The following is a 230,686-nucleotide window of genomic DNA, read 5'->3' as shown; positions in this document are numbered from 1 at the left end:
TAAACGTACTTGCGCTCCGTTTTTGTTAGAAACCACAAGATTGTTCATTTCCTCCGTAGACTTATATTTTCCGGATAGTCTGATCGTAGATTTTGTAGTTCTTGTTTTCAAACTTCCTGTAGGGAAATCAAGGTTTGATGAAAGAATCGCCTGTTGTACATCTCCTATTGAAAGGCCATACCCCTGCAATTTTTTCTCATCAAGATTCACCTGAATTTCTCTTTCCTGTCCCCCAACAAGATCAACCTGTGCTACTCCGTTTACACGGGAGAAAATCGGTTCGATCTTTTTATCCAATAAGTCATAAAGATCCTTGCTGTTTAGTTTATCTGATGAAATACTCATTGTGATAATAGGTAAATCATCCAAAGAGAATTTATTCAGTGATGGTGCTTTTACATCTTTAGGGAAATCAGCCAAAATAGCATTTACCTTACGCTGTGCATCATTCAAGGCAAAGTCAACATCTGCTCCATTGTTCAGCTGAACCATGATAACGGATAAACTTTCGTATGAAGAAGATTCTACTTTTTTTACGTTTTCCAAAGAACCTACGGCATCCTCAATCTTCCGGGTGACGGAGGTCTCCACCTCTGCTGGCGAAGCTCCCGGATACACCGTGGAAATGGTTACCATGTTGGTTTCAAATTTCGGAATCAATTCGTATCCCATGAGTGTATAACTCAGGATACCTCCCAGCGTCAGAATTGTAAATAATACAATTACCAACGAGGGTCTTTTAATCGATATTTCTGCTAACTTCATAAACCGATTACTTTATAATGTTTACTTTAGATCCGTTATCCAGGTTGATCTGTCCGCTGGTTACCACCTGCTCACCACCGTTTAGTCCGCTTAACACCTGTACTTTATCTCCGTAAATTTTACCAACAGTTACTTTAATCAATTTAGCTACACCCTTTTCAACTACGAATAATTGTCCTGAGCTTACTCCATTTACAAACGCTTCCGCAGGAACAGTCAGCATATTCTGAGTTTCTGCCCCATGGTTTGTTTTAAAGGTAGCTGTTGCATACATACCGGCTTTTAGGTTTCCTCTGTTCTGAACTTCAATCTCAACAGGGAAATTCAAAGAAGCATCACTTTTGGGAGCGATAAATGTAATTCTACCTACGAAAGAATCTTCAGGTAATACATTAACATTAATGGGAACTTCCTGACCTAACTGAATTTTTCCAACCTGACTTTCATCTACTAAAACAGAAAGCTTTAAGCTGTTGATATTAACGATCTCAAACATTGCTGTTCCCGGAGAGACTACAGTTCCAGGCTCAACCATTTTTTTGTTAACTGTACCACTGATTCCCGCACGGATACTTGTATCATTTACTTTAACTCCCTGAGCTTTCACTGCAGCCTGCATATTTTTCAATTGCAGTCTTGAGTTATCAAGCTGTTGTTTCGTAACTCCACCTGTTTTGTATGCATTTTCGTAACGCTGGTTGTCGATGATAGCATTCTGTAAGTTATTCTGAGCCTGGGTAACATCTACTTCGATAGCATCTCTTTTAATAGTTGCTAATACCTGTCCTGCTCCTACTCTTGAACCTTCTTTTACCAACACACTCACAATACGTCCTGAAATTTCAGAAGCCTGATTCATTTCCTGCTTAGGTAAAAATGTCCCGTTCGCAGAATAGTCTGTATCGATATTTTCTCTTGCTACCGTTACAATATTAACGTTGATTTTATCTACCTGCTTGGCAACCTCTTTTACTTCCTGAGTCTGCTTTTCTTTGTTACCAGCAATCTTGTAAGCTGCCAGCCCTACGAGTACAGCTGCTACGATGATATATATTAAAGTTTTTTTCATTGTTTATTATAAGTTTTGTAATGTGTTTAACTCTCCTTTTGCTTTAATTACCTTGATCTCAGCTTGCTTATAATCCAGCAATGCATTAGCATAGTTTTGTTTTGCCTGCGTAAGAGAATTCTCAGTATCTAGTACTTCAGTAAGTGTTGCTAAACCGTACTGGTAGTTAGACTGGGTATTTTTTTGTACTTTTTCTGCAAGATCCACATTATCTTTCGTGCTTTGAATATTGATAATGGCGTTTTCCATATTAGAAATAGCATTTTTATAATCTAAACTCAGGTTCAGCTTTTTGTTTTGAATATCCTGATCCAGATCTTGGATATCAATTTCCGACTGCTGGATTTGAGCCTTGGTAGCTCCTCCCATAAAGATAGGAATCTTAATGGCTAAACCAATTGAAGCGTAATCCCCCCAGTTTGTTCCCTGGCTTGATCCTGTAGTATAAGGAAATTTATTTCCCAGTCCTTGCCATCCATAGTTAGCCGTAAGTCCTACTGTAGGATATAAGTTGGCTATGGTTGCTTTTTTGTTGAATTGTAAAAGTTCTTTTTGTTTATTTAAAACTTTTAATTCTGAACGGGTTTCCAGATTCACATTGGTTGCCAATAGCTCAGGATTAGGGATAATTTCTTTTTCCTCAAGTTCAATAGAGCTTTCAATAGGAACTCCCATATAAAACTTCAATGAATTTTTTGAAACCTCTACCGCATTAATCAATTGTTGCTTATTAGAACCTATATTGGTAAGCTGAACATTCGTTCTATCAAGATCAATTGGCTTAGCTAATCCGTTATCTACCAAACTTTTGATTACATTTCTTACTCGCTCTGTATTAGCATAGCTTTCTTGTATCGTTTTCAGATTTTCCTCCTGAACAAATACCTGATAATATGCTGTAGCAACATTTTCAATGATCTGTTCATTCGTCATCTCAGAGTTCAAAAGGTAAAACTCACGTGTTGATTTAGCAGCTTTAAGACCGATAAAAACTCTTTGATCAAAAATGTTTTGATTAAGAGTAACCACATTCACAGATTGCCATTTGGTTCCGAAAGCAACGGGAATAAGCTCTCCTGGTTTACCTACAATCTCTCCCGGAAGAACCGTTTTTTGTAAAATAGGATTGTACGTGTTATTGATCGTCGCACTTATCTGAGGTAAGGCCCCAGCTCTGGCCTCATCAATCTTATATTCGGCTTTTTTAACCTGTAAGGCTGCTTTTTTAGCTTCTGCCTTATTCTGGAGTGCCTGTTTTATTGCTTCTTGCAGAGAAACCTGCTGCTGGGCAGACACTGATGAAAAACCGAAAATCATAAATGCTGCAGCTATCCCAATCTTTAGCTTTATAGCAGTTATACGTTTTCTTTTCATAATTTTTATACTTCGTTTATTTTTTTAATTTTTATCCTTGTTTTATTTCTAACTGACGAATCATTTTAAGAAATACTTTAGATTTTTTTAATTTTTAAATAACATATTCAGAATGATCTCTTTTCTCACGGAAATAATCTTATCATATTCCTCATCACTAATCAATAAATTCTCCATAAATAAGGGTCTTACGGCACTTGGAAATACCAATAGTGAAACCATATTCAGAATAAACTGAACAGGGGCCATTTTCTCAATATTCCCTAATTCCATTTCTTTTTCAATATCACTGTACATTTTTTCCAGGATATCTTCCTCTATTTCTCGGTGATGGCAGGTTCCTTTATTGATCTGTGAAACGATGTAAGTTTCCAGGTATGGATATTGAAGGCTCGTAGAAAGGCTGCTTTCTATAAACTTACTAATCTTCTCCTTAAATGGAAGATCCGAATTCTGAATGATCTTTGATTTTTCCTCCTCTACTTTCTGAGCTTCATCAAAGATGATCTGAATCAGTTTGTCTCTTGATCGGAAATAATAATTTATAAGGGTTCTATTCACTCCTGCTTCATCGGCAATCTCCTGCGTAGTAGCATCAAATTTTCCTTTCACAAAGAATAATTTCTTCGCTGTCTCCTTGATCAATTCCTGTGTTTGGTCTTTTTTTGCTTGATTTGACATTTTTGTTAAGCAAATTTGTGCAAATGTATATCGAATTTTGTTTTTGACAAAATTGTTAAACAAAAAAATTAAACTAAATTGTTATGATATGCATCATGTTTTTGAAACAAAGGTTTGGTTTTTAAGATTGCATAGTATTGTAGTGAATACTATAGAAGTTCCACTCTAAAAGAGTTTTAGAAATAGATATCAACAAAAAAGAGCAGAAAATTCTGCTCTTTTTAATTTTATAGTAATTTGATTTTGTCGTCTAAAATATCGATGATCTTATCTTTATAAAGTCCTCCGATTGCTTTTTTAAAGTTCTTTTTACTCATCTGAAGCTCATCCTTGATCTCTTCAGGAGAAGATTTATCTGAAACATACAGAAGTCCATAATTTTCTTCTAATTTGTCCAAAATCTTTTGTTTGAATTCATCAATGTTTTCAAATCCTTCCGGCTGCAGGGAAATATCAATTTTCCCGTCTTCACGAATAACCTTGATAAATCCTTTCTCCTCTGACAACGGATATAGTTTTTTGAAAACATCAGAAGCATATATCAAACCAATATACTGTTTATTAATGATGACATTCCAGCCCAGTTCACTTTCATTCATCATAATAAGATCTACTTTATCTCCTTTTTTGAACGGAAGATCCTGATATTGAGGATTTCTTTTGAACTTTGTTGTCCCGGTAATCAGCTTCATATCCTCATCTACATAAAGATAAACAAGGTATCTTTTGCCTTCAATAATCTTAGTTTTCTGCTGTTTGTAAGGAATAAACAGGTCTTTAATAATTCCCCAATCCATAAAAGCACCACTTGGAAGACTTTGTACACAGCTCATTACTGCAAATTCCCCTACTTCTGCCAACGGAATTTCAGTGGTAGCCTTCAATTTATCATCATCCTGATATACAAAAACTTCTACATACTCTCCTACTTCCTGTTCTTCACGGATGAAGATTTTAGGAAGAAAAGCTTTTTCACCGGATTCTTCATCTATTAAGATCCATCCTGAATTGAGTTTTTCTGAAATTTGTAAAGTCTGAGTTTTTCCGAGTTGCATTGATGATAAAATTAGCTGACAAAGGTACGGAAATTTGAAGACTATAACCTAGTGAATACTTTTAAGAATCATTTTATCTTTCAGACAGCCTTCAAAACCCTTATATTTAAATAAAAAATCTAAAATCATGAAAAAGTATTTTGCTGTGGCTTTTCTTCTTTCTATCATAACCGCTCATGCACAAGTTCTGGATAGAACAGCGGTTAACCTAGCCTACCGCTATTCCGGGAGAAATGTTTTACAAGCCGGACTTGAATTCAGACTTGGAAATTCTAATCATCAATCTATAATTTTGGGTCCCTCCATACTTTATACACGCATCAATCAAACTGATAAATTTATTCCGGAAGCCAACATTTATTACATCAATAATGGCTTGCTATATGGGACTTCGATAAACCAATATGCATTGGAACCAAGAATTGGCATCTCCCTGTTCAATGCCTTCTTTATTAATACCGGATATGCTTTTCCTATACACAAAGAAAAATATTTTAAAGGAATCACCTTTGGAATACAATTCAATATTGCTCCCAGCCATTCAAAATTTTATGATAAAATGAAGATTATGTAGAGCAACCTACTTACTAAATTCCGGATAATGTTTAACCATTATTTGAATTATAAAGAATACTATAAAGGGGTCATACCATTTTTTCTAAAAAAAGAGGAACAGTTTATACTGCTCCTCTTCTCTTATTATTTTTTCAAAATTACCTTTCCACTTTTTACTTCTCCATTGTTCAATATAATTTTATAAATATAAACTCCAGGAAGGTAGCTATGAGGAACTTGCCAGTTGTTTACAAAATTATCACCTTCAATGGTGGTTGTCATAATTTTCTCTGCTTTCATTCCGTTTAGACCTACTATATAGATCTGAGCATTCTCCTTATTGTAATTTTTAAAATTAAATACTACTTCACCCTTATTTTCCGTTACCAAAATTTTCTTTTCAGATTCATTTACAGCCATCTTTAAATTTCGGGCCTGAAGAGCCTGCTTAAGAAGGACACCATTAGTATAAGAATATTTCAGGGTATTTGAGGCTTTCCACACCCCATCTGATATTACATAGCGGGTGAAATAATATTCATCATGAGTAATAGGATATCTGCTTGCCTGTTCCTCAATTGTACTATTTTGGGTATGGATCAATGTAGGCAAAGCTCCTATTGATTCCTCCTTATATATATCTACCACCCAATAGTATTGATAATTGCCGTCTCCTCCAGTGGGAATCGTTCCAAGAATATTCTCAACATTTCCGGGATCAAACTGAATGGTATTATTTTCAATAGCCGGGAAATGAGAAATAGCAAAGCTGATGGCATTACTATAAGAATCTCCTAAATTCGGTGTATTGCACTTCACTCTGAACTCGGTCCCGTCATATACCGGAATATTAATATCATAATATCTGCCATTAGCTCCGGCAATATCTTCCCAAGCAGTGTTTTGTTCTTTTTTCTGCCATTGATAAGTCAGTGGTTTTTCAGTAGTATAAAATGTATCACCAGTTGTTAACCTTCCTTCCATAGGAATTTGTCCCGGTAAGAGTTTATCTCCCTCGTAAAATACATCTAACATCGGATTCTTAGTTCTAATGATCGTATTGTTATGAATACCCGGTAAAACTTCAATTTCGTTACTTACACTATCCGGAAGTCCTGGTGATGAAATAAGTCTGCGATAATATTTCGGAATTGCCGTAGAAGGAATAGATAACATAAAATCATCTCCCGATGGAACTGTAATATTGTTCCATGTCGAATTGGATTTCTCCTGCCATTTATAGGTCATTAAAGCAGTTCCATCACCTCCAGCTCCTTTTTGCCCTTTAATATAAAGTGAGCTGGTAACGCCATCCATTCTTAATTCAAGAAGATTGTTCCCTACATTCACTTTCACTTCAACTTCATTGCTGAAATAAGTCCCAAACTGATCTGTTTCTACAGCCCTTCTCATGAAATAACGGGTCTGGTTCATAGCGGCCGTTGGTGTATAGTGTTGTGCATTCACATTTATTTTCTGCCAGCTGCTGGCAAATTTTGGATTAGCAGATACTTCCCTTTTCTGCCAATAGTATTTAACATTTCCTCCGGATGGCATTACGCTAGGTGCAGACCCAGTAATAGTGGGACCACTTTCCATATAATTGGCATTACCACTTATACTAATTGTATTGTTTAACACGGTAGGATCGGAAAAAGTTGTAGTAAACTTATTAGAATAAGCAAGGACCCCATCTGACGAAGAAAATAGCCTTAAGTATAAATTACCTGAGTTAAAAGATTTAATCAGCATTGATGCATTCTGTACTACTGTGTAGAATTCATAATCCTGCTTTTCCCCAGCTGAAACCGGAAATCCTGGCCCTGAATGGACATGAATCTGCAGTGGAGAACCTGTTGCCATATCAGCAACAAAATATACAGAGGACGCAATTTTAGTAAATGAAGGGGTTTGCTTCAATACAGAATACGATACCTTTATAGTGACCGGTGCATTTTTGTAAAGGGTTACATTAGAAGTATGTTGCTGCCCGTAGACTTCAATTTTTTTAAGGGTTATCACATCCTGTAGCTGTGCATTTACAAAACTGCATGCCATGAGTGAGAGTACAAAGCTCAATACCCATAAAGATCTTCTCATAAAATAGAATTTTAGGTTATTAAATATTAAGCAATAAATTTATTTATATTTTTTCTAAATAAAAATAAATAAACACTCGTATTATTATGAGATAAATCACAAAAAAGAGAAGCAACCGCTTCTCTTACTTCTTATAAACTGGAGATATAATCCCTGAGCTCTCTTTTACTGTTTTCAAAATCAAAGGCTTCATACACCATGAAATATTTATTCTTATCTACACAACTCAAATACATTGATTTTGCCACTATTAATTTATTCTTATCAAAGCTTATTGATTTTACCAGGTCTCTTATCTGTGCAGCGGTAAACATAGAGTTTTTCATCTGTTGATTAATCAAGGCAACTTTTCCATCGTCAAATTTTTCGGTTCTCTGCAGCATTTCAAAAAATTGTCGGAAAGTAGCATTATCCATCACATTTCCTGAATTATTCCAATTTCCGGATTGATTTCCGTAAGGGTTGTTCCATAGATCATTCCAATCATTAAATGCATATTGTCCCTGTATCGGATATGAATCCAGCAGATACAACCCTTCATTGATAAAAAAGTCTAACATCATTCTGTTATTATTTCGAAGCATCAATGAAGTTCTATAGATTAAGAAACCATTTTCATAAATTGATATTGGCATTTTCCCGGATTGAAGATCAAAAAAACGATATTTGCCGGAACCATTAGCGATCACCTGATCTCCAACCTCTACAGTGAAAAAACCTTGTTCAGGAATTCTCAAAAAAACTTCTGCATAGCCGTAGTTTTTCTGTATATACTTATAGTTTTTGACTCTATCCGGAATGATGGGTCCCCAGGTCTTATAATCAGGTGCTTTATTTTTATCATTCATTCCTTTCGCCTCCTTCATTTCGGCTTTAGAAGCTTCATTTTTTAATAATTCCCCCGCTTTCCCCGCCTCTTGAGCAAAAGAACTCATTCCAATCAAAAGCATTAAGCTGATAAAAATTTTCTTCATATTTAATTTTTCAAAAATCAATCTCCATTTCTATGCCAAAAAAGGTTTATTATATCATCAAAACTGAAATTCTTACCCTTGGTTTCTATCTGATATGTAGGAATAAAAAAGATGTTCTACTATTACAATTAATAAAGTGGTTGGAGCAACGTAAAGAGTTTAAATAATATAATGTTTCAAGACGCAAGAGAATCAAAGATTCCCTGCAAACGAGATGTATCCAAATTATCTTTCGTTATTTTATTTTTTTAATTGATCTGCTTAATCAGTAAAACCTGCGAGAACATCTATCTACATTCAATTTTATCTCAGATAAAATCCTTGCACCTTAAAGAAAACTTTGCAGCTTTGCGATTTCCAACACCTATATAAAATTGATATTGCTTCACTTTCGGTTCGCAATGACAAAACATTCCTTAACTATATAATACAAAAAAGAGGAGCCATTGCTCCTCTTTTACTATTTAAATGATTAAATCTTTAATCAGATATTACATATGAATAGGTCTTTTTGCTGTAGCATCCAATGCAGCTTCTTTGATCGCTTCTGCATATGTCGGATGAGCGTGAGAACTTCTTGCGATATCTTCAGCGCTTGCACGGAATTCCATAGCAATTACTCCTTCTGCAATAAGGTCAGCAGCTCTTGCTCCAATGATGTGCATTCCTAAAACTTCATCCGTTTTTTCGTCTGCAATAATTTTCACAAGACCATCAGTATCACCACTTGCACGGCTTCTTCCTAACGCCCTCATTGGGAAAGATCCTACTTTGTAAGCTACCCCTTCCTCTTTCAATTGCTCTTCAGTTTTACCAACTCCTGCAACTTCCGGCCAAGTATAAACAACACCTGGAATTAAGTTATAGTTGATGTGAGGTTTCTGACCTGCTAATATTTCAGCAACAAGAACTCCTTCTTCTTCAGCTTTGTGAGCAAGCATTGCTCCTTTGATAACGTCTCCGATTGCGTAAATGTTGGCAACATTAGTCTGTAGGTGATCGTTTGTTTTTACTCTTCCTCTTTCGTCAAGTTCTACTCCTGCTTTTTCAAGACCAAGACCTTCTGTATAAGGTCTTCTTCCTACAGAAACTAAACAATAATCTCCTTCTACAACTACCTCTTCTCCTTTTTTATCTTTAGCCGTAATTTTTACAGTATCTCCATTTCTTTCAACCGCAGAAACCGCAGTAGAAAGCATAAACTTCATTCCTTGTTTTTTAAGAACCTTAGTTAATTCTTTACTTAAAGCTCCATCCATTCCAGGGATGATTTTATCCATGAACTCAACTACAGTTACCTGAGCTCCTAATCTTAAGTATACAGATCCTAATTCCAGACCGATAACTCCTCCTCCGATTACTACTAAATGCTTAGGAATCTCTTTAAGATTTAAAGCTTCAGTAGAAGTAATTACTCTTTCTTTATCAAGAGTAATAAAAGGTAAAGAAGATGGTTTAGAACCTGTTGCAATGATGGTATATTTAGATTCAATTGTTTCAGAAGAACCGTCTTTTTTAGTGATTTTGATCTGAGTAGCAGATTCAAAGCTTCCTAATCCTTCAAAAACAGTGATTTTGTTCTTGTCCATCAAAAAGTTGATTCCTTTAGTTGTTTGATCTACCACTTCGTTTTTACGCTCGATCATTCTTGCGATATCCGCTTGAGGCTCGTTGATGATGATTCCGTGGCCTGCAAAATTATGTTTTGCATTTTCGAAATGCTCAGAGCTGTCAAGAAGCGCTTTTGACGGAATACATCCAACGTTAAGACAAGTTCCGCCTAAAGTTGAATATTTTTCAATAATTGCTGTTTTGAAACCTAACTGTGCTGCACGGATCGCAGCTACATAACCTCCAGGACCAGAACCTATTACGGTAACATCGAATTGACTCATGTTATTTTATGAATTTGTTTATTATTATCTATCTTAAGTCTCACAAATTTACATATAAATTACCAAGCACCAAAGTGAGTTTTATCAATTTTGAGATCAAAAAATTTTAAATACCTTAACGCGGTTATCAATCCAGCTGTAGCTTACCTTTTCCGATCGTTCCTGTGCTTTCAAAAAACGAACCTCCATAAACATACCATTCCAGATTCTCAAGATATTCCACTGCGTTTTCAGGGGTTATCTGTGAACGGTCTTTTTTCGAAACAATTCCTTTGTACCATCTTCCTGATTTGGAATAATGCTCATATTCAACAAAATAATGAATCCATATTCTTTGGCATAACTTGCACTGTTGAATACTTACTTCCCCATATCTTCCGTTAGTATGGTCTACCCCTAGTTCGGAACTTCTAAATTCAGTATAATTGTGGTCAGGTTTTTCACAAGCGCATCCTATTTTAGGAATCATTTTCATTCTATTTTTATTTGAAACGCAAAAATACTAAAAACGTATTAATATGAAGTTACGATCAATAGCATACAAAAAATGATGTTTGTTTTTATTCTCAAGAATTTCTATTCGCTAAGTCTAATATTCTGAGGAAATAAAAGCTTCAGGAAAAGTGTTGATTAAAGGGTCATTTGATTTTTAAACGTAAATAGATTTTGATATTAAAAAAGATCATGATTAAGATCATTACCAAAGAGGGAAGAAACTGGCTATAAGGTTTATAATCCGGAAGAAGAGTTCCTATAAATGCTGATAAAAGAGCTCCCATTGCACTTATCATTTTACTAGAATGTTCATATCGCCAAAGATTACCATAGCGGGATGCCGGAATACAATAACGGAATACATCATACGAAACCACCAGCAGCAAATATCCTACCCCTGAATAAATAACCACTGGATTCCAATAAAAGCCAATAAATTTGAGATAATACATAAACACCAAAGCAATAGTTAACGCTCCTAACATAGCCAAAAGGTCTTTCCAATAAAAAAGGTTTGTTTTTTCTTTTAAGATTCTGAATCCGGAATAAGTGTTGTAGGCAGCCAAAATTGTAATTAACAGTAGAAAAAGATTTCTTTTAAATACAATAACTCCGAAAGCTCCTGTGGCTACTACCACCATCATACAATAGATAAAAAGATACCCGAGTTTTATATGCGTTGGTGTTCCTTTTGTTTTGAATAGGATTAAAAATCCAACAATCAATGCAATGGTTCCGCTGATAACATGTGTAATGATGTTGCTTACATGAAGAGGTGTGTCCATAGTTTTTTTTGATGTCAAAAATCCTATAAAAACAACAATCTGATCGTCCTAAATGATCGGTTAGGACCCTTTTCTGATAGATCCGGACTTCTTAAATTCAGATGGAGTCATTCCGGTTTCTTCTTTAAAGATCTTATTAAAAGTAGATTTTGAATTAAAACCTGATTCAAAAGCAATTCCCAGGATTGAATACTTTTCAAACTCAGGATCTCTCAATTTTTTCTTGACCTCTTCTATTCTGTAAGCGTTTACGAATTTGTAAAAATTAGTATGAAGTGCCTGATTGATCGTTTGTGAAAGTTGATGAGTGGAAATATTCATTAACGAAGATAATTTTTGCAGGCTCAGCTCCTCATCAAGGTAAGGTTTCTCTGTTTCCATAAACTTTAACAGCTTTTGAGATACACTATCAGAGCCATTTTTATCCAGAATATTGATTTTCTCTTCTTTGGCAGCAACATTATTCATATCCAGCTTTCCCTGCTGATGAAACACAAGACTTTGTCGTAAACTAAAGAATACAATACAGAACAAATATCCGCTTTGCACCACCGCAACGATCCGAAAGATTTTGTCAAAAGGAATGATATCCGTCCGCGTTCCTAAAGCAATCATACAGAAAACCCCAATAAAAAGGATAATTAATGAAACAATGATATACTTCAGCCAGTTAAGGTTGATCTTTTCAAGAGCAGAATAATATTCAGGAAGCATTTTCTGATATTTTCTTAAAGCCAGAAAACATAAAACAATATAAACCACAGGCACAACAGCCATTGGAAACGTCATCAGATTCAACATCCCATTTTGGTCTTTTTCAATAAAATAAGGAATACTGTTTTTAAACCCTATCTGGCTATAAAACGTTGAAACAACAATAAAAAACAGACTATACCCCATAAAAAATACAGAGTGCTTAATCAAATACCCAAAACGAAATGGGATATTAAAGGTAATCGAAATAACATACAGATAAAGCATTCCCATACTTAGCACAGGAAGAGCAAAACCAAATGGTTGAAGCCTTTCAGAAAGTAAAAACGGAAATAAATAGTATACAAGGTTAATTGCTCCAACCAACAGCCAAACGATAAGGTAATAATCGGAAGAAACATTTTTCTTTTTGGAAAACAGTAAAGCAATGCACATACATGCAACAACGATCCCCGAAAAAGCAATGCTTTCCAATATCATGTTAAATAATTGATTTAAATTACAGGTGCTCGAAAAATCCAAAATAAAAAAGCACCTACGCAAGCTGAATTAGCAGTTAAAATGACCACCTTATTTCAATTATTTATTTAGAAACTGTATATTTTCTTCATTCCCTTTTTTCAGATACATTGCCGTAAAAACGAGTGCTTTTTCTTTTGAGGCATTATCAAAATGAAGAATGTTAACATTTTTAGGTTCATAGAAGGCATCTCCTTCATGAAGAATAATACTTTCTCTTCCTTCTATCTGAAAAATGGCCTCTCCGGATTTGATAATTCCGATAACCGGACATGGATGTAAATGTTTGGGAGCAGTCTCCCCTCCCGGCATTGTTATTTCCTGAACTTCAGCAGTAGTCACTTTTTGATTCATTGGAGCTTTCAATAATTCTTTTCTGGCAATCCGGCTTTTCTGGGCCATTACCGTTATAGAAAACAGCATGAAAGCAATACATGGAATTGTTTTCTTCATAAGGCTTTGTGCTATTAATTATTTATAAATTAGATCCAATAATACCCTTTCATACTCATCTAAAATAATATTTTTTGAAAATCTGGATTTAATGGAGTTCTTTATAGCATCACGATTATAGTTCTCATGCATTACTTTTATGATTTGCTGCGCAAAATCCTCATAATTTTCAATATTGGCAATTTCTCCATTCACATTATGCTGAATGATCTCATTGATTCCTCCCGGACAATTGTTGGCTAAAGAATAGGTTCCACATGCTCCTGCTTCCAGAAGTACATTGGGAAAACCTTCATACCTTGAAGAAAGAATAAACAGGTCTGCATACTTTAAGAACTGATAAGGATTTTCTTGTCTGCCATGGAAAATAACATTTTTTAGTCCTAAAAATTCCTTCATCTGAAGCAGCACTTCTCTATCCTTTCCATCGCCCAGAATATGAAGCATGATATTTTCATTTTTCAGCCTTGAAAACACTTTTAACAGGTTATCAAATCCTTTTCTGGCCGATAAGTTTCCAATGGCCACTACGTTCTTATAATTGTATTTAAATCCTTCGGGTTTTAAAGAAAACTTTAATTTTTCATCAATAAAATCAAAGTCCACCGGATTATTGATTTTAACGATTTTTTTCTTTTTGATATTAAAATTATCAACCAAATCCTTCATCATATCATCACTTTGCGCAATGATTTTCTGATAGTTATTGTAAAAATGATAAAAGAATTTAATTTCCTTTCTCGTCACATGTTGAGTAACTACATTTGTTTCCCTGGCGATAAATTTTGTTCTTGGAAAAAGCTTGATAAACAACGACAAATAGGCATTTACTTCTCCAAAACCGGAAAATACGATATCTGGTCTTCTTCTGTAAATTTCCCCCAAAATAGGTTTTAAAGAATGTCTGATCCTTTCAGTATTAATGTCAATAATTTCAACATCTTTTTTCAAAAAATCAAGATATCCGCCCTGTTTACGCAATAGCAAAATCTTAGGCTCAAAACGATCCCTGGAAAGATGATTTGCTATGGTGGTAACTATCCTTTCTGCGCCTCCGGTTTCTAAGTCCGGCAGAATAAATATGACAGATATTTTTTTCATCAGTTAAAGTTACTAAAAAGTTTAATTACAAGTCAAATATTCCTTTTAGCATTGCTGTTAAAACAATCTCAATTTTTAAATATATATTGGTTGGCATTCGCAAAGACGCGAAGATTATAGAATAGGTGAATGCTATAAGGCGCAAAGATTTTATCTCCGATAAAATTGTATACTGTTAAAATCTACTTTTATCATTAATCATCTTATTTGTAAAATCTATGTGCCTATGCGGTTTAAAAAATTTCGAACCATATAGGCACATAGAATATTATAATGTATATATAAACTTTCAAAAAAATGAGTTAGAATGTAAAAGGAAATTCGTGCATCAGTGGCAAGAAAATCCACAATTTCATCATCCTAAAAGTAATTTTCAAAAAACCATCCAGTACCCGGAATTGAATCCAGTTTAGATCTAACTTCAGGATGTTCTGAGACCCATTTCTCTAATTCAGCATTATTTTTTATACTATCATGTACAGGAATGTTGATATAAAGGCTATTGCTATGAATATTATTCTTTAAATATAATACCAGAAATCTTTTATCTACATTTTGTGGTCCCTTAGAAAAAGGCATCTCTCCATCACATCGTCCTTTATACTCTTTATTATCTACCTTAAATAGGTAAAGGTAATTATAACCAGTCCCTCTTCCATAGGGTTTAATTTCATGAATTGTACCAATAGCATATTCTCCGGTTTTCTGATAGTTATTCTTGAAATCCTGCCTAAAAAAGTAGTCGTAAATAATGATACCTATTATGACAAAAAATAAAATGACAAGGTAGTTTTTCTTTAAAAATTGCATTCAGTATAATTGCATTCGTTTTTACTAAACTACAACAAAAAAGCTCTTCAATTGAAGAGCTTTTACTATTTTTTTCATATTTCATTCCTTAGTTGGCAACGTCACTGATAAACTTAATTCTCAGCATTCTTACCTCTTCATCAGACAGTTCGTCTCCAAATTCGTCCAGCAAAATTTTCATGCTGTCGCTTTCAGATTCGTTCATGAATTCCATGAAGCCGTCTACAATATCTTCGTCAAAATTATCTTCAATATAATAATCGATGTTTAATTTGGTCCCCTGATAAACAATTCTTTCCATTTCTTTCAGAAGTTCATCCATAGAAAGGTTCTTTGCTCTTGCAATATCTTCCAGATCTATTTTTTTATCAGTACTTTGGATAATGAAAACTTTGTGGCTTGATTTATTGGCCACCTGTTTCAATACCATGTCCTGGGTACGTTCTATATTATTGTCCTCAACATAAGTTTTAATATAATCGGCGAATTCTTTACCATATTTCTTAGCTTTTCCTTCTCCTACTCCATAAATTTTGTTGATTTCATCTACCGTTATCGGATATTGAACCGTCATATCCTCTAAACTTGGGTCCATAAATACGGTATATGGAGGAATTCCATGCTTTTTGGCTACTTTCTTTCTCAGTTCCTTTAATAAGGTAAACAGTTTTTGATCTAGACCTCCTCCGGCTTGCTGCTGTAACTGATCACTATCTGCCTTGGCTTGTGTAAGATCAAATTCCCTGTCTTCAGCAATTAAGAAAACATCTTTGGATTTACCCGCCAATACATTCCTTCCTTTTTCTGCAATCTTTAAAACACCATACGTTTCAATATCTTTCTGTAAGAAATTCTGAACCGTTGCCTGTCTCAGTATGGTTTTCCAATAGTTATCTTTTTCTTCTTTTCCAAAACCGAAATGAGGATTCTGTTCCAGCTTATAAGACTTAGTAACCGCAGTTTCCTTCCCTACAATAACAGAAATAAGATCTTTTGCCTTGAATTTTTCTCCAGTATCATTAATCAGTTCGAGTGTCTTCGTTAAATCAGAAGTAGCATCTTTTAATTTTGGAGGATTGAATGAATTATCACACATTTGAGCGCCGTCACCTTTTACCGGATCAAAGATTTCCCCAAAATAATAAAGAATATATTGTCTTCGGCTCATGGATGTTTCAGCATAACCTACCACTTCATTCAACAGCTGTAAACCGATTTCTCTTTCGGATACAGGTTTTTGGGCCAGAAATTTTTCTAATTTTTCGATATCTTTAGGATCATAAAATGCGAGACAATGACCTTCTCCGCCATCTCTTCCTGCTCTCCCAGTTTCCTGATAATAACTTTCCAGCGATTTTGGAAAGTCATAGTGAATTACAAAACGTACATCCGGTTTGTCGATTCCCATTCCAAAAGCAATGGTAGCTACAATTACGTCTACTTCTTCCATCAGGAATTTATCCTGATTGGCTACTCTCACTTTTTGATCAAGACCTGCATGATAAGGAAGGGCATTAATTCCATTGACCTGCAAAAGCTGAGCGAATTCTTCCACCTTTCTTCTGCTCAGACAATAGACAATCCCTGATTTTCCTTTATGCTGATTGATAAATTTAACGATCTCCTTATCTATATTAATTTTAGGACATACCTCATAATATAAATTCGGACGGTTGAAACTTTCTTTGAAGACCAAAGCATTGGTCATCCCCAGTGTTTTCTGAATATCATCCTGCACCTTGGGCGTAGCTGTTGCCGTAAGGGCGATCACCGGTACATTGGCAATCTTATCAATAATCTGTTTAAGGTTCCTGTATTCCGGTCTGAAATCATGTCCCCACTCTGAAATACAGTGAGCCTCATCAATCGCAAAGAAAGAAATCTTAACTTCTTTTAAAAAGTCCAGATAATCATCTTTTATCAATGATTCAGGAGCTACATACAAAAGCTTGGTCTTCCCGCTTTTAATATCGTCAAAAACCTGTTTTGTCTGTGTCTTGTTTAATGATGAATTTAATACATGCGCTACCCCATCATCAGATGATAGCCCGTTTACGGCATCTACCTGATTCTTCATTAACGCTATTAAAGGTGAAACAACAATTGCTGTTCCCTCCGAAATAAGTGCCGGAAGCTGATAACATAATGATTTACCACCACCTGTAGGCATCAAAACAAATATATCCTTCCCATTCAATAGATTTTCTATGATTTGTTCCTGTTGTCCCTTAAATGTAGAAAACCCAAAATACTTTTTCAATTCGCCTGATAAATTGGCTTTTTTTGCGCTCATCTAATTTTCAATTGCTAAATTTGCATCTAACCCAAAGTTATAAAAATTCTGCTTAAAATAAAAGCGAACGAATTTATAAAAAATAAAATTTATATTAAATATTGTTTTTAAAATATAACGTTTTTAGAAAACTTTTTTGTATACCTTATCGTCATAAAATGGATAGAACCAACATTATATCAATTGCTAAAAGCACTTTAGAAATTGAAATTTCAGAATTAGAAAAGTTAAAAAACAGAATTGACGACCAATTTGCACAGGCAGTAGAAATTATTCACTCTGCCAAAGGAAAACTAATTGTAGTAGGAATCGGAAAATCAGCCCATGTAGGCAATAAAATTGTTGCTACTCTGAACTCTACGGGAACTCCATCACAATTTTTGCATGCTTCGGAAGCGATTCATGGTGACCTTGGAGTGATTCAGAAACAGGATGTGGTACTTTGTATCTCCAATTCCGGAAATTCTCCTGAAATAGCAAATCTGGTTCCTTATTTGAGGGATTATTCTTCAGCATTGATCGGAATGACCGGAAACAAAAGCAGTAAACTTGCTGAATTTTCAGAAATTATTCTGGATACACATGTTGATGTAGAAGCTTGTCCTAATAAACTCGCTCCTACAAGTTCTACTACAATTCAAATGGCATTAGGAGATGCGCTTGCTGTCGCTTTAATGGAATTGAATGATTTCAAAGCGAATGATTTTGCGAAGTTCCATCCTGGAGGAAGCCTGGGTAAAAATCTGACTTCAAAGGTTGAACAGTTTCTTTCTTCACAGAAGCCTCAGGTTTCAGAAGAAGCTACCATTAGAGATGTTATTATTTCCATCAGTGCATCAAGTCATGGAATTACGGTTGTTACTAATGAAGATCAGATTATTGGAGTGATTACCGACGGGGATTTGAGAAGAATGCTGATGAAAGGAGAAGAGATCACTAAAGTTTTGGCGAAAGACATTATGTCTTCCAATCCAAGAACTATTGAAAAGGATGCCCTTGCGAAAGAAGCCATGAAAATTTTAAAAGGGAATAACATCGGTCAGTTGGTAGTCACCGAAAACGGAAAGTATTTCGGGATTATTGATCTGCATACATTGCTTGATGAAGGAATCAATTAATCATCGATTGTTAAGATGAACCATTTTCTAAAAGAACATATTCAGGAAATTGTTACCCTCTCGGATGATGAATTTGAGATGATTCAAGGCTTTTTTGTAGAAAAAAGATTCAGGAAAAGACAGTTTTTGATACAGGAACACCAGCCTGTACATGAAATTTTTCTAATAGAAAAAGGTATTCTTAAAAGCAGTTTCATAGATCATACAGGAAAAGAATATATTCTTCAGTTTGCAGCGGCCAACTGGTGGATTTCTGATTTCGCAGGCTTTTTTAAGCAAGAAACCTCATCATTGGCTGTTGATTGCATTGAAGATGCTGAAGTACATGCCCTATCATTTGAAGATTTAAATATCCTTTGTTCAAAAGTTCCTGTGATGGAACATTTTTTCAGGGTAAAATCTAATTTCGGCTACGTTGCCTTACAACAGAGGATTCTTTCGTTAATGAGTAAATCTGCCAAAGAGCGTTATGAAGATTTTATAAAACAATATCCAGGTTTTATAGATCATATTCCGAAACAGCTTATTGCAAGCTATCTGGGAGTTTCAAGAGAAACATTAAGCCGGTTATATTTATAAAGATGTGATATGTGTCACATCTTTTTTTTGAGGTATATCCTTATCATTGTGTTGTAAAAAATCCAATCTTTGTTCTATAATTTTAAACAACAATACCAATGAAAAAGAAAGCATTAATCGTAGTGACAAGTGTGGAAAAATATCCTAATATGGAAAGAGCAACAGGCTTATGGCTGGGAGAAGCGGTTCATTTTTATGAAAAACTGGAAGAACAAGGCTATGAAATTGATTTTGTAAGCCCGAAAGGAGGGTATACTCCACTTGATCCTATTTCTCTCCAAATGTTTGTACAGCCTGTAGACTGGAAATATTACGCTGATGATACATTTAGAAACAAATTAGGAAACACTTTAAGACCAGGTGATATCAACTCTAAAGATTATAGTGTTATTTATTATGCAGGTGGACATGGAGTAGTTTGGGACTTTCCTGACAATACAGAATTACAGAAAATAGCCCGTAATATATATGAAAACGGAGGAATTGTATCGTCCGTATGTCATGGAGCTGTAGCTCTTTTTAATATTACCCTTTCTAATGGAGAACTTCTGATTAAAGGAAAAACGGTAACCGGCTTTTCAAATTCAGAAGAAATTGCAGCAGAACTGGCAGATCATATGCCCTATCTTACAGAAGATGTATTGAAAAGCAAAGGCACTCATTATGTAAAAGCAGACCAGGATTTTGTTCCTTTTGCGGTAGCAGATGGAAATCTGGTAACAGGGCAAAATCCTCAATCCGGAGCTGCTGTAGCAGAAAAAGTATTGGAGATTCTGGAAAAATAACCTTAACCGGATAGAGCACGGCAGACCTCTTGAAATAATTGTTTTAAGGGGTCTGTTTTTACATTCGAACCTATCTTTATAAATAGGTCAACAATCTGTAACATCAACCTTAACAAATTCATGACTAATAAATTCTAAATACTGATTATTATTTCATAATTTCGCAGACTTAAACTGCTTGCCTTTACGGTTGGTATTTTGACAGATTCTATTTATATGGACAACAAAAAAGACATGTCCTTTCTGGGGCATATTGGAGAATTAAGAGGACACTTGGTCCGTTCAATTATTGCTATCATCGTTGCAGCCTTTGTGGTTGGTTTTAATATCAACTGGATTATGGACCATATCTTTTTTGGACCTACCAGAAATGATTTCCCGACTTTCAAAATTGTCAATCACTTTTCAAGGATGATTTTGGGAGAAGATAGCATTCATCTTCCGAAAGATTTTCCGGTGCGTGTACAAAGACTGTATCAGCAGTTTAATGTGATGATGGCCGTTTCTGTTTTTGGTGGAATGGTAGCTGCATTTCCTTATATCGTTTGGGAATTATGGCGTTTCATCAGCCCGGCATTACATCCAAGAGAGAAAAAGAATTCAATATACATTATTAATGCAGTATGGATGCTTTTTATGACCGGTGTTTTATGCGGATACTTTTTAATTCTTCCTTTCGCGGTTAATTTTGGGGTAATCTTTAAAATTTCGGATATCATTGTGCCTCTTTATGACCTGAGTGATTATACGACATTATTTTTACAGGTTGTTTTAGGAATGGGGGTTATTTTCCTGTTCCCTATTCTGATCTATTTCCTTACCAGTATCGGAATTCTTACTCCTGTATTTATGAAGACTTACCGTCGTCATGCTATTGTATTAATCATGGTAGTTGCAGCCATTATAACTCCAGCGGATGTATTAAGTATGCTGATGGCCGCTTTCCCATTACTTATCTTATATGAATTCAGTATTATGATGTGTACTTTTACTTATAAAAGAGTACAGAAAAGCAATGGAAATCTTCCAGTAGTACAGAAATAATCAGGATATAAAATCCTTAAAAATATTACAATCAGCATCCGGTTTTCAAAATTGAAAACCGGATGTTCTTTTTAACCCTTTTTAAACCATTCTTCTACATGTATTTTTTTCTTAAAATTATCTTTATTTAATAAAAAAAATAATCCAATTCAAATTTATTAAAAGTTTCATTCTCGCATTTTGTTAAATTTAAAAACACAAACATTTTAACTAAAAATAATCAATAAAATAAGAATTTTTATACTATTTTTATACGAATAAATCTTAATCACGTAAAATATTATGAAAAAGAAAATTATTCTTGTTTTAACATTAACCTTAAGTCTGGCCAGTTTGCAGGCGCAACGCTGGCAGCCTGTCTCAGAAAGAGTGGAGCCTATAAGGAAAGAAGTCAACATTCTGTACGCTTATAAGATGGATCTTAATTCTTTAAGAGCGATATTAAAAGACGCACCGGAAGCCGGAAAAGGCGGCGCCCCTGTAGTCGTTTCTATTCCTACAACTGACGGGAAAGTTGAAAGATTTTCAGTCTACAGTTCTCCTGTGGTTGAGAAATCTATGGCCGAAAGATATCAATTAGGGGCCTATTCAGGAGTTGGAGTGGATAATCCTAATAAACAGATCAGATTCAGTACTGCTCCTAATGATTTTCAATCAATGATTTTTGACGCTAATACCGGAAAATACGAATTCATTGAACCTGTAACCAAAGAGAAAGATATCTATGGTGTGTTTTTCAAATCCAGGAAAACACAAGATGGAAGTGCTTTTGAGTGTACAACATCCGAATCCGCAGGGGCTAAAAAGGAGATGAAGCAACTTTTACAATCAAAAAAAGGACTAAGCAGCGCAGGAAGCTTTAATAAGAATAATGATCAAAAGTACCGTACCTACAGACTTGCTGTTTCTGTAAACGGGGAATACACTCAATTGGCAGGAGGTGTTCCAGGCGCTGCTGCCCGTATTAATGCCACGATAAACAGGGTAAATGGTGTTTATGAAAGAGATTTAGGCATTCATTTAATTGTACAGGATTTTCCACAGGTTATTTTTACAGATCCTGCTACAGATCCTTACTCTAATGTTATTGCCAATTCTAATGGTACTTTTAGTGCTCCCGGTGCATGGAACTTACAGGTTCAGCAAACACTGACCAATACTCCCGGCATAGGGAATGCGGCTTATGATGTTGGTCATTTCTTCGGACACAGAGGTGGCGGCGGAAGTGCCGGCCGTGTTGGAAATGTTTGTATAAATCCTGCCAGCAATAATGATGCTACATCAAAAGGAGCTGGAATCACTTCTCCGGCAATAGTAGATCAACCTTTTGGAGACACTTTTGATATTGACTATGTAGCCCATGAGTTAGGACATCAGTTTGGAGGACGCCATACCATGTCTGTCAATCAAGGTCAAACAGACATTCCAATAGAACCGGGATCAGGATCTACCATTATGGGATATGCAGGAATTACTGCGGCAAATGTACAGATGAATTCTGATGCTTATTTCCATGTCATCAATATTGAGCAGATCCAAGCTTACGTAAATGGTAAAAATTGTGATATCAATGTTCCGGTAGCCAACACTCCTCCGGTAATACAGCCGCTTGTTAATAAAGTCATTCCAAAAGGAACCGCTTTCGTATTAACAGCCAGTGCAACGGATGCTCAGAATGATCCTATGACTTACGTATGGGAGCAGTATGATATTTCTAGCACTTTATTTAACGCCTTAAATTCAACCCGTACCAGTGGAGCTACTTTCAGATCCTGGCCTCCAACAACTTCACCTTCCCGTTATTTTCCAAAGCTGGAAACTGTACTTACTGGAAACCTTACCACAGTACAGAACTGGGAACTTTTGCCTAGTGTAGCAAGGGTAATGAACTTCAAGGTAACAGTAAGAGATAATAATCCTAATCCTGCCCAACAACAAACACAGAGCAGTCTGGTAAAATTGGATGTTGGGAATGATGGACCATTTAAAGTAACGTCAAACACTGTTTATAACAATATGGCCGGTGCCATTACCTGGGATGTTGTGAATACAAACAGTTCGCCTTATAACGTGCAGAATGTGAAAATAGACTATACCACAGACAACGGAGTAACATGGACTGTCATTACTCCATCTACGCCGAATGATGGAGTTGAAGCTTTTTCATTTTCTTCACTTGCCACGAATTCAAATGTAAAAATTAGAGTAAGCGCTATAGACAATGTATTTTATGCCATAGGCAATGCTACTGTTTCTGCCTCATCCAGTCCATGCTCTTCAGCTGCACCTGCAGGAATTACGGCCTCCGGTGTTACAAAATCATCTGCCAATATAAATTGGGGAGCCCTTCAGGATGCAACCTACTCTTTGATGTATAGAAAAGTAGGAGCTGCTACCTGGACAACGATTCCGTCAGCTACAAACGCCTCTTTTATTTCCGGATTAGATCCTGCTACTCAATATGAAGTGCAAATAGCTAATGTTTGTAACGCTACAGTAGGTACTTATTCGTCTTCAACCAATTTTACAACCCTTCCGTTTATTTGCTCGGTGAGTGCAAACCCTGCAGATGAATTTATTTCTAATGTAACGGTAACTCCTACAGGCATGAATCCTATTTCCAATAATAGTACCGCCTCACCGTATACAGATTACACAACAGATCCTACAAAATTAATTACACTCTCTAAGGGTTCAACCGGTAACATATTGAGTGTATCTAAACAATGGACTAGTACTACTACTTATAATGAAGGGGTAACAGCATGGATAGACTTTAATAAAGACGGATATTTTGCTGATTCTGAAATTATTTTAACAACCCTTCCTAACAAAATAACTCCGGTAACAGGAACTTTCTCTGTACCTATGGATGCTTATACGGGAGGAAATGTGATTATGAGAGTTATAATGGCATACGGCAATCAACCACAAAACGGATGCAGCAGCCAGGATTATGGTGAAATTGAAGATTATCCTGTATTGATCCAACAACAGCTTTCTACCAGTGATACGGTAAAAGACAAGGCTTCAATTCAGATTTTCCCTAACCCGGCTAGTGATGTATTGAATGTAACTCAGGTTTCTCCTAAGGCACAATTCTCAATCACCAATATGGCAGGACAGAAAGTAATGAGCGGCCAAATCTCAGACAATAAGATCTCCGTTTCAAGATTAAGTACCGGAGCTTATGTAATTTCAATTGAAGATAAGGGAACGACTTCAAATCTGAAATTCATTAAAAAATAAGATTCCCACATCTATTTATAAGATAGCCCGGCATTAGTCGGGCTTTTTATATGTTTCAGAATAATTTAGTCTGTATTTTCATCCCATCGTTATCCGGCTGTTAATTTAATTTTATACTTTTGAAAAGATTATTAATTTAATTTCACATGAAAAAGCTGTCATACACTCTTTTATTGGTTTCCGGACTTGCTTTTGGGCAATTCTTTGAAAGAGATAAAGTCTATACTAAACAAGATACATTGAAAGGTTCCAATACCCCATTCAGGGATTTTTGGGATGTAAAAAAATATAATTTTTCCGTAGAACCTGATTTCGAACAGAAAAGTATCAAGGGAACAAACAAAATAAGCTTTGAGATCATAAAGGATGTTACCAATCCTATTTTTCAGATTGATCTTCAGCAGCCGATGAAAGCTGGAAAAATTACAGCAAGTTTTCCTATTGCCAGCTCTAAGCAGGATGGCGATTTTATTTTCATCACGGCTAAGAAAAAATTTAAAAAAGGTGAAAAATATACGATTGACGTTGACTATTCCGGAAACCCGCAGATTGCAAAGAATGCTCCTTGGGAAGGTGGATGGGTTTTCACTCAGGATAAAAACGGGAACCCGTGGATGAGTCCTGCTGTTCAGGGAATCGGGTCTTCTATATGGCTTCCTACTAAAGATATCTGGAGCGATGAGCCGGACAACGGAATCGTTATGAAGATTATTACCCCCAATGATTTGGTAGGCGTTGGCAACGGAAGATTGATCGATAAAAAGACCAGCGGAAACAAGACTACCTATACCTGGGAAGTGAAAAATCCTATCAATGACTACTCTATCATCCCGAATATTGGTAAATATGTTAATTTCAAAGATACTTTTGATGGGGAAAAAGGAAAACTGGATCTGGATTACTGGGTACTTGACTATAATTTAGAAAAAGCAAAAAAACAGTTTGAACAGGTAAAACCTATGCTTTCCGCATTTGAACACTGGTTTGGCCCTTATCCTTTCTATGAAGATTCTTACAAACTGGTAGATTCTCCTTATCTGGGTATGGAACACCAAAGTAATGTAGCTTATGGAAATGATTATCAAAATGGCTACCGTGGAAAAGATCTTTCAGGAACAGGAATTGGTCTGAAATGGGATTATATTATCATTCACGAAAGTGGCCACGAATGGTTTGCCAATAATATTACCGCAAAGGATGAGGCAGATATGTGGATCCATGAAAGTTTCACCATGTATTCTGAAGTTCTTTTTACCGAAAACTATCTTGATAAAAAATCTGCTGATATATACATGATAGGCCTTAGAGGAAAAATAGCAAATGATGTTCCTATCATCGGGAAGTATGGCGTAAGAAATGAAGGCAGTGGTGATATGTATCCGAAAGGAGCCAATATGATTCACACAATAAGACAAGTCATTAATAATGATGAAAAATTCAGACAGATTTTAAGAGGGTTAGGTAAAGAATTCTATCATCAGACAGTTACCACAAAGCAAATTGAAGATTATATTTCATCAAAAGCGGGTATTGATTTCTCTACTGTATTTGATCAGTATCTCAGAACCATTAAAATCCCGACTCTTGAATATACTCAAAACGGGGACAGTCTGAAATTCAGATATACGAATGTGGTGAAAAACCTGAAACTTCCGATCATTATCAATGGAGATCAGACGATAAATCCAACTGAAGAATGGCAGACGGTAAAGCTAAAGAAAAGCACTCCGGTTGAATTGAATAAGAATTATTATATCAACTATCTGAGTGTTCAATAAATAACAAAGGCAAATTTGCAGATCAGCAGGTTTGCCTTTTTATTTTTCTTAATCTTTTTTTAAGAAAAGTTTAATACTTGATTCAGTAACAAAATGGAAAAATAAACAACTACTTAACTATAAATTTAAACCTAATGAGAAAAACAGCACTTAGCTTAGGCCTCTTTGCCGCTTTTTTAGCAAATGCCCAATCTATAAAAACCACTATAGACCTCGTTAATGTAAAAGATGATAAAGTAGCCGTTACAATGGAATTCCCAAAAATGAAATCGGGAGATATTAAATTCCATTTTCCTAAAACGGTTCCGGGAACTTATTCTGTAGATGATTACGGACGATTCATAGAAGGGATCAAATTTTATGATAATAAAGGAAAGGAATTAGCCTTCACAAAAGTTAATGATAATAGTTATTCATTGAAAAATGCTCAGAACCTGAGCAAAATCTCCTATCTTGTAAATGATAGCTTTGATGAAGAAATGGATACTTCAAAACATAAAGCTGTATTTTCTCCTTCAGGAACTGATATTGAAGCAGGAAAAGTTTATATGATCAATACCCACGGTTTTATCGGATATATTGAAAATATGCAGGATGTACCTTATCAGCTTGTTGTTCAAAAACCGACTGATTTTTACGGGACCACAGCATTGGTAGATCAGGATAAATCTGAATCTACAGACACCTATACGCTTGCCAATTATGCCAAGGTTACAGATTCTCCGCTTATGTACACCAAACCGGATTATATTACCTTCAATGCAGGTGGAATGGATCTTGTGTTAGGAGTTTACTCTCCTACCGGAAAATATAAAGCAGCAGATTTCAAGGATAATCTTGAAAAAATGGTGGTAGCCCAAAAGAAATTCCTTGGGGATATGAATACCAATAAGAAGTACGCCATTATGCTTTATCTATCTGGTGGCGATGGTCCTATGGTAAAAGGTTTTGGAGCATTGGAGCACCATGAATCTACCAGTGTAGTACTTCCTGAAGCCATGCCTAAGGAAGCTATTGACCAAACTATTACAGATGTGGTTTCCCACGAATTCTTCCATACTGTTAATCCTTTGAAAACGCATTCTGAAGAAATCCATTATTTTAATTATGCAGATCCGAAAATGTCTCAGCATCTCTGGATGTATGAAGGCGGAACTGAATATTTTGCGAATTTATTCCAAATTCAGGAAGGACTTATCAACAAGGATGAGTTTCTTAAAAGAATCGGAGAAAAGATTACCAACTCTAAAAACTACAATGATACCATGCCGTTTACGGTAATGAGTAAAAACGTATTGCAGGATGCCTACAAAGATCAATACAGAAATGTATATGAAAAAGGTGCTCTTTTAGCCATGTGCATGGATATTGAACTGAGAAAATTGTCCAATGGAGAAATGGGTTACCGTGATATGATCAGAAAACTTTCTCAAAGATTCGGGGAAAACAAACCGTTCAAAGATGATAAACTGATTGATGAACTGGTAACAGTAACAGGATATCCACAGATAAAGGATTTTTATAATAAATATATTGCAGGAAACCAGCCTACACCTTATGCAGAATATCTGAAAATGGTAGGTGTAGATGTTCACAAACAGGAAACAGCTCCTATCTTCTGGCTTATTAAAGACCCTAACCAAACAGGATATGATGATAAAAATAAAGCCCTGGCTTTCGATGAAAATTCTACTTTATCTCCATTTGCCAAAAGTATAGGATTTAAAATTACCGATCAGGTGCTTGCATTGGATGGAAAGACCATTGATATTCAAAAAATCCAAGACTTTATAGGGTATACCAGAACGATCAAGGATGGACAGGAAGTTACGGTAACTATTTTAAGAGACAATGCTGGTAAAAAAGAAAAAATGACTCTTAAAGGGAAAGCTATTCTGGATAAACTAAGCGTGGAAACGCTTCAATTCAAAGCTAATCCAAGCCCGGAAGAACTGAAACTACAAACTCAGTGGCTTACAGGTAAAAAATAAATATAAAAGCGAGGAAATGATCCTCGCTTTTGTTTTTTTTATTAGCAGCTATCTTAAAAAAAGTTCTAATCCTATGATTTAGAATTCCCATTTATCCCTTTTTAATTGTAATTCTGAAAGTCGTTCCTTTTCCAACTTCGGTCTGGGAAATCTTAATATCTCCATTATGATATTCATGAATGACCCTCTGAGCCAATGACAATCCCAGTCCCCAGCCTCTTTTCTTAGTGGAATATCCAGGTTTAAAAGCATTTCTGGCCTGCTGATTCGTCATTCCGCTGCCATTGTCTTTTACTTCAATAAGTATGTTTTTATTCCTTTCAAAAACTGACATTACAATGGTACCCTCTCCTTTCATTGCATCCACAGCATTCTTCACAAGGTTTTCAATTACCCAGCTCATCAGAATTTTATTATGTGGAACCAACACAGTATAAACAGGAAGATGAAGGATAAAATCAACTTTTCTTGAAATTCTTGTTTTTAAATAATCATAGTTCTCCTGGATCGTTTGGTTGAAATTCATATCGTTCAGCTCAGGAACAGAACCTATTTTTGAGAAACGTTCGGAAATGGTTCTTAGCCTTTCAATATCTTTTTCAATCTCCTTCACCCCTTCGGAATCTGAATTCTCCAGTTTCATAATTTCCATCCAGCCAATCATGGAAGATAAAGGTGTACCAATCTGATGGGCTGTTTCTTTGGCCAGACCTGCCCAAAGATACCCTTCATCGGTCTTTTTAATGGTTTTAAAAAACCAGAAAGTAAATCCGAAATACAGCAGGATAAACAATCCTAGAATATAAGGTGAATACCGTAGATTATTCAGCAACCGTGAATTGTCATAATATACAAATTGGTTATTACCATCCGGAACCTTGATCTCAATCGGAGCATAATTTTTCTCCATATTCATCATCAGATCATGAAGCTTTTCCGGATTTTTGATTGTGCTTTCAGGAATATTACGGTAATACCCAAGATCAAGAATAGGATTTTTATATTTATCCGTCACAATGAACGGAATGGTATTGTTTATATTCAGGATTTCAGGCAATAAATCCAGAACATCAGTATCAGGACTTTTTACTTCCTGCTGAATTCTGATTGCCTTCGAGAGCAGATTAATCCTTTTAATTTCCTCTTTTCTAAGGAAATTAATCAATGCTGTAGAAGATACTACAATGGCGATTACCAAAGTAGTCATCACAACAAAAATAATCCAGTTATTTAATCTGGTTAATATGGATTTCCTCAAGGTTATTTATTTTAAAACATTAAGAATTTTCTGCAGCTCTGTACTTCCACTCCCCTGATAGTTATTGATAATAATGGAGAACACATACTTCTTTCCATCTTTTGCAGTATGATAACCTGCAAAGGATTTGGTATCTCTCATTGTTCCGCTCTTCATTTTCATACCATTCTCCTGAACCGGAAATCCATCATAATAAGAATCAAACCAGGATTGTTTTTTTGAATATAAAAGAGCTTGCACTTCAGCTTTTGCAGCAACATAATTCTGTGGTGAAAGGCCGCTTCCATCTGCAAAATTAATCATATTAGGGTTGATTCCCTTTGATTTCCAGAATTCTTTTAAGTAAGCGACTCCGCTTTTAAAACTAGAATTACCTTTTTTCTCTTTTCCTAAAGTTTTAATCAATGTTTCCCCGTAAAGGTTGATGCTTTTTCTCAAAAACCAATAGACGATTTTATCCAGTGTTGGAGACTGGTACGTTAGGATTACATTACTTTTAGGAGCTTCCAAAGCCTGTCTCCCTTCTAGCTCGAGCTGTGAATTAGTAAGAGCTTTTCCGGTAAGTTCAATTCCTGATTCTTTTAACCATTGTTTTACTTCTGCTGCCAGTTGCAAAGGCGGATTAGGAGTAGAACCGGAAACGGTTACTGTTTTTCCTCCCGGAAGCATTCCATTAATTAAAGCTACATTGGAGTGAGGTGCCGTAAAAATTAAACTTTGATCAGAACTACCGCCTGTTTTCAGGTCATTCAGCCATTTTACACCTTCCAGCGGATAGGAAAAGCTTTTAAAGTCTGTCCCGTTGATGTTGATATCAAACTGATTTTCTTTCCAGTTGATACCCCAGACTCCTGCTCCGTAATAATTTCCAAGATCATCCCACGGCCATCCACCGGGAATGGTCTGATGGTCAAAATAAGAATCATCAATCACCAGATCCCCGGAAATTTTTGTAATTCCGGAATTTTTAACAGCCTCTATCAGTTTCTTTTTAAAATTTTCGGGTTTGTATGCTTCATATCTCCAGCTTCCCAAAGTAGGATCACCATTGGAACTGATGAAAAGGTTTCCATTCAGATTCCCTCCAGATATGCTTCCGGAGTAATTTGCAGTGGTGGTATAGGTATAATTTTTCCCTAATATTTCTAATGCAGCACCTGCTGTAAATATTTTCTGGGTAGAAGCTGTAGAAAGTCCCTTACTCCCCTGGTATTCATAAATAAAATTGCCATTGTCATCTGACACATAAAATGACAAATTAGAAGCAACAGCCCCTGAAGAGTCCATAAGATCTTTGGTTGCTTTATCTAATTTCTGGGCCATATTCTGGGCCGAAACAATCTGTACAGAAAGTGTGAGAACTGCAAGTGTTTTTTTCATTGCATTGTTGTTTTGTGCTAAAATTTTGCTGGTAAGCATATACAAATTTTACATTGATCCACCATCTTCATATGATACATGGTACCATTCTGACTCCTCCTTCATCAGATGGACAGAGATGTAAAATTGCATATCATTATTCTAAATCAAATATAGTTAAAATAAAAGCTTTTCATATTCTTCGAGATCATCGGGAGTGAAAAGAATCTGATGGTCAGGAATTTTCTCAAAAGAGCAATCATATTTAAAACATTCCTCATAGCCATCTTCATCTATGAAAATATCCATTTGACATTCTTTTATATATTCTGACTTTCCCTCATAGTCTTCTTCATGATATTCGCTGGTACCCCAAGGTTCATTATGACAGCGTAAACAGGATTTATGATATACAGCTACATGCCCGCAGATCTCACAGTTCTGGAGATTCTGGAACAGATCTGAAATTCTGTTCCGTAGATCTTCCGGAAATAAGTGCTGCGGAATAGTCTTCAAAAGCAGATAATAATTCGGTTCATAGCAGGAAAAAGAGAAATATTCATCGGTATTAATGTGATCTTTTGTGTAAAGTTTCAATTTTTTCAAATCGAATTCCACTTCAGTTTGTATAATATCCCTCACATTCAGAATAGATTTATTCTTATAAATAATATTCTGTTTTCATCAATTTCCATGATAGGTTTCTGATCAAGAAAGTGATTAAGGCATAAAGTAGTTTCCCAGGAATTAATCATCCTTAGTTTTCCTTCATTACCACAAATCTCACAGACCTTTTGAGATAATTGGGAATATTTATTAGTGATCTTTCTCAGATTGGTATTCAGTTCTTCATCCTCAGAATAAATATAGCATCGCAGCTCCCCGAATTTTTCTTTTCCAAAAACATCATGTTCCATATTCCATCCTGCATTAACCAACTCAGACAGCATTTCTCCGATCAGAGTATTCCAACCGGTACTGTTCACTGAAAAATTCTTCAGATTGCGTTCTATAAAACAATTGAGGTCTTCCTGCTTCATTATAATGAGCTTCCTGCTTCTATTTCGTAAGGTTCTTTTCCTTTTTCAAAAATTCTGGTCAGTTCTTTTCCTTCCACAGTAATGGTTTCATTGATTCTTCTGATCCAGTTTCCTTCTCTAAGACCAACTACTTTAAGGTCATTTTGGGTAAGGAATTCCAGGATACGGGTTTCTCTGGTTTCCCCATTATGTTTTAAATCCGGGTTAGGATCAAGATAATGTGGGTTAAGGTTGAAAGGAACCAGTCCCATACAGTCGAAACTTGGCGGATAAACAATCGGCATATCGTTCGTAGTCTTCATATTCTGTCCTCCGATATTGCTTCCTGCACTGCATCCCAGGTATGGTTTTCCATGGGTTACATTTTCTTTTAAAACAGACATCAATCCTTCTTCGTGCAATGTTTTCACCAATAAAAATGTATTTCCACCACCTGTAAAAAAACCTTTTGCCTTGTTTAAAGCTTCAATTTTATCTTCAAATTCGTGAAGACCCTTTACTTTAATATTAATGGTTTCGAAAAATGAACGGGCTTTTGCCGTATACTCATCATGGGAAATACCACCCGGCCGGGCAAAAGGAACAAAAACAATTTCGTCAATTCCTGTATATAATTGAATTAATTCTTCTCTTAAATATTCCAGATATTCCCCACCAAAAAGAGTGGATGTGGAAGCTAATATGATATTCATACGATATTTTGATTATAAAAATAGACTTACAAAGATAGACTCAAACAACAACGAATCAAAAATTAATCTAAAAAAAATAGAATTCCCGTTAATATTTTCTAAAAAAACTTAAAGCCTCTAAAATTTGAGCATTTATGGAATTATTATTGAATTTTAATTTTCAGAATTATTAAAATATAAGATTATGAAAATGCCGAAAGTAAATATCAAAAACCTATTTGCAGGTTTAATTCTTGTAGGAAGTGCCAGTTTTGTAAGTGCTCAAACTACTCAACCGGATAGTGCCAACAACACAGCAAATCAAACTGCTGTTGCCACTCAATCAACAAATCCTACTATAGAAGGTCTTAAAAAACAAATTGAAACCAATCCAAAAGATACGGAAGCCTTAGCTAAATTAGCAACTATTTACCAGGAAGCATCCGATTGGACCAATGCAATTGATACCTGGAAAAAAATATCTGTTTTATTACCAGATTGGGCTCCATCTTATTACAGCCAGGCTTATGCTTATCAGTCGGCTAAAGATGATGCCAATGCAAAAATTGCTTATGAAAAGTACATCGCTGCAGTAAAACCTGAAGAAGTGGAACAAAATAAAAAGAATCTGGCCTATGCCTATTTCTATATTGCCTTCTCAGAACAACAAAGTGATCCTAATAAAGCAAAAGAACATATTGCAAAATCGTTGAAATACGATCCTAACAACCAGGACGCCATAAAATTGAGCAAAACTTTAAATTCATAGATAAAAAACAAAATCCGGAACATGTTCCGGATTTTGTTTTTTTATTTTATCATCACTTCTTCCATGAAATTTTGATGTTTAGTTTCTGATTTCCTATTCAATCTTCTTTCCAAAGAAATCTGTTTCACCATGCAAATGCCTGATGATTTTTTCAATATTACGCTGAATACTGGCTTCTGTTTTCAGATTGTTGATATAACGGATCAATTCATGTCGTCTTGAAGGAATCAGTTTTTCAAAGTTATTTCTAGCCAACGTACTCTCTTTTATGGCCTGTTCTAATTGAGGGTGGATAGAAATACTTCTCTCAGTATCATCATATTCCAACATCACCTCAATGCTTTCTCCAATTCTCTTTGGGGAGTTTTTCAACATGGTTAAATTGACATACAGTCTCCACTCTCCCAGGTATTTCATCAGATTTTGTTGAAATTCCTTTCCATTCACGGTTCCTTTTACCGGAATCGGACTTTTATTTCTTCCTGATGCTTCGAAAGTAGCTTCCAGAATTTTTTCGGGAACAAAAACAAAAGGATTGATTCCTATTATTTCCAAGGTCGCTGTAAAAGTGGCTTTTTTCATTGGGTATGAGTATTAAAGCAAAATTAACTATTAGATTTTATATTCAATGAATTTTGTTTTTGCTACCGTAATTATTACTTATTCTTGAGTTCTTATCTTATACCCTATTTCGGACTTCCCGCACAATCATGCTCGTATTCTACAACTCTTCCTCAATATGTACTCAAAAAAAATCATATCCCAGAACTCAATTAAATGACTTATCTTTGCATTAATAAATCTATTTAACAAAATGAAATTTTTTATTGACACAGCTAATTTAGAGCAAATCAAGGAAGCTAAAGATCTTGGAATCTTAGATGGTGTAACGACCAACCCTTCATTAATGGCTAAAGAAGGTATTCAGGGAGCTGAAGCGATCAAAAACCATTATAAGACGATCTGCGAGCTTGTAGACGGAGATATTTCTGCAGAAGTACTTTCTACAACTTATGAGGAAATGATTAAGGAAGGAGACGAATTGGCTGCAATCCACCCAAATATCGTTGTAAAAATTCCAATGATCAAGGATGGTATCAAAGCATTAAAATATTTTTCTGATAAAGGAATCAGAACAAACTGTACATTGATCTTCTCTCCAGGGCAAGCTCTTTTGGCAGCTAAAGCAGGAGCAACTTATGTTTCTCCATTCCTTGGAAGACTAGATGATATCTCTACAGACGGACTAAACCTTATCCAGGAGATCAGATTAATTTTCGATAACTATATGTTCGAAACTGAAATCCTTGCAGCTTCTATCCGTCACTCAATGCACATCATTGACTGTGCTAAAATTGGAGCTGATGTGATTACATCTCCACTTCCTCCAATCTTGAGCTTATTAAAGCACCCATTAACAGACAGCGGATTGGCTCAGTTTATTGCTGATTCTCAGAAGTTATCTTAATTCCTGACTGTTTTTTCAGATATAAAAATCCCGGAACTTCGTTCCGGGATTTTATTTTATTCATTTCCTTCAATATTTTTCACCACTTTACAAGGATTTCCTACGGCGACAACATTCTCCGGGATATTTTTGGTAACTACACTACCCGCTCCTATTACCGTATTATTTCCGATGGTTACCCCAGGTAAAACCACTACATTTCCTCCCAACCATACATTATCTCCTACCGTAATCGGACGGGCATATTCCAACCCTGCATTTCTCTGTTTTACATCAAGCGGATGTCCTGCTGTATAAAAGCTGCAATTGGGTCCTATAAAGACATTATCACCAAATTTAACTTTAGCACAATCTAAAATCACAAGATTATGATTGGCATAAAAGTGATCACCCACTTCAATATTATACCCGTAGTCACACCAAAAGGAAGGTTCAATACATAAATTTTCTTTTGTACTGCCCAGAATTCTTTTGAGCAACTGCCGTCTCCCTTCTGTATCAGAATTCTTCAATCCATTATATTCTAAACACAAATCTTTACAAGCCACACGTTCCCCGATTAATTCTGTATCATAATTGGCATCATACAAAAGTCCAGCTTCACATTTTTCTTTTTCTGTCATAGAGGTTTAAGGTTTTATGTGGTTTAAAAATAGAAATATTGGCCTATATAAACAAAAAACAGGATTATCTTTTGGATCATCCTGTTCAGTAGAAAATAATAATTTTAGTTCACCAGATCCGGTTGTATCGGATTGTTGTCTTTTTGAAGCATATCTTTTGTTCGCTTTTCCATTTCTTTGAATACCTGATTGGGGTCTGAGAATTCTTTACCGTCTGCCGTTTTTACTTTAAAGGCGACTTTTCCTCCTGCTTCACCACCATTTCTCATCATGAGCTCTCTCATATTCTTTGTAGGGTCATTCACATAGGCTTTCCAGGCTTTTTTAAACTGGTCTTTGGTCACTTCAATATCTTTACCATCCAATCCCAGTATTTTTACATTTCCCGGAAGCTCTAATCCTTCTTCTTTCTTTGGAGACTGTAGGTTTTTATTACCTACGAGCTGCATGCTGTGAGATCCTGTGGTATCTTCTATTTTTACAATAAGCCCCGGAAGTCCACAAAAAACATAGGGTCCGTCCTGAATAGGAATATCTGTTGTAAACCATGCCGTCCAGTCTCTTCCGCCAAAACTTGTTGTAGCCTTTTGAGCATTGTACTCCCCTATTTTCTGCTTTTCAGGTAAAATTTTCCATTCCGGTTTTTTGTCTTCCTTAATTTTATATTTATCCATAGAAATACTTCTGAAAAGATAGGTTTTAAAATCAGGGTATTGTTTGGTTACTCTATAGGAGACCGTTCCAGGTTTGTCTCTTTTGTTTACGCTTATGCTTCCACTTCCTGATTTCAATTGCTTTTCAAGCTCGGCACGTCCGGTAGAATCTGCCACAAATTTATCATGGCTATAATAGTTGGACCCATCTTTATCAATATCCAGCAACATCATTTCTTTCTTTACATCATCTTTATTATTAGAATCCGGAATAAACTTGTATTCATAGAAAAACCTGTTGACCTGTGCATTGGCCAGGATTCCCAGGAATATAAAAAATAGAATTTTAGTTTTCATAATGGATGATAAAAAAGGCTTTGTCAATATGATATTGGCAAAGCCTGGTTAAACTTTATTTCTTTGTCTGAATTCTTATTTCATTGTGTGTTCCTCGTACAACATTTTCCTTAATAATATTAATCCTTTCAATATTTTCAGGTTTTATAGCAAGAGCTTCTTCCTTGGAAACTTCATTTCCATTCACAAAGTATTTAATATTATCCCAACCTTTCATATCATACTTCTTCACTCCATTCATGGTAATATTCCCATTTCCGTCTTTTTTAATGAAGTCTGCCTGCATAACCATGATTTTAGGAGAGCCTGTTAGGGTTATAACTCTTGGACTTGTCGTTGCATTTTCAGCTTCCTGTCTGGCCTTCTCCATTTGAATTCTTGCATTCTCGCTTTCTATTTTTGCTTTTCCAGCTTCAATTTTTGCTTTGCTGATTTCAATTTTTGCCTGTTGTGCAGCTTCTTTCCCGATCTTTGCAGCTTCCCTGCTGATTTTTTCGGCCTCTCTTCCAATTTTCTCAGCTTCTATCGCTGCTTTACTGGCTTCTCTTGCTGCTTTTTGAGCATCTTTTTTAATTTTGCGAAGTTCTTTTTTATCAAGCGGATCCATGTTTTCAAGATCATTCATCTGCTTTTTCCATTCATCAGATTTGAAATATTTATCAACTTCCATATTGGCTGTAATATTACCAATCTCTCCGGCTAAAGAACTTATTTCCTCAATCTTCTGGTCGAAAATTTTAGACTCAGGATCCAACCCTTCAAGTTCTTTTTCTTTTTCAGCCAGCTTTTTTTCAAGTTCAGCCAATTGAGGATCAGTACCAGGAGAACCAGGTTCTGCTTCTGTTATTTTTTTCTGTTCTGTTTTTTCTTTTACCGTATCGTGTTTGATTTCTGAAACTACTTTTTTAATAGAGAGGTTCGTTTCCTCAATTTCCCTGTTCTTAGCATTTACCAGATAAGCAAAAGCTACGGTGAATAAAACCGGCAATGCAAGGATTCTTCGCGCATACCCGAATTTGGTTTTTGGTTTTTGTAACATCTTAAGTCTTTTTTTAAGGTTTGAACTTAGAAACGGACTGGCTGCAGGCAACTGTGTTCCGGAAAAGTGGCTTGCTAAAAGCATCTGCGCAAATGCTTTGGTGTCCGAATTCTTTACGGCTTTTTTATCAGCCAGATATTCATGGATTAAACTAATTTCTCTTTTAATGATATGAAAGAATGGGTTGAACCAGAAAATAGCTGTCACCACTTCAATAAGAATTTTATCGAATGAATGTTTCTGTTCAATATGTACCATCTCATGCTTTAAAATCTGTTTTCCGATATCAGAATCCAGGGTAATGGCATTCTTCCAGAAAAGGTTCTTAAAGTATGAAAACGGAGCTTCGGTTAAGTCTGTACGGTAAAAATTGATCCCGTCAAAACTTTCTTTCTGAAACTGTTCCTTAAACTGCTGGATCTTAACAATCCCGTAGATAAGCTTTCCTAAAAAGTAGAAAGAAACCAGTCCCAGAGCTGAAAAAATAATGTTAAAATAAAGGTTACCATTGTTTACGTTTTTTTGTGTGTTAAAATTCTGAATCTTATCCAACAACAAGTATACATCACTATTAACCTCTATCGTAAAATCATCCAGTTTGATAAGGGGCAGCAGCAGTGACACCACAATTGCCAACAAAAGATAGAATCTATTATAATGATGGAATGTCTTGTCTTTTAAAGACAATTGATAATACAAAAACATTACACCAGAACATAAAATTACTTTTCCAAAGTATAGAAGTAGTGTTTCCATGGTTATTAGTCTTTATTTTTAAGTTCATTTAACAGCATTTCAAGATCTTCTACAGTCATTTCATTCTTTTCTACCAGAAATGAAACGGCACTTTTATAAGATCCTTTGAAATAATTTTTCACAAGGCTTTTCATGGTTTTCCCTGAATACTGTTCTTTTGTTACCAATGGAAAATATTCATGTTGTCTTCCGTGTACGTTATAGTCTACGAACTCCTTTTCCTTCAATACTTTTAAAATAGTGGAAACGGTATTGGTATGTGGCTTGGGCTCAGGAAAGAGGTCAAGAATATCTTTAAGAAATCCTTTTTCCAATTTCCATACATACTGCATTACCTGTTCTTCTGCCTTTGTTAAAGTCTGGTTTTTCATATCCTTTCATTAATCATTAAAGTGACATACAAATGATGATTTCTATATCACTAAGAAATTAGTTATACAAATGTAGAAATAAAATTGAATCTAACAACTATTTTTTTAGTGATAAGTCATTGAAATAATATAATCAACTGTAAATCAATACAATAAAATTCAATCAAATATATTAATTTTAAAACAAAGTGAAACGATCACCCATTTATCATCATAAAAAGATAGGTTTATGCCTGATATTCTTAAAACTTATTAATAAAAAGTACAGATCTAATGATTTTTTAAGAAACATTCAAAACTGATACCTATACTCTATACAATCAATAAGCAGATGATTTTTTTCATGTGAATACAATTCGATGAACCTACACTTGAATAATTTGTATTTGATTATAAGATAGTTATAATTTATTATTGATTTCAATCATAAATAAAATTTAATTATAATTAGAATAATTAAAAATAAAGAAGCTGTTTTCTTTGATGATTCATTAGAACCCTTTAATTTTGCTATTTATAATAATTATAAATAATGAAATTATACCAGCGTATTTTTATTTTTCTCATTTTCATTCTTTCAATCCCCCAAATCCAAGCACAGGATACTGGTTTTCCGGTTCAGGGAGTTGTACAAAATGACACAAAACAGGGATTAAGTGGAGTAACCATTTTTGTTGAAAACACAAAAATTAAAACACAAACCGATCAAAACGGAAATTTCAGGATCAGCTACAAAAAAGGAGATGCTACTTTGGTCTTTCATCTGGATGGTTATAAAAAGTTCAGAAAGAAGATCAACTTCGGCAACGAAGTATCTGCGGTAAATGTTCAGCTAACCGAAGATCAATCAGTAGTAAAAGAGGTTATTGTACACGGAAAAGGTAAAGTAAAATCATTGCAGGACGGTGCTTTCACCGTGAATGCTATAGATGTTGCAAAATTGGCCAATACCACAGCCGATCTAAACCAGGTATTGAACAGAACCACAGGGATTAAAGTTCGGCAGCAGGGAGGTATAGGTTCCGATTATAACTTCTCTATTAACGGAATGTCCGGTAAGGCTGTAAAATTCTTTATAGATGGAGTTCCTTTGGAAATGCTTGGAAAAGGCGTAGACCTGAGTACATTACCTGTAAATATGGCCGAGCGTGTAGAAATTTATAAGGGCGTTGTTCCTATCCACCTAAGTACCGATGCTATGGGTGGGGCTGTTAATATTATTACTCCCGGAAGCAGTAAAAACTATCTGGATGCCGGGATCAGTATAGGATCTTTTAATACACAGCGTATCAATCTGAATGGACAATTTAAAGATGATAAAACAGGAATTATCCTGCGCATCAACAGCTTTTATAACCACTCTGATAACAATTATCTGATGAAGGATATGAAAATCTGGAATCCTGCTAAAAACGAATACGAACCAAGAAATCTAAAACGTTTTAATGACCGATATCAATCTGTTTTTGGGATGGCTGAACTTGGAGTAGAAAATAAAAGCTGGGCAGATTCTTTCTTTGTAGGAGCATCACAATCCGTTTTTGACAAACAGATCCAGACCGGTTCCAACCAGGATGTAGTGTATGGTGGGGTAAAGCAAAGCGGAGAAGCTCATAATTATTTTATGAAGTATAAAAAAGCAAACCTTTTCAATAATCACCTGGATGTAAATGTCTATGCAGGTTTTTCCAGAAGTGTTCAGAAAGCAACCGATACCCTTATGCGTAAATATAGCTGGGATGGTACTTTCGAACCTTCTGCAACCAGTGAAAAAGGAGGTAAAAGTATAATTATGCAGCATGAAGACCGTCTCTATACGCAAGTGGGAGCTACTTACAGAATAGTGGATCATCACAAATTGATCTTTAATTATGTAATCGATTATCTTAAAAATATTACGTTCAATAAACTGGAAGAGGAAAAAGATAATGTATTTCCTGCGAAAATGACCAAGCAAATACTGTCTATGGCCTATCAACAAGAGTTTTTCAATAGACATTGGACCAATATTTTCTTTGCTAAATATTACCAAGTAGGATTACAAAAAATGGTTTTTGATCAGGTGACCAGGACTGATAGTCCGGTAAAAGATCATTTCAGTAACTGGGGTTATGGTTTTGCGACAACGGTTAAAATCACGAATGAGCTGGGACTTAAAGGATCATTTGAACGCTCTTACCGTTTGGTAGAACCACAGGAAATCTTCGGAGATGGTGTTGCTGTAACCAGTAATATGGATCTGAAGCCTGAAACCAGTAATAATGTAAACGTAGGTTTATACTACAATCATCATTGGGGACAACATGCTTTCCGTATAGAAGCTGCAGGATACATCCGTGATACAAAGGACTTTATTTTCACTGTTCCTAACTTGTACAACAGTACTTTCAAATATGAAAATCTATCCAATATCTTTACACAAGGACTTGAAGGAGAGCTGAGTTACCAATACAAAAGGCTCCTGAATGTATTGATGAATGTAAGCTACAACAAAGCTTACGACAATACAAAGTTTGTCAACAACAGCGAAGATGTAATTTCAGCAACTTACAAAAAGGATGTTCCTAACCAGCCTTGGTTATTTGGAAATGTAAATGTAAGCATTGGTAAAGATGACTGGTTTCAGAAAGATAGCCGTATAGAGCTTTACTATGGATTACAAATGACTGAGTGGTTCTACAAAAACTGGAAAACGTATGGAAATCCACGAAATATCCCCACTATTCCAAGACAAACCCTGCACAACATTGGGATCAGCTACTCTATGAAGAACGGAAGGTACAATGTGGCGTTCGATGTCACGAACCTCAGTGATGCATTGGCCTATGACAATTTCAAACTTCAGAAGCAAGGACGTGCTTTCTATATAAAATTCAGATATCTACTTAAGTAAAAGACCATGACACAATATTTCAGAAACAGCATATTTTTAATACTTACATGTTTAACCATCATTGGTTGTGAACGTGAACCAGACTACGGAGATTCCGGAAGCGGCGAAAAAGACTATAAATATTTCCTGCTTTCCGCTTTAGGAAGCTGGCCCAATACCGTACATTATATGACGGCTACCAACGATCTTACCAAAGGGGCAATGGACATTACCAAAGAAGGTGACGAGATTAATTCTAAAGGAACCTACTCCTACATTGTAAAAAATGGTTTTATCTATAACTACAAAACCGATCAGGGTATATTTAAAAAATTTAAATATACTCAGGATAGGCTGACTACGGCAAAAGAAGTTCCTTATACCTTTATCAGTGATATTTCCAGCTATGTTTGGATAGATGATAATACCTTGGTAATTGTTGGAGAAACCGGTGATGGCCAGCATATACGTTATTCGGTGTTCAATGCTTCAGACCTTAGTATTATCCGTCAGGGTGAGATCGATGGATTTGAATCTTTCCCCAATGCTTATAATTTCTATACATTAGGCTCTATGACCTATATGGACGGACAGATCTATCTGCAGTATAGTTTCCGTAATGGCAAATGGATCACTCCGGAATATTATAACTTTGCGGTAATAGATTATAAAACCTTCAAAGTAAAACACTCGGCAAGCGATAGCCGAAGCTCTGGGGTAGCTAATGGTTCTCCCTATTTTAAAACCGCTTTCAGAAAAGATAATGAAGCTTTTTATTATACCTGTTTTCCACGTGTAGGAGCCGGATCAAATAAAATTTATCTTTTCAGAACTCTTAAAGGGGCAACTTCACCTGATACAGGGTATCAGATCAACCTTACAGATCTTGTAGGAGGCAAAACACTGGAAACAATGATCGATTATATCGGGAACAATAAAATGATAGTTCTGTATCGTGATCCGGCATTGGGCAATACCTATAATGGACGTTATGCTATAATAGATATCGAAACCAAACAATTGGTTAGAGTATTGGATGAACTGCCTGGAGATGAACCTTATGAACAAGGTCTATTTGTTCAGGATAAAAAGTTATATATTGCTGTAAATGCAAGTAAAGGTGGTAACTATGTATGGATCTACGATCTGCAGACAGACAAAATAACTAAAGGTATGAAACTTCCTGATAATATTTCCGGCTTTGCCCGTTTCGATAAGTTCTATGATTAATCATAGCCTATTAATTTCGGATACCATATAGGATATTTACTTGATTAAAACTGTTCTCAATCATTTTGAGAGCAGTTTTTTATTTCTGCTTACATCCATGGCTTGTTTAGTGTACTGACGAAAAAACTATATCTTTTCGACTCTGTTTGACAAGGCTATTCGAAGACTGATAATCTGCAACACGAAAAATGACCGAAAATTTCTTCCGGTCATTCTTGTATTCTAAGTTAATGATAGCTTTCTTTCTAATTCTTTTAAAGCTTGTAATTGAACGACAATGTTACCACACGACTATCCAGATTGTATTTTTGTCGGATCGTAGAACTGAAATTATCTCCTGTTACGCGGTAATTATTTGTTTTTAATAAGTCTGTAACGGCCAGCTTTACGGTAGCTTTATCTTTCCATAATGTTTTAGAAACACCCAATGTCAGGTCAAAATAAGCATCACGGATAAACAGACCAATGTTTGATTTTGAAAAATACTGTCCATTCATCTCTGCTTTTACTCCTTTTGCAATGCTGAAACTGTTTTGTGCATTGAGTGTGAATGCCAGCTGCGAACTATTTACTGAGTAATTCTGGTAATTCCCTTTATATTCATTATTAAAAACATTCAGCATAGAGGTAAGCGACCACCATTTGAAAAGCTTTGTCGTAGCCGTTATGTTGGCTCCGTATACATAAGACTTATTCAGGTTGTCCTGGGTCTTTACCAAAATTCCTGTATCCGGCTGGTAATTGTAGACTTCCGTCATTACATCGTTCGTTACACTAAAGTAAGCTGATGCTATAATATATTTCCCCCAAGTATATCCTAATTCAGTTGCATGGGTAAATTCGGGATTCAGATTTGGATTTCCTTGCCAATAGTTGAATGGATCATCATAGAAACGGAACGGATTCAGATCAAAATGGCTCGGTCGGTTGATTCTTTTACTATACGATGCGTAGAATCCATGCTGATCGTTCATCTGGTATTTAACTGATGCACTCGGGAAAAGATTGGTATAATCTCTTTTTCTCTGTTCCTGAGAAGTTTTTTGGTTGATGTCCGTATGGGTCATTTCTGTTCTCAGCCCTAACTGGAAGGTCCATTTCGTCAGATTTAGCTTGTAGTTGGCATATAGTGCATGAATCTGCTCCTTGTATACATACTCATTACTTGCTTTATCATCATTGATCCATTCTTCACCCTGCTGGATTGAATATTCTGAAGGATTATTATTAGACTTTACGGTAGATTTAAGTCCTGTTTCCAGACTATGCATTTCGCTAAAAGGAAGAGTAAAATCAACTTTTGCATTGAAAACTTTCAGACGGGAAGCAATACTTCCTCTTCTGTTGTTGAATTTCTCTGTTCCCTGATTCACTAATGCATCTGAAAGTTGATTCTGACGGGAGGTGAACCGTGATGTTTCATATTCCAGATCCACGTCTACTTTATAATCTTTATCGTTGAAGATATGGGTACCCTTTAGATTATAGGTATAATCGTACCAGTTTTCTTTGCTTTGATTATCCGAAAGTACATGAGCAAACAGATTGTCCACAGGCTGAAATATTCTGTTCTCACCCTTTGAAAAATCTTCATACCGTCCTATTTTAGCATCGAATAACGCGCCAATACTTGTTTTATCATTGAAAGCATAATCCGCACCTACTTTAAAGTTATTAGAAGTCAAAGGCTCATTGGTTGTTGAATGCTGCTCTGTTCTGCGGGTCACCTGCTGAGGTTGTTTTTCGTCGAAGAAAACCTGACTGAAATTCCGTCTTTCTTCCTCTCCACGGAAGGTATAACTATAATCTCCGTGCAGAGAGAGTTTCTTATGGGTATAGTTTAGGCTCATTCCGGTATTAATTCTATTTTTACGGCCTCTTCCGCCATTCAAATAATAGTTTCCGCTAAGTCCTTCCAATGAACTTTTTTTCAGAACAATATTAATGATCCCGGCATTTCCGGCAGCATCATATTTAGAAGAAGGATTGGCAATAATTTCAATATTCTTGACCAGTGTAGAATTGGTAGATCGCAAGAGGTTGGCCAGCTCTTTTGTGGATAGAGAGCTCAGCTTACCGTTTATCATTACACTTACTCCTTTCTTGCCGCGCAAGGATAGCTCACCATCCTGCGAGACCACTACCCCCGGTGTTTTTCCAAGTACTTCCAATACAGTAGTACCATCAGATAATACACTGTTTTCAACATTAAAAATCATTTTATCAGCTTTTTGCTGAAAAACCGCTTTGTTACCTTTTACTACGATTCCACTAATCTCTGAAACTTTATCTGTCTGCAAAGAATCGTTTTGGTTTTCTGTCTGTCCGTAGGCATTCAGGCTCGCCATTAAAGGTAGCCATATATAGTGTTTCTTCATGAATAATGGTTTTAGGTTGTTGTTTTCTTTTTATTTCTTCGGCCCCACCAGATCATAAATCCGGTTACTGGCAATGAGGCACAGAATAAACTCATGATAAATGCCAGTATTTTTCCAGGCATTCCAAAAAAGGCTCCCACGTGCAAATCATAAGTAGCATCTGTCGCTCTTTCGGCCATAGCCTTATCTCCGTGTGGACGGTTAAACAGAAGCTTCCCTGAATGTTCGTCAAAAATCATCATGGAGGACTCTCCATAAGTAAATTCCTTTTCTTTAATCCAGATGCTTAAGTTATCATGTTGATGATCTGCATCAGTATGATCTTCCAAATCAACTCCAAAGGAATAGGCTTCCGGATAATGAATTTTTACCTGTTCTATAATTCGATCTATGGTTGTTACTGTTTCTATGGATTCCGGAGCAGTTGTTTTGTACTGACTGAAATCTGGTGTAGCAGAGGAAAAGCCATTCAGCAATACATAGACCCACATTTGAGTAATACGGAACGAATACATAATGCCGGTAATCGCTACAATCAGGGCCAAAAAGGAAGCATAAAAACCAAGAATGTTGTGTACATCATAGTTCTTACGTCTCCAGCCTTTTACCTTCTCCCATTGAAACCACAGACGCTGTTTACGCATCTTTTTATTCTTAGGCCACCACAGGATAACCCCTGTAACCAGCATGATCACAAAAATAATAGTAGATATTCCCACAATAGTACCTCCCACTTTATTACTCAGCAGCAATGAACGATGCAGGGCCATGCAGACAAAGAAAGGATTGTTTTTTACATCATATATTGCGAGTACTTTTCCGGTATATTGGTTGACATAAACGTTTTTATAAATAATAATGCTATTAAAGTGATGCCAGCCATCAGGGTTCCCTTTAATCAGTCCGAATTGATAAGACCGGGCAGGATCTATAGGAATGGTAACTTCATCAGTTTTTACAATTTCATTTTTCAGCTGGGCATTCACCAGATCTTTTAGCTGGTGTAAAGGAATAGGCTTCTTATCCTGGATATCCTTCTCGCCATGAAAAATATGCTCCTTACGCAATGCCGCAGTAATATCTTCATTAAAAACAAAAAATGCTCCTGATAAAGAAACGATTAAAACAATGATACCAGAAAACAGCCCGAGCCATAAATGAGCTTTCAGAATATACTTTTTGAAGGTACCCTTGGATTTCTTTTTAGTGATTTTTTGCATTTATTATTATTTAGTCTTATTAAAAATAAATAAACTACAAATATACCTTTATTTATAATAATTCTAAACAGCGGGATAGCTTATTTTACGTGAGAAACCTGATTTTTATTAGGTTTTATAAGAATAGATGTCATCTAAAGATAAAGAGAAGGCTTGTTTTACACAAAGCAAATGTAAATCTAACACTTATAGAAATGAATATTCACTTTAAATAATAGTAAAATCCTTATAAATTTTCAAGAGAAGGATTTGAAATTCATTCAGCTTCAGAATTGAAAACCAATACATTTCAAAATATACTGCATTTAGATTTTGCAAATTAAATATGAACATCAGATATAGCAATGAATTTTATTTACTATTAAGAAATTTTATAAAAAAATCACCAAAACAAATAACTCAAAACCATCATTTATACAACAATGAACAAATTACATTGTAGATTTGTTAAATTTTATTAAATAAAATGAAAATGAATTTGTTAAAACCGGGAAATTATATTTATTTTAGTGCCTTAAAAATTTCTCATGAAAAGATATAATTTATTGATTGTACTACTGCTGCTCATTTTTAACGTTACTACAGCTCAAAAGAAAAAATCTCCTGCTGCTGATCTTAGCATACTAAAGGATACCAAATCTAAGATTGAAGCTACAGTACCATTGGTCATTCAACATCTTCAGGCCATTGCAACAAAAGAAGGGGACAATAATATTGTGATCAACGGAAAGATAGCACTGGGAAAAGAGTATGGCATTTTAGAATCTGAATGGTTTTTATACAGAAACAATATGAAAAACTGTATCATGAACAATTCTTCCAAGAAAGCTAAAAAATGTATGGAATACCATACGCAATACCTTAGAAATACATTCATCAATTATGGTAACTACATTTCTAACCTTACCAGAAAAAATGGATATTTAGGAGTAGAAGGGGATACGAAATTTGATTTCAAACCGGCTGAAATTGCAACGAAACTTACTGAAGCTTATTTCAATGCCAACGATGCTGCTGGAAGAATGAAAGCTGACCAAAAGAGAGAATTTCTGGGAACCACTATGAGTGATGATAATAAACTTACTCCTTACGCTCAGTTAGCTCAATAAAAGAAATGATACACTAACATATAAAAAGAGAACTGAAAAACAGTTCTCTTTTTTGCTGCAAAAAATCCCCGCCAAAAAGCAGTTTTGTGGTACTAATCATAAAACCTGGGGAAAAAGTAGAAATAAGGCGGAGAAAATTTGCATAAGCTCTATAGAATCAACTGTCCTACCTCTGATCTATAAGAGCAGTACAAAAATAGGACTATGCGTCTTACTCATAAAAGAATAGCTGTAGAATTAAATGCCAGTAATTGTAGAAATAATACTACTCATCATTACGTATAAATAACTAATGGCAGAAAGAATTTTCATTTCAACCCTACGTTCATTTATTCTCTATTTCCACCACTGGTAGTAATTGTGTAATCCGTCATATTCAAACCCGCAACGCGGATACAGTACATTACCAATTTCGTTTGTTTTTTCTGTTTCAAGCATCAGTCCACAGGCTCCTGTTTCTTCACACCATTGTTTACTGCGATCAATCAATGCTACAGAAAATCCTTTTCCTCTATAATCAGGGTGTACAAATAAATCACTTAGCAGCCACTGTTTTTGTAATTTGGTATAATGGAATAATTTATAAAGCTGTACAAATCCTACAGCTCTGCCATCAGCCCAGGCAAGGAAAATATCAGACTCACTATTCAGGAATCTTTCTTTAAGAAATGCTTTTCCTTTTTCTACATCAGATTCCTGTCTGTAAAAAACACGGTAAAGATTAAATAATTCCGCCGTTTCATTAAGATCCTCAAGACTTGCTTTTTTAATTGTGTAATTCATTGTTATAGGTATTTTATTAACATGGCAAAAGTACCTTTAAACAGGACTGGATTTACCATCCAGATTAATGTTATAATGATAGTCCAGAAAGCTGAAAATACCGCATGTTCCGGATTTTATATAGCCTTACAACTTCAGATCTTTGTTCCATAAAAACAAAAACAATGACAGATCTACTCCAAAGAATTGAAAATACCGATTGGCAGCTCATGACAGAATCCATGCATCAGAACGGCTACGCCATTATTCCCAATCTATTATCAAAAGATGAATGTGACGCACTCATTTCCAACTACGATCAAGCAGAACTATACCGAAAGACTGTGGTGATGGCAAGGCATCGTTTTGGTCTGGGTGAATATAAATATTTTAATTATCCATTACCGGAATTGCTTCAATCCATCCGTACTTACATCTACCCTCACCTATCATCTATTGCTAATGCTTGGTTTAAAGCTTTGAATATTGATATATCTTTTCCATCAGAACACAGTAATTTTTTGCAGCAATGCCACTCTAATAATCAACAAAAAGCGACTGCTTTGATTTTGAAATATGGTGAAGGTGGCTTTAATACTTTACATCAGGATTTATATGGAGATCTTTATTTTCCTATTCAGATTGTACTGATGCTGAGTGAACCTGAACAGGATTTTACGGGTGGAGAATTCGTTCTTACCCAACAAGTGCCAAGAGCACAATCCAAGGCAATTGTTTTAAAACCTAAGAAAGGAGACATTCTCATCTTCAATACTCATTTCAAACCCGAGAAAGGAACAAAAGGGTATTACAGAGTGAATATGAAACATGGAGTAAGTGAAGTAAAAACCGGAAAACGTTATGCCCTTGGAATTATTTTCCATGATGCAGAGAAGTGATAGCGGGCGGGAAATCAATAACGATCATTTAATACAATTGAGTACAATACAACACTATTTAAACTTCAGCCTTTCAAGACATCCCTCTTCCAGCCTCCAACTTCCTTACTAAAAATATGATCCTACATTCACAACTCTCAGATTCTGAACTAAGAAGTAAAATCCGGAAGAACGAAATTCTTCTGGGTGGAAATAAAAAACTGAAAATCTATGGATTACTTGGCTGTAAATCAGGAAAAAGAATGAAAAAAGAAAACCGGGTTTTCTTTACTGATGTTCAGGAGGCTTTTCAAAATGGATATCGTCCCTGCGGCCATTGTATGAAAGAAGAATACCAACGATGGAAATTGCAACAAATCTAGCATTTAAAGTAAAAAAAAAGAGAAGTAATATAAAATTACTTCTCTCGTTGAGTAGCGGGAACCGGACTCGAACCGATGACCTTCGGGTTATGAGCCCGACGAGCTACCTACTGCTCCATCCCGCGGTGTATTTTTAGAGTGCTTACCGAAAGCACTTACTTAGTAGCGGGAACCGGACTCGAACCGATGACCTTCGGGTTATGAGCCCGACGAGCTACCTACTGCTCCATCCCGCGGTATATTTTTAGAGTGTTTACCGAAAACACTTGCTTAGTAGCGGGAACCGGACTCGAACCGATGACCTTCGGGTTATGAGCCCGACGAGCTACCTACTGCTCCATCCCGCGGTGTATTTTTAGAGTGCTTACCGAAAGCACTTGCTTAGTAGCGGGAACCGGACTCGAACCGATGACCTTCGGGTTATGAGCCCGACGAGCTACCTACTGCTCCATCCCGCGGTGTATTTTTAGAGTGCTTACCGAAAGCACTTGCTTAGTAGCGGGAACCGGACTCGAACCGATGACCTTCGGGTTATGAGCCCGACGAGCTACCTACTGCTCCATCCCGCGGTGTATTTTTAGAGTGTTTACCGAAAACACTTGCTTAGTAGCGGGAACCGGACTCGAACCGATGACCTTCGGGTTATGAGCCCGACGAGCTACCTACTGCTCCATCCCGCGATATTGGATTGCAAAGGTACGAATATTTTTTGCAAATCCTAATTTTTCTTTTAAATAAAGGACTTTTATGAAAACTATTTTATTATTTGTATCTTTGTTTTATGGCAAAGATATTAAAAATTTATCCCGACAACCCACAGGAAAACCTTGTGAATGAAGTTATTAAAACATTAAATAATGGTGGATTAATTATCTATCCCTCAGATACAATTTATGCGCTTGGCTGTAATATTTTTGATATAAAAGCCATGGAAAAGTTGGCCCAACTGAAAAAATTAAAGCTTGAAAAGTCAAAATTTTCAATAATCTGTAATGATCTGAGTCATCTTTCCGACTTTACAAGACCTATTGATACTTCGGTTTTCAGATTTTTGAAAAGTCATATTCCAGGGCCGTTTACATTTATTCTAGACGCTAACAAAAGTTTACCTTTAGCTTATAAAGGTCATAAAACAATTGGTATTCGTGTTCCCGATCATCCCATTCCACAGCTTATTGTTGAAAAACTAGGCCATCCTATTGCTTCAACCTCCATCAGAGATGATGATGAAATTATCGAATACTCTACAGACCCGGAACTGATTGCTGAAAAATACGATCACCTGGTAGATATTGTTATTGATTCAGGGTATGGAGATAATGTGGCATCAACGATTGTGGATCTTACTTCAGGAGAACCTGAAATTATCCGTCAGGGAAAAGGAATTATCTAATTCAATATTTTGACGTTTCAAAGTTCTGTTGTAGCATAAATTAAGGTTGATAGGTTGTATGGGGCTTCATGGAAAATATTCTGTAGGAATACTGCTCACATTTGTACTTTTAGGCATAGTAATGCTTTATATTTTCCCTGTGATCAGTCTGATAACAGGAGTAAAGACTGTTACAGGAAATGCATTTTCTGTTAGCAGAATTGCGTTATGGATCGTTTTATTGATCACATTTTTGTACAGCATTTTTATTGAGAAGGGTTCTTTTTTACTTGCAACAGAGAAGAAGTATTCTATTCCATTCAATATAAAAGCAGTTATCAGTTTATATCTGATCTGTGTCTTTGGAGGAGCTATTTTGAACGGATTGATCCAGTTTTTAATCCATAAAGAAGAAAGCAATAAGATTCTGCAATTCACCTCTCTTTTTAAAAATGATTATTTTTTAATTATTTTTACATGCTTTACAGCAGGCGCTGTAGAAGAACTTCTGATGCGGGGATATATACAACCCCGGATTGAGAAAATATACAATAATTCCTTTTTAGGAATTTTAGTCTCCGCAGCTTTATTCGGAATTCTGCACAGCACTTACGGAACCATTGGTCAGGTTGTAGTACCTTTCTTCATTGGAGTCATTTTTGCTATGTTTTATAAAAAATATTCAAATATTAAAATTCTTATTGTCTGTCATTTTATGATTGATTTTATCACGCTGATGGCTATGAATTTTATTGATTTTAAACATTTATCTGTATTTTAACATTATGAAAATTGTAACATCACCTGCCAAATTAATGAACGTAGAAAATTCAACGGACCTGTTGAAAACCACTACTCCTAAATTCATTGAAGATGCAGCTTTTATACAAACTTATTTAAAAGAAAAATCTCCAAAATATCTTTCCGAACTTATGGAAATCTCGCCCAAACTGGCTGATGAAAACTGGGAAAGAAATCAAAAATGGAAAGCAAAACCTACAGCCAAAGAGTCTGCTCCTGCCATGTATGCTTTTACAGGAGAAGTGTATAGAGGGCTGGATGCCAAAACGCTTGACAAAGATGCGGTAGATTACCTTCAAAAAAACTACAGAATGCTTTCCGGATTGTATGGCCTTCTGAAACCTTCTGATAAAGTAATGCTTTACAGACTGGAAATGGGACGTCATTTTGAGTTCGATCAATATAAAAACCTGTATGAATTCTGGAGAGAGAAAATCACCGAACAACTGAACACCGAAATGAAAAAAGGAGAAGTTCTTCTTCATCTGGCCAGTAATGAGTATGGAAAAGTAATTGACAGAAAAAAATTAAACCACCAGGTTATCGACTTTGATTTTTATGAGTTAAAAGACGGTAAACTGAAAACTATTGTAGTCTATACCAAGCATGCAAGAGGTCTTATGGTAAGATTCTGTGCAGAAACTCAGGCTAAAACCCTGGATGATGTAAAAACTTTCAATTATGAAGGGTATAGAATTGATGACGAAAAATCTACTGACACAAAATTGGTTTTCACGAGATAAATGACAATATCAGCATTTAAAAAATATTTCAAAGCAGCACTTTCCGACCTTTATACTGAGTCGGAAAGTGCTTTTTTAACCTCCCTATTCATCCAGAAAATAGTAGGCTTTGATTCTTTTGAGCAAAGAAGATTTTCTGAACAGGAACTTCTGACTGACGACGAACATCAACTTCACGAGCTAGTTTCCGCTTTAAAAACCGGAAGGCCTTATCAGCAGATTCTGGGAGAAACTGAGTTTTACGGAATGACATTTCTTGTGGATGAACATGTTTTGATCCCACGCCCTGAAACAGAGGAATTGCTGGAAATAGCAATCCGGGAGATTCAAAATTTAGAAAATAATGGTTTGGGACTGAAGATTCTGGATATCGGAACAGGAAGTGGTGTAATTCCTTTGGTTTTAAAAAAGCATTTTCCAGAGGCAGAGGTATCTTCCATCGATTTCTCTGAAAAGGCTCTGAAAACGGCAAATCGTAACGCAGCATATCACCAGCTTGAGGTTAAGTTGATCCATGCAGATTATCTGAATACTCAGCTAGATGAAGAATATGACGTTATCATTTCAAACCCGCCATACATAGGTATTGAAGAAGAAACAGAGATCGAGGATTCCGTCAAAGGATTTGAACCTACAATGGCTCTTTTCTCTCCTACTCCTGATGCTTTAATTTTTTACAGAAAGATTGCAGAGGACTCCAGAGAGCATCTGAAAAATAATGGTCTTTTATTTTTAGAAATCAATCAAAAGTTAGGCCCTGAAACGCTGGAATTGTATAGTTACTTTTCCAATGCACAGTTATTAAAAGACTTATCTGAAAATGACCGATTTATTTATGGAAGAAAATAAGTAATTTTATTGCTTATAAACATAACCATACAGTATAGAAATCATGGTCATCAAACCACATAATGTTGGAACTCTAAAAATTGCAGAAGTAAATTCTGATACAATCATCATCCAATCTGCAGAAGACGGACTCGATCTTATGGGAAATATTTATTATCAGGGATTTGATAAAGTAATTCTCTACGAAAAGAACATCACTCCTGACTTCTTTGATTTAAAAACCAAAATTGCCGGAGAAATTCTACAAAAATTCTCCAATTACCGTATCGGATTGGCTATTGTTGGAGATTTCAGTAAGTATGAAAGCAAAAGTATGAGGGATTTTATCTTTGAAAGCAATAAGACTCAACTTATCAACTTTGTTTCAATACTTGAAGAAGCGCTTGAGAACTTTTCAAAATAATGAAATGGCAATAATGCTTCAAAGAGGAATAAACACCTCTTATTTGTGTCAAAAATCCTTTTTAAATAATTGAGTATACTTATTTAAATTATAAAATTCCCTGTAAGGCTACTTACAGGGTCTCTTTTTTATCATACACTGGAAATCAACATATTCCCTATACCAAGTTGTACAAAAATATTTTATTAAAATTATTTCATACATAAAAATTCTAATATAAAATTAAAATTTTAGTTTAAAAATTAAATCAAAACAAATTTAATTATCATAAAACAGGCAATTAAAATGAATTATTTATATATTTGCACAAAACACAAGCGTTATGAATTATACTTTTTTAGTAGCCATTCAACATATTACGGCTATATAACTCATTTTAATTTTTGAATTCCCATTGCAGAATAGAAGATCATCCTCCGCTATGAGGTATGTATTTGATATATGTTATTGATCTTATTGGAATCAAGGAATTTCTATAATCGAAGTTTATTTGATAATATATCAACTCAAAAGGGTTGCTGTATATATTTTTGATATAGCCAAAGCTATCGGAAAAGTCTAATACCATTGTCTTTGACCAAAAAAACAACCATAAAAACACATTTACAGAGAGTTATTAACAATAAAAACAAACAAATTAACGTACAATAAATACACTTAGGATGAAAAATTATTTCTTATCAATTGTTTTTTTAACAATGAGTTCATTTGCGTATGCACAGGTTGGGATAAATACACCAAATCCAGATGCGAGTGCAGCATTAGAGGTTTACAGCCAAAACAAAGGAATGCTGATTCCAAGGCTTACCACAGCTAAAAGGGATGCTATCCCGAATCCTGCCAATTCACTTCTCATTTATGACACGGATAAAAAGTGTCTAAGCCAGAATATCGGAACACCTTCCAGCCCGGATTGGCTATGTATCAGTGGGAATGCTGTCAAAATGTTTTATATGCCCAGCGTATCTTTCGATACTTCTCAAAATGCCACTGCTCAAACCAAAGATCTATATACCTTATATAAAAATCAATTTGGAACCCCAAAAGCAAAAAGCACTAGTGCCCCGACTTCTATTCCTTTCTTCCCGTCAAGCAAAGATCTTTATTATTATGTAACAGATGCTGATCCTAACGTATTTAGAAATATTTCTATTTCTGATTCGGGAGTAATGACCTATGATGTAAGAGCTGCGGCCACAGACTGTTCTTTTATTAATATTGTTTTTGTTGTAAAATAATGGAATTATGAACAGAAATATTTCAATCTTATATGTTCAAAAAATTCTGTTTATTATTTGCTTTTTCGTTTTCTCTCAGCACATTGTAGCCCAAAATCAACAAGGTACAGGTTATCCTTATTTTGTTAATTTTACCCAGGGACTGCAACCTCAGGAAGCGTATAAGGTAACAACAAGCGGAATTCAGAATGATGCTACTTTTACAACGGACGGTTTAAGGCTAACCAGAAATGTGAATAATATATCCGGAGGTGTTATACTTGCGGACAGAAAATTCACCAGTGATCAGGGAATTAAATTCGAATTTGAATATGTCATCTATGGTGGAAGCTCCAATGGAGGTGATGGAATTTCCATATTTTTAGTGGATGGATCTATTCCCAAAGACCAACTTAATCTTGGTTACTTTGGGGGAGGACTAGGCTATACTTTTGTAATGAGAAATTCAAGACAAGGAGGAAATCTGGAAGGTTTGAGGGGAGCTTATCTGGGAATCGGCCTCGATGAATTCGGAAATTTTAAAACCAGATTTCGCCAAGGGGACAGAACAAGAAACGGGCTTACGGATGTGTCTATAGCTGATGGCCGGAACAATGTAACTTTGAGAGGAAAACGCGGGAATCAGTATCTTTCATCTTCGGAACCTGCCGGATACAATGGTTATCCGTTGCTTTACAGTACAGCAACCAACGCTTCTCCTTCAAGCAACAACCGTTCAATATATTTAAATGTTCAGACCGGAAAGCATATTGCTACTCAAAATTCCACTTTTAGCAAGTTTACTATGGAAAACGGAGGAAATTCAATTCCTCAGAATGAGTCTGATGCCAGATTCCGTAAGGCTTATATTACTTTAGTTCCTAATCCTGCGGGTGGTTATAATATCACGGTAGAGATTCAGCACGGCGCTGTCAAAGAAAAGGTTATTGATAGCTACTATTATCCTACCTCTTTAAAATATACAGAGAATGCTATGCAAAATAATCAGGTAAGAACACTGGACACTTCTCCTCCTTCTACGTTCAGGATTGGATTTGCAGCTTCAACCGGAGATGCTAAAAATATACACCTGCTAAAAAACCTGGGCGTTACCAGACCTTATGCCGCTGAAGTTACTGATGATCTGTTTGCAGGATGTCCGGGAATAAAATCCATTTACTCTCCCCTTCTGAATGATGCCGCTTATACCTCAAAAAATGGTCAAAATCCACCTGTAGCTTCTTATAATAATATTGATTTTAACTCATTCCGGTTTTTAGATATTAATGGTGCTGTTATTCCTAATATAAGCGGAGGGGTCTACACCAATAGCGAAGGAACATGGACCTATTATCCAGCCACCGGAAAATTAGCTTTTAAACCTGCTAACGGATTTACAGGAGTAGCCAAAATAAGATATGACATCAAAGGCGGAGGAAGAGATGGTTCTGAAAGTCCTTATAATCATGAAGACTATCGATCTATGCCGGGATTAATACAAGTTAATATTTCCAGTGCTAATAATTGTAGTAAAGCCTGTATAGTTTCCAATAAAAATATCACTCAAAAAATACAAAGCAATCCATAGGAAACAAAATATTAAAATTTAAAAACCGGCTTTTGTCGGTTTTTTTGTATTTCCGGATGAATCGTATGAAAGGATATTATCATCGTAAAAGATCCATTTCATGAGAACGGGCTTTCCGTTTAAATATCATGAAACCAACTCTTCATTTTCTTTCGATTTAAAATAATTAATTGCATCTTCTATGGCCTTATTGATCGGTTGATATTGAATTTTCAGCTCATCTACCGACTTTTGGTTAGTGTAATAGTTATGAATCTGGAGTGCTTTCATATTAGAAGTGCAGAGGTTGGTTTTTATTTCTAATCTTCTCAGAATATCCCCTACCCATCCTAAAATATTCAATAATAGATTGGGAATAGAAATCATCATTGGGGTTTGATTAGCAGCTTCATTTATTTTTTCAAAAAACTGTCTATAGTTTAAATTTTCATTGGCTAATAAATATTTTTCGCCATTCTTTCCATTTTCCATAGCATTCATTACGCCATTGGCTGCGTCTTCTACATGAACAAAGTTCTTCCCTCCCTTTGGGTAAAAGATCAGTTTCTTTTTCCAGGCCCAAAAAATCAACTTTCCGGAACTTGGTTTTGTATCGTAAGCCCCAATCATGAAGGTGGGATTTAAAATGACCACTTTTGTATTTTTACAGTTCTTCAAAAGGTAAGTTTCAGCATTCAGTTTACTTTGTGCATAAAAAGAATCTGTGAAAGGGTATTTCTGAAGCTCTTCTTCATTTCCTGGATGTTCCTGGCTTCCATATCCAATCGTATTGGCCGAACTCACAAACAAAAATCGTTCTACCCCACAAGCTTCCGCCTGAGAGAACAAATTCACCGTAATATCATAATTTACTTTTTTATACTCTTCATAACGGATCAGGTTCTGATTCGTTTCTGCAGCTATATGAATGATACAGTCAACATTGGCAAGATATAATGACAGATCAGAGCTTATACAACCTTCAATCAGTTTCAGGTTTTCATTTTCTTCACCCAGATATTTGCTTTTCTGGCGCACCAGAGCAATAACAGAATAACCATTTTGTAATAATTTAATGATAACATTGGTTCCCAGAAGCCCGGTAGCTCCGGTTACAAAAACTTTTTTCATGCCTCGATCTCTCTTTTTATCGCTTGAGTCATCAGGGGAAGCTTAATCCATATGGGAAGAATCTTCATCATCAGCCAGCTTATTGGATTGACCATAATTACGGAATCTTTTTTAAATAACTGCCGAATACACCGAGCCGCTACTTTATCAGGATTTAAAAGCGTCAGTCTTCCAAAGAAGCCTTGTTTTTCGATTCTTTTACAGACATCAGCATTGGTTTTCATAGCACCAGGGTTCACAACGCTTACAAAAACATTTGTATCTTTTAATTCTTCATGCAGCCCTCTTGAAAAGGAATGAATAAAGCTTTTGGAGGCCGGATATACAGTCTTAAAGCCTATAGGAGAGAATGCAGCCATACTTGAAACATTTAAAATATATGCTTTAGGCTGTTTCAAAAGATTAGGTAATAGCTGATGGGTAATAAGAGAAGTTGCGGTTACGTTGACCTGCAAAATGGTGTTGATATAATCCGGTGTAGCTTCAGTGAACTTCTTTGTTCCTCCAAGACCTGAATTATTAATCAGGATATGGATATTAAAAGACGAATTAAGCCATTCTGTAAGCTTCATTACGTTTTCATTAATGGAAAGGTCTACTTCATAGCAATAAGCTTTTATAGGGTACTTTTCTTCAAGATTCCGGGAAAGTTCTTTTAAATTCTGACCGGGAAGACTTACCAGAATAAGATTGATATTTTTTCTGGCCAGGTTTTCAGCGAAGGCTTTTCCCAGTCCCTGACTTGCTCCCGTCACCACAGCGTATGATTCTTTGGTATCCATAAGATTAAATTTTACGGTACAAAGCTATCATGGAAAACTCCTTTGAATGTTCCGGATTATCTGAACGAACCTATTTTCAATCTAAAAATAAATCAAAATCAAACAGCTAATAATCAACAAATTAAACATATTTACAAAGTAAAAGTTTATAAATCGGAACTTATTTTTTGAATTCGGAAGGAGTTTGCCCGGTCACTTTTTTGAAAGTGGTATTGAAGGAAGTCTTGGAATTGAAACCTGACTCATAAGCGATTCCCAGAATGGATAATTTACTTCCGGAATCTTTAAGAAGCTGTTTCGCATATTCAACCCTGAATTCATTCACATATTGGAAAAAATTCTTTTGAAAACCAGTATTGATAACATAAGATAAATGATGAGTAGTAACAGTAAGCATATCTGCCAGTTTGATGAGATTCAAATCACTATCCAGATAGGGCTTCTTAGTTTCCATCATATGTTCAAGCTGCGTTTTGATTCTTATGAGTTCTTCATCCGGCATCAGTTTCCTTTTTACCTCTTCAGAGTCAACATCATCCTGAATAGAGATTAATTCTTCACGTTGTTTTTCTTCTAACGGATAAATCTCTTTCTGTTTTAATGAATAATACCCAACGCAATAAATGACCACCAGGAATACTGCATTGATAAAGAAATTTAAAGATTTAGGATCATAAAACAGATTGTATACTACATAAATAATATTCACTGCAAGAATGACCAAGATAATATATTCCAGCCAGTTCAGATTAATTCCTTCGGTATTGGAAGAAAACTGCTGGATGTTTCGCTGATGTTTTCTGATGGTGATATAAGAAAGAACAGTATAAAACAATGCCTGGACCAAGATCAGGATGATACTTAGAAACTCAAAAGGATGAGTATACCCCAGTTTAACCAATACAAGAAATACAACAAATACTGCTGGCAATACCAGAAATTTTACATCTGTTATTTTAAATCTAAAAGAGGGATTGGTATGAAATAATACGCTGAAATAAAAAAAGACAGGAGTCAGATATTGTACAATCCGGATCGGGAATAAGGAGTGAAATTCTATAACTGAGCCAGTTATGAGGAAAAGAACTTCATCCAGCCAGAACGTAGACCAAAGAAAGAGAAAAATTCCGAACCAGAAATTGGCTTTCCGGTTAACCTTTAAAGGATTGGCAATGTTCAGCAGAGAAAGCAAAACCAATGAACCATAGATAAGTATCACGATGAAACTATTGAATTCTGATGTGTTCATTGGTTTTGATATTTTAGATTAAAAAAGCTTTTATCTTATTCGCTTCCTGATAAAAATCTGGTATCCCAGGTAAATCAATGGTAGTGACATGACTCCGAGATATAAAATATTACTCATGGCCAGCTGCGGGTGTAATACAATAGAATATACAAGCCCGAAAAATGCTCCTCCAAGATGGGCAGCATGTCCCAGGTTGTCCCATTGTTTAGGGTTCAGCATCATGTAAACAGAATATCCGAAATACAATGTCCCAAATAACCATCCCGGTAAGAAGTTTACACTGATCTCATTCGGAGCCATCGCAATGGATGCAAAAATAATTCCTGAAACAGCTCCTGAAGCTCCGATAGCGGAATACCAAGGCTGTTTCTGGTAAATCTGTAAGCTAAATAGGTTTCCAAGAATCATTGATCCGAAATAGATAATCAAGAATCCAACTTTTCCAAAAAAGTGAACCACCACTCCCTGAAAGAAGTATAGGGAAAGCATATTAAAAAACAGGTGCATAAAATCTGCATGCAAAAATGCAGAACTTATCAGCCTTATATATTCTTTACGGTTGGTAATTGCTCCAACATTGAATTTATATTTTTCAAATAAAACGGTATTATTGAACCCCATGTAACTGAATACACAAGTAACGGCAATAATAATCAAAACAAATATATCCATCTGATGTTTTTATTTACTGTTAAATAGAAGCTGGTATCTCCTACTCGGCTTCATTTTCTTCTTCACCCTGGAAAAGATCTCCGATGATTCCTCCATCTTCATCCATATCCCCGGCTGGTTCCGGATCTTCATATACTTCCGGCTCTTCTTCTACAGGTTCGGGAATTGTAATATTAATGGCTTTTATCTTAAATTTCGTAAACTGATTTCCTATCGCTTTTATTCCTTTTATGGTAATAAATTCGTCGATATTAATGGTTTCCGGATCCCGTTCTTTCCCTTTATCTTTTGCAAAAATAATTTCTGCCGTTACATCATTGGCAACGATGACATTCTCTATGAATGAATTCGGATGTTCAGATGGCATAAAGGTCTGTACATTCACTGTATTTTCCAGCAGGAATCTTTTGATAAAATAGATCTGCTTTTCACCATCATAATAAATACAAGTAATGGGCTGCTCAGGCTTCCATTTTTCCAATACCAGATAATCATCATCAAAACGGTTTCCTAAATCAAAAGAAACTAGCTTTACTTCTCCATTGGTATTGATTGTTAATATCTTATCATCTCCTTTGAAACTGCCCAATAAGGTACCCCTTACATCAGCATTCAGTCTTCTTACCGTATCATCAAACCAGATTCTTCTTGGAGCCAGTGTAGAAACGCCTTCTTCTTTAAGGTCTACCTTCTTCACTGCATATTTGGTCACCAGGTTTCCTTTAGAATCACGTCCTTTAATCGCAAGATCAGAGAAATTGATCTCCATTTTATTCTTTCTGATTCTAGGATTTGGCTTTAAAAGAACTGTAACGGTTTCTGCTTCTCCATTCGGGTTGGCTGAAAAGTATAATGTTTCTGAACCTTTTTTATCTGAAGCTAACGGATAGTCTGTATTTCTGGTAACCCCGGTTACAGAGAAACGTTTCATGTAATAAGGACCTTCCCTGCCTTCACGGTAGATCATGTTGTACACAGTTCGCTTGTCATTTTTCTTCCATATGGCAACGTGGAGAATATCTTTTCCGATAAATGTTTTAGCTTCCACCTTTACCACCTTCATGCTGCCGTCTTTTCTGAAAGTAATGATATCATCAATATCTGAACAATCAAACATATACTGATCTTTCTTCAATGATGTTCCGATAAAGCCTTCTTCAAAATTAGCATAGAACTTCTCATTGGCAACAGCTACTTTGGTTGCATCAATGGTATCAAAGATTCTAAGTTCTGTTTTTCTCTGTCTATCTTTTCCGTATTTTTTCTGGATATTCAGATAATACTCAATAGCATAGGCTATCAGATTGGCAAGATGATGTTTTACCTGCTCTATTTTACCTTCAAGAGAGGCTATATTTTCTTTAAATTTATCTAAATCAAATCTCGAAATTCTCTTGATCCTGATCTCGGTTAATCTTAAAAGATCTTCTTCTGTCACTGCTCTTAAAAGATGCTTGGTATGAGGCTTCAATCCTTTGTCGATGGTTTTCAAAACATCTTCCCAGGTTTTCACTTCTTCAATATCATGATAGATCCTGTTTTCGATGAAAATCCTTTCCAGTGAAGAGAAATGCCAGCTTTCCTGAAGCTCATGAAGTTCTATTTCAAGTTCTTTTTTCAGCAATGATACCGTATGATCCGTATTCATTTTCAGAATATCAGAAACATTCATAAACATTGGTTTATCACCAACAATCACACAGGCATTCGGCGAGATTGTTACCTGGCAGTCTGTAAAGGCATACAGGGCATCAATCGTTTTATCCGGAGATACGTCGTTGTGAATATGAATCAGGATCTCAACCTTATCGGAAGTGTTATCTTCAATTTTCTTGATCTTGATCTTTCCTTTCTCATTGGCTTTTAGGATAGAATCGATTAGGTCACTCGTTGTTTTGGAATAAGGAAGTTCAGAGATTACCAACAGGTGTTTGTCTGTTTGGGTGATTTTAGCTCTGGCTCTTACCTTTCCGCCTCTGTGACCATCATTGTATTCTGATACATCCAGGTAACCCGCTGTTAAAAAGTCCGGATAAATCTCAAATTTCTTTCCTTTTAAATAAGCTACAGATGCATTGATAAGCTCATTGAAGTTATGCGGAAGAATCTTTGTGGAAAGTCCTACTCCAATTCCTTCCACCCCTTGAGCAAGAAGTAATGGAAATTTTACAGGAAGATCAACGGGTTCATTATTTCTACCGTCATAGGATTTTGTCCATTCCGTAGTTTTAGGATTAAAGACTACTTCCAGGGCAAAAGGAGTCAGCCTGGCTTCAATATACCTCGCTGCCGCAGCAGAATCTCCTGTGTAGATATTCCCCCAGTTTCCCTGGGTATCAATCAGTAATTCTTTCTGTCCTACCTGCACCATGGCATCTGTAATAGATGCATCCCCGTGAGGGTGATACTTCATGGTATTTCCCACGATATTGGCCACTTTATTGTAACGGCCATCTTCCAGTTCCCGCATAGAGTGCATAATTCTTCGCTGAACCGGTTTTAACCCGTCAAACACCGAAGGAATTGCCCTATCCAAAATTACATAGGAAGCATAATCCAGAAACCAGTCTTTATAAAGGCCGGAAACTTTCTTTAAGCTTTCACCCTCATGCGAATATTCTTCTGTCGTCATCTGTTATATTAATCTTTTTTCTCTTTATTAGCTTTTACTACTTTATTCAGAGAGAGTTTTAAATCGTTTACTTCTTTTCTGGTCAGGTAAGAAATCTGGTACTTTAACATAGTAGAACCATTATTCTTACTTGAGACGGTAATGTATAATCTTTTGATAAAGAAAATACGAACTACGTCATATTTTATAAGTTTATATTTCGGAAACTCATCGTGAAGAGGTTTGCTTAAAAAAGGAATGATATTCCTGTTTTTAAAATGCAGTGCTTCACCGTCACTGTCATATTCAAAAATCTGTCGTCCGTTAAGATGAAAGGTAATCAACAGCAATATGGGAACAATTATCATCATATAGCTTTCATTGCCTAGCGTATGAAATCTATATTTATTAACTAAAAATCCTGCAATTCCAAACACGACCATCATCATCAACAGCGTGCTTATAAAGTTATAAAATGATGCTTTACTACGGTTACTTAATCTCATTGTGATTCTTATATGGTGCTCATCAGGTATTAGCTGCTTACTTCATCAAGAATGTGTTTTTTATCAATATCAGAATCATCTTCCACCACTAAGTTCTCAAGGATAAAAGTTTGTCTGTCTGGTGTATTTTTTCCCATATAAAACTCCAGTAGCTGATCTATAGTCTGATCTTTTCCAATTACTACCGGTTCTAAACGGATATCTTTTCCGATGAAATGCTTAAATTCATCCGGAGAAATTTCCCCTAATCCTTTAAATCGTGTAATTTCAGGATTTTTCCCAAGTTCATTCAAGGCTTTTACCCGTTCTGCTTCTGAATAACAATATCTTGTCTCTTTTTTATTTCTAACCCTGAATAATGGGGTCTGAAGGATATAAAGGTGATTATTTTTAATCAGATCCGGGAAAAATTGCAGGAAGAAGGTAATCATCAACAAACGGATGTGCATTCCATCAACATCGGCATCCGTTGCAATAATTACTTGATTGTATCTCAGGTCTTCCAAACTTTCTTCAATATTCAAAGCAGCCTGAAGAAGGTTAAACTCTTCATTTTCATACACCACTTTCTTCGTCAATCCATAGCAGTTCAGCGGCTTTCCTTTTAATGAGAATACCGCCTGTGTTTCTACATCTCTTGATTTGGTGATAGATCCTGATGCAGAATCTCCCTCGGTAATAAAAATCTGTGAATCTCCTTTTCTCTCAGCTTTCTGATCGTTATAATGCTGTCTGCAGTCACGAAGTTTCTTATTATGCAGAGATACTTTTTTAGCTCTTTCTCTTGCCAGCTTCTGGATTCCGGAAAGTTCTTTTCTCTCTCTCTCAGAGATCAGAATTTTTCTTTGGATGGCCTCAGCTATTTCAGGGTTTTTATGTAGGAAATTATCAAGCTTACTTTTAAGAAAATCAATAATAAAAGTCCTTACGGTAGGTCCGTTAGGTCCCATATCATTAGATCCCAGCTTTGTTTTGGTCTGGGATTCGAAAACCGGTTCTTCTACATTGATGGAAATGGCTGCAATGATTGATTTCCTAATATCGGAAGCATCAAAATTCTTATTGAAAAACTCACGGATCGTTTTCACATAGGCTTCACGGAAAGCATTAAGGTGCGTACCCCCCTGTGTTGTATTCTGTCCGTTAACGAATGAAAAATAAGTTTCCGTTTGTGATTTATCAGAATGGGTAATTGCCAATTCAATATCCTCCCCTTTTAAATGAACAATCGGATAAAGAATATCACTTTCCAGTTCTTCCTCTAAAAGGTCTTTCAGACCATTTTCAGAAAAATAGGTTTCCCCGTTGAATACTATTTTCAATCCCGGATTCAGATAGGCATAATTCCGGAGCATTCTTTCGATATACTCTTTTCTGTATTTGAAATGCAGGAAGATGTCTCCATCCGGAATAAATGAAATTTCGGTTCCGTTTCTGTCCGAGGTTTCTTTTTCATCAAAGTTCTCTTTGATCATCCCGCGGGAGAATTCCGCCACCTTCATTTTCCCATCACGGAAAGAACGTACTCTGAAATAGTCTGAAAGGGCATTTACAGCTTTTGTACCCACCCCGTTCAGTCCGACAGATTTTTTAAATGCTTTACTGTCGTATTTACCTCCGGTATTCATTTTGGAAACGGCATCTACTACCTTCCCCAACGGAATTCCACGGCCAAAGTCACGAATAGTGACCTTTCCGTCATCCAGTTTTATTTCAATTCTTTTACCGGATCTCATCCTGAACTCATCAATGGAGTTATCCAGGATTTCTTTAAGTAAAATGTAAATACCATCATCAGCAGAGGACCCGTCACCGAGCTTCCCGATGTACATTCCGGGGCGCAGACGGATATGTTCCTGCCAATCGAGGGTTCTGATATTATCTTCCGAGTAGGTTGGATTTATTTCTTGTGACATATATGATTTCAGCAAACATACAAAAGTACGAAATTGTCCAAAATTATCCGAATTTTAATCTTCATTTTTTTATCAACATTCTTCCTGAAATCAAGATTATCATCACAAAAAAGTAGACTTAATTGAATGAAATATAAAAGGGTAAATGTCTGTGTTCCGACACTTACCCTCTGAAATTATTATGCCGCACTTTCCAGCTTGCCTATTATATTTTTAAGCATAGCCGGAACAATGAGCTTATGAAACGGCCGTACTGGTAAAAAGTACAATACTCCCAGCCAGTTATGGAACTTTACTGTAGTGGAAATTGTTAAAGAATTTTCATCCTGTCCACCCTGGTTCTTATCAAACAAAAGAGAAATTCTGAAATCCAGATGTTTATCATCTTCACCAAGAATAATTTCATTGCTGGTTTTATCAAGAACCTTAAAAATACCTATACACTCTCCTACCTCACAGGTAAAGCTGTCGGCATCTTTCTCCGGATCAGTCTCTGCACCTGTTTTCAAACCAAATAATCCTACCATCTTATTCCTGATAGCAAACATTTTCTTCCCCCATTTTGGTCCACTTGTAAAAAAAGCTTTCCCTATTTGTGTAATATTGAAATTCTGCCCGTTTCCTACCAGTCCACCTTCAAAACTATCCATATAATCAAACTTTTCTCTTCCTTGAGACAAAATAGATCTTGCAGGAAACTCAATCTTCTTAATTTTCATGATCATTGGTTTTATATTATTTTTAGCATAACAAATATAAGCATCACTGAACATATTTAAAAGCAAAAGTTCTATTTTTTCAAACAATTGTTTAAATTATTTTTTTCTGATAAAAATGGACAGTGATTTGTTGGAAAATCGCGAAAACGCCAAGTTCTTTTAAATTCATGCAGTTGTAGTGTGCAAGATTTTTATCTCCGAAAAAATGCTGTACTGTAAAATGTACTTCCGTAATGGCCACGAATTCACGAATGATTTTTATTAATGTATAAAATATGATGATGAAAATATTTTGAAAGCTTTCCTTGCTGAGAACCTTGGATCCTCTTGCGCCTTAAAAACAATCTTTATTATTAATTCTTTGCGCCATTGCATTTTCCAACCTAAAAAACTCTCGCAGATTTTGCTGATTACGCAGATATTTAAATGCCACAAATAGCGTCATTGATGCATATATCTATGAGTACATAACCTAAAAAAGTAACTTTTACTGCATTAGAAACATTGATAAGAATAGAAGTATTTAAATGAACAGCGCTTTAAATAATTCATTAAATTCGGGATCAACAAAATCTGTTTTTATGATACAACTTCCTTTATCGAAGCTTTCCAATGTAGGAACTACTATTTTCAGCCAAATGACGCAGCTTGCCAATGAAAACGAGGCAATTAATCTTTCTCAGGGATTTCCTGATTTCATGCCGGATTCCGAGTTATTAAACCATGTAGATCACTTTGTAAAAAAAGGGTTCAATCAATATGCTCCATTGGGAGGAATGATTGGTTTAAAGGAAGAAATAGCCAGAAAAATAGAAAACAGTCATCAAAGCACCTATCATCCGGATTCAGAAATTACGGTGACCGCAGGGGGAACTCAAGCTATTTTTACCGCTATTGCTGCTTTTATCAAGAAAGATGATGAAGTGATTATTTTTGAGCCTGCTTATGACTGTTATGAACCTACTGTAGAGCTTTTTGGAGGTATTGTAAAACGATTTGAAATGAAAGCTCCTGATTATCAAATCGACTGGACTGCTGTAAAGAGTCTGGTAAGTGATAAAACCAAAATGATTATTCTCAACAATCCGAATAATCCATCAGGAAAAATCTTAAAAGAAGAAGATATCAATGCGCTGATCCAATTGGTCAAAGGGACTTCGATCCTTATTTTAAGTGATGAAGTCTATGAGAATATTGTTTTTGACGGGAAACAGCATTTAAGTATCTGTAAATATCCTGAACTTAAAGAAAGAAGTCTTCTTGTAGCCTCATTTGGAAAGCTTTTCCATGTTACAGGCTGGAAAGTAGGATATTGTGCCGCTCCCAAAGCCTTAACAGATGAGTTCAGAAAAGTACATCAGTTCAATGTTTTTTGTGTAAACACTCCTATTCAACTTGCTTTAGCGGAGTATATGAAAAACGATGAACATTACCTTTATCTTAATCAATTCTTTCAGGAAAAAAGAGATTTCCTAAGACAAGGACTTGCTGGAACATCCTTCGAGTTGCTAGATTGTGAAGGAACTTATTTCCAGGCAGTAAAATATTCTAAAATCTCAGATAAAAATGATTTTGATTTCGCCAGTGAACTGACCATCAACCATAAGGTGGCAAGTGTTCCGTTTTCATCATTTTACAAAAACAAACTCAATGAAAATGTGATCCGTTTATGTTTTGCCAAGAAAGAGGAAACATTAGAGAAAGCACTTGAAAACCTTTCAAGAGTATAATCATTTTCAAAATCCATTTGAATTTTTTATTTATCCATAGAGAACCAGTTTTCAACTCTAAACAAGACATAACCCTATTAACATTTTTCTTCAACAGGTGATTTACTGTTGAAACTTTTCATATATTCGTATAACTAACTCATTAAAAATCAGAATTATGAAAAAACAAACTTCTCTACAAGCCAAAAAGCTTTCTAAAAAGGAATTAAAAACCATTGCAGGAGGTCTGCTGGACTGTATGCCTGCTCAGGAAATATGCCTTCCTCATATGGAGCCCTGCCATTCGAATGTTGACGAGAATGGCTGCGCCATGATTTCTCCTTATTGTGGACAAAAAATATGCAGACCTTAAGAATCTCCAATTTATTAAAATCTATATTATGAAAAACAACATTCAACTGAACGGAAGAAAATTAAACAAAAAGCAATTGAGTACCATCAAAGGCGGATTAAGAATCTGCAGACCGGAAGGCTTTACAGAATGTAAACAATATGGAAAGTTCTGTGCTGAACCTGAATGTAAAATTCCTTTTTAATCTACATTTATAAAGTTCTTAATTATATTTAGAAAGTCTATCCCTGGTTTGAGATAGACTTTTATTTTTTTGCATTACTATTTCCAGGCAAGACCACAACATCTGTATTAATTTGAGAAAGTCATAAAACTTATTTTTTTCTCTAAAATGGGATTTACAATTAATGTTTTCCGTATATTCGTTAATATGTAACTCTCTAAATATCAAACCATGAACAATCAAAATTTAAACAGAGGAAAGAAATTAGCCAAGAAAGAACTGAAAATGATAACAGGAGGAGGAGAAGTAAGATGTAAAATCTACGGAGACTATTGTTATTATCATGGGCCAGGATGCAAGGAACAAGAATGTCAACTTCCCATTCCTGTTGATCCGATTGACTAGTAGTCTAAAAAAATAAAAAAACCGGTATGCATGACCGGTTTTTTATTTGTCTTGTTTGAAAAATTCAGAGAAGTGAATAGGTAATCATTTTTTTCTTTATTAAAGAAACATTCCTCCTGAAGCTTCAATTCTCTGTCCATTGATCCAGCCAGCATCATCGGTACAAAGAAAAGCCACTACTCCACCAATATCATCAGGAAGTCCTACTCTGCCTAAAGCAGTAGAACCAGCTACCATATCATTGATTTCTTTATTGTCTCTTACTCTTCCGCCACCGAAATCGGTTTCAATAGCTCCCGGAGCAATTACATTAGCCTTTATTTTTCTTGATCCCAATTCTTTGGCCATATATTTAGTCAGCATTTCCACTCCTGCTTTTATAGAACCATAGACTGATGAGCCGGGTGTTGCAAATCTTGCCAGTCCTGAAGAGATATTAATAATCCCGCCACCATCATTGATGAATGGCAATAATTTTTGAGTTAAGAAAAATACTCCTTTGAAATGAATATCCAGCATATCCTCCATCTGCTCTTCCGTAACCTCTGTAATCGGAGCATATAAAGCTGTTCCTGCATTATTGACAAGATAATCAATATGGGAATTTCCCGTAGCCTCTTTTAAGTGATCAGTAACTTCTTTCACAAATGCATCAAAGCTTTTACGGTCTTTTGTATCCAGCTGAAATGCGGCTCCCTTTCTACCCAAAGCTTTTATTTCATTAACTACAGCTTCTGCTTCTTCTTTATTGCTTCTATACGTAATGATAACATCCAGTCCTTTTTGGGCAATTTTAAGGGCTGAATTTTTACCCAAGCCACGACTTCCTCCGGTTACCAATGCTATTTTTGTTTTTGCTTCCATATTTTTGGTTGTTTTAGTGATACAAAGTTGGAATATTTCCATCAGAAAGAGTTTACCTGAATCAATCCGAAATTTGCAAAATTCAAATCATGAACGAAATTCTAAAGGAGTATATGACGTTTTTCTTTTAAAAAAGTTTGAAAAATGGGCTATTTCTTCAAAACCAAGCGTGTAAGAAATTTCAGATACATTCCATTGGGTTTGTCTTAAAAGGATTTTTGCCTCCTGAATGATACGGTCACCGATAAATTCCGTAGTCGTTTTTCCAGTGCTTTCTTTTAGTCTTTTATTGAGATAATTAACGTGCACAGACAATCTTTCAGCATAGTCATTGGCTGCTCTCAATTGTAACCGCTGTTCTCTTGATTCAATAGGAAACTGCCTTTCCAGTAATTCTATAAATAAAGACACCACCCTCATAGAAGCATCTTTTGAAACTGAAATTTTTGTAGCAGGCTGCAGCTTTTGACCATAATGAATCAGCTCCCATACGTAATTCCTGATCAAATCATACTTAAATAGATAATCTGAATCTATTTCCTTTTTTACTTTTTTAAAAAGAAGTTCTATTTCATCAGCCAATTCATCCTCAATTTCAAATATAGGCACCGCTCCCGGTTGAAAAATAGGCAGAGTTTCCAAGGAATTATAAGAAGCTTCTTTCATGAAAAAATCTTCAGTAAATACACAAAAACTTCCAGATTGCTGCCCATCTTCAGGAATCCAATGGTAAGGGACTTTAGGAGTAGCAAACAGCAACGCATTTTTTTCTATGGTAATGGTCTTATCGGCGTATTCGGCTCTGTTTTTTCCTCTAATCAAACTGATTTTGTAATATTTCCGCCTGTTATAAGGCATTTCGGAAGTGCTTCTTACTTTTTCAAGGGTTTGAGCGATATCGAATACATTAAAATGTCCAATATCTTTGTGGAGACCTTTAGGAAAAATATCCTCAAGGCTTTTCCCCAGTTTGGCTGTCATTTCCCTATAAAAATCCTCTAATGAAGAGTGAGCTATTGTCTCCATAATCAACAAGTTGTAAAATTCAAATATACAAAGTTGATTTTTAATAAAAACAAAATATTTATTACATTTTTTCTACAGAAAGTGATTTACGAATAAATATTTTTACTACATTCGTATAAAACTAACCTACTAAAAATCAGAACCATGAAGAAAAAAATTTCACAATTCGGGAAAAAGCTGAATAAGAAAGAGCTTACCACGATTAAAGGAGGACTTCTTAATTGTATGGAACCAGTACTTTGTCCAACTCCCTATGAACCCTGTGAGTCACCATATCCCAACGGCTGCACCATTATTTCACCTGTCTGCGGACAAAAAGAATGCAGACCAGCACCCATCACTATAGAGTAATCATCAAACTTCTTAAAATTAATACTATGAATAACGGTAAAAAACTGAACAAAAAGGAATTAAAATCCATCAAAGGTGGATTACAGATGTGTCTTGATCCAGAAACGGGACGTTGCATCGCTAACGGAATACGATGCGCAGAAAGAGAGTGCAGATATGCACCTGAACCTCCTTTTCCTTTTTAAAAGATAATAATCTAACATTTAAAAATCATAATCATGAAAAGTCAAAACTTAAACAACGGGAAAAAACTCAACAAAAGAGAATTAAGAAGTATTACAGGAGGATTAAGGCAATGTATAGACCCTATGACTGGTCAATGCAGAGCTTTCGGTCTGGGATGCGCAGAACCACAATGCAGACCTATATTGGAACCATAAGAACATATATCCTTTAAGAAAACTATGGAAAACCCAACCTCAAACAATCCTAAAAACTAAGTAAAAGGGAATTACGAGTGATCATGGGAGGATTAATGAGATGTATTGCCCTATTTACCGGCCAATGCAAAACAGCAAGTAAAAGCTGTGGAGAAAGAGAATGCAGACCTGATCCAATTGTTCCTTAGTTTCATTAACGATTCACACAATTCAATGACTATGAATAAAGGAAAGAAATTAGATAAGAAAGCGTTAAAAACCATTATGGGCGGATCATACTCTTGTATAGATTATAAAACCGGCCGATGTATGATAACAGGAACAGGATGCACCGAAAGGGAGTGCTGGTATGTACCTGAACCACCATTTGACTAAACATCAACCTTTTGTTATTTTTATAATTTGAGCACTTTCACTTGTTTGAAAGTGCTTTTGTTTTTTGTACATGAAATATCAGATTATTTTAAATAACATATCCACCAACCACTTTAAGCACCCACTTTCCGTTTTCATAATCTGCAGAATAATCATTTTTATAGAAAGCTCCTGCTTTATAAATATAAAAACTGTTCGGGTTCTTTTTATTTTTCTGTATTGGAGAAATTGTTTCTTCAATAATGTCAGCAACTTTGGTGTAATATGTTTGCTTCTTTTTGTCTTCAGGTACAAATAATACCTTTTGAGGAGGATTGATTTGATGAAAATATTCACAGTCTGTTTGATAGACCTGAAATTCATAATCCAACTTTTCAGCCCCTACAAAAGTATCGGAAACCAGTTGATTATAAAGACGGGTGAATTTGTTATCTGATGATCTGAACATAGGGTTCTTATCCTCAAAATCATTGATTCCATCACCATCTGTATCTTTTTCATGGGGATTGAGTCCAAAACTATTCTCAAAAATATCATTGTAACCATCCTGATCGGAATCCTGTATTAGATCTTTCAGTTTAATTTTAAACAATTTGCCATCTTCAATCACTGAATAGTTTTTGTACCCACCACGATCAATAGGATTATCGATTTTCACCAGACTTCCTTCAATATGGAGGTAATCTCCCTCAACAATCAGATTCCGCTGAATTTTATTGAAATAATACAGGTTTGGACTGAGCCCTAAAAAATAGACAGAAGGTTTATTATTTTCAATTTTTAGCAACCAGTATCCAAGTCCGTTCATCCCAAGTCCATATAAGGTATTTTCAGACTTTTGTTTTGCAAAACATACAAACTGATCAGAAAACTTTTCATCAAATACTGTATTGCTAGTTTCAGTTGTTTCACCCTTTTCTCCAAACTCCGCTATTGGAAGACGAAATTCGGCTCTGTCTGTTTTAAAGTCCCGGTATGTAGTAAGATTGGTAATTTCTAGATAATTAGGTTTTTCTGCAAGAATTTGTTTTAGCGTATAAGATTGGGGATCTCCAACCTGTATCACAACATCTTCAGTATTCATCTTATCTATGAAGCACTTATCTTCAATAGGCTTTGAACATGAAAAAAAGAAGACAATAATCGTAAAATAAATAATTTTCATAGTACAGTTTTTCTCACAAAAGCAAAAAACGCTCCCAAATTATATTATGGAAGCGCTTTTTTATAAACTAACTTTAATATTTTTTCTTATACATTGAATCTAAAGTGCATGATGTCACCATCCTGAACGATATATTCTTTACCTTCTACAGAAAGTTTTCCAGCTTCTTTTACTTTTACTTCTGAACCATATGTCATATAGTCATTATACTTAATAACTTCTGCACGAATGAATCCTTTTTCAAAGTCTGTGTGGATTACCCCAGCTGCCTGAGGAGCTGTCCATCCTTGTCCGATAGTCCAAGCTCTTACTTCTTTTACTCCAGCTGTAAAATACGTTTGAAGTTTTAAAAGATCATAAGCTTTTCTGATCAAACGGTTTACTCCCGGTTCTGTAAGACCTAGCTCATCAAGGAAAATTTCTCTTTCTTCGAAAGTTTCAAGTTCGTTGATGTCAGCTTCGATCTGAGCAGCTAATACTACTACTTCTGCTCCTTCATTTTTAGCCATTTCTTCGATCTTTCCAATCCATTCGTTTCCGTTTTTGATAGAATTTTCATCTACATTACAAACGTAAAGTACCGGTTTATTGGTTAAAAGCTGAACTTCAGCAATGATTGACTTTGTAAAATCATCCATCGCAAATTCTCTTGCATTTTTCCCATCTTCAAGAAATTTCTGTAAATTCTGAAGGGTTTCGTAAGTAAGGATATCTTCTTTCTTACCGGATTTGATGAATTTTTTAGCTTTTTCAACTGCTTTTCCTACTGTTTCAAGGTCTTTCAACTGAAGCTCAATATCAATAATTTCTTTATCTCTTAAAGGATCTACTGAACCTTCTACGTGAACGATATTTCCGTTATCAAAACATCTTAAGACGTGGATGATTGCCTCACACTCACGGATGTTTGCCAGGAACTGGTTCCCCAATCCTTCTCCTTTGCTGGCACCTTTTACAAGACCGGCAATATCAACGATTTCAACTACAGCTGGTAAAACTCTTTCAGGCTTTACGATTTTCTCCAGTTCAAACAATCTCTGGTCCGGTACTGAAACTGTTCCCAGGTTTGGTTCAATGGTACAGAAAGGATAGTTCGCTGATTGAGCTTTTGCATTGCTCAGACAGTTAAAAAGTGTTGATTTACCTACATTCGGAAGGCCTACAATTCCACATTTCATATTGTAAAATTCAAAGTTTAAGGTTTAAGGTTGGAAGTTCAAGGTTTAAGGTTCAATGTTTTTCACCTTAGTTGTTGATTTATGAACTTTCAGCGTGCAAAGATAGTGAATTTTAAGAGAGTTTCATAATAAAAAAATCTGTCAGCATTCTGACAGATTTTCAAACAGTTTTTACTTCACCGATGATTTTTATGGATTATTTCCGGTAGCTTCCTGAGCCAGAGGAACATCATTCGGTGCTGACTGCATTGCCATATCCAGAGTGAATAATGATTCGTCTGTAGCACGGTCTCCGCCTGCAATTTTTAATTTATCAATTAAGTTTTGGGCCAGTGTTTCTTCTTCGATCTGTTCCTGTACAAACCACTGCATAAAATTCCATGTTGCCCAGTCTTTTTCTTCCATGGCAAGGTCTACGATTTTATAAATGGCGGTGGTATTGTCTACCTCATGTTTGAAAACCCCGTCAAAACACGCAGTAAGGCTTTTGGGATCAGCTGGAGGAGCAGGAATCGCTGCTACTTTTGGCTTTCCGCCTCTGTTTAAAATGTACTCCATGAATTTGATCGAATGGTTTCTTTCTTCCTGAGAATGACGGTAAAGAAAATTAGCAATACCCTGATAGCCTTTGTCATCGGCCCAAATTCCATACGATAGAAAAACGTGTGATGCATGAATTTCTTTGTTCATCTGGTCACTAAGTGCTTTTTCCACTTTTGCGGAAAGTCTGTTAGTATTCATAAATGTTATATTTTGGTGATTATGAAACTAATCATGCAAAAATGATTCCGCTAAGGTTTTTAATTTACTTAAAACCAATTCAAACCAAGATATATCATACTGATTTTCTTTATTTTAAGCTAATAATTTATAGTTATTCTAAAATAAAACGGCATAAAATTTTTGCAATTTTCTTAACCAAAAGATTTTTAACACTTTAGTTATTGGAATTGGAAAGTTCTACGCCTAGAATGTTCACTTAAGTGTTTACAATCTTTGATTTCCATCGATTGATTTAACAAGTTGCGTTTAGCTTCTTTCAGAATGACAAAAGCTATAGATAAATTAAATGTTAGATTTTCTCGGATCAATTCCAAAAGCTGGAGATAAGGATATTTTTATTTAAGCGCAACCTTCACAAAAGCTTCAAATAATCTCTTTTTGCTTTGGTTCCAGGCTTTGAAACTGATTCATCTTCTCTGTGCAAAGGTTCAAATAAAAAGATAAAAAAAGGGTTCAACTTTAAGTTAAACCCTTTTATATTTATTAAAACTTTAATGACCTTTACAATATGGTCTTTAGTTTTTCTTTATTTGACTTTTTTTGCCATATAATCACTTTCGTTTCCTAATCTGTCAATAGCTTTGATCGCTACTCCATTCAACTTTTTACCATTTTTGAACTTAGGAACATCTTTAAAAAGGGTATCCAATGGTAAAATTTCTGTTTGCCATACTCCGTCATACTGGCTGAAAAGTACCCACTGAAAAACTTCTGAAGCATTTTTTGTACTCCATCTTGTCTGTGCAAAACTTCCGTTATCACTAATAAATAAGGTGGGTGTCTGCAATGGAACGGTTTTGATCCATGGCGATTTCGGAATTAATGCTTTTTCACTGTAAGGTCCATTTTTCAGGGTCGGCAGCATTCCCGGATTTTTAGTCAATCCTGCAATACTCCAGTGGATTTCACCTGCATCATTTTTGAGGATCTTTCTGGAGATATCAATTTGGTTCTTGATTTCTGTTGGACGATCATACGTTTTAATCTCCACAGTATTCAAACCTGGCCATAGGTGACGTTTCATTGTATTTTCTGATTGCCACCAGTTTAGCAATGCTTCGAAGCCCTGCCCTTTTGAATCAATCGGCCAGTACAATTGTGGAGAAAAATAGTCTACCCAGCCTTTATTTAACCATAATTTGGCATCCGCATACAGCTCATCAAACTGAGAAGATCCTACAATTCCCGCCGGATATCCCGGCTTCCAGATTCCAAATGGGCTGATTCCAAATCTTACATTATTTTTTTCTGCATGAATTTCTTTGTAGATACGTTCTACAAATTTATTTACGTTATCTCTTCTCCAGTCTGCTCTTGATAAAGTTCCGCCATTGCTTTGATAAACATTCCATGAAGCATAGTCAGGAAAATCAGCTCCTTTGTTGTAAGTAGCATACGGATAAAAATAATCATCAAAATGAATGGCATCAATGTCATATCTTTTTACGATATCCTTTACTACATTGGATACATGATCCTGTGTTTTTGGGTTAGCCGGATCAAACCAGTACATCCCATTTTTTAATCTTACCACAATGTCAGACATTCTGTTGGCCATTGACATTTTATTGACGTTACCTCCATTGGTGTGGTGGGCACGGTAAGGATTTAACCAAACGTGTAATTCCAGTCCTCTTTTGTGAGCTTCTTCGATCCAGAATAATAACGGATCATAGTTTGGATAAGGTGCTGATCCTGTTTCTCCGGTTAAAAAGTAAGACCAAGGTTCTATATTACTTGTATATAAAGCATCTGCAGAAGGTCTGATCTGAAAAATAGCAGCATTAAAGTTATTATCTTTCAGCATATCCAGCATACTGATAGCTTCTTCTTTCTGTTGCTCTACTGTAAGATTGTTTTTAGATGGCCAGTTGATATTGGCAACACTGGCAATCCAAGCACCACGGAATTCTCTGTTAATTTCAGGAAGATTGGTTCTGAATGTTTCTTCCGTTGAAGTTCCCGGTGTAGGCTTTACTGCTACAGGAGGTTTTGGCTGATTGGTAGTATTATTGGTATTAGGTTTTGTTGTATTTTTAACAGGAGGGGTCTTTGTTACATTGTTCTGAGTAGAACATGAGATGCTGTAAGACGCTAGAACTCCCATTAAAACGATAAGTTTTAGTTTACTCATTTTCATAGCCGCAAAACTACTTTAAATTAAATTTTAATACTTTGGATATTGTTGTGAAAAAATAAACATTTTTTCCTATTCTTTAGAAAAAAAGCCTCGAAAAATTCGAGGCTTTTCTATATGATATTGATTGTAAATCGAAATGATTACGCTTTCGCTGATCTTTCAACTCTTTTTCTTTCTTCTTCAGAAAGGATTTTCTTTCTCATTCTGATGAAGTTTGGAGTTACCTCGATCGCTTCGTCAGCCTGGATATATTCCATACACTCTTCAAGAGAGAATAAGATTTTTGGTGCAACCCCTGTATCTTTATCTTTTCCAGAAGCTCTCATGTTGTTCAACTGTTTTGCTTCTACGATGTTTACTACAAGATCTCCAGGTTTATTTTGCTCTCCAATGATCATCCCTGTGTAGATTTCCTCACCCGGATCAACAAAGAACTTACCTCTGTCTTGTAATTTAGCGATAGAATATTCTGTAGCAGGACCTGTAGTTTTGCTGATCAATACCCCATTGTTTCTTCCTGGAATAGCTCCTTTGAAAGGCTTATATTCTGTGAAACGGTGAGCCATGATAGCTTCCCCAGCAGTAGCAGTCAGCATTTGAGAACGAAGTCCGATCAAACCTCTTGAAGGAATCTCGAATTCCATGTGCTGCATTTCTCCTTTTGTTTCCATAATGTGAAGGTCACCTTTTCTCTGAGTTGCCAAGTCGATAACTCTTGATGCGTATTCTTCAGGAACGTCAACTACTAAAGATTCGTAAGGCTCACAGCTTACTCCGTCAATTTCTCTTAGGATAACCTGTGGCTGACCGATTGTCATTTCATATCCTTCTCTTCTCATTGTTTCAATCAAAACAGATAAGTGAAGAATACCTCTACCGAATACCAAGAACGTGTTAGCATCATCAGTTTGTTGAACTCTTAATGCTAAGTTTTTCTCTAATTCTTTAGTTAATCTTTCTTTTAGGTGGTTAGAAGTAACATATTTACCGTCTTTACCGAAGAAAGGTGAATTGTTGATAGAGAACGTCATGTTCAATGTAGGCTCATCAATTGCTGTTCTTTCCAATGGTTCAGGATTTTCAAGATCTACGAAAGAGTCACCGATCTGGAATGCATCGAAACCTACTACAGCACAGATATCTCCAGCTTGAACTTCAGTTACTTTTTTCTTTCCTAATCCTTCGAAAACGTAAAGTTCTTTTACTTTACCTTTCAACACTTTTCCATCTGCCTGTGCAAGACCAATCCATTGAGATTCTTTGATCTCTCCTCTTGTTACTTTTCCGATTGCAATTCTTCCTAAGAAAGAAGAGAAATCAAGAGAAGTAATCTGCATCTGAAGGTTCCCTTCAGTTACTTTTGGAGCTGGTACATGTTCTAAGATACCATCTAATAATGGTAAAATATCTTCAGTTTGTTCTAATGAAGTGTTGAACCAACCTTGCTTAGAAGAACCGTAGAATGTTGGGAAATCTAATTGCTCTTCAGTAGCTTCAAGGTTGAAGAATAAATCAAATACCTGGTCGTGAACTTCGTCCGGACGGCAGTTTGGTTTATCTACTTTATTGATAACCACTAATGGTCTCAATCCTAATTCTAAAGCTTTCTGAAGTACGAATCTTGTTTGTGGCATTGGTCCTTCGAACGCATCCACCAACAGGATAACTCCGTCAGCCATTTTTAATACTCTCTCTACTTCTCCACCGAAATCCGCGTGACCAGGAGTATCAATTACGTTAATTTTAGTGTCTTTATAAGTAACAGAAATATTCTTGGATAAGATGGTGATCCCTCTTTCTCTTTCAAGATCATTGTTATCCATAATTAATTCTCCACTCTCCTGATTTTCTCTGAAAATGTTGGTTGCGTGGATGATTTTGTCAACCAAAGTCGTTTTCCCGTGGTCAACGTGTGCGATAATCGCAATATTTCTAATGTTTTGCATATAGGATTTTTACGAGTGCAAAAATAGTGATTTTTAATGAAAAACAATTTTATTGGATAAATAATTAACATTCTGTTTAAAATACACGTTTACAGAGGTATAAAAAAAGAGTGTTGAAAAAACACTCTTAAACGGTTATGGACATAAAGACGAATCACATGGATCAACTGCCGGTGCATCTCCACAAATAATGGACATTTCATCACAATTACTTGAAGATCCTGTAGGCCATCCCCATCTCAATGTACAAGTATCGGGATCCTTACATCTCACCATTCCTTTTGCAATTCCTCCTGTCAGTGTTTTCATTTCACTTCTGGTAATTTTTCTTACATTTTTCATAGTTATATTGTTTTTGTTGTTGAATGATAAATGTAAGAAAAAACTGAATTCAAAAAATATTTTTTAATCATAACTCACTTAAAATCTAGCTCTTTACACTATTCTATAATAAAATATTACACGTCAAGTTCTGTCGCTACTCTATTTTATCTTTGTCTCAATACATTCTAGCAAGAGTATTTCCTATTTATTAATCACCAAAAACAAAAAAAAATGACAAACAATTTAAATCTCTTAACCATTGATGCTTTTTTTTCATCTTCAGATCCTGCTTTGGATCTTAACATTGTAAGTTTGATTGATTCTTTCAGTGGTGAAGTTGCCAATTTTAAAAAACAAGATCTTCCTGTTCCTGACGGGAAATACCTATACCGTATTAAAAAAAACGGCAATGGTCCGGTTTCATACTATAAAAGAATTATTACTGATGATATTTCTATTACAATTGCAGATGTTCGTGGAGATGGTATGACCGATGATTCCGTTGAAATCCAAAAGCTGATTGATGAAATGGAAGCCGGACAGGTTCTGAAGCTTGATAACAGGAGATATATGCTTTATCAGCCTTTGCAGATCAATAAAGCCATTAAAATTACAGGTTCCTCTACTAAAAGTCAATTAGATTTACCTCCTTTTCTTATAACCAATAATAATCATGGTATTATCATTAACGCATACAAGACTGTTATTAATGGGCAAGAGATTACAATCAATGCTTCTGGTACTGTTTTGGAAGGATTCGGAATTTATAATGCAACTCTTTACACAACAACCCCTAATAGTTTTACAGGTATTAAAATAATCGGAACACCGAAGGTTCATGCTTATGATATTATTTTAAAAGATCTTGCCATCAATGGTTATCAAACAGGACTGGAAGCAAATTATCTTTGGTCTTCCCAAATTCAGACTATAAAAATTGGTAATTGCAAGACAGGAATGCATATCAAAAACAATTCCGTGAACAATGAAATTTCCAACAATACCAGCATTTCGATAGATGTCAAAGTAATAAACCAGCAAACAGGAGAGGAAGAACTTATAGATATACCTGACAGTAAAGGTATCTTTTTTGACGGAGGCACTTCACAAGAAGGCTGGAGAATTATTGATACTTTTATCTTTAATGTTTATCAGGGAATTTACGCTGAAAAAACTTCTCACGTTAATGTACTCAACAGTATGATTGATTTCTGCAGACATATTGGAATTGTGATTGGAGCAGAGAGCCATAACTGGAATATTAACAGTAATTACATTGCACTTTCCCACCCCGGATACGGAATCTATTTAGCCAATAGCGTCAAGAATTCTTCATTTACAAGAGGAAATAAAATTATTGACAATGATATATTAATTTACGACAATGCAATACCGGATGACACCTCCATTGGCGTTAATATTATGGGAAAAGAATCTCTTTATGATGATGTAAGGGGAAATTCGATTAAAAATTTCAAAGTATATGATATCAGAGCAGATTCCGGATTAAAGACAACCATTACCCACAATAAATGCTTATCTGACATTAGTCCCAATATTACAGGTAATTTTATTACCAATGACAACCTGGGAACGGTTTACTATCAAAACTTGAATGATTCTCTTCATTTGGGAAAAGTAAAAATAACTTATGCAGATACTTTTCCTTCGGTTTCTTCTCCTGACTGGAAGCGAGGTGATATTATTCTGAATACCGGTCCTTCTGTTAATATGCCAATTGGGTGGGTCAATACAACTGATGGAACGAATACATGGAAGCCATTTGGTATTATTAACAATTAATAAAAAAACAGCCATTAAGGCTGTTTTTTTATCAATCAATGTCTTATTAGCCTGTACAATAATACAACATCAATTAAAAGCACTATGAAAAATTTTACAAGAAAAGATTTTTTGGAAACTTTATGGTTGAAAATAATCATTCCTGCAGCAGCACCTACAATCCCTATCAATGAAAGACCTAAAAGGACATTCTCAGAAATCCGCCACTGATGTCTTTTGGCCTGCAGTTTATCAAATCCGAAAACGCCAAAGGTAATAAGGTTAGTGATTAACAGAAAAGGAATCATTATAAAATTAATTTCCTGCAAAAATAAGTTTAATTTATACATAGAGAAAGCCATCTGGTTAATGTCTTTTTTCCTACGTAATATTTGTACGGTTTATCAGAATAAGTTTCTTTAAATTTGCCACCCATAAAAAATGAATCAATGACAGTACATGATTTGGCAGGTACCTATTCTATCAAAGGAAGCAATCAGGAATCATCTGACCAGGTTTCTTATCAGGGTACATTAACTTTATCTGTTGATGAAAATGCCCGCATCATTGCCCAATGGATCATTGGCGATCATATACAAAACGGAACAGGGTTTTATAAAGACCGGATTTTAGTTCTTAACTTTAATTATGAAGGTGATGACTGCAAAACCTATAAAGGTGTAGCGGTGTACCGTTGTCTGAGCCAGGACATATTGGATGGATTCTGGTCTGAAAAACATGGCAACCCTCTTTACCTGGGAAGTGAATATTGTGTACGTACTCAAAACTCATGGATTTTTAATTAATTTTATCTCGCATAGTTAATTAGATACTGTATATCTTCTAAAAAAATCTAAAATTTTATAAGATCATCCATCATCAAGGCCCGGAATTTTAAATTCCGGGCCTTCTATAATCATATATTTTTTGGGGACATTATAAACCTTGCCCTACATGTTTTCCTTCTTTAAACTCTTCTACCATCTTAGCATTAAAGGCCGGAAGGTCTTTTGGAGTTCTACTGGTTACCAGACCATTATCCACCACAACTTCACGATCTTCCCAATGGGCTCCGGCATTGATTAAATCTCTACTGATTGATTTCACAGAAGTCATATTCCTTCCATTCACGACTTTTGCATTGATGAGAATCTGCGGTGCGTGGCAAATTGCTGCAACAGGTTTATTTTGTATAAAAAAATCTCTTACAAATGCCAATGCCTGTCCATTTGTTCTTAACTGATCCGGATTGATAACGCCACCGGGCAAAACCAAAGCATCGTATTCAGAAGCATTCACTTCAGCCAGTGTTTTGTCAACATGGTATTCTTTTCCCCAATCTTTTTCAGCCCATGATCGGATTGTTCCTCCTTCAGGGCTTACCACATGAGCAGTCCACCCCTGTTGTTCCAAATACTCTTTAGGCGATTGGAGTTCGCTTTCTTCAAAACCGTTAGTAGCGAGAATTGCAATTTTTTTTGACATGATATTATGATTTTGGATGTTATCTTTATATAGAAAGAAAAAATAATGCCGTCCAGGTGTTATCAAATCTTAAAAAAATTAAAGATCGCCTATTAAAAAAGGGTAATAGGCCACTTTTATCATTTGAATAGGGTATAAAATCCATTACACAACCCATTTCATTAGGGAAAAGAAAAAGAGCTGCCTTGATCAAGGCAGCTCTTTATTTATAGAAAGTTTATTAACTTATTTTTTTGCTTTTACATCAATTGCAATTTCGATGTCTTTGCTGATCATCCATTCTGCAGGATCGGTTTCAGTAGTTCCGAATTTGATACCCCAGTCTGTTCTGTTCACAGTAAATTTAGCCTGGATAGCCGCAGTATTATCTGCTACATCTACTTTAGCAGGAAAAGTAACATTCATTGTTTTACCCATTAATGTTAGGTTTCCGCTTACTGTTTTGTTAGCTCCTGCTACCGCATCTTTTGGTGCTTCTTTCAGGTCTGATACACTTGTAATCTTAAAGTCTGAAGTTGGGTTTTTCTCTACATCAAAGAAATCAGGGTTCTTAAGGTGAGCTTCAAGGTCCGCAGGTTTTTTATCTTTTTCAGTTACTGATGCAGGATCAACTTTAATAGAAGTCATATCAATATTGAAGTTTCCAGCTACCACTTGTCCTCCTTCAATGCTCAGATCTCCTGATTTTACGTTAAGAGTTCCCCAACGAGGAGCAAAACCTCCTTTGTGGAAAGCTTTCCAGTTTACTACAGAAGTGGCAGCGTCTACTGCTAATACTTCACCTTTACTTTCAGCAACTGCCTGCTCGGTAGCTACTGATGTATCTGTTTTTTCTTTATTGGTACATGATGCAGCCATCAATCCTACTGCTACTAATGCAATTACGCTAATTTTTTTCATATTATTGAACTGTTTAAAAAAGTTTATTGTTTTCGGGTACAAAAATAGACAAACCTTGTGGGTCTTCTCTTATCATACATCAAGAAATGTAAATTTCGCTACCAACGTTAGGAATTGTAACATGGTAAGAAATAAACGAAAATTGAAAATATTTATTTCATCATCCTATTTTGATTTTTATGTTGTCCATAGGAAAATCTGTTGGTTTTAAAGATACATCCAGATATTTCCAAAAATATTTTTATGTTAAATCCCTCAACTAAGAATAATTTATATATTTAGCACTTACAAATTAAAATTATACCATGAAAAATTTCAAAAAAGTCACAAGAGAAAATCTAAAATCAATTAAAGGTGGAATTGAGTTTTGCAAAGCTGGTTATATGTATGTTTGCGAAGACTTAGGAGTATGTGATCCAATGCTTGGGGTACCTTGCTCATGCAGATGTATTCCAATTGTATAAAAAAGCTCCCTCGATTAGAGGGATTTTTTTTGTTTATATTTATTTTCTGAGTTACTTTCTTCGTGATCAATCACAACTCTTTAATGGAAAATGTATACCTGATCCAGTTACTTACAAGGTCCTTCTTTCAGTTTGATTTTTTGCAATAATCAAATAAACCGCTAAATTATTTCCATAAATCATGCATAAATAAAAAGAAAAACCTCCCGTGTCAATAGGGAGGCAAAAGTTCAAAATGAATTATTAGTAAATGATGTGGTGTTAAACAAAGCTTTTCTTCAAAACTTGCTTTAACATTAACAATGCGTGTGCCAATTATGTCACTGTTTAATGAAATCGTTCTTTTTGTGGTATGAAAAACCTCCAAAGACATTGAAGACAAAAAAATGTTTGTTTGAAATATGAATTTTGAGCAATCAAAGCTAATAACTGTTTATATTTTTTAATGATCACGTTATTCTATTTTTTATTACTTCAATAGGATTGTTTTCATGTGAATTGATTTCAAAAATTATTGTCTTTGTGATTAATCATAGCTCTATTGGATACTCTTTGTGGCTTAAAGCAGTTGTGAAAACATTCAAGGCTAGGCAATTTGCCTTTTTTATTTTTAATGGTAAAATAATGTATTGCTGATTTTTAAATTCACTACCTTCGTTTCAATCAAATCAAAAATATGAATCAGCAATTATTTGAAAAGGTAGATCAATATATCAGCAATCTGGTGGCTCCCGAAGATATTGTACTTCAGGAAACCATTCAATCTCTCGATGATGCTTCCATGCCTCAAATCAGTATCTCTCCTACACAGGGGAAGTTTCTTCAACTGATGCTTCTTACCTGCAAGGCTAAACGTGTATTAGAGTTGGGGACTTTAGGTGCTTACAGTACTATTTGGATGACCAGAGCACTTCCTGCAGACGGTAGAGTGATTACAGTAGAATTTAATCCTCATCACGCTCATATTGCCAGTCAAAACATTGCAAAAGCAGGACTTTCTGACCAGATTGATTTACGAATCGGTAAAGCAATGGATGTATTGAATGAACTCATTGCTACAGGTGAAGAAGCTTTCGACTTTATTTTTATTGATGCAGATAAGCCCCCTTATTCCGAATATTTTGAACTGGCATTACAACTTTCTCATCCGGGAACAATAATTATTTGTGATAATGTCATCCGGGAAGGCCAGATTTTGAATGAAAATAGCAATGATGAAAAAGTGAGAGGGGTACAGCGTTTTAATCAAATGCTGGCTGGCAACCCAAAGGTTACCGCCACTATTATGCAAACCGTAGGAGCAAAAGAATATGATGGAATGGCAATAGCAATTGTCAATTAAATTTTAATTCAAAGGAAAAACTATTCAAGGCGGGGTAACTCGCCTTTTTTCGTTTTAAAACGTTATTTTAGCCTTCCGAAAACAGAACAATGACGACCGTAGAATTTATACAAAAGCATCTCGATATTTCTGAGAAGAGCATCAACAATACATTACAATTATTAGCAGAAGACTGTACCATTCCTTTTATTTCCCGTTACCGGAAAGATAAAACCGGAAACCTGGATGAAACGCAAATTGAGCAGATCGCCAAGATCAGCAAACAATTTGAGGAGATCATGAAGAGAAAGGAATCTATTTTAAAATCTATAGAAGAACAGGGTGCTTTAACTCCTGAACTGAAACAAAAAATTGAAGAAAGCTTTGATATTCAAGAACTGGAGGATTTATACCTTCCTTTCAAAAAGCGTAAAAAGACCAAGGCTGATGCCGCCAAGGAAAAAGGATTGGAACCTTTAGCTAAAATCATTATGAGCCAGAAGAACAATGAGGTATTGTTTCTGGCTTCCAAATATTTGAATAATGAAGTTCCTTCTGAGGAAGACGCGCTCCAGGGAGCCAGAGATATCATGGCAGAATGGATCAATGAAAACATGTATATTCGTAAGAACCTGCGTCGTTTATTCCAACGTAAGGCTATTGTTACCTCTAAAGTGGTGAAGGCTAAAAAAGAGGAAGAAGATGCTCAGAAGTTCTCCCAATATTTTGAATGGGAAGAAAACCTCAGCAGAATCCCTTCTCACAGACTTTTAGCAATGTTAAGAGCGGAGACCGAAGGCTTTGTGAAAACCAACGTTGGGATTGATAAAGAAGAAGCCATCGATTTTATTGAAAAAGCGATTATCAAGTCTAATAATGAAAGTTCTGAACAGATTGCTCTAGCGATTAAAGACAGCTATAAAAGACTTCTGGAACCTGCTATTTCCAATGAAGCATTACAGGAAGCTAAAGAAAAAGCGGATAAAAAAGCAATTGAGATCTTCTCTGAAAATCTGAGTCAGTTACTGCTGGCTCCGCCATTGGGAGAAAAAAGAATTCTGGCGATTGATCCTGGTTACAGAAGCGGCTGTAAAGTGGTTTGTATCGATGAAAAGGGAGATCTTCTTCATAATGAAACCCTCTACCCTCACGCTCCTCAGAATGAATCCGGAATGGCTATGAAAAAAATCCGTTCTATGGTGAATGCCTATAATATTGAAGCTATTTCTATCGGAAACGGAACGGCAAGCCGTGAAACTGAATTTTTTATTAAGAAAATTGCTTTTGATAAGCCTTTACAGGTTTTTGTAGTTTCGGAAGCGGGTGCCTCGGTGTATTCTGCCAGCAAAATTGCAAGGGAAGAGTTTCCAACCTATGATGTAACCGTTCGTGGGGCGGTTTCTATTGGAAGAAGACTTTCTGATCCATTGGCTGAGTTGGTGAAAATTGATCCAAAATCTATTGGAGTTGGGCAGTATCAGCATGATGTAGATCAGACTCAATTGAAAAATGAACTGGATTCTACCGTGATGAAATGTGTAAATTCTGTAGGAATTAACTTAAATACAGCTAGTAAATCTTTATTAAGTTATGTTTCCGGAATTGGAGAAAAAATGGCTGAAAATATTGTGAACTACAGAGCTGAAAACGGAGCCTTTGAAGATAGAAAACAGCTTAAGAAAGTTCCAAGACTTGGAGAAAAAGCTTTCCAGCAGGCTGCTGCGTTTGTACGAATTACCAATTCAAAAAATCCATTGGACAACTCTGCGGTACACCCTGAATCGTATAGAATTGTTGAAAAAATGGCTAAAGATCTGGGAATTAAAGCTGATGAACTGATTGGCAATAAGGAAAAAGTGGCCCTGATACAACCTGAAAATTATATTACCGGGGACATCGGAATTCTGGGAATCAAAGATATTTTAAAGGAGCTTGAAAAACCAGGCTTAGATCCGAGGAAAGCTGCCAAAGTATTTGAATTTGATCCTCATGTAAAAAGCATCAGAGACTTGAAAGCAGGTATGATTTTACCGGGAATCGTGAACAATATTACCGCTTTTGGATGTTTTGTGGATCTTGGAATTAAAGAAAGTGGTTTGGTTCATATTTCTCAGCTTAAAGACGGATTTGTTTCTGATGTAAATGAGGTCGTAAAACTGCATCAGCATGTAAGAGTAAAAGTAACGGAAGTGGATGAGGCAAGGAAAAGAGTGCAATTAAGCATGATTTTATAAGCAATATCTATTATTTCAACCATTAAATTCTTTTAAGATGTTGAGCATGGCTTCGCTTTAAAGTTTTTACTCTCTGTACCTGTTTTAATGGTTAAATAATTGCTTAATAAAATTTAAAAAAATCGTAATTAAAAAAGAAACACTTTGAATTATAAAAACTTAATTTTCGATCTGGACGGAACTTTATGGGATTCCAGAGCAACGATTATCAAAATATGGAATGATGTTTTAAGTAAGCATCAACTGATACAACAGGAACTGAAACCTGATGATATGAATCAATATATGGGTTTACTGGCTCATGATATTCTGAAGGATATGCTTCCGGGAATTTCAGACCTTCAGATTGAGGAACTCCTTTCTGAAGTAGTAGCCCAGGAAAATAAAATACTGCGTATACAAGGCGGCATTCTTTATCCAGGTGTTGAGGATACATTGAAAAGTCTGGCCAATACCCACAATCTTTTTATTGTAAGCAATTGCCAGGATGGATATATTGAGTCTTTTTTAGAATATTACCAGTTTAATACTCTATTTGTAGACTTTGAATCTCATGGACGCACACAAAAGACAAAGTCAGAAAACATACATTTCCTTATGGAAAGAAATGGTCTATCCATCGAAGATTCTATATACATTGGGGATACTCAGACGGATTATGATTCTGCTGCTTCCAACGAATTGCCTTTTATTTTTTGTGACTATGGTTTTGGAAAACTTTCCAAACCGCATGAAGCCCAGGTTTCAACATTGTCTGATTTAAAGAATTATATTTAAATAAATGCCATCTCACAGTTTTGCGGGATGGCTTTATTTTTATTATTACCCTTATATTTTTCAATATATTGCTAATGTACTTATGTACCCAGAATCGTAATGCTAACACAACTTTGGGTTTACGTCCGAATATTTTTTAACTGTATGAATAATATATCCTATTTTATCAAATCAATTATTTTATTATTAATCATTTTATTATAATCTCCTTCAAAAAGCCCATTTTTATATATTTTGTAATATTCAATTTTTGATGTGGAAAATTCATAGTAAGATTTATCTTCTTTGTCATAGCATTTTCCATCTAAATAATTAGGATAATTTTTGTAATCATTATCATTTTTAATAATGTATTTACTTGGTATTTCAACCAAAATACTATCTCCGGTTTCATAGACACTTAGTATATGAGAGTAATTAATATTAGATTCTTCATAATTAGGTTTCCAATACATTACCCGTTGCCCTAACGGGTATAAAATTTTATTTTTATACAGATATAGTTTCCATCCAAAATGATTATCACCATCTATAGGAAAGAATATTACATAATTTTTAGTGGTAGCCGAAAAGTAAATTGTTGGAGAAGAGGTTTCTAAATCTTCATTATTGATTTTTCGAATTATGGCTTTCTCTATATCATTAAAAGCAAAAGTTATAAGTTCATATCTGTTTTGATCAGTTCCTTCTAGAATTATATTTGAAACATTGAAATTTTTACAACTTAGATTATAATTAGGAGCTTCGGTACTTTCTTGATTACAATTAATTTCGATTAATTGAATTATTTTTTTTGCATTATCTATTTTATCTGAAACTTCAGATTTTGGTGTTTCCTTTTCATTATTTTTTTTCTCTTCTTTTTTCTGTCCTTGGCAAGATAATAATAAGAAGAAGATTAAAATTGTTATCCACTTTTTCATAATTGCTAATTAATCCCAAAATTTTTGTGCTACTTCTTTTTGATAGTTTTTTTCTGTTTCTGACATTGTATTTTCATCTTTATAGTATACAAAAATACCAGGGTGACATCGATTGCTTAGTCCCCCTCCGCTTGTAGAACTTTTAATTTCAAAGTGTAAATGTGGGTCTTTTGTTTGTCCGTATCCGCTAGTGCCATTCTTACCAATAATTTTTCCACAAGTAACTTCTTGTTTGACTTTTAGAGATTTATCTATTTCTTGTAAATGAGCATAAAATAAATAAAAATCACCATCAAAACTAAAACCAGGCCCTATTTCTATTTCTCCCATATTTGAATATTGCAAATTAATCTCTCTTTTTCTTTGTAAAAATTCCTTAGGTTCTTTAACTTTTAGACAAATTACATTTCCATATCCTGGTTGAACACTGATAAATTCAACATAGGCATCAACACAAGCATAAACATTTGAACTAGGTAAAGCAAGAATATCAATTCCCTGATGATTGTGATTACTTCTTTCTTTTCTAACCGTTCCAAAAACATTATATCTGGGTCTATAATTTCCATTCTGTGTATATAGACATAACATTGGATTGTCTACAGGATCATGCCATTTATTGCCCTTGGGAGTAGGATTTTGGGGAGTAGTTTGAGCGTTTTCACAAGCAAATGTTTTGGGTTTATTACCTGAACCTTGTGTAAAACTAATCTTGTACCTTCCTAATATTTCATTTCTTTGGATTTTGTGATCATAATTATTTTCTTGATCTACACTTTTATTTGCCTGGTAGTTTTGATTGCTGGTTTTCTCTTGATTATTTTGAGGATTATCATATTTTTGATATAATATATAATCATTACTTTTTCCCACTCCTATGGGCGCAAAAACGGATAGGTAAATATCCTCTGGTGATTTGATACTGTTTTTTTGGCTTTCAAAATATTTTTTGATTTTATCAAGCTGTTTTATCTCTCCCATTTGTGCATATTGTAACTTCAATTTATTTAGCTCATCAAAACGTTCTTCCACAGATAATTTAAGATTACTTTTATACTCTTTAAGATTATTTTGTAATGCATCTTGAGTAAATTGAATTAAGCCTACGGCACGAGATGATTTCCTTTCACCTTCTTTCCAAAAGTCTTTTATGGTCATTTCTTTTGGATCTTTGACTGATCTCCAACCCTCTAATTGTTGTGCTTTAAATGTTCCATTAGTCTCAACCTTCATTACCGCCATTAGACCATTAGCCATTTCCATTTTTCTATTTTCTCCCCATAATTCCGCACAAATTTGGACAACCTTCTTCCTAAACTCACAACTTACTTTTTCTCCCCAAACTAAGTCTTTATATTGTTCCTGACAGATACAGCTTCCTTTCTTCTCCTGTTTCGGTTCCTTAATAATCGAGGGAGAATCATTAGCCTCCACTTTCACCGGTTCAGCATCCGGGCTTACCGGAATCACCTGAGAGGTTACAGAGGTATTCAAGTGCTCAACCTCTATAAAATATTCCCGTTCGTTCCCTTCACCCCATTCGTAGCTTTTGGTATACATATCTTTTGTTAAGATAACCCCATTGATAAAGTTTGTCGTATTGTAAGCCAGCTTTGCGGATACTTCATATACCAGATCATTGCTATAGCGTGAGAAATCTTCTTCCCAGATCCTTACCTTTACATTTTTCCCGCTCATATTCCGGGTGCTGATCTTAATAGATACAACATCGCCAGTTTTAGCATTTTTCAAAGGCTTTCCTGTAGCATCTGTAAATTCCACACTTATGATCTTTCCTTCAGGATCGGCCTGTTTCCTGGCCGCCGGAGTTTGTGGAAACTTTGGAGTATCCTCTTTAGGTTTGGGTTTAGCAGGCTTTGTGTCTTTCTTTTCAGGAGCCACAGGAGGTTTTCTGTGAGCGGGAAGTGTTTCTTTGGGCTTTTGCTTTTTAGGAGGTTCAGGAACATGAGTAGGATTAGCCACATTTACATTGGGACTGGCCTTCAGAATATGTTTAGAAGCCATTTCTGCCGTCACATAATACTCATGGGTTTTCCCTTCATTCTGATCTCCCCTGGCCACCTGGGCATTAGCGATCTGTACAGCCATGGTATAGCTGGGTAACCTGAAAATGACTTTAGCAATCCCTTCATGATCCACTTCCCCAACAAGAGGCACTGGATTGATCCTGTTCATCATATTAATAACCGGATCATGCCCCTCACCTATTGCATCGTCTTCCCATAAAGTAAAAGATACTTTATGTCCGAACATTCCCACACAATGGGCCTTAGCAATTAAAGTATCTGTATAATGAAGTAGTTTTCCTTTTTGCAGCCGCTGAGAATTAATATCTAATAGATCTACACGGAGTATTTTGGGTTCTTCAGCCGGCTGTGGTTTTATATACAATTCACCTTTGTCCTTCCCTCTTGTCACTTCAATTTTTAAAGCTTTGTATTTTAAGCTTTTATGGGTGAATTTATAGGTTATATGTTCTCCATCTTTGGCATTCCCATGAGTGATCCGCCATCCTTTCTGATCCTTTACATGAATATTCCACTGTACTTTGGAGGGTGGAAAAGAAAAAGAATTGGAAGACATCAGATTATCAAAGACTGAAAGTGAATATGCCTCCGTATTTCCAACAATAGGTTGGGTATTGCCTGTAATAGTCAATTTTGCCATACTTGTTAGTTTTGAAATGTTTTATTCATAAATCGGATCGGGTTCTTCCAGTTCTGCCTGAGATTCTTTTAAATCCATAAACGGATTAATAAGATGGTAACTTTGGGGATCAGCCAGGGTTATACCTTGCCTGTTCATAGTAGAAGTCTGGCCATGTTCCTTCACAGTAATCATTCCTCCAGTACTGCACATCAGTTCGGAGATTTCAGAAAGGCAGCTTTTCCCCATAATCTTTACCTTTTCATAAGTCTTTTGCCATTTTCCGGCAGGGACATACGCACAGGGTAAATATCCGCCAGATGTGGGTTTTAATCTGCATTTTCCGAAACTTGACCCGGCAGGATTGAAGTGTATATCTTCTTCTGTTACCGCAAGATAATCTGCTGTAATGTCTTGTTGGTTCCAGTAATGCTTTTGATGGGAATTTACCTTAAACTGAGGGAACACATCTCCCTGATTGCAGCTGGCTTTGCCTTTTTGGATGACAAAATGCTTTCCGTTGTGTGTTGATAAATTTTCTGACATTTTTTTGTGTTGTGTGGGTTCAATTGTGTTTTTTTAATTATCCTGCTAATTTTTCTAGCTCAAAAGTCATGGACTTCTCATAATCGGCCATCTGAATATGAAACCCTGCTTTTATTTTCTGTATAGAAAAATCAGCAGCCTTTAATGTATACATTGCCGAATGGCTTGCAATCAGTGATTTTGAATGAGGTTTTTCCAACTCATCATATTCCCAATCCGTATCGTACAATTCTTCAACCGTCCGGTAATCCACAGATTTCCCTGTCTGTACTACTTCTATACATCCGGATTTTTCTTCTGATAAGGTTTGATTGATTATTTCCATCCTGATAGGAGAAGCTGGAGCCAGCCATGAAAATTCATCTGTATATGGAACTGAAAAGCCTTGTATATTATAATGAGTCTGATAAAAAGAACTGAAAATAAACTGTACGGGTAATATAGTTTTCAAACTGCTAAAAATAACCTTTGGGTGAGCCATTTTATCTTTCATCTGATTGATATGCCGCGATGCATAAGAGCCTTGATGATATTTTTTTAATGCTTCAATTTCATTTATTATATGCCGGATCTCTTTATGAGTTTCTGCAGCTACCAATTTTCCAGAACGATCTATAATGAATGTTACCGGATAAATAATTTTCACAAACGCTGAAGCCAGACTGTTGATCTTCTGTTCCAGCTCTTCACCATCTTTAGTAAAATCACTCATTGAAAAATGAATACGATATCCCTTTTCCTCTTCTTTTATATAATTACAATAGATTGAATAAGCATATTCACTCTTCAGTATTCCATCATCACTTTCGGTTTGCCTGACCTTATATACTCCGGAAACCGCCTCAGCATTGAAGGGAATTTTTCCTTTAGAAAATGACTTATATACACTTTCTCCCCGTTCCTGTATAATTGTATTTATTTCAAGAATGTCTTCCGGACTTGGAATATAAAGTTTTTGCATCCATCTTAATCTTCCGTTCTCAGGAATCATATCCAGAAAACTACAGCGCTGATTATGATATTCCAGAAGATACCGGGGATTTTCAAGCATAAGATCCAAAGCAATGCTTTCCAGCGTCTCTCCAGACTTTACAACATAAAAATTTTGCTTGTTTATAGGGTCAGTCGTATGAATCGGATCTTTCCGATCTGAAATATTTTTTTTCATAATGTTGTGTGTTTTTAATTCTAAAAAGTTTTTAAAATTAAAAATCCACACTTTACATCTTTTTGTATTTACATGTTTTTTTATTGCATATTTTCACGTAAAATATGTACAAAAAACAAAAATATTGTACAAAACAAAGAAATCATCTGCTCTAAAATGGCAATATCTATTGTATTTCAAAAATGAACGACGTGAAACAATAAAAAAGGTCACCTTTGCAGGCAACCTCTTTCATTCAAGTAATTCTATGTATATAGAATCTTTTATTATTTATAATCTTTAGAGCTTCTTTTAGGTTCTTTTACTTCCGGCCATTGTACCAGGTTTCCTTTATCATCTTTAGGCATTACTCTTTTTTCTCTATTGGTGAATTCAGGATCTTCAGACGCCATATAAGCTAATGCTGCTGTTAAGATCACATTATTTTTCACCTCATCAAAAACGATTTTGTCATAGGTATCTTTTGTCGTATGCCATGTATATCCAAAATAGCCCCAATTCAAGGAACTTAGCGAAAATCCGGGTACTCCAGCTGCTACGAATGAAGCATGGTCTGATCCGCCACCACCAGGCATTCCGGGAAAATCAGTCTTAATGTGGGTTCTTACTGCTTTTGGAACTCCATCAAGCCACTTTCCGATATAATCATAAGCTTTCACAAATCCCTGGCCACTGATATTGATGACACGTCCGGTACCATTATCCTGATTAAATGCTGCCTGTGTTCCTTTTATAATCTGAGGATTATCTACTACAAAGCCTCTTGAACCATTCAATCCTTGTTCTTCACTTCCCCAAAGTCCGATCACAATTGTCCTTTTGTTATTAGGATAGTATTTTTTAAGAATTCTCATGGTTTCAAGCATCGTCAATGTACCTGTTCCGTTGTCTGTGGCTCCCTGAGCTCCATCCCAAGAATCAAGGTGAGCAGATAGAATGACATACTCATCCGGTTTTTCTTTCCCTTTAATCATACCGATGGTATTAAAGCTTTTCGCATCGGGAAGGACTTTCGACTGAGCATCGATTTTAATTTTAGGCTGAGCTCCTTTCTCTGCCATTCTGTAAAGCATCCCATAATCTTCCACATCAATATCAATCATTGGAATTTTGGATGTTTTGGCTCCGAAGATCCTGTTTGCACCCATAATCCCGGTCCAGTTTGAAATGGCAATTCCAACCGCACCTGCATTTTCTAATGCTTGAGGAAGAGTATTATTATCATATCCAATGTTCTTTACATAAGCTGCAAAGTCCTTGGTTGCCTGATCTTTTTCTGCCTTAAGTTTTTCATAAAGTTCAGGGGTTGCAAACTCCTTGATCTGCTCATCAGAACGTCCTATCTTCTGATATTGGGCCATCAGCACAATCTTTCCTTTTACAGCGGGAAGCCATTTATCAAATTCTGCCTTAGAAGACACTCTTGGAAGAATAATTACCTCCGCTTCAACTGCTTTTTTAGTAGCAGGACTCCACGCCAGCTGAGTAGCTGTCAAAGATTTAGTCCTTGGAAACACCATATCAACATGGGTAGTTCCTCTCTGCCATCCTTTCCAGGTTCCAAACTGCTGAAGGTTGGCATCAATTCCCCATGAGCGTAGCTTTTCAGCACTCCACTCATTCGCAGCAAGCATTTCCGGAGTTCCCACAAGACGTGGTCCTATCCCATCCAGAAGCTCATACGCCATCCCTTCAAGCTGGGAATTGTTATTCACTTCATCTACAATGCTTTTTATGATTGGGTTAAGGTTTTCTTTTGGGTCTACCTTTACCTGAGCCCATGAAAATTGGGCAGCCAACATGACAGCCGGTACTGCAAAAAATCTATTTATCCTCATAATGTATATTGATTGCATTAAAGATAAAGGAAATTGTGGAGATGATAAAGGAATTACAGTAAAAAAGTCTTTAGACATCAGCATTCAGCTCCATTTTTGAAGAAAAATGAAAATATTACCCTAATGTATTAATTTAATAACATGACAGTTCCTGTTTATTTTGATCTGAAGTCAGGGAGCTTTCTGTTCACAAAAGCTTGTTCTTCCGTGGTCAATAAAATGGTATTATTTTTATTTTCCTTTACCGAAGTATTCTCCCAGATATCTTTCTTAAAATCTACTCTAGGGGTTAATCCCTCATCGGATTTCTTAAAGGTATTGTAAATAAGTTCTCTGCTGATTTTCCGTTCATGTTTAACTCCTTTATAATAAGCAACATATTTGTTGCCTTCAATCTTGCTCATAGCAGGAACATACACGCCTGCATTTTTGTAAAAATCAAAAACAAGTATTGCATTTCCCAATTGATAATCAAACTCTTCCCCTTCACCAGTTCTTCTTTTAACAATTGGATATTGATCCTGTAAATAACGAATTTCAAAATAAGTAATCACTTTATCCGCTTTATTATATTTCAATTCTCCCTCCATCTCAATTCCTAATCCTGACTTAATGTTAAATGTGATGAATTGCTCATCCCCCTGTTCGAAAAATATCCATCCGGAATATTTAGATGCCTTATTTTTTACATGGGCCAAAGCCCTGTTTAACTCAAAATTAAAGAAATAATTTCCCATATATTCATCAGAGAATTTCTTGATTCCCTTTACAAACATGCTGTCTGATTTTAGATCTTTAAAGTATTTTACATTATTCAGCTGCATCTGGAGGTTGTTATCAAAAGATTTATTACGATTGTAAAAATTAGTTTTACTCCATAATTTTGTTTCTGCAATAACTAAAAAATGGATTTGGTTATTATCAATCCTTTTTTCTTTATAAGTAACATCATAAAGGGAGGGTTCATTATAATATCTTTTTTTGTAATGGCTGGCAACGTCTTCAAAGATCTGCTTCAGATCTGCTTTTATGAGTTTTACTTCATCAATTTTTTTATAGCCTCTTTTCAGCTTTACCGGAGAATAAAATTCCTGAATAGTCACCTTTTGAAATCCCGATGCTGAAATTTCAAAGTTTACTGAACTTTGATCCACGGGTGCCAGCCCCTCTTCATTAGTATAAACAATCTGATTATGCAAAAGAATTCTTGCATTAGGAATCGGTTTTCCATTTTCAGAATCTACAACCTGAAGCTTTTGGGCTGAAAAAAGATTAAAAAACAGAATAAACAGTAAATAAGAATATTTCATCATATTTTGTGTAATTGATATTTCTAAAATACAAATTATACAGATGATAACCATTCTACAATGAAAAATTTAATATTTGAGGCTAAAAACGAAATCAATAGACATGAATTTATTTTCGGCTTTTCAAATTCATTTAAGATCGGAACTTTTGACGCTTTGAGAAATCATGGTAATCCTGAGAAACTGATTGCGATATGGGTAAAAAAAAACCGGCTACAAAAGCCGGCTAAAGGTTGAATTACTTCTTAGATTCTTCTACAGAAACTTTTCTGAAATCCTTGAACAATTTGCTTAGTTCTAAAGCTGATTTACGAGCTCTTGTACCAGCTGCTTTGTTTCCTTTTTCCGCTTGTTGGTTTGCCTCAGTTGTGAACGCTTCAAATTCTGCGTTGATTTTTTCAATTAGTTCTTTCATTATATTTAAAAATTTAGGCTGCAAATATAGGTTTTATGGTGATTCCAGCCTAGTAGCAAAGAAAAAAGTTTGGGCAAAATCACTGAATTTTTAACATATTTCTACCCTTGAACCGATTTTTATCGATTTTTGACCTTCAATTCTCATAAAAAACCTCTTGAAATCCTTGGTAAGTCAAATATCTCCCACAATTCTTTCCTTCGTTTTTCTTCAAAATGTTAATTATAATGACAACAAAATTTAAAAAGTTTAGCACTTGCCTTATTTTTTCAAAACACATCATGGATTGTCTTCTGTTTTGGATATTTATATTAAATTTGGAAAAAACGACTTAATCCATGTTCAGAAAAATATTTTTCCTAACGCTTATATTGCCATTATTTGCCTTTTCACAAAACAAGATTAGCTATAAAGTTTATTATGATGGAAACCTTGCAAAGAATGGTTTAAAAGTACGGGTAGATTATAAGTTGAAAAAAGCGTCTGATACTTTATCCTTTTATTATGCTAATGAAAGCTGGGGCGAGAAAGACCTTTTTAAAAACCTGGCAATAGTAAAGGAAGAAAACCCTGATATTACCTTTGAAATTACCCCTGAAAGCAATAAGATTAAGATCCAAAAGAAAAAAGGAACTGAATTTTCCCTAATTTATCACATCAAGCAAGATTTTACAGATCCTAATTATAAGATATTCAACCGCCCAAGAATCAATAACACGTTCTTTCATGTTTTAGGAAAGAATCTTTTCATGGTTCCATTCTCTTTCACGAAAACGCCTGATGAGGTAGAATTTGAATTCTCTGTTGAATGGATCAATTTTCCGGAAAAGTTTAAACTTCATAATAATTTTGCCTCTCAAATTCACAAACAGAAAATCAAAACAACTCTTTGGGACGGCTTTTATAACTCTCTTTTTATAGGTGGTGATTACAGGTTTTACAATTTTAAAGTACATGATAAACCTATTTATTTTGCCTTGAGGGGCGAATGGAACAACGGTTTTACAGATGATTTTTTATTTTCCAATCTTAAGAAAGCCGTACAATCTCAAAGGGATTTCTGGCAAGACTACGATCAGGATTACTTTACCATTACCATGACACCCACTGTTTCCCAAAAAGACAGCCTGTATAAAGGATACAGTACTACAGGTTCTGCTATTAAAAATGCATTTATGATCCAGGGAACCAATAATCCTTTCAATAACAAGAATTCATACCTGTACCTTTTTCATCATGAATTAATGCATGAATGGATTGGAAATAAAATTCAAAATAAGCACGAAGAGCTCAATTATTGGTTCAGTGAAGGTTTTACTGATTATTACACCTACAAAAACAGATTGAGAATAAAAGATATCTCAATGGAGGAATGGCAAAAGCTTTTTAACACCGAAATCATTAAAAGCCATTGGAAGAATCCTGAAAAAAACATTCCTAATTACAAAATAAAAGATGACTTCTGGAAAAGTAGAAATATAGAAAAGGTTCCCTATAGACGAGGGGCTATTTTTGCCTTCTGGCTGGATAATCAAATTATGTTGAAAACCAATTACCAAAAATCTCTAGACGACCTGATGCGGGAGCTTCTGAAAACCTGTACTGAGAAGAGTGTAAAGTTTACGGATGAGTTTTTCCTTGACCTTGTTCAGAAATATCTGGAGCAGGATATCTCTTATTTCTTTCAGAAACATATGATAGGCGGTGAAGATATTGATCTTAAGAAAGAAAAATGGATCGATGGCTTTTCTTTTCCTACAACGGATACAATTCCTCAATTAGAAGTTGATAAGAACAAGAATATCAAATATCTGACTAAATAAAATATGGATCTCAATCTCCCCGAAAAATAGTTTTCTCTTTTAATAAATCGTCTCCGCCTTAGTTTCCACTTAGAATAAATTCACAAGCTTTCATTCCCGTTCTATTTAATAGATGAAGACTTTCAGGAGTTATTCTTTCTGCAAAAACCACTCTGAAGTGATGATCGTATCTATCGCTAAGGGAAAATATGCTTCCAGGTGTAAATAAAATATTCTTTGATTCACAATACTTATAAAATTTCTTCATATCCATGTTTTCCGGCATTTGTGCCCAAATACTGTACCCACCTTGAGGTCTATGGAAATAGGCTCCTTCCGGAAATGATTTTCTCAGGACTTCAAGTAACTGAATAGCCTGTTGATTGAGCTTTTTACGAAATGATCGCAAATGTCTTTCATAGCTATTCTCCTGTAAAAGCCTCAGCATCAACTCCTGATAAATAGGAGATACTGACCGACCCAGGGCAAATTTTGCTCTTTCTGCTCTTGCATAAAATTGCCCGGCACACAGCCAGCCTAACCGAATCCCGGGAGCCAATGTCTTTGAAAATGAAGAATAGGTCATTACCCTTCCTTTTTCATCAAAACTTTTAATACTGGATGGTCTCTTTTCCTCAAAATAAAGGTCAGAATACATATCGTTTTCGATAATACACACCTGATAATCTTCTGCGATTTCCAATAAATCCTTTTTGGTTTCATCACTCATCCTGATTCCGGTTGGATTATGAAAATTCGGGGTAACGATAAGAGCCCGAATTTCATTTTCGGCACAAACTTTCCTGAAATATTCTGTATCAAAGCCACTTCGGTAATGAACAGGGATCTCAATAACCTTCAAATCCAGATTGGCAATAACCTCCAAAATGGAAAATACACACGGACTATCTACTGCAACAACATCACCTGCCTTGGTTACAGAACTTAATGCAATTGTGAGCGCCTGCAAAGCACCGTCTGTAATAATCAGTTCATCAGAATTGAAACTGCAGCCATATATTGCCATTTGCTTAGCGATCTGTTTTCTCAGTCCTTCAAGCCCATTAGAAGGGTAATATCTCAGCAGAGAAGCTCCTTTTTCCCGGATCACTTCCTGCATGGTTCTTAGAATCAGTTTTTGTGGAATCAAAAGATCATCAGGTATTGCTGTATTGAAAGAACTCGATTCTGAAATTCTTTTGGAAGTCAGCAGTATATTCTTCATAAATTCCTCATCACGAATAACAGGAGAAAGCTTCATTCTGGCCTCAGGAATATTCTCATCTCTTTTCTCAGCTACAAAATAGCCTGAGCGTGGGCGGCTTTCAATCAAACCTTTAATCATTAAATATTCGAAACCGCTTTGCACTGAGCTTATACTCTGATGGTATCTTTCTTTTATTTCACGGATAGATGGCAGCTTATCACCACTCTGTAAAATTCCATGACGGATCTGTTCTTCAATAATTCTTGTAAAAGCTTCGTATTTATAGGTTTTCATTATCTTATCGCAATCTGTACCGAACAAATTTACAAAATTAAGATCTGTACCGGTAACATTTTAGCCATCTGTATCCTTTCTGAATTGATTAATCTCATAATTTTGAAGAAAAAAGAATGAAAATCATATCAAAATTTACCATAGGTTCAGACGAGGGTGTTGATGATCTTTTTATAATTATCAAATCTTATGTAAGCACTACTTATAAAGACCTTATTTCAGAAGAAGAGATCAGGCACTATATAGAAAATTGGGACCCAAGGAAAATGATTAATGAACTCAACAACCTGTCTAATCAGCTTATTATCACATATGCAGATGAGCAACCTGTAGGATATGGTATTCTAAAAAGTGGTTCAGGATATCCCGGCTCACCTGAAGATAAAAGACTTACAGAGCTTCATTTTGTAATTCTTCAGGAGTATAACAATACTGAGACTCGTGAATCCCTATGGAAGAAATGCAAAGCGGCAGCCTCTTTTACAGATATCATCTGGACCAACATCTTTGCAGAAGATCCTTTATTGGAATTTTTAAAAGAGTCTGGTTTTATTATTAAAGAAAATGCAAAAACAGCTCCATTCCAGCTTCCTTCTTATCTTTTAAAAATGAACATCAGTAAGAATTAATAGATCTTCGATCAATACCACTCATAAAAACTATTGAAGGCAAATCTTAAAAACCAAAGATTTGCCTATCTTTGATTTTTATAATTCTGGAAAAATGAGCGATCAACTGGAAACCATAAAAGACTATTACAAACGTACCCGCAGAAATATTCTCGAAATATCTGATGCAGATCTTGAGACCGGAAAAACCCATTTCAACATCATTCCGAGAAAATATTGCAGTTTTAAAAGCCCTTATAACCGGCGTGATTATTACAAAATATGCTTTATCATAGGAAAAGGAACAGCCCATTACGGAACTCATACTCTCTATGTTGACCGCCCGGCACTCTTCTTCCCATCTCCCAATATTCCTTACACCTGGGAATGTGAAGATGATTTTCAGGAAGGGTTTTCCTGTTTGTTCAATCAGGAATTTTTTAATGTAAATTCAGAATTTAACTTGTTTAAAAAGACTTCGTTATTTAAGGAATGGAGCAAACCGTTTATATTTTTAAATGAGGAACAGATTCAGTTGGCTACTCTATATTTTGAGCAGATGTACAAACTAAACCATTCTACCTATCCTTTTCGCTGCAGTGGTATTAAAAGCAATCTTGCCTCTGTTTTACACCTTGCCCTGGAAAACCGTGTGGAGGATGTAAGTCTTAATGAGCTTCCTGCCAATGTCCGACTGTACAGATTGTTTGATGAACTCCTGAACAAACAGTTTCCTCTGGATTCACCAGCTTATCCTCTAGCTTTAAAAACTGCTTCTGATTTTGCAGATCATCTGAATGTACATGTCAACCATTTGAATTCATCTGTAAAATCGGTTACAAGCCTCACGACCACTCAAATTATTAAAGAAAAAATATTTGAGGAATCTAAAAATCTTCTGAAATACACAAATTGGGACATTGCCCAGGTTGGCTACACTCTTGGTTTTGAACAGCCTTCCCATTTTAATAATTTCTTTAAAAAGCATGCCGAGACTTCGCCATTAAAATTTAAGAACTCTTTTTAAATATTTGAATTTTGTAATTTTTACTTTGTCTTTTAAAACTCAATTTTCTATTCTTGAAGTATTTTTGCATGGTAAAAAATGAATGAATATGTTGAGAGAAGCATCTGAGAAACGCATCAGATTAATAACCATTATGGCCTTTGTGTCTATCCCGCTTTCGGGGTTTGTTACTGATATTTACCTGCCATCCTTCCCTTCTATGGCCAAGGAAATGATGGTTTCAGAAAAAGATATACAGATCACTTTAACTTCTTATCTGCTGAGTTACGGAATTTCTCAATTATTTGTAGGGGCAATTCTGGACAGCATCGGTCGTTATCGTCCTAAATTACTTGCTTTATTAGTTTTAATCCTGAGCAGTATTTTCATTACCATGACCAACAGCATTTTATTAATATGCTTACTCCGTATTCTTCAAGGGATTGCTGTTTCCGTACTTGTTGTAGCTACACGTGCTATTTTTGTAGATATTTATGATGCTGAACGGGTAAAACATTATCTGAGTTACTTTACGATTGCCTGGTCTTGTGGTCCTATCCTGGCTCCTTTCCTTGGCGGTTATCTTGAAAAGCTTTTCAACTGGCATGCTAACTTTTATTTCCTTGCTTTTTATGCAGGATTTTTATTTCTGTTCGAATGGTTCTTCAGCGGTGAAAGTCTTCCGCAAAAAAAGAAACTGGATCTTTCAGAGAATATTAGCCTGTATTCCATGATGCTTAAAAACAAAATCTTCATGCTCGGAATCATTATACTGGGATTAAGCTATTCTATTGTGATGCTCTTCAATATTACCGGCCCTTTCATTATTGAAAATACATTCCACTTTACCCCTGTAGTGATTGGATATTGTACCCTGATTTTAGGATTTTCATGGATGATAGGAGGCTTTATAGGAAAACGCAGACTTGGTTTGGATTTTAAATCGAGAATTTTATTGCCTATTATCCTTCAACTGATATTAATTGTAGGATTAATAACCACCAGCTACTTTGCAGAGAGTCTTTATATAATGATTCCTTTTGCCTTTTTTATTCATATCTGTTCGGGCGTTTTATTTACTTCGTTTTTTACAACGAGTATGCTGTATTTTCCTAAAAACGCAGGAACAGCCGGCGGATTGATGGGCGGACTGGTTTATGTTATCACTTCAGTCACCAGCTTTATTATTTCCGTAAGTGGAACAGTAACGGAACAAAAGGATCTTTCCTGGCGATACCTTATCATTGCTATTTTTCTATTGGGAATCATTCTTATTATGAATCAGGCCGTAAAAAAAGAAAAAGCAGAGAATTGATCTCTGCTTTTTTTATTTATTGCTTGTTATTTTATTTTTCAAACAGGAATTTCGAAGTTATGCTCTTGAAAATATTATAAAGGATGGCAGAGGCGTTTCACTCAGGATAGGGCAACGTTAATTTACTTCAGGCTTTCTAAATAACTTTTTAAAATAAGGGGATGACAATGTTCTTCGTCTTTTGCGGCATATACCAATGTGATCTTTTCCTGGCCTTTATGCTGTTCCAGAAACTCCTTTCCAGGCTTATTTTCATGGAGCTCTTTCAGATATTTTTCTGAAAATTCTTTCCATCGTTCAGGATCATGATGAAACCATTTTCTCAATTCGGAAGAAGGCGCAAGATCTTTGTTCCATTCATCAATATCTGCTTCTTCTTTAGTCAGTCCACGAGGCCATAAACGGTCTACAAGAACCCGATAGCCATCATGAGGAGAAGGAGTTTCATATACTCTTTTTAATGCAATTTCAGACATGGTGTAAAAGTTAATTAAACGTCATAAAATTAGTATTACAACAGCAAAATCTATTCCTCATTATTGAAATTCATTACTTTAAATTTCAATTCATTCGGCATTAATATTTTCTAATCTGAACGGTAGAAACTCCGTTCAATTTCACTTTCCTGCCTACTTTTTTCAGTAATCCTGTTTCTGAATTCCGCTTAAAGACAACGGCAGTTCCGCTTACCGGATGAGCTACAATTAAAAACTTTCCAGTGCTGTCAATCGTAAAGGTTCTTGGATGATTTCCTTTTGTAGATTGATACCCTACCGTTTTCAATGTCCCGTCATTCAAAATTGAAAATATGGCTATGTTATTTTCCTTTCCTCGGTTTGAAGCATACAGATAGCGTCCATCCGGAGAAATATGAATATCTGAACTTTCAAAGTCATTTTTAAACTGATCGGAATGGGTATTGATTCTCTGAATAGGTTCCAGTTTTCCGTTATCATACTGGTAAACACTTATGGCACCACCCATTTCTTCAATACAATAGCCAAATTTTCCATTGGGATGAAAAGTAAAATGCCTTGGTCCACTCCCTAAAGGGGTTGACGTGAAAGATTTTTCAGCTTCTGTCAATGGTTCTTTTTTATCGGCTTCAAATTTATAGGTTCTGATTTTATCGGCTCCCAGATCTGGTAAAAATACATACTTAAAATCAGGAGAAAAAACTGTTGAATGAATATGAGCCCGATCCTGTCTGTCCGGATTTACACTTCCTTCTGAAAATTGAAAATTCTGAACTTTCGGTTGTATCCATCCATTTTCTGAAATGGGATAAACAGAAGCACTTCCTTCGGTATAATTTCCATTAATCAACCATTTTCCGCTCTTATGAACTGTAAGATAAACGGGATTTTCTCCACCACTCTTCTGGCTATTGATAAAAATAAGAGATTTTTTCTCTGGATTAAACTCAAAACTGCTCACACTTCCTGCATTTTTCGTTTTACTCTCCGTACAGGCAAAAACATATTTCCCATCTGTAGACAATGTCAGAAATGATGGATTTAAGACCCCTTTAACGGATGTTACTTTTGATAGTTTTCCTTTGAGGGTATCTAATTCATATACGTAAATTCCTTCGGTTTCTTTATCATGATTAAATGACCCAAAAAATACATAGGTATTTTGTGCACATAATTTTAAGCCTGCTAAAATGACAAGCATTGTACTTAATGTTTTCTTCAACTTTTTTATTAGTTTTTTGAATGTTTTAGAAATGCAGTAGAGACCTATAAATTTAAATATTTTCTTCCAGTTGAAATATTTAAATCCTAAAAATAATTTTCAAATGACCGTACAGTAACCTATTTCGCGACTTCATTACCTACAACATGTCATCATAAATCCATTATATTTAATCTTCTCATACTTTTTTATCAATAAAATACTTTATCTTTACTCATTAATTCCAATAACGGATTATGTGTTATTCTGATTATGGGAATGATCTATTAACAAGGCTTTATTATTGGTATAATTAAGCCTAATTTTTACTAAAATTTAAATTATAATGAATTATAAGCTCGAGCTCAATACTCAGGAGCCTAACTCTAAAATTGTTTTTCACAACATCATATTTGATACATTCAAAATCAATATTGTTGAAAGATATATCGGGGCAATGAATTTCCGTCCGAAATTATCTAACGTTTTATTTAAAGTAAGAACCTTAGATAATCAACTCATTAACAGGAAAGATGGCAATATAAGAGTGAAAATTAAAGATGACAATTTTGAGACTTATCAGAAATTAACACAGGCATTAAATTCTTACGAATATAAAAACAAGCTGATTAACAGACAGGAAACGGATCAGAATTATGTACATTTTATATTGAGCCTGGTGATTACAAACTATAATCTTAATTAATAATTTTTGCAATTGATTTTTCATTGACTCTCTATCTTTTTGAGTCAATCTTATCAATTTATATTCTTCATGGAACTGTTTACGAACGTTTCCAATGATGACATCACTGTAGAATTCACAGAATTTTACCACTTAGATCATTTTGAGACTATGATACAATAAGCCTGGAAGCTTTTAAAAACTTCCAGGCCCTATTTATGCTCGATAATTCTTCCTGAGACTTTTCAAAAAATGAGAACAAGTCCTGGTTCTCTAATTCCATTTTGGGTTTGATTCCCTCCTTCTCCTATCTCTTTTTTCTCCTTCAACTTAGTTTCTTAAAAAGCAAACGAAATTCACAATATAACTTATTGATAACTCCAATTGCCCAATAACTTATTTTGTTTTAAATTTGCACCCGATTCTCATGTTTAATTTGAGTTTTCATGGTTATTAGTTTTTATCCTCGAAGTCATTCGAGGATTTTTTTATGCATATACCTTTCATTCTTGTAAGTATCAGAGATATGGAAGGATTATTTCAAAAAATAATCTTTAAGAATATGATTATGTCCACTTTGAGGAATATCATTTCTCTCCTATTCTATTAACAAATTCAGTACTTATAATTTCCTTTTCGGATCATCGCTGTTCTTTCCGGCGATCTTTTTAGGACAGTTTGGAAAATCAGGCTTTGGCTTTGTAGGTTGGGAATGTCCTTGAAAGAATTTTATTGTATTGGAGCAACAGACGGTGAGCAGCGACGAAACAATATTATACTTAAATTAACAAATATCAATTTCACTTGACAAAAACACAAGAAAACGGAATTAATTTAGAGAATTTCACACTCGAAATAACCCCATATTTGGTTTAATTCACTTAATAATGATGTCAAAACGAGAACCTATAAAATTAAAACGCATAATTTCACATCAACTACATCCCTTTATTGAAAGGCAACACAGCTCAATGTAGTACCTGTGTAGACATCCTAAAATTTTAATTTACAAAAGAAAATTTGAGAGAATCTTGTTTTTTATCATAGTTTTAATTCACACAAAATGGATTATTTATTTCTTCTACTTGTAAAAAAACAAACCAACATAAAAATATCAGTATTATGGAATTACACAAGAAGATCTTATTAGGATCATTTATTTCAATGGCTATAGTATCATGTAATACTACAAATGACAACATAGAAGAAAAAAAACCACAAGAACCAGGAATCTCCATGCTGCAAGCTATATCCCCGGCAGATATCCCCGCAGGTTTCGAAAACACACATATGTGTAAAGATGTTTATCTTCCCGGACAGGAATATTCTCCAGGAGCAGCTTCAAAAGGAGCAGTTGTTACCAGTAAAAAATGGCCGAATGGCAGTGTGATCACTGTAAGTCTTAATGGCGGAACCACTAAAGTTCGTAATAAAGTAATGCAATATGCTAATGAATGGTCCCAATATGCCAACATCAAATTCAATTTTATTACCAGTGGAACAGCACAGATCCGCGTTACTTTTACCGCTAATGCAGGGTCTTATTCATATATAGGAAAAGATGCTCTTAGTATAGCTTCCAATAAAGAAACAATGAACTTCGGTTGGTTTAATGACTCAACAAGTGATGCAGAGTTTAGCAGAACAACCATTCATGAATTCGGTCATGCTCTGGGAATGATTCATGAGCATCAGCACCCTTTAGCTGCTATTCCATGGGATAAGCCAAAAGTATATGCCTATTATGCAGGGGCTCCAAACTACTGGACTCAAGCTCAGGTGGATAATAACCTTTTTGCAAAATATTCAACGTCACAAACACAATATAGTGCTTACGATAAACTATCAATTATGCACTATAGCATCAGCTCAACACTGACCACAAATGGATTCTCTGTTGGTAACAATACTGTTTTATCTCCTACAGATAAGCAATTTATCGCAACCGTTTATCCAAAATAAGAAATCTACTTATCTCATATATGAGTCTGCCTTGAGTAATTTCAGGGTAGACTTTATTTGTTTATATAGGTATAAAAGAACAACCTATAGCACAGCGGAAAATACATTTTCCATTTATTTTCTATTAAAAAACTGTGACAGATTTACTATATTATATATTTGTACTCATTATGGATACAAACGAATTACGACTGGGAAATTTTATAATGGATAAAAAAGATGAAAATATTGAATATGTATATCAGCTTTACAACCTAGGAGATCTGATATATATTAACGATATAGATCCAGACTGCTATGTACCTATTCCAATAACTAAAAGATGGATTAATCATTTAGGGTTTAAACCAATATCGGAAAGTGAAGACACACTCCATACTTTTGAGCGAGAAGGGTTTCAATTATGGAATAAAAACGGTGATTTTTCAGTGATCGCTTGTGTAAATAACGGGATTTCTTTTGAAGTAAAATATGTACATCAAATACAAAACCTTTTCTTCGCACTTAAAGGAAAAGAACTATAATAATATTCCATTTATAGTACGAGAGCTCTCATCTCATCATGATAATAGCCATATTTTATAAAACTATATCTATTTCTAATTATCTAAGGATTATTTTGCAATACCGCAGTTGGTATGACTAACTGAATTAGTTTCGTAGAAATGTATACTCATCATACACCGTATTGATAAGCTGGTCAGCATGGATGTTTCGTGAAAAAATGGGATAATGAAACCGATCTAGCTTATTAAGAATACGTATAAGATCCATCTTTTCTTTGTGGTTAAGATTTCCTGCAACAATGTTAGTAGCCTGACGAATTTTCTCCATTTGTTTTTCTAAAATAATCAGTCCTCTTTCAGAAATACGGATTAATTTACTGCGTTTGTCCAAATCAGAATCTGTCTGTTCAATAAGCCCCTGACGTAACAATCTTGCAATAATAAGCATCCCTACCGGTTTATCCTGAATATTTTTCTTGATCAGAGCCATCTTGGACATCTCTCCAAAAGCCTTCAGATTAATTAAATAAATGAAATCTTCCTGAGTAGAAAATTCAGAATCTGATATGGCAGACTTTGAGTAAGTTTTCGCATATCGGTTAAGATGGACAAGCAATGTACTTATGGCACTTTCCGGTGTTCTTCCATTCTCCTTCCCTTCCCAATAAGGCTCTTCAGAATGATCTTCTTTCCCGGCATTCTCCTTATCAGAAATCCATGCTTTAACCCCTTGAATAGTTTCCGGATACAAACCGGGACAGACACGAATTTCTGTTTCAAATTCCTGAAGTAAGTCGATAAAATCTTTAATAAGCCTGTAATCCATTTTCTTTAAAATAGTTTACAAATATACCTAATTCTAGATTATAATTATTTACAGTATTTAGAGCAGCTATACACGTAGAATTTTGCCCTTTTTTTCAGTTCACTTAAAATGACATACAGAAATGACATACAACCTGGCTTTATTGAACAAAAGAGTATAAGTTTTGCAGTAATTTAAAGAACATAATTTCCCTATTTAGGATCCCTAAAATGTTATCTACGGCATAAAACTTGTTTAAAAATAATTAAGTAAAATAGTTGTCATGGACCGAATAGAAACCGAACCATTACATTTAAACAGCGATAAAAAAATAATTGATGAATACTTCAATTTAATTATTAAAAAGGAGTTGAATATAGATGTTAATGTCAACAATGAATATGTGGTTGTACAAAATATTGTCTCAAAAAAATTAATTTTAGCTAAAACTTTTTCGGATAGTGTTTTGGAAAATCCATCGCTTTACCTGTTATTAGCTTCTTTAATTCAGGATATCAACACTTGTTCTTTAACGAAAAGCCAGCTTACTGCAGCCATAGAGGACATAAAAAATCTCTCAAAACATTGAGAGATTTCATGGATTAATCATTGATATTTTTTATACCTTTTCTTTAATATGTTTTGCAACCATTTCTTCAAGATCATCAAGGTTAAAAGGCTTTGAAACATAATCATCCGCTTGTGCTTCCGATGCTAAAGCAACAATATCATTATTGGCCGTAACATAAATTACAGGAATATGCTTAAATGCTTCGGTGCTTTTGAGAAGTTTTGTGGCTTCCACACCTCCGATTTTTGGAATCCAGTTATCCATCAGAATAACATCCGGCTGATAGTCTGTCACTTTCTCAAGGATATCGTGTGATGTTTCTGATATTTTAACCTCATATCCGTTTTCTTCAAATATGATGGTGATTACTTCTAAAATAGCAGTATCATCATCAAAAATTAAAATCTTCTTTTTACTCATATTATTTAGATTATTTTATTCTGAATATTTATAATTGATTTATCCAACTCGCTAAACTTCTAGGCGTGATAATTAAATCATAATCAATTTCTTCTATGGCATGTTTTGGCATATAATCCACTTCTGCTGTTTCCGGATCCTGAATCCAAACCTTTCCATTGTACTTTTTAACATACTTCAATCCTTCTACTCCATCAGCATTGGCTCCGGACAAAAGGATACCAATCATATTTTCTCTGTAAATTTCTGCAGCCGACCTGAGCGTGACATCTATAGAAGGACGGGAGTAATTCATTTTTTCAGAGCTGTCTAGTGACATATTTTTATTATTCTCAAACAGCAAATGATAATCAGCAGGAACAATATATATTGTATTATCATTAACTTCAGTTTTATCCTCAACTTCTATCACAGGTATTTTTGTAAACTGTTGCAGTAAAGTGCGTAAAACATCACCTGATTGAGCCTTACGGTGTATCACAAGCAGGATGGGAGCAGGGATCTTATTGTCCAGATTTTTGATCATCTCTATAATGACCTGTAAACTTCCTGCCGACCCTCCGATAACAATTAATTCTGTATTGGTTTGTGATTTCATTGCAGCAATTATTAATGGTGATCAATTTTTTTCCAGATTTTCTGGTCTTCTACCTGATGATAATTTTTGTCAATAGTAGAAAATCTAAGGGTTTCTTTTGCTCCAAGTGCTAGAAAACCTAAATTTTCCAAGCTGTTATCAAAAAGCCTGAATACCCTTTCCTGAAGTTCTCTATCAAAATAAATCAACACATTTCTGCAGACAATTAACTGAAAACTATTAAATGAACTATCTGACACCAGGTTGTGGGTTGATAAAATCAATTTTTCCTGTAAGCTTTTATCAAACCTTACACTATCATAATTGGCAGTATAATAATCAGAAAAATCTTTTATTCCGCCGGAAAGTATATAGTTTTCAGAGTACAGTTTCATCTGCTGCAAAGGAAAAACACCAGCTCTGGCTGTTTCAAGAACAGCAGGATTCAAATCGGTACCATAAATCAGAGATTTATTATAAAGACCTGCTTCTTTCAGCAGAATGGCTATAGAATACGCTTCTTCACCAGTTGAGCACCCCGCAATCCATATTCTGATTAAGGGATAGGTACCTAACTGAGGCAGTATTTTCTCTCGCAGTGTTTTAAAAAATGAAGGATCTCTGAACATTTCCGTAACATTCACGGTTACTTCTTCTACAAAACGTTTTAAGTACTCAGCATCATTCATAATCGTATACCTGAGCTCCGCAAAACTGGTAAACCTGTCTAAAAGGCATATACGGTTTACCCTTCTTTTAAATGAAGCCCTGCTATAACCGGAAAAGTCATAGCCATACATATCATAAACATCTCTGATGAGATATTCTATTTCTTCATCTTTTACGATACTTGGTTCCAGCATCTATGAAAGTTTTTCTATTGCCATTATTAAAAGATCCACATCAATTGGTTTCGATACATACTCATCAGCTCCTGCTTCCAAACATTTCTGTCGGTCTTCAGGCATTGCCTGTGCAGTGACAGCAATCACCGGAATATGTTTTATTTCCTGGGTATTTCTTATCATTCTTACAGCTTCATAGCCATCTATTCCCGGCATCATCATGTCCATAAGAACAACAGAAAACTGAGGGTGGGACTTCAGAATTTCCAGGGCTTCCTGGGCCATTGTACAGGATTCAACTGCATATCCACGGGCTTTAAGGGTTAGCTTCAATGCAAATATATTGCGTGGGTCATCATCCACAATTAAGATTTTCTTATCCATCAGAATTTTATCTGTTTAACTTTCATACAACCAAACACGAAGGAGTGATAATAACTGATCAATATCTACAGGCTTTGAGATATAGTCCGAAGCTCCTGCTGTAATACATTTTTCACGTTCTCCAATCATTGATTTGGCCGTAATAGCTATAATAGGCAGTCTTTTAAATGCCGGCATTTTTCGTATTTCCTTTATTGTTTCATAGCCATCCATTTCAGGCATCATCATATCCATCAAAATAACGTCTACATCAGGATTGTGGTCAATTTGCTCAAGAGCATGCTTTCCGTCCATGGCAACAATTACTTCAACCTTATATTTTTCCAGTGCTTTGGTTAAAGAAAAAATATTTCGAACATCATCATCAGTAATGAGTACTTTTTTACCACTCAGAACTTCTGTTAAGGAGCCCAACATCCTGCCTGTATTACTTTCAGCCGAACTGTTTTTTTCTTCCACCAAATGTAAGAATAAACCTACTTCATCCAAGATTCTCTGATAAGAATGTGCTGTTTTTACAACAATAGAATCTGCATATTGTTTTATTTTAAGCTCTTCTTCTTTGGATAAATGATGCTCAGTAAAAATAATGATCGGCAGATTTTCCAGCCCCTCATAACTTTTAATTGATTCAATGATATGATAATCATTTCCTTTGGCACTTTCAATGTCCAGAATAACACAATCAACAAGATCGGAAGTCAGTGCTTTTACGCTGTCTTCCACATTATTTTCAACCGATAAGGAAATATTAAAATTACTCAGAAAATAGGATAATGCGCTGGCATGTTTGGCATTTTCCTCAACAATTAAAACTTTTTGAGGCCCTTTTTGTAATGCCTCTTCAATTTTTCTGAATACATCAGTCATTTTATCCAGAGCTACAGGCTTATTGATAAAGTCAACAGCCCCTTTCATAAGGCTTTCTTTTTTCACATGCAGAGCAGACATCATATGTACAGGGATATGTCTTACATGAGGATCGGCTTTCAATTCGTCCATTACTTCCCATCCATCTTTTACCGGAAGTTGAACATCCAATAAAATCGCATGTGGGTGATACTTCTGAGCAGCTGAAAGACCATAATCTCCCCTTACAACCACCACGCCCTTATAATTCTGCAAATGGGCATATTTCAATAATGCTTTTGCAAAATTGGTATCATCTTCAATAATAAGAATAATCTTATCTCCTTCCTGAATATTCTCTCTGTCATCCTCCACATCTTCAGGAATTTCCAAGTTGTTCAACAGAACCAATTCCCCTTCATCAAGAATGTTTTGAATTTCTTCAACATCTTCACGGATGATTTCTACCAGATCCTGATCTGTTTCAGAGTGAACAATTTCAATTACCGGATGTACAGGAATAATGAAACTGAATTCACTTCCTTTATTCAGTTCACTTTTCAGAACAAGCTCACCTCCCAAAAGTCTTGCAATTTCACGGCTTATTGAAAGCCCCAGACCGGTACCTCCAAATTTTCTTTTTGTAGATCCATCAGCCTGCTGGAAAGCTTCAAAGATAATTTTTTGTTTCTCCTCGGCTATTCCTACACCAGTATCTTTTACTGAAAATATAATAAAATTATCTTTTTCAGAATGCTTTTTGATATGTAAATCAATGCTTCCTTTTGTTGTAAACTTTAAAGCATTAGACAACAGGTTTCTTAATACCTGATCAATTCTAAGACGATCACTTTCAATAGCTTTCTGTACGTTTGAATCTATCTGGATATGAAATGGAAGGTCTTTCTCCTGAAATACTGGACTGAAAAGACTTTTCAGATCTTTCACAATTTCTTCAACGACTACTTCCTGGTATTCAAGGGTCATTTTACCGGATTCTATTTTTGCCAGATCAAGAATTTCATCTATTAATGTTAATAAACTGGTTCCTGAACTTTGAATAACTTTAGCAGATTCCACCTGATCTTCATTAAGGTTTTCATCCGGATTTTCTGCCATTAAACGCGATAAAAGAAGGATTGAATTAAGAGGTGTACGCAATTCATGAGACATATTGGCTAAAAATTCAGACTTATATTTAGTGCTGAGTGCCAGCTCCTCTACCTTTTTCTGAATTTCATTATTACGCTCGGCTATTAAATGATTCTTTTCTTCCAGCAATCTTGAACGCTCTTCCAGTTCTGCGTTGGCTTGCATCAGCTCTTCCTGTTGTACCTTCAACTCTTCTTCTGAGGCTTGAAGTTTCTGGGTCTGTGCTTCCAATTCAGTATTAAGGTTTTCAAGTTCAGAATGCTGCACTTGTAATTCTTCAGACTGCGCCTGGGTTTCTTCCAGTAACTGCTGTTCTTTTTCTCTTCCTTTCGCGGCATTCAGGGCTATTCCTATATTGATGCAGCATTCTTCAAAATAGTTGATTCTGTCTTCATCAAAATTAGAAGTAGATCCTAACTCAATGACTCCTATCGCATGTCCATCTGCAAAAACCGGTATTAGAATTATACCGTAGATCTTAATGGTACTGCTGGCAAAGGTTACTACAAAGTCATCTTCATGAAGATTATTGTAGACCTGCGTTTTAGCATTCATGAAGGCCTGTCCTACCATTCCTTCACCCAGCTCAAAAGTTCTTTTCATATTGGCTTCCAGACCAAATGCTTTATTGAGCCTTAAAATGCCTTCATCAAAAAGGTACAATGAACCATTGATGCAGTTTCCATACTCAATTAATTGATATAAAGCTTTATTGGAAACTTCCTGTACCGATTTATTTCCGACAAGGGATTCATTGAGCAAAGCAAGGCCCTTCTGACGCCAGTCACTTTTATTAATTTTATCAAAAGATGTTTTAAGCGACTCCGTCATATGATTGAGTGATTCTACAAGATCTCCCAGATCATCTTCCGAATTATCCACTGCTTTCTCACTGTAATCACCGTTAGCTACTCTATTCGCTATTTTTTGAATGGCACTTACGCGGCGTGTCATTTCCTGATCTTTATCACGTAGCATTTTTTCCAGTTCATCTCTTCGGATAAGGTCTGCCCGCATTTTAAAATAGAAAAATGCAGTTACCACTACTGCTGCTATTGCAGAAAAAACGATAAAAATAACCGTTGTTTCTGATGAGCGCGTTAAATCTTTATTTTTGATTTCAACCTGGCTTTCTTCATACTGTATAAAATCCTTTACAATTTTACGGCATTCATCCATGTAAGCTTTACCCATGACGATCTGCTCCTGAGTCATTATAATGCCTCTTCGCCTATTTTCTACCAGATTTTTCAGATTATCCATCACCTGACTGACTGCAATTTTTAATCGTGCAAGCCTTTCCTGTTGATTTTTATCCTCTACTCCTAATGACTCGGCATGTACTAAAGATTCTGAATACTCCCGTACTCCGCGCTTGTAAGGCTCCAGAAAATCTTCCCTTCCGGTAAGCTGATAGCCTCTGTTTCCTGTTTCTGCATCCAGCAGGGCCACCAGAATATCTTTAACGGCTGTCACAGAACGTCTGCTTTTAGAAAGGCTCTCACGGTGATTCATTTGATTTTGGATACTCCAGTATGAAGCCACTGAGCTGGTGATTAAAATCAAAAGTGAAAGACCTATTCCAAATTGAAGATTTCGTATAATTTTTTTCGGCATGAAGTTTAATTTAATGGCAGGGTAAAATAAAATGTAGAGCCTTCATCTACGATACTGGAAACTCCAACGTTTCCATGATGTTGTTTGATGATTTCAGAGCATATAAACAATCCGATTCCCATTCCCTGGAATTGAAGTGAAGATTCTTCTACACGATAGAATTTTTTGAATACCGCATCCTGTTTAAAATCAGGAATTCCGATCCCAAAATCGGTAACATTAACTCTTACTTCCTGCGCTTCTTCATCTACAAAAGTGGTAACGATTACCTGATTATTATTAGGGGAATATTTGATAGCGTTCGTCAGGAAGTTAATGAGCACTTGCTCGATACGGATTTCATCCAAAGGAATTAAAATATCCGGTTTTATTCCGTGGCGCAAAATCTCTACTTTGCGGTCATCATGAGTCTGTTGTATGGTTTCAACCGCATTACTGATTACACTTTCCAGGTTTATCGGTTTTCTGTTAATTTTCAGTTTTCCATTTTCAATTTTCGAAACATCCAGAAGATCTGTAATGAGTGTATTTAGCTTATCAATCTGGCCCTGAACTTTTGTAACAAATCCTGCTTCGGGACTGTCTTTATCTAATTTAAGCTTTCTCTCCAATAACTGAACGTATGCTTTAATACTGGTTAAAGGAGTTTTTAATTCATGGCTTGCAATGCTTAAGAATTCATCTTTTTCCTTTTCTACTTTTTTCTGATCGTCAATATCAGTAAATGTTCCAACCCAGTTTTTAATACGATTTTCATCATGTACCGGGGTTATCCTCAGTAAATGATAACGGTAATTACCTGAAACGATATTTTTAATTCTGACCTCTAATTCCAGTGCTTTTCCTTTTTTTCTGCATCGTTCCAATTCTTCCTTGATATCATGATCATCGGGATGTGTTTCAGGGAAATTCGGTTCAGCATCAGAATACTGATACCATTTACCATTAACAAAATCAACCGTCCCATCTTCATTAAGGGTGAATGCAATCTGAGGAAGCGATTCCAGCATTAAATGGAAGTGATCAATTTGGGATTTCATGGTCACTTGGGATTCCCGTCTTCCTTTCACTTCCAGTTCCAGATTCTGCTGTGTTTTTTTCATAGCAATATTCTGTTCCTGAAGGTTATAGAACGTTTTTACTTTAAGCAAAAGAATTTCGGGGTCTAATGGTTTGGTTACATAGTCCTTTGCACCGGAAGCATAGCCTTGTGTTATAAATTTTTTATCAGTATTGACAGCGGATAAAAATATAATGGGCACATCTTTAGTTTTGCTGTAATCAGCAAGTGTTTCTGCAACTTCAAAGCCGTCCATATCAGGCATTTGAACATCCAAAATAATTAAAGCATAATCATTTTTCAGTGCCTTACCAAGAGCTTCTTCACCGGAACCGGCTGTTTCTACCTGGAACCCCTTAGATTCAAGTAATTTTTGAAGTGAGTAAAGATTATTCTGGTTGTCATCAACAATTAAAATCATAGAGGTTAAAATCAATAATTAGTTACGGATATTTAAACTTCAAAAATACTCACAATATTTGAAAAAACAGTAATCTTTAAAGGTTTATACATAAGGATTTCATACCACATTTTCTCAATAAAACATGAATGGCATAAGGATTGAAATTATTTATCGTATTTTAAAAATCTTTTCTAATTTCCAGAAAAATCATAAGTATGAAAAAAACAATAAGTTGTATGAATATCGATGAGAAAATGCTTTATTCATTCGGAGGTGAAAACATGACTTACAAGGCAAAAGAATTTATCTTTAAAGAAGGCGAACATTCGCAATATTATTTTCAGATTATCAGCGGGAAAGTAAAACTGAACACATTTACTGAAAATGGGAAAGAATTTATTCATAATATCTTAGGCAAAAATCAAAGTTTTGGAGATCCCCTCCTATTTATCGAAAAGCTTTATCCTACCAATGCCATAAGTTTACAGCCTACAGAAATTATAAGGACACCTAAAAATAATTTCATAGAAATGCTTAAGACTCACCCTAACCTTTCTCTTGAAATGAATATGTGTTTATCACAAAGGCTATATTATAATAGTTTAATGGTTAGCAATATGGCTTCATCGGATCCTATTCAAAGGCTTAAAGGATTATTGGAGTATCTTAAAAGCTATCATGATGGAGACTGCCAGCACTGTTTTCCTATAGAACTTACCCGCCAGCAAATTGCTGATCTTACCGGATTGAGGGTTGAAACCGTGATCAGAACTGTAAAAAAGATGGTAAATAGCGAAATGATAAAACTTGAAGGCCGCAGAATTTTATATTAAAGTTTTTAATAAACATAACGATCTCAAAGCAAAAGTAGAAATCCTGCTCTCTGTTTATTACCATTTCTTTTTTGAGAATTCAACACTCAAGCCAAAGAAAATAGATTACAAATAAACTATAATTAACAAAAAAAAATGACCGGAAATTTTATTCCGGTCATTTATTAAACTAACATTAATTGGTTTTTTTTCTCCATTCTGCCTTTACATCTTCAGCTGCATCTTTTGTACTTTCCCAGGCTTCATCAGCCTTATCTTTAATATCCTCCCATGCATCTGAAAAGTTTGATTTCACTCTCTCCAACCAGTCTTCCTGGGTTGCCTCCTGATCATCATTCCTTTTTTCATTAATATAATCTTTGGCTTTATCCGCTAAATCACTGATCTTCCATTTCGCATTGTCAGCTGCATTTTTTAAAGTGTTTTCCGTTTGATCGACTGCATTTTCTGCCTTGTTGTAATCTGAATTATTCATAATATTATATTTAGTAATTGGTATATAAATAAACAATGTTCGTGCCTAAAAAATAAACATTATGTTAAAGTATTCTTAAAAATAAAATTCTTTTTGATTTTAACTGATTGCTTATTTATCAAACAGACTTTTCTTATCCTGTACCTCAACAACTTACATCCTTTTGGGGAAAGTGGCTATTTTTTTTCAATATTTTCAGATAGCAAAAGAATCTCTTTATTTATTGCATCTGCATTTTCTTTTTTTGTAATGATAGTACTATGACTTGCGTTCATAATCATTTGTTTTCCATTAGAAGAGAGTTCTTTTAGTTCTTTTTGCATGTCAAACCATAATTGAACTTGTTTTTCAGGGTCAATTCCTGATTTTCTGTATTTTTCTTTTTGGGATTCTTTATACTGTTCTGTAGCAGTAAATACCAACACAGGTAATGAATCTAAATCCTTTGCTTTACCAGCACGCTTCAGTACATCATTAGTAAGTTCATTCTCTCTTAAAAACATACGATAAACACCACCAGAATTATAAGTTAGCGATTGTGAACGGCCATACAATTCTTTGGGTAGACCATCCCCTTGATACGGCGTTTTACCAATTGTTTTGTTATAAATACCCAAAATACCTAAATCTGCAAGTATAGATCCTATTTTTAATAATTTTGCCTGCCCTTTAGGAACCAATTCTTTTTGTGCTAAGCGATTCCATTGTTCAGGATGGCTTGAATCTATAAATACGATTCCTTTGACTTCATTTGGATAAAGATCCCTAAATATTCTGCTGTAAGGCCCTCCCATAGAATGACCAACCAGAATGTAAGGTGGTTTTTCGCCAATTTTCTCTAATAATTTGTGAAGCTGATGTGCATAGAACTCAGGAGATATTCGATCACTATTACTCGATTCACTAAACCATTTTCCATCTCTATCATACCGAATAACTCTCGTTTTGTTTTTCAAACCTTCTGCTACCCAATGCAGCATATCTGTATTGCTATGTGCTCCAGCTTCAATAATAATGGTAGGCAACGATTTCTTCTCACCTTCTACTCTCACATGAATGTTGGTTCCATTAACATTAACTAATTTACCTGGTGGAATTGGTTTTGAACTAAATAATCGGTAACATATCCCTGAAAACAATAATAATATTAGAATTCCTAATACAAGTTTACCAATAAACTTCAATATTTTCAGCGTTAATTTCATAGTTATTTTTAAATTTCATATTGACAATGGCGGAAATGCCGAGGCAGAATCTTTCAACTAAAATAAGCCTAAGGAATCTTTAGAATGGGCATCGTTATTAATTTTCCGGCAAATATAACAAAAAAGCCCTCTCAAAGAGAAGGCTTAATCTTGATTATTTAAACAGATAAACTGTAAAAGATGTCAATTATACTATCTTGGTAACAGGAACACACCCGCAAACACAATCCCAAATATCCATATCCGGATTACATTCATAAATAGAATCACATCTGTAGATATATCCTACTCTGCAATAAGTTGGACCAGCCCCTTTGATTGATTTCATACTGTCTCTTGTAATTTTCTTTAAATTTTTCATAGTTATTTATTAGTTTGTTAGTTTTTTAGAACATATCGTTCTTATTTCCAAATATAATTAAATAATATTAGCTACAAAATACTACGAAGATTTTAATTCTTCAAAAATATAAGAACATTATTATGCAGGCATTCTGAGGATACAAACAGAGCCCTAAAAAGGAGTTTTGCGACCGTAAAGGAGCAAATGTAGAACCTGATTGTTTATTAAAATGCAGCATTTGAATGTTTAATTAAGCTAATAAGATATCCCCTTTTATCTACGAAAATAATGAAATATTAGACTTGCTCAGGGAATAGGCATCAATTATTGCAGCTTTCCATGTTTCTATAATCTCTGCTGTTGCACGGTCGGCACGGTCAAAGAAGAAATGCTGCTTGATGTCGAAGCCGCAATACGAATATATACCTTTATCTGAGGTTAGTTTTAAGGCATTATCCATTCCTATTTGCTGATATTCCGCCTTTGATTTTCCATGCGAATTGATAATGTAAGCTGCCTTGCCAGTCAATAATCCTTTTTGTACACCATTATCATACCGATAGGCAAATCCATAGCTAAATACCCGGTCAATATAACCTTTCATAATGCCCGGCATTCCCGTCCACCATATCGGATAAATAAACGTTACAATTTCCGCCCAGGCTATGTATTCCTGCTCAATTCTTACTGCTTCGTTAACGATGCCTCTGCGTTGCCCGTTAATATCTTCAAGGGATAATACCGGATCAAAATTAAGCTGGTATAAATCCCTGACTACAACCTCATGTTTTTGTTGTAATAGCGTTTCTTCAACCGTTTGTTTAAATAGATGATTTAAACTTGCCACATTAGGATGGGCATAAATAATAAGATGTTTCATTCTTTTTGCTTTTAAGTAATTGAACAAAACAAAAGTAGGATGCTAACAAAAGGGAAAATTGTAAGAAAACGAAAAGGCTATTCAGCTGAAACTTGGCAAATATCTTGTTGGAACCTAACAAAATGTTTAGGAGAAAGATTGATGAAATGCTTAAAGTCGTGGATAAGCTGGCTTTGGTCATAATATCCGCATTCATCTACAATTTCAAACCAGTCCACATTTTTCGATGACAAAAGAACCTGTTGTATTTTCCCGATTGCTTTTATAAAACGTTTGTACCGGCTGACTTCTTTAGCACTATACCCAAAATGTTTTTTGTGCATCAACTGTATATTCCTTTCCGTCTGTCCGGTTTCTTCTGCAATAGATTGGATTGGATTTAAGGTATCATCTTTAAAATTAGCCAGCAAAGCGGAAGTAGAGTCCTGCAATTTTAAATAGGGTCTGCAAAAATCAAGAATAAAATCTACTTTATCTGAAATGCCTGTGATGCCATTTAAGTGATGCCACAAACAGGTAAAACAATTTTCTTCCATCGCTTCATCAGGATGTGTTGGTAGATGGTCAGAAAGAAATGCTTTACCAAAAAAGCGATAAAAAGCATCATCTTTAAAATTAGCAACTAAAATTTGAGCTCCGGGAGTAAGGGTATATTCAAAGGCAGACTTTATGGGACCAAGTACGATACACTTATCTATTTCAATTTCGTTTTGTACACTGGAAATCAGCCGGGCTTTAGTACCGAAATTGAAGACCATAATAGTCTGAAAGGATGGCAACAGGGTTTTCGTTACCGGGTCCTTTGAATTGTTCTCTGCAAAATAGAAATGAGAAAATACTGTCTCAAATTCTTTTGGAACAGGCAGTCTATAATTGTGATAGGTTTGATCGTCAGATTTCATTATTTATAGCTCATTAATTTGGAAAAAATAGATCAAACTAGATTAGGGGTTCATTTATTGTTCTTTCTGTACTGTTTTCCTCAGTTGTTACGAGCTTCCAGTTCGCGATAATTAACCAAATTTATAAAATTACATCTATTTCTAATACCATTAATCATAACAATAATTTCTAGCATTACTAAACTTCAATGCTATGGATCAATAACGAAACTGCCTCAAGCCAATTTTGATGAATATCAAACTCTGTTCTAATACTTTCAACATTTAAAATTCTCCTATCTGCTTTTAATATCCACAGTAACTACCCTTGTATTTTATTGAGGATTTTCTTTAATTACCGTCACAATGTTTGGATTTTAAAACACTTTAAAATCTCTTAAAAAAGTTTTATTCTAGACACGAGCAAGATGCTCGCGCTAGCGAGGGATATGATTCAGTGTTAAAATATATATCGATATCTAATCTTAAATAATATGCTGTTTATTTCTGCAATCTTTTATCTTCATACTTGTCTCTCTCTGTTTTCAAAGACACTAACCAATCCAAGTACATATTCTCAGGCATACTGCGATAACCGATTTTGTGAATATGAGCATATTCTTTATTCATTAGGCTGAACAATTCCTTTGCTTTAGGATTGGGCAATACAGTCTGAATATCTTGAATGTTCTGTTCTTTCATTACTCTTTGAAATTGTTTTTTATGAATTTCAGCCTGTAATATCAAAGCATTTGCTAAATAAGGGTGTATCTGTATTGCTCTTTCCGCACATTTCAAAGAAAAACTTCCATCATTTTCTGGATAACTTCTTTCATAAGCATTTGCTAGATCAACCAATAGTAATGCAAGACTTTCTTTATTGTTCAATGCCTTCATAAAGACACCATTCTGGATAGCATCTAAATGAATATACCCCGAAGCCATTAACCAAGAATCCTGTGGAAAAATACCGCTGGTTAACTCTGTATTGAACCAGCCTATTGATTTAATGTTATGCTTAATGTAAATGTGATTTGGAGCAAGTGCTAAATTCGCATCAACTCCTAATTCTTCAGCAATAATTTTGTATAAATAAGGCATGGAATTACAGTTACCTTTCTGTGTATCTAACAATTTTGACACAAACAGATTAGATAATTCTTTATGCCCAAATACATCCTCAAAATCATAAGTAAGCGGTTTATATTCTACTGTTTTATCACCTATAATTACAGGAGTTTCTTGACACATTATTGTGTAAATTGCGGCATATTTACTTACTGTAGATTCGTCTTTTTCCGTATATTTTAGTTTTCTATTGGCTGTAAGTTGCCTACAAAAACTGGCTAAAAATTTAATTTTTCTATTGAGTTGTACAGTATCTAATTTTCCTTGACTATAAGCGTTTTCAACAGAGAAAACTGCTGTTTTAAAAGTATATGGTTGTTTATCATTTAGCATATTATCTAGTGTTTGGAAAGCATCTGAGTAAAAATGGTTTTCCTGTGCATTAAACATAAAGGAAATGCTTAATGATAATATAAAGTATATCTTTTTCAATTACTGTGGTTTTATTTGAATTGATTTCTTCAACCTAAAAAAATTTAAACTATCTGTTCCTCTTAATGGATGAAGTGTATAAATAGAAAAATTATTTTTCTTTTCATCAACATTAGCGATATATATACCCATTTGTCCTTTTTCAGTTTTTTTAGGTATCATTACCTTTGCTAGATGATTATTGATTGTATCATAATAATAGTAATTATCTAAAAAAATACCCTGACTATTGTCAAGCTCCTTGTTAGTAGAAAATTCAACATTTTCCCCAACAGAATTTTCTTTTAAAGTCTTATATATCAAACTGTCATCAACAATAATTTTTGATTCATTAAATGGATTATTATAAGCACCATATTCAATGTATATTGTGTCTGAAGCAGATGTTATTAAGGTTGTGATTTTAGAATCAATGCCTTTAGAATCAATGCCTTTAATATCTTTTTTCTTCCAATTTGTTGGAACTTCAAAAGAAACTTTTCCTACAGTCTCCGTTCTAAATTCGTCTTTTTTAGTATTACAACTTAATAGAAAAGAATTTAGAATGATTATTAAAAATTTTCTCATCTTGTTACGTTATCTTTTTTAAATTTTTGAGCTTCACTTCTTGAAGAGGTAGAATATCCTCCAGAATAAGTTTTTACTTGTTTTTGTGCACCAATTGCCCCCGATACTATTTCCCCTCTTTGTTGTGAAGTTATAGAAGTTTGTCCTGTACCCTCTGCTTTCATAAGCCCTTTATCATTTGAGGAATGTTTCATTCCCATATTATGCCCAAATTCATGTTTTACAACTTCATTGAAAGTGCCTTTTTTAATTGTTCCTGCTTCGACAGCTGATACTCTTCCTGGGTTTTGTCCTCTACCTAATGCATCACCATCGCTATTCTTCACTTCATTTGCTACAAATAGTACATGGTCATTTTTTCCTATATCATCCATACTTGTAACCACTTTATACTGTACATCAAAATTTTTTATGTTATCCATTGTAACCGTAGAATTATTGTTAAAAGAGCTTATTCCCATCCCTTCAAATTCATTAATACTGACGGAACCTGAGTTTTTACTAAACATTGTTTTAGATAAATCAGCCCCTGATAAATTAACAACTGTCAAAGTCATTTTGACATTAACATCTCTTTGTATTAATTGTGATTTACCGTCTGCTCCTTTTGTAACTGTAGATTTTAAAATAGTAGTTATAATATCTTCTGGAGCCATCCCATCTGGATCTATAAACCTTAAAGGATTATTCATAGCATAATTATAGGGAGACCACCTCCTAAACTCTTCACTTAAAGGGTCAGGAGAAATCCACCTACCATGGGTATCGCCAATAGGTTGTGCATCAGGATTTGTTAAGTCAATATCCATTATTTCAACAACATTTTGTGTTTTTGTGTTAAACTTTACTGAACCTATAACAACAATACTGTCTTTATCATGAAATTCTAGATATTTTCCTTTGCTCAATGTAGCAACTTTAGGATAGTAACCATATTTCTTAAATGGATTTCCTGCTTCAATATTTTTACGTCTTCTTTCAGCTTCTTCAGAGGTAAGAGGGTCTCTTGTTTTCAGAACCTCACTCATATATGGACGGCTTCTCTCTTCCTTTGTTAATATAACAGGGTTTATCCATTCTTTCTCTGGTGTCTTTGGCTTATTTTTCTTGACCTGTGCTTGTGCCAAGCTTGCTAAGATCAAAAAACTAAAAAATACAATTCTTTTCATATAACAATTATGCTTTTCTAAATTTAAAATTTTTCTTACAACCATGCTTTAGGAATGGTATAAACTTTAGGCGTTTCCTTTTTAGGAGGTATTGGTTTTAATTTTTGTTGTTGCAGGGTTTCTTTCTGCTTTTGTGCATTCAGAAGCCTCATACGCTCCGCAATTTCTTCACTCTTTTGCTTGTTTTCAGCAGTATTTAATGAACTTAACCATTGTTCATAATCTTCTGGTGGCATTATACTAAATCCTGACTGGTCAATTTTATCGAATTCATTATTAATTTCTTGAAGCTGGCCTACTAAATTTGGATAATTTCGGATGTTTTCTAATTCTTGCTTGTCTTCATAATTAATTCCTATCCTTTTACAGGCTTCCTGAAAACGGATTTGATCAATATTACTTTTCCATAAAGTAGCATTGATATTGTTAGGATTAAGTTCTAATGCTTTATTTAAACCTGTCCTACAAATTCATCATATCCGAATTTGTGAATATAACCGCTCGCTAAATCAACAAATGTTTGCGATAAGACTTCTTTCTTACTTAAATTCTGCATATACAGTTTATTCTGTAATGCCTCAGATTTGATGTAACCAGAATTAAGGACAAAGGAATTTGCTGAAAACATTCCGTTAGTAAGCTCTAAACTTATCATTTCTCTCGAATCATCCATGTATCGAATATAAGAGTGATTCGGAGACATTACTAAAAAGGCTTCCGCCCCGATTTGTTCTGCTAAAATCAGATACAACAATGGCATTGAATGACATTGCCCAGTATTAGATTTCATGAGCTTAGAAACAAACATTTTGGAATAATCCTTTACACCCATATAATCTTCAAAATCATACTTCATTGCTTTATGGACTATTTTTCCGTTTTGCTTAGTATTTTCAGCAAAATATTAGAATATAGCTAAATTCTTTGAGCTGTTATCAGTCTCATCAATCTTTTCACTAATGATTTGATTCTGAATAATTTTTACAGCTTTCTGAATGCTATTTTGAAATGTGCTTTGGAAATTTTTATCATCATTGTAGTAAGCATTTTCAACAATAAAAACCGCATCAGTTACTGAATAATCTTCAGGATTGAATTTTGAAAGATTACTAAATGCTGTATAATATGCTTTTGTTCCTTTTTTATCGGCCAATGAGTTAAATAAATATATTTTTGATTCCTGCTTCTGAATTTCGTCAGAATAATATTTATGTTGTCTTTTTTCCTTTTCTTCTGCTTCAATTCTTTTAAAATCATTTTGAACCATCGTCATATTTTGTTGCTGTATTCTGGAAGTATTTGAACTAGAAAATGATGAGGGTAAAGCTGGAATATTTTGATTCTTTTGGGGATGAGTAAAATTATTGGTAGAATAATTCTGAACAGCTGAAGGATGTAGCTGTTCTTTATTCGGGAAATTAGGAATCTGAGAGAATCCTAATATACTTAAAGGCAAAAGAATGGAACTAAAATATTTTTTTTGCACTGCATTTAGTGTTTGGGTTACAATTTAAGGATTTTTTATTTCCCTATAATGTGGGAAACCGTAATTGTTTAGCAAATATATTTAGTAGAAACGACAAATCATGACGTGTTTTTATTTATTTTTTTCCTCGTTTGGAATGGCTATATGGGTTTGATTATGATTCAATTAAGATATGCTGCAGTGTAAATAAAGCCCTGATTGAAACTGAATCAACCAAGGTTTTTTTAGAACTTAATCAAAGTATTCCATGTGTTACTTATGGTATCTTTCCATTAAATTCAGATAAATAAAAAAAGCCCCTAAAAAAGGAGCTTTGTGACCGCAGAAGGATTCGAACCCTCACTGTCGGAGCCGAAATCCGAAGTTCTATCCATTAAACTATGCAGCCGTATTCTTTAGGAATAAATGATAAGTAATGTATAATTTCAAAATTACTTATCATTCATTTCTTTGGATTTAGAAAGTAATCTTCACACCACCCAGAATTTGTGGACCTAAGACTTTATACGCCTTGTAGGTCTGGTATTTTGAGCTTAGAAGGTTATTTCCGAGTGCGAAAATACTGAAATTTTTGTGAATTTTATACTCTGCAGAGAGATTTAAATCCGCATAACCACCAACTTTATCGTTCGTATTTTCTAATGAACGGTAAATCATCCCATTAGGAGCTTGGGCGTTTGCAATTCCTTCAATTGAAAAAGAGTTCGTTGTTCTGTCGCTCGCAAAAATACCTTTGAAACCTAGTAATAATTTCTTGTCCAGCATTGTATATTTAGCACCAATACTTGCGTTCAATAATGGAACGTTGTAGATATTATCGTAGTTCTTCAAGTTATATTTTGTAAACCTTACTTCCCCGTCAATCATTAAGTTTTCTAATGGGAAATACTGTACACTCCCTTTAATATCGCTTACATTTCCATCATCGTAGATCGCAGAGAATGTGTTGGCAAAATCATAAGCAGAACGGTTCAGGGTATAATTGTTGTCGAAAAGGCTGTTTGCTTTAAAGAACATGATGTCTTTCATTTTTCCGAACCCGGCAGAAACATCATATTTCAATGTTTCATCGATATCTCCTCTTAATCCTACATAAAAGTGATATTTCGTTTCTGTAGGCTTTAAGTACTGGTCAGAAAGCACGTAAGGATTCTCCTGAAGAAGATCTCCGTATGTATTAAGCTTAAGACCACCGTCTACCCCTCCGTAGAATTTAAATTCTTTAGCAGCAGCCACCTGGAATTCTGCTTGTGGGAACCAATAGGTTTTATTATTCTTCACCTGGTCCATCAATCTGTTTGAATTCTTAGCATTCAGGAAAGAAAATCCTGATCCTAACATCAAATAGGATTCTCCTTTTCTAAAGGTTACTTTTGGCGTTAAACTCGTATTAAAGAAATTAGAAGAGTTTTTATCAACGATGGCAAAATCTGTTTTTACAGCTTCTAAACCTACGCCTAAATCTGCATTCAGATTGATTCCTGATTTTCCTAATTCAACAGCATGCTTAGAGAAGTTAGCCAAAATAGAAACCTGATTTTCCTGAGTATCAAAATGATCTTTCAGGAATGATGATTTTACTCTTACATCATTCAAAATTTCATTAGAATAGAAATCATAGTATCCATTCACTTTGAACTGATTCACTTTTTGCTTCAGATCAACATCAGCATTTGGAGTCAGTGCATAGATCCCGTAATAGTTATAGTTATTCAAACCATATTCAGCATTAATATTGAATTTCCCTTTATCTCCATAAGAGTTCAAGAAAGCCCCAATCGTAGCTGAAGTCTGCTTTGATTTCCAATCGTAATCATTTTTAAGACCACTGGTAGAAAGCAAATGCACATCTGCTCCTACTTCAAACTTATTTTCAAGGGTTTTGGAAACATTCCCATCCAACAGAATCTTCCCATAATTTCCCATTCCGAACTGGACATAGTTATTCTGAGCTGTTCCGTCAAATTTCGGAGCCACATCTTCTCCCTGGATTGTTGAAGTTTTGAAGTCAGAAACCGCAGGAACATCTGTAATGGTATATCTTACAGGGGTCTGGGATTTCTCTTCCGGCGGATAGTTTTTAATGGTTTCTACGGAAGTCTTCTTTTTCTCAATCTTCTTCACTTCCGGTTCTCTCTTTTTATTAAGAACCAGTTTTTCTTCCTTGATCTGGGAAAACGCAAACTGCGAAACCCCTAAAAATATGATGGATAATAATTGAATTTTTCTGTTCATTACTACTTCTTGTATTTATGTATCCATGTAAAATGCATTATGACTGTTTACATGAACAGGATACTGCATTTTTACTTTTTAATCTGCTTTTTAACTTCTTTAGCTTCTGCTACGATGTCCGGGAAGCTCTTATAATTAGAAATAATCTGGTCACATGTATAACTTGCCTGGTAGTTATCTTTTAAGCCAATATAGTTTTTAGCCATCATTACCAATGCTTTTGCACCCCAATATTCTTCTGATGCATAATTATTTGCAAGCTTAAAGATGGTTTCATTAGAAGATTTGAACGCTTTTCCTTTATTCTGATAATAAGCTTTTGCATACAGCGCCTCTGCTGCTACCGAAGTATTGGACGATTTTTCAAGAGAAGTATAAGCTGTTTGAGCATCTTTATCTTTTCCTGAATTCATCAAACTTCTAGCCTTAATTACTTTTGCCGTTTCTATAACAGCTGCAGAGTTTTTAGAATTTGCAATAACGGCATTGGCCAGTTTTTCTGCTTCAGAGAAGTTCTTTTCATCCGCATACAACTTCATCAACTCAACATTCGCATAGTTTTTAATGCTGATGTTGGAAGAATTTTTAATGCCTTCCAGATATTTCTTAGCTTCTGTTGTATTACCCTGTGCAATGAAAATCTGGGCTAAACGGGTTTGAGCATCATCCTGATAATCATTCTGAACTCCAGCCACCTCCTGTAAAACAAGTAAAGCTTTTGTAGAATTATTGGTTTGATAATAGCTTTCTCCCAATTCATATTTAGCCTGATAAAGACCTTCTCCAGTTGGATTCTGCGTCAGATATTTCTCATAATAAGAAATAGCATTTTTATAATCTTTCTTAGCGAAATATTGTTTTCCAGTAGATAAGTTGATCTCATCAATTTCAGAAGCATCAACATTGACCCCTATATTTCTGGCAAAGTTTTCATACCCTGAAACATCGCCATTTTTCGTGAATATAGGTTTTGCTGCCTGAGCAATCTTTTGAGCATATGCAGTATTTTTATACTGTTCTCCCAACGATTTCAGTTCAGAAAGTGCTTTATCATTTTGGTTCTGATCGATATAATTTTGTGCTCTGTAAATAGATGCATTGGCGATCAGATCTTTGTCTGAAGATGTTTTAATAACCTTTCCAAAGTAATCATTGGAATTCGCAAAATCATCCTGCGCTGCATAAGCCGTTCCTATTTCATATTGAGCATCATCATAATACTCGGAATCCGGATATTTTGATAATAAGTTTTTCAGATTATTGATCTTCGCTTGGGTATCCCCTTTAAATCCTAAAGCCATGGCTTTCTGATATACAGTATAATCTGTAGCGTCTGCATTTTTATCATAGATAGCAATCGCTTCATTCAGGTCGTTATTCGCATAGTGAATATCTGCCAGACGAAGTTCTGCATCATTTTTAAATTCAGGTTTAGGATTCGCCAGATACTGTTTGAAGTAAGTGGCAGCCTGATCGAATTTTTTCGCTTTAAAATAAGCATATCCCAGATCATAAGGCAGCTGCTGCTTTTCCGGGAAGTTTTCATTTATAAGCTTTTCGTAACGAACAATGGCAGACGGATAATTTCCTTTCTGATAATATACCTGTGCCAGCCAATATAAAGCTCTGCTGTTAAATTCTTTATTGATATTAAAGCCTAAGCTTCTTAAGAAATACTTTTCTGCTTCATCATAATTCCCTTTATTGAATTCTTCTGTTCCTAATAAATAAGAAACCTCCTGATCTACTTTGTTGATCTCAGGGGAAGAACTTTGCAATCGGTCAATAGCACTCAACGTTTCCTTATAATTCCCGGAATACAGGTATGATTTCACCAATAGTGATCTCATTTCTGAGGCATTGGAAGCGTTTTGGTTTTCGTTGATATAACTTTGAAGAACGGTAGACGGATTTTCAAAAGGGTTTCCGATATCATATCCTAATTTAGCATACTGTTCGTGGGCTAACTTTTTCACCTTTGCATCATAATCCATCTGGTAAGAAGAACGGAATGCAGAAAGAGCCTCTTGTTTTTTATCAACAGCTAAGTAAGCATTCCCTAATTGATAATAGGCATTTTGCGCCAATGCTGAATTACTGTTAACAAGCTGGTTATAATAAGAAACTGCTTCGTCATACTTTTTCAGCTGAGCCGCAACAAATCCCATTTCATAAAGGTCATTTTCCGATGGGTTCTGCTGTACATTCAGATAATCTTTCAAATGTGGATAGGCAGCATTATAATCATTCTTCATGAAATAACTCTCTCCGATGATCTTATGCACTTCTGCTTTGTATGACTCTGAAATATTTTCATTCAATAGAGCATTCCCTTCAGAAATAGCTTTATCATAGTTCTTATCATTATAATACATCTGTACATAATACGGACGTACCAGTTTCGAGAACTTATCCTGATCTTTTATAGAATCAAAATACTGGAAAGCTTTATCATTTTGCCTGTTGCTGTAGTACAGGTGTCCAAGCATATAAGCGATCTCCCCTTTCTGAGACTGATCGGCAGTTTTATAAGCTTCCTCTAAAGCATCAGTAGCGCCTTTAGAATCTCCCATCATAAACTTGGCATACCCCAATTTCAGAATATACTGGGTATTCTCTTCTTTTGAAAGCTGGTATTGGTTAACCTTTTTCAAAGTTTCCAATGCTTTGTCAAAATCTTTTTTAGCCAGATAATAATCCGCTAAAGGAAGATTAGCCTGGGCAAAATAAGCAGAATTAGGATATTCTTTCATGAAAGCAGTCAATCCTTCTTCAGCATGATTTTTCTGAAGAATCACACCAATCACATTATCAAAAAACTGCGCCGCCTCCTTTTTCGAACGGGACAAATTCTGATTGTAGAAATATTGTCTTGCATATTCGTATTGGGAGGCGTTGTATATTTTGGTTTGATAAAGATTCTCAGCTAGATTGAATCTATAATTTTCTTTCTGGGTAAAATATTGGGACTGTTGAGCATCGGAGATTCCGAAATAAATGACCGCAGCCGCTAAAAGTATTTTTTTTGATTTCATTCTTCTTGATATAAGAAAATTAGTCTAAATAAGTTAACGAAAATATTAAAAACTTATTGTTTAAGCAAGTTTTAGCAGATTTAATAATGTAAAGCAGTGAATTCATAACAGTAAAAAACATTTCACTATCACATGATAAAAATTCTTACTTTAGTCTGGTAAAAATGTAAACAATTTTAGTAAACAGTTAACAAAATACATTTTGATCTGATACTTTTTCAACAGCAGCTAAAAACATACCATAAATACACTGTAACATGAAATTTAAGATACTTTTAGCATTAATTTTTGTCAACCTAATGCAGGCTCAAAAATTTTATTTCCCCAAAACAGCAGTCACAGATTACCTTATTTTGGAAAAACAGATGCCAGAATTAGCGACTAAGGTGATCTCTAACCTTCAGACTGTGAAGTACAAACCTAAAAACGATGTAGATTTTTCAGATGCTCTTTTCCGCCTGCAGATGGTGGCTAAAGACTACAAAAAATCCATTATAACCCTGGCTGAACATCGTAAACAGTTTGCTGACCATAACATGGCCGGATATAAATCTATGGGATACGAAGTCTACAGTATGGCAAAATTAATGGAAGCGGAAACGAAAACTTCATTTCCTAAAGCACTTCAGACAGCATTTAATAAAAAATACGAAAGTCTGGATGAACATTTGCTTCCCAGGGTTGGGCTTGCTGTGAATGGTGATGTCAATAATTTCAGAAAACTATTGAAAAAAGCACTGGATAAACAAAAAGGAAAAGACAGTATAGATTATGCTTCGGCGTTGGCATTATGCAAAGCTTATTTAAATTATAAGACTTATTCCAGCATCCATCCTCAGGTGATGCAGCTATTGATGGTAAAGGACAAGGAAAAATTTATTACAGAAACAAAAGAGCTTAAAACCCGGAATGGAAATACACTGACCATTACCATTATCAGAAAAAAGGAGAACAAATCCCCTCTTCCGGTTATTCTCACCAGTAATATTTACGCTGGTGAAATTGATCATTTTTTTGGAAAAAGAGCTGCGGTTTACAACTATGTAGGAGCTGTAGTCAATACCAGAGGCAAAAGAAACAGTACTGATGAGAACAACCCTTTTGAGCATGAGTCACAGGATCTTTATGAAGTCATTGACTGGGTAAGTAAACAACCTTGGAGCAATGGTAAAGTAGGAATGATCGGAGGAAGTTATGTAGGATTCAGCCAATGGGCCGCTGTGAAAAAACTACATCCTGCCTTAAAAACTATTGTTCCACAAGTTTCTGTAGGAATCGGGATTGATTACCCTGCCCAGAATAATGTATTTATGAATTACATGCTGCAATGGATCCAATACGTAACCAACAATAAATATACTGATGAGGCAGATTTCAGTAATGCTGCAAAATGGGATTCTATCAATACGGCATGGTATAAAAGTGGTAAATCATTCAGAGCGCTGGACACTATAAGTGGTAAGCCCAGTAAAATATTCCAAAGATGGCTGGATCACCCGGGTTATGATCAATACTGGCAAAAAATGGTTCCTTATAAAGAGGAATTTGCGAACATCAACATTCCTATTCTCACAACTACCGGATATTATGATGATGACCAGATTGGTGCATTATATTATTACAAAGAGCATATGAAATATAACAGAAATGCAGATCATTATCTGGTGATGGGCCCTTATAATCATGGTGGAGCACAAAGCTTTGGATTCACTTATGTCGAAGGAAGCCCTATAGATCCGGCAGCCAGAATCAGTATTGATGATCTTGCTTTTTCATGGTTTGATTATATTCTTAAAAATGGAAAAAAACCGGACCTTTTAAAAGATAAAGTTAATTTCCAGGTCATGAATACCAATACATGGAAACATGTTCCAAGTTTGGATAAAATACATACTTCCAGTCTTAAATTTTATCTTCAGAATAGTAAAAACAATGCTTCGGTTTTTAATAAACCCAATCAACAAAGCTTTACCCCACTCAAGGTTGATTTCAAAAACAGAAATGATAAAGACACTTATTACGCTGTAAGCAAAAAAGACAGTATTAAAACCACCAATTCCATTTATTTTGAAAGTGAAGTACTGGATAAGGATCTTATCATCAGTGGAGATATGTCAGGGATTTTTAATATTTCTGTCAATAAAAAAGACCTTGATACCAATACTTATCTCTATCAGATCAAACCTGATGGACAACTTTTCTGGTTATCTTCCCATATTGCAAGAGCCAGCTATGCTAAAGATCATGAATTACGCCAGCTTCTTACCCCAAACACAATTGAACAGGTTCCTGTGAAAAATGCTTATATTATGAGTAAAAAGATAGAGAAGGGAAGTAAATTGCTTTTGGTGATAGGTATTAACAAAACGCCTAACTGGCAACTCAACTACGGAACCGGGAAAGATGTAAGTAATGAAACGATAAAAGATTCGGGAGAACCGATGGAAATAAAATGGTATAATGACAGCTATGTGGAAATACCTGTTTATAAAGACTAAATGTTTCTGATTATGCTATTTTATCCAAATGTTGTTAATGACTGTTAACATCAAAATAAAAAATCATTACATTTGCTTTTTTTCAAATCAAATATAGTTATTGAATGAGTCAACTTTTTAGAAGAAAAATCTATTCAGATACAGATACTTCAACAGGACTTTTAAGAGTCTTAGGCGTTTGGGACATTGTATTTTTTGGTATTGCGGCGATTATAGGAGCTGGAAGTTTCAGCAGTTTGGGAGAAGCCGTTTTCAGAGGTGGTCCCGGTGTCATCCTTCTATATTTGATTTGTGGCTTTGCCTGCGGTTTTACTGCTTTATGCTATGCTGAGTTTGCCAGCAGAATTCCTACCGCAGGGTCTGCATACACCTATGCTTATGCCAGTTTCGGGGAATTAATTGCCTGGATCATCGGCTGGGCATTAATTATGGAATATTCTTTCGGAAATATTTATGTTGCCTTTTCATGGTCTGATTATTTCACCAGCTTTTTAGGGCGTCTCGGAATGCATATTCCCGATTATCTTACGTGTAGTTATACGGAAGCCAGCAAAGCTATCCGGAACGGTTCAGAAAATAAAGAATTAATCAATGCATGGAATACAGCCCCATTGATTGGAAGCCTTAAGTTCATCGTGGATGTTCCTGCTTTGGTCATTAACGGATTAATTACATGGCTGTGTTATGTAGGCGTAAAAGAAAGTAAAAACTTCAATAACTCTTTAGTAATTTTAAAATTAGGCGTAATTCTATTGGTAATCCTGGTAGGTTTCGCTTATATCAACACCGATAACTGGACACCAATAAGTCCCACAACAGGCTCTCCTTCCTTTATGCCTAATGGATTTACAGGAGTGATGAGCGCTGTCTCAGGGGTTTTCTTTGCTTATATAGGTTTTGATGCCTTAAGTGTTCTTTCCGAAGAAACAAAAGACCCTCAAAAGACTTTACCAAAAGGGATGATTATCTCACTTGTATTATGTACTGTGATCTATATTGCTCTTACGCTGGTATTAACGGGAATGGTAGATTACAGAAAATTTGATGGTGTGGGAGACCCGCTTTCCTTCATTTTTGAAAAAACAAATGCCAATGTAGCATGGATGGAACTGGTGGTTTCTTTTGTTGCCATTGTTGCCATTACCACGGTGTTATTGGTTTTCCAAATGGGGCAGCCAAGAATCTGGTATGCGATGAGTCGTGACGGACTAATGCCTCAGAAATTCCTTAAGATTCATCCAAAATATAAAACTCCGTCTTTTGCAACCATTGTTACCGGAATTGTAGTAGGGATTCCTATCTTATTTACAGATAAAACATTCATTCTTGACTTTACGAGTATCGGAACAATTTTCGCATTTGTTTTGGTTTGTGCCGGAGTCCTGACACTTCCTGCCAAGGAAAAAATAAAAGGCAGATTCCACCTTCCTTATATCAATGGTAAGATTATTTTCCCTGTTGTTTTCATTGGAGGACTGATCGTTTTCTATTACTGGCAGCCTGAGTTTTTCCAAACACTGATGAATTGGAGTGACCCTAAAGAGGGAGAGTTCAGAGCTTCTATCTTCTTCTTTATCCTGATCAATCTCATCTTATGTGGGGTTGCTTTTATCAAGAATCTTTCTCTTATTCCATTAGTAGGATTAAGTTCTTGTTTATATCTTCTTACCGGAATGAGCCATGAGAACTGGTTCTGGTTTGGGATGTGGTTCCTGATCGGAATGTTTATTTACTTCTTCTACGGGTATAAAAACAGTAAGCTCGGAAAAGAGTTAAAGAATAGCTAAAACAATATATAAAAGCATTAAAAAAGGCAAAATGGCGGGATAAGCTATTTTGCCTTTTTTCTTTTTCATCCTTATTTAAAATCGGCAGAATTATTGCTACACATTCAACAGAAACAATAAACTAATGCCGCTATGTCTGAAAGAATCAAAACCTATAGAGAGTTTTATCAGTTTTATCTCACGGAACACAGTAAAACAGGAACCCGAATATTCCATTTTATCGGTACATTACTTGTATTTTTTGTAATAGGATATGTCATCAGTTCAGGAAAGGAAAGGTTTTTATGGTACATTCCTATTTTTGGTTATGGGTTTGCCTGGTTTAGCCATGCTGTGATTGAAAAGAATAAGCCCGCCACCTTCAAGTATCCGTTGTGGTCACTGATCTCGGATTTCAGACTTTTCTTTGAATTACTAATTGGAAAACAAAAGTTTACAGGCACTAATAATCAAGTACAGAGTCCGTAACGCCACACCATTCTATTTTTGCTCTCAACATCATGTTTTTTAAACCATTAGGAGGAATTAAAATGGTAGGAATATTAACATTACAACTTCCCTTTAAAGATGGGATGTCATTCTGGATGTAACGGAGTGAAATGAAGAATCTCACCTTCGTTGGAATGACAATAGACCATACAAATTGTTGGACCTCTTAAATCAAAACGCCTGAACTCAGATTAAATTTAGCCAGATGAAGTTGAATTTTTCGGTGCAGTCATTTTCCCTATCCAATAACCTAAAGATGGTAGGATAAAAGATAATATGAGAGGCAATACAAGGGAAAAACCTGTTCTTTCCAGCTCTACAATCAAAGGGAATAAATAGCCATTATAGACTATTAAAGCCAGGGTAAAAATAAAGCTGTCACTCCCACTTGTGGAAAGAAGATTAAAATTATTTCCAAATTGGTCAAACAACCCGGACATTGCAAAGAATACAATGTTTACAAAAAACATCCACAGGACAGATCTATACGTCATTTTTTGCTTTGCGTTAAAGTATCCGGCAAGAATTAAAAAAAGCGACATAATTGCAGAAATCGAATAATCTACAATGGTAATAACTTCTTCACTACTCCCCTTTGCAAAGAAATAAATAGCATACAACAATAAATTGATGAGATAGATGACTGTAACAAAATTCATAGGATTACCATTATATATTTATGCTTAATACTGTTTTTCCAGAATATCATAATGAATTGTATTCAATACTTTTTCTAAGGCTGCATCTTTATCTTTAACCGGTTCCGGAATATAACTTGAAAAAGTGATCGTTTTATCTTTATTGAAGGTTACTACCACCTCTTCAAGAATGTTTTTATCATCTACATAAAACTGGATTCTATTGTCTATGACCTTCCAGAAAGAAAGCCTTGGCTCTGATGGTGTGCAATTCCCTACTTTCCCCTCTATATAATTATATACGGCAAAACCATCCTCTCTTATCGCATAGTTACGCATCAGCCGGCAGTTGTCAAAGTCTTTAACAACCTTCTTTTTCCCTTCATAAAACCCTGATTCTTTTAGTTTCCAAAATCCTATAACATCTTCTTTTTTAGGGTCTGCGCGCTCACCCAAGAAGTGAAGCTCAAAGCAGAACAAAATAACAGCTTCTTCATTATTTTTTCTTTTTCTTTTTAATATTAGGACTTTTAGGAGCCTTATCCATCTCTTCACCCACCTCAATAAGTCCCATTGACATCATAGAGGCAGGATCACCATGCTTCTCCCCTTCTTTCCAGGTTTCAAAAGCCTTTTCGCGTAGTCCCAGCAGATGATAATAAGCTCCCAGAACATTATATCCTTCTGGATCACCAAGGTTTATTATCTTTTTGGAAAGTTCTATCAGTTCCGGATGAGGCTTCAGCTTTTTATCTTTAATTCTTTCAAGATCACCAAAAAATCCAGGGGTATATTCCATCATCTTTAGCCCAAATGCATTGAGGCAAGCTTTAGCCAGCCCTTGATTACAAAAGTCGTCACTAATTTTGGTATAATCGTTAGTATTTGAAAACAGAGCATCTAATCCTGACATATTCTTAGTCTTATCATAATACCCTGCCAATAAACCTGCTCTTTTCTGGGCCTCTTCAGGATTTAACCGGTTATTAACTTCAGTACTGTCTTTTTTACGAACCCAAACTCCGTTTTTAACCCAGTCTGAAATACCTATTAATTTATCTTTTTTAATCTTAAAAATAAATACATCCTTATCCGGAATCACAATCAAACTATCATTTCTGGTAAAATAGTAACTGCTTTTAAAGCCATCCGCTATTTTACCATTTCCATCAAAATTGAAACTTTTATAGAAAGTCTCATTTCCCTGCTCCTCAAAATATCCCTGTAATGCATTATCTACTTTTTGAGCGAACATACTACTGGTTACAAAAACACCAGAGATTAATACCATTAATTTTTTCATCAATTAAAATTCTTTCTCTTTTCTAGCAAAATATAAACTCTATATTTCTTCAATTCCCATCATATAATAGAATTCTATTCAGAGTCTTTGATCCTGTCTATAATTCCCTGACCTCCAATATTTCTCCTTCTCATCCTGCACTATTTAAGATATACATTTCTCTGATTTCGTTTATTGAAGCCCTCAAATTAAATGATTAAAAAATGAAAAAACAATACCGGAAATCCGCTAATTCAAGAAAATTTCGGCATGGTAATTGCCAGGTATGCGCTAAAATCAAGTTTATGAAAAATATAGCAACAATTCTAAAGGGGGTAGCACCCGCATTCGCATTATTTGCAATGACACAATGTACAACAACAGCTGGGGTATCCGCTGGAGATGAAAAAACTTTCATCGTGGGACCACAAACAGCAGACTGTACGGGAGTAGCTCCTATGAAATGTTTGCAGGTAAAAGAAAAAGCTTCTGAAAATTGGACTAATTTTTACACAAACATCGAAGGATTTACTTATGAACCAGGGTATGAATATGTTTTAAAGGTAAAAACAGAAAAAATTGCTAACCCACCGGCTGACGCTTCTTCCATAAAATATACATTGGTAAAGCAGGTTTCTAAAACGAAAAAAGACGTTCCTGCAGCGGGTGAAAAAACACTTATCGTAGGAGCACAAACTGTAGATTGTTCTGCAGGAGCAGGCCGTATGAAGTGTTTACAGGTAAAAGAAAATGCTTCTGAAAACTGGGGTAATTTCTACAGCAATATTGAAGGGTTCACTTACGAACCGGGTTACGAATATGTTTTAAAAGTAAAAACAGAAAAAATCGCTAATCCACCGGCCGATGCCTCTTCAATAAAATATACATTGGTAGAACAGGTTTCTAAAACAAAGAAATAAAATAAAAAGGCTTCAGAGTTTTCTGAAGCCTTTTTATTTTATAGTCAGGAAGCTTAAACATGTTGTGTTGGAAGTTATATCAGAAAGCAAACCTTCACTAGGTATGGATAAACTAATTAAAAAATATTTATTTCCTTCTTTGGCTGCCACAACTTCCCTCTTCTAGCTTCCATCATCCTTATTACTATTCCTATTGCTTTTGTGGTGGTTCAGGATATTTTCCTTTACTCGCTTCTCCTACAGTATTGGCTGTTGTCATTGCTACCACAAGGTCATTCAGCATACTGCTGGCTGCCGTTGGCGAGTTGGGAAGAAGAACAAGATTACTTCTGTTACTTGCTCCTACGGAATGGAGGGTATCATAATGCTGTGTCACAACAATAAGCGCTGATGCTTCGTGTGAATTGATTTCTACATTGTTCAGCATTCTTACAGATTCTTCAAGTCCTTTTGCAATTTCCCTTCTTTGATCTGCAATCCCCTGCCCTTGTAATTTTTTAGATTCTGCTTCTGCTTTTGCAACAGCCACAATTCTGATTCTCTGAGCTTCGGATTCATATTCTGCAGCTGTCTTTTCTCTTTCAGCCGCGTTGATACGGTTCATCGCATGTTTCACCTGCTCATCCGGATCAATATCTGTTACCAATGCCTTAATAATGTCATATCCGTAGCTGTTCATCGCTTCCTGAAGTTCACTTTTTACAGCTATCGCAACATCGTCTTTTCTCACAAAAACATCATCCAGTTTCAGTTTAGGAACTTCGGCACGTACTACGTCAAATACAAAAGAAGTAATTTGGTTTTCAGGATTTTCCAAACGGTAATAAGCATCTCCTACCTGATTTCTGATGACCTGATACTGAACAGAAACTTTCATCTTGATGAATACATTATCCAGTGTTTTGGTATCAATCATTACATCCAGCTGCTGGATTCTAAGGTTTAATCTTTTAGCGATCTGATCTATAATGGGAAGCTTAAGATGAAGCCCTGAATGTTTAACGCCTTGAAATTTTCCAAAACGTTCGATGATTGCAGCCGTTTCTTGCTTAACAACAAAAAACGATGCAAATAAAATAATAAGCCCGAAAATAATAACAGGCGCCAGAAAAATACCCATAGTTTAGTTTTTATATTGATTCTTATAAAGATAGAAATAATATTTAAACCAGGGAGAATTATAGGAAGGAAGTCAGAAGCTGGAAGTTATTGAAGTGTGGGGTTGTAACTTCCAGCTGCCAGCCTTAATTTAATAGAATTATACCGTCATTCCGATATCAATCCCTTTAATTTTTCTATAAAGATCTGTAGCATAGTTATCTGTCATTCCGGAAACGAAATCTATGATTCCCAATACTTTCTGATAATCTGTTCCGTTTTCATAAACAAATTGTCTTGGAAGTAACTTTAGTGCTTTTTTATCATAAGATTTTCTTTCCTCTTCCGGTTTAAGAATGGAAGGAATGAAATGATCCAATAATTCATACATTACGTTGTATCCGGCATTCTCAATCTCCACAACTGCTTTGTGATTATAAATTTTTTCTACAGAAAAGCTGGCAATATCCTGTAATGCTTTATTTTCTTTTTTATAGATATCTAGTAAACCGTTACCTAGATTTCCTTCAAGGATCGTTTCAAAGTTATATTTGTACATCTCAATCGACTTATTAATTAAGGCATTGATTACTTTCGCCCTTAAATAAGAGATCTGTTCGTTTTCGTTAGAGATAGAACTTAATTTTCTTTCAATTCTTTGAACATCATCTGTTTCAGATTTTACGAGTTCAAAAAATAAATTTTTACAATCTGCCGTTGAAACAATTCCCAATCGGTGCGCATCTTCCATATCGATAATATTGTAACAAATATCATCGGCAGCTTCTACCAACCATACAAAAGGATGCCTTTTGAAGATATGAGGCTCTTCACATTCGGAAATAAGTTGAGTTCCTTTAGCAATTTCGAGAAATATATCTTTTTCATTCTGGAAAAACCCGAATTTTTTACGGTGAATGATCCCCTTTTTCTTAGCTACTGCTTCACATGGATATTTGGCAATACTTGCTAGGGTAGAAAATGTAAGCTGAATTCCTCCGGCATCTTTTCCCTGCTGCTGCTGAGCCAAGACTCTGATAGCATTGGCATTTCCTTCAAAATTAACCAAATCTGCCCATTCTTTTTCATTGAACTTAGACTTCAGGTCTTTTTCATTTCTTTCAAAATAACTTGCAATGGCATCTTCTCCTGAATGTCCGAAAGCCGGGTTTCCCACGTCATGACAAAGACATGCCGCAGCAATTACATTTCCTAAGTTATAGAGATAAAAATTCTTTGAATCTTCAGTAAGTTCATTTTTATAGTCCTCAGCAATGAATTCACCAATAATACTTCCTAAACTTCTTCCCACAGATGATACTTCCAGGGAATGTGTCAACCTGTTGTGTACAAAAACACTTCCGGGAAGAGGGAAAACCTGGGTTTTATTTTGCAGTCTTCTGAATGCAGAAGAGAAGATAATCCTATCGAAATCCCTTTGAAAATCAGTTCTTGAAGCTTTAGTATGTGGATTGTTTCCTGTACGTTGATTGGTGAAAATCTGGTTTAAATTCATCATTTTTCAAAATTACTCCAAATTTTAATTGTATGGAATAGTATTTAGATATTTATTAAGCAGACATTATCATTCAAAAAATCTATTGCCATCAGAGTTTTTTCCGTTAGTTAATACAGGTAAAAAGATCCTACATTTGATACAACTTAAACTATTAAAAATGAAAGACAACGCATGGCTTGACAAATGGAATGAAAGATATACCCACGAGGAATTTGTATATGGAACAGCTCCCAATAATTATTTGGAAGAACAACTCAAAAAATTAAAACCCGGCACCATTCTGTTTCCTGCTGACGGTGAGGGAAGAAATTCTGTTTACGCAGCATTACAGGGCTGGAAAGCATCATCTTTTGACATTAGTGAACAAGGCCGACACAAAGCTTTGCAACTTGCAGAGCAGAATGATGTAACCATTGATTATCAGGTGGGAGAACTCCAAACATTGGGTTATCATAAACAACAATTTGATGTAATTGCTCTTATTTATGCTCATTTTCCAGCAGATATTAAATCATCCATCCATCAAATGCTGGATCAATATCTTCGAAAAGGTGGATTTATTATTTTCGAAGCTTTCAGTAAAAAACATCTTGATTACGTCACAAAAAACGAAAAGGTAGGTGGTCCAAGAGACATTGATGACCTATTTTCTATAGAAGAAATTAAAGCAGATTTCCCTAACTACTCTATCATAGAGCTTCAGGAAACAGAGATTGAACTTAAGGAAGGATTATTTCACAACGGAACAGGCTCTGTGATCCGCTTTGTAGGACAAAAACAATAGATATCAACCGTATTATTTTTATTCTGTAGGAATCTGGTTCTGGATTTTGGAAATGCTTTAGTGAGGTTCCTACGGAATGACAAATGGAATAATTCAATCAGTATTTTAAGTTCCGGCTATAGTGAATTCTATATTTTAATTTTACGGAATAGTATTTGAACTTTTACAAGAAAAGTAACACCATGCCTGAAGGTCCATCTATTATTTTAATGAAAGAAAACCTGTTGCAATTTGTTGATCATAAAGTAACAGAAGCATCTGGCAATGCAAAATTTGACAAGGAAGCATTTATGGGTCAAATGCTTCGTGAGATCCGCACTTTTGGAAAACAAACCTATCTGGTCTTTGAAAAATCGGCCATTCGTATTCATTTATTGATGTTTGGGTCTTATAGTATTAACGAGCAGACGAAACCGGACAAGAGCTTAAGGTTAGCGCTGCTTTTCTCAAGCGAAGGGATGTATTTTTATACCTGCTCTGTAAAAACTGTTGAATTGGAATTTCTTTCCACTATAGACTGGGAAGCAGATGTGATGAGCGATCTATGGAATCCTGAAAAAGCTGAAAAGAAGCTGAAAGCCCATCCACAAATGATGGTATGTGATGCTTTAATGGATCAGAATATATTTTCAGGTGTTGGAAATATCATTAAGAATGAAGTTCTTTTCAGAATTGGTGTACAACCGGAAAGCTTAATAGGGAATCTTCCTGCTAAAAAGCGAAAGGAACTTATTGCAGAAGCCAGAAATTACAGTTTCGAATTCCTTGAATGGAAAAGAGAATTTACGCTGAAAAAACACTGGCTGGTTCATACAAAATCAGTCTGTCCAGTATGTGGACAAAAGCTGATTAAGAAAAAAACAGGAATTGGAAAGAGAAGAAGTTTTTATTGTGAAAATGACCAGCAACTTATTAAAGAATAGCATCCATTTATCATGTTATTAACGGCAAAGATTATTCAGATTATCACTTGTTAATTTCTTACAAAGATCTACGAACAGTTTAAAAAACATCACATATTTCTCAATAAATCAATTCCACCAAGTAATTTACGGGATTATCTGGCGATTATCTCTACCCTCTCTTACTTTCTTTACTGCTTATTTTCCTATAATAATTTCTCTTAACAATTTTCTAATATCATTTTAATCTCCTTAATGATATTTTAATTCTATTCCAAAGAACTTCTAATCTGGTCACTTTAGTTTTGTACCTGATAGAAAAATAAAAACACAGTTATAACAATTTCAATGACAGTGAATTACTTTCTAAAATTTATAAATTTTTAAAGAAAAGCAAAGCTTTAAATGCAACATTTAGAACATAAAGATTTAACCATTTTTGCAAAATATAATCAAAATACTAATAAAACTATTCCATTAAAACTACCATTAACTTCTTTTTCATGAAAACTTATTAAAACATGAATCACATTAATAAAAGCAATTTCATGCTTAACTACTAATGATGATAAAAAAAGAATATGGCTATACCCAAACAAATATTTCAGACTTTTAAAACAAAAAAGCTGCCTTTACTTACAAAATTTCACATTTGGAATATGAAAAGGAAAAATCCTGAGTATCAATATTTTTTCTATGATGATCATGATATCGTAAAATTTTTGTCTGAAGAATTTCCACCACAATATATTGACTGTTATAACAGGCTCACCATTGGTGCAGCAAAAGCAGATTTTTTCAGATATGCGATTTTGTACAAAAAAGGAGGAGTATATCTGGATGTAGACAGTACAATCACCAAACCTTTTAGGCGACTTATTAAAGATGAAGATGAAGCAGTACTCAGTAGGGAAAGACACGAAAATCTATATGTTCAATGGGCACTTATTTTTAGAAAAGATCATCCTTTTTTAAAGAAAACACTGGAACTAATGCTTTATAATATAGAAAACCACTGTTATCCTAATAATGTACATGCTACTACAGGTCCTACTGTATTCACTGAAGGGATAAAACAGTCTTTAGAAGAAAATCCGGAAATTCCCTACACCTTATTTAATGGAATTGAATTCCGTGGTTATTTACAATTCAAATATAAGTTGGGAAAATTTTTTCTGTATAAAAGCAGATCACAACACTGGAAACAGCTTCAAACCACACAAGATATTATTATTTAATGGGTTCCCATCTTTGAAAACACATTAATGACAACTACTCCTAAAATAATGAGAGCTATTCCGATAATGGCAGGCAGATCCGGAACCTGTTTAAAGGCCACCACTCCGATGATTGTGATGAAAACGATTCCTACTCCAGACCAGATGGCATACGTAACTCCCACCGGAATCTGACGAAGGCTCAAACTTAAAAAATAAAAAGCGCAGGCATATCCTATTACCGTAACAACGGATGGCCATAATTTTGAAAACTCTTCTGATTTTTTCAGAAAGGTAGTGGCTATGATTTCAAATACAATGGCCAAAGCCAAAAAAAGATAACTGCGTCCCATAAAGTATTATTTATACAAAAGTAACAAAAGCTTTCTTTTGTTTTCAAAAAGAAGTCCTCAAGTTCTATATTTCGTTTTGCTTAGTTTAGATTTAAATCCCAATAAGATGACAAATGAGAGCGGCATTTCCGCTTCTGACATCATCAAAATGTCATAGATTCTGACAACTGACAAAAAAAATCAACGCAAAAATCACCGATAAAAATAAATTTCCTTAACATAGAAATCTTTTTTACGCTGAAATTTTACACAATAAAACTTCACTTCAGACCGATACTATGCGCCGCATTATTTATTGTTTGTTTTATCAAGTCTAATATATAAGTCTGCAAACGGTTAACGTTTTCATATTTTTTTAAAGGCGAAGTAATAAATATATTAATAAATTCACAATAATACATTAACAAAATGTAAACAAAAAATCTCTTAAAAATTAAATAAAACACCCATAACACACTGATATACATCATGGTGTTTTACTTTGGCACGTGATTTGAAAGCTGTAATATTGCAATTGAAAGATTAATAAAAAAAAGTCAAATAATTAAAAATAATACAAAATGGTAACTTATATCGGTATCGCAACATGTTTAGTAGTATTCTCATCATATTTCATGACAGTAAGAAGAGAAAGAAACTAATCATTAAAATCAATAAGCCTATAGCAAAACTATACTAATTATATTGTTTTATGTTTTTACTCTGAGAGATCAGATCGCTCTTTTACCAATGTGGTAAAAGGGCCCAAAAACATAACAAAAAGATCTTAGTTTCATAACAAATTTTAATATCCAAATGAATAAATCCGAACTCATGCTCGGATTTATTTTTTTGATAATGAAAACAGTTTCCATCAAGCTGGACATTCAATGTATCTATACTTTGAAAAAGAGAACACAATTAAAACCACACCATTACTCATTACTCATTACTCATTACTCATCATTAATAACGCTCTCCCTGGCCTACCCGTTTATTCTCAATCAGGATGCTCTGCGTCATGTAATAAAGCCTTATCTTTGTTAGATTCAAGAAACTATTAATTGTCATCATGAATCTGTACAACCTTATTATTCAAGATAAAGACCAGGTAAGCCTTAACGATGTATTTCTCAATAAAAACAACAGAGATCAGCTTGTACAGCTTATTAAGGAACATACTTACAGCAAGGAACTTCAGGAGTACGGCCTTCCCGTGAATCATAAAATCCTTCTTCAGGGAAGTTCAGGATGCGGAAAAACAATGACAGCAAAGGCAATTGCCAATGCGCTTGGAAAAAACATCATCATTTTAAATTTAAGCAATATTGTTTCCTCCAGAATTGGGGAAACTTCCCAAAATATTAAAATGATTTTTGATAAAGCTGCAAGAGAAAGATCTGTTCTTTTTCTTGATGAACTGGATCAGATCGGAAAAGCAAGAGGCAGTGATGATAAAGATGTTGGGGAAATGAGAAGACTGGTGAATACTTTACTGCAGCTTATTGATTATTATCCCGAAAACGCGCTTTTACTGTGTGCTACCAATCACCCTGAGATTATTGATACGGCTCTGCTAAGACGTTTTCAACTTAGAATCCATTATGAAATGCCTTCCACCGAGTTTCTGAATACTTTCTATGATACCCTGCTCAGCCAATTCCCTGAGGATATGAGAGCGATTGAAAGAAAATACTCTATTTCATTTGCAGAAGCTAAAGACCATGCTTTAACAGCTGTAAAAACAGCTTTAATTCAAAAACTGGAAGCTAAAGAATCCATCCAGTCATGAAAGAAGACATTCTTCACAACCTGAAACTCATCAATATGCGGATTAAAAATGCTTGTGAAAAAGCAGGAAGAAATCCTGATGAAGTTAAGCTTCTGCTGGCCACTAAAACCGTTTCCGCGGAACGTATTAAAATAGCACTGGAAAACGGACCACCCTTTATTGCAGAAAATAAAGTTCAGGAACTGAAGGAAAAATATAAAGATTTAAAAGAAACTCCCCACATCAATCATTTTATCGGGCATCTTCAGACTAATAAAATCAAAGATATTCTAAAATATGATGTCATCTGTATTCAATCACTGGATCGTTTAGAGCTGGCAGAAAAACTGCATCAAAGACTTTCAGCCGAGAACAAAACGATCGAAGTTTTGATTCAGGTAAATACCTCGAATGAAGAAAGTAAGTTTGGAGCAGATCCAAATGAGGCTATTGAATTAACCAGAAAAGTCTCCGAATTCCCTACATTGAAAGTAAAAGGTCTCATGACCATTGGATTATTCAGTTCAGAAGCAGAAAAGGTAAGACCATGTTTTAAAATTCTTAAAAACCTACAACAGGAAATCATTCGTGAAAACATTCCCAATGTGGAAATGGATGAACTTTCTATGGGGATGAGCAGTGATCTTGAAACAGCTATAGAAGAGGGCGCTACTATTGTGCGGATTGGAACGGCAATATTTGGAGCCAGAATTTATCCGGACAGCTATTATTGGGATGAAGGAAACAGCAATAAAAAGAAATAATCATTTAAATAGGCACTAAAAAACACTTTACCTATAGTCTATAAAATCGGTATACTTTTTGATTATAAAACATTAATAACCAAATAAATGCAATTATGATTAGAAAATTACTATCGAGCTGTCTATTGATGACAGTATTATTCTTTTATTCTTGTGAAAAAGAAAACACACAGATGAAAAGTGGAATCTCCATTGAAACGATTTCAATGATTACCGTTCTTACTATGGGAGTAGCCATTCTGGTGGCTTACAGCTATAAGAGACGATAAAGAAAGAAATATAGCACATCAACAAGCTACTCCATTTTGGAGTGGCTTTATTTATATTTGAAATCTTAGAAATAAAAGAATTATTTAGGTAGGATACTTGTCCAAATCAGAAGCTTTTCTCTCCGTTGAAGACTCTATATATTATGATGTTAAAGCCCACTCAACTGCATTTTCAGCATGTATTTGAGCAGTTGCAAAGAGGTCTATAGATACATCCCCTTGCTTAATGAGCAATTCAATCTCTGTGCAACCCAAAATAATGGCTTCAGCACCATTTTTCACAAGCTCACCAATAACTTTCAAATAGTATTGTTTTGAACTTTCTTTAATGATACCCTTTACAAGTTCTTCATAGATAATCCGATGTACCTCATTTCTCTGGTCTTCTTCGGGAACAGTTATTTCAATACCATATTTCGTTTTATATCGTTTTTTTAAAAAGTCTTCTTCCATCGAAAATTGGGTAGCTAACATTCCCAGTTTCGTATATGATTTCTTTTGAATTTCTGCTGCTGTACTGTCTACGATATGTAGTAAAGGAATATTTATATTTTGTTCAATTGCTTCTGCCATTTTATGCATAGTATTCGTACAGATCAAAACAATATCAGCCCCACCACGCTCTAATCGCTGAGCAGCGGCGATCATCTTTTTCTCAAGGGTTTCCCAGTCTCCTTGATGTTGCAACAATGCAATTTCACCAAAATCTACCGAATACATCAAACACTCAGAAGAATGACTTCCTCCTAAAATTTCCCGTGTTTTTCTATTTAAGATCTGGTAATACAATACCGAGCTTTCCCACGACATTCCCCCGATTAAACCAATTACTTTCATATTTATTTGAGATTAAACAAAGAAAGATAGTGAATAATCTTTTACTATTTGTAAAAAGTGACCGTTTAAGGTAAAGTCTCCCGAATTATGGTATCTAAAAAAACATAAATCCCTCTCATTGCTGAGAGGGATTTATTATATCTGGAAAAAACTCTGATTACATATAAGCTTCAATCGGCTCACAAGTACATACTAAGTTTCTGTCTCCGTAAGCTTCATCTACTCTTGATACAGAAGCAAAGAATTTGTGATCTCTTACCCACTCTAGCGGATAAGCTGCCTTTTCTCTGCTGTATGGTTTATCCCAAGAATCAGAGATGACCAATTGTTCTGTGTGAGGAGCGTTTTTCAATACGTTATTTGCCGGATCAGCCTGTCCGTTAGCAATCTCATCAATTTCATGCTTGATAGAGATTAAAGCCTCTGCAAAACGATCAATTTCAGACTTGCTTTCAGATTCTGTAGGCTCAATCATTAATGTTCCTGCAACAGGGAAAGAAACCGTAGGAGCATGGAAACCATAATCCATTAATCTCTTCGCCACATCAGCCACTTCAATTCCTAAAGATTTGAACTGACGGAAATCTACGATACATTCGTGAGCTACTCTTCCGTTTTCGTTTGAATATAAAATTGGGAAGTGTTCAGCTAAAATCAGCTTAAGGTAGTTAGCATTCATAATGGCATGTCCTGTCGCTTTTTTCAGACCTTCAGTTCCTAACATTTTAATATAAGAATAAGAAATGTTTAGAATTAATCCTGAACCGTAAGGTGCTGCAGAAATACCATCAATAGCTTCTTTAGTTCCAATTTTGATGTTTGCATTGGAAGGAAGGAATGGTACTAAGTGCTTAGCCACACAAATTGGACCTACTCCAGGACCTCCACCTCCGTGAGGAATGGCAAAAGTTTTGTGAAGATTTAAGTGACAAACATCTGCTCCAATGTTTCCTGGACTTGTAAATCCTACCTGAGCGTTCATGTTGGCACCGTCCATATAAACCTGTCCTCCATGTTCATGGATTAGGTTAGTAATTTCCTTGATATTAGCATCAAAGAATCCGTAAGTAGACGGATATGTAATCATTACAGCTGATAAATTAGCTGAATGTAATTCTGTTTTAGCTTTAAGATCTTCGAAATCGATTTCACCATTTTCAAGGTTTTTCACGACTACGATTTTCATTCCTGCCATTGCCGCAGATGCCGGGTTAGTTCCGTGTGCAGATTGAGGGATCAATACTACATTTCTGTGATGATCACCTCTTGAGATATGGTATTCTCTGATAACCATTAATCCTGCATATTCTCCCTGCGCCCCTGAATTTGGCTGCAATGAAGTTCCTGCGAAACCAGTGATTGTTGCAAGATCTTTTTCAAGCTCTGCAATCATTTGCTGATATCCTCCAGCCTGGTCTACCGGTACGAACGGATGTACACTTCCCCAATCTGCCCATGAAAGCGGCAACATTTGAGTAGCCGCGTTCAGTTTCATTGTACAAGATCCTAAAGAGATCATTGAGTGAGTCAATGATAAGTCTTTTCTCTCAAGACGTTTGATGTAACGCATCAATTCTGTCTCCGTGTGATATCTGTTGAATACTTCTTCTGTAAGAATCTGATCCTTTCTAAGGTTTTCTTCAGGAATGCTGTATCCTTCTTTGATTTCTAACTTGAAAGTCTGCTTGTCTTTGAACTGAGCGAAAGAAGCCATCAGATAATTTAATTTCTCCAATGTAGTACTTTCGTTGATCGCAATGCTTACAACCCCTTCTGTGAAGTAGTTAAGGTTAAGTCTGTGATCCTGCATCATTCTCATCAGTCTTCCTTTCTCTTCTTCCGGCATTGTGATTTTCACGGTATCGAAGATAGGCTCTTCTACTACCTGATACCCTAGTGCTGCAAGCCCTCCTTTCAAAGCATTGGCTTTAAAATGGATTTGGTCAGCAATATAGTTTAATCCTTTTGGACCGTGGTACACTGCATACATACCAGCCATTACAGCTAAAAGAACCTGAGCAGTACAGATATTAGAAGTCGCCTTCTCTCTCTTAATATGCTGTTCTCTAGTCTGTAACGCCATTCTTAGTGCACGTTTCCCATACATATCCTGAGAAACTCCGATGATTCTTCCAGGAATATCTCTTTTATACTCTTCTCTACAAGCAAAGAATGCTGCATGAGGACCTCCGTATCCTAAGGGAATACCAAATCTCTGAGAAGTACCTACCGCACAGTCAGCACCCATTTCAGCCGGTGATTTCAATTTCACCAAAGCCATCGGATCACATGCAACTGCTACCTGAAGGTCTAATTTTTTATATTCTACGATGTTTTCTGTATAATCCAGAACGATTCCGTTTTTACCAGGATATTGCAATAGAACACCATAATAAGAGGTATCAAATGCATGAGTCTTATGATCTCCTACAACTATTTCAATTCCTAATCCTTCAGCCTTAGTTTTTAATACAGAGATTGTCTGAGGCAATACAAGGTCAGAGATAAAGAATTTATTCGCTTCACCTTTCTTCTGATCTTTAGTTCTGTTGTTGAAGAACATGTGCATTGCTTCAGCAGCCGCAGTAGATTCATCCAACAAAGAAGCATTAGCAAGACCAAAACCAGTTAGGTCACACACTACAGTCTGGAAATTAAGAAGAGCTTCCAGTCTTCCTTGTGCAATTTCAGCCTGATAAGGAGTATATGCAGTATACCAGCTAGGGTTTTCAAAGATATTTCTCTGAATAGCTGATGGTAAAAGGGTGTTGTGGTATCCGAAACCGATATAACTTGTATAATCAGTGTTTTTTGATGCCAATTCTTTAGAATGGTTCAGCATTTCGTATTCCGAAAGTGGCTCTGAGATCTCAAGATCTTTTTCTAAACGGATGGAAGAAGGAATGGTCTGAGAAATTAACTCTTCAATACTAGAAACGCCAAGTTTTTCCAACATCGCCTGTTTATCGGCTTCATTTAGGGAAATGTGACGGCTCACAAACTGTTCTGTATTCATTTTTATTTATTAGATTTTGTTTGTAAAAAGATGGGTAAAATTACAATTTTTTACACGATTGTACAACAGCATATTTTCCATGATAATTCACTAAATAGTTTACTTATTACAAACCTATCAGCTTTTGATAACAATCGGATAAATTTTAATCTATTTTAAACAACCATTGTCTCAATTCTACAAACAGTATTCAAAAATACAATCATTTTATTACCAATAACACAATGAAGATTCATTGGAAATTGGGTGAAATTTTCAGGTAAAAGTTAAAATAGCAAAAATCTGTTTTTATTTACAACAGGTAAAAAATAAAAGTATTGGTATGGAAAATGTGAAAATTCACATACAAAACAGAGTACGGTTTTAAGGCAATCCACTTCATAAATAGGACTCCGCATTGCTATTCATCAGGTTTCAAGAATTTTATGAAATTTTATTAATTATATTTATTCTAAATTAATATATTTGCACCATGAATATGATTGTCCCGTTTAAAGTTCCGCCTTTGGCACCTGTGTATGCATTTAACAATGAAGAGATGTTTTGCGAAAAGAAATCTTGCTGCAAAAAATTCAAGAAAGGGAAAAGATGTAAAAAGTGTCCTGGAAGGAAGAAAATGGCTTAAAAAAACTCCTTTATCAGGAAATATAAAGCGATCACCAGCACAATAACACCCCAAAACAGCATTACAATTTTAGGCTGCCCGGATTTGTTGATCTCCGTTCTCGGTTGTGATTTAAACATTTCCTCCACTGTATTTTTGAATTTGTCCGTATCATTTTCAAAAACCTCAGTAATAGTAATTCCCTGAACTACAGTTTTATGCAATAATGAGTTTGTTGCGTGAAGCAATAGTTGAAATTTTCCATCTTTGAATTCTGTGATCTTAAAGATCCTTTCCCCATATGGCTTTTCAAGTCCGAAAGGCAAAACCTTTACTACATCAGCATTGCTTGTCTGCCAGTTGATAATAATCTCCTCTCCTCTTTTTGCATGAATTTTATTCGCTGTAAAAGTCTTTATTGCAGGAGGAATATTATATCTAAAGCTTCGCTGATGACTTTCTAAATTCTGATCATAACTGCGTCTCCTGATTGGATCACTCAACATTTCATACGCTTCCTGAATTTCGCGGAAACGGTCTGCAAAGAAATCATCATTATCATTTTTATCGGGATGATATTTTAGAGATAGCTTCCGATACGCTTTTTTGATGTCTTCTTCCGAAGCATCCTGAGGTATACCGAGAAAATAGTAGTAGTCTTTCATTGAACAATACAAAAATAAGGATTTATTTTTCTTTTTACTTTGTATTCATCGTAAATAATAAGCAGGTATTTCTGACAATTCCAACGTCTGATAGTAATTGTTGGAACGCGCAAGGGCGCAAAGAAGACTAACAGGCTTTATATTTTTAAGACGCAAGGATCTTATCTGCGAAAAGTTGAATACTGCCTATTTGATGGCCACTAATCCACGAATGAGTTTACTTGTATAAAATCTATGTACCCTTTAGTTTGTAAACTTAATTTCTTTTTTACAAACTAAAGGGTACATAGAAAAGGCTTTTTCAATTGATATTTTAAAGTACAATACTTTTTATTTGTGTATTCGAGGCAAAAAAGTCTTATACTCTTGTGTTTTCCAACAAATCATATAAAGTCAATTACTTGTATTTACTCTATATTATTTACGATTGATCCATTCTTTTGTTGGAAGAATCCAGGCATCAAGAGCTTTAAACAGAAAGCCATGATTCAGCCCTGTATTAAGCTCAATTTCTTTAAAATCTTTAATATCAGACCTGATAAATCGCTGCTCCTGAGATAGAGGAACATGCCCATCATCAGTTTTCTCTGTAATAGACAAAATCTTTCCATACAGCCTGAAATTTTCATCCTTCTCTAAAGAATCATCTTTAAAGCTGGCTCCAATAAAAACGAATTTCAGCTCCGGATTTTTTTCATAATAGGAAATATATTGTGCGATATAACCGCCCTGAGATGTTCCGACAACCGTAATATTCTCAGCTTTAACTCCCTTTTTTATCAGGCGGTCAATCTGTTTCTTTATTTTCCTAGCATATACGGCCGGATCAGTATTGGGCTTTCTTTTTTCAAAAAGAATAACATTGCCACTATCCTTCAATTGATGAAGTACTTTTTCATACTCCACAATACCATATTTAGGATGGGCTTCATCAGAAGGATGTTCTTCCAAAAACTTATTGTGCAGAAAGAAAATATATTGCTTATTTTTCAATTCAGATTTCTGCCCGTAAACACTTATAGAAAAAAAAGCGATTATAATGATGAAAATATTCTTCGGTGTCATAATCGTAAAATAAAATATTTAATAAAAAGAAAACAAATTTAGTATTTAATCAATAAATTCACTGCCAAAACATTCTTAAATCCTTCTTAACGATTTGACTTATTTTAAAATAAAAAAAAATTCGGGATCGGGAAGCTTTGCTTCCCGATCCCGAATTTTAACAATTTCAATTTAGTTTTTACTTTTTATGCTTCACAGGTATTATCCTTTTTGCAGCATCTTGAACTGAATTCTTTTTTGAATTTCCCTTTCAGTTCCTGATACTCCTCATCATTCATTTCTCTGATCTTATCGGCTAATCCGAAAGGAGATTTTTCTTTGATTCCATATTCATCAAAAATACCTCTGATAAATCTTTTTCTTTGGGCAGCTTTTTTAGCGATTAAGGCTACACCCACAACGGCTAGTGCTCCAAGAGCACCTTTTAATGCTGAATTTTTCATTTTTTCAAAATTTTAAATTTTACTACTTCTTGTTTTTTATAAAGACGAATGAATTTTAATTTTACTTTACTACTTCTTTAAAATTTTTTAAATTATTCGTTATTTCTGTTGAAGAATCCTCCGGAACATCTGTTTCTCCAGGCTTCTTTAAATTTTTCTTTCTCTTCAGGCGATAATCCTTCCATTTTCTGTCTCATTTTTCGCTCTTTGAAGTCTCGCATGCCCTTACCAAAATGAAAACCTCCGAAAAGGATTTTACTTAAGATCAGGATACCCATTGCCTGCCAGTAAGTAATAGATTTCACCCCTAAAATTTCAGGAAGAAGACAATTCCAAAGCGACATTACGATCCAGGTAACGGCTAAGAGAATTAATGGCGGACATAACAATAAAAAAATCCAGCCCTTTTTGTGTTTATGATTCATAATTTCTTTTTCTAACTTTTTAAATCTTCGTATAATTTTCTCAATCTGTTTCTCAGGTGCTTCACAGCATAGTTTTTTCTACTGATGATAGTCTTGATGTTTTCTCCCTGTTCATCGGCGATCTCCTGGAGGGTTTTGTCGTTGAGTTCGTTTTCTACGTAGACCAGCCTTTGTTTTTCGGGAAGTTCATCCAATGCTTCAAACAGTTTTTTCCAGATCTCATCCTGAAACATTTTTACTTCAGGACCTGCGCTTTCATCCATCAATAAAATATCTTTGATGGAAAAACTTCCGTCTTCGTCCTCATAGACGAAATCTTCAAGATTTTCTGTTTTCTTTTTACGGTAACGGTCTGTAATTTTATTCGCCGTTACCCTGTACAGCCAGCCCCCAACATTCACAATCTCAGAAAGATTGGTAATACTGCTGAACTGATACCACACTTCCTGCAGGATATCTTCTGCATCCTCCGTGTTTTTCACTTTAGGACGAATATAAGACATCAGCTTCCCTCCGTAGTTGGAAACGGTTTGTGAGATGATGCTTTCTTTATCCTTTTGTGGCATTGTTATTTTTTCGACAACCTCCATACTGATATGACGGTTATCCTTTTGGTTTTACTTTAATAAATTTAAAATATTTTTCCGGAATTTCGGTTTTTCTTTTATTCATCGGGCTTTTATTTCTTTTGTTTATGCATCAGCCACTCATTATTTACTGCTCATTGCTGATTACCTATTTTTTCGGGGGAGCTATTTCCTGCTATCCGCTCATACTCCTCGCCCCAAGCTTATTCCATACATGCTGTGGGGTAACCGCTGTTATCAGGGCTAAATTTTATATTTGTATTCACTTCAAATTCATCCTTGAAAAGACAAACTTTACTATAATATAAAATTCTTTATCCAAAATTATGACGTTAAGAATCTGCGTTATCTGTGAGATCTGCGAGAAAACATATCTATCATTCAATTTTATCACAGATAAAACTCCTGTACCTTAAAAGTATAAAGCTAATCAATAAGTTTGCGTCCTTGCGTTTTCCAACCTCAGCATCCAATTTCTAAAAAGATTGCTTCGCTACGCTAGAAATAATAAAAAAGAAACGGAAGACATCATATCCTCCGTTTCCAAAATTATTAAAATTGCCTGTTTATTTTTTATTGAAATTCTCAGCAAAAAATCCTAACATAGATTTATACAATTCGATTCTGTTGGGCTCTTTTCCAAATCCATGTCCTTCGTCATATTTTACCATATAAGGAACTTCAAATCCTTTTGCCCGCATTGCTTTTACGATCTGATCAGACTCGTTAATATTTACCCTAGGGTCATTCGCCCCCTGTACCACAAATAAAGGTTTCTTAATCTTATCAATTTGAAATACCGGTGATACTTCTTTAGCAATTTTAGCTTCTTCCGGGTTATCCAAATCATACCAGATCTGTTTTACCATTTCTTTATAAGGCTTCCAATATTCCGGGAAGGAATCAAAAAAAGTAAAGATATTAGATACTCCCACATAATCTACACCACAAGCGTATAGGTCCGGAGTTTTAATCAATCCCATTAAAGTAGCATATCCTCCATGACTTCCTCCATAAATTGCTATTTTATCCTTATCTATCCAACCTTGGCTGATCGCATATTTTACTCCATCTTCCACATCATCCATAGCTTTTCTTCCGATCTGCTTGTAGCCAGCTTTTTGGAATTCTTTTCCATATCCCCCTGAAATTCTGAAATTCACCTGAAGCGTGGCATACCCTCGGCTTGCAAACAATTGAGTTTCCGGATTGAAACCCCAATGATCTCTGATTCCCTGAGGACCACCGTGAGGGTTTACGATCAAAGGAACTTTTTTCCCTTCCAAAGCCGCTTTAGGTAGGGTAATATACCCACGAATGGTTAATCCGTCTCTACTTTTGAATTCAATAGGCCTCATTTCAGCCATATCTTCTTCTTTCAGCTGTGGCATCAGATTATAAAGAAGTTTTGTTTGTTTGGTTTTGGTATCATACTCATAGTAAGTTCCGTATAATTTGTCACTTCCTACCACTACCAAAAGTTTATCATCATTATCGTCTGACGAAACAATACTAAACTCTTTATCTCCAAACTGGGCTTTTAATTTGTCATCAACTTCCTTATAAAACTTACTTACGGGAACTGTCTCACCTTTCAAACCTTCATAGCTGATGTAATCCAGTTCATAATTTCTGTTTTTACCTGCTAAACTTATCGAACTCACATCAAACACAGGATTAGCATACACTTCCTTGATTACTGCATTTTTCTTAAGATCATACAAAACAATTCTTGTCTTATCACTATCCAGATTGGTCACTACATAAGCTTCATCTTTATTCTTAGAATTATCATTAAACCTGATAATGCTGAAGGTATCCGACCAGTCTGCAGATTTCAGAAGATTGAATTTTCCTGTCTGCAAATCTTTGTAATAAGTTTTAGTAGTCAGCCCGTTTTCAAGAACACTATATCCTCTTAAATTTCCGTCTTTATCAAAAATATACCCATCAATAGGACTGTTGACATCTTTATTTTCATACAGCTGAGTCATTTCCCCTGTTACAAAATTGATTTTATAAGGTTCAAAGATCTGCTTATTATTTTTATTCATGGTGACCACAACGAAATCGGTATCTTTTATCGGGTTAATCTCTCCCAATGTAATTCCGTCAAATGGGGTTAAATCTTTAAGATTTGTTCCGTCTACATTTGCTGCATATAAGTGAATATTTTCATTTCCTCCTTTATCTTGAGTATAAAACAAACGACTTTTATTCAGCCAGCCATACGCTTTTATCAAATCATCTTTTTCAACAATAGCCTTGGTAATTTTCCCAGAATTCAGGTCTTTAACATATACGTGATTTTTACGGTCTTTATCTTTTTCCTTATAAGAAAGGTATTTCCCATCGGGAGAAATTTTAAATGCTGAAGCTTTTGGCCTTGCAAAATAATCTTCTACTTTATATTTGAAGTCTCCTTTATCGTAGGATACCAGTTTCTCAAGATTGGCTTTTGTAGACGGAAGCGTGGGATCTCCCGGAAGTTTAGCTGCAGAGTTTTGTGCATTTATCATAATAGAAGAAAGTACAATATAAGCTGTACCGAAAATTTTGTAATTTAGATTCATAACTTACGTTTTTAAAATTAAAAAACAGATTCCCCAATTCAATATTTTACTCAATAAAAAATCAGATTCTTTATATATAAGACAACTTAAAACAATAAATGTTACAATATTTAACATTTATTATGACTGTTTTAAAATAAAAAAGCAGTCCTGAAGACTGCCTATACATTTAATGTAGATAAATTCCGAAATACCAGGTCCATGCTATTAAAATGATCTGCATGGGAATTCTCTGTTTATAAAGATATTGCATCCCCGGACCTGTGTAATCTGCTTTAAAAATATTAATCTTCTTTTGGGATGAATTGATATTGGCTATAAAAACCAATATATAGAAAATAATCAGCAAAACAGCTGTCATTTCACGAATAGCAGGAATCATAAGGCCTATTCCTGCAGCAATCTCCAAAATCCCGGTACTATACACCCAAAATATTTTGGCAGGAATAAAATCCGGAATCATCATTGCCATTCCCTTTTGAAATTTAAAATGGGAGAATCCTGTAAATAGGATAAAAACCGCCATTCCAAGATTCCCTGAGAATAAAAGATCCGGCTTACCCTGAAATAGCATGGTTCCCAGTAAAGCCAATATAAATGTCCCGAAAAGAATTACTAATAATTTCATATTTTCTTGAATTGATACACAATAGATAAAGAGATTGGAAACAAGGAACAAAAATTGCAAAATACACAATTACAGCTCCTTAATCTTAAAATCCAAACTCTTTTATACTGAGCTGAGATTTCCCCCTTCAGCCAAACTCTTCACAACGATCAATCCTTTTGTAAATCCTGTCTCCATATGATCCCGCCATTCACTGTCTACCTGAACTTCAGTGTGAAGCTTAGTTTTCCCATCAAAATCTATCAGAAAATATTTTTCAAAACAACCGCTCCACTCCATAACTTCTTTGCTTTGTGTGTCTTCTACTCCATTTTCGGTCATTCCCAAATGCTTAAAAACAATTTGATGGGGTTCCTCCAGGCTGTCTATGGTAGAAACCATTCCATCTCCTTTTTCATTAAGGAAATAAGTCTTTCCGCCAACCTGCCAGTCGGATTTCATAACAGAAGATCCGGCACCAAAGTATTTTGTCCATTGGCTGTACGTTTCAGGACTCCAGAGAATATCCCATACCTTCTGTAAAGGAGCATCTATTATTGTTTCGTATGATAGGGTTTCCATATTTTAAAATTTTGTGATTGATTGTCTTTTTACTTTTTAAATGAGCATTGCTTTAAAGCTGATTTTCTGAAAGGTGTTTGATAATATTCAGCGCTTTGGGAAATTTTTCTTCAAAAAAATCTTTAAACTCCGCCGGAGTTTTAATGACTGCTTTCAATAGTGTTCCTTCATCATTTTCTTCCAGGAAATAAGATTCCGTTGCATCACCCCAATCCTTAGCGACTTCAATTCCTTCATAAATTTCTCCCAGGTGCAGAAATTTAATTTCCTCATTGGGAATCACTTTTTCAACACGGCTGTACATCCCGTTATGTTTAGGGTCTAAGAATTTTATAATGTTATTTTCTTCCAGTTCTCCTTCATAAAAAGAACCTTCTGTAAAAGCCGTTGTCCATTGTCTGTAGGTAATATCTCCCCAAAGGACACTCCATACTTTTTCAGGTTCTGCATTGATTTCTAATTCATATGATAATTGTTCCATAATGTGTTAAATATATTAAGTGATTTTTAAATTTAATGATTGGGTAGCCAAAATGAATACGCTAAGATCATAAGTATACCTTTTAACCTCCAACAAAATCTCCGCCATTAATATGAATTACCTCACCTGTAATATAACTGGCATCTTTAGAAGCAAGAAAAACATAAGCCGGAGCTACTTCTGATGGTTGACCAGCACGCTTCAGCGGAGTATCTTTCCCAAATGTTGAAAGATCATCAAATGCTTCTTTTACAAGCGGCGTCCATATAGGCCCCGGAGCAACACCGTTCACCAAAATTTCTTTTTCAGCAAGATTATCGGCCAATGAACGAATAAAGGATAAGATCGCTCCTTTTGTTGCAGCATAATCAATCAAATGATCACTTCCCCGATAAGCGGTAACAGAAGTGGTACAAATAATCCGACCTCCTTTTTTCATCATCGTAAGAAAATTCCGGGTAAAAGAAATCATAGAAATGATATTGGTATCAAATGTCTCTTGAATCTGATCATCAGATATTTTTTCCAGACTATTTTTTGAAGTGTGAATTCCAGCGTTATTAACAAGAATATCAATCTTCTTCCATGATTCTTTAATCTTTTCAGCACATTGGGTTCTGAATACTTTTCTCGTAAGATTACCTTTCATCAAAAGGCATTTTCTGCCTTCTTTTTCTACCAGTCTTTTGGTTTCTTTGGCATCATTATCACTTTTCTTATAGATAATGGCAACATCTGCTCCTTCCCTTGCAAAATGAACGGCCACCGCCTGGCCTATTCCACTGTCACCTCCGGAAATAACGGCTTTCTTATTTAATAACTTTTGACTTCCCTGATAGTCGTCCCGGATAATTTCCGGAAACTGCCCTTCCTTAGGGACGCTCGACTTAGATTGTGATTTGTTCTGTGTTTTCATAAGCAAACCTTTTTTCTACATAGCATCAAACAATAAGCCGAAATATCTTTAAGAATTATAAGCGTCTTCTAAATCCTGAATAATAATTTTCTGCATTTTCATCATCGCCTGTACCACTTGATAGGCTTTTTCCTGATTCGGATCGTTCATTAGCTGAATCAGCCTTTTAGGCACAATCTGCCAACTTAACCCATATTTATCTTTTAACCAACCACACATACTTTCTCTGCCTCCGTTTGAGGTAAGTGCATTCCAGTAAGTATCGGTTTGCTGTTGGTCATCGGTCATCACAACAAGTGAAATACCCTCATTAAAATCAAACTGATGATCGTAAGAATTATCCATACAGAATAAAGAGTAACCATCAATAACAAAATTGGCATGCTGAACATTTTCTGTTGGCTCAGAATTAGAATGACCTTCACTTCCATCACCATATTTCAAAATATTTCCAATGCTTGAATTTGGGAATGTTTGGGTATAAAGCTCCATTGCTTCTTTGGCTTTTCCATTATTTTCATGAATAAACATCAAAGTAGGAACTATTTTCTGCTCCTGTGCTTTTTCTCCTAAAAATAATTGCCAGGTCACCCCATATTTATCCTGAACCCATCCATATTTCTTACTCCATGAATATGACCCAAGTTCCATAAGAGCCATCCCCCCTTCCAGTAACTGATCCCAATATTTTTGCACCTCATCTTCGGAATCACAGATTACCATAAATGAAATGGAAGGATTCTTTTTGAAATGAGGACCACCATTCAAAAGCATTAATCTTTGTCCGAACAAATCAATGTTCATTACCACAGGAGTATCTGCCGTAATTTCGCCACCAAAAACCTTACAGTAAAATTCTGCGGATTGCTTGGCGTCTCCGTCATACCAGAGACATGGAAAAATATCGTTATTCATAAGTTTAAATTTTAAAGGTTGATTTTATATTTATTCTTTCTTAATGATAGAATTTATTTTGTAGACAATTTATTCATAAAATCTGTAGAAACTGTAGATTTTATGATCTTTTTCTGGGTTAAGAATCTTTGTTATGTTCTGCTTCATTCAGAATGACAGAGATATTCTTTATTTTTTCCACTTTGCAGATTGAGCAAATCTAGCTGAACATATTTATAAAATCTGTGGGAGATTATTATTGAGATTCTTCATTACACTCCGTTTCATTCAGAATGACAGAGATACTCTTTATTTTTTCCACTTTGCAGATTAAGCAAATCTAGCTGAACATATTTATAAAATCTGCGGGAGATTATTCTTGAGATTCTTCATTACGCTTTGCTCCATCCAGAATGACAGAGACGATATAAGTTTCATGGTAAAAAATTACATGCATAAAGCAAAGCAAATCCTATGTCCTTTTGCTCAAAAAGAATTGCATCTATCTATTCACAACGACACGATAAAATTCAGGGCTTTTTACTTTTATGCTTCCTTAAAACACATCTGATTCTCCTTCATATAGTCTTTTAGCTTCATCATTGCATTTTTCCCGAAACCATGTAGCTGCAGTATTTCTTTTTCAGAATAATCCGATAGTTTTTCCAAAGAATCTATTTTTTCCTTCTTCAAAGCTCTTCTTGCAGGTACTGCAATAACTCCCAATAGAAAATCTTCCTCAGGATCATAGCTTACAGCATATATGGAATTCAAACTCTTTGACATGATAACTAAATTGATCATGGCGACACAACGTATTTTTAATGGTTCTCAACGTACTTATGAAAATTATTGAGAATAGCATACCAGCCATCTCGCTGCATCTCCACAGAATTTTGTTTCTCCGGATCGAAAATTTCGATAACTTTTGTGGTATTCTCATCAATCTTATCAAAGATCACCTCTACTTTACGCCCGTCTTCCATATGATATTTTATGAGCTCATGAGGTGTTACTTCATCATAAACCCCTTCAAAATCAAATGCAAAGCTTTTATCTTTTGCTTCCATTTTGTTTTTAAATTTTCCGCCTACCTTCAGATCGTTTTCAGAACTTGGACAATGCCAGCTTTCATGGGCAAAATTCCATTTGGTAATATGCTTGGGTTCATTGAAATAATTCCATACTTTTTCTACCGGTGCTAAAATGGTAATGTCTATTTTAATTGGATCCATAGTTTAATTTTTTGATTGAATAAAAGAGCTGCCCGAAAACGGGCATCTCTTTTTATAATTTAGTTAAATATAAGATTATTTCGTGTATTCTTCATTATAGTTTATCATCCAATGAACACCATATTTGTCCTGAAAACTTCCAAAATAGTCTCCCCAAAACTGATCTTCAATGGGCATTTCTATATTTCCACCTTCAGAAAGTCCTTTAAAGATTCTGTCTGCGTCCTCTCTAGAGTCCGGGAAAATGGAAACATAATTATTATTTCCTACATTCAGCTTCTGCCCGAAGCTAGGAACAATATCAGAAGCCATTAAAAGATCACTTCCCACTGGAAGAGCAATATGCATTACTCTGTTTTTTTCTTCTTCAGAAAGGTTTTCAGTACCAGGAGCATTTCCCATTTTATGAATTTCACCTACGAATTCACCACCAAAAATGGATTTGTAAAAATTGAAAGCTTCTTCAGCGGTTCCATCAAAATTTAGGTATGGATTTAATTTTGCCATGATTTTTAATTTTAAAATGTTATTGTTTATTTGAAGTACGAATGGTTCACCCCTTAGACAAATCTCAATCGTATTGTAATTGTTTAATTATTTAAAAAATTTGCAACTTCTTTTATAGTAAAGTTGACTAAATTTTCATTGAGGCTACCATCAAAATCAGCCATCATATAAGTTCCATGTCCTACAGGAAGGATCATTAATTGTGAATTTTCTACCAGCCTCCACATTGCTATGGTATGTTCCGGTTTCATCACATCCTTATCTCCACTAATAAATAAGGTAGGTGATTGTATGGAGCTGAGCACGTCATCACTCCAATCTACAAAGGTTTGCATTCTTTTGCTATCCTTCTCGAAGAGATTTTCCAGTTTAGAAAAGTCTGGGTTTAGATTCAAAAAGTTGATTTTGAAAGGCTCCGGCATGGAGTCAAATGTAGCTTCATTCATCATTTCAAAAAAGCCATCCATCATTCCGTTTCTTTTATAAAACGCTGAAGCTACAACCAGTTTTTCTACAATTTTGGGATGACGATGCCCAATCTGCATTACGGTATTTCCACCATTACTGAATCCCCAGAATGAAGCTTTATCAACATTCAGGGCCTTCAAAAGTGCTGCTACATCATCAGCGTCCTGTTCAAATGTTTCAGGAATATCACGGTGTTCACTTCGCCCATGATTCTGGAGATCTATTCCAATAAGCTGAAATTCATTTTCCAGCCTTGCAATGACTTCTTTAAAGTCATAGAGAATAGAGGAACCTCCACCATGAATTAAAACCAGGGGTTTTCCTGAACCATAGATTTCATAATACATCTGGATCCCGTTGACTTGCTTATATCCTTTTTCTAATGGATTCATAGATTAATATTTAATATTTTCATCCACATCATACTTCATTCCCGGATAGTCTAAAATTCTGCGCATCAAACCTATTTGCCCGCAGAGATAATCTTCCCGACCAATGCACATACCAACAAAATTGAGCTTGGTTTCTTTAATAAAAGGAATATTCATCCCTATTTCAAAGATTTCATCAAGTTCTTCGTCGGTTACCTCCAATAACTTCTGATATACTTTTGCAGAAATATCATGAAAATTTTTCTTCAAATCTTCTAGTGTTGGATATGTAAAGCTTTCGTCCAATGCTTTCCCCTGAAAGAACAAATCATTATTAGGATCTTGCTCCTGAAGCCCAAGCACCCAGCCTAAGCCGTAGCGCATATTCACAAAGTTTCCTGCCATCCAGATAATATGGTTGGTTTTGTTTTCAATTCTTTTCAAAGCATCTTCTTCCGAAATACCATCCAAAACATTGATAAAGCTTTGGGTATGCATTCTATAAGCCGGAATAACGAGTTCTACTTTTTTTGATTTTGGTGTGTCCATTATTTTGTTTTTTTGATATTAAAGTAAGAAAAATGAAAGGGTGCATTGACAAGCTTTCTGCTTTTAAAGTGCAGGAGTCTTTATCTACGATAAAATTGAATGATGGATATATTTTTCTCCCAGATACCACAGATTTTTAAGCTTAATCAAGGGGCTTTTTACTGATCTATCATTTTATTCCTCCTGATTTACCCAAGAGCCTGCGAATATATCCCAACTGTCCGGAGTGATAGTTCTCATGAAAGCAGAGTGTTGCAATATCATTAATATTTTCAGGATTAAACCTATCAAGGGTATTTAATTTTGCTTCCAGTTTTTCCTGAGATTTTTGCAGATATGACTTTAATTCTTCAAAATCTACAAACTCATCTTTTTTTTCTAAAGCAATAACCCCTCTCTTATAAGCTGAAAATGGTTCTCCATTCCATACTGAATCCTCTCCCAGAATATGTAACAAACCATTTCTTACGTCAATTAAATGTCCTAACACCCAGTTCATACAATTGGCTTCACCATTAGGAAAAATCATTGATTCCTCATGGGTAATTCCTTCTATATTGATTGAGATCACTTTATAGGTAACACTTACCTGGTGTTGTACCAATGTTATCTCATTTGATTTCGCTTCCATCTCAAATTCGATATTATGATTGATGAATTTCTGTAGGCATCTTAGAAAGATCAGCATGCATTACTTCCCACTGATGTCCGTCTATATCAGCAAAAGCACTTTGGTACATCCAACCGTAATCTACTGTTTCACTGTATTTGGATCCCCCATTCTTGATAGCTGTGTTTACCATTTGATTAACTTCTTCCTGGCTCTCTACTCCAATAGCAAGAAGTACCTGCGTTGTATCCCCTTTTGCAAAAGGTCTGTTGGTAAAGGTTTGAAAAAAATCTTCTCTCAGAAACATAGTGTAGATATGATCTTCCTTCATCACTACACATATTGCTTTATCATTTGAAAACTGTTCGTTGATTGAAAAGCCAAGCTCTGTCCAGAATTCTCTGGTTTTCTGTACGTCTTTTACAGGTAAATTGACATAGATTTGATTGATTTTCATTTTTAATAATTTTGGTGTTAAACTGTAATCCAAAATTACCAAGGTATCGTGAAAATCAACTTGCCATAAGGCAAGATTTAATTTTTCTTGGGATGAGACACTAATTCTTTCCGAATTCTACTTAGGGAGGTGTCGGTTACTCCAAGGTAGGATGCAATCTGCTTCAATGGAGCAAATTGTATTACTTTGGGTTTCTGTTCCAGAAGATTCAGGTATCTTCTGGTAGCTGAAAGGGTGAACATTTCTACAGACCGTTGCTTGTAATCAAAAAGTTCCTTAGACATCCAGGCTCTTCCCCATTCTCTAAGATTGGGAATTTTGTGAAAAAGTTCCTGAAAAGTATCGTAATCCAGTTTCCAGCATTCACAGTCTGTAATACAAACAATATTTTCCTGAGTGGGAATTCTTTGAAACATAGATAAAACCTCAATAATCACCTCATTTTCCACGAAAAAATGAGTAGTCACTTCATTTCCGTTAAAATCATTTACAAATGAACGGGCCAATCCGCTATCCAGAATATAATATTCATTAGCCATCTTGCCTTCTTCAAGAATAAAATCACCTTTTTGAAAGAATTTCTTTTCGTGAGCCTGAAATATTTCATCAAGTTCTTCCTGAAGAAAAAAAGGAAAATCGTAACATATTTCAAGTGATTTGTGAGTCATCTGGTCAATTTTTTTAAGACTTTAAAAATAATTTTTTTAATTGAATTAAAAGCAATAATTATTAAACAATATAACTAAACCGTTATTTGACACCATATAGTTCACTGAAATAACGATAATTTAAGTAATTCCAACAATTAAACACTTGCTTTAAGTAATGGAGAATACCACCCTATCAAGTCCACGATTTGACATCCCTCCAGTGGAGAAAAATGGTTATTATGGAGATTTGTTGTTATTATAACAATGGTTAATTTATCTTCATTAAAATAAAGAGAGCTGGATGGGTTTAGGAGAACTAGGTTTTTGAGCATCTCCCATCATTGTTTTCCCTCCAAAACGCCATGAATTCTGACGTTCTTCTTCAATGACTTCCTGGATATCAAAATCCGGAGTGAAATCTTTTTCAGCACTGGCTACTATTTGATGAAGCTTATTTAAAGTATTGAGTTTATCTGAATTTCCCAGTTTTGATTTTTCAATCCCTTTTCTGAGAATGCCAATGCTTTCATCATATACATGGATTGGAACCGGGAACGGATGTCCGTCTTTTCCTCCATGAGCAAAGGAAAACCTTGCTGGATCGGTAAATCTTGATGGAGCTCCATGAATGACCTCACTCACCAAAGCCAAAGACTGCATGGTTCTTGGTCCAACTCCTTCTAGCATCAGTAAATCTTCAAAATTCTGAGGCTGCTGCTCACGGGTAATATATAAAAGTGCACCCAAACGCTTAAGATCAACATCGGAAGCCTGAACATCGTGATGAGCAGGAAGAATCAATCTTGAAAAATCTTTCATGACGTCTATAGAATCCGTGTGAGAAATATCCAGAATTCCTTTCCGGTTTTCCGCCGCCTCGGCATCCGTAAGGTTTAGAATACGTCCTCTTGAAATCCCGTTAATTCCGGTATGAGGCTCCTCTACAAAAGAGGTCATGTTTCCGGAATGCCAATGATAGCGTCTTGCTGTACCATCAGATTCGTGCATTCCCTGCTGAACAACACTCCAGCTTCCATTATCTGAAAGAATAAAATTATGCAGATACAACTGATAGCCATCCTGAATCGCTGTATTATCAACTTTTGCTGAAAGTTTGCTTGCTTTTACAAGTTCATGCCCATTTAAGCCTGTTTTATCTGCAATTTGAATCAATTCAGACGGAGTTTCTCGTGAAAATTTCCCCTTTCCGCCACAAATATAAAGTCCGAGTGATTGGGAATTAGGATTAATGGAACGTTTCAAAGCTCCCATTACCGAAGTGGTTATTCCTGAAGAATGCCAATCCATGCCCATCACAGCACCAAAACTTTGAAACCAAAACGGATCTGCTAATCTACGAAGCACCTCATCTTTACCATAATCCGTCAGAATAGCTTCAACAATGGAAAGTCCGAGAACAGACATCCGTTCATAAAGCCATGGCGGTACTTTGCCATAGTGAAGGGGTAAATCTGCGGTTCCTGAACGTTTCATTTCTATTTTAAAAACGTAAAGGTAGCATTATTAATCTTAAATTTTAATGATTTGACTCAGTAATGAAAACCTTAAAACGATCAACTATTTAATCAATTTTGTAAATGAAAAATCAGGATCACGCATTTCTATTTCGTTTTTCCCTGACTGCATTTGTGCTTCTTTCGCATAAATGAACATTTTTTGCTCATAATCTGCAATAGCATCTTCTATGGTTTCGAAGGTTCCCTGGGTTAAATTATCTGATAAAATTAATGCATCCATCAATCCTGTATTTACGCCTTGTCCTGCAAAAGGAGGCATTACATGAGCTGCATCTCCGATAAGTGTTACCGGTAAAAGGCGGTCCTTTTTCCAAAGTTTATCTAATGGGATTACTCTTGTGGGTAATCCGATGAAAAAAGAAGTTGAACTAAATAATTGTTGATAACGATCACTCCATTTAGAAAATCTATTGGAAAGAAACCGGATTACCCAATCTGTGTCTTGAAAATCAGGAAGATTGTTCAAAATCCATTCATCGGGCTTTTTAAATATTACTCCATAAGTAAGCGCTCCATTATTATAGGGATTCACTACTAATAAATTACCCTGATAAGCTGCCATAAGTCTTTTTCCGTCACACCATTGATAAAATTCCGGGCAATTGATTTCAGGTTGCGGAATATCTCCCTGGATAATAAAAGTCCCGGTCTCTTCTATCTCAGTTTCTGTTACATATTGCCTCACCTTAGACATTCCGCCATTGGCACCGATGACCAAATCCGCAATACTACTGGGTTTGTTCTCAAAATGTAATAACCATTGACCATTGTCTTCTTCCATACCGGTAAACTTTCTGTCCCAGACTACGGTATTGTCTGCCAGCCCATCAAGTAACATTTCCCTCAAATGATTTCTATTAATCTCAGGATTGTCGTGCTGATTTTCAGGGGTAATTTTTTTAGTCAATAGCAGATTACCTTGCTCATCCGCAATATGTATTCCCATAGGAATGGAAGTAGTATAGTATTTGTCAAGCAATCCTGCCCGTGCCATTGCTTCTTGCCCTGAGTTTTGATGAAGGTCCAGTGTTCCTCCCCAAACTCTTGTATCTGCATCTTTATCTCTTTCGTAAATAGTTACCTCCACTCCTTTCTGCTTGAGTAAAACAGCCATTGTCAAACCAACAGGCCCGGCGCCAATAATTGCTATCTTTTTATTTTTCAATATCATAATTTTGTAGTGTATTAATTTCTCTACAAAATTCACAAATATCTATTGGTTAAGCTTGTATAAATGCGACAAAATCACTGTTCATTATTTGCTTTCTTTTTCTTGTTTCTCTGGCAAATGCAGCGGGTGTTACTCCCGTATACCGTTTAAATTCTCTACTCAAATGAGACTGGTCAGTATATCCTAATTCCTGAGCTAATCCTGCAATATTGGATTCAGGATAAAGCCAAAGATGATTTCTCACCTGTTCAAAACGCATAAGCCTTGACACGTCTTTAACCGTATGACCGGAAGATTGTTTGAATTTTCTTTCTAATGTACGAACCGTTGTATGAGCGGCGGCGGCAATCTGGTTTACGGGAATACTTCCTTTTGTTTTTTTCAAAGCTACTCCTGCTTTAAATAACATACTATCAACAGGTACTTGCGACCGTATATCCACAAAGCATTGTTTCACTTCCAATATTGCATCGTCTATTCTACCAGCAAGAATTTGTTCTTTCAAGGAGGTCTGAAGCCGGGCAACAGGATGTTCAAACAGGTACACTCCGTTTTCACTTTTACCAGGCAGCAATCCTAATAAGTCGAAAACAACCCAGGGAAAACATCTGATTCCAATAATCTCCAAACGGTTTTTTGCGTGAAAAACAGCAGGTTGATTGAGGAGTCCCATCATGAATGGAGAGGGCAATTCTTCTACATTGCCCTCATGAGAAATACTACACCCATCACCAAAATGGAAAATAATTTCAGCATAACCATCAGGCATCACTTCAAAACTTGATAACTGCTCTCCATAATCCCGGCTATTATACCAAAAACATTTGATACTGTCCCGAAGTTCTTCAGGTGCTTCAAATTCCTGATGTATTGCTGATAGCATACTATGAATACATTATAAATAATATTAATCGAACAAGATTATTCAATCACATCGAACTTTAAAGTGCCATGTTTTACCTCATCAAATTTTTCATTGAAAATAATCTTATTTCCAAACGGATCATTGACGGTGAAAGAAACAGCATCATAAAAAGTTTTTTCAAGACCAGGCCGATTGTATTTGTAGTTTTTATCAATAAGTTCTTTATGATAGTCTGCAATACCTTCGCCCCAGATAAAAATACTGCTTCCGGGACTTGCATCCCCATGATGTTCAGTAAGGTGAAGAATAATATTATCTTTTTTCACCTCTATATAAGCCGGCATATTTTCTTCAAAGCGATGCTCCCAGGCAATTTCAAAGCCTAGCCAATCCATGTAGAATTCAAGGGTTTTCTGATAATCAAAAATTCTGAGTACAGGAATAATGTGGTCTGCTTTCATAATATTCAAGAGATTTACGGAGAGGTGTAGACTATTTTTAGGTTTTGGCTAAAACCCGAATATTTTTCTTTTCATGGAAACAGATTAAAGTCTGTTACTATTGAATGTGCGCTTTATTGATGGGATAAAACATTAATTACTTTTCCGAACGGATCTTTTACAAAGAATCTGCGGACTCCCCAATCTTCATGGGTAATATCATAAACAATCTTAAAGCCTGCCTTTTTCATTTTATCATAAACTTCATCTACATTATCCACTTCTATAGACAAATCCGGAACTTCAGTCTCATTACCTCCCTGTTCTGCAAAACTGATCTGTACTTTTGCTTCTTCTTCAGTCCCTAAGGTTTTAATCCAGCCATGATCCATCAAAACATCAAGTTCTAAAATATCCTGATAAAAGTGATCCCCTTTTATAAGATCATCCGTTTTTATATTGGCTACGATTCTTTTTACCATATTGATCTTTATTTAATAAAAAAGCTCTGTGAAAATACTTAAAATTTTCCAGAGCTTTGTCTATCTTGATTGTTATTTTGTATTTTAAAGTGATCCCGCTGCTTCTAAAATCAATTGGGTAACTTCATTAGGATGTGAAGCTAACGAAGCATGCCCTGCATCCAATGTAATTATTTTCTTAGGCTGAAGGCGCTCTGCCATTTCTTTTTCCGTTTCTGCAGGAATCATACGGTCATTGGATGAAATCTGATACCAGCTTGGTTTTGTTTTCCATGCCGGCTCTCCTGCTTCATCTCCAAAACATTGCCCATGAATAGGCTTTTGAGACAATGCCATTACCAGCGCTTTTTCATCATCCAGATCCTGACAGAAAGCTGATTTAAATTCATCATATTTGATCCATAAAAACCCTTTACTATCCGGATAAATACTTGCTCCACCCGGAGACTCTCTTCTTCCTAAAAGTGCCCCTAAACTATCACCAGCATCCGGTGCAAAGGCAGCAATATACACTAATCCAACTACTTTATCATGGTTTCCAGCTCCTGAAATAACTGCGCCACCGTAAGAATGTCCTACTAAAAGAACTTTCCCTTCCTGAGCATCAATAAGATCTTTTGTTTTATCAATATCGTTCTGTAATGAGGTAAGAGGGTTCTGAACACTTCTCACTTTATATCCTGCTTTTACCAGAGAAGGAATAATGTATTGCCAATGAGATCCGTCTCCCCAAGCTCCGTGTACCAAAATAATGGTTAAATCTTTTTGTTCCATAATAATAAGTATTAAAATTTGATAATGATAAAGCTACCAACTAAAATATTATCAGGCGTTAACTTAAGTTAATTTACGATCCTGCTCCGGATTCTACTCAAAGATTGTTCTGTGACTCCAAGGTAACTGGCAATATGTTTCTGTGCAATTTTCTGAAAAAGCAGGGGCTGTTTTTTTAAAAGATTTAAATACCTGTTTTCCGGAGAACGACATAGTAAATCATCAATTCTTTTTTTGGCATCCAGATAAATCTTCTCACTCATCATCCGTCCGAATTTCTGCCAATAGGCTTCTTTCTGATATAATACCTGCAAATGCTCTTTGCTCAGCAATAAGATCTCACAGTTTTCTAATGCCTGAATATTCATATTGGATACGGTATCGCAAAGTATACTTTCATAATCGGTAAAAAATTCATTCTCAAAATAAAATCCGAAATTAATTTCTCTGCCCTGATCGTTGATATAAAAACTCCTGACCGTTCCTTTTTTGATAAACCCCAAATATTTGCATTTTTCGCCCTGTTTCAGGAAAAAGTCTGATTTTAAAAGGAGCGTATCCTTAAGAAGCGTATAAAATTCATCAAAATGCTCCTGATCTACCTGAAAGAGTCCGCCGTATTTTTCGTAAAGTTCTGTCATCATATATTGTGTGTTTTAGATTCAAAAAAAGCCTTGCAAATCAATTTCACAAGGCTTTTTACAAAAATTATTTCTACTAATTGTTTAATGCTGCAAGGGCTGCATCATAATTAGGTTCATCAGCAATTTCTGAAACCTGCTCAGTATACACTACTTTATTGTTTTCATCTGTAACAATTACAGCACGGCTTAAAAGTCCTTTCAATGGAGAATCTGTAATCGTTACTTCATAATCATCCCCAAAGCTGCTTCTGAAATCTGAAAGGGTTTCCACTTTATCTAATCCTTCTGCTGCACAGAATCTTCCTAATGCAAAAGGTAAGTCTTTAGATACATTGATTACAACTGTGTTTTCAAGTTTTGAAGCTTCTTCATTGAATTTTCTGCTGGAAGCTGCACAAGTAGGTGTATCAATACTTGGGAAAATATTGAATACTTTCTTTTTTCCTTCAAAAGTTTCAAGAGTCTTCACATTTAATCCTGAATCAACCAATGCAAAATCTTTAACGCTGGTTCCTACAGCTGGTAATGTTCCTATTGTGTGTACTTCGTTTCCTTTTAAAGTGATTGTCGTTGACATAATATTTATTTTTTTAGTTTTTCAAATTTAATCAAAATAGAAAATTTTTCTATCTAATATAAGGTTAAATTAATCTTAAAGTAGAAATAAAAACACTTTAGTCTGTCCATCAGTTTTTTAAACAATTCCCAATCTGAATTCAAGTCCTAAAAACTTCAAAGTTGAATTTAATATCAATTTTAATGTATCCGGAGAATATACAATTGTTCAGATATAAAAACCAAAAGAAGCTTTTGGCTGCTTTTTTTATTTAAAAATTCCCTAAAAAAACAATCATATTTAGTAAATTTGTGGGACTTTAATTTCAAATAATAAATAACAGTATAATGTCAGAAAAATCAAAAATTTACTACACATTAACGGATGAAGCTCCAATGCTGGCTACTCACTCGTTTTTACCTATCGTAAAAGCTTTCACTAAATCAGCAGATATTGAGATCGCTGTTCCGGATATTTCCCTGGCAGGCAGAATCTTAGCTAACTTCCCTGAATTTTTAAAGGATGACCAAAAAATTGGTGATGCTTTAGCTGAATTAGGAGAATTGGCAACTCAGCCGGATGCAAACATTATCAAATTACCAAATATTTCTGCTTCTGTTCCTCAATTAGATGCAGCTATTGCTGAGCTACAAGGAAAAGGTTTCGCAGTACCAAATTATCCTGCAGAACCTAAGAATGATGAGGAGAAAGCAATTAAAGCTAAATATGCAAAGGTTTTAGGAAGTGCGGTAAACCCTGTATTAAGAGAAGGAAACTCTGACAGACGTGCTCCAAAAGCTGTTAAAAACTATGCAAAAGCAAATCCTCACAGAATGGGTGATTGGGCTTCTGACAGCAAAACTGACGTGGCTCACATGAACAATGGTGATTTCTACGGAACAGAAAATTCTACAACATTAGAAAACGCTACAAAATACAGAATCGTATTCAAAGGAAATGAAGGAGAAACCGTATTGAAAGACTTTGCAGGTCTTCAGGCTGGTGAAGTAATCGATTCTTCTGTAATGAACCTTAATGCTTTGAAAGTATTCGTTCAGGAAGCTATTGAAGAGGCTAAGAAAAGAAATGTACTTCTTTCTGCTCACCTTAAGGCTACGATGATGAAAATCTCTGACCCTATTATTTTCGGGGCTATCGTAGAAACCTTCTTCAAAGAGGTATTCACTAAGTATGCTGAGACTTTCAAATCTTTAGATATTAATCCAAATAACGGTCTTGCTGATCTTTTCGAAAAAATCAAAGGAAATGCTCAGGAAGCTGACATCAAAGCTGATATTGATAAAGCATTAGCTGAAGGTCCAAGAGTGGCCATGGTAAATTCTGACAAAGGAATTACAAACTTCCACGTTCCTTCTGACATCATCGTTGACGCATCGATGGCAGCCCTTGTAAGAGGTGGAGGTAAAATGTGGAACAAAGACGGAAACGAAGAAGATACCGTTTGTATCATTCCGGACCGTTCTTATGCAGGTTTTTATCAATCAGTAATTGATGATATGAAAGCGCACGGAAAATTAGACCCAACCACTATGGGATCAGTTCCAAACGTTGGTCTAATGGCTCAAAAAGCTGAAGAATATGGTTCTCACGATAAAACGTTCCAATTATCTTCTGAAGGAACTGTAGAGGTTCAGGATGAAGCTGGAAATGTTCTTCTTTCTCAGAAAGTAGAAAAAGGAGATATCTTCAGAATGTGTCAGACTAAAGATGCTCCTATCCAGGACTGGGTAAAATTAGCTGTAAACAGAGCAAGACTTTCTGATACTCCGGCTATTTTCTGGCTAGACAAAGGAAGAGCTCACGACAGAGAGATTATCAAAAAAGTAGAAAAATATCTTGCTGATCACGATACTACAGGTCTTGACATCAGAATTCTTGATGTAAAAGATGCCATGACTGAAACGCTTAAGAGAGCTAGAGAAGGAAAAGATACGATTTCTGTTTCAGGAAATGTATTGAGAGATTACTTAACAGACCTTTTCCCAATCCTTGAGCTTGGTACTTCTGCTAAAATGCTTTCTATTGTTCCATTAATGAACGGTGGTGGTTTATTTGAAACAGGTGCCGGAGGTTCTGCTCCAAAACACATTGAGCAATTCCTTGAAGAAGGATATTTAAGATGGGATTCTCTAGGTGAATTCTTAGCACTACAGGCTTCTTTAGAGCATTTAGCACAAACTCAGGGGAATACAAAATCTCAGGTTTTAGCGGATGCATTGGATGAAGCGAATGCTAAATTCTTAGCTACAGATAAGTCTCCTGCAAGAAAAGTAGGCCAGATTGATAACAGAGGTTCTCACTTCTATTTAGCAATGTATTGGGCTGAAGCTTTAGCTAACCAAACTGCTGATGCTGAATTAGCGGCTCAGTTTGCTCCGGTTGCACAGGCAATGCAGGAAAACGAAGAAGTAATCAACGCAGAATTAATCGGTGCTCAAGGTAAACCTCAAAACATTGAAGGTTACTACAAAACTGATACGTATAAAACTTACGCAGCGATGAGACCAAGTACTGTTTTAAATGAAATCATTGATGGGATCTAATTTTAGAGACTTCAATTCATGATACAAAAAACCTCGCAAATTGCGAGGTTTTTTATTTTAATAATGCCTCCATAAAACAACACTATCCTTTTTATTATTTTTTTATATATTCACAAAACCAAACTTATTATCATGAAAAATTCATTACTTATTTTATTTGCTGCAACATTAGTTTTATCCTGTAACCAAAATACAAAAACTAATCAAAGTGGAAAATCAGAAACGAACTCGGAAACTGAACATATTGCAAATTTTGATTGGTTAACCGGAAAATGGAAAAGATCAAATGAAAAAGCAGGAAAAGAAACTTTTGAAAATTGGAACAAAATAAGTCCAACAGAATATGCTGGAATTGGATTTACCATTCAAAAAGGAGATACGATAAGCAAGGAAAATATGAAGCTCCTTCATTCCAATGGAAAATGGAGTTTATTTGTTAAAACTCCGAAAGAAAAACAACCCATTGAATTCAAAATGACCGAATCCAAAAGCAATGAGTTTATATGTATAAATGATTCATTAGACTTCCCAAAACGAATTCAATATGGGTTAGAAGGCCAAAAATTAAAAGCTATTATTTCTAATAATGAAATGAAAATTCCATTTGAATTTGAAAAAGAGAAATAATACTTTTTAGCTTTTTTTATTGGTATGGGGATATAAGACTAAAACTAAATGATTTTTTATAATAATAGCGAACTTTAGCCCGCTATTATTTAGTATTTTAAAAACTTTCTTAATTCATAAAACTCTCTGCAATCCACTCAAATCCCGGAGCTTTTATTTTTGTGAAGCCCAGTCCTGGCCATGGCAAATGAGAAGCAAATGCCCTGATCTTTGTATCCGCCAACTGCTTAAGAAATTTCTTTCTGGAATTGGCAGCAATATCCAGATCTGTATCCCCTGAAAATCCCCAATCAGGATGAGGGAAAAGAATAATATCTGAGTGAATAAGATCAGCAATATATATCAGCTTTTCGTTCCCTGATGATATTGTCGTAACGGTTAATCCGGGAGTATGTCCGGGAGCTAATTGAAAATTGAAATGATTATACAGCGTCCTGTTTAAATCATAAAATTTCAACGTTGGCTGAATAGCTTTCAATATATTCTGAAGTGCCGGAATAATCTGGGTTAGCATTTCGGGATGAGCCTTCAAAGCACTGTTATTAAAATCATTAATGGAAGCATTCATCCAAAAATCATATTCTATTTTCGAAATAAAAATAGCAGCATTGGGAAAAACAAGCTTATTCTGTTTATCTACCACTCCACCCATATGATCGGGATGGGCATGAGAGAGGAAAATATCCGTGATATCGTTTGCTGAGAATCCTGCTTTCTGAAGGCTTTTTAATAAAAAACCAGTTCTTTCATCCGCAAATATTCCCATCCCTGTATCCATCAGGACCAGTTTTTCTTTTGTTTTAACAAGCAGGATATTGATCGCCATATCAATATAATCTTCTGATCGGAAATTGTCTTTAAGTATTTTTTTTAGTTCAGTCACATTTCCTCTTGGCGCAAATGAACTCAGATTTTTTTCATGAATATATCCATCTGTCAGAATAAACAGTTCTAATTCTCCCAATTTAATCTTTTTAAAACCGGAAAGATCATCTCCTGTTTTTCCGGAAATGACCTTTGTTTCTGCTAATACATTCGAAAAAGGGAGAAGACTTAATGTCCCTGCTAACAACCCGTTTTTCAATAGTTCTCTTCTATTCATAATGTAAAATAGTGTTTTTTACATTCATCATAACCTAAATAACATCTCCCGGAAAGGAAATGTTCTATGGCAATGAATGTGATAATATTTTTTAATGTAAAAAAACTGAGCTTCTGCCATTCAGAAACTCAGTTTAGGTATAATTAGTGTTTAGTTATTAACCAATTTCATTGATCCTTCACTATATCGTTCTCCTACATTCGGATATTTTTTCAGAATGGCATCAATGGTATCCAAATCTGACTGGGACAACTCAATATTGGCCGCTGCAACATTTTCTTCTAAATACTTGATACGTTTGGTTCCTGGAATTGGGATGATATCGTCTCCCTGATTCAACACCCATGCTAAGGCTAACTGGGTTCCTTTTACTCCTTTAGAAGCAGCAAATTCATTGATTTCATTCGCCAGTTTCGTATTGTTTTCAAGATATTCCTGCTGATAACGTGGTAATGATTTTCTAAAATCATCATCTCCCAGGTTTTGTACTTCATTAATATTCGCAAAAAGACCTCTTGCCAATGGGGAGTAAGGCACTAATGAAATCCCTAATTCTCTGATAGTTGGCAGAATTTCATTCTCAACATCTTTGGTAAGGATAGAATACTCTGACTGTAAAGCAGCTATCGGATGAATTTTATTGGCTTTTCTAATAGATTCTGCGGAGGCTTCAGATAATCCGATATATTTTACTTTACCTGCTTTAACCAACTCTGCCATAGCACCCACAGTTTCTTCAACCGGAACATTTGGATCTACTCGGTGGGCATAATACAGATCTATCGTATCAATTTTTAACCTTTGAAGACTTAGATCCACAGCCTTTCTGATCCATTCCGGAGAACCGTCAAAATAAGTTCCCGGAGCACCACTATGACTGGCTTTTCCATCTTTAAATCTGAATCCGAATTTAGTAGCAATAAAAATTTTATCCCTGTTAGGTACTAAAACTTTGGAAATTAACTTTTCATTTTCTCCATTGGCATACATATCCGCTGTATCCCAGAAGTTAACTCCTAAATCCAATGCTCTGTGCAGAGTACTGATACTTTCCTGTTCATCTGATGGACCATAAGCAAAGCTCATCCCCATACAGCCTAATCCAATAGCAGAAAGTTGTTCGCCGGTGTTTCCTAATTTTTTAAATTTCATGATGGTATTTATTTTAATTCTATGAGACAAAATTAGAACATGAACCTACCATCTTTGATATAGAATTCAAACTAAGAATTATAAAATTCAAACAAGGTTCAATCTTAAGGCATTAGGAGTTATTCCAGTCTGTTTTTTAAAATAGTTGGTAAAATAAGCAGGTTCTTCAAAGCCTAATCCATAAGCAATTTCAGAAACATTCCAATCTGTATGTGTCAACAAGGCATTCGCTTCCTGTATCACCCTTGCTGTGATTTGCTGGCTTGTTGTTTTCCCCGTAATCTCTTTTACGGAACGGTTTAAAGAATTGACATGAATAGAAAGACTCTGAGCATAGTCATTGGGCGTTTTTAACTTCAAAAAAGCTTCCGGACTGTCAATTGGAAACTGTCTTTCCAACAGCTCCATAAATAAAGAGGCTACTCGTTGAGAGGCATTCTGGTAAGGTTCAAAGGTTTCTGCCGGATGCATTCTCATGGTTTCATGGATCATCAGGTGAAGATACGCTCTTAGCATATCATACTTATGAACATAATCCGATTCAATTTCCGTCATCATTTTAGTATACAGATCAGAAAGAACCTTTTGTTGCTCTTCTTCCACAAAGAAAACCGGAGTTCCCCCAATTTTGAATAGAGGTGAGTCCTGGAGATTCCCCAAACGGCTTCCATTTTGTAAAAACGATTCTGTAAAAAGGCAAAACCAGCCTTTCTGATCTTCATCATCTGCTTCCCATGAATACGGAACAATAGGATTGGAAAATAACAAGGCAGGACGATCCACACGAATCCATTTATCAGCATAGTGAAGTTTACCCTTTCCTATAATCAGAGAAATTTTATAATAATCTCTCCTGCTGTAAGGGGTTAGCGGGGAACAATATTCCCTTGAAAACACATTGAAATGCCCCAAATTTTGAGGTCCCAGACATTGAGGTCCCAAATTGGGAGCATTTCGTTCATAAAAGCCTTGTAATGATTCTTTAGAGTCCATAGATCAAAGTTATAAAATTCAAACAAATTAATGGATATAATTATTTTATTTGTCCAAGAGAATACCAAGATGGAGGCTAGGAACTAGAAGATGGAAGTTTTTTTAGTCCGTTAATTCTATTGATATTTTATAAGAATTATTTCACTGAATAAGCTTTTTGAGATCTTAAATGAACCATAGAACCTTTAATTTTTATATTAATCAAACCAAGAACCATTGATGTATAAACACCTAAAAACAATATTATTCATTACTTATCATAAAAATGGCCAGCACGAATGCCAGCCATTTCAATAGTGAGTATATATAATAGTTGATAATGGTTAATCCCAATCCCCATCCCCATGGCGTCCATGGTTATGTTTATTTTGTTTCTTGTAATACTTTGCTCTTTCTTTATAGTATTTATCCCTGTCTTTACGGTATTTTTTATAATCGTTTTTTCTTTCGTATACAATAACAGGGTTTTGCCCTCTATAATATCTTTTTTTAAAGACAATATATTTTTCTCTTCCAATAATCCTTTCCAGCTCTGAATATCGATCTCCTCTCCATCTTCCAGGCTCTACTACATATACTCTATTCCATGAATTGTAATCACGGTATCTATCGTTCAATGCATAAACCTGGTTTGCCTGTGTAGTGGAAAGCAACAGATCAGCGACTACTGTCTGCCAATTAATATCTGAAATACTTCTTCTATAATCATTATAATAATCCGATTGGGCATAGCTCAGACTAAACGTCCCCATCAAAAATACTGTTAACAATAACTTTTTCATTTCATTCCTCTTTTAAATTAAACACGGTGAAATAGTCAATTAAAGTGCCAACTATTAACTCTAATTCCTAATATTTGTTAATAAAAAGCATAAACAACTGATTATCTTTATAATAATTTATAAATTCTAACAAGTTTTGAAATTTTCATTTGCAATAAAATGATATTTTTAACGGGGTATATATGATTAAACAGAGATACGAGGACGGATTTTCAGTTTAAAGTTCATTGGTTTTAAGGTTACACTTCAATTGTAAATTATTTGTTAGGATTAGGCTAAAGACAATAGGTTATGTTGATACCTATATGGATAATAGTTGTTTAATGACAAAACCTTTTACCTTTTAATTATCTAATACTTTTATAAAATTCGTTAAGATTCTCAAAAACTCTTATTTCATGTTAAATAATTTTGTAATTTTAAGGAAGAGAATGCTTTCGGGAGTTCTCAGAATTATTTTTTATCAACCAAATCTCAATAATTATGGAAAATATAAAATTTATGGTATCTCCATATCAGGATGAACTGCAGTTGTTTATTGATGAGAAAAAAGCGGGTTATATGTCCATAGAGGTTGACGGAAGACTTCTTATTGTATATTATACCAAGCTGGATGAAGAGCGTGAAGGTAAAGGTTATGCCAAATTATTGCTGGATGAATTGGTTCGTTATGCAGAAGAAAAAGATTTGCTTGTAGACCCGGAATGTGATTTTGTACGTCAACAATTTGAAAATCATCCCAGAAGGTATAAAGACATCTGGCATGCTTAATCAAGCCTCCCACCAGACTGCAAACTGCTGATCTTTAAGATGAAGATCTACCACCTCTCCAATCATCGGAGTAAGGATATCTAACCCTTTTTCTTTACCGAGACTTGTTATTTTCTGTAAAGGCTCATTCCAGGGATGAAGTGCCAATGCAAATTTAGCAGCATGTACCGGAATGATATGTCTGGCATCAATATCTATGGCTGCCTGAATGACATCTTCCGGTAAAGTATGAATATACCTCCATGCTTCACCATATTGTCCATTTTCAAGAATAGCATAATCAAAAGGTCCATATTTCTCTCCTATCATTTTAAAATGGGAATCATAACCACTGTCACCACCAAGGAATATTTTTTTAGTAGGAGTTTCCAGTACATAGGAAGTCCAAAGGGTATCATTCTGCTTTAATCTTCTTCCTGAAAAATGTCTTGCCGGGGTAAAGATCAGTTTTATGTTATTTTTTAACTCAACTTCTGTTCCCCACTCTTCTTCGATAAGTTGTTGTTCCGTATATCCCCATCTTTCCAGGTGTGCCCCAACTCCTAATGGAACAATAGCCATTCCGGTACGATCTTTAATGGATTTAACAGTCGGATAATCCAGATGGTCAAAATGATCGTGGGTAATCACAAGATAATCCAGATCCGGAATGTGCTCAGGTTTAAAAATGTCAGATCCTTTAAACGCTTTATTAAAGTATTTGAAAGGTGAGCCATACAGGCTTAATACAGGATCAATTAAAAATGAAACACCATCGGTCTGTATATAATAAGATGAATGCCCTAACCAGATGAAAACATCTATATTTTTATCCAGACTTTTCAAATCTGTAGGAATGGAAGGAATTTCTCTTAAAGGCTTCAGTAAAGGATGCTTTTTTCCTAAAAAGAAATCATAGGTTACTTTGGTCATTTTATAGCCTTCCGCAAGGGAGGGTGTATGACTGATATTCTGAAATTGTTTATTCCGGTAAAGCTTCGACTGTCTGATACGTTCCAATCGTTTTCCTTTTGGTACTGCACCGAATGCCGGTCTGTTAATTACTATACAATAGGTTGCTGCCAACAGAATCACAACCACAAGAATCCAATACATCATTTGTAAAAAATAAACATCAAAGGTACCTACTTTTGCGCTTACATGAAAATAAGATGTATTTGAGTCTATTTTTTAACTAAATTTATCATGTGTTTCAGAAAATTTATTATTCATTTAAGTGATGATTAATTTTAAACTTTCTATTTTAGCGGCTTAAAAAAACTCAAAGATATATTGAAAAATTACTCGGTAATATTTATTCTGGCCATGCTTTCCTCATGTGCGTCTATCAGAAGGCACAACGAACAGCGGGCCTCATGTATCCCTCCGGAGCAGCTTAAGGAAGATGTAGATTTTGCCTACTCAAAACTCCAGCAGATGCATCCACAACTGTATTGGTATATCCCCAAACAGGAGTTAGATCATAAGTTTGACAGTCTTAAGCAAACCCTTAACGAACCTCTTACCCCACTTCAGTTCTATTTTAAACTTCAACCTGTAGTTGCAGGAATCCGGGAAGGACATCTTTCATTAAGAGTTCCGAGAAAAAAATTCACAAAAAGAGAAATTAAAGAATTAGAACAGAAAAAAGGACTGTTCAGCAGATTTGGTTATTATATTTCCGGAGATCAAATGTATATTACGGAAAACAGAGATTCTATTGAAAAGATTCAGCCGGGAACTGAAGTTCTGTCTATCAACAATATTCCGGTTTCAGACTATATCAAAAAATACAGAAACGTTATCAGCAGTGACGGGTATAATACTACTTTTCAACCCTATTTTTTAAAGGATCTCTTTTTCAATTATTATACTGCAGAAAACGGATTAGCAGACAAGGCCATCATCGAAACACTTTATAAAGGTGAAAAACGTACTTACACTTTAACACGGGAATCAAAATTAGATACCGATATTCAAAAGGATAAGGAGATGAATAAGCGTACTCCGGAGAAAAAACTTAATGATTATGTTGCGGCCAGCAACTCTTATAACCGAAGTTTTAGGTTTCTGGATAAAGACAGTACGATTGCTTATATAAAAGTGAAAAGTTTCTCCCGTGAATATTCGGGCGAGTTTTACAAAAAAACTTTTTCAAAGATTAAAAATGCAAAATCAGATTACCTCATCATAGATGTCCGTAATAATTATGGAGGTTCTCTTTATGAGATCAATAATCTGTATTCCTATCTTACAGATAAACCTTTTACCCTGATAAAACCTTCACAGGTTACCTCAAGAGATATCCCGTTAAGGACCAATTATTTTAGAAAAAGTACTCCATTAGACTATGCCATTAAAAGTATCTCTTATCCAAGTTACTTTTTTGCCCAGGCTTTCAGTACTTATAAAAAGGATGGAAAAGTTTTCTACAAAATGAAAGCTGATAAACCTACAAAGCCTAATAAGGAAGCTTTTCACGGTAAAGTTTTTGTTCTTATTAATGGCGGAAGCTTTTCTGCCTCTTCTATTATTACGGCAAAGCTTAAGAATGATAAAAGAGCAACTCTTGTAGGAGAAGAAACAGGAGGTGCCAATGACGGAACAGTGGCCGGGTTTTATTCTTATCAGAAACTTCCTAATTCCGAGATTACATTTCCAATCGGACTGCTTCTGGTACAACCGAATATTGATTTTTCAGACACCAAAAAAGGAGTGATTCCAGATATAGAGATCAAAGAAAATATGCAGGATATTATTGATAAAAAAGACCCGCAGCTGGATTGGATAAGAAATGAAATTGGTAAAGAAAAGGCAGAGAAAAATTAACTGAAAAAGAAAGATCTTGAAGTGAGAAAATTCAACATTTGTTAATGTATAAATAGGTTTCGGCGGGCTTTCAGCCCGCCGAAACCTATTTAGTTTACCTCTTCAGTTCTTTTAAAAGGGATTCTATATGATTGATATATCTTCCATAATAACGATGAAACCAGAATTTTCCAGAGAAAAACAGTAAAAACAACCCTCCGATGACACTTCCAATCAGAATAAGTGCAATCTTCGTCTCGCTTAAAGGCTGTGGCCAGGGAATAAACTCCAGCACAATAAGGATCTCACATACTATAAACGGTGCAAAACTGATATAGTAGGATAAATAATATTGTTTATTGAGGTTCAGCTGAGTCATGAGGTCCTTGAGAGAATCATTGGTTTTAAGTTCTGTATTGCTGATATTATTATACAGTTTAAAAAACTTGCTGTAAAAGAAAACGGTAACAATAAGCATTGAAGCAATCAAAACCGTAATATACAATTGAAATTTAAAAGGTCTGCAAACGGAGCAAACCATAAAGGCAAAAATGAAGATTCCTACCACCCACCAGAATTCCATACGCATATTTTTACGTACTTTTTCTAGGGGAAGATTGATTTTATGGCGTTGCTCTGTATTAAATTCAGGCGTTTCGTTTCCAATATCTTCATTCCAGGTATTTTTTAATTCATCTATATTCATTGGATTACTGATTTAAGGTTGGTTAGGGGTATGTTGGTTTAAGATATCTTTCAATTTATTTTTGGCCCGGTTCATTTTCACCCTTACATTTCCTTCGGAGATCCCCATCTGTTCGGAAATCTGTTTTCCTGAAAAGTCTTCCAGGTAATAGAAAATAAAGGCCTTGTCAATAGGATTAAGGAGATGAATCGCTTTATACATTTCAGTCATCCGCTCTTCTTTATCATTGTCATACTCTTCGTGAGCAATTATATGATTAGAGAAGTCTTCATTTCCGATAAAACCTCCTCTTTTTTGATTTTTGAGAAAAATAATCGCTGTATTTAAAGCAATTCTGTATAGCCAGGTTGAAAATTCGCTTTCCCCCCTGAAGTTTGGATATGCCTTCCATAGCTGAAAGGTAATTTCCTGAAAAAGATCATCGCGGTCCTCTTTTTCTGACATATACATTTTGGAAATCTTAAAAATGATTCCTTTATGCTTTTCAATCTTATGGATAAACTCTTGCTCTAGTGAGGTCATAGCTTGTTACTCTATAGAGTTAGTTTTGATTTAAAAAAATTGTTACAGAAATCATTGAAAAAAAAAATCCTTAAAAAACAAAGAAGCTTTTCAAGGATTTTTATTGTATGTTCTGTACCACAAGGGATTATTGCTAAAAAATATAATCTGTGCTTAAAAAATTGGAGTCATGCTCCCTTACAATGGTATTCAGTAACTTTTTATTAGAATCTGTAAGTTTTGCGGCTACCAGAGATCTTATTGAAAAGGAACGCAAGGCATCAAAAACAGAAAGTGTTCCTTCTGCGCTGTCTTTTCTTCCGGTAAACGGAAATACGTCCGGACCACGCTGTGCCTGGCAATTGATATTCACACGGCTTACCAAATTTACAAAAGGGTCAATCAGTTTTGCAACTTCCTGTGGATCTTCACTGAAAATACTTACCTGCATTCCATGGGAAGCATTGACCTGATAATCTATAGGTTCTTCAATATCTTCAAAAGGAACCACCGGAATGACAGGACCAAATTGTTCTTCATGATATAACTTCATATCGCTATTTACAGGATAAACTACAGCGGGGAAAACAAAGGATTCTTCTGTGTAACCGCCCTCTTTATTTAAAACAACAGCTCCTTTCCGTATGGCATCTTCAATACATTCTTTCAGATAAGAAGGTTTATTGACTTCCGGAAGCGGTGTTACTTTCACGTCTTTTTCCCATGGTAAACCTGCTTTCAAAGCGGAAACAGCTTCACTTAACCTTGTGGTAAATTCTGTTGCAATTTCTTTCTGTACAAAAATCAGTTTTAAAGCTGTACAACGCTGACCATTGAAAGAAAGTGCCCCAAGAATACATTCACTAACCGCTACATCAAGATTGGCATTTTTGGTAACAATAGCTGCGTTTTTAGCATCCAGACTCAGGATTGCTCTTAAACGGTTCACTTTAGGGTGTAATTTTTTCAATCCATTCGCTACTTTACTGGAACCGATAAAGGCCAATACATTGACTTTTCCGCTTTCCATGATCGGAGTAATAATCTCAGAACCTTTTCCATATAAAGTATTTACTGTTCCTTTCGGGAAAGCTTCTTTAAAGGCATTCAATAAAGGATAATGGGCTAAAACCCCGTGTTTAGGTAACTTAAACAAAATGGTATTTCCCATAATCAATGCCGGGATCAGTGTGGTAAAGATCTCATTCAAAGGATAATTGAAAGGTCCCATACTTAAAACCACCCCCAAGGGTGCTCTTCTGATTTGTGCAATGGTTCCTTCTGCCTCCTGGAAACGGGAAGATTCTCTGTCCAGATCTTTTAAAGCATCAATCGTCTGGTTGATGTAATCTACGGTGCGGTCAAATTCTTTGGTAGAATCAGCCAGTGTTTTTCCTATTTCCCACATCAGCAGTTTGATAATCAGATCGCGCTGTTGGATCATCAAATAGACGAATTTCTGCATGCACTTGATTCTGCCTTCCACAGACATTGTAGGCCATTCTCCAAGGCCGTTATCGTAGGCTTTTACACAAGCTTCCAGTACTTCCATGGCTTCTTCAGGGCCGATATTTGGAATACTTCCCAACAATTTTCTCTCCAAGCCGTTTTCTGTAGAGATACAAACAGGGGAATAAATATTCTGGGTTTCTCCTTTCCATTCCACCAGCTCACCATTGAGAAGATAGACTTTCTGATGAATTTCCGGGACTTTATATTCTTCGGGTATTTCGTTTTCGCTTTTAAAAATATTTTGAAATGCTGGATTGTTTCCTGAACTCATATTTTTAGTATTTAATAATTTGAATCTGAATTGTGAAGAATAAAGGTAGATGTAAAAATTGATTTTAAGAATAGTGATTCAATAGATTTGCTCTATTTAAGAGCTATTTGAACGAAAATTAACTCAGCCAACTGAAAAAAACGATACTTTTGTTTAAAAATAAATTTCAATGTTTTCAAAAATAGTTTTCAGTACATTATTTCTTTTCTCAGCGTTTAGTTTCGCTCAAAAATCTAAAGCGATCAATACTGTTTTATTAAAAGGAACACCTGTACGTACTTACTCCAAATTACCGGATGTAAACAAGCCTGCTCCTAAATTCACCCTTACGGATGTTAATATGAATGACCAGAGCTTAGATGCTTACAAAGGGAGATATGTTATTTTAAATATCTTTCCGAGTGTAGATACGGGAGTTTGCTCAGCATCTGTGCATCATTTCAATGAGGAGGCAGGAAACCTTCCCAATACAGTGGTTCTTTGTATTTCCAAGGACTTACCTTTCGCTCAAAAAAGATTTTGTGGTGCTGAAGGAATCAACAATGTGGTGATGCTTTCGGATTTCCGTTCTGATTTCGGATGGAATTACGGGGTAGAAATGGTAGAATCTTCCATGAAAGGACTTCTCAGCAGAGCTGTTGTCGTAATAGATCCTTCGGGAACCATTATCTATGAAGAGCAGGTACCGGATATTTCTCAGGAACCTAATTATGCAGCGGCAATTCAGGCTGTAAAACAATAAACAAAAAATCTCCGGTAATTATCTGTTACCGGAGATTTTTTTATTACTCTTGCTCCCTTTTTCTTTTATTTTTTTGTAGTGAGTACTATGGCGCCATGTTTTGCCTTTTGTCCATATCGTTTTATAGCTTCTGCTGGTAGAAAACTATTTATACTTTCAATAGTCTCTGGTTTTAATGTTTGTAATTCTTCTATAGAAATCTTTTTGTTATTAAGCAAAACCAGAGGTTTGTCTGCAGGTCTTGAAATGGGTGCTCCCATTCTTAAAGATGGATTTCTGTTAAAATTGCCAGTAGGTATGACACTCATATTCACCTCTTGTACTTTCTCTGTTGGCTTTATTTCCTGTGCATTTACAACAGTAGTAAAACCACCTACTATCCATAGTCCAAAGGCTAATTTACTCGCCAATGAAAAGTTTAGGTTTATTCCCAACTGATCCTCCCGAAACCTTCCACAAATATTTTCATTTGAATCAAAACTATTGATCAGTTCTTCATCTGAAAAACGAGTAAAATCCTGAACGGTTTTAAAGCATACAGAACAAAATTTTCCTTTTTCATCTGGTATCATGTTATTCCAGTTTTCATGACAGGGTGTTGGGATGGTAATTTTCATAGTATTTCTTTTACTTATAAAGATGCTTTATTTATGAAAAAGGTTGGAAACACGAAGTTACTATTTTTTACCTTTCAACACCGTTTTTAAAGCACAAGGATTTTATCTGCGATAAAATTGTATACTGCTAAATTATTGCAAAGATTACCCGTAAGTTGCAGGAAACTTTCGGAGAACTGCGAAGATTACAAATAAGCTTGTTTTAAATAAAATGGAGGACTTGGGAGTTTTGTTATTGTTTTAGAGTCTTGGAGAGATTGGGGGTTGAAAAATAAGTTGATTTTTTAGGTTAAAAGTTTTTAGATTACGGGAAACCATAAGGTTTTGATAATTATGTAGTTTATATTTGAGGGAATTTCCGTAGAAATACGGAGACTATTATAAATACTAGTTTTATATATTTGAATGTTACATCTAAAAAACTATGAAAACTACCCAACCAGAATTAGCAAAAATCTTTACAGATTGTATAAAACAAGCAACGGAACAAACTAATACCTGCATGTATCCCGGCTGTGAAGAAAATGCCATCAATTCTCATATAATGCAAAAAAATGGTATTCTATCTTCTATAGCAGAGGATAGACATTTGTGGCAATCAGCAGTAAATCATTTTAAACAAGAATATATAGGATTTCAAAAAAAAGGCATAAATAAGGTTTATACTTTTTTGGGCTTTTGTAATAATCATGATACATCAGTTTTTCAAAAAATTGAATCTAAGAATAAAATTGATTTTAGTGATTATGAATCAAGTCTACTCTTTGCATTAAGAACTGCTTGTAATGAATATCGAATTAAAGAAATTGTAATTAAACACCAAAAATGTATATTAGCTCATCCTGATACTATTTCAAGTAGAAGAGTAAAAATATTTATTGAACAAAATGAAATCGGCTTACAAGATTTAACTTTTTTTATTGATGCAATGTGGAATGACCTAAACAATAATACAGAATCATTTGAATTTTCATTTAGAGAATTTGAGTGGTTTGAGCTCTGTTTAAATTCTATATATACCTATGATACAAGTCAAGAAATCGAAAATCATATAAGAAAACATGGAGTAGATATGCCAAGAACATCCCAAATTTTTATTTCATTATTTCCATATGATAATAAATCGATTCTTCTAATGGGTTATCATAAGGATGACACTTCTAAAGTAAAATCGTTTGTCAATCTTTTTTTTAAAGAAAATGAAAAAAGATTAAAAAGAAGGCTTTCAAGCTTAATTACCTTTAATTGTGAAACCTGGGTGTGTTCAGAAAGACTATACCAAAGTAAATTCCAAGGACTAGATTCCGAGTTTTTTAAAACAATGCTTTTCTCCGCACAAAATGGAAATGAACGGAAAACTTTTGATGTAAATCTTTTTGCTGATAATTTTAAAGAAAAATTCAAAGACTTCGTTAAGAAAAATATTGCCTAGAAAACCATAACTCACCTATAATGCAAAATTATATTACTAAGAATAGCTTAAATATAAAAAAATAAATGTTTGTATATTTGAAAATTAGCATACAAGAATAGAAATGACTGATACAATAATAATGGAAGAACTCTCCAAAAGTTTTCTAGAAACAATAGCTAACAGACAAGGCTATTTTAATGCCACTTCTCGTGATTATGGTACAGACTTAACTATTAGAAAAGCTAATTTGTGTCCTATCAGAAGAAGATATTTAACAGGAGGGAAGGCTATTGATATTCAAATAAAGGCAGTATTTCAAAAATATGTAAGAAACTATGATGATCCATCAAAGACAAGTATAAAATATGATCTAGAAGTAAAAAACTATAATGATTTAATTATCAGAGCTAATGAAAATGGAGCAGTTATACCGTTAATTCTTGCTGTTTTTATTATGCCTGATGATCCTGATGATTGGTTAACAATAGATACTGAACAACTCATAATAAAAAAATGTGCATACTATTATCAAGTTGATCCGAGTGCAGATCATTCTACAAATCAAAATACAATTGCTATTGAAATTCCAAAAGCTAATAAGATAGATACTGATTTTTATACTAATATTTTTAATAGCCTAGATTAATGTCAACATTTAAAGAAAGATATATTATTGATTTTTTACTTTCAAGAGGATGGCATATTGAAAGGCAAGGTAATTTATTTATATACTTCAAGCCTGATGATAATTTAAACTTACCTTCTGATTTTAGGTTAGAAATACCAAAATTTGATCAAACTACACAAAAAAGTTATGATAACTATATTTCGAGATTAATCGAAGATCTTTTAATATTCTTACCTTTTTCAAAAAATGATGATGATCTTAGAATAATTTTTAGTGAAAATAAATCTATTATTAAATACAGAGTTTTTGATAACAATAATGCAGATGGAAGCATTTCATTTGTTAATTATATAGATAGTTTAGATATTTTTAAAAAAATGTTATCACAATCAGTTTCTTTCGTTTCTACAAATAAACCAATATTTGCAGATTCAAAATTAGAGTCTGATTTGTACTTACAAAACTGTAGAACCCTTCAAACTGAAAAAGGAAGTTTTATTACTAAAATTGAGGTTCCTAATGGGGAATTGTATACATCAATTTCTGAGATAAATTCATTTAATGTTAACAATAAACTCTTCGATGTAATTGATTTTGTTCAAAATCAAATTTTAAATCCATATGAAATCAATCATGTAACTGAAAATTTTATTTCAGACTATAAAGATTTTATAAATTTTGAATTATTAAATTCAATCAAAGATTTATATGCCAAAACAAATATTAACAACATTGAATTCGAACTAACAAACACTAAATTAGACAGAACTATACATACAGAAAAAGTCCAAGGCAGAATAATATATTTTAATAAGTTTTTACGTAATTTAAAAAATATTTTATTAGAAACTCAATCAATTGAAGTCGTTGGTTATGTAAAAAAATTAATGTCTAATTCTCCTAAAAATTCCAATGCGAACGAGGTTGTTTTAGAAACAACAATTTCAAATTCAAAAGAAAAAATAAAGGTAATTTTAAAAAGTGATGAATATATCGAAGCTATTGAAGCTCATAAAAATGAATTTCCAGTATTAATAAAAGGTAAGGCTAAACAAGGTAAAACAATGATTTATTTAAAAGACATAGAAAACTTTAAAGTTTTGAATCATTAATAAAAGCTTTACTCTATCAATACAAGCCTCTAAACACAACATAAAATAGAAGTTTGAACACAAACGATAGCTAAAACTATCCTATTTTTCCAATAAAATTCTAACCCTTGAAATATTAGTAACAACTAAAATGGGATTCGAATACAAATTAAAAACAAAACTCACGGACCAACAAACCACTGAAATTCAGGATTTGTTAGAAAGCTCTGATCTTTTCGAGAAAAAATATGAATATGCCTATCAGGTGTTCCGGGATTTCAGGCATGCAGAAAATACAGGAAAAATGCCTAATATCAGTATTATTTTTGAAGATGATGGTGTCTATATTTGTCAGTATGGTTCTTCTTATGTGTGGAAAGATCTTGATGAACTTAAAAACTATATAGAGAAAGAACAAATTGCATATAAAATCATTGACTATCAGGATTAAAAATATAGTTACAGAAACCTAGAAATTAAAAAAAACCTGCTTAACAGCAGGTTTCTATTTTTTAAGATATCATCATTAAGAACCATTCGTAAGATGAAAATATCGTGGATCAGGATATTGAAATTCATAATCCAGTTCTGAAATTAATTTTGAGGGCGATATTGTTCTGCCTTGGGTGGTACGTTCACCTGAATACGACAGATCTTTCTGTGCATTGATGATCTCTTCTTTATTAGGATGCACAGGCGCCACCACGTTATAGACTTTGGACTGAGACTTATTCTCCAGCATTTTTTCAACGACTGAACAAATGTCGGCATAATGAATATGGTTAACCAGCAGATCCAGATTGGATATATTATAATTCTTTAGAAGCCTCTGGTCCCCCATTAACCCTGCTAATCTCAAAATATTAACTTCAGGAAATCTGCTTTTTATAATACCCTCGCTTGGCACATCATCTGCAAGACGGTCATCTTCCGTAAACTCTTTTTCAGTATCAGGATATACTCCTGTAGAGCTCATCAAATAGACCTGACCTTTATAATCTCCAAGAAATGCAAGTAAATTCTTAGCTCTATCATACAAAGGAATTTCAGCTCCTCTCACTCCCGAAAACGGAACCGTGATAATCACCGCATTCAACTGTGGCGCTATTTCCCACTCTTGCATTGTTTTCGATATATCTTCATCTGGAAAGCTGACCTGAGTGATGTGGTATCCTTTAGCGGATAAATCTTTTATTTTAGACGCTGAGGTGGTGGTTGCAAAAATCTCATATTGACCTGATAACTTCTCTGCTATATGAGCGCCTAACCAGCCACAACCTATAATTCCAATTTTTTTCATTTTTTAATTTATGAATCTATTTGTTAAAAAACAAATGTTTGTCTATGAATCCATCAACACTTCTCCATCCTTCAAAACCCTATACTCCTGTCCTACCTCATCAGAAATTCTTTTCAGATCATTCTCATCAAACAGCTGTGGAATATAACATTTCTCATGCGAAAACAATCCATAATGTATCGGAACCAGTTTTTTAGCATGTAAAAGATGAGCCGCAGAAAAAGCTTCCTTCAAATTAAGTGAAGCCGGAACCGGGCTGTATTCCAATCCTATTATTTCAAAGTTCACAACAACACCATTAGCAGGCAAAAATGCATACTCTATATTTTCATTCTCTTTTCCCAATTTCCAGAACTGGTTATGCCAAATGGTATCTCCACCATGAAAAATTTTAGTGGTTGCATCTTCCACGATCCATGAAGACTGAATTTCTCCTACTCCGTCCATTGCAAATACAGGTTTAAAGGTAATACTGTTTTCTGTAAAAACTTCATTAAGGTTCAATACAACCATTTCAATATCACCCATAATCTTTCTGACAACTGATTCTAACCCTGAGTATACAATTAGTTTCCCATTCTTTTTCAGGCATTTTTCCACAACACTTTTATCAAAATGATCCAGATGCATATGGGTAAATAAGATATAATCTGCTTCTATCTCATCTGTAAAAGAGATCACTTCGTCTACAGCCTCTCCTAATACAGGTTTGTAATAAGAAAAGTCCTCTACTGCATCCATCAAAACTGTTTTCCCCTGAGAAATCAGTTTTATTCCTGCCCAGTTTAATTTTTGTATTTCCATATTCTTTTTTCAACAAAGGAAAAGACTTATAGAAGGTCAAACAATAAACAAAAGTTAATTAATTCTCTTTCTGATTCGGCTCAGAGAAATTGGAGTGATCCCGATATATGACGCCAGATATTTTAAAGGAATATTCTGAATATAATGAGGCTTGTTGGCTAATAGATATTCGTAAAGATCCTGAGGAGTATTTTTAAGCAGAAGCATTTCGCGTTTCATAGCGGCATTCAGTTTCCTGGTCAGATAATAATTTTGCACAAAACGACACTCAGGGTTTACAGCGAACATTTCTTTTACCTCATCTAAAGTAATTTCCCAGGCAAGACCACTGCTGATGGACTCATAAATACCTTCAGAACCTTTATCTCCAACGGTAAAAATATCACCGGGAAAGTAGAATTCTGCACAAACTTCGGTATCGATGTCTGAAGTACTGTTAATATAGTATTTACGGACAAGCCCATCTTCAAGAAGATAGGCTTTATGGTCCGGGAATATGTTTTTCTTTGAAAACTCAACCTCAGCAAATTTCTCCCAAACAGGATCACTATCCTCTACATTGAGGTGTGAAAACAGTTGTTTGTTAATACTAGCCAATGCTGAATTATTTATAATTTACAGTAAGTTTTCGTCTACAAGGTTCGGAAGGGTTACCTTTAGGTTAGGTTCAACTTCCATCGCTCTTTTAATTGCGAAAATAGCCCCTTCATTTCTTGCCCAGCTTCTTCTTGATATTCCGTTATTCACGTCCCAGAAAAGCATAGACTTTAATCTTCTGTCGGCATCATCACTACCATCCAGCAGCATTCCGAAACCTCCATTGATTACTTCACCCCAGCCTACTCCACCACCATTATGGATAGAAACCCAGGTTGCCCCACGGAAACTGTCACCAATAACGTTGTGAATAGCCATATCTGCCGTAAACCTGGAACCATCGTAGATATTGGAAGTCTCTCTGTAAGGAGAATCTGTTCCAGAAACATCGTGATGATCTCTCCCTAATACTACAGGTCCTATTTCACCATTTTTAATCGCTTTATTGAAGGCTTCAGCAATCTTCATTCTTCCTTCTGCATCGGCATACAGGATTCTTGCCTGTGATCCTACTACCAATTTATTTTCCTGTGCTCCTTTGATCCACTGAATATTATCCTTCATCTGCTGCTGGATCTCTTCAGGAGAGTTTTTAATCATTTCTTCCAATACAGCACATGCAATTTCATCAGTTTTCTGTAAATCTTCCGGTTTTCCGCTTGCACATACCCAACGGAATGGTCCAAAACCGTAATCAAAGCACATTGGTCCCATAATATCCTGAACATAACTTGGATATTTAAATTCTCTTCCTAATGTTGGATTATCTGCCATTACATCTGCTCCGGCTCTGGAAGCTTCCAATAAGAAGGCATTCCCGTAATCGAAGAAGTAAGTTCCTTTTTCTGTATGTTTATTGATCGCTGCAGCGTGTCGTCTTAAAGTTTCCTGAACTTTTTCTTTAAATAATTCAGGGTCTTCAGCCATCATTGCATTGGATTCTTCAAAACTTTGTCCTACCGGATAATATCCACCCGCCCAAGGATTGTGAAGTGATGTCTGGTCTGAACCAATATCAATTCTTAAATCTTCTTTGTCAAATTTTTCCCAAACGTCCACAATGTTTCCAAGGTACGCTAAAGAAACCGTTTCTTTATTTTGTTGTGCTTCTCTTACTCTTTTTACCAATGCATCAAGGTCTTCATAAATTTCATTCACCCATTTCTGATCATGACGAATTTTGGTGATTTTTGGATTTACTTCTGCACATACGGTAACACAACCGGCAATATTTCCTGCTTTTGGCTGAGCTCCACTCATTCCTCCTAATCCTGAAGTTACGAAAAGTCCTCCTTTTGGCTCTTTATTGATCTTTCTGAAAGCGTTTAAAGCAGTAATCGTTGTTCCGTGAACAATTCCCTGTGGGCCGATGTACATATAACTTCCTGCAGTCATTTGTCCGTACTGCGTTACGCCAAGAGCATTGAATTTCTCCCAATCATCCGGCTTTGAATAGTTCGGGATCATCATCCCGTTCGTTACGACTACTCTTGGTGCATCTTTATGAGACGGGAACAATCCCATCGGATGTCCTGAATACATGACCAAAGTCTGCTCATTGGTCATTTCAGACAGATACCTCATCGTCAACAGATACTGTGCCCAGTTGGAGAAAACAGCACCATTTCCCCCGTAAGTAATCAATTCATGAGGATGCTGAGCGACTGCATAATCCAGATTGTTCTGAATCATCAGCATAATGGCTTTCGCCTGCTCAGATTTTCCCGGATAATCTTCAATGGATCTCGCTTTCATCTCGTAATCCGGACGGAAACGATACATATAAATTCTTCCGTAATCCTCCAATTCCCGCTTAAATTCAGGAATTAATTCTGCATGAAACTTGGGATCGAAATAACGTAAAGCATTCTTTAATGCCAGTTTTTTCTCTTCTTCCCCTAAAATTTCTTTGCGCTTTGGAGCATGGTTGATATTGGTCTCGTATGGTTTTGGTTGTGGCAGCTGATTAGGAATCCCCTGCTGTATCTGTTCTTGGAATGTCATATTGCTATTTAAAGTTCTATGTTTAAACAATGTTTGAAGTTTTAAAGATATTCAAATTATGAAATATAGGCAACAAAAGAGGGGAAAAGCAAAGGGGGAAAGAATGAATAAGTAAAAAAATTGATTATCAACCCTGTGAAAAGATAATCAACAGTATATTTTTAAATACTATATTTGAAAAGATGCACTCACATTCCCCTCCTCTGGAGTGGTGGATTTCAAAATTCAAAGAATTTTGGAAGACGGGGTGGTTAAAACACACAAATGAAAGAAATACTAACCTCCATCAATGGAATTCCCATTCATAAAAATTTTGTAGAAAACCTTCCCTATAATCCCTATTTAAAAGTATTATTAAAAGAAAAACGTAAAGCCGGAATACTAGGTGAAGTTATCTTCTGGAAAAAAGTTAGGGCCAGAACTTTTCATCATATTGATTTCGACAGGCAAAGAATTATTGGAAACTATATTGTCGATTTTTATGTGAAATCTTTAGGATTAATTATAGAAATTGATGGTTCAAGCCATGAAGGGAAAGAAGTTTATGATGACATTAGGCAAAAATATCTGGAATCTTTAGGTCTATTGGTTTTTAGGATTGCTGATTTTGACGTAAGAAATAATCTTGTGTTGACTATGAAAGATTTAGAGGATTTTATTATTACGCATTATGGAACCACCCCGTCTTCAAAAATTTGATAATTTTTGAATCCACCCCTCCAGAGGAGGGAAATTTCTTCTTACAAAATAAGATTATAACCCAGATGAAAAATAAAAAACCTCACTGAAATTCAGTAAGGTTATTATTTATTGTACGTATGAAAACTTCTTAAGTTAGAACATCATCATTTTCCTCTTCATGATCGTCCTCATTATCACTGAGGCTCCAATAGTTGTTTTCTTCATCTTCCTCTCCTATTTCTTCCATTTCATCATCCTCTTCGGCTCCTGGGATATCCAGGCCTTTATCTATTTTGTCATCATCTATATCTTCGTCAAATATAGGATTCCCGTCTCCATCCAGCGAAATATGTTTTTCTCTTTTGAATATATCTTCGTTGGGATCATAATCCATACGTTCTAACCTTTTATTCTGTTCATTAATATTGTTTTCTGGTGCCATAATATTTAGGTTTTAAGGGTTACTATAGTAAGAACAAAAATAATTCCAACCAGTAGATTTATCTCAATACAATTTTCAAAAAGAAAGTTTATTATGTAATGGTATACCTTATTATTCACTCAGTTATAGTAATTTTATTATCATTGTTATATTAACATTTTTAATACAATAATAAGATAAGGAATACTTCTATATATTTGAAAAGATAAAAAACAGCTATGAAAAAAAAATCAATATTCCCTTTAACCATCATTACATTAGGGCTAAGTTTATCAGGTCATGTTCTATGTGCTCAGAATATCAAATTTGACAAGGCAACCATCAAACAGGTTATTTATAGTATTGATTCTATCATTCAAAGAAATTATGTATACCCTGATAAAGCCTTATCAATCGTCAATTTTCTCAATAAAGAATATAAAAAAGGAAAATACCAAAACCTAACCAATCCCCAGGATTTTGCTGACAAAATCAATACAGACATACATTTCATTCAGGATGATAAACACTTACGCATTGAATATAATCCTTCATTAGAAAATAATATTATTAAATTCAATTCTTCAGAATCCAATAAAAATAAAATAAACGAAGCGGACATTGCAAAAGAAAAATCACAAAATTTTTACTTTAGAAAACTGGAAATACTCCCTTCAAACATTGGGTATCTGGAATTTACAAATTTTGCGTTACCAAATGATGATGCAAAAAAAATAATTCATTCAGCTATGCAGTTTTTATCAAATACCGATGCATTGATTATTGATCTGCGTAATAACCGTGGTGGCAGCGGAGAATCCAATAATATACTAGGATACTTTTTTAATGGCAGAACAAAAATAGGAAGAAGCTTTAATCGTATTAAAAATACCTGGAGTGATAATTATGTGGAAGGCTTACAAGATACCAACGGGGTATTCATGAAAATGCCCGTTTATATACTGACCAGTACAAAAACATTCTCAGCAGCTGAAGGTTTTGCTTACACCTTACAAACTCTTTATGGTGCCAAAATAATCGGCAACAATACGAGTGGAGGAGCACATCTGACACGAAGCTTCAGCCTCACAAATGGCTTTGTGGGTTTTATTCCTTATTTGCGTAGTGAAAATGAAAAAACGCATACAGATTGGGAAGGCACCGGGGTTATTCCGGACATTCAAACTGATACTCCTCTTCTTACTGCACAAAATGAGATTCTTAAAAACAAACTAACATCCACTAATAATAGCGAAAAGCCCAAAATACAATGGCTGATTAATTATAATCAGTCACAAATAGCCAATATTAAAGCTGATAGCAGCCAACTCGACAAATATACTGGCCGATTTGCTGAATTCGAAATTACAAAACATGATAATCAATTGAACTTCAGAGATGTTAATCAAAAAAGCAACCTTACTTTTCCTATGATCGGGATTTCTAAAAATTTATTTCAGGTGGGAGGAGACTATCAACTTGAATTCGTTAATGAATCTGATGGCAAATATCAATCAATTATAATGAGCTGGAGTGATGGATATTCTGAAAAAATAGATAGAACTCCTTAAAAGCATAAAAATCACTGAACGGTCTCAATGGATCCATTCATTGGTATGTATAATCAGATCTGTCTCTTAATCATAGACCTCAGGATTCACACAATTAGGCATCTGTTCTCCTTTTGAAAAAGCAATAAGATTTCCGGCAGCTAGTCTTGCCATTCCGTTTCTGGCTTCAATGGTTGCTGAGCCAATATGGGGCAATACACAAACATTAGATAATTCTAAAATAGGATTGTTCGCAGACATAGGTTCCGGATTGGTTACATCAAGACCTGCCCCCCAGATCTTTCCTTCAGTTAATGCATGATATAAGTCCTGTTCCTGATGGAAACCGCCCCTTGCTGTATTGATAAAGATAGCATCAGAATTCATCTTTTCAAATACCGACTGATTGAATAGATCTTTATGTTCAGGAGTATAATTGGCGTGAACACTCAGCACGTCTGAATTTCTAACCAATTCATCAAAGGAAACATAAGTTGCATCAAGTTCTCTTTCTGCTTCTTCATTGCGGTGACGATTGTGGTAAATAATTTCCATATCAAAGGCTTTTTTACACTTCTCAGCCATTTGAAAACCAATTCTTCCTAATCCGAAAACACCCAGTGTTTTACCATAGAGTTCCTGTCCCAAAGCATGCAAAGGATCAAAAGCACCCCAGTTTCCTTCTTTTACTTTTTGAAAATTATAACTTGCTCGTCTTGCTACCGATTGCATTAGTAAAAAAGCAACATCAGAAGTCGCTCTGCTCAACACATCGGGTGTATTTCCAATCGGAATATTTCTTACATTCGCTTCTTTTATATCCACATGGTCAAATCCCACAGAATACAACGCGATCGCTTTTATATTAGGGCAGGAATCAAAAAATAATTTGTCATATTTAAAATCACCGCCAACATTTAAAATAACATCTGTATTCTGACAATACTTCAGCCATTCTTCATAAGTTAGATTTTCACTTTCAGGAAATACAATCTGTAATCCTGCTTCCTGCAACATATTGATTCCGACCTCAGGAATTCTTTTATTAACAAAGACTTTCATCATTACTTTTTTGGATTTAAATAAAAAACCTCACTTGCAAAAAGTAAGGTTATTCAACTTTAATATTAAATATTATTTTTTTCATCAGAATGGTTCTTATTCTTCTCCCAAGCCTCAGAAGCTATTTCCTGAATTTCTTCCCAAACTTCTTTTACCGACTTCTGTGCATGGGTCATAAATCCCTGTTTTGTAGCCTCCTGATTCTTGCTTTTCATATCATGAATATAATCTTTTACCTGCTGGGAATAGCTTTCTACACTATATCCGGGATTATTGTTCAGGTTCTTTTGAAGATTACTGAAATCATGGGACGCTTTGAATCTGTTTGTGTCCATAATCATAAGATTTTAAGTGGGTTTGTTTTTAAAGAAGTCCAATTTCTATTCCGAACTGAACCAAAAATTTATTAAAAAAAACACAAAAAATTTTAAATTATATCAACTACAAAATTTTTCTTTTTCAATATGATATCTTCCAGATTACACCTCAAAATTCACATTTTTTTGGCCTCGATTGCATCCTATTTCATTAAGAACTGGTGTTTGAGACCAGTTCCTCTACCAGTTCTATGACTTAGCAATTATTTTTTAATTCAGAATTCAATCTTAGTTTTTATTGATTGGTGTTTCCCAACATCGGAACAAACTTATACGCTCCAAATTCTTCTTTTTCAAACTCTGTAGGCCCTACTTTTGTGAATCTGTATAACACCTGTTCATCTGTTGGTCCTAATGGGATCACCATTATGCCACCTACCCTTAACTGTTTCAATAATTCCGTAGGTAAAGTTCCGGCTCCACAGGTTACAATAATTTTATCGAAAGGAGCAAAAGTGGGAAGCCCGGCGAATCCGTCTCCAAAGCTTTGGAATTTAGGATATAAATGAAGTTCTCTCAATTTGTTTTTTGAGAAATCGAAGAGATCCTTTTGTCTTTCCACTGTATATACATGAGCTTTCATTGCGATTAAAACAGCGGTCTGATATCCACATCCGGTTCCTATTTCCAGTACTTTCTCACCTGCTTTCACCTGTAACAATTCAGACTGTTCTGCTACCGTTGATGGATGAGAAATGGTTTGATGCGCCAAGATGGGGAAAGCCCTGTCTTCATAGGCAAAGTCTTCAAAAATACTTTCAATGAAAAGGTGTCTCGGAATTTCATTCATTGCCGAAAGTACATTTTCATCCGAAATCCCGATTCTGTATCTGAGATATTCTACTAAATTCTTTCTTTTTCCTTTATGTACAAACGAATCCTGCATGTGACAAAAGTAAGAAATTAGATTTTAGATTTTAGGAATTGGATGAAAGAATTATCCACAAAAAAACAAATTCTGCCTTTCCGAATATAACTTCTTTCTTATCTTTACAGAAATTTATACAGCTATGTTAAAAGCAGGTTTGGTAGGTGCCGGACACTTGGGAAAGATCCATTTAAAACTTCTTAATCAGTCAGATCGATATGAGTTTGTAGGCTTCCACGATAAAGATATTGAAAACGGGAAAAAATTAGAAGCCGAATTCGGATATAAATATTTTGAAAATTTTGATGAATTGCTTGAGCAGATTGATATGCTGGACATTGTTACTCCTACAGTCTATCATTATGATTATGCATTAAAAGCAATTGCAAAGGGACTTCATTTCTTTATTGAAAAACCAGTTACCCAAACCCTGGAACAGGCAGAAGAAATCCTGCGTTTATGCCAGGAGAATGGCATTAAAGCACAGGTAGGACATGTGGAAAGATATAACCCGGCTTTCATAGCAACCAAGGAATATATCAACAATCCGATGTTTATTGAAATTCACCGTTTGGCTGAATTTAATCCTCGGGGTACCGATGTTTCTGTGGTATTGGATCTTATGATTCATGACCTTGATATCTTGCTAAGCATCGCAAAATCTAAGGTAAAAAACATCCATGCCAGCGGTGTGTGTGTAGTAAGCAAAACTCCTGATATTGCGAATGCCAGAATAGAATTTGAAAACGGATGCGTTGCCAACCTTACCACGTCCAGAATATCAATGAAAGCTATGAGAAAAAGCAGATTCTTCCAGAAAGACGCTTATATCTCAGTAGATTTTCTTGAGAAAAAGGCAGAAGTAATCAGAATGAAAGACGCTCCGGAAAGTCCTACTCCATTTGACATGATTATTGAAAATGCTGAAGGAGAGAAAAACCAGATCTTGTTTGAATATCCAAATATTCAGCCTAACAATGCTATTCTTGATGAATTAAATTCTTTTGCTGATGCCATTACGGGTGATAAAAATGTAGAAGTTTCTCTTGAAGACGGAACCGAAGCCTTAAAGGTTGCTTTAGAAATTATGAAGCTTATCAGTCAGAAATAAAAATATACTGTTTTCATTAACAGTAATACTTACAATGCTATCTTAATAATCAAAAAAAGGTTATGAGATAGCATTTTTTATTGATTACAGATGTCATTTAAAAAATAAAATCACTGATTTATTATCAGAAAGTCAGTTTCAAAACAAAAAAAATAATATATTTGAAAAACAATTCAGCAAATATTTGAAAGATTTTGTTTTACATATCCAATGGATTCCGGCCAGAATAAGTGGTCTTCATATAGACTCTTATTATGATGCTACCATTTTCTTATAATTAAAATCTAATCCCCTCATTATTTAAAATCAAAACAACTATGAAAAGATCCATCCTATTATCCGCCTTATTATTGTCTCAATTTGGGACATCTCAATTATTAAAGACTTCAGGAAAGAAAATCGTTAATGATAAAGGTGAAAATATCCAGTTGAGAGGCCTCGGTTTAGGAGGTTGGATGCTACAGGAAGGCTATATGCTGAAAACAGCTGATTTTGCTGGCCCTCAGTATAAAATTAAGGAAAAAATAGCTGAGCTGATTGGTGAAGATGGTATGCAGGAGTTTTATAAGGCTTATTTAAAGAATGGAATTACGAAGCAGGATATTGATTTTTTAGCAAAAGCCGGTTTCAATTCCATCAGACTTCCGATGCATTATAATCTGTATACTCTTTCCATAGAAAAAGAACCGGCAAAAGGTAAGGATACCTGGCTGGAAGAAGGTTTTAAAATGACCGATGATCTTCTTCAATGGTGTAAAGACAACAAAATTTACCTGATTCTTGATCTTCATGCTGCCCCTGGCGGACAAGGAAATGATGCCAATATTTCTGATAATGATAAGACTAAACCTTCTCTTTGGGAAAGTGAAGAAAATCAAAGAAAAACAGTTGCACTATGGAAAAAACTAGCAGAGCGCTACAAAAACGAACCTTGGATTGGCGGATATGATATTATCAATGAGCCTAACATCAATTTCACAGGAAAAAACCCCAACGGAACAGACGAAATGTCAAATGCTCCTCTTTGGAAACTACAGAAAGACATCACCGATGCTATTCGTGAAGTTGACCAAAAGCATATTATCTTTATTGAAGGAAACGGCTGGGGCAATAACTACAACGGATTAATCCCGATTTGGGACAACAACATGGCTTTTAGCTTTCATAAATACTGGAATTACAATGATGATAAAACCATTCAATTTGCACTGGATTTAAGAGAAAAACATCATATACCAATCTGGCTTGGAGAAACCGGTGAAAATTCGAATGTATGGTTCACGGAACTGATTCAATTGCTGGATAAACACAATATTGGATACGCTTTCTGGCCTATGAAAAAGATTGATAATATCGCCGGAATCACGAATGTAAAAACAACTCCTGAATATGAAAAACTCTTGGCTTATTGGAAGAATGGAGGTGAAAAGCCTTCTAAAGAATATGCTCAAAAAGCTTTGATGCAAATTGCTGACAACTACAAATTCAGCAATGTAGAAGTTAAAAATGATGTTATAGATGCGATGTTCAGACAAGTTTCGGATGATTCTACAAAACCGTTTAAGAACCACCAGGTTCCCGGAAGAATATTTGCATCAGACTATGATCTGGGAAGAATGGGGTCAGCTTATCTGGATAAGGATTTCATTAATCTCTGGGTAAGTGATCCTGCAAAAAGATCAGAATGGAACTATGGTCAGCAAATGAGAAATGATGGTGTTGACATCTATTCATGTCAGGATAAAATAACCAATCAGTATTATGTAGGAAAAACAGAAACCGGAGAATGGTTACAGTATACAGTCAATTCCAAGGTGAATAAAAATTATACCTTCGAGATCAGATACTCGAGTATTAATCCTTCCAAAGTAAGGATTGAGGATGCTTCAGGAAAAATATTGGCAAGTGTCGCACTGCCCTCTACAGGCAAAAATGAAAACTGGACTACCGTTTCTACGAAGAGTATCCCATTTCAGAAAGGAGAAAATAAATTCAGAATTGTATTTGAAAATGGGGGCGTAAATCTGAATTATTTTGAAGTAAAATAATAATAATTACCTTAAATTGCAGATCCCTTTTAGATGCTAAAAGGGATTTCTTTTTAATCTGTTATTATGAAAAAAATAGCCGCAATTTTCCTTTTAATATCTACGTTTGCGTCAGCACAAAAATCATCTTTGGAACAAAAAATAAGTGCAATTACAAAGAATAAGCAAGCTACGGTAGGAGTTTCTGTTTTAGGATTTGAAAATCAATTTAAATACAGCCAAAACGGTGATAAAAAGCTTGCTATGATGAGTGTTTTCAAGTTTCATGTGGCCTGTGCAGCACTGGATCTTGTAGATAAAGGAAAACTTTCGTTGGACCAAAAGGTTTTTATTAAAAAATCTGAACTGTATAATACATGGTCTCCTTTCAAAACTAAATACCCTGAAGGAAATAGAGAGGTTACTTTATATGAAATCATAGACTATACGGTAGCATTAAGCGATAATAACCTCTGTGACATCCTGATAGAACTTGTAGGAGGGACCCAGGCTGTGCAGAAGTTTATGAATTCTAAAGGAGTTAAGGACTTCCAGATTAAACATAGTGAACGCGGGATGGCTCTTAACGGATGGGACTCGTTATTTGAAAATTATACTACAACCAATTCTACCGTACAGCTTTTGAAAAAGTTCTACGACGGAAAGTTGCTTTCAAAAAAATCTACCGATGATCTGATGCAGATAATGCTGGGAACCCAAACGGGAGCCAATAAAATTGTGGAACAACTGCCTAAAGGGACTCCAGTAGCCCATAAAACGGGATCTTCCAGTATAAAAGATAATATTCTTACGATTGCAGAAAATGATATGGGAATCATCACTCTTCCTAACGGAAAACACTATGCCATTGCGGTATATGTAAGTAATTCCAAGGAGTCGGAAGCAGAAAACTGCAGAATAATCTCTGACATTTCAAAAGCAGTCTGGGATAATTTTAATAAATAAAATATTAAGCTTAATTTTAGCGCAGAGAATCGGATTGATTCTTTGACTTCATCAATATGAAAAAAGGACTATTAGCAGCGGCTTTATTTTGCTCTACATTCTTCTTCTCACAGAAGAATCAAAACTATTTAAAGATCGGCTATACAAGTGTATGCTGTGGTACGGCTTCTGAAAAACCGGTCATCAGTTACCTGAAAGAATTTAAAAGGAAAAATCAGATTAGAAGTCTGGAGATCCTGATGCAAAAAGGAATGGGCAGAGAAGGCGAATTTGAACTGTATGTAGGTACTGATTTCCTAACCCTCACCCAGAAAAAACGACTTATACGCGGACTTACAGCTTCTATTTCTAACCAGAATAATAACAAAAAGTCGCAAAACATCGGAAATATAAATTTTGATTCCACAGATATCGCTCATCAGGAGGATCTCATGAATGCAAAAAACTTAACTATCTATAAAAAATAAAGGAAAAATGATCAAAAACATTGTAGTTATCGGAGCAGGAACCATGGGAAATGGTATTGCACATACTTTCGCACAAAGCGGTTTTAAAGTAAATCTTGTAGATGTATCTCAGGAAGCTTTAGACAGAGGATTGAAAACCATTACTACGAACCTTGACAGAATCATTGCAAAGGGAAACCTTACCGAAGAGCAAAAAGCTGAAACGTTGGGAAACATCACTACTTTCACCGCTCTTAATGATGCTGTGGGAGCTGCTGACCTTATTGTAGAAGCTGCTACTGAAAACCTTGATCTTAAATTAAAGATCTTTGGTCAGATGGATGAATTGGCTCCTGCAGGTTGTATCCTTGCGACCAATACATCTTCTATTTCTATCACGAAAATTGCTGCTGCTACAAAAAGAGCAGATAAAGTAATCGGAATGCACTTTATGAATCCGGTTCCTATCATGAAGCTGGTTGAAATCATCAAAGGATATTCTACTTCTAAAGAAACTTTCGATGCTATTTATGATATGAGCAAATCATTAGGGAAGGTTCCTGTAGAAGTGAATGATTATCCGGGTTTCGTAGCCAACAGAATCTTAATGCCAATGATTAATGAATCTATTGAAACACTATATAACGGTGTAGCTGGTGTAGAAGAAATTGACACGGTAATGAAATTAGGAATGGCTCACCCAATGGGACCACTTCAATTGGCAGATTTTATTGGTCTTGATGTATGTCTTGCGATTCTAAACGTAATGTATGACGGATTCAAAAATCCTAAATATGCTCCGAACCCATTATTGGTAAACATGGTAACAGCAGGAAAACTTGGAGTAAAATCAGGAGAAGGTTTCTATGATTACTCTGAAAGTAAAAAAGCTGAAAAAGTTTCAAAAATGTTTTTAAAATAATTATTCAAATTATGAGTTGTGCGTTATAAGTTATAAATTTGGGTTCTCAACCTCTACTTATACTAAATAACTACAGCTTTGATGAAAATTAAAGAGAAAAATATTCAAATATTATTGGTCATCACTACTATAGTGATGACCATTTTTCGTTTTTTACTCAATGAAAAAGGAAGAGTAAATCCGGATTCTATCCGCTATATGAGATTTGCTCACGGACTGCCTGTGATTGATAATACAACGACTCCTCTGGGCTATCCTTCAGCCATAAAATTCTTTACCTACTTTGGATTGGATGAGTTCTGGAGCAGTAAACTAATCGGCATTCTCGGCTGTCTGTTTATTATTTTATTCGCTTGGCAAAAGAAATTCTATTTCAGGGAGTCAATTGTGGTATGCAGCTTATTCAGCATTCTTTCCATTTTTGCTTTTACAATGAGTGAAGCACTTATTTTACCTTTTATATTCCTTTTTCTGTATACGTCAACTCTTATTATTGATAGAAAAATAGAAGGCTGGAAATCGGTTTTTTACCTTTCCCTATCTTTGATTATACTGTATAATATAAGATATAGTGCACTCTTTATCATTGGTGGAACAGGCTTGTATGGACTTATTTTCTGGAAAAGAAAGTATGGACCTTCCTTCATCATTTCGGCAGCTATAGGAATGATTTTCATTGTATTGTATAAGTTTTTATTCATTGATTATTTTAATAAAGACTATGTACAGGACTTTTTGGAAATAGGACTTCACACGACTCCTGAATTATTGGTAGAATTATTCCAGGGATTGAGTACTACTTTTAACCCGTTTATTCACATGGCCAATCCTGCTGGTGGTATTATCAATTATGGAATTTACGGAATTGGTGTACTAAATCTTCTTTTCATGGCATTCCTTTTTATTAAGCAAAAGCTTTCAGATCCTGAGTTCTTTTGTGTTTTCATAGGAATTTTAGGAATTGTCTGTTCTTATTTTATACAGTATTTCTATTCCATAAACCCTATGGATTATAGATTACTAGCTCCCTTTAGCTTTCCGCTCTGGTTGGTTTATTTTAAAAAACTGTTTGAAATCTTCAATACTAAAGTGTATGTCATTGGTATTTTGAGTTTGATGTCCGGAATGCTGTTCACTTGGCTTTCAAAAGGGAATTATCTTGAAAACAGAAAAGCGATTACAGGATTTTTAAAGTCGGAAAATTTAGATAAAGTTCCGCTGAAGTTTTTTATTATTGAGGAAAAAGATTTGGAGAAAGTGCAATTAGCTGAGCTCATCAGCACTGTAAACCCTCAGTTAACGGTAACCTTCAAGCCTCAGGATACTCTAAAAAAAACAACATTAACGCGTTATAAAGTTTTACAAAAAGTTAAGATCGACAAGAATAAATATCAATAATTTTATTATCTTTGAGAAAGTTAAAACATTAAAAAAATGAAATTACCAAAGTTTTTATTAGCAGATAATTCGGAATTTCCAGAAGATCTATTCGTAGTCCACACAGAATATCCAAGATTTATCCTAAATGTTGAGGAAGAGGAAGTTGAGTGGTTAGATGATCTTGAAGGAGACGATGAAGAAACTATGGCAGACGAAGCTACGAAAGTGGTAGAATCAGCATTCAAATGGTGCGATGAAGAGTTGGCTAAGTACGACGAAGAAGAGGAAGATTAATAACATCTAAATCATAAAAAAGGAACTCAAATTGAGTTCCTTTTATTTTTTATTCTGATTTATTGAATTTCAATAATAAAAGATTGTCTTTATAAAGCTCCAGTACATTTCCTGAAATTACATATTTGTTAGCTTTACTCATCATATCCATAAAGTTCTGCTCTACTCCGATATTGTTACACATCATTTTGGTAGACCCCATTTGTCCTGCTGAAAAACCTCCTGTAGAAGGATCTATTGTAGCCGTTCCAAAATAGTTGTTACAACCTGCATTTCCGTTGATCTTTTCTCCTTCAATATTTAATGTTGGAATTTTGCCTTTTACGTTATCGGCTAGTGTCCATTTTGTATTGGCAAGAGCCGGCTGAGCTTTTCCTACTTTAGAAGCAGATGGACTTGTCATGGTTCCACACGATACCAATACTGCTGCTGTACATATACTTAAAAAAAGATTTTTCATTTTTTACTTTTTGAATTAACCCAAATTTACGGATTTTATCTTATTTAAACGGACCACTATCAATTTTATTATTCTTTAACAGTTGATATTTTTTACTTCATCATGGAGCAAAGAGAAGCCATCTCAACGTTGGAATGTTTATTTGATAGATTGGAAAATACTCAGGCGCAAGGTGATGAACAATTCTAATGTTCTTTAAAGCACCAGGATTTTATCTGCGAAAAAATTGTATGCTGCTGACATATGCTTTCATGATTTGCCACGAATGCACAACTAAAATAATATATACCCCTAAAGCCTATATGTCTATGTTATTTTTTTTAAACCACATAGACACATAGAATATTATTTCATAATCTATTTAATCCCTAGAATAATTTAAAAACAAAAAAAAACGGACTTTAAAAAGCCCGTTTCAATATATTTCTGTAATCTTATAAATTAAGATCTCAATTCTGCATTGAATTCTTTCTGGAAAGATTTAATTAGAGAATCCATTACTTCAGTGATTTCCTTGTCTTCCAGTGTTTTTTCTTCATTCAACAGCTCAAAGCTCATGGCGTAAGACTTCTTACCTTCAGGAAGGTTTTTCCCTTCATATACGTCGAATAAGTTAATCCCTTTAATGAATGGGGATTTGTTTTTCTTCGCGGTCTGGTATAGCTCCTGATAATTAACATTCTTATCAATCAATAACGCCAAGTCTCTTCTGATCTTGTTGAATTTCGGAATATCTTTAAATTTCAATTCGTTTTTAGAACGTAATTCCTGAGCCCATTCAAGTTCAATTTCAGCATAGAAGCAATCCTGATCAATATCAAAATCCTTCAACAATGCCGGAGTTACTTTTCCGATTCTTACCAAGACTTTACCTTCTGCTTCATAAGCTAATGCATCAGAAAATCTATCATCAGATAAAGCAACTTCTTTATAGTTTACTCCTAATCTTTCCAATAAAACGTTTACATATGCTTTAAGGTTGTAGAAGCTTACTGCAGATTTAGGCTGTAACCAGTTTTCAGCTACATCTCTTCCCGAAACAATAATGGCTAATTGCTTTCTTTCTTCGTATTTCTCTCTTTTGTGGTAGATTTTTCCTAATTCGAAGAACTTGATGTCTGCATTCTTTCGGTTGATATTATAAACCGTATTCTGAAGAAGCCCTTCTAATAAAGATTTTCTCATGAATGCAAGATCACCACTTAGAGGGTTTAATAGTTTTACAGCATCCGTTTCGTCTTTTACTGAAGTTAATGAGTTGTTCATTACCTCATTGAAACCAAGACTTTGTAAAGATCTTGCCCAGCTGTTTTCCAATTCATCCTGATCGTTTGCACTTAGCTTAACCGGTGTAAATGAAATCTTCTGAGGAGCATCAATTTTATTATATCCATAGATTCTTAAAATCTCTTCAATAACGTCGATCTCCCTTGTTACGTCTGCTCTGTAAGCAGGAACAGAGATTTCAAAGCCGTTAGGAATTTCATTTAAAACCTGGATTTCCAATGCCTTCAGGATCTCTTTTACTTTCTCTCTGTGAATTTTTGTTCCTAAAATCTGTTCAATCTTAGAGAATCTTATGATCACATAGTTATCTTCTATTTTCTTAGGATATTCTTCTAAAAGCTCCCCTACCAATTTACCTTCAGCAATTTCCTGAATCATTTTGATAGCGTGCGTAATAGCTGTTCTTGTAAGATTTGGATCTACCCCTCTTTCAAATCTGAAAGAAGCATCAGTATTTAAACTGTGAAGTTTTGCTCCTTTTCTTACCGCAATTGGATTGAAGTAAGCACTTTCAAGGAAAACTGTTTTTGTAGTTTCAGATACACCTGAATTTTCACCACCAAAAACCCCGGCAATACACATTGGAGTATCCTGGCCATCTTTAATCATGATCTCAGTACCGTTCAGTGTTCTTTCTACTCCATCAAGGGTAGTGAATTTTGTTCCCGGTTTTACCACTCCTACTTTCACTTTTTTGTCTGCAATTTTATCTGCATCAAATGCGTGAAGCGGCTGTCCGTACCCGTGAAGAATATAGTTGGTAATATCTACAATATTATTGATTGGGCTTAGTCCGATTGCCTTTAACCTGTCTTTTAACCAGTTGGGAGATTCTGCAACTTTTACATCTTCAATCACCGCACCGATATATCTTGGACAAAGTTCTGCATCTTCAATTTCTAACTTGAAATCGTGAGTTCCCTCGTTATTTAAAACTTCGGAAGCTACTTTATTAAATTGAGACTTCTGCTGGTTTGTAGAAAGAAACGCATGAAGATCTCTTGCAACACCATAGTGAGACATGGCATCTGTTCTGTTGGGTGTTAATCCAATTTCAAGAACCTCATCATTCGTTAATTCAAAATAGTCTGCAAAGTTTTTACCTACTTCATATTTGGTTTCATCCAAAACCATGATTCCTCCGTGATCTTCGCTTAAGCCAAGTTCATCTTCTGCACAGATCATCCCTTGAGAAACCTCACCTCTGATTTTTGCTTCTTTAATTTCAAAAAAGTTTCCGGTCTTATCATAGATCTTTGTTCCAACAACGGCTACAGGAACTGTTTGTCCTGCTTCTACGTTAGGAGCTCCGCAAACAATATTCAATATTTTTCCGTTTCCAACGTCTACTGTTGTCTTCTTCAGTTTATCAGCATTCGGATGTTTTTCGCAGGTTAACACTTTACCTACAACAATTCCTTCCAGACTGCCTTTTACACTTTCGAATTTATCTATCCCTTCAACCTCAAGACCTATGTCTGTAAGGAATTCACCGATTCTTTCAGTTTTCAATTCCGTTTTTACAAAGTCTTTCAGCCAGTTGTTTGATATTTTCATTTGCTTATCTATCTACTTGTTTAATTCGTCAAACGAAACATGAGGTTCCATCTGTACTATTTTTGAAACTTTTATTTGAAATTCCGTCCCGTTATTGAGTCGGTTTTTCGCGGTACAAATGTCGTGTTTTTTTGAGAAATACAGAAATTTCAGAGCGATTTTAAGAGAATTAATTTTCATTTATTTTTCATCGGAAGACTGAATAAATCAATCTATACTCTGCTTCTTCTTACAATTTTACTAAGTAATTTAAAATCCTTAAGCTGATGGCTTTAAAACTTTCTTTAAACTATCGGAAAATAAAACCAATCCGCCGGCCATCATAATGATGTCTTTTATAACCAAGCGCCCCGCTCCCGAGAGGTAAGGAAATCCGTATTGAGGGGTCGGGTAATCACCTCCAAGATTAGGAACATATACTTCAGGAGTAGTCACCAGAAAAGATAAAGTAACCAGTGACATCAAAAACGTCAAAGCTCCTCCTACTGCTCCGATTTTAGGAAACCAAATTCCCAGTAAAACCCCAATTCCTATGATGACAATCATCGTACCCAATCCGTAAGAAAAAGTATAGGTACAGTTTTGTGTATGCCAGTCAATATTTTTCTTTACCACTTTTCCTTCCGGATTTTTATATAAAGTATATTCCGAAACAAGCTTTTTATCTTCATTCTGTACTTTATTTCCTGCACTTTTGTAGAAGAAGCTCATGAAAGGGCTATTAGCAACAAAAGGTACTATTCCGTCAGCTTCATATTGAAAGGCTTTAAGCCCACCAATCCAGGCCATGACAATAAATATTGATATTCTCAGAAAGTTGAAGAAATAAGCATCCAACTTTAATAATCGATTGTATAAACTACTGTTTTGCATATGATTTACTTTTTAAACAAAGGTATTCACATGCCTACGGCCCTACCATAGATATTTCAGGATATTACATGGACATTTTTGCCACTATAGAAATGCCCACTTTTTCCCGGTATTGTTTTGGGGAACAGCCCACTGTTTTTTTGAAATACCTACTGAAATAGAATTCATCATCAAATCCTAATTCTGAGGCAATCTCTTTTATGGATCGATACGTTAAATGAAGAAGCTTTTTAGATTCAAGAATAACTCTCTCATTCATCAGCTGACTAGGGGTCTTTCCAAATTCTTTTTTGACAACCTTACTTAAAGTATTATTCGTAATGTTGAGTTTATCACTATAAAATGAAAGCTCTTTTTCATTTTTAAAGTTACCTTCGAGCAATTTCTGAAATTCTGCAGCATACTTATTGGGTAACTTTTCGTTGATTACTGAGCTATTTTCAATCCCGCTTTTTTGTTTACTGCCAATAGCAAGAATCAACTGGATATAAGTTTTAATAATGGATTGTGAAAATTGGTGTTTCTCAGATTCTTCTTTTTTAATATGGTTAAAAAGCTCTAAGATATATTCATAATTCTCTTTTGAAAGTTCTATACTGGGATTCAAATAGATATTATTGAAAAGAAGTCCATTACATGCCACTTCTTCTTTATGATATTCTATGCAGTAAAAATCACCATGAAAAAACAGCATTTGAATGTTCTCATCGGTATTCGAAATCAGTTTCAACTTTTGATAAGGGGAAAGAAACAGAATATGATAACCATTATAAGGGTAATTGATTTCATCCACAGAAAATATCCCTTCTCCGTTCCATATCATCACAGTATAATTTTCAGTAGTAAATTCTGAAAGAAAATCCGAAGAAGAGTAAGATTGTATTGTCACATCCATAATGAGAGTTGTAATCCTACACAAATAACGTTATTTTTTCTGAAAATGTAATAATATGTGTGGTTGTGAGGTTGTTTTTAACGCAAAGTTTTTTATCATAGTTCTGTAGATTTCAGGGAGCAAAGATGGAATCAACAAGTTGATCTTAATTAAGCTTGGGGTAAGGTTTGAAAATACGTTCTGAAAACAAAAAAAGCCGGATCACTCCAGCTTTTAATATTTGTTATTTTAATCTTATAACCCGATTACCGGCATTGATAACATTAAAATATTTTCGTTTTCTTCAAGACCATCAAGTGGCTCAATGATTCCCGGTCTGTTAGGTTGAGACATTTTCATTGTAATATCATCAGATCCAAGGATTGTCAACATTTCAGTTAAAAATTTAGAGCTGAATCCAATGTTGATATCTTCTCCGTTGTAATCACAAGGAATCTGCATATCTGCTTTGTTTGCATATTCAGTATCTTCTGCATGAAGGTGAAGAATATTTCCTGAAAGCTTGAATCTTACCTGGTTGGTAGATTTATTAGACATGATGGATGCTCTCTTGATTGCTCCTAATAAAAGGTTTCTGTTTATGGTCAATACATTCGGGTTTTCTTTAGGAATTACCGCTGTATAGTTTGGATATTTACCATCAATCAGTCTACAGATCCATATGTGCTTACCAAAAGTAAATTTAGCCATATTCTCATTGAAGTCGATTTTCACATCTTCATTTGAGCTTGCCAGAATATTTTTGAAAATATTCAAAGGTTTTTTAGGCATGATAAACTCCATTGGTTCAGCATTCATCAGGTCTGCTCTTTTGTAAACAACAAGCCTGTGAGAGTCTGTAGAAACGAAATTGGTTTCGTTTTCTGTAAACTGGAATAATACTCCTGTCATGACCGGACGAAGTGAATCGTTACTGGTGGCAAATAATGTATTGGTTAAGGCTTCAGACAATACTCCAGCCGGCATTACCACGCTTTGAGAAGCGTCGAATTCTGGCAATTCGGGATAGTCATCAGCGTTATCTAATGCTACTGCGAAATTATCTTTTTCATCTAAAATCTCAAGCTGGCTTCCAGTTCCTTCCGCATTGTCCTTTACAACAAATGTTAAAGGCTGTTCTCCATATGTCTTGATAAAATCCTGAAAAATTTTAGCAGGAACAGCAAATTTACCTGAGTCATCAGACTTTACTTCCAGAGAAGTTACAAGAGTTGTCTCGCCGTCAGATGCTGTAATGGTAACATTATTTCCGTCTAATTCAAAAAGATAGTTTTCTAAAATCGGTCTCGATTGAGAGCTTGATATTACGCCACTTACAGTTTGCAACGCCTTCTGCAGTTCACCACTTGAAATAATAAATTTCATAGATTTATAAAATAAGTTTCTACAAATATAATAAATACATACAACAAAGAAAAGAATATTCCCGACGAGTTTTTAACAAAGATCGTCAATGGGGTTTCAGACCCGATATTACGTTCTGGTTTCCATAGTGGTATATTTTTATCTCAAATATTGACCACTGAATATATTTTAATCTTAATAATCCAAATATAACAGATTAACGGCAACAATCAAAATACAAAAGCTATCTTTGTTGAAATAAAGTAAAAAAACATGCAAAAACCTCCTCTCTATAAAAGTTTTCTGAATGCTTTCCGGGGTGTTTTTATCATGATTAAAACGGAAAGAAATTTTCAGATTGAGCTTCTTGCCTTCTTCATTAATCTCTTCCTTATTTTTTATTTAAAGCTTACTTACGCTGACGCAGCTTTAATTATTATGGCATCTGTAGCTGTTTTAAGCGCTGAAATTTTCAACACAGCTATCGAAAAGATATGTGACATCATTCAACCTGATTTTGACAAAAGAATCGGATTTATCAAGGATATAGCAGCCGGTGCAGTTGTACTCATAGCCATCGCTTCTGTGATTATTGGGGTTCTGGTATATTGGAAGTATTTTTTTTAACCACCCCGTAAAATCTTTGATTTTACCACCCTCCGAAGAAGGAGAATGTCATGTCTCAGGTCTTCCATTTAAATGTTTATAAAGACAGGTATCTTAGTTTTTTGAGTTTTACTCCACAGCAATCAAAATATCTATTTCTGCATCAGCTGGATTCTGCGCTTTTTCTCCATACATTTCAAAATCAGCGGTAAACATTCTATCCAGATCCATATTCCATATTTTAAACCATTCATTGATGACTAAACCTTCTGCAAGATTGCCCTTTGCCGTAAACTTCACATAATTGCCACCCTCAAAAGATTTCCCAATCATACCTTCGGGAATATGATCAAGGTTTTCAACTTTGCATCCTAACAGTGTAGTATACGGTTTTGTATGGTCTTTTTCGTATTCTGTATAGATTGAATAAACGGTATTGTCTATTTTATTAGGAATTTTTTCCAATATATTTTCCTGCATCAATTTTTCCCATAATACCGGAATATCCTTTGCCGCCTGTTCATTCTCGTTGGTTGTTCTTACTGCAATACCGATTACCTTAAAAGGTTCAATTTTCACGTTGTTCATTTCTTAATTTTTTGTTGTAGGACAAAGATAGAAAGGCGTTGTGACAACTGTTTGTCAGGAGAGATTTTTGAAACTTTGGATAATTATTGCTGATGATAACGAATAAATAGTTTTTCATATTTCTTAAAATTCTCGCAGATTTGCCGATCAGGCAGATTTTTTATGTTTTGGCTAAAGCCTATGGATTTGTTTTTAAATACAAAACGGGCTAAAGCCCGTTTCTATTGATATTGACATGTTTTATATATATGATTTGATCTTGCATGTAAAAACAGATCTACTTTACGTTCGAGAGGATGCCGCCACATAAATAAACCCTTTATTTCCTGATTTAAAAATGGTTTCAATTCTTTTATAATCATCTACTTCATACTCATCCGCCTGAAGAATTTCTGCTTCGGTCACATCAAATAACATCCCTTCAACCTCATCATCAATGCTGCCTGAGAACTCCAGGACAGGATGATATTTTTGACCGCTTTTTCGTAATACTTCAGGGTCTGTAATTTCAAGCATTCCTAATTTATATTGGGATAAGGTGTCTTTTTCACCTTGTAAAATTCGTCCGAATGTTTCGAGCTGAACCTGCTCTTTCTGTAAGGTTCCGTAAGAAAATAAATAAGGCATTATAAATACTTTTCAATGATTGGAATTGCAATTTCGGCCATCATTCCATAACCTTTTTCATTCGGATGAACTCCGTCTGCGGACAGAAAAATCTCTTTGTCTTTGAACAATGCTGAATGAAAATCAATATAACCTAAAGAGTAATCTCCTGCAATGCTCTTGAGAATATCATTATAAGCTATCACCTCCTCATTTGATCTTAATTTTCCTGAACCTACCACTATTCCATCTATATTTTTGGAGATAGGAAGAATGCTCACCAGGTAAATATCTTTGGAAAACTGTTGAGCGTTCTGAACAGCTGTGATGATATTATTTCTAAACTGTTCAGGATTTACGATCTGAACCTTTTCTTTTATCGCAAGATCGTTGGCTCCGTAACTTATGAAAACTAAATTTCCATCAGCAGCGTTTCTTGCCCTTAATTCTGTAGGCATTCGCTTCAACAAACCTTCTGTAGTTTCGCCACCGATTCCTAAATTGAATAGAATCAGTTCGTCACCATTTCCTTCATGGAATTTTTGCAGAGCATATCTCTTCAGAATATCTACCCAGCCTCCAAAAACACCATCATATTCTCCATAGGTTATACTGTCCCCAAAGAACAGTCCGTACACAATTTTTTTCATTTTTCCCAGCTGAGTTCTAAATCACAGCTTTGCAATATTAATCATTTATTACGGTATTCAGAACCGATATATGCCTTGTTTACATTAAACATCAATCAGTGCAGTCCGACTTTACCAGCAGCCTGTTCAAATAATTTCTTAGAATCGTAACCAATCCCTTTTTTGAATACGATTTCCGTATTCAGAACTTCTTTTATATTTTTTTCCGGGTCTCCACTGATAAGTACCAGATCTGCATCTTTTCCTGCTTCAATAGTTCCTGTTTTTTTCTCAATTCCCAGATATTCGGCTGCATTCAATGAGGTGATTTTTACAGCTTCCGGAAAACTAAAGCCAGCTTCTGTCAACAATTCTAATGAATGTCTGTTGGCATAGCCTGGAATTACCCTTCCCGCTCCAGTGGGGTCACTTCCGGCAGTCAATCTTCCACCCATGGCTACAAATTGCTTCTCCCAGGCCATTTGTTTCTTAAAGAGTTCAGCATAGGCAACATCTTTACCTGCAACCAAATCATAATTTTTTTTGATGTTTTCCAAGACAGACGCTGCCAAAGCAACCTCCCCTCCTCCAGGTATAACTTCTCTTTCGGTATAAGGTTCAAATACAGGTAATGTAGAAGTTATGGTCACTTTTTTATTAATCAGGAACTGCATCAGCTCTTTCATTTCTTTACTATCCACCGGTAACCGGGTCAAAGAAGCATTCGCATTACCAGGACACTTATTTTCTTTTTTATCAGCAATGAAGTCCGTACTGGCAAAAAAGCCGTGCTCAAGATTATCTATTCCAAGCTCAGCAGCTTCTCTGTAGGTAACTGAGCATAAATGACCTGTTACCTTAATATTTCTTTTGTGTGCAGCGGCTATGGTAGCTGCCAGATCTTCTTTGGTGATATTCATATAAACTTTAAAAGAAGTACAGCCCATATCTGCCCAATAATTCACCATTTTCTCAGCTGTAAGAGGTGATTCAATTGCTAATATTTCAGGAACCATAAGACCTTCACGCTCAATATAAGGACCTGTAACATCGATATTCGGTCCGGCGATTTTCCCGGTATTGATCCATTTTTTCAAGGTAAGGTCTGTTTGCGGCTCTACACTTCCTGCAGTACGCATCATGGTAACACCGCCGGCCAGATAGAGTTGAGGAAAGGATACCGGCATCTGCAGGGCCAGATAATATGGGCTTACCGCCTTTCCATAGAACAGATGTTCATGCATCATGATCATTCCCGGAATCAGGGTTTTTCCCTGTCCGTTGATTATTTTTACCTTTTTAGGTATTTTTACAGATGATGAATTCCCTACCTTGGCAATTTTACCATTAATAATGATCATATTCTGATCTGTTCTTGCAGGCTTACCGGTACCATCTACTATCTTTACATTCGTAATAGCCAGGGTATCTGCCTGTACATTGACCAATGAAGATAATGTTGAGTTATTCACCGTTTTTTGGGCATGAACATAATTAGTTGATGCAAAATAAAAAATAGTTAATAAGGTCAGTCCTTTATTTTTCAGGGTATTTAAATTGTCCATCATTGTGCAGATATTTAATCTAAAATTAGTGTAATATTTTTATGTGACGATATAATTTGGATCAAAATTTCAAACAATGTCTGTCCCTTTCCAGCTCTCAATTCATCAAGTTTTTGCTGCATCAGTTGTATATTGAATGGTTTTCCCTGTCTGATTTTGTTTTCATAAAATTCCTGAGTAGCTTTTAGCCCTAAATCATCCCTTGATTTTTGTGATTCTTTCCACACGATTTCAATTTCTTCTTTATTCTCGAAGACTCCGAAACCGCCGTAGAGAATATCATCAAAGCCATCAAGGGTTCCTATTTTCCAATCTGTACCTTTCATTAATACATTAGAAGCTTCTTCATAGAAACCGTCTAAAGACAAAAAATGACCGCCATGAATGACGATCATTTTTCTTGTATTGTTATTTGAAGTATTCAACACCGTTTTTGAATATATTATGATAATTCGCGGTTGGTATATTTCTCATGAGACCTTCCGTAAATCTTTCCGGGTGTCCCATTCTTCCGTAGATCTTTCCGCATGGGCTGGTCACTCCTTCAATTCCAAACAATGAATTATTAGGATTGAATGGCATTCCGTGAGCAATGTTTCCATCGAAATCAATGTACTGCGTTGCGATCTGTCCATTTTCATATAACTTCTTGATTTCTTCTTCTGAAGCCATGAAACGTCCTTCTCCGTGAGAAATCGGAATGGTGAAAGTCTGACCTTTCATCCCTTTTAACCATGGACTTTCATCGTTTACTACTTTTACCGTTACCATCTGAGAAATGTGTCTTCTGATGGCGTTGTGAGCCAATGTCGGAGAGTTTTCATCGAGATCTTTAATTCTTCCGTAAGGTAACAGTCCCGATTTAACCAAAGCCTGGAAACCGTTACAGATCCCGATAATCATACCGTCTCTGTCTAGTAATTCGTGTACCGCATTTCTCATCTTTTCGTTCTTTAAAACGTTAACGATGAACTTTGCAGAACCATCAGGCTCATCACCTGCAGAGAAACCTCCTGAGAATGCAAGGATCTGAGAAGTTCTGATCTCTTCTACCCAAGCATCAATGCTTTCATCCAATAGTTGATGACTAATATTAATTAAAGGTAGACTACTTACCACAGCACCTTCTTTCTGGAATGCATTTAAAGTATCATACTCACAGTTCGTTCCTGGGAATACCGGAGCAAATACTTTTGGCTGAGCAATTCCGTGTTTTTTGATGATGATATTTCTTGGGTTGATTGAGTTTGATTTTTCATCAATTTCAACCGTTAGCTTTTCTTTTTCTACTGTTGGGAAAAGATTTTCGAATGTCCCTGTGTAAGCAGATTCAAGATTCGTGATTTGGGTTTCGAGATTGTTGATCTTTAAAATACCAGAATCTTTTACTTCTCCGATTAGCTGAAGAGATGCGTTGCTTAATTCTTCTTTAGCTTCAATAAGTAAGCTACCTATATTTTTAGCTAATAGAGTATTTTCATCAGCATTGATTTCAGCTCCTAATCTGTTTCCGAAACTCATTTTTGCCAATGCTACTGCTACTCCACCATCTTTTACTGTTTTTACAGAAACAATTCTTCCAGATTTGATATTCTCAAAGATGAATGTGTACACTTCTTTTAAAGCATCATAGTTTGGAAGACCACTTTCCTGAGCAATGTGATTGAAGAAATAGACTTTATTTCCTGCTGTTTTAAATTCAGGAGAAATTATATTTTGTTTCTCTCCATTCGCACATGCAAAAGAAATCAATGTTGGAGGTACATTCAGATCCTGGTAGGTTCCACTCATGGAATCTTTACCACCAATCGCTGCTAATCCAAGGTTGATCTGTGCATCATAAGCTCCTAAAAGTGAAGCTAAAGGTTTACCCCATTTTTCAGGTGCTTGCCCCAGCTTTTCGAAATATTCCTGGAAGCTTAATCTGATATTTTTATAATCACCTCCCATCGCAACAATCTTAGCAACACTTTCCACTACGGCATAAGATGCTCCTAATAAGGAGTTTTGCTTAGAAATTTCAGCATCAAATCCCCAGCTTGCTAAAGATACTGTTTTGATATCTTTTGCTCCTAAAATCGGTAGTGTCTGCACACTTCCTTCCATTAGGGTTTGCTGGTATTTCCCACCTAAAGGCATCGCAACGGTTGTTCCTCCTACTGAAGAATCAAACATTTCCAATAATCCTTTTTGGGAAGCTACGTTTTTATCTTTTAAGGTATTCAGGAAGTTTTCTTCGTTGAATGCCTTAGTTTCTGTTTTTACTTCTTCAAGGTGGTTGATTTTTACCTCCTGAGATTTTGAACATCCATTGGTATCAAGGAATGCTCTTGAAAGGTCTACAATCTTGTCTCCTTTCCAGAACATCTGCATTCTTCCTGAATCTGTTACTTTTGCCACTTCTACCGCTACAATATTTTCAGCTTCACAGAATTTGATGAACTTTTCTTTGTCTTTCGGATCTACTACAACCGCCATTCTTTCCTGAGATTCGGAAATAGCCAGTTCTGTTCCGTTTAATCCTTCATATTTTAAAGGTAATACATCAAGATTTACTTCTAAAGAGTCTGCAATTTCACCGATCGCTACAGAAACACCTCCCGCACCAAAATCGTTTGATTTTTTGATCAATCTTGTCAGTTCAGGGTTTCTGAATAGTCTTTGGATCTTACGTTCTTCTACTGCATTTCCTTTCTGTACTTCAGAACTCATGGTATGAATAGAGGTTTCGTCCTGTTCTTTTGAACTTCCACTTGCTCCTCCTACTCCATCACGACCTGTTGCTCCTCCTAAAATAATGATAGAATCACCGTTGGCAGGCTTTTCACGTCTTACCCAATCCACAGGAACGGCTCCGGTAACGAAACCTACTTCCATTCTTTTGGCTTTGTATCCTTCATCATAGATTTCAGAAACCATTGTGGTAGCAAGACCTATCTGGTTACCATAAGATGAATATCCGTTGGCAGCCTGTTTTGTAATAGTCTTTTGAGGTAATTTTCCTGGTAATGTTTTGTCTACTGATTCTAAAACGTCCGCAGCTCCTGTTAACCTCATTGCCTGGAATACGAAAGATCTTCCGGATAACGGATCTCTGATCGCTCCTCCTAAACAAGTGGATGCCCCTCCAAAAGGTTCAATTTCCGTTGGGTGGTTGTGTGTTTCGTTCTTGAATAATAAATACCAAGGTTCTTTTTTACCATCGTATTCTGCTTCGATCTGGATGGTACAAGCATTGATCTCATCAGAAATCACAAGGTTGTCAAGGTTCCCTGTTTTATGGAAATATTTACCACAAACTGTTGCCAGGTCCATTAAAGAGATCGGCTTCAGCTCACGGCCTAAGAATTTTCTTTTTTCGATATAATCATTGAAAATGGTCTCCAATGTATGTTTAAAGTCTCCTTCAAACTGAATGTCTGACAATTCTGTTTCGAAAGTCGTGTGACGGCAGTGATCGCTCCAGTACGTGTCTAATACTTTCAATTCTGTTTCCGTAGGATTTCTCTCCTCAGTTTTAAAGTACTCCTGAATAAATTTCAGATCATCTAAGCCTAGTGCAAAACCGTGATTATTATAGAAATTTTCAAGTTCAGCATCATTGAAATTGATGAAATTTTCGTGGATTAATACTTTTGATGGTGTTTCATCAGCAGGAATATCCAATACAGACAGATCTTTTTCCTGAGACTCTACTTTATTAATCAAAAGGTCTTTGATTTTCATCAAATCAGCTTCTGAAACTCCTACAAATTCGATCAGCTTTCCACTTCTTACTTTTGATTTTTCATTTTCTGTCAATAAAGCAATACATTGTTGTGCAGAGTCTGCTCTCTGGTCGTATTGACCAGGCAGGAACTCCATCCCGAAATAAATGCTTTTTGCAGGGTTTTCTGTATGTAAAATATCAGTAACAGGGTCTACAAAAGTATTGTTCACTACTTTTTCGAATTCCCCGTCATTCAAATTAAAAATGTCATACACATTGTAGACTTTCACACTTTGAATTGCCGGAACAACTGCTTTTACTTCATCAAAAATTTTTGGACTTTCAACATCGAAAATTCCTCTTTTTTCTACGAAAATTCTTTTGTTATTAGACATTAGATGTCAGATTTTTAATATTAGATTTATTTTTCTTTTACTTTTTCTGAGTTTCAGAGCACCTACACCAGATTGTTACTTTCTGTTCTTTCTATATAGATTCTCTTTAGGGGATCATCTCCCAATATTACGGTGTACAAATTTACTCTTTTTACTTTCTTTAACCTCAATCTTTTTGTTATAAAACCAATGCAAGGTTATTATCTTTGGTACCATCATTATTGGATGCATTTTTAGGAGCTTCCATCCATTCTTCTTTATTCAATACAAATCTGAAAGAATAGGTCTTCCCCTTTTCAAATCGAGACACCGGAATCTCCAGTTCATAACGGTTTTTATCCTTTTTTATCATCTGAAACTCTTTATTTTCGGAATCCCAGTCGTTAAAACTCCCTGCAATGGATACCGTATGAAGAAGAGCTGCATTTAAGTTTACAGGATGAGTATAAGTGAAAACCACTTTATCGCCCTTTACAGAATATCCATATACCTGTTTTTTATCTGAAGTTGAGATCAGATCTTCCACCAAACTTGTAGTACCACTATAAAGTGTGCTATATGTTTTGGGTCCATTGATATTCACCATCATACAAATCCCTATATTCAGTTCTGGAAATATCGTAAACAGGGTATTTGTTCCATACGATCCTCCATGTTTAAATCCTCTTCTTCCATTGTTGGTAATAAAATGTTTATCCCACAAATAGCCATACCAGCCTTCTTTACTGTTGTCAATATTCCTTTGAGATTCCTGTACTATTTTATTTTTGGGATCCAGTTCTTCTTTTAAAAACTTCATCATATCTCCTAAAGTAGATTCTGTTTTTGAACCTCCGGATCCCCACAGAAGACTTGTTGAAACCGGCATCAGTCTATAATTTTCGTGATACCCATTGGCTTGAGCTTCATCTTTTCCAAGTTCCAGTTTGGTATGATTCATTCCGTTTTTTGAAAAGATATTTTCCTTTAAAATGGTTTCGTAACTTTTCCCATATATATTTTCCAACATAAGACCAGCCAATTCCAGGCTCAAATTGCTGTATTTATATTTTGTTCCCGGCTTCATATCCAATTTGACACTTGCCAGGTCTTTTTTAAAGTCTTCTTTTGTATATCCTTCGTTGAGCTTCTCGTAAAGAAAAGGAGTTTCATCGGTCATGTTTTTTCTCAGCTCATCATCAATAGGGAGATTTCTAGGCAAGGCCGTTTCATAAGAAATTAAATTACGAACTGTTATAGGAACTCCATTATATTCTAAGTTGGGATAAGCCCCTTTCAGGTATTTACGTATATCATCATCCAGACTTATTTTTCCCTCAAGAACCGCCTGAGCTAACAATTGTCCAGTAAAAAGTTTAGTAACAGAAGCTATGGCAAAATAGGTATTATCATCTGCTTTATTCCCTTTTCCTTTATCTATTTCACCAAAGTGTTTCGTATACACTTTTCCGTCTTTGATAATTCCGATTGAAACAGAATAAGCTTTGGAATCTTTTGCAATCTTCTGAGCATTAGCTTCTATAATTGAGTAGACCGCTTTTTCACTTTGTGCATGGTTTTTTACGAATGCCAAAGTAAGAATGCATATAAATATACTTTTTCTCATGAGATTTAATTATGGTTATTTTTTGAATTTGTTTGGGTTATTAGGGTGCTCTTTCTGATATTGTTCTGCTTGTTGTATTTCATTTTTCAACCATTCTTCGAAAGAAATCATTTTATCTTCATAATTTAAGATATAAATACTTTTTCCATCTTCAGACACGAAAAATTTCAAGTCATCGAATGATCCTAAATTTATTTTTTGATAATCATAGGTATTCACTTGATAATAGGGAAAGTTTTTTTGGGGTCTTTCTACAATTTCAAAAAGAAGTTTTTTTTCTTTTTCAGATAACTCATTATATACATTAACATAATGAACGTCTGAGATTGTTTTATTGTATTTTTCAAAAAATTGAAGGATTTTCTCCTCCTTTTTATTATATTGAAATGGATATGGATAGTATTTTCCATCAATATTAACGTCTTTCTCAGAATATTTAGTAAGTGGCTGAACTGTTTCGCCTTTAACGTTCAGTATTCCCCAAGTTCCCCCCACTATACTTCGATGTTCATCTTCTGTTTTTTCCCAATCACATCCATTACAAAAGGATGCATATCCATAATTGAAAGAGGAGACAAAATCATGTTCAGGCTGAATGGCTATTTTTCCGTTTCTATCTGCAAAGCCTATTTTCCCATTTTTCACAAATCTTCTGACACCTTCTGAAAAATAGTCTGCTCCGTTATCATATAAATAAGGTTTATATAAAAAATTACCTTTTCTGTCGTAAACATATCCAAAGGCATTTTTTTCATATTTTTCATCTCTTTTCCCACCAGCAAAGAGAATAGTTTCATTCTCTATCCCGTCTTTTACCAATTCACCTTCTTTAATTCCGGTATAATCTTTAAATTCTGCTGGTATGATGATCTTTCCAGCCTGGTTTTTGACTCCAATCAAAGAATCTCTGGATTTAAAATACCTCAAAACGTCTTTCTTCTGAGAGAAAGCCAGTACAGGAATTAAGGTAATCAATAAAAGGACTTTGTTCATGGTTGGGTTTAAAATAAAAAATGCAGCCCAAAAGGCTGCATATTGTTTTATACTTTAAGATCAGCTTCTAATCCTATTAAGTCTTTATTTTGATCTATAATCGGCTGCACTTCATTCTTGACGAATTCTTCCGTCTGAATCGGTGCAAACCCGATAAAGTTCTTAGGATCTAAAACTTCTTTTAATTTCGATTTATCTAATTTTAAAGAATCATCGTTTAAGATTCTTTCGATCAAATCATTTTCTTTTCCTTCTTCCTTCACTTTCTTGGAAGCTTCCATAGAATGAACTCTGATAACTTCGTGAATTTCCTGACGATCACCACCAGCTTTCACTTCTTCCATGATGATATATTCTGTTGCCATGAAAGGAAGTTCTTCTTCGATATGCTTGTTGATTCTGTTCGGATATACAACGATTCCGTTCATGATATTATTCCAGATCAATAGAATTGCATCTACAGCAAGGAATGCCTGAGGAATGGTTAATCTCTTGTTTGCAGAGTCATCCAATGTTCTTTCAAACCATTGTGTAGAAGCTACCATTGCAGAACTTGTCGTTAAAGACATTACATATTTTGCCAATGCTCCGATTCTTTCACTTCTCATTGGATTACGCTTGTACGCCATTGCCGATGAACCGATCTGGTTTTTCTCGAATGGTTCTTCAATTTCCTTAAGGTTCTGAAGTAAACGTAAATCGTTTGTGAATTTATGAGCTGACTGAGCGATGTTTCCTAATAAAGCTACTACTTTCGCATCAATCTTTCTATCGTAAGTCTGTCCGGAAACTCCGAACACTTTTTCGAATCCGAATCTTTTTGAAAGCTCTTTATCTAAGTGCTTTACTTTTGAATAATCTCCGTTGAACAGTTCAAGGAAACTTGCAGCAGTCCCTGTAGTTCCTTTTACTCCTCTGAAACGAAGGGTTTCTAAGAAGAAGTCTAATTCTTCGATATCAAGAACCAAACTTTGTAACCAAAGGGTTGCTCTTTTTCCTACTGTTGTTAACTGAGCCGGTTGGAAGTGTGTAAATCCTAAAGTTGGAAGATCTTTGTACTGAATCGCAAAGTCTGCTAAATTCTTCATTACGTTCACCAACTTTTTCTTTAAGATTAAAAGTCCGTCACGGATTTGAATTAAATCTGTATTGTCTCCTACAAAAGCTGAAGTAGCTCCCAAGTGAATTATTCCCTTTGCTGAAGGCGCCACATCTCCATAGGTGTGAACGTGAGCCATTACATCATGACGGAATTTCTTTTCGTATTCTGCTGCTTTATCGAAATCGATATTTTCAGCATTAGCTTTTAATTCAGCGATCTGCTCGTCTGTAATTTCAAGCCCTAAGTCTTTTTCGATCTCTGCTAAAGCGATCCAAAGCTTTCTCCAGGTACGGAATTTGTTATTGTGTGAGAAATTAAACAACATTTCTTCACTGGAATAGCGCTCTTCCAATGGATTTTTGTAGGAATTCATTCGTTCTTTTACTTTTTAGATGCACAAAAATACGATTTTTCAGTGAGAGATGAAAATGTTGGTTTTATGATTTTTTGTAGTGATGATGTAAGGGAAATTTTGAAAAGTTCTTATTCATTTTACATCATAATGGCTATTATTATTTTCCCACACAAAGAGTTTGTGTGGCATGTGAAAGGATTTGGTAGCATGAAGAAAGTATTCGGAGACTTGAAGCAATTTTTGTAATACAAAACCCACCGCAAAAAAACGATGGGTTTGTTTTTATCTATCGACACGAGCGAGACGCTCACGCCAGCGGAAGCTCAGAAATCTTATGAATTATCTATTGCTAAATAAAAATATACCTCATATAGATATATTAAAATTAGTGACGTATTTATCAATAAAAATAACCGTTTATAATTTGTTTTATCTCTAACAATATATAACATAGAAAATAGAGAAAGTAAAATCCCTACTAAAAATGAAACAACTTTAGCGTTTATGGTATTTAAAAAATCAAAATTATTATTAAAAAATATTATTATTAAAAAATATAAAATATTTATTATTTGAATAATTATGGGGTTTCTTTTATTTTTCATTAATCCTTTTTCTTATCGGGTTTATTTAACTCTTTAACAACTGCATTATAAGCATTGTATTTGTATTTATTATCAATTTGAGTATGAGAAGCATTAACTGGAACATTCAAAATTTTTGTCTTAGAAGGATCCTTAGCCTCTATATCTTCTCCACCTATTCCCATTCCCATAAAACCATCATTTTTATTATAATAATTAATTGCAGTCTTAACATTTGACGGAATTTTGTCATCATCAAATCCTTTTGTAGGATCATCGGCAATATCTAAAGTAAATAATAAATCAATTTTAATATTTGGATTTTCGTTAGCCAGCTCTACTAAGTTATCTGCTCCCATACTATGTCCAACCATAATTAATTTACCATTGGGACTTTGCTTTCTAAAAGCTGTTATACTAGACAAAATATCAGCCTTTGTCTCTTTTCCACTTGAAGAAGCAAATACTCCTACTTGATTTTTCGCACTATTTAGATTATTAATAACTCCTATACCATCATAATCAATACCTCCATCCTTATTAGTTTTAGCATGATTTTGAGCTTGTGTAGCTCCTTTTAGAGGATTACCTACATAACCTTGATTAACTATAATTAAATTCCTAGTAGTTTTATTTATCTCTAAAGGTTCCAACCCCTCTAATTCTCTTGCATCAACAACTCTATTTCCACTAAATGCATAGGGAGACCAGGTGCTATACTTCTCACTTAATGGATCAACATTGAAAAATCGCCCCAAAGCAGAATCATAATTTCTCCAGCGGTAAGAACTCCATCCTGTCTCCCTTTGCTTTTCCTGTCCCTGAGAGGAATAACTATAATCTGATGTGATTGAATTGAAAGTATTTAGTTCCCCTCCAAATTCTAACCCAAAAGGATAAAAATGAGTTGTCCTGTCTACTACCGGGCTACCACCAGTCCCTTTATAATAAGCAAGCCTGATATTTCCAACCAAATCCTTATACTGGTAAATATAAGTATTCTTTTTAAAATCAAAATACCCTTCTGAAGTTGGAGCAAAGCTTAATTCATTGTTAGTATACTGGAACCCATTCAGATAATCTGTAACATCAGTAGTTTCCATATTGGATCTTCCTGATCCATAGGTATGGATCTTCGTTAGTTTGGTTCCATCAGCTTTGTAAAAGTATTTTGTATTAACGAAATGGGTAGTTACCCCATCATGAGATTCATATTCTTGGTCAAATTTAATGTAGTTCGGAAGATTGAGGTAATTGTAGTCAATCTGCAACATTCCTTTATCAATCTGGCTTGTCATATTCCCATTGCTATCATAAGTTATAGGATTGCCTGAAAAACTTGGATAACCTCCATAGTTTCCTGAAATATCATCTACTTTATTAAGTCTGTTTCCCGTATAAATATAGTTGAGGTTATCCATTAATTCTACTCCCAGATTTTCAATAAATCTGTTCCTTTTGAGATTCAGGATATTTCCGTTTAGATCATAGCTTAAGGTCTCATTGTAATAGTTATTTTGTGGTACAGTAGTATTAGGTTCAGAATAAATACCATTTTTTAATCTTTCTAGGCTATCATACTGATAATTGTATCTTCTCAGCTTCCCATTATCAGCACTTATCCAGTCCATCTCTGCAATATTTCCGTTGTATTTCCCAGCAGAAACATTGGAATAGAAAGGGTTTTGGTATTTGATCTCATATGCAAAAAGCTTCCCGTTTAAATTAGTTAGGTCATTAACTCTGGTAAGCCATCCTCTAATATTGTAGTTATAATCTATAGACTCTAATGGTGTGCCGGTTGTATTCCCAGTTTTTTTATTTATAAGCTGGCCAACATCGTTATAGGTATTTTCAGCAAGAAGTTCCTCAGGCTGTGTGTTCACCTGATGATAATGTTTTAGAAGGCGGTTCTGACCATCATAGATAAGCGTTTCTTTAATAGTTACTATCGTACTGCCCAGACTTTTCAGATGATAGGTATAAGTTTCTAATGGCTTTCCTGAAAAATCCAGTTTAGACTCTGTTTTAGTATACCCACCCAGATGGTTCCAGCTTCTTTCACCAATTTTTCTTCCTTTGGTATCATAGTAGAAATAGGTTTTGGTCCAGCTGTCATCTTCAATATTTTTCACATAAGTGGCTGTGGGCAAAGTCAATGTATTTATTCCTCCATTTAAAGACTTTGAAGATGTAATCACAAATTGGTCAAGAATCTTGGAAGGAATTGGTTCTTTCTGATCCCGGGGATAAAAATCGTAATAATTAACCGTCAGAATTGTACTGAAATTTTGAAGAAAATTATTGGTATAGTATACCAATTGGCCATTTTTAGTAAATCCACCTACTATAGTTTCTTCGTTGATTATCTGATCTCCAATCTGGCTTTGCATGTCTATTCTGCTTCCACCAGAAAGTATTCCGGTATAAACAATCCTGTTTAAACGATCATATTTAGAAAGCAGCCATTGTCCTTTATTTTTCAGATTGACATCCTGTGAAAGTATAGGACGGTCAGCACCATCATAAACCACAGATTCCCAATCCCCTCTTCCTGGTAACCTCTTTTCTACCTGCCGCCCTTTTCCATCGTAACGGTACTGATAACAAAGCGTTTCTAAAATATTCTGTGTCACCGTATTATTGTTCTGTTCAATTTGCTGTACTGCTTTAGGCGGAATAACAAATACCTGTTGTCCATACTCGTTGTAGACATAATAGGTATCAACATTCTGTGTACCGTCTGTACGTCGTATCAACAACACCTGCCCGCGGCCATTGGTAAACTGGATCACAGGAGTTCCATCTTCATCCGTCACGGTGTTTTTGTATAAAACTCCGGGATTGTAAAAACCTACTGTAGGAATTGATGACACTGTATTACTAATTGTTCCTACAGTGTTTGTAGCAGTATTGGTTGTAAATTTCTTTATTTCCCCTGATCCATTGACCTGGTATTTATATTGAGCAGTGTGGCCTCCCCCCATTTTCCAAGCATCCCCAGGATGGGCCTGCTGCAGTACTTTGTCCAAAGGAGAGTTTTCAATCTCTTTTTCGGCATACGCATTAGCAACACCATAGTAAGAATTAGCGGTATTTTCATTAATAATCCCAGTATGAATGGCAGCATTGAGAGAATTGGCAGGTACCGGAAGAATATCCTTTGTTTGTCTTCCATAAGCATCGTAGGTAATTGGAGTCACCAAATCTTTGCCTGTAGCTGTCGCTTTTACTTCTATAATCTGTTTCGCTCTCCCCAACCCATCAAAATAGGTAACGGTTTCTGTTTTTTTTATGCAATCACCACTCAGGCAGGTTTTGGACAGTATATAATTTTCGGATGTACTTTGAGCATAGGCCGCTGAAACTGTAAACAGCACACCTAGTAATTGTATTTTTTTCATAATGTGTTTACTGTTTATAGTTATACTTTAATTCTTTAATGGTCTTAACAACATAATTACCTGTATTATCCCGTTCCCTGACCTGAATTTCTTTTAAACGGTTAGCTGTATCATAAAGATACTGTTCCCTGATCCCTGAAGGTGGTGTTATCGTAGTTACTCCAATCAATGGATCATAGGTATATGTAGTTACAACCAATCCTAATTGATGAAAATTATCTAAAGCCAAAAGCAGGGCGCCCTCTTTTGTAGGATCAGCAGCATCCTCATCTGACTTGGCTACAATATCTGCAATCTCATTATCTAATGAATTATATATTACCCCTACAATCTTAGCAATGGGCTTTGTCTTTTTGTAACCCCAGACTATAGTGACAGGAGTCCCATCATTGGTGGTGTACTTCACAATATTCCCATTTTCGTCATACTTGTCA

Annotated in this window: 220 protein-coding genes and 7 tRNA genes (2 of these 227 only partly in view); 75 read left to right on the top strand and 152 right to left on the bottom strand. The window is 35.2% G+C overall.

Features of this window, described 5'->3' with window-relative positions; translation table 11 throughout:
- The 5 genes from EG344_RS20705 to EG344_RS20685 all read right to left on the bottom strand — a co-directional run.
- On the bottom strand, nucleotides 1–765 hold the beginning of the coding sequence (locus EG344_RS20705; RefSeq protein WP_123911219.1) for an efflux RND transporter permease subunit. It extends 2,421 nt beyond the left edge of the window; 765 of the gene's 3,186 nt are visible here — the first part of the coding sequence; the start codon lies at nucleotides 763–765; its stop codon lies beyond the left edge, outside the window.
- 7 nt (nucleotides 766–772) lie between these two features.
- Nucleotides 773–1,834 (bottom strand): efflux RND transporter periplasmic adaptor subunit, encoded by a 1,062-nt coding sequence (locus EG344_RS20700; protein ID WP_123911218.1) that lies wholly within the window; start codon nucleotides 1,832–1,834, stop codon nucleotides 773–775.
- 6 nt (nucleotides 1,835–1,840) lie between these two features.
- Complete coding sequence (locus tag EG344_RS20695; RefSeq protein WP_123911217.1) at nucleotides 1,841–3,208, bottom strand: TolC family protein; 1,368 nt, start codon at nucleotides 3,206–3,208, stop codon at nucleotides 1,841–1,843.
- An 87-nt stretch (nucleotides 3,209–3,295) separates the two neighbouring features.
- Nucleotides 3,296–3,889, bottom strand: a complete 594-nt coding sequence (locus tag EG344_RS20690; RefSeq protein WP_123856149.1) for a TetR/AcrR family transcriptional regulator — start codon at nucleotides 3,887–3,889, stop codon at nucleotides 3,296–3,298.
- Nucleotides 3,890–4,116: 227 nt separating this feature from the next.
- Complete coding sequence (locus tag EG344_RS20685; protein WP_123911216.1) at nucleotides 4,117–4,944, bottom strand: S1 RNA-binding domain-containing protein; 828 nt, start codon at nucleotides 4,942–4,944, stop codon at nucleotides 4,117–4,119.
- 127 nt (nucleotides 4,945–5,071) lie between these two features.
- Between EG344_RS20685 and EG344_RS20680 the strand changes: the two genes are divergently transcribed.
- On the top strand, nucleotides 5,072–5,518 hold the full coding sequence (locus EG344_RS20680) for a hypothetical protein (RefSeq protein ID WP_123911215.1): 447 nt from the start codon (nucleotides 5,072–5,074) through the stop codon (nucleotides 5,516–5,518).
- Between the two features lie 125 nt (nucleotides 5,519–5,643).
- Here the strand turns inward: EG344_RS20680 and EG344_RS20675 are convergent, their stop codons facing one another.
- From EG344_RS20675 to recQ, 10 genes are all read right to left on the bottom strand, one after another.
- Nucleotides 5,644–7,599 carry a hypothetical protein gene (locus tag EG344_RS20675; RefSeq protein WP_123911214.1) on the bottom strand — a complete coding sequence of 652 codons (1,956 nt, stop codon included), beginning with the start codon at nucleotides 7,597–7,599 and terminating at the stop codon, nucleotides 5,644–5,646.
- Nucleotides 7,600–7,730: 131 nt separating this feature from the next.
- Nucleotides 7,731–8,573: a DUF4476 domain-containing protein gene (locus EG344_RS20670; protein WP_123911213.1), complete on the bottom strand. Its 843-nt coding sequence runs from the start codon at nucleotides 8,571–8,573 to the stop codon at nucleotides 7,731–7,733.
- Nucleotides 8,574–9,064: 491 nt separating this feature from the next.
- Nucleotides 9,065–10,468 carry a dihydrolipoyl dehydrogenase gene (lpdA, locus tag EG344_RS20665; RefSeq protein ID WP_123911212.1) on the bottom strand — a complete coding sequence of 468 codons (1,404 nt, stop codon included), beginning with the start codon at nucleotides 10,466–10,468 and terminating at the stop codon, nucleotides 9,065–9,067.
- Between the two features lie 127 nt (nucleotides 10,469–10,595).
- Nucleotides 10,596–10,937 carry a hypothetical protein gene (locus tag EG344_RS20660; RefSeq protein ID WP_123911211.1) on the bottom strand — a complete coding sequence of 114 codons (342 nt, stop codon included), beginning with the start codon at nucleotides 10,935–10,937 and terminating at the stop codon, nucleotides 10,596–10,598.
- A 169-nt stretch (nucleotides 10,938–11,106) separates the two neighbouring features.
- Nucleotides 11,107–11,748 (bottom strand): hypothetical protein, encoded by a 642-nt coding sequence (locus EG344_RS20655; RefSeq protein ID WP_123911210.1) that lies wholly within the window; start codon nucleotides 11,746–11,748, stop codon nucleotides 11,107–11,109.
- 60 nt (nucleotides 11,749–11,808) lie between these two features.
- On the bottom strand, nucleotides 11,809–12,942 hold the full coding sequence (locus tag EG344_RS20650; protein WP_123911209.1) for a helix-turn-helix domain-containing protein: 1,134 nt from the start codon (nucleotides 12,940–12,942) through the stop codon (nucleotides 11,809–11,811).
- Between the two features lie 99 nt (nucleotides 12,943–13,041).
- Nucleotides 13,042–13,434, bottom strand: coding sequence for a cupin domain-containing protein (locus tag EG344_RS20645; RefSeq protein WP_123911208.1), 393 nt, complete (start codon nucleotides 13,432–13,434; stop codon nucleotides 13,042–13,044).
- 18 nt (nucleotides 13,435–13,452) lie between these two features.
- Nucleotides 13,453–14,535, bottom strand: a complete 1,083-nt coding sequence (locus EG344_RS20640) for a glycosyltransferase (protein ID WP_123911207.1) — start codon at nucleotides 14,533–14,535, stop codon at nucleotides 13,453–13,455.
- 360 nt (nucleotides 14,536–14,895) lie between these two features.
- Nucleotides 14,896–15,345: a hypothetical protein gene (locus EG344_RS20635; RefSeq protein ID WP_123911206.1), complete on the bottom strand. Its 450-nt coding sequence runs from the start codon at nucleotides 15,343–15,345 to the stop codon at nucleotides 14,896–14,898.
- A gap of 88 nt (nucleotides 15,346–15,433) precedes the next feature.
- Nucleotides 15,434–17,638, bottom strand: a complete 2,205-nt coding sequence (recQ, locus tag EG344_RS20630) for a DNA helicase RecQ (protein WP_123911205.1) — start codon at nucleotides 17,636–17,638, stop codon at nucleotides 15,434–15,436.
- 158 nt (nucleotides 17,639–17,796) lie between these two features.
- Here recQ and EG344_RS20625 point away from each other — a divergent pair, with 158 nt between their 5' ends.
- From EG344_RS20625 to EG344_RS20595, 7 genes are all read left to right on the top strand, one after another.
- Nucleotides 17,797–18,756 (top strand): SIS domain-containing protein, encoded by a 960-nt coding sequence (locus EG344_RS20625; protein ID WP_123911204.1) that lies wholly within the window; start codon nucleotides 17,797–17,799, stop codon nucleotides 18,754–18,756.
- Nucleotides 18,757–18,771: 15 nt separating this feature from the next.
- Nucleotides 18,772–19,335, top strand: coding sequence for a Crp/Fnr family transcriptional regulator (locus EG344_RS20620; RefSeq protein WP_123911203.1), 564 nt, complete (start codon nucleotides 18,772–18,774; stop codon nucleotides 19,333–19,335).
- A gap of 98 nt (nucleotides 19,336–19,433) precedes the next feature.
- Nucleotides 19,434–20,120 carry a type 1 glutamine amidotransferase domain-containing protein gene (locus EG344_RS20615; RefSeq protein ID WP_123911202.1) on the top strand — a complete coding sequence of 229 codons (687 nt, stop codon included), beginning with the start codon at nucleotides 19,434–19,436 and terminating at the stop codon, nucleotides 20,118–20,120.
- Nucleotides 20,121–20,336: 216 nt separating this feature from the next.
- Nucleotides 20,337–21,164: a twin-arginine translocase subunit TatC gene (gene tatC / locus EG344_RS20610; RefSeq protein ID WP_123911201.1), complete on the top strand. Its 828-nt coding sequence runs from the start codon at nucleotides 20,337–20,339 to the stop codon at nucleotides 21,162–21,164.
- Nucleotides 21,165–21,446: 282 nt separating this feature from the next.
- Complete coding sequence (locus tag EG344_RS20605; protein WP_123911200.1) at nucleotides 21,447–24,413, top strand: reprolysin-like metallopeptidase; 2,967 nt, start codon at nucleotides 21,447–21,449, stop codon at nucleotides 24,411–24,413.
- A gap of 146 nt (nucleotides 24,414–24,559) precedes the next feature.
- Nucleotides 24,560–26,191, top strand: coding sequence for a M1 family metallopeptidase (locus EG344_RS20600; protein ID WP_123911199.1), 1,632 nt, complete (start codon nucleotides 24,560–24,562; stop codon nucleotides 26,189–26,191).
- A 134-nt stretch (nucleotides 26,192–26,325) separates the two neighbouring features.
- Nucleotides 26,326–28,182, top strand: a complete 1,857-nt coding sequence (locus EG344_RS20595) for a peptidase M61 (protein WP_123911198.1) — start codon at nucleotides 26,326–26,328, stop codon at nucleotides 28,180–28,182.
- Nucleotides 28,183–28,273: 91 nt separating this feature from the next.
- Here EG344_RS20595 and EG344_RS20590 read toward each other — a convergent pair whose 3' ends face one another.
- The 5 genes from EG344_RS20590 to pepE form a co-directional block, all read right to left on the bottom strand.
- Nucleotides 28,274–29,440: a sensor histidine kinase gene (locus tag EG344_RS20590; protein ID WP_123911197.1), complete on the bottom strand. Its 1,167-nt coding sequence runs from the start codon at nucleotides 29,438–29,440 to the stop codon at nucleotides 28,274–28,276.
- A 6-nt stretch (nucleotides 29,441–29,446) separates the two neighbouring features.
- The gene (dacB, locus tag EG344_RS20585) at nucleotides 29,447–30,820 is read right to left on the bottom strand and encodes a D-alanyl-D-alanine carboxypeptidase/D-alanyl-D-alanine-endopeptidase (RefSeq protein WP_123911196.1); all 1,374 of its coding nucleotides are present in this window, start codon (nucleotides 30,818–30,820) and stop codon (nucleotides 29,447–29,449) included.
- A 156-nt stretch (nucleotides 30,821–30,976) separates the two neighbouring features.
- Nucleotides 30,977–31,396 (bottom strand): hypothetical protein, encoded by a 420-nt coding sequence (locus EG344_RS20580; RefSeq protein WP_123911195.1) that lies wholly within the window; start codon nucleotides 31,394–31,396, stop codon nucleotides 30,977–30,979.
- Nucleotides 31,397–31,443: 47 nt separating this feature from the next.
- Complete coding sequence (locus tag EG344_RS20575) at nucleotides 31,444–31,839, bottom strand: hypothetical protein (protein WP_123911194.1); 396 nt, start codon at nucleotides 31,837–31,839, stop codon at nucleotides 31,444–31,446.
- The gene (pepE, locus tag EG344_RS20570; protein WP_123911193.1) at nucleotides 31,839–32,531 is read right to left on the bottom strand and encodes a dipeptidase PepE; all 693 of its coding nucleotides are present in this window, start codon (nucleotides 32,529–32,531) and stop codon (nucleotides 31,839–31,841) included. The genes EG344_RS20575 and pepE overlap by 1 nt, the downstream gene beginning before the upstream one ends.
- A 184-nt stretch (nucleotides 32,532–32,715) precedes the next feature.
- Between pepE and EG344_RS20565 the strand changes: the two genes are divergently transcribed.
- On the top strand, nucleotides 32,716–33,279 hold the full coding sequence (locus tag EG344_RS20565) for a tetratricopeptide repeat protein (protein WP_123911192.1): 564 nt from the start codon (nucleotides 32,716–32,718) through the stop codon (nucleotides 33,277–33,279).
- Between the two features lie 93 nt (nucleotides 33,280–33,372).
- Here the strand turns inward: EG344_RS20565 and EG344_RS20560 are convergent, their stop codons facing one another.
- Nucleotides 33,373–33,861, bottom strand: a complete 489-nt coding sequence (locus EG344_RS20560; RefSeq protein WP_123911191.1) for a YdeI/OmpD-associated family protein — start codon at nucleotides 33,859–33,861, stop codon at nucleotides 33,373–33,375.
- 232 nt (nucleotides 33,862–34,093) lie between these two features.
- Between EG344_RS20560 and fsa the strand changes: the two genes are divergently transcribed.
- Nucleotides 34,094–34,747, top strand: coding sequence for a fructose-6-phosphate aldolase (fsa, locus tag EG344_RS20555; protein ID WP_123856173.1), 654 nt, complete (start codon nucleotides 34,094–34,096; stop codon nucleotides 34,745–34,747).
- Nucleotides 34,748–34,803: 56 nt separating this feature from the next.
- Here fsa and EG344_RS20550 read toward each other — a convergent pair whose 3' ends face one another.
- The 4 genes from EG344_RS20550 to EG344_RS20535 all read right to left on the bottom strand — a co-directional run bounded on the left by EG344_RS20550 (nucleotide 34,804) and on the right by EG344_RS20535 (nucleotide 38,546).
- Complete coding sequence (locus tag EG344_RS20550) at nucleotides 34,804–35,370, bottom strand: sugar O-acetyltransferase (RefSeq protein ID WP_123911190.1); 567 nt, start codon at nucleotides 35,368–35,370, stop codon at nucleotides 34,804–34,806.
- A 104-nt stretch (nucleotides 35,371–35,474) separates the two neighbouring features.
- Nucleotides 35,475–36,380, bottom strand: coding sequence for a GLPGLI family protein (locus EG344_RS20545; protein ID WP_123911189.1), 906 nt, complete (start codon nucleotides 36,378–36,380; stop codon nucleotides 35,475–35,477).
- A gap of 55 nt (nucleotides 36,381–36,435) precedes the next feature.
- On the bottom strand, nucleotides 36,436–38,175 hold the full coding sequence (locus tag EG344_RS20540) for a M56 family metallopeptidase (RefSeq protein ID WP_123911188.1): 1,740 nt from the start codon (nucleotides 38,173–38,175) through the stop codon (nucleotides 36,436–36,438).
- A gap of 5 nt (nucleotides 38,176–38,180) precedes the next feature.
- Nucleotides 38,181–38,546 (bottom strand): BlaI/MecI/CopY family transcriptional regulator, encoded by a 366-nt coding sequence (locus tag EG344_RS20535; protein ID WP_123856177.1) that lies wholly within the window; start codon nucleotides 38,544–38,546, stop codon nucleotides 38,181–38,183.
- Nucleotides 38,547–39,078: 532 nt separating this feature from the next.
- Between EG344_RS20535 and EG344_RS20530 the strand changes: the two genes are divergently transcribed.
- Together EG344_RS20530 and EG344_RS20525 are read left to right on the top strand one after the other, a co-directional pair.
- On the top strand, nucleotides 39,079–41,439 hold the full coding sequence (locus EG344_RS20530; protein WP_123911187.1) for a TonB-dependent receptor: 2,361 nt from the start codon (nucleotides 39,079–39,081) through the stop codon (nucleotides 41,437–41,439).
- Between the two features lie 6 nt (nucleotides 41,440–41,445).
- Complete coding sequence (locus tag EG344_RS20525) at nucleotides 41,446–42,648, top strand: hypothetical protein (protein ID WP_123911186.1); 1,203 nt, start codon at nucleotides 41,446–41,448, stop codon at nucleotides 42,646–42,648.
- 254 nt (nucleotides 42,649–42,902) lie between these two features.
- Here EG344_RS20525 and EG344_RS20520 read toward each other — a convergent pair whose 3' ends face one another.
- Complete coding sequence (locus EG344_RS20520) at nucleotides 42,903–45,026, bottom strand: TonB-dependent receptor domain-containing protein (protein ID WP_123911185.1); 2,124 nt, start codon at nucleotides 45,024–45,026, stop codon at nucleotides 42,903–42,905.
- Between the two features lie 11 nt (nucleotides 45,027–45,037).
- Nucleotides 45,038–46,246 carry a PepSY-associated TM helix domain-containing protein gene (locus EG344_RS20515; RefSeq protein ID WP_123911184.1) on the bottom strand — a complete coding sequence of 403 codons (1,209 nt, stop codon included), beginning with the start codon at nucleotides 46,244–46,246 and terminating at the stop codon, nucleotides 45,038–45,040.
- A 527-nt stretch (nucleotides 46,247–46,773) separates the two neighbouring features.
- On the opposite strand from EG344_RS20515, the gene EG344_RS20510 reads away from it, so the two are divergent.
- Nucleotides 46,774–47,355 carry a hypothetical protein gene (locus EG344_RS20510; RefSeq protein WP_123911183.1) on the top strand — a complete coding sequence of 194 codons (582 nt, stop codon included), beginning with the start codon at nucleotides 46,774–46,776 and terminating at the stop codon, nucleotides 47,353–47,355.
- 336 nt (nucleotides 47,356–47,691) lie between these two features.
- Here EG344_RS20510 and EG344_RS20505 read toward each other — a convergent pair whose 3' ends face one another.
- Nucleotides 47,692–48,138 (bottom strand): GNAT family N-acetyltransferase, encoded by a 447-nt coding sequence (locus EG344_RS20505; protein WP_123911182.1) that lies wholly within the window; start codon nucleotides 48,136–48,138, stop codon nucleotides 47,692–47,694.
- Between the two features lie 164 nt (nucleotides 48,139–48,302).
- On the opposite strand from EG344_RS20505, the gene EG344_RS20500 reads away from it, so the two are divergent.
- Together EG344_RS20500 and EG344_RS20495 are read left to right on the top strand one after the other, a co-directional pair.
- Entirely contained in the window at nucleotides 48,303–49,016 is a 714-nt protein-coding gene (locus EG344_RS20500; RefSeq protein ID WP_123911181.1) for a 2OG-Fe(II) oxygenase, read from the top strand.
- Between the two features lie 116 nt (nucleotides 49,017–49,132).
- On the top strand, nucleotides 49,133–49,378 hold the full coding sequence (locus tag EG344_RS20495; RefSeq protein WP_123911180.1) for an Ada metal-binding domain-containing protein: 246 nt from the start codon (nucleotides 49,133–49,135) through the stop codon (nucleotides 49,376–49,378).
- Nucleotides 49,379–49,430: 52 nt separating this feature from the next.
- Here EG344_RS20495 and EG344_RS20490 read toward each other — a convergent pair.
- The 6 genes from EG344_RS20490 to EG344_RS20465 all read right to left on the bottom strand — a co-directional run bounded on the left by EG344_RS20490 (nucleotide 49,431) and on the right by EG344_RS20465 (nucleotide 50,058).
- A tRNA-Met gene (locus EG344_RS20490) sits at nucleotides 49,431–49,503 on the bottom strand.
- A gap of 38 nt (nucleotides 49,504–49,541) precedes the next feature.
- A tRNA-Met gene (locus EG344_RS20485) sits at nucleotides 49,542–49,614 on the bottom strand.
- A 38-nt stretch (nucleotides 49,615–49,652) separates the two neighbouring features.
- A tRNA-Met gene (locus tag EG344_RS20480) sits at nucleotides 49,653–49,725 on the bottom strand.
- A gap of 38 nt (nucleotides 49,726–49,763) precedes the next feature.
- A tRNA-Met gene (locus EG344_RS20475) sits at nucleotides 49,764–49,836 on the bottom strand.
- Between the two features lie 38 nt (nucleotides 49,837–49,874).
- Nucleotides 49,875–49,947 (bottom strand) — tRNA-Met (locus EG344_RS20470).
- A gap of 38 nt (nucleotides 49,948–49,985) precedes the next feature.
- Nucleotides 49,986–50,058 (bottom strand) — tRNA-Met (locus EG344_RS20465).
- 101 nt (nucleotides 50,059–50,159) lie between these two features.
- On the opposite strand from EG344_RS20465, the gene EG344_RS20460 reads away from it, so the two are divergent.
- The 7 genes from EG344_RS20460 to EG344_RS20430 all read left to right on the top strand — a co-directional run bounded on the left by EG344_RS20460 (nucleotide 50,160) and on the right by EG344_RS20430 (nucleotide 56,351).
- On the top strand, nucleotides 50,160–50,771 hold the full coding sequence (locus tag EG344_RS20460) for an L-threonylcarbamoyladenylate synthase (RefSeq protein ID WP_123856186.1): 612 nt from the start codon (nucleotides 50,160–50,162) through the stop codon (nucleotides 50,769–50,771).
- A gap of 58 nt (nucleotides 50,772–50,829) precedes the next feature.
- On the top strand, nucleotides 50,830–51,531 hold the full coding sequence (locus EG344_RS20455; RefSeq protein ID WP_123911179.1) for a CPBP family intramembrane glutamic endopeptidase: 702 nt from the start codon (nucleotides 50,830–50,832) through the stop codon (nucleotides 51,529–51,531).
- A gap of 4 nt (nucleotides 51,532–51,535) precedes the next feature.
- The gene (gene yaaA, locus EG344_RS20450; protein WP_123911178.1) at nucleotides 51,536–52,294 is read left to right on the top strand and encodes a peroxide stress protein YaaA; all 759 of its coding nucleotides are present in this window, start codon (nucleotides 51,536–51,538) and stop codon (nucleotides 52,292–52,294) included.
- On the top strand, nucleotides 52,295–53,143 hold the full coding sequence (gene prmC, locus EG344_RS20445) for a peptide chain release factor N(5)-glutamine methyltransferase (RefSeq protein ID WP_123911177.1): 849 nt from the start codon (nucleotides 52,295–52,297) through the stop codon (nucleotides 53,141–53,143).
- Between the two features lie 43 nt (nucleotides 53,144–53,186).
- Nucleotides 53,187–53,546: a DUF4180 domain-containing protein gene (locus EG344_RS20440; RefSeq protein WP_123911176.1), complete on the top strand. Its 360-nt coding sequence runs from the start codon at nucleotides 53,187–53,189 to the stop codon at nucleotides 53,544–53,546.
- Nucleotides 53,547–54,208: 662 nt separating this feature from the next.
- A complete protein-coding gene (locus EG344_RS20435) occupies nucleotides 54,209–54,784 on the top strand; it encodes a hypothetical protein (RefSeq protein ID WP_123911175.1) in 576 nt (191 codons plus the stop codon).
- Nucleotides 54,785–54,791: 7 nt separating this feature from the next.
- On the top strand, nucleotides 54,792–56,351 hold the full coding sequence (locus EG344_RS20430; protein WP_228412789.1) for a hypothetical protein: 1,560 nt from the start codon (nucleotides 54,792–54,794) through the stop codon (nucleotides 56,349–56,351).
- 126 nt (nucleotides 56,352–56,477) lie between these two features.
- On the opposite strand, the gene EG344_RS20425 is transcribed toward EG344_RS20430, so the two are convergent.
- From EG344_RS20425 to EG344_RS20390, 8 genes are all read right to left on the bottom strand, one after another.
- Nucleotides 56,478–57,461, bottom strand: a complete 984-nt coding sequence (locus EG344_RS20425) for an NAD-dependent epimerase/dehydratase family protein (RefSeq protein ID WP_123911174.1) — start codon at nucleotides 57,459–57,461, stop codon at nucleotides 56,478–56,480.
- Entirely contained in the window at nucleotides 57,458–58,243 is a 786-nt protein-coding gene (locus EG344_RS20420; protein ID WP_123911173.1) for an SDR family NAD(P)-dependent oxidoreductase, read from the bottom strand. The genes EG344_RS20425 and EG344_RS20420 overlap by 4 nt, the downstream gene beginning before the upstream one ends.
- A 160-nt stretch (nucleotides 58,244–58,403) precedes the next feature.
- The gene (locus tag EG344_RS20415) at nucleotides 58,404–59,492 is read right to left on the bottom strand and encodes a helix-turn-helix domain-containing protein (RefSeq protein ID WP_123911172.1); all 1,089 of its coding nucleotides are present in this window, start codon (nucleotides 59,490–59,492) and stop codon (nucleotides 58,404–58,406) included.
- Between the two features lie 30 nt (nucleotides 59,493–59,522).
- Nucleotides 59,523–60,164, bottom strand: a complete 642-nt coding sequence (locus EG344_RS20410; protein WP_123911171.1) for a rhomboid family intramembrane serine protease — start codon at nucleotides 60,162–60,164, stop codon at nucleotides 59,523–59,525.
- A gap of 40 nt (nucleotides 60,165–60,204) precedes the next feature.
- On the bottom strand, nucleotides 60,205–62,796 hold the full coding sequence (locus EG344_RS20405) for a DNA gyrase/topoisomerase IV subunit A (RefSeq protein WP_123911170.1): 2,592 nt from the start codon (nucleotides 62,794–62,796) through the stop codon (nucleotides 60,205–60,207).
- Between the two features lie 8 nt (nucleotides 62,797–62,804).
- The gene (locus EG344_RS20400; protein WP_123911169.1) at nucleotides 62,805–63,281 is read right to left on the bottom strand and encodes a hypothetical protein; all 477 of its coding nucleotides are present in this window, start codon (nucleotides 63,279–63,281) and stop codon (nucleotides 62,805–62,807) included.
- A gap of 29 nt (nucleotides 63,282–63,310) precedes the next feature.
- Entirely contained in the window at nucleotides 63,311–65,197 is a 1,887-nt protein-coding gene (locus tag EG344_RS20395; protein WP_123911168.1) for a DNA topoisomerase IV subunit B, read from the bottom strand.
- 179 nt (nucleotides 65,198–65,376) lie between these two features.
- The gene (locus EG344_RS20390) at nucleotides 65,377–65,916 is read right to left on the bottom strand and encodes a DUF2867 domain-containing protein (protein ID WP_123911167.1); all 540 of its coding nucleotides are present in this window, start codon (nucleotides 65,914–65,916) and stop codon (nucleotides 65,377–65,379) included.
- A gap of 581 nt (nucleotides 65,917–66,497) precedes the next feature.
- Here EG344_RS20390 and EG344_RS20385 point away from each other — a divergent pair.
- The 4 genes from EG344_RS20385 to EG344_RS24090 all read left to right on the top strand — a co-directional run bounded on the left by EG344_RS20385 (nucleotide 66,498) and on the right by EG344_RS24090 (nucleotide 68,566).
- Nucleotides 66,498–67,646, top strand: coding sequence for a methionine aminotransferase (locus EG344_RS20385; RefSeq protein ID WP_123911166.1), 1,149 nt, complete (start codon nucleotides 66,498–66,500; stop codon nucleotides 67,644–67,646).
- A 157-nt stretch (nucleotides 67,647–67,803) separates the two neighbouring features.
- A complete protein-coding gene (locus tag EG344_RS20380; RefSeq protein WP_123911165.1) occupies nucleotides 67,804–67,998 on the top strand; it encodes a bacteriocin in 195 nt (64 codons plus the stop codon).
- Between the two features lie 28 nt (nucleotides 67,999–68,026).
- Nucleotides 68,027–68,182: a hypothetical protein gene (locus EG344_RS24095; protein WP_164464483.1), complete on the top strand. Its 156-nt coding sequence runs from the start codon at nucleotides 68,027–68,029 to the stop codon at nucleotides 68,180–68,182.
- A gap of 210 nt (nucleotides 68,183–68,392) precedes the next feature.
- Nucleotides 68,393–68,566, top strand: coding sequence for a hypothetical protein (locus EG344_RS24090; protein ID WP_164464482.1), 174 nt, complete (start codon nucleotides 68,393–68,395; stop codon nucleotides 68,564–68,566).
- 99 nt (nucleotides 68,567–68,665) lie between these two features.
- Here EG344_RS24090 and EG344_RS20375 read toward each other — a convergent pair whose 3' ends face one another.
- Nucleotides 68,666–69,430 carry an SDR family NAD(P)-dependent oxidoreductase gene (locus EG344_RS20375; protein WP_123911862.1) on the bottom strand — a complete coding sequence of 255 codons (765 nt, stop codon included), beginning with the start codon at nucleotides 69,428–69,430 and terminating at the stop codon, nucleotides 68,666–68,668.
- Between the two features lie 87 nt (nucleotides 69,431–69,517).
- Nucleotides 69,518–70,456 carry a helix-turn-helix domain-containing protein gene (locus EG344_RS20370; RefSeq protein ID WP_123911164.1) on the bottom strand — a complete coding sequence of 313 codons (939 nt, stop codon included), beginning with the start codon at nucleotides 70,454–70,456 and terminating at the stop codon, nucleotides 69,518–69,520.
- Between the two features lie 144 nt (nucleotides 70,457–70,600).
- Between EG344_RS20370 and EG344_RS20365 the strand changes: the two genes are divergently transcribed.
- The 4 genes from EG344_RS20365 (at nucleotide 70,601) to EG344_RS24145 (ending at nucleotide 71,562) form a co-directional block, all read left to right on the top strand.
- A complete protein-coding gene (locus EG344_RS20365) occupies nucleotides 70,601–70,807 on the top strand; it encodes a hypothetical protein (protein WP_123911163.1) in 207 nt (68 codons plus the stop codon).
- A gap of 26 nt (nucleotides 70,808–70,833) precedes the next feature.
- Nucleotides 70,834–70,992, top strand: coding sequence for a bacteriocin (locus tag EG344_RS20360; RefSeq protein WP_123911162.1), 159 nt, complete (start codon nucleotides 70,834–70,836; stop codon nucleotides 70,990–70,992).
- A 33-nt stretch (nucleotides 70,993–71,025) separates the two neighbouring features.
- On the top strand, nucleotides 71,026–71,187 hold the full coding sequence (locus EG344_RS24085; protein WP_164464481.1) for a hypothetical protein: 162 nt from the start codon (nucleotides 71,026–71,028) through the stop codon (nucleotides 71,185–71,187).
- A 105-nt stretch (nucleotides 71,188–71,292) separates the two neighbouring features.
- A complete protein-coding gene (locus tag EG344_RS24145) occupies nucleotides 71,293–71,562 on the top strand; it encodes a hypothetical protein (protein WP_185145572.1) in 270 nt (89 codons plus the stop codon).
- A gap of 88 nt (nucleotides 71,563–71,650) precedes the next feature.
- Here EG344_RS24145 and EG344_RS20350 read toward each other — a convergent pair whose 3' ends face one another.
- From EG344_RS20350 to EG344_RS20325, 6 genes are all read right to left on the bottom strand, one after another.
- Nucleotides 71,651–72,727, bottom strand: coding sequence for a hypothetical protein (locus EG344_RS20350; RefSeq protein WP_123911161.1), 1,077 nt, complete (start codon nucleotides 72,725–72,727; stop codon nucleotides 71,651–71,653).
- 86 nt (nucleotides 72,728–72,813) lie between these two features.
- Nucleotides 72,814–73,905 carry a redox-regulated ATPase YchF gene (ychF, locus tag EG344_RS20345; RefSeq protein WP_123911160.1) on the bottom strand — a complete coding sequence of 364 codons (1,092 nt, stop codon included), beginning with the start codon at nucleotides 73,903–73,905 and terminating at the stop codon, nucleotides 72,814–72,816.
- Between the two features lie 189 nt (nucleotides 73,906–74,094).
- A complete protein-coding gene (locus EG344_RS20340) occupies nucleotides 74,095–74,646 on the bottom strand; it encodes a ferritin (protein WP_123911159.1) in 552 nt (183 codons plus the stop codon).
- Between the two features lie 568 nt (nucleotides 74,647–75,214).
- Nucleotides 75,215–76,828, bottom strand: coding sequence for a glycoside hydrolase family 10 protein (locus EG344_RS20335; protein WP_123911158.1), 1,614 nt, complete (start codon nucleotides 76,826–76,828; stop codon nucleotides 75,215–75,217).
- Between the two features lie 140 nt (nucleotides 76,829–76,968).
- Complete coding sequence (typA, locus tag EG344_RS20330; RefSeq protein WP_068943644.1) at nucleotides 76,969–78,774, bottom strand: translational GTPase TypA; 1,806 nt, start codon at nucleotides 78,772–78,774, stop codon at nucleotides 76,969–76,971.
- 135 nt (nucleotides 78,775–78,909) lie between these two features.
- Entirely contained in the window at nucleotides 78,910–79,116 is a 207-nt protein-coding gene (locus tag EG344_RS20325) for a bacteriocin-like protein (RefSeq protein WP_123911157.1), read from the bottom strand.
- Between the two features lie 213 nt (nucleotides 79,117–79,329).
- On the opposite strand from EG344_RS20325, the gene EG344_RS20320 reads away from it, so the two are divergent.
- The gene (locus EG344_RS20320; RefSeq protein WP_123911156.1) at nucleotides 79,330–80,901 is read left to right on the top strand and encodes a right-handed parallel beta-helix repeat-containing protein; all 1,572 of its coding nucleotides are present in this window, start codon (nucleotides 79,330–79,332) and stop codon (nucleotides 80,899–80,901) included.
- A gap of 35 nt (nucleotides 80,902–80,936) precedes the next feature.
- Here EG344_RS20320 and EG344_RS20315 read toward each other — a convergent pair whose 3' ends face one another.
- Entirely contained in the window at nucleotides 80,937–81,188 is a 252-nt protein-coding gene (locus EG344_RS20315) for a DUF1294 domain-containing protein (RefSeq protein WP_123911155.1), read from the bottom strand.
- 141 nt (nucleotides 81,189–81,329) lie between these two features.
- Here EG344_RS20315 and EG344_RS20310 point away from each other — a divergent pair, with 141 nt between their 5' ends.
- A complete protein-coding gene (locus tag EG344_RS20310) occupies nucleotides 81,330–81,686 on the top strand; it encodes a hypothetical protein (RefSeq protein ID WP_123911154.1) in 357 nt (118 codons plus the stop codon).
- Nucleotides 81,687–81,816: 130 nt separating this feature from the next.
- On the opposite strand, the gene EG344_RS20305 is transcribed toward EG344_RS20310, so the two are convergent.
- Both EG344_RS20305 and EG344_RS20300 read right to left on the bottom strand, forming a co-directional pair.
- Complete coding sequence (locus EG344_RS20305; RefSeq protein WP_123911153.1) at nucleotides 81,817–82,365, bottom strand: type 1 glutamine amidotransferase domain-containing protein; 549 nt, start codon at nucleotides 82,363–82,365, stop codon at nucleotides 81,817–81,819.
- Between the two features lie 225 nt (nucleotides 82,366–82,590).
- Nucleotides 82,591–83,265, bottom strand: coding sequence for a YceI family protein (locus EG344_RS20300; RefSeq protein WP_123911152.1), 675 nt, complete (start codon nucleotides 83,263–83,265; stop codon nucleotides 82,591–82,593).
- 305 nt (nucleotides 83,266–83,570) lie between these two features.
- Here EG344_RS20300 and EG344_RS24540 point away from each other — a divergent pair, with 305 nt between their 5' ends.
- The 4 genes from EG344_RS24540 (at nucleotide 83,571) to EG344_RS20285 (ending at nucleotide 88,061) form a co-directional block, all read left to right on the top strand.
- A complete protein-coding gene (locus EG344_RS24540; protein WP_410493985.1) occupies nucleotides 83,571–83,729 on the top strand; it encodes a bacteriocin-like protein in 159 nt (52 codons plus the stop codon).
- A 676-nt stretch (nucleotides 83,730–84,405) separates the two neighbouring features.
- Complete coding sequence (locus tag EG344_RS20295) at nucleotides 84,406–85,071, top strand: O-methyltransferase (protein ID WP_123911151.1); 666 nt, start codon at nucleotides 84,406–84,408, stop codon at nucleotides 85,069–85,071.
- A gap of 89 nt (nucleotides 85,072–85,160) precedes the next feature.
- Nucleotides 85,161–87,284, top strand: a complete 2,124-nt coding sequence (locus EG344_RS20290; RefSeq protein ID WP_123911150.1) for a Tex family protein — start codon at nucleotides 85,161–85,163, stop codon at nucleotides 87,282–87,284.
- A 144-nt stretch (nucleotides 87,285–87,428) separates the two neighbouring features.
- Nucleotides 87,429–88,061 carry an HAD family hydrolase gene (locus tag EG344_RS20285; protein ID WP_123911149.1) on the top strand — a complete coding sequence of 211 codons (633 nt, stop codon included), beginning with the start codon at nucleotides 87,429–87,431 and terminating at the stop codon, nucleotides 88,059–88,061.
- Nucleotides 88,062–88,219: 158 nt separating this feature from the next.
- On the opposite strand, the gene EG344_RS20280 is transcribed toward EG344_RS20285, so the two are convergent.
- The 6 genes from EG344_RS20280 to EG344_RS20255 form a co-directional block, all read right to left on the bottom strand.
- Nucleotides 88,220–88,984: a hypothetical protein gene (locus EG344_RS20280; protein ID WP_123911148.1), complete on the bottom strand. Its 765-nt coding sequence runs from the start codon at nucleotides 88,982–88,984 to the stop codon at nucleotides 88,220–88,222.
- Nucleotides 88,985–88,993: 9 nt separating this feature from the next.
- Nucleotides 88,994–91,672 (bottom strand): M23 family metallopeptidase, encoded by a 2,679-nt coding sequence (locus EG344_RS20275; RefSeq protein ID WP_123911147.1) that lies wholly within the window; start codon nucleotides 91,670–91,672, stop codon nucleotides 88,994–88,996.
- 21 nt (nucleotides 91,673–91,693) lie between these two features.
- Nucleotides 91,694–92,197, bottom strand: coding sequence for a DUF4280 domain-containing protein (locus EG344_RS20270; protein WP_123911146.1), 504 nt, complete (start codon nucleotides 92,195–92,197; stop codon nucleotides 91,694–91,696).
- A gap of 37 nt (nucleotides 92,198–92,234) precedes the next feature.
- Entirely contained in the window at nucleotides 92,235–93,365 is a 1,131-nt protein-coding gene (locus EG344_RS20265; protein WP_123911145.1) for a hypothetical protein, read from the bottom strand.
- Nucleotides 93,366–93,631: 266 nt separating this feature from the next.
- On the bottom strand, nucleotides 93,632–95,203 hold the full coding sequence (locus EG344_RS20260) for a M28 family peptidase (protein WP_123911144.1): 1,572 nt from the start codon (nucleotides 95,201–95,203) through the stop codon (nucleotides 93,632–93,634).
- Between the two features lie 155 nt (nucleotides 95,204–95,358).
- Nucleotides 95,359–96,516 (bottom strand): hypothetical protein, encoded by a 1,158-nt coding sequence (locus tag EG344_RS20255; RefSeq protein WP_123911143.1) that lies wholly within the window; start codon nucleotides 96,514–96,516, stop codon nucleotides 95,359–95,361.
- Nucleotides 96,517–96,573: 57 nt separating this feature from the next.
- Here EG344_RS20255 and EG344_RS24080 point away from each other — a divergent pair, with 57 nt between their 5' ends.
- A complete protein-coding gene (locus tag EG344_RS24080) occupies nucleotides 96,574–96,750 on the top strand; it encodes a hypothetical protein (protein WP_164464480.1) in 177 nt (58 codons plus the stop codon).
- 1 nt (nucleotide 96,751) lies between these two features.
- Here EG344_RS24080 and EG344_RS20250 read toward each other — a convergent pair whose 3' ends face one another.
- Nucleotides 96,752–96,928: a histone H1 gene (locus tag EG344_RS20250; RefSeq protein WP_034684091.1), complete on the bottom strand. Its 177-nt coding sequence runs from the start codon at nucleotides 96,926–96,928 to the stop codon at nucleotides 96,752–96,754.
- Between the two features lie 338 nt (nucleotides 96,929–97,266).
- Here EG344_RS20250 and EG344_RS20245 point away from each other — a divergent pair, with 338 nt between their 5' ends.
- Nucleotides 97,267–98,751, top strand: coding sequence for a M1 family aminopeptidase (locus EG344_RS20245; RefSeq protein WP_123911142.1), 1,485 nt, complete (start codon nucleotides 97,267–97,269; stop codon nucleotides 98,749–98,751).
- A 58-nt stretch (nucleotides 98,752–98,809) separates the two neighbouring features.
- On the opposite strand, the gene EG344_RS20240 is transcribed toward EG344_RS20245, so the two are convergent.
- Nucleotides 98,810–100,231 (bottom strand): PLP-dependent aminotransferase family protein, encoded by a 1,422-nt coding sequence (locus EG344_RS20240; protein WP_123911141.1) that lies wholly within the window; start codon nucleotides 100,229–100,231, stop codon nucleotides 98,810–98,812.
- Nucleotides 100,232–100,347: 116 nt separating this feature from the next.
- On the opposite strand from EG344_RS20240, the gene EG344_RS20235 reads away from it, so the two are divergent.
- The 3 genes from EG344_RS20235 (at nucleotide 100,348) to EG344_RS20225 (ending at nucleotide 103,160) form a co-directional block, all read left to right on the top strand.
- Complete coding sequence (locus EG344_RS20235) at nucleotides 100,348–100,860, top strand: hypothetical protein (protein WP_123911140.1); 513 nt, start codon at nucleotides 100,348–100,350, stop codon at nucleotides 100,858–100,860.
- Between the two features lie 94 nt (nucleotides 100,861–100,954).
- Nucleotides 100,955–101,866: a helix-turn-helix domain-containing protein gene (locus EG344_RS20230; protein WP_123911139.1), complete on the top strand. Its 912-nt coding sequence runs from the start codon at nucleotides 100,955–100,957 to the stop codon at nucleotides 101,864–101,866.
- An 88-nt stretch (nucleotides 101,867–101,954) separates the two neighbouring features.
- Nucleotides 101,955–103,160 carry an MFS transporter gene (locus EG344_RS20225; protein ID WP_123911138.1) on the top strand — a complete coding sequence of 402 codons (1,206 nt, stop codon included), beginning with the start codon at nucleotides 101,955–101,957 and terminating at the stop codon, nucleotides 103,158–103,160.
- A 122-nt stretch (nucleotides 103,161–103,282) separates the two neighbouring features.
- Here EG344_RS20225 and EG344_RS20220 read toward each other — a convergent pair whose 3' ends face one another.
- Together EG344_RS20220 and EG344_RS20215 are read right to left on the bottom strand one after the other, a co-directional pair.
- Complete coding sequence (locus EG344_RS20220; protein WP_123911137.1) at nucleotides 103,283–103,636, bottom strand: DUF488 domain-containing protein; 354 nt, start codon at nucleotides 103,634–103,636, stop codon at nucleotides 103,283–103,285.
- Nucleotides 103,637–103,736: 100 nt separating this feature from the next.
- Nucleotides 103,737–104,837, bottom strand: a complete 1,101-nt coding sequence (locus EG344_RS20215) for a lactonase family protein (protein WP_123911861.1) — start codon at nucleotides 104,835–104,837, stop codon at nucleotides 103,737–103,739.
- A 346-nt stretch (nucleotides 104,838–105,183) separates the two neighbouring features.
- Here EG344_RS20215 and EG344_RS20210 point away from each other — a divergent pair, with 346 nt between their 5' ends.
- The 3 genes from EG344_RS20210 (at nucleotide 105,184) to EG344_RS20200 (ending at nucleotide 108,008) form a co-directional block, all read left to right on the top strand.
- Nucleotides 105,184–105,543 carry a prevent-host-death protein gene (locus tag EG344_RS20210; RefSeq protein WP_123856238.1) on the top strand — a complete coding sequence of 120 codons (360 nt, stop codon included), beginning with the start codon at nucleotides 105,184–105,186 and terminating at the stop codon, nucleotides 105,541–105,543.
- 1,101 nt (nucleotides 105,544–106,644) lie between these two features.
- Nucleotides 106,645–107,484 carry a M12 family metallopeptidase gene (locus tag EG344_RS20205; protein WP_123911136.1) on the top strand — a complete coding sequence of 280 codons (840 nt, stop codon included), beginning with the start codon at nucleotides 106,645–106,647 and terminating at the stop codon, nucleotides 107,482–107,484.
- Nucleotides 107,485–107,654: 170 nt separating this feature from the next.
- On the top strand, nucleotides 107,655–108,008 hold the full coding sequence (locus tag EG344_RS20200; RefSeq protein WP_123911135.1) for a hypothetical protein: 354 nt from the start codon (nucleotides 107,655–107,657) through the stop codon (nucleotides 108,006–108,008).
- Between the two features lie 127 nt (nucleotides 108,009–108,135).
- On the opposite strand, the gene EG344_RS20195 is transcribed toward EG344_RS20200, so the two are convergent.
- A complete protein-coding gene (locus EG344_RS20195; RefSeq protein ID WP_123911134.1) occupies nucleotides 108,136–108,816 on the bottom strand; it encodes a MarR family winged helix-turn-helix transcriptional regulator in 681 nt (226 codons plus the stop codon).
- Between the two features lie 262 nt (nucleotides 108,817–109,078).
- On the opposite strand from EG344_RS20195, the gene EG344_RS20190 reads away from it, so the two are divergent.
- Nucleotides 109,079–109,384 (top strand): hypothetical protein, encoded by a 306-nt coding sequence (locus EG344_RS20190; RefSeq protein ID WP_123911133.1) that lies wholly within the window; start codon nucleotides 109,079–109,081, stop codon nucleotides 109,382–109,384.
- A gap of 30 nt (nucleotides 109,385–109,414) precedes the next feature.
- Here EG344_RS20190 and EG344_RS20185 read toward each other — a convergent pair whose 3' ends face one another.
- The 6 genes from EG344_RS20185 to EG344_RS20160 are packed head-to-tail and all read right to left on the bottom strand — an operon-like array spanning nucleotide 109,415 to nucleotide 116,691.
- Nucleotides 109,415–109,786, bottom strand: coding sequence for a response regulator (locus EG344_RS20185; protein WP_123911132.1), 372 nt, complete (start codon nucleotides 109,784–109,786; stop codon nucleotides 109,415–109,417).
- Nucleotides 109,787–109,814: 28 nt separating this feature from the next.
- Nucleotides 109,815–110,384: a chemotaxis protein CheB gene (locus tag EG344_RS20180; RefSeq protein WP_123911131.1), complete on the bottom strand. Its 570-nt coding sequence runs from the start codon at nucleotides 110,382–110,384 to the stop codon at nucleotides 109,815–109,817.
- A gap of 11 nt (nucleotides 110,385–110,395) precedes the next feature.
- Entirely contained in the window at nucleotides 110,396–111,226 is an 831-nt protein-coding gene (locus EG344_RS20175; RefSeq protein ID WP_123911130.1) for a CheR family methyltransferase, read from the bottom strand.
- Nucleotides 111,227–111,592 (bottom strand): response regulator, encoded by a 366-nt coding sequence (locus EG344_RS20170; RefSeq protein WP_185145571.1) that lies wholly within the window; start codon nucleotides 111,590–111,592, stop codon nucleotides 111,227–111,229. It lies immediately after the preceding gene.
- A 15-nt stretch (nucleotides 111,593–111,607) separates the two neighbouring features.
- Nucleotides 111,608–115,210 carry a response regulator gene (locus EG344_RS20165; protein ID WP_123911128.1) on the bottom strand — a complete coding sequence of 1,201 codons (3,603 nt, stop codon included), beginning with the start codon at nucleotides 115,208–115,210 and terminating at the stop codon, nucleotides 111,608–111,610.
- Nucleotides 115,211–115,215: 5 nt separating this feature from the next.
- Nucleotides 115,216–116,691, bottom strand: coding sequence for a response regulator (locus EG344_RS20160; RefSeq protein WP_123911127.1), 1,476 nt, complete (start codon nucleotides 116,689–116,691; stop codon nucleotides 115,216–115,218).
- Between the two features lie 197 nt (nucleotides 116,692–116,888).
- Between EG344_RS20160 and EG344_RS20155 the strand changes: the two genes are divergently transcribed.
- On the top strand, nucleotides 116,889–117,506 hold the full coding sequence (locus EG344_RS20155) for a Crp/Fnr family transcriptional regulator (protein WP_228412788.1): 618 nt from the start codon (nucleotides 116,889–116,891) through the stop codon (nucleotides 117,504–117,506).
- Nucleotides 117,507–117,681: 175 nt separating this feature from the next.
- Here the strand turns inward: EG344_RS20155 and EG344_RS20150 are convergent, their stop codons facing one another.
- The 14 genes from EG344_RS20150 to EG344_RS20090 form a co-directional block, all read right to left on the bottom strand.
- The gene (locus EG344_RS20150; protein ID WP_123911126.1) at nucleotides 117,682–117,981 is read right to left on the bottom strand and encodes a hypothetical protein; all 300 of its coding nucleotides are present in this window, start codon (nucleotides 117,979–117,981) and stop codon (nucleotides 117,682–117,684) included.
- A 176-nt stretch (nucleotides 117,982–118,157) separates the two neighbouring features.
- On the bottom strand, nucleotides 118,158–119,186 hold the full coding sequence (locus tag EG344_RS20145; protein WP_123911125.1) for an alpha/beta fold hydrolase: 1,029 nt from the start codon (nucleotides 119,184–119,186) through the stop codon (nucleotides 118,158–118,160).
- Nucleotides 119,187–119,373: 187 nt separating this feature from the next.
- Nucleotides 119,374–119,547: a bacteriocin-like protein gene (locus tag EG344_RS24075; RefSeq protein WP_164464479.1), complete on the bottom strand. Its 174-nt coding sequence runs from the start codon at nucleotides 119,545–119,547 to the stop codon at nucleotides 119,374–119,376.
- Between the two features lie 259 nt (nucleotides 119,548–119,806).
- A complete protein-coding gene (locus EG344_RS20140) occupies nucleotides 119,807–120,409 on the bottom strand; it encodes an NAD(P)H-dependent oxidoreductase (RefSeq protein WP_123911124.1) in 603 nt (200 codons plus the stop codon).
- Between the two features lie 77 nt (nucleotides 120,410–120,486).
- On the bottom strand, nucleotides 120,487–121,311 hold the full coding sequence (locus tag EG344_RS20135) for a helix-turn-helix domain-containing protein (RefSeq protein ID WP_123911123.1): 825 nt from the start codon (nucleotides 121,309–121,311) through the stop codon (nucleotides 120,487–120,489).
- 480 nt (nucleotides 121,312–121,791) lie between these two features.
- Nucleotides 121,792–122,850, bottom strand: coding sequence for a hypothetical protein (locus EG344_RS20130; protein WP_228412787.1), 1,059 nt, complete (start codon nucleotides 122,848–122,850; stop codon nucleotides 121,792–121,794).
- Complete coding sequence (locus tag EG344_RS20125) at nucleotides 122,851–123,417, bottom strand: hypothetical protein (protein WP_123911122.1); 567 nt, start codon at nucleotides 123,415–123,417, stop codon at nucleotides 122,851–122,853. It abuts the gene before it with no gap.
- On the bottom strand, nucleotides 123,414–124,586 hold the full coding sequence (locus EG344_RS24140; RefSeq protein WP_185145570.1) for an RHS repeat domain-containing protein: 1,173 nt from the start codon (nucleotides 124,584–124,586) through the stop codon (nucleotides 123,414–123,416). Before EG344_RS24140 ends, EG344_RS20125 begins: the two co-directional genes overlap by 4 nt.
- A gap of 35 nt (nucleotides 124,587–124,621) precedes the next feature.
- Entirely contained in the window at nucleotides 124,622–124,822 is a 201-nt protein-coding gene (locus EG344_RS20115; protein ID WP_123911121.1) for a hypothetical protein, read from the bottom strand.
- A gap of 215 nt (nucleotides 124,823–125,037) precedes the next feature.
- Nucleotides 125,038–125,442 carry a hypothetical protein gene (locus tag EG344_RS20110; protein ID WP_123911120.1) on the bottom strand — a complete coding sequence of 135 codons (405 nt, stop codon included), beginning with the start codon at nucleotides 125,440–125,442 and terminating at the stop codon, nucleotides 125,038–125,040.
- Between the two features lie 48 nt (nucleotides 125,443–125,490).
- The gene (locus EG344_RS20105; RefSeq protein ID WP_123911119.1) at nucleotides 125,491–126,072 is read right to left on the bottom strand and encodes a hypothetical protein; all 582 of its coding nucleotides are present in this window, start codon (nucleotides 126,070–126,072) and stop codon (nucleotides 125,491–125,493) included.
- A gap of 316 nt (nucleotides 126,073–126,388) precedes the next feature.
- Nucleotides 126,389–126,460, bottom strand: a tRNA-Arg gene (locus EG344_RS20100).
- A gap of 68 nt (nucleotides 126,461–126,528) precedes the next feature.
- Nucleotides 126,529–128,307: a TonB-dependent receptor gene (locus EG344_RS20095; RefSeq protein ID WP_123911118.1), complete on the bottom strand. Its 1,779-nt coding sequence runs from the start codon at nucleotides 128,305–128,307 to the stop codon at nucleotides 126,529–126,531.
- Nucleotides 128,308–128,378: 71 nt separating this feature from the next.
- Nucleotides 128,379–131,342, bottom strand: a complete 2,964-nt coding sequence (locus EG344_RS20090; RefSeq protein WP_123911117.1) for a tetratricopeptide repeat protein — start codon at nucleotides 131,340–131,342, stop codon at nucleotides 128,379–128,381.
- Between the two features lie 257 nt (nucleotides 131,343–131,599).
- On the opposite strand from EG344_RS20090, the gene EG344_RS20085 reads away from it, so the two are divergent.
- From EG344_RS20085 to EG344_RS20075, 3 genes are all read left to right on the top strand, one after another.
- Nucleotides 131,600–133,840: a CocE/NonD family hydrolase gene (locus EG344_RS20085; RefSeq protein ID WP_123911116.1), complete on the top strand. Its 2,241-nt coding sequence runs from the start codon at nucleotides 131,600–131,602 to the stop codon at nucleotides 133,838–133,840.
- 104 nt (nucleotides 133,841–133,944) lie between these two features.
- Nucleotides 133,945–135,627 carry an APC family permease gene (locus tag EG344_RS20080; RefSeq protein ID WP_123911115.1) on the top strand — a complete coding sequence of 561 codons (1,683 nt, stop codon included), beginning with the start codon at nucleotides 133,945–133,947 and terminating at the stop codon, nucleotides 135,625–135,627.
- 132 nt (nucleotides 135,628–135,759) lie between these two features.
- Nucleotides 135,760–136,095, top strand: coding sequence for a DUF962 domain-containing protein (locus EG344_RS20075; protein WP_123911114.1), 336 nt, complete (start codon nucleotides 135,760–135,762; stop codon nucleotides 136,093–136,095).
- 218 nt (nucleotides 136,096–136,313) lie between these two features.
- Here EG344_RS20075 and EG344_RS20070 read toward each other — a convergent pair whose 3' ends face one another.
- From EG344_RS20070 to EG344_RS20060, 3 genes are read right to left on the bottom strand one after another with little or no spacing between them, the layout of a single operon-like run.
- Nucleotides 136,314–136,775, bottom strand: coding sequence for a hypothetical protein (locus EG344_RS20070; protein WP_123911113.1), 462 nt, complete (start codon nucleotides 136,773–136,775; stop codon nucleotides 136,314–136,316).
- A 24-nt stretch (nucleotides 136,776–136,799) separates the two neighbouring features.
- Nucleotides 136,800–137,234, bottom strand: coding sequence for a lipocalin family protein (locus tag EG344_RS20065; protein WP_164464478.1), 435 nt, complete (start codon nucleotides 137,232–137,234; stop codon nucleotides 136,800–136,802).
- A 16-nt stretch (nucleotides 137,235–137,250) separates the two neighbouring features.
- On the bottom strand, nucleotides 137,251–138,057 hold the full coding sequence (locus EG344_RS20060; protein ID WP_123911111.1) for a hypothetical protein: 807 nt from the start codon (nucleotides 138,055–138,057) through the stop codon (nucleotides 137,251–137,253).
- A gap of 284 nt (nucleotides 138,058–138,341) precedes the next feature.
- On the opposite strand from EG344_RS20060, the gene EG344_RS24330 reads away from it, so the two are divergent.
- Nucleotides 138,342–138,956 (top strand): DUF4377 domain-containing protein, encoded by a 615-nt coding sequence (locus EG344_RS24330; protein WP_228412786.1) that lies wholly within the window; start codon nucleotides 138,342–138,344, stop codon nucleotides 138,954–138,956.
- 190 nt (nucleotides 138,957–139,146) lie between these two features.
- Here the strand turns inward: EG344_RS24330 and EG344_RS20045 are convergent, their stop codons facing one another.
- Nucleotides 139,147–140,076, bottom strand: a complete 930-nt coding sequence (locus EG344_RS20045; protein ID WP_123911110.1) for an SPFH domain-containing protein — start codon at nucleotides 140,074–140,076, stop codon at nucleotides 139,147–139,149.
- Nucleotides 140,077–140,214: 138 nt separating this feature from the next.
- The gene (locus EG344_RS20040; RefSeq protein WP_123911857.1) at nucleotides 140,215–141,570 is read right to left on the bottom strand and encodes a deoxyguanosinetriphosphate triphosphohydrolase; all 1,356 of its coding nucleotides are present in this window, start codon (nucleotides 141,568–141,570) and stop codon (nucleotides 140,215–140,217) included.
- A gap of 160 nt (nucleotides 141,571–141,730) precedes the next feature.
- Here EG344_RS20040 and EG344_RS20035 point away from each other — a divergent pair, with 160 nt between their 5' ends.
- From EG344_RS20035 to EG344_RS20025, 3 genes are all read left to right on the top strand, one after another.
- Entirely contained in the window at nucleotides 141,731–142,357 is a 627-nt protein-coding gene (locus tag EG344_RS20035) for a class I SAM-dependent methyltransferase (RefSeq protein ID WP_123911109.1), read from the top strand.
- Between the two features lie 182 nt (nucleotides 142,358–142,539).
- Entirely contained in the window at nucleotides 142,540–143,280 is a 741-nt protein-coding gene (locus tag EG344_RS20030; protein ID WP_123911108.1) for a DNA-formamidopyrimidine glycosylase family protein, read from the top strand.
- Nucleotides 143,281–143,918: 638 nt separating this feature from the next.
- Nucleotides 143,919–144,497, top strand: coding sequence for a glycosyltransferase family 32 protein (locus EG344_RS20025; protein ID WP_262697356.1), 579 nt, complete (start codon nucleotides 143,919–143,921; stop codon nucleotides 144,495–144,497).
- Here the strand turns inward: EG344_RS20025 and EG344_RS20020 are convergent.
- Nucleotides 144,494–144,829: a DMT family transporter gene (locus EG344_RS20020; RefSeq protein WP_123911106.1), complete on the bottom strand. Its 336-nt coding sequence runs from the start codon at nucleotides 144,827–144,829 to the stop codon at nucleotides 144,494–144,496. The genes EG344_RS20025 and EG344_RS20020 overlap by 4 nt on opposite strands.
- A 1,051-nt stretch (nucleotides 144,830–145,880) precedes the next feature.
- Here EG344_RS20020 and EG344_RS20015 point away from each other — a divergent pair.
- The 3 genes from EG344_RS20015 (at nucleotide 145,881) to EG344_RS24070 (ending at nucleotide 147,612) form a co-directional block, all read left to right on the top strand.
- The gene (locus EG344_RS20015; protein ID WP_123911105.1) at nucleotides 145,881–146,600 is read left to right on the top strand and encodes an AAA family ATPase; all 720 of its coding nucleotides are present in this window, start codon (nucleotides 145,881–145,883) and stop codon (nucleotides 146,598–146,600) included.
- On the top strand, nucleotides 146,597–147,343 hold the full coding sequence (locus EG344_RS20010) for a YggS family pyridoxal phosphate-dependent enzyme (protein ID WP_123911104.1): 747 nt from the start codon (nucleotides 146,597–146,599) through the stop codon (nucleotides 147,341–147,343). The genes EG344_RS20015 and EG344_RS20010 overlap by 4 nt, the downstream gene beginning before the upstream one ends.
- Nucleotides 147,344–147,438: 95 nt before the next feature.
- On the top strand, nucleotides 147,439–147,612 hold the full coding sequence (locus EG344_RS24070) for a hypothetical protein (RefSeq protein ID WP_164464477.1): 174 nt from the start codon (nucleotides 147,439–147,441) through the stop codon (nucleotides 147,610–147,612).
- A 141-nt stretch (nucleotides 147,613–147,753) separates the two neighbouring features.
- Here EG344_RS24070 and EG344_RS20005 read toward each other — a convergent pair whose 3' ends face one another.
- From EG344_RS20005 to tpx (EG344_RS19865), 29 genes are all read right to left on the bottom strand, one after another.
- Nucleotides 147,754–148,449 carry an aspartate/glutamate racemase family protein gene (locus EG344_RS20005; RefSeq protein ID WP_123911103.1) on the bottom strand — a complete coding sequence of 232 codons (696 nt, stop codon included), beginning with the start codon at nucleotides 148,447–148,449 and terminating at the stop codon, nucleotides 147,754–147,756.
- A gap of 157 nt (nucleotides 148,450–148,606) precedes the next feature.
- Nucleotides 148,607–151,465, bottom strand: coding sequence for an aminomethyl-transferring glycine dehydrogenase (gcvP, locus tag EG344_RS20000; protein ID WP_123911102.1), 2,859 nt, complete (start codon nucleotides 151,463–151,465; stop codon nucleotides 148,607–148,609).
- Between the two features lie 621 nt (nucleotides 151,466–152,086).
- On the bottom strand, nucleotides 152,087–152,734 hold the full coding sequence (locus tag EG344_RS19995) for a J domain-containing protein (RefSeq protein ID WP_123911101.1): 648 nt from the start codon (nucleotides 152,732–152,734) through the stop codon (nucleotides 152,087–152,089).
- A 417-nt stretch (nucleotides 152,735–153,151) separates the two neighbouring features.
- Entirely contained in the window at nucleotides 153,152–153,727 is a 576-nt protein-coding gene (locus EG344_RS19990; RefSeq protein WP_164464476.1) for an alpha/beta hydrolase, read from the bottom strand.
- Between the two features lie 257 nt (nucleotides 153,728–153,984).
- Nucleotides 153,985–154,242, bottom strand: coding sequence for a hypothetical protein (locus EG344_RS19985; protein WP_089735915.1), 258 nt, complete (start codon nucleotides 154,240–154,242; stop codon nucleotides 153,985–153,987).
- 92 nt (nucleotides 154,243–154,334) lie between these two features.
- The gene (locus EG344_RS19980) at nucleotides 154,335–154,667 is read right to left on the bottom strand and encodes a hypothetical protein (protein ID WP_123911099.1); all 333 of its coding nucleotides are present in this window, start codon (nucleotides 154,665–154,667) and stop codon (nucleotides 154,335–154,337) included.
- 11 nt (nucleotides 154,668–154,678) lie between these two features.
- Nucleotides 154,679–155,233 (bottom strand): RNA polymerase sigma factor, encoded by a 555-nt coding sequence (locus EG344_RS19975; protein WP_228412785.1) that lies wholly within the window; start codon nucleotides 155,231–155,233, stop codon nucleotides 154,679–154,681.
- Nucleotides 155,234–155,820: 587 nt separating this feature from the next.
- Nucleotides 155,821–157,827: an alpha/beta hydrolase family protein gene (locus tag EG344_RS19970; RefSeq protein WP_123911097.1), complete on the bottom strand. Its 2,007-nt coding sequence runs from the start codon at nucleotides 157,825–157,827 to the stop codon at nucleotides 155,821–155,823.
- Nucleotides 157,828–157,996: 169 nt separating this feature from the next.
- Nucleotides 157,997–158,455, bottom strand: a complete 459-nt coding sequence (locus tag EG344_RS19965) for a hypothetical protein (RefSeq protein WP_123911096.1) — start codon at nucleotides 158,453–158,455, stop codon at nucleotides 157,997–157,999.
- Nucleotides 158,456–158,557: 102 nt separating this feature from the next.
- Entirely contained in the window at nucleotides 158,558–159,016 is a 459-nt protein-coding gene (locus EG344_RS19960) for an SRPBCC family protein (RefSeq protein ID WP_123911095.1), read from the bottom strand.
- Between the two features lie 52 nt (nucleotides 159,017–159,068).
- On the bottom strand, nucleotides 159,069–159,497 hold the full coding sequence (locus EG344_RS19955) for an SRPBCC domain-containing protein (RefSeq protein ID WP_123911094.1): 429 nt from the start codon (nucleotides 159,495–159,497) through the stop codon (nucleotides 159,069–159,071).
- 82 nt (nucleotides 159,498–159,579) lie between these two features.
- Nucleotides 159,580–160,413 (bottom strand): SDR family oxidoreductase, encoded by an 834-nt coding sequence (locus tag EG344_RS19950; RefSeq protein ID WP_123911093.1) that lies wholly within the window; start codon nucleotides 160,411–160,413, stop codon nucleotides 159,580–159,582.
- A gap of 48 nt (nucleotides 160,414–160,461) precedes the next feature.
- Nucleotides 160,462–161,328, bottom strand: a complete 867-nt coding sequence (locus tag EG344_RS19945) for a VOC family protein (RefSeq protein ID WP_123911092.1) — start codon at nucleotides 161,326–161,328, stop codon at nucleotides 160,462–160,464.
- 525 nt (nucleotides 161,329–161,853) lie between these two features.
- Entirely contained in the window at nucleotides 161,854–162,093 is a 240-nt protein-coding gene (locus EG344_RS19940) for a DNA-directed RNA polymerase subunit alpha C-terminal domain-containing protein (RefSeq protein WP_228412784.1), read from the bottom strand.
- A gap of 35 nt (nucleotides 162,094–162,128) precedes the next feature.
- Nucleotides 162,129–162,542, bottom strand: coding sequence for an SRPBCC family protein (locus EG344_RS19935; RefSeq protein ID WP_123911091.1), 414 nt, complete (start codon nucleotides 162,540–162,542; stop codon nucleotides 162,129–162,131).
- A gap of 75 nt (nucleotides 162,543–162,617) precedes the next feature.
- Nucleotides 162,618–163,049: a VOC family protein gene (locus EG344_RS19930; protein ID WP_123911090.1), complete on the bottom strand. Its 432-nt coding sequence runs from the start codon at nucleotides 163,047–163,049 to the stop codon at nucleotides 162,618–162,620.
- Between the two features lie 83 nt (nucleotides 163,050–163,132).
- Nucleotides 163,133–163,909, bottom strand: a complete 777-nt coding sequence (locus tag EG344_RS19925) for an alpha/beta fold hydrolase (protein WP_123911089.1) — start codon at nucleotides 163,907–163,909, stop codon at nucleotides 163,133–163,135.
- Between the two features lie 3 nt (nucleotides 163,910–163,912).
- Complete coding sequence (locus tag EG344_RS19920; protein ID WP_123911088.1) at nucleotides 163,913–164,437, bottom strand: DinB family protein; 525 nt, start codon at nucleotides 164,435–164,437, stop codon at nucleotides 163,913–163,915.
- 169 nt (nucleotides 164,438–164,606) lie between these two features.
- Nucleotides 164,607–165,068, bottom strand: coding sequence for a DinB family protein (locus EG344_RS19915; RefSeq protein ID WP_123911087.1), 462 nt, complete (start codon nucleotides 165,066–165,068; stop codon nucleotides 164,607–164,609).
- 13 nt (nucleotides 165,069–165,081) lie between these two features.
- Complete coding sequence (locus EG344_RS19910; protein ID WP_123911086.1) at nucleotides 165,082–165,504, bottom strand: VOC family protein; 423 nt, start codon at nucleotides 165,502–165,504, stop codon at nucleotides 165,082–165,084.
- A 77-nt stretch (nucleotides 165,505–165,581) separates the two neighbouring features.
- Nucleotides 165,582–166,172, bottom strand: coding sequence for a Crp/Fnr family transcriptional regulator (locus EG344_RS19905; RefSeq protein WP_123911085.1), 591 nt, complete (start codon nucleotides 166,170–166,172; stop codon nucleotides 165,582–165,584).
- A gap of 264 nt (nucleotides 166,173–166,436) precedes the next feature.
- On the bottom strand, nucleotides 166,437–167,648 hold the full coding sequence (locus EG344_RS19900; protein ID WP_123911084.1) for a DUF763 domain-containing protein: 1,212 nt from the start codon (nucleotides 167,646–167,648) through the stop codon (nucleotides 166,437–166,439).
- A gap of 84 nt (nucleotides 167,649–167,732) precedes the next feature.
- Nucleotides 167,733–168,863, bottom strand: coding sequence for an FAD-dependent oxidoreductase (locus EG344_RS19895; RefSeq protein ID WP_123911083.1), 1,131 nt, complete (start codon nucleotides 168,861–168,863; stop codon nucleotides 167,733–167,735).
- Between the two features lie 49 nt (nucleotides 168,864–168,912).
- Nucleotides 168,913–169,746 (bottom strand): helix-turn-helix domain-containing protein, encoded by an 834-nt coding sequence (locus EG344_RS19890; protein ID WP_123911082.1) that lies wholly within the window; start codon nucleotides 169,744–169,746, stop codon nucleotides 168,913–168,915.
- A 38-nt stretch (nucleotides 169,747–169,784) separates the two neighbouring features.
- Nucleotides 169,785–170,189 (bottom strand): glyoxalase superfamily protein, encoded by a 405-nt coding sequence (locus EG344_RS19885; protein ID WP_123911081.1) that lies wholly within the window; start codon nucleotides 170,187–170,189, stop codon nucleotides 169,785–169,787.
- Nucleotides 170,190–170,302: 113 nt separating this feature from the next.
- On the bottom strand, nucleotides 170,303–170,650 hold the full coding sequence (locus tag EG344_RS19880; protein WP_123911080.1) for a VOC family protein: 348 nt from the start codon (nucleotides 170,648–170,650) through the stop codon (nucleotides 170,303–170,305).
- Between the two features lie 84 nt (nucleotides 170,651–170,734).
- Complete coding sequence (locus EG344_RS19875; RefSeq protein ID WP_123911079.1) at nucleotides 170,735–171,424, bottom strand: alpha/beta hydrolase; 690 nt, start codon at nucleotides 171,422–171,424, stop codon at nucleotides 170,735–170,737.
- Nucleotides 171,425–171,492: 68 nt separating this feature from the next.
- Nucleotides 171,493–172,068, bottom strand: coding sequence for a Crp/Fnr family transcriptional regulator (locus EG344_RS19870; protein WP_228412783.1), 576 nt, complete (start codon nucleotides 172,066–172,068; stop codon nucleotides 171,493–171,495).
- Nucleotides 172,069–172,141: 73 nt separating this feature from the next.
- The gene (tpx, locus tag EG344_RS19865) at nucleotides 172,142–172,645 is read right to left on the bottom strand and encodes a thiol peroxidase (RefSeq protein WP_123856370.1); all 504 of its coding nucleotides are present in this window, start codon (nucleotides 172,643–172,645) and stop codon (nucleotides 172,142–172,144) included.
- 326 nt (nucleotides 172,646–172,971) lie between these two features.
- On the opposite strand from tpx (EG344_RS19865), the gene EG344_RS19860 reads away from it, so the two are divergent.
- Both EG344_RS19860 and EG344_RS19855 read left to right on the top strand, forming a co-directional pair.
- A complete protein-coding gene (locus tag EG344_RS19860; protein WP_123911078.1) occupies nucleotides 172,972–175,188 on the top strand; it encodes an NADP-dependent isocitrate dehydrogenase in 2,217 nt (738 codons plus the stop codon).
- 132 nt (nucleotides 175,189–175,320) lie between these two features.
- A complete protein-coding gene (locus EG344_RS19855; RefSeq protein WP_228412782.1) occupies nucleotides 175,321–175,815 on the top strand; it encodes a DUF6265 family protein in 495 nt (164 codons plus the stop codon).
- Nucleotides 175,816–175,924: 109 nt separating this feature from the next.
- Here the strand turns inward: EG344_RS19855 and EG344_RS19850 are convergent, their stop codons facing one another.
- From EG344_RS19850 to EG344_RS19835, 4 genes are all read right to left on the bottom strand, one after another.
- Nucleotides 175,925–176,917: an MBL fold metallo-hydrolase gene (locus EG344_RS19850; RefSeq protein ID WP_123911077.1), complete on the bottom strand. Its 993-nt coding sequence runs from the start codon at nucleotides 176,915–176,917 to the stop codon at nucleotides 175,925–175,927.
- A gap of 150 nt (nucleotides 176,918–177,067) precedes the next feature.
- Nucleotides 177,068–178,069 carry an aldo/keto reductase gene (locus EG344_RS19845; RefSeq protein ID WP_123911076.1) on the bottom strand — a complete coding sequence of 334 codons (1,002 nt, stop codon included), beginning with the start codon at nucleotides 178,067–178,069 and terminating at the stop codon, nucleotides 177,068–177,070.
- 87 nt (nucleotides 178,070–178,156) lie between these two features.
- On the bottom strand, nucleotides 178,157–179,062 hold the full coding sequence (locus EG344_RS19840; RefSeq protein WP_123856376.1) for a helix-turn-helix domain-containing protein: 906 nt from the start codon (nucleotides 179,060–179,062) through the stop codon (nucleotides 178,157–178,159).
- Nucleotides 179,063–179,385: 323 nt separating this feature from the next.
- Nucleotides 179,386–179,844, bottom strand: a complete 459-nt coding sequence (locus tag EG344_RS19835; RefSeq protein ID WP_123911075.1) for a hypothetical protein — start codon at nucleotides 179,842–179,844, stop codon at nucleotides 179,386–179,388.
- 483 nt (nucleotides 179,845–180,327) lie between these two features.
- Here EG344_RS19835 and EG344_RS19830 point away from each other — a divergent pair, with 483 nt between their 5' ends.
- Nucleotides 180,328–180,615: a GNAT family N-acetyltransferase gene (locus EG344_RS19830; protein ID WP_068943752.1), complete on the top strand. Its 288-nt coding sequence runs from the start codon at nucleotides 180,328–180,330 to the stop codon at nucleotides 180,613–180,615.
- On the opposite strand, the gene EG344_RS19825 is transcribed toward EG344_RS19830, so the two are convergent.
- Nucleotides 180,616–181,713 carry an MBL fold metallo-hydrolase gene (locus tag EG344_RS19825; protein WP_123911074.1) on the bottom strand — a complete coding sequence of 366 codons (1,098 nt, stop codon included), beginning with the start codon at nucleotides 181,711–181,713 and terminating at the stop codon, nucleotides 180,616–180,618. It lies immediately after the preceding gene.
- Between the two features lie 174 nt (nucleotides 181,714–181,887).
- Between EG344_RS19825 and EG344_RS19820 the strand changes: the two genes are divergently transcribed.
- The gene (locus EG344_RS19820) at nucleotides 181,888–183,423 is read left to right on the top strand and encodes a S41 family peptidase (RefSeq protein ID WP_123856382.1); all 1,536 of its coding nucleotides are present in this window, start codon (nucleotides 181,888–181,890) and stop codon (nucleotides 183,421–183,423) included.
- A gap of 94 nt (nucleotides 183,424–183,517) precedes the next feature.
- Here EG344_RS19820 and EG344_RS19815 read toward each other — a convergent pair whose 3' ends face one another.
- The 3 genes from EG344_RS19815 to EG344_RS19805 all read right to left on the bottom strand — a co-directional run bounded on the left by EG344_RS19815 (nucleotide 183,518) and on the right by EG344_RS19805 (nucleotide 186,392).
- Nucleotides 183,518–184,108 (bottom strand): hypothetical protein, encoded by a 591-nt coding sequence (locus EG344_RS19815; protein ID WP_123911073.1) that lies wholly within the window; start codon nucleotides 184,106–184,108, stop codon nucleotides 183,518–183,520.
- Nucleotides 184,109–184,120: 12 nt separating this feature from the next.
- Nucleotides 184,121–184,630 carry an RNA polymerase sigma factor gene (locus EG344_RS19810; RefSeq protein ID WP_123911072.1) on the bottom strand — a complete coding sequence of 170 codons (510 nt, stop codon included), beginning with the start codon at nucleotides 184,628–184,630 and terminating at the stop codon, nucleotides 184,121–184,123.
- A gap of 133 nt (nucleotides 184,631–184,763) precedes the next feature.
- Nucleotides 184,764–186,392 carry an NADP-dependent glyceraldehyde-3-phosphate dehydrogenase gene (locus EG344_RS19805; RefSeq protein ID WP_123911071.1) on the bottom strand — a complete coding sequence of 543 codons (1,629 nt, stop codon included), beginning with the start codon at nucleotides 186,390–186,392 and terminating at the stop codon, nucleotides 184,764–184,766.
- A 241-nt stretch (nucleotides 186,393–186,633) separates the two neighbouring features.
- Here EG344_RS19805 and tpx (EG344_RS19800) point away from each other — a divergent pair, with 241 nt between their 5' ends.
- Nucleotides 186,634–187,134: a thiol peroxidase gene (gene tpx / locus EG344_RS19800; protein WP_394343549.1), complete on the top strand. Its 501-nt coding sequence runs from the start codon at nucleotides 186,634–186,636 to the stop codon at nucleotides 187,132–187,134.
- A 65-nt stretch (nucleotides 187,135–187,199) separates the two neighbouring features.
- Here the strand turns inward: tpx (EG344_RS19800) and EG344_RS19795 are convergent, their stop codons facing one another.
- Entirely contained in the window at nucleotides 187,200–187,751 is a 552-nt protein-coding gene (locus tag EG344_RS19795) for a hypothetical protein (protein ID WP_123911070.1), read from the bottom strand.
- Nucleotides 187,752–188,175: 424 nt separating this feature from the next.
- Here EG344_RS19795 and EG344_RS19790 point away from each other — a divergent pair, with 424 nt between their 5' ends.
- The 4 genes from EG344_RS19790 (at nucleotide 188,176) to EG344_RS19775 (ending at nucleotide 191,335) form a co-directional block, all read left to right on the top strand.
- Nucleotides 188,176–189,183, top strand: coding sequence for a hypothetical protein (locus EG344_RS19790; RefSeq protein ID WP_123911069.1), 1,008 nt, complete (start codon nucleotides 188,176–188,178; stop codon nucleotides 189,181–189,183).
- Nucleotides 189,184–189,286: 103 nt separating this feature from the next.
- Nucleotides 189,287–189,811, top strand: coding sequence for a DUF4365 domain-containing protein (locus EG344_RS19785; protein WP_123911068.1), 525 nt, complete (start codon nucleotides 189,287–189,289; stop codon nucleotides 189,809–189,811).
- On the top strand, nucleotides 189,811–190,905 hold the full coding sequence (locus EG344_RS19780; protein WP_123911067.1) for a hypothetical protein: 1,095 nt from the start codon (nucleotides 189,811–189,813) through the stop codon (nucleotides 190,903–190,905). The genes EG344_RS19785 and EG344_RS19780 overlap by 1 nt, the downstream gene beginning before the upstream one ends.
- A gap of 130 nt (nucleotides 190,906–191,035) precedes the next feature.
- Nucleotides 191,036–191,335 (top strand): hypothetical protein, encoded by a 300-nt coding sequence (locus tag EG344_RS19775; protein WP_123911066.1) that lies wholly within the window; start codon nucleotides 191,036–191,038, stop codon nucleotides 191,333–191,335.
- A gap of 75 nt (nucleotides 191,336–191,410) precedes the next feature.
- Here EG344_RS19775 and EG344_RS19770 read toward each other — a convergent pair whose 3' ends face one another.
- From EG344_RS19770 to EG344_RS19755, 4 genes are read right to left on the bottom strand one after another with little or no spacing between them, the layout of a single operon-like run.
- Entirely contained in the window at nucleotides 191,411–192,184 is a 774-nt protein-coding gene (locus EG344_RS19770) for a hypothetical protein (RefSeq protein ID WP_123911065.1), read from the bottom strand.
- 42 nt (nucleotides 192,185–192,226) lie between these two features.
- Nucleotides 192,227–192,988 (bottom strand): MBL fold metallo-hydrolase, encoded by a 762-nt coding sequence (locus tag EG344_RS19765; protein ID WP_123911064.1) that lies wholly within the window; start codon nucleotides 192,986–192,988, stop codon nucleotides 192,227–192,229.
- Nucleotides 192,989–193,042: 54 nt separating this feature from the next.
- Complete coding sequence (locus EG344_RS19760; RefSeq protein ID WP_123911063.1) at nucleotides 193,043–193,585, bottom strand: Crp/Fnr family transcriptional regulator; 543 nt, start codon at nucleotides 193,583–193,585, stop codon at nucleotides 193,043–193,045.
- An 18-nt stretch (nucleotides 193,586–193,603) separates the two neighbouring features.
- Entirely contained in the window at nucleotides 193,604–195,589 is a 1,986-nt protein-coding gene (locus EG344_RS19755) for a urocanate hydratase (RefSeq protein ID WP_123911062.1), read from the bottom strand.
- 264 nt (nucleotides 195,590–195,853) lie between these two features.
- Here EG344_RS19755 and EG344_RS19750 point away from each other — a divergent pair, with 264 nt between their 5' ends.
- The gene (locus EG344_RS19750) at nucleotides 195,854–196,288 is read left to right on the top strand and encodes an endonuclease domain-containing protein (protein ID WP_123911061.1); all 435 of its coding nucleotides are present in this window, start codon (nucleotides 195,854–195,856) and stop codon (nucleotides 196,286–196,288) included.
- A gap of 130 nt (nucleotides 196,289–196,418) precedes the next feature.
- Here EG344_RS19750 and EG344_RS19745 read toward each other — a convergent pair whose 3' ends face one another.
- Nucleotides 196,419–196,712: a hypothetical protein gene (locus EG344_RS19745; protein WP_123911060.1), complete on the bottom strand. Its 294-nt coding sequence runs from the start codon at nucleotides 196,710–196,712 to the stop codon at nucleotides 196,419–196,421.
- A 218-nt stretch (nucleotides 196,713–196,930) separates the two neighbouring features.
- Between EG344_RS19745 and EG344_RS19740 the strand changes: the two genes are divergently transcribed.
- Nucleotides 196,931–198,262, top strand: coding sequence for a S41 family peptidase (locus EG344_RS19740; RefSeq protein WP_123911059.1), 1,332 nt, complete (start codon nucleotides 196,931–196,933; stop codon nucleotides 198,260–198,262).
- A 66-nt stretch (nucleotides 198,263–198,328) separates the two neighbouring features.
- On the opposite strand, the gene EG344_RS19735 is transcribed toward EG344_RS19740, so the two are convergent.
- From EG344_RS19735 to EG344_RS19725, 3 genes are all read right to left on the bottom strand, one after another.
- Nucleotides 198,329–199,306 (bottom strand): 2-hydroxyacid dehydrogenase, encoded by a 978-nt coding sequence (locus EG344_RS19735; RefSeq protein WP_228412781.1) that lies wholly within the window; start codon nucleotides 199,304–199,306, stop codon nucleotides 198,329–198,331.
- Nucleotides 199,307–199,368: 62 nt separating this feature from the next.
- On the bottom strand, nucleotides 199,369–199,638 hold the full coding sequence (locus tag EG344_RS19730; protein WP_123911058.1) for a prevent-host-death protein: 270 nt from the start codon (nucleotides 199,636–199,638) through the stop codon (nucleotides 199,369–199,371).
- A gap of 277 nt (nucleotides 199,639–199,915) precedes the next feature.
- The gene (locus EG344_RS19725; protein WP_123856418.1) at nucleotides 199,916–200,566 is read right to left on the bottom strand and encodes a protein-L-isoaspartate(D-aspartate) O-methyltransferase; all 651 of its coding nucleotides are present in this window, start codon (nucleotides 200,564–200,566) and stop codon (nucleotides 199,916–199,918) included.
- A 124-nt stretch (nucleotides 200,567–200,690) separates the two neighbouring features.
- Between EG344_RS19725 and EG344_RS19720 the strand changes: the two genes are divergently transcribed.
- From EG344_RS19720 to EG344_RS19690, 7 genes are all read left to right on the top strand, one after another.
- Nucleotides 200,691–201,659: a Gfo/Idh/MocA family protein gene (locus tag EG344_RS19720; RefSeq protein ID WP_123856422.1), complete on the top strand. Its 969-nt coding sequence runs from the start codon at nucleotides 200,691–200,693 to the stop codon at nucleotides 201,657–201,659.
- A gap of 317 nt (nucleotides 201,660–201,976) precedes the next feature.
- Entirely contained in the window at nucleotides 201,977–203,707 is a 1,731-nt protein-coding gene (locus EG344_RS19715; RefSeq protein WP_123911057.1) for a cellulase family glycosylhydrolase, read from the top strand.
- 66 nt (nucleotides 203,708–203,773) lie between these two features.
- Nucleotides 203,774–204,652, top strand: a complete 879-nt coding sequence (gene bla-A, locus EG344_RS19710; RefSeq protein WP_123911056.1) for a CGA/CIA family class A beta-lactamase — start codon at nucleotides 203,774–203,776, stop codon at nucleotides 204,650–204,652.
- A gap of 56 nt (nucleotides 204,653–204,708) precedes the next feature.
- Nucleotides 204,709–205,119 (top strand): hypothetical protein, encoded by a 411-nt coding sequence (locus tag EG344_RS19705; RefSeq protein ID WP_123911055.1) that lies wholly within the window; start codon nucleotides 204,709–204,711, stop codon nucleotides 205,117–205,119.
- Between the two features lie 10 nt (nucleotides 205,120–205,129).
- The gene (locus tag EG344_RS19700; RefSeq protein ID WP_185145613.1) at nucleotides 205,130–206,020 is read left to right on the top strand and encodes a 3-hydroxybutyryl-CoA dehydrogenase; all 891 of its coding nucleotides are present in this window, start codon (nucleotides 205,130–205,132) and stop codon (nucleotides 206,018–206,020) included.
- A gap of 81 nt (nucleotides 206,021–206,101) precedes the next feature.
- On the top strand, nucleotides 206,102–207,418 hold the full coding sequence (locus tag EG344_RS19695) for a hypothetical protein (RefSeq protein WP_123911053.1): 1,317 nt from the start codon (nucleotides 206,102–206,104) through the stop codon (nucleotides 207,416–207,418).
- Between the two features lie 36 nt (nucleotides 207,419–207,454).
- Nucleotides 207,455–207,694, top strand: coding sequence for a hypothetical protein (locus EG344_RS19690; RefSeq protein WP_123856434.1), 240 nt, complete (start codon nucleotides 207,455–207,457; stop codon nucleotides 207,692–207,694).
- 49 nt (nucleotides 207,695–207,743) lie between these two features.
- On the opposite strand, the gene EG344_RS19685 is transcribed toward EG344_RS19690, so the two are convergent.
- The 5 genes from EG344_RS19685 to dnaN all read right to left on the bottom strand — a co-directional run bounded on the left by EG344_RS19685 (nucleotide 207,744) and on the right by dnaN (nucleotide 214,131).
- Nucleotides 207,744–208,154: an META domain-containing protein gene (locus tag EG344_RS19685; RefSeq protein ID WP_123911052.1), complete on the bottom strand. Its 411-nt coding sequence runs from the start codon at nucleotides 208,152–208,154 to the stop codon at nucleotides 207,744–207,746.
- Nucleotides 208,155–208,595: 441 nt separating this feature from the next.
- Nucleotides 208,596–210,998, bottom strand: a complete 2,403-nt coding sequence (gene pheT, locus EG344_RS19680; protein ID WP_123911051.1) for a phenylalanine--tRNA ligase subunit beta — start codon at nucleotides 210,996–210,998, stop codon at nucleotides 208,596–208,598.
- Nucleotides 210,999–211,256: 258 nt separating this feature from the next.
- On the bottom strand, nucleotides 211,257–211,871 hold the full coding sequence (locus tag EG344_RS19675) for a DUF417 family protein (RefSeq protein ID WP_123911050.1): 615 nt from the start codon (nucleotides 211,869–211,871) through the stop codon (nucleotides 211,257–211,259).
- A 64-nt stretch (nucleotides 211,872–211,935) separates the two neighbouring features.
- Nucleotides 211,936–212,766: an AraC family transcriptional regulator gene (locus EG344_RS19670; protein ID WP_123911049.1), complete on the bottom strand. Its 831-nt coding sequence runs from the start codon at nucleotides 212,764–212,766 to the stop codon at nucleotides 211,936–211,938.
- 234 nt (nucleotides 212,767–213,000) lie between these two features.
- Nucleotides 213,001–214,131, bottom strand: a complete 1,131-nt coding sequence (gene dnaN / locus EG344_RS19665; RefSeq protein ID WP_123856442.1) for a DNA polymerase III subunit beta — start codon at nucleotides 214,129–214,131, stop codon at nucleotides 213,001–213,003.
- Nucleotides 214,132–214,383: 252 nt separating this feature from the next.
- Between dnaN and EG344_RS19660 the strand changes: the two genes are divergently transcribed.
- Nucleotides 214,384–214,737 (top strand): diacylglycerol kinase family protein, encoded by a 354-nt coding sequence (locus tag EG344_RS19660; RefSeq protein ID WP_123911048.1) that lies wholly within the window; start codon nucleotides 214,384–214,386, stop codon nucleotides 214,735–214,737.
- Nucleotides 214,738–214,845: 108 nt separating this feature from the next.
- On the opposite strand, the gene EG344_RS19655 is transcribed toward EG344_RS19660, so the two are convergent.
- The 11 genes from EG344_RS19655 to EG344_RS19605 form a co-directional block, all read right to left on the bottom strand.
- Nucleotides 214,846–215,304, bottom strand: coding sequence for a GyrI-like domain-containing protein (locus EG344_RS19655; RefSeq protein ID WP_123911047.1), 459 nt, complete (start codon nucleotides 215,302–215,304; stop codon nucleotides 214,846–214,848).
- Nucleotides 215,305–215,586: 282 nt separating this feature from the next.
- Nucleotides 215,587–215,931 (bottom strand): gamma-glutamylcyclotransferase family protein, encoded by a 345-nt coding sequence (locus EG344_RS19650; RefSeq protein WP_123911046.1) that lies wholly within the window; start codon nucleotides 215,929–215,931, stop codon nucleotides 215,587–215,589.
- Nucleotides 215,931–216,560, bottom strand: coding sequence for an SGNH/GDSL hydrolase family protein (locus EG344_RS19645; protein WP_123911045.1), 630 nt, complete (start codon nucleotides 216,558–216,560; stop codon nucleotides 215,931–215,933). The genes EG344_RS19650 and EG344_RS19645 overlap by 1 nt, the downstream gene beginning before the upstream one ends.
- Before the next feature lie 95 nt (nucleotides 216,561–216,655).
- Nucleotides 216,656–218,107: an amidohydrolase family protein gene (locus tag EG344_RS19640; protein ID WP_123911044.1), complete on the bottom strand. Its 1,452-nt coding sequence runs from the start codon at nucleotides 218,105–218,107 to the stop codon at nucleotides 216,656–216,658.
- Nucleotides 218,108–218,118: 11 nt separating this feature from the next.
- Nucleotides 218,119–218,532 (bottom strand): ribonuclease inhibitor, encoded by a 414-nt coding sequence (locus EG344_RS19635; RefSeq protein ID WP_123911043.1) that lies wholly within the window; start codon nucleotides 218,530–218,532, stop codon nucleotides 218,119–218,121.
- Nucleotides 218,513–222,208 (bottom strand): phosphoribosylformylglycinamidine synthase, encoded by a 3,696-nt coding sequence (locus tag EG344_RS19630; protein WP_123911042.1) that lies wholly within the window; start codon nucleotides 222,206–222,208, stop codon nucleotides 218,513–218,515. The genes EG344_RS19635 and EG344_RS19630 overlap by 20 nt, the downstream gene beginning before the upstream one ends.
- 178 nt (nucleotides 222,209–222,386) lie before the next feature.
- Nucleotides 222,387–223,814, bottom strand: coding sequence for a serine hydrolase (locus EG344_RS19625; protein WP_123911041.1), 1,428 nt, complete (start codon nucleotides 223,812–223,814; stop codon nucleotides 222,387–222,389).
- Between the two features lie 15 nt (nucleotides 223,815–223,829).
- The gene (locus tag EG344_RS19620) at nucleotides 223,830–224,807 is read right to left on the bottom strand and encodes a WG repeat-containing protein (RefSeq protein WP_123911040.1); all 978 of its coding nucleotides are present in this window, start codon (nucleotides 224,805–224,807) and stop codon (nucleotides 223,830–223,832) included.
- A gap of 47 nt (nucleotides 224,808–224,854) precedes the next feature.
- Complete coding sequence (gene purB / locus EG344_RS19615) at nucleotides 224,855–226,282, bottom strand: adenylosuccinate lyase (RefSeq protein WP_047096071.1); 1,428 nt, start codon at nucleotides 226,280–226,282, stop codon at nucleotides 224,855–224,857.
- Nucleotides 226,283–226,868: 586 nt separating this feature from the next.
- Complete coding sequence (locus tag EG344_RS19610) at nucleotides 226,869–230,252, bottom strand: DUF6443 domain-containing protein (RefSeq protein ID WP_123911039.1); 3,384 nt, start codon at nucleotides 230,250–230,252, stop codon at nucleotides 226,869–226,871.
- A gap of 7 nt (nucleotides 230,253–230,259) precedes the next feature.
- On the bottom strand, nucleotides 230,260–230,686 hold the final stretch of the coding sequence (locus EG344_RS19605; RefSeq protein WP_123911038.1) for a hypothetical protein. 3,002 nt of this gene lie beyond the right edge of the window; 427 of the gene's 3,429 nt are visible here — the last part of the coding sequence; its start codon lies beyond the right edge, outside the window — the gene reads right to left on this strand; the stop codon is at nucleotides 230,260–230,262.

The organism is Chryseobacterium sp. G0162 (assembly GCF_003815715.1).
GTDB lineage: Bacteria > Bacteroidota > Bacteroidia > Flavobacteriales > Weeksellaceae > Chryseobacterium.
This window is presented reverse-complemented; position numbering and strand designations above follow the sequence as displayed.

Excerpts from the sequence above, each read along its gene's own strand:
- EG344_RS20195 (WP_123911134.1), bottom strand. The coding sequence starts at position 108,816 with ATGGATTACAGGCTTATTAAAGATTTTATCGACTTACTTCAGGAATTT.
- EG344_RS20080 (WP_123911115.1), top strand. The coding sequence starts at position 133,945 with ATGAGTCAACTTTTTAGAAGAAAAATCTATTCAGATACAGATACTTCA.
- EG344_RS20145 (WP_123911125.1), bottom strand. The coding sequence starts at position 119,186 with ATGAAATTAACGCTGAAAATATTGAAGTTTATTGGTAAACTTGTATTA.
- EG344_RS19655 (WP_123911047.1), bottom strand. The coding sequence starts at position 215,304 with ATGAACAACGTGAAAATTGAACCTTTTAAGGTAATCGGTATTGCAGTA.
- EG344_RS19815 (WP_123911073.1), bottom strand. The coding sequence starts at position 184,108 with ATGAATATAGATGAATTAAAAAATACCTGGAATGAAGATATTGGAAAC.
- EG344_RS19945 (WP_123911092.1), bottom strand. The coding sequence starts at position 161,328 with ATGAATAACGATATTTTTCCATGTCTCTGGTATGACGGAGACGCCAAG.
- EG344_RS20310 (WP_123911154.1), top strand. The coding sequence starts at position 81,330 with ATGACAGTACATGATTTGGCAGGTACCTATTCTATCAAAGGAAGCAAT.
- EG344_RS20320 (WP_123911156.1), top strand. The coding sequence starts at position 79,330 with ATGACAAACAATTTAAATCTCTTAACCATTGATGCTTTTTTTTCATCT.
- EG344_RS20575 (WP_123911194.1), bottom strand. The coding sequence starts at position 31,839 with ATGAAGCAGGAAGACCTCAATTGTTTTATAGAACGCAATCTGAAGAAT.
- EG344_RS19755 (WP_123911062.1), bottom strand. The coding sequence starts at position 195,589 with ATGACATTCCAAGAACAGATACAGCAGGGGATTCCTAATCAGCTGCCA.
- EG344_RS19870 (WP_228412783.1), bottom strand. The coding sequence starts at position 172,068 with ATGATGACAGAACTTTACGAAAAATACGGCGGACTCTTTCAGGTAGAT.
- EG344_RS20440 (WP_123911176.1), top strand. The coding sequence starts at position 53,187 with ATGGTCATCAAACCACATAATGTTGGAACTCTAAAAATTGCAGAAGTA.
- EG344_RS19785 (WP_123911068.1), top strand. The coding sequence starts at position 189,287 with ATGACTGATACAATAATAATGGAAGAACTCTCCAAAAGTTTTCTAGAA.
- EG344_RS19735 (WP_228412781.1), bottom strand. The coding sequence starts at position 199,306 with ATGATGAAAGTCTTTGTTAATAAAAGAATTCCTGAGGTCGGAATCAAT.
- pheT (WP_123911051.1), bottom strand. The coding sequence starts at position 210,998 with ATGAAAATATCAAACAACTGGCTGAAAGACTTTGTAAAAACGGAATTG.
- EG344_RS20075 (WP_123911114.1), top strand. The coding sequence starts at position 135,760 with ATGTCTGAAAGAATCAAAACCTATAGAGAGTTTTATCAGTTTTATCTC.
- EG344_RS19835 (WP_123911075.1), bottom strand. The coding sequence starts at position 179,844 with ATGAAAAAGTTATTGTTAACAGTATTTTTGATGGGGACGTTTAGTCTG.
- EG344_RS19880 (WP_123911080.1), bottom strand. The coding sequence starts at position 170,650 with ATGGTAAAAAGAATCGTAGCCAATATAAAAACGGATGATCTTATAAAA.
- EG344_RS19930 (WP_123911090.1), bottom strand. The coding sequence starts at position 163,049 with ATGGCAAAATTAAATCCATACCTAAATTTTGATGGAACCGCTGAAGAA.
- EG344_RS20645 (WP_123911208.1), bottom strand. The coding sequence starts at position 13,434 with ATGAAGAAAACAATTCCATGTATTGCTTTCATGCTGTTTTCTATAACG.
- EG344_RS24540 (WP_410493985.1), top strand. The coding sequence starts at position 83,571 with ATGAAAAATTTCAAAAAAGTCACAAGAGAAAATCTAAAATCAATTAAA.
- EG344_RS19795 (WP_123911070.1), bottom strand. The coding sequence starts at position 187,751 with ATGAAAATTACCATCCCAACACCCTGTCATGAAAACTGGAATAACATG.
- EG344_RS20460 (WP_123856186.1), top strand. The coding sequence starts at position 50,160 with ATGGCAAAGATATTAAAAATTTATCCCGACAACCCACAGGAAAACCTT.
- EG344_RS20010 (WP_123911104.1), top strand. The coding sequence starts at position 146,597 with ATGAAAGAAGACATTCTTCACAACCTGAAACTCATCAATATGCGGATT.
- EG344_RS20625 (WP_123911204.1), top strand. The coding sequence starts at position 17,797 with ATGGATAGAACCAACATTATATCAATTGCTAAAAGCACTTTAGAAATT.
- EG344_RS20045 (WP_123911110.1), bottom strand. The coding sequence starts at position 140,076 with ATGGGTATTTTTCTGGCGCCTGTTATTATTTTCGGGCTTATTATTTTA.
- EG344_RS20615 (WP_123911202.1), top strand. The coding sequence starts at position 19,434 with ATGAAAAAGAAAGCATTAATCGTAGTGACAAGTGTGGAAAAATATCCT.
- EG344_RS20690 (WP_123856149.1), bottom strand. The coding sequence starts at position 3,889 with ATGTCAAATCAAGCAAAAAAAGACCAAACACAGGAATTGATCAAGGAG.
- EG344_RS19940 (WP_228412784.1), bottom strand. The coding sequence starts at position 162,093 with ATGTCAAAGAGTTTGAATTCCATATATGCTGTAAGCTATGATCCTGAG.
- dacB (WP_123911196.1), bottom strand. The coding sequence starts at position 30,820 with ATGAAAAAAACACTTGCAGTTCTCACACTTTCTGTACAGATTGTTTCG.
- EG344_RS19765 (WP_123911064.1), bottom strand. The coding sequence starts at position 192,988 with ATGGAAATACAAAAATTAAACTGGGCAGGAATAAAACTGATTTCTCAG.
- EG344_RS20370 (WP_123911164.1), bottom strand. The coding sequence starts at position 70,456 with ATGGAGACAATAGCTCACTCTTCATTAGAGGATTTTTATAGGGAAATG.
- EG344_RS20040 (WP_123911857.1), bottom strand. The coding sequence starts at position 141,570 with ATGAATTTAAACCAGATTTTCACCAATCAACGTACAGGAAACAATCCA.
- EG344_RS20600 (WP_123911199.1), top strand. The coding sequence starts at position 24,560 with ATGAAAAAGCTGTCATACACTCTTTTATTGGTTTCCGGACTTGCTTTT.
- EG344_RS19715 (WP_123911057.1), top strand. The coding sequence starts at position 201,977 with ATGAAAAGATCCATCCTATTATCCGCCTTATTATTGTCTCAATTTGGG.
- pepE (WP_123911193.1), bottom strand. The coding sequence starts at position 32,531 with ATGAATATCATATTAGCTTCCACATCCACTCTTTTTGGTGGGGAATAT.
- EG344_RS20620 (WP_123911203.1), top strand. The coding sequence starts at position 18,772 with ATGAACCATTTTCTAAAAGAACATATTCAGGAAATTGTTACCCTCTCG.
- EG344_RS19685 (WP_123911052.1), bottom strand. The coding sequence starts at position 208,154 with ATGAAAAATCTTTTTTTAAGTATATGTACAGCAGCAGTATTGGTATCG.
- EG344_RS20305 (WP_123911153.1), bottom strand. The coding sequence starts at position 82,365 with ATGTCAAAAAAAATTGCAATTCTCGCTACTAACGGTTTTGAAGAAAGC.
- EG344_RS19675 (WP_123911050.1), bottom strand. The coding sequence starts at position 211,871 with ATGCAAAACAGTAGTTTATACAATCGATTATTAAAGTTGGATGCTTAT.
- EG344_RS20510 (WP_123911183.1), top strand. The coding sequence starts at position 46,774 with ATGAAAAGATATAATTTATTGATTGTACTACTGCTGCTCATTTTTAAC.
- prmC (WP_123911177.1), top strand. The coding sequence starts at position 52,295 with ATGACAATATCAGCATTTAAAAAATATTTCAAAGCAGCACTTTCCGAC.
- EG344_RS20435 (WP_123911175.1), top strand. The coding sequence starts at position 54,209 with ATGAAAAATTATTTCTTATCAATTGTTTTTTTAACAATGAGTTCATTT.
- EG344_RS20535 (WP_123856177.1), bottom strand. The coding sequence starts at position 38,546 with ATGAAAAACCAGACTTTAACAAAGGCAGAAGAACAGGTAATGCAGTAT.
- EG344_RS24070 (WP_164464477.1), top strand. The coding sequence starts at position 147,439 with ATGATTAGAAAATTACTATCGAGCTGTCTATTGATGACAGTATTATTC.
- EG344_RS20290 (WP_123911150.1), top strand. The coding sequence starts at position 85,161 with ATGACGACCGTAGAATTTATACAAAAGCATCTCGATATTTCTGAGAAG.
- EG344_RS20020 (WP_123911106.1), bottom strand. The coding sequence starts at position 144,829 with ATGGGACGCAGTTATCTTTTTTTGGCTTTGGCCATTGTATTTGAAATC.
- EG344_RS20095 (WP_123911118.1), bottom strand. The coding sequence starts at position 128,307 with ATGAACAGAAAAATTCAATTATTATCCATCATATTTTTAGGGGTTTCG.
- EG344_RS20125 (WP_123911122.1), bottom strand. The coding sequence starts at position 123,417 with ATGAGAAAATTTTTAATAATCATTCTAAATTCTTTTCTATTAAGTTGT.
- EG344_RS20190 (WP_123911133.1), top strand. The coding sequence starts at position 109,079 with ATGGACCGAATAGAAACCGAACCATTACATTTAAACAGCGATAAAAAA.
- EG344_RS19950 (WP_123911093.1), bottom strand. The coding sequence starts at position 160,413 with ATGAAAACACAGAACAAATCACAATCTAAGTCGAGCGTCCCTAAGGAA.
- EG344_RS20390 (WP_123911167.1), bottom strand. The coding sequence starts at position 65,916 with ATGAAAATTAAGAAGATTGAGTTTCCTGCAAGATCTATTTTGTCTCAA.
- EG344_RS20030 (WP_123911108.1), top strand. The coding sequence starts at position 142,540 with ATGCCTGAAGGTCCATCTATTATTTTAATGAAAGAAAACCTGTTGCAA.
- EG344_RS20220 (WP_123911137.1), bottom strand. The coding sequence starts at position 103,636 with ATGTCTGAAATTGCATTAAAAAGAGTATATGAAACTCCTTCTCCTCAT.
- EG344_RS20110 (WP_123911120.1), bottom strand. The coding sequence starts at position 125,442 with ATGAAGTATGATTTTGAAGATTATATGGGTGTAAAGGATTATTCCAAA.
- EG344_RS20235 (WP_123911140.1), top strand. The coding sequence starts at position 100,348 with ATGAAAATCATATCAAAATTTACCATAGGTTCAGACGAGGGTGTTGAT.
- EG344_RS20270 (WP_123911146.1), bottom strand. The coding sequence starts at position 92,197 with ATGTCAGAAAATTTATCAACACACAACGGAAAGCATTTTGTCATCCAA.
- EG344_RS20115 (WP_123911121.1), bottom strand. The coding sequence starts at position 124,822 with ATGCCACCAGAAGATTATGAACAATGGTTAAGTTCATTAAATACTGCT.
- EG344_RS20505 (WP_123911182.1), bottom strand. The coding sequence starts at position 48,138 with ATGAATTACACAATTAAAAAAGCAAGTCTTGAGGATCTTAATGAAACG.
- EG344_RS20315 (WP_123911155.1), bottom strand. The coding sequence starts at position 81,188 with ATGATTCCTTTTCTGTTAATCACTAACCTTATTACCTTTGGCGTTTTC.
- EG344_RS20375 (WP_123911862.1), bottom strand. The coding sequence starts at position 69,430 with ATGGAAGCAAAAACAAAAATAGCATTGGTAACCGGAGGAAGTCGTGGC.
- EG344_RS19830 (WP_068943752.1), top strand. The coding sequence starts at position 180,328 with ATGGAAAATATAAAATTTATGGTATCTCCATATCAGGATGAACTGCAG.
- yaaA (WP_123911178.1), top strand. The coding sequence starts at position 51,536 with ATGAAAATTGTAACATCACCTGCCAAATTAATGAACGTAGAAAATTCA.
- EG344_RS20380 (WP_123911165.1), top strand. The coding sequence starts at position 67,804 with ATGAAAAAACAAACTTCTCTACAAGCCAAAAAGCTTTCTAAAAAGGAA.
- EG344_RS20170 (WP_185145571.1), bottom strand. The coding sequence starts at position 111,592 with ATGGATAAGAAAATCTTAATTGTGGATGATGACCCACGCAATATATTT.
- EG344_RS20640 (WP_123911207.1), bottom strand. The coding sequence starts at position 14,535 with ATGAAAAAAATATCTGTCATATTTATTCTGCCGGACTTAGAAACCGGA.
- EG344_RS24095 (WP_164464483.1), top strand. The coding sequence starts at position 68,027 with ATGAAAAACAACATTCAACTGAACGGAAGAAAATTAAACAAAAAGCAA.
- EG344_RS19935 (WP_123911091.1), bottom strand. The coding sequence starts at position 162,542 with ATGGATCCAATTAAAATAGACATTACCATTTTAGCACCGGTAGAAAAA.
- EG344_RS20425 (WP_123911174.1), bottom strand. The coding sequence starts at position 57,461 with ATGAAAAAAGTTTTTGTAACCGGAGCTACCGGGCTTCTGGGAACCAAT.
- EG344_RS19860 (WP_123911078.1), top strand. The coding sequence starts at position 172,972 with ATGTCAGAAAAATCAAAAATTTACTACACATTAACGGATGAAGCTCCA.
- tatC (WP_123911201.1), top strand. The coding sequence starts at position 20,337 with ATGGACAACAAAAAAGACATGTCCTTTCTGGGGCATATTGGAGAATTA.
- dnaN (WP_123856442.1), bottom strand. The coding sequence starts at position 214,131 with ATGAAATTTATTATTTCAAGTGGTGAACTGCAGAAGGCGTTGCAAACT.
- EG344_RS20325 (WP_123911157.1), bottom strand. The coding sequence starts at position 79,116 with ATGAAAAATGTAAGAAAAATTACCAGAAGTGAAATGAAAACACTGACA.
- EG344_RS19890 (WP_123911082.1), bottom strand. The coding sequence starts at position 169,746 with ATGCTATCAGCAATACATCAGGAATTTGAAGCACCTGAAGAACTTCGG.
- EG344_RS19970 (WP_123911097.1), bottom strand. The coding sequence starts at position 157,827 with ATGAATCTAAATTACAAAATTTTCGGTACAGCTTATATTGTACTTTCT.
- EG344_RS19805 (WP_123911071.1), bottom strand. The coding sequence starts at position 186,392 with ATGAGTTCAGGAAACAATCCAGCATTTCAAAATATTTTTAAAAGCGAA.
- EG344_RS19850 (WP_123911077.1), bottom strand. The coding sequence starts at position 176,917 with ATGAATAGAAGAGAACTATTGAAAAACGGGTTGTTAGCAGGGACATTA.
- EG344_RS20685 (WP_123911216.1), bottom strand. The coding sequence starts at position 4,944 with ATGCAACTCGGAAAAACTCAGACTTTACAAATTTCAGAAAAACTCAAT.
- EG344_RS20175 (WP_123911130.1), bottom strand. The coding sequence starts at position 111,226 with ATGCTGGAACCAAGTATCGTAAAAGATGAAGAAATAGAATATCTCATC.
- EG344_RS20700 (WP_123911218.1), bottom strand. The coding sequence starts at position 1,834 with ATGAAAAAAACTTTAATATATATCATCGTAGCAGCTGTACTCGTAGGG.
- EG344_RS20150 (WP_123911126.1), bottom strand. The coding sequence starts at position 117,981 with ATGAATAATTCAGATTACAACAAGGCAGAAAATGCAGTCGATCAAACG.
- EG344_RS20360 (WP_123911162.1), top strand. The coding sequence starts at position 70,834 with ATGAATAACGGTAAAAAACTGAACAAAAAGGAATTAAAATCCATCAAA.
- EG344_RS19610 (WP_123911039.1), bottom strand. The coding sequence starts at position 230,252 with ATGAAAAAAATACAATTACTAGGTGTGCTGTTTACAGTTTCAGCGGCC.
- fsa (WP_123856173.1), top strand. The coding sequence starts at position 34,094 with ATGAAATTTTTTATTGACACAGCTAATTTAGAGCAAATCAAGGAAGCT.
- EG344_RS20515 (WP_123911184.1), bottom strand. The coding sequence starts at position 46,246 with ATGCAAAAAATCACTAAAAAGAAATCCAAGGGTACCTTCAAAAAGTAT.
- EG344_RS19965 (WP_123911096.1), bottom strand. The coding sequence starts at position 158,455 with ATGAAATTATTAGTAATTCTTTTCGGGACATTTATATTGGCTTTACTG.
- EG344_RS20295 (WP_123911151.1), top strand. The coding sequence starts at position 84,406 with ATGAATCAGCAATTATTTGAAAAGGTAGATCAATATATCAGCAATCTG.
- EG344_RS20400 (WP_123911169.1), bottom strand. The coding sequence starts at position 63,281 with ATGAGATTAAGTAACCGTAGTAAAGCATCATTTTATAACTTTATAAGC.
- EG344_RS19855 (WP_228412782.1), top strand. The coding sequence starts at position 175,321 with ATGAAAAATTCATTACTTATTTTATTTGCTGCAACATTAGTTTTATCC.
- EG344_RS19980 (WP_123911099.1), bottom strand. The coding sequence starts at position 154,667 with ATGAATCATAAACACAAAAAGGGCTGGATTTTTTTATTGTTATGTCCG.
- EG344_RS20350 (WP_123911161.1), bottom strand. The coding sequence starts at position 72,727 with ATGAAAATTATTTATTTTACGATTATTGTCTTCTTTTTTTCATGTTCA.
- EG344_RS20560 (WP_123911191.1), bottom strand. The coding sequence starts at position 33,861 with ATGAAAAAAGCCACTTTTACAGCGACCTTGGAAATAATAGGAATCAAT.
- EG344_RS20455 (WP_123911179.1), top strand. The coding sequence starts at position 50,830 with ATGGGGCTTCATGGAAAATATTCTGTAGGAATACTGCTCACATTTGTA.
- EG344_RS19915 (WP_123911087.1), bottom strand. The coding sequence starts at position 165,068 with ATGGAAGCGAAATCAAATGAGATAACATTGGTACAACACCAGGTAAGT.
- EG344_RS20140 (WP_123911124.1), bottom strand. The coding sequence starts at position 120,409 with ATGAAACATCTTATTATTTATGCCCATCCTAATGTGGCAAGTTTAAAT.
- EG344_RS19725 (WP_123856418.1), bottom strand. The coding sequence starts at position 200,566 with ATGCAGGATTCGTTTGTACATAAAGGAAAAAGAAAGAATTTAGTAGAA.
- EG344_RS24330 (WP_228412786.1), top strand. The coding sequence starts at position 138,342 with ATGAAAAATATAGCAACAATTCTAAAGGGGGTAGCACCCGCATTCGCA.
- EG344_RS20415 (WP_123911172.1), bottom strand. The coding sequence starts at position 59,492 with ATGAACACATCAGAATTCAATAGTTTCATCGTGATACTTATCTATGGT.
- EG344_RS24075 (WP_164464479.1), bottom strand. The coding sequence starts at position 119,547 with ATGAAAAATTTAAAGAAAATTACAAGAGACAGTATGAAATCAATCAAA.
- EG344_RS19875 (WP_123911079.1), bottom strand. The coding sequence starts at position 171,424 with ATGGAACAAAAAGATTTAACCATTATTTTGGTACACGGAGCTTGGGGA.
- EG344_RS19895 (WP_123911083.1), bottom strand. The coding sequence starts at position 168,863 with ATGATATTGAAAAATAAAAAGATAGCAATTATTGGCGCCGGGCCTGTT.
- EG344_RS20255 (WP_123911143.1), bottom strand. The coding sequence starts at position 96,516 with ATGATGAAATATTCTTATTTACTGTTTATTCTGTTTTTTAATCTTTTT.
- EG344_RS19825 (WP_123911074.1), bottom strand. The coding sequence starts at position 181,713 with ATGATGTATTGGATTCTTGTGGTTGTGATTCTGTTGGCAGCAACCTAT.
- EG344_RS20070 (WP_123911113.1), bottom strand. The coding sequence starts at position 136,775 with ATGAATTTTGTTACAGTCATCTATCTCATCAATTTATTGTTGTATGCT.
- EG344_RS19630 (WP_123911042.1), bottom strand. The coding sequence starts at position 222,208 with ATGTCTAATAACAAAAGAATTTTCGTAGAAAAAAGAGGAATTTTCGAT.
- EG344_RS20225 (WP_123911138.1), top strand. The coding sequence starts at position 101,955 with ATGTTGAGAGAAGCATCTGAGAAACGCATCAGATTAATAACCATTATG.
- EG344_RS20395 (WP_123911168.1), bottom strand. The coding sequence starts at position 65,197 with ATGTCACAAGAAATAAATCCAACCTACTCGGAAGATAATATCAGAACC.
- EG344_RS19660 (WP_123911048.1), top strand. The coding sequence starts at position 214,384 with ATGCAAAAACCTCCTCTCTATAAAAGTTTTCTGAATGCTTTCCGGGGT.
- typA (WP_068943644.1), bottom strand. The coding sequence starts at position 78,774 with ATGCAAAACATTAGAAATATTGCGATTATCGCACACGTTGACCACGGG.
- EG344_RS24085 (WP_164464481.1), top strand. The coding sequence starts at position 71,026 with ATGAAAAGTCAAAACTTAAACAACGGGAAAAAACTCAACAAAAGAGAA.
- EG344_RS20185 (WP_123911132.1), bottom strand. The coding sequence starts at position 109,786 with ATGAGTAAAAAGAAGATTTTAATTTTTGATGATGATACTGCTATTTTA.
- EG344_RS20405 (WP_123911170.1), bottom strand. The coding sequence starts at position 62,796 with ATGACGACAGAAGAATATTCGCATGAGGGTGAAAGCTTAAAGAAAGTT.
- EG344_RS20680 (WP_123911215.1), top strand. The coding sequence starts at position 5,072 with ATGAAAAAGTATTTTGCTGTGGCTTTTCTTCTTTCTATCATAACCGCT.
- EG344_RS20060 (WP_123911111.1), bottom strand. The coding sequence starts at position 138,057 with ATGAAAAAATTAATGGTATTAATCTCTGGTGTTTTTGTAACCAGTAGT.
- EG344_RS20230 (WP_123911139.1), top strand. The coding sequence starts at position 100,955 with ATGAGCGATCAACTGGAAACCATAAAAGACTATTACAAACGTACCCGC.
- EG344_RS20655 (WP_123911210.1), bottom strand. The coding sequence starts at position 11,748 with ATGGACACACCTCTTCATGTAAGCAACATCATTACACATGTTATCAGC.
- EG344_RS19740 (WP_123911059.1), top strand. The coding sequence starts at position 196,931 with ATGAAAAAAAAATCAATATTCCCTTTAACCATCATTACATTAGGGCTA.
- EG344_RS24080 (WP_164464480.1), top strand. The coding sequence starts at position 96,574 with ATGAAAAATTTAATATTTGAGGCTAAAAACGAAATCAATAGACATGAA.
- EG344_RS20550 (WP_123911190.1), bottom strand. The coding sequence starts at position 35,370 with ATGACAGAAAAAGAAAAATGTGAAGCTGGACTTTTGTATGATGCCAAT.
- EG344_RS19775 (WP_123911066.1), top strand. The coding sequence starts at position 191,036 with ATGGGATTCGAATACAAATTAAAAACAAAACTCACGGACCAACAAACC.
- EG344_RS20495 (WP_123911180.1), top strand. The coding sequence starts at position 49,133 with ATGATCCTACATTCACAACTCTCAGATTCTGAACTAAGAAGTAAAATC.
- EG344_RS20660 (WP_123911211.1), bottom strand. The coding sequence starts at position 10,937 with ATGATTCCTAAAATAGGATGCGCTTGTGAAAAACCTGACCACAATTAT.
- EG344_RS19780 (WP_123911067.1), top strand. The coding sequence starts at position 189,811 with ATGTCAACATTTAAAGAAAGATATATTATTGATTTTTTACTTTCAAGA.
- EG344_RS20035 (WP_123911109.1), top strand. The coding sequence starts at position 141,731 with ATGAAAGACAACGCATGGCTTGACAAATGGAATGAAAGATATACCCAC.
- EG344_RS20280 (WP_123911148.1), bottom strand. The coding sequence starts at position 88,984 with ATGAAAAAGTGGATAACAATTTTAATCTTCTTCTTATTATTATCTTGC.
- EG344_RS19920 (WP_123911088.1), bottom strand. The coding sequence starts at position 164,437 with ATGGACACACCAAAATCAAAAAAAGTAGAACTCGTTATTCCGGCTTAT.
- EG344_RS20525 (WP_123911186.1), top strand. The coding sequence starts at position 41,446 with ATGACACAATATTTCAGAAACAGCATATTTTTAATACTTACATGTTTA.
- EG344_RS20635 (WP_123911206.1), bottom strand. The coding sequence starts at position 15,345 with ATGCAATTTTTAAAGAAAAACTACCTTGTCATTTTATTTTTTGTCATA.
- EG344_RS20215 (WP_123911861.1), bottom strand. The coding sequence starts at position 104,837 with ATGCTTGTCATTTTAGCAGGCTTAAAATTATGTGCACAAAATACCTAT.
- EG344_RS19985 (WP_089735915.1), bottom strand. The coding sequence starts at position 154,242 with ATGAAAAATTCAGCATTAAAAGGTGCTCTTGGAGCACTAGCCGTTGTG.
- EG344_RS19745 (WP_123911060.1), bottom strand. The coding sequence starts at position 196,712 with ATGGCACCAGAAAACAATATTAATGAACAGAATAAAAGGTTAGAACGT.
- EG344_RS19625 (WP_123911041.1), bottom strand. The coding sequence starts at position 223,814 with ATGAGAAAAAGTATATTTATATGCATTCTTACTTTGGCATTCGTAAAA.
- EG344_RS20365 (WP_123911163.1), top strand. The coding sequence starts at position 70,601 with ATGAAGAAAAAAATTTCACAATTCGGGAAAAAGCTGAATAAGAAAGAG.
- EG344_RS20410 (WP_123911171.1), bottom strand. The coding sequence starts at position 60,164 with ATGGATATATTTGTTTTGATTATTATTGCCGTTACTTGTGTATTCAGT.
- EG344_RS20695 (WP_123911217.1), bottom strand. The coding sequence starts at position 3,208 with ATGAAAAGAAAACGTATAACTGCTATAAAGCTAAAGATTGGGATAGCT.
- EG344_RS20530 (WP_123911187.1), top strand. The coding sequence starts at position 39,079 with ATGAAATTATACCAGCGTATTTTTATTTTTCTCATTTTCATTCTTTCA.
- EG344_RS20250 (WP_034684091.1), bottom strand. The coding sequence starts at position 96,928 with ATGAAAGAACTAATTGAAAAAATCAACGCAGAATTTGAAGCGTTCACA.
- EG344_RS20025 (WP_262697356.1), top strand. The coding sequence starts at position 143,919 with ATGAAAAGGAAAAATCCTGAGTATCAATATTTTTTCTATGATGATCAT.
- EG344_RS20520 (WP_123911185.1), bottom strand. The coding sequence starts at position 45,026 with ATGAAGAAACACTATATATGGCTACCTTTAATGGCGAGCCTGAATGCC.
- EG344_RS19810 (WP_123911072.1), bottom strand. The coding sequence starts at position 184,630 with ATGACCTCACTAGAGCAAGAGTTTATCCATAAGATTGAAAAGCATAAA.
- EG344_RS20135 (WP_123911123.1), bottom strand. The coding sequence starts at position 121,311 with ATGAAATCTGACGATCAAACCTATCACAATTATAGACTGCCTGTTCCA.
- EG344_RS19720 (WP_123856422.1), top strand. The coding sequence starts at position 200,691 with ATGTTAAAAGCAGGTTTGGTAGGTGCCGGACACTTGGGAAAGATCCAT.
- EG344_RS19640 (WP_123911044.1), bottom strand. The coding sequence starts at position 218,107 with ATGATGGACAATTTAAATACCCTGAAAAATAAAGGACTGACCTTATTA.
- EG344_RS20340 (WP_123911159.1), bottom strand. The coding sequence starts at position 74,646 with ATGAATACTAACAGACTTTCCGCAAAAGTGGAAAAAGCACTTAGTGAC.
- gcvP (WP_123911102.1), bottom strand. The coding sequence starts at position 151,465 with ATGAATACAGAACAGTTTGTGAGCCGTCACATTTCCCTAAATGAAGCC.
- ychF (WP_123911160.1), bottom strand. The coding sequence starts at position 73,905 with ATGAAATGTGGAATTGTAGGCCTTCCGAATGTAGGTAAATCAACACTT.
- EG344_RS20205 (WP_123911136.1), top strand. The coding sequence starts at position 106,645 with ATGGAATTACACAAGAAGATCTTATTAGGATCATTTATTTCAATGGCT.
- EG344_RS19705 (WP_123911055.1), top strand. The coding sequence starts at position 204,709 with ATGAAAAAAGGACTATTAGCAGCGGCTTTATTTTGCTCTACATTCTTC.
- EG344_RS19955 (WP_123911094.1), bottom strand. The coding sequence starts at position 159,497 with ATGGAACAATTATCATATGAATTAGAAATCAATGCAGAACCTGAAAAA.
- EG344_RS19690 (WP_123856434.1), top strand. The coding sequence starts at position 207,455 with ATGAAATTACCAAAGTTTTTATTAGCAGATAATTCGGAATTTCCAGAA.
- EG344_RS20650 (WP_123911209.1), bottom strand. The coding sequence starts at position 12,942 with ATGATATTGGAAAGCATTGCTTTTTCGGGGATCGTTGTTGCATGTATG.
- EG344_RS20565 (WP_123911192.1), top strand. The coding sequence starts at position 32,716 with ATGAAAATGCCGAAAGTAAATATCAAAAACCTATTTGCAGGTTTAATT.
- EG344_RS19730 (WP_123911058.1), bottom strand. The coding sequence starts at position 199,638 with ATGGACACAAACAGATTCAAAGCGTCCCATGATTTCAGTAATCTTCAA.
- recQ (WP_123911205.1), bottom strand. The coding sequence starts at position 17,638 with ATGAGCGCAAAAAAAGCCAATTTATCAGGCGAATTGAAAAAGTATTTT.
- EG344_RS20545 (WP_123911189.1), bottom strand. The coding sequence starts at position 36,380 with ATGAAAACTAAAATTCTATTTTTTATATTCCTGGGAATCCTGGCCAAT.
- EG344_RS20430 (WP_228412789.1), top strand. The coding sequence starts at position 54,792 with ATGAACAGAAATATTTCAATCTTATATGTTCAAAAAATTCTGTTTATT.
- EG344_RS20015 (WP_123911105.1), top strand. The coding sequence starts at position 145,881 with ATGAATCTGTACAACCTTATTATTCAAGATAAAGACCAGGTAAGCCTT.
- EG344_RS20420 (WP_123911173.1), bottom strand. The coding sequence starts at position 58,243 with ATGGATACCAAAGAATCATACGCTGTGGTGACGGGAGCAAGTCAGGGA.
- EG344_RS19925 (WP_123911089.1), bottom strand. The coding sequence starts at position 163,909 with ATGAATCCATTAGAAAAAGGATATAAGCAAGTCAACGGGATCCAGATG.
- EG344_RS20540 (WP_123911188.1), bottom strand. The coding sequence starts at position 38,175 with ATGGAAACACTACTTCTATACTTTGGAAAAGTAATTTTATGTTCTGGT.
- EG344_RS19790 (WP_123911069.1), top strand. The coding sequence starts at position 188,176 with ATGAAAACTACCCAACCAGAATTAGCAAAAATCTTTACAGATTGTATA.
- EG344_RS19910 (WP_123911086.1), bottom strand. The coding sequence starts at position 165,504 with ATGAAAATCAATCAAATCTATGTCAATTTACCTGTAAAAGACGTACAG.
- EG344_RS19750 (WP_123911061.1), top strand. The coding sequence starts at position 195,854 with ATGAAAGAAATACTAACCTCCATCAATGGAATTCCCATTCATAAAAAT.
- EG344_RS20240 (WP_123911141.1), bottom strand. The coding sequence starts at position 100,231 with ATGAAAACCTATAAATACGAAGCTTTTACAAGAATTATTGAAGAACAG.
- EG344_RS24140 (WP_185145570.1), bottom strand. The coding sequence starts at position 124,586 with ATGAAAAGAATTGTATTTTTTAGTTTTTTGATCTTAGCAAGCTTGGCA.
- EG344_RS19885 (WP_123911081.1), bottom strand. The coding sequence starts at position 170,189 with ATGAAAGCAGACCACATTATTCCTGTACTCAGAATTTTTGATTATCAG.
- EG344_RS20605 (WP_123911200.1), top strand. The coding sequence starts at position 21,447 with ATGAAAAAGAAAATTATTCTTGTTTTAACATTAACCTTAAGTCTGGCC.
- EG344_RS19670 (WP_123911049.1), bottom strand. The coding sequence starts at position 212,766 with ATGGATGTGACAATACAATCTTACTCTTCTTCGGATTTTCTTTCAGAA.
- EG344_RS19845 (WP_123911076.1), bottom strand. The coding sequence starts at position 178,069 with ATGAAATTTAAAAAATTAGGAAACACCGGCGAACAACTTTCTGCTATT.
- EG344_RS20675 (WP_123911214.1), bottom strand. The coding sequence starts at position 7,599 with ATGAGAAGATCTTTATGGGTATTGAGCTTTGTACTCTCACTCATGGCA.
- EG344_RS20085 (WP_123911116.1), top strand. The coding sequence starts at position 131,600 with ATGAAATTTAAGATACTTTTAGCATTAATTTTTGTCAACCTAATGCAG.
- EG344_RS19905 (WP_123911085.1), bottom strand. The coding sequence starts at position 166,172 with ATGACTCACAAATCACTTGAAATATGTTACGATTTTCCTTTTTTTCTT.
- EG344_RS19975 (WP_228412785.1), bottom strand. The coding sequence starts at position 155,233 with ATGCCACAAAAGGATAAAGAAAGCATCATCTCACAAACCGTTTCCAAC.
- EG344_RS20245 (WP_123911142.1), top strand. The coding sequence starts at position 97,267 with ATGTTCAGAAAAATATTTTTCCTAACGCTTATATTGCCATTATTTGCC.
- tpx (WP_123856370.1), bottom strand. The coding sequence starts at position 172,645 with ATGTCAACGACAATCACTTTAAAAGGAAACGAAGTACACACAATAGGA.
- bla-A (WP_123911056.1), top strand. The coding sequence starts at position 203,774 with ATGAAAAAAATAGCCGCAATTTTCCTTTTAATATCTACGTTTGCGTCA.
- EG344_RS20210 (WP_123856238.1), top strand. The coding sequence starts at position 105,184 with ATGAATTATAAGCTCGAGCTCAATACTCAGGAGCCTAACTCTAAAATT.
- EG344_RS19840 (WP_123856376.1), bottom strand. The coding sequence starts at position 179,062 with ATGGACTCTAAAGAATCATTACAAGGCTTTTATGAACGAAATGCTCCC.
- EG344_RS20385 (WP_123911166.1), top strand. The coding sequence starts at position 66,498 with ATGATACAACTTCCTTTATCGAAGCTTTCCAATGTAGGAACTACTATT.
- EG344_RS20275 (WP_123911147.1), bottom strand. The coding sequence starts at position 91,672 with ATGGCAAAATTGACTATTACAGGCAATACCCAACCTATTGTTGGAAAT.
- EG344_RS20090 (WP_123911117.1), bottom strand. The coding sequence starts at position 131,342 with ATGAAATCAAAAAAAATACTTTTAGCGGCTGCGGTCATTTATTTCGGA.
- EG344_RS24090 (WP_164464482.1), top strand. The coding sequence starts at position 68,393 with ATGAACAATCAAAATTTAAACAGAGGAAAGAAATTAGCCAAGAAAGAA.
- EG344_RS19995 (WP_123911101.1), bottom strand. The coding sequence starts at position 152,734 with ATGAAAGACTACTACTATTTTCTCGGTATACCTCAGGATGCTTCGGAA.
- EG344_RS19620 (WP_123911040.1), bottom strand. The coding sequence starts at position 224,807 with ATGAACAAAGTCCTTTTATTGATTACCTTAATTCCTGTACTGGCTTTC.
- EG344_RS20500 (WP_123911181.1), top strand. The coding sequence starts at position 48,303 with ATGACAGATCTACTCCAAAGAATTGAAAATACCGATTGGCAGCTCATG.
- EG344_RS20670 (WP_123911213.1), bottom strand. The coding sequence starts at position 8,573 with ATGAAGAAAATTTTTATCAGCTTAATGCTTTTGATTGGAATGAGTTCT.
- EG344_RS20165 (WP_123911128.1), bottom strand. The coding sequence starts at position 115,210 with ATGCCGAAAAAAATTATACGAAATCTTCAATTTGGAATAGGTCTTTCA.
- EG344_RS19770 (WP_123911065.1), bottom strand. The coding sequence starts at position 192,184 with ATGAAAAAAATTGGAATTATAGGTTGTGGCTGGTTAGGCGCTCATATA.
- EG344_RS20180 (WP_123911131.1), bottom strand. The coding sequence starts at position 110,384 with ATGAAATCACAAACCAATACAGAATTAATTGTTATCGGAGGGTCGGCA.
- EG344_RS20265 (WP_123911145.1), bottom strand. The coding sequence starts at position 93,365 with ATGAAAAAAAATATTTCAGATCGGAAAGATCCGATTCATACGACTGAC.
- EG344_RS20200 (WP_123911135.1), top strand. The coding sequence starts at position 107,655 with ATGGATACAAACGAATTACGACTGGGAAATTTTATAATGGATAAAAAA.
- lpdA (WP_123911212.1), bottom strand. The coding sequence starts at position 10,468 with ATGAGTCAATTCGATGTTACCGTAATAGGTTCTGGTCCTGGAGGTTAT.
- EG344_RS20160 (WP_123911127.1), bottom strand. The coding sequence starts at position 116,691 with ATGATTTTAATTGTTGATGACAACCAGAATAATCTTTACTCACTTCAA.
- EG344_RS19960 (WP_123911095.1), bottom strand. The coding sequence starts at position 159,016 with ATGGAAACCCTATCATACGAAACAATAATAGATGCTCCTTTACAGAAG.
- EG344_RS20300 (WP_123911152.1), bottom strand. The coding sequence starts at position 83,265 with ATGAAAAAAATTAGCGTAATTGCATTAGTAGCAGTAGGATTGATGGCT.
- EG344_RS19650 (WP_123911046.1), bottom strand. The coding sequence starts at position 215,931 with ATGCCTTATTTATTTTCTTACGGAACCTTACAGAAAGAGCAGGTTCAG.
- EG344_RS19695 (WP_123911053.1), top strand. The coding sequence starts at position 206,102 with ATGAAAATTAAAGAGAAAAATATTCAAATATTATTGGTCATCACTACT.
- EG344_RS20155 (WP_228412788.1), top strand. The coding sequence starts at position 116,889 with ATGAAAAAAACAATAAGTTGTATGAATATCGATGAGAAAATGCTTTAT.
- EG344_RS20595 (WP_123911198.1), top strand. The coding sequence starts at position 26,326 with ATGAGAAAAACAGCACTTAGCTTAGGCCTCTTTGCCGCTTTTTTAGCA.
- EG344_RS20260 (WP_123911144.1), bottom strand. The coding sequence starts at position 95,203 with ATGAGGATAAATAGATTTTTTGCAGTACCGGCTGTCATGTTGGCTGCC.
- purB (WP_047096071.1), bottom strand. The coding sequence starts at position 226,282 with ATGAATTCCTACAAAAATCCATTGGAAGAGCGCTATTCCAGTGAAGAA.
- EG344_RS20005 (WP_123911103.1), bottom strand. The coding sequence starts at position 148,449 with ATGAAAGTAATTGGTTTAATCGGGGGAATGTCGTGGGAAAGCTCGGTA.
- EG344_RS20335 (WP_123911158.1), bottom strand. The coding sequence starts at position 76,828 with ATGAAAATGAGTAAACTAAAACTTATCGTTTTAATGGGAGTTCTAGCG.
- EG344_RS19645 (WP_123911045.1), bottom strand. The coding sequence starts at position 216,560 with ATGAAAAAAATTGTGTACGGACTGTTCTTTGGGGACAGTATAACCTAT.
- EG344_RS19900 (WP_123911084.1), bottom strand. The coding sequence starts at position 167,648 with ATGAAACGTTCAGGAACCGCAGATTTACCCCTTCACTATGGCAAAGTA.